227 protein-coding genes, 1 other RNA gene and 1 pseudogene (2 of these 229 cut by a window edge) are annotated in these 223,961 nt (G+C 63.1%); 111 read left to right on the top strand and 118 right to left on the bottom strand.

What is annotated here, in order from left to right; all coding sequences use genetic code 11:
- From K3178_RS04490 to K3178_RS04475, 4 genes are all read right to left on the bottom strand, one after another.
- A protein-coding gene (locus K3178_RS04490) for an NAD-dependent epimerase/dehydratase family protein (RefSeq protein ID WP_221570165.1) crosses the window boundary here: on the bottom strand, nt 1-539 show its 5' portion. The gene continues 481 nt to the left of window position 1, outside the view; 539 of the gene's 1,020 nt are visible here — the first part of the coding sequence; its start codon is at nt 537-539; its stop codon lies beyond the left edge, outside the window.
- 51 nt (nt 540-590) lie between these two features.
- Nucleotides 591-1,385: a hypothetical protein gene (locus K3178_RS04485; protein ID WP_221570164.1), complete on the bottom strand. Its 795-nt coding sequence runs from the start codon at nt 1,383-1,385 to the stop codon at nt 591-593.
- A gap of 139 nt (nt 1,386-1,524) precedes the next feature.
- Nucleotides 1,525-2,877: a glutathione-disulfide reductase gene (gene gorA, locus K3178_RS04480; RefSeq protein ID WP_221570163.1), complete on the bottom strand. Its 1,353-nt coding sequence runs from the start codon at nt 2,875-2,877 to the stop codon at nt 1,525-1,527.
- 64 nt (nt 2,878-2,941) lie between these two features.
- Nucleotides 2,942-3,304 carry a winged helix-turn-helix transcriptional regulator gene (locus tag K3178_RS04475; RefSeq protein ID WP_221570162.1) on the bottom strand — a complete coding sequence of 121 codons (363 nt, stop codon included), beginning with the start codon at nt 3,302-3,304 and terminating at the stop codon, nt 2,942-2,944.
- 89 nt (nt 3,305-3,393) lie between these two features.
- Between K3178_RS04475 and K3178_RS04470 the strand changes: the two genes are divergently transcribed.
- Nucleotides 3,394-3,696, top strand: coding sequence for a DUF1330 domain-containing protein (locus K3178_RS04470; protein WP_221570161.1), 303 nt, complete (start codon nt 3,394-3,396; stop codon nt 3,694-3,696).
- Between the two features lie 6 nt (nt 3,697-3,702).
- On the opposite strand, the gene K3178_RS04465 is transcribed toward K3178_RS04470, so the two are convergent.
- Together K3178_RS04465 and K3178_RS04460 are read right to left on the bottom strand one after the other, a co-directional pair.
- The gene (locus K3178_RS04465; RefSeq protein WP_221570160.1) at nt 3,703-5,082 is read right to left on the bottom strand and encodes a DEAD/DEAH box helicase; all 1,380 of its coding nucleotides are present in this window, start codon (nt 5,080-5,082) and stop codon (nt 3,703-3,705) included.
- A 204-nt stretch (nt 5,083-5,286) separates the two neighbouring features.
- Complete coding sequence (locus K3178_RS04460; protein ID WP_221570159.1) at nt 5,287-6,114, bottom strand: aspartyl protease family protein; 828 nt, start codon at nt 6,112-6,114, stop codon at nt 5,287-5,289.
- Between the two features lie 124 nt (nt 6,115-6,238).
- On the opposite strand from K3178_RS04460, the gene K3178_RS04455 reads away from it, so the two are divergent.
- Nucleotides 6,239-7,312 carry an MBL fold metallo-hydrolase gene (locus tag K3178_RS04455; RefSeq protein WP_221570158.1) on the top strand — a complete coding sequence of 358 codons (1,074 nt, stop codon included), beginning with the start codon at nt 6,239-6,241 and terminating at the stop codon, nt 7,310-7,312.
- Here K3178_RS04455 and K3178_RS04450 read toward each other — a convergent pair whose 3' ends face one another.
- The 3 genes from K3178_RS04450 to pgi are packed head-to-tail and all read right to left on the bottom strand — an operon-like array spanning nt 7,313 to nt 10,024.
- Nucleotides 7,313-7,717 (bottom strand): GtrA family protein, encoded by a 405-nt coding sequence (locus K3178_RS04450; RefSeq protein WP_221570157.1) that lies wholly within the window; start codon nt 7,715-7,717, stop codon nt 7,313-7,315. It abuts the gene before it with no gap.
- A 10-nt stretch (nt 7,718-7,727) separates the two neighbouring features.
- On the bottom strand, nt 7,728-8,411 hold the full coding sequence (locus K3178_RS04445) for a ferritin-like domain-containing protein (RefSeq protein ID WP_221570156.1): 684 nt from the start codon (nt 8,409-8,411) through the stop codon (nt 7,728-7,730).
- Nucleotides 8,412-8,443: 32 nt separating this feature from the next.
- Nucleotides 8,444-10,024: a glucose-6-phosphate isomerase gene (gene pgi, locus K3178_RS04440; RefSeq protein ID WP_221570155.1), complete on the bottom strand. Its 1,581-nt coding sequence runs from the start codon at nt 10,022-10,024 to the stop codon at nt 8,444-8,446.
- A gap of 53 nt (nt 10,025-10,077) precedes the next feature.
- Here pgi and lepB point away from each other — a divergent pair, with 53 nt between their 5' ends.
- Genes lepB through era form a run of 3 tightly spaced genes read left to right on the top strand, consistent with a single transcriptional unit; the run spans nt 10,078 to nt 12,496 of the window.
- Nucleotides 10,078-10,929: a signal peptidase I gene (gene lepB, locus K3178_RS04435; RefSeq protein WP_221570154.1), complete on the top strand. Its 852-nt coding sequence runs from the start codon at nt 10,078-10,080 to the stop codon at nt 10,927-10,929.
- Nucleotides 10,926-11,597: a ribonuclease III gene (gene rnc / locus K3178_RS04430; protein WP_221570153.1), complete on the top strand. Its 672-nt coding sequence runs from the start codon at nt 10,926-10,928 to the stop codon at nt 11,595-11,597. The genes lepB and rnc overlap by 4 nt, the downstream gene beginning before the upstream one ends.
- Nucleotides 11,594-12,496 (top strand): GTPase Era, encoded by a 903-nt coding sequence (gene era, locus K3178_RS04425; protein ID WP_221570152.1) that lies wholly within the window; start codon nt 11,594-11,596, stop codon nt 12,494-12,496. The genes rnc and era overlap by 4 nt, the downstream gene beginning before the upstream one ends.
- Before the next feature lie 19 nt (nt 12,497-12,515).
- On the opposite strand, the gene K3178_RS04420 is transcribed toward era, so the two are convergent.
- The 6 genes from K3178_RS04420 to plsY form a co-directional block, all read right to left on the bottom strand.
- Nucleotides 12,516-12,914 carry a hypothetical protein gene (locus K3178_RS04420; RefSeq protein ID WP_221570151.1) on the bottom strand — a complete coding sequence of 133 codons (399 nt, stop codon included), beginning with the start codon at nt 12,912-12,914 and terminating at the stop codon, nt 12,516-12,518.
- Nucleotides 12,911-13,270: a DUF805 domain-containing protein gene (locus tag K3178_RS04415; protein WP_221570150.1), complete on the bottom strand. Its 360-nt coding sequence runs from the start codon at nt 13,268-13,270 to the stop codon at nt 12,911-12,913. Before K3178_RS04415 ends, K3178_RS04420 begins: the two co-directional genes overlap by 4 nt.
- An 88-nt stretch (nt 13,271-13,358) precedes the next feature.
- Nucleotides 13,359-13,541 carry a hypothetical protein gene (locus K3178_RS04410; protein ID WP_221570149.1) on the bottom strand — a complete coding sequence of 61 codons (183 nt, stop codon included), beginning with the start codon at nt 13,539-13,541 and terminating at the stop codon, nt 13,359-13,361.
- Nucleotides 13,541-16,087 (bottom strand): type I DNA topoisomerase, encoded by a 2,547-nt coding sequence (topA, locus tag K3178_RS04405; RefSeq protein WP_221570148.1) that lies wholly within the window; start codon nt 16,085-16,087, stop codon nt 13,541-13,543. Before topA ends, K3178_RS04410 begins: the two co-directional genes overlap by 1 nt.
- 226 nt (nt 16,088-16,313) lie before the next feature.
- Nucleotides 16,314-17,429 (bottom strand): DNA-processing protein DprA, encoded by a 1,116-nt coding sequence (dprA, locus tag K3178_RS04400; protein WP_221570147.1) that lies wholly within the window; start codon nt 17,427-17,429, stop codon nt 16,314-16,316.
- Nucleotides 17,426-18,025, bottom strand: coding sequence for a glycerol-3-phosphate 1-O-acyltransferase PlsY (gene plsY, locus K3178_RS04395; RefSeq protein ID WP_221570146.1), 600 nt, complete (start codon nt 18,023-18,025; stop codon nt 17,426-17,428). Before plsY ends, dprA begins: the two co-directional genes overlap by 4 nt.
- A 113-nt stretch (nt 18,026-18,138) precedes the next feature.
- On the opposite strand from plsY, the gene murI reads away from it, so the two are divergent.
- From murI to K3178_RS04360, 7 genes are all read left to right on the top strand, one after another.
- Nucleotides 18,139-18,933 carry a glutamate racemase gene (murI, locus tag K3178_RS04390; protein WP_247713507.1) on the top strand — a complete coding sequence of 265 codons (795 nt, stop codon included), beginning with the start codon at nt 18,139-18,141 and terminating at the stop codon, nt 18,931-18,933.
- 109 nt (nt 18,934-19,042) lie between these two features.
- Complete coding sequence (gene hemA / locus K3178_RS04385) at nt 19,043-20,263, top strand: 5-aminolevulinate synthase (protein WP_221570145.1); 1,221 nt, start codon at nt 19,043-19,045, stop codon at nt 20,261-20,263.
- Between the two features lie 126 nt (nt 20,264-20,389).
- The gene (locus tag K3178_RS04380) at nt 20,390-21,376 is read left to right on the top strand and encodes a hypothetical protein (RefSeq protein WP_221570144.1); all 987 of its coding nucleotides are present in this window, start codon (nt 20,390-20,392) and stop codon (nt 21,374-21,376) included.
- A gap of 60 nt (nt 21,377-21,436) precedes the next feature.
- Nucleotides 21,437-22,129: a nitroreductase gene (locus tag K3178_RS04375; protein WP_221570143.1), complete on the top strand. Its 693-nt coding sequence runs from the start codon at nt 21,437-21,439 to the stop codon at nt 22,127-22,129.
- Between the two features lie 182 nt (nt 22,130-22,311).
- A complete protein-coding gene (locus tag K3178_RS04370) occupies nt 22,312-22,755 on the top strand; it encodes a hypothetical protein (RefSeq protein WP_221570142.1) in 444 nt (147 codons plus the stop codon).
- Nucleotides 22,756-22,839: 84 nt separating this feature from the next.
- On the top strand, nt 22,840-23,628 hold the full coding sequence (locus tag K3178_RS04365; RefSeq protein WP_221570141.1) for a hypothetical protein: 789 nt from the start codon (nt 22,840-22,842) through the stop codon (nt 23,626-23,628).
- 90 nt (nt 23,629-23,718) lie between these two features.
- The gene (locus tag K3178_RS04360) at nt 23,719-24,828 is read left to right on the top strand and encodes a serine hydrolase domain-containing protein (RefSeq protein WP_221570140.1); all 1,110 of its coding nucleotides are present in this window, start codon (nt 23,719-23,721) and stop codon (nt 24,826-24,828) included.
- A 12-nt stretch (nt 24,829-24,840) separates the two neighbouring features.
- Here K3178_RS04360 and K3178_RS04355 read toward each other — a convergent pair whose 3' ends face one another.
- Together K3178_RS04355 and K3178_RS04350 are read right to left on the bottom strand one after the other, a co-directional pair.
- Nucleotides 24,841-26,043 carry a type III PLP-dependent enzyme gene (locus K3178_RS04355; RefSeq protein WP_221570139.1) on the bottom strand — a complete coding sequence of 401 codons (1,203 nt, stop codon included), beginning with the start codon at nt 26,041-26,043 and terminating at the stop codon, nt 24,841-24,843.
- Nucleotides 26,044-26,231: 188 nt separating this feature from the next.
- Entirely contained in the window at nt 26,232-27,410 is a 1,179-nt protein-coding gene (locus tag K3178_RS04350) for a carboxynorspermidine decarboxylase (RefSeq protein WP_221570138.1), read from the bottom strand.
- 92 nt (nt 27,411-27,502) lie between these two features.
- Between K3178_RS04350 and K3178_RS04345 the strand changes: the two genes are divergently transcribed.
- Complete coding sequence (locus K3178_RS04345) at nt 27,503-28,924, top strand: serine hydrolase domain-containing protein (RefSeq protein ID WP_221570137.1); 1,422 nt, start codon at nt 27,503-27,505, stop codon at nt 28,922-28,924.
- Here K3178_RS04345 and K3178_RS04340 read toward each other — a convergent pair.
- Genes K3178_RS04340 through K3178_RS04330 form a run of 3 tightly spaced genes read right to left on the bottom strand, consistent with a single transcriptional unit; the run spans nt 28,884 to nt 31,506 of the window.
- On the bottom strand, nt 28,884-29,870 hold the full coding sequence (locus tag K3178_RS04340; RefSeq protein ID WP_221570136.1) for a peptidyl-alpha-hydroxyglycine alpha-amidating lyase family protein: 987 nt from the start codon (nt 29,868-29,870) through the stop codon (nt 28,884-28,886). The two genes, K3178_RS04345 and K3178_RS04340, sit on opposite strands and share 41 nt — an antisense overlap.
- On the bottom strand, nt 29,858-30,295 hold the full coding sequence (locus K3178_RS04335) for a hypothetical protein (protein ID WP_221570135.1): 438 nt from the start codon (nt 30,293-30,295) through the stop codon (nt 29,858-29,860). Before K3178_RS04335 ends, K3178_RS04340 begins: the two co-directional genes overlap by 13 nt.
- Nucleotides 30,295-31,506, bottom strand: a complete 1,212-nt coding sequence (locus tag K3178_RS04330) for a saccharopine dehydrogenase family protein (RefSeq protein ID WP_221570134.1) — start codon at nt 31,504-31,506, stop codon at nt 30,295-30,297. Before K3178_RS04330 ends, K3178_RS04335 begins: the two co-directional genes overlap by 1 nt.
- Nucleotides 31,507-31,586: 80 nt before the next feature.
- Here K3178_RS04330 and K3178_RS04325 point away from each other — a divergent pair, with 80 nt between their 5' ends.
- The 3 genes from K3178_RS04325 (at nt 31,587) to K3178_RS04315 (ending at nt 33,526) form a co-directional block, all read left to right on the top strand.
- Nucleotides 31,587-32,531, top strand: coding sequence for a threonine ammonia-lyase (locus tag K3178_RS04325; RefSeq protein WP_247713506.1), 945 nt, complete (start codon nt 31,587-31,589; stop codon nt 32,529-32,531).
- Nucleotides 32,532-32,601: 70 nt separating this feature from the next.
- Nucleotides 32,602-33,054: an MAPEG family protein gene (locus K3178_RS04320; protein WP_221570132.1), complete on the top strand. Its 453-nt coding sequence runs from the start codon at nt 32,602-32,604 to the stop codon at nt 33,052-33,054.
- Nucleotides 33,055-33,070: 16 nt separating this feature from the next.
- Nucleotides 33,071-33,526: an MAPEG family protein gene (locus K3178_RS04315; protein WP_221570131.1), complete on the top strand. Its 456-nt coding sequence runs from the start codon at nt 33,071-33,073 to the stop codon at nt 33,524-33,526.
- A 3-nt stretch (nt 33,527-33,529) separates the two neighbouring features.
- On the opposite strand, the gene trxB is transcribed toward K3178_RS04315, so the two are convergent.
- Together trxB and K3178_RS04305 are read right to left on the bottom strand one after the other, a co-directional pair.
- Nucleotides 33,530-34,513 carry a thioredoxin-disulfide reductase gene (trxB, locus tag K3178_RS04310; protein WP_221570130.1) on the bottom strand — a complete coding sequence of 328 codons (984 nt, stop codon included), beginning with the start codon at nt 34,511-34,513 and terminating at the stop codon, nt 33,530-33,532.
- A gap of 65 nt (nt 34,514-34,578) precedes the next feature.
- Complete coding sequence (locus tag K3178_RS04305; protein WP_221570129.1) at nt 34,579-35,358, bottom strand: tyrosine-protein phosphatase; 780 nt, start codon at nt 35,356-35,358, stop codon at nt 34,579-34,581.
- Nucleotides 35,359-35,472: 114 nt separating this feature from the next.
- Between K3178_RS04305 and K3178_RS04300 the strand changes: the two genes are divergently transcribed.
- Nucleotides 35,473-35,931, top strand: a complete 459-nt coding sequence (locus tag K3178_RS04300; protein ID WP_221570128.1) for a response regulator — start codon at nt 35,473-35,475, stop codon at nt 35,929-35,931.
- Nucleotides 35,932-35,934: 3 nt separating this feature from the next.
- On the opposite strand, the gene K3178_RS04295 is transcribed toward K3178_RS04300, so the two are convergent.
- The 9 genes from K3178_RS04295 to K3178_RS04255 all read right to left on the bottom strand — a co-directional run bounded on the left by K3178_RS04295 (nt 35,935) and on the right by K3178_RS04255 (nt 48,554).
- Nucleotides 35,935-37,332, bottom strand: coding sequence for an alpha,alpha-trehalose-phosphate synthase (UDP-forming) (locus K3178_RS04295; RefSeq protein WP_221570127.1), 1,398 nt, complete (start codon nt 37,330-37,332; stop codon nt 35,935-35,937).
- On the bottom strand, nt 37,329-39,116 hold the full coding sequence (locus K3178_RS04290; protein WP_221570126.1) for a glycoside hydrolase family 15 protein: 1,788 nt from the start codon (nt 39,114-39,116) through the stop codon (nt 37,329-37,331). Before K3178_RS04290 ends, K3178_RS04295 begins: the two co-directional genes overlap by 4 nt.
- Nucleotides 39,113-39,856 carry a trehalose-phosphatase gene (otsB, locus tag K3178_RS04285; protein ID WP_221570125.1) on the bottom strand — a complete coding sequence of 248 codons (744 nt, stop codon included), beginning with the start codon at nt 39,854-39,856 and terminating at the stop codon, nt 39,113-39,115. Before otsB ends, K3178_RS04290 begins: the two co-directional genes overlap by 4 nt.
- Nucleotides 39,857-39,896: 40 nt before the next feature.
- The gene (locus K3178_RS04280; RefSeq protein WP_221570124.1) at nt 39,897-40,541 is read right to left on the bottom strand and encodes a retropepsin-like aspartic protease family protein; all 645 of its coding nucleotides are present in this window, start codon (nt 40,539-40,541) and stop codon (nt 39,897-39,899) included.
- Nucleotides 40,542-40,580: 39 nt separating this feature from the next.
- Nucleotides 40,581-41,579, bottom strand: coding sequence for an L-histidine N(alpha)-methyltransferase (gene egtD, locus K3178_RS04275; RefSeq protein WP_221570123.1), 999 nt, complete (start codon nt 41,577-41,579; stop codon nt 40,581-40,583).
- Nucleotides 41,576-42,826, bottom strand: coding sequence for an ergothioneine biosynthesis protein EgtB (gene egtB, locus K3178_RS04270; protein WP_221570122.1), 1,251 nt, complete (start codon nt 42,824-42,826; stop codon nt 41,576-41,578). The genes egtD and egtB overlap by 4 nt, the downstream gene beginning before the upstream one ends.
- Before the next feature lie 122 nt (nt 42,827-42,948).
- The gene (locus K3178_RS04265; protein ID WP_221570121.1) at nt 42,949-43,833 is read right to left on the bottom strand and encodes a sensor domain-containing diguanylate cyclase; all 885 of its coding nucleotides are present in this window, start codon (nt 43,831-43,833) and stop codon (nt 42,949-42,951) included.
- Nucleotides 43,834-44,142: 309 nt separating this feature from the next.
- Nucleotides 44,143-45,516: a class II 3-deoxy-7-phosphoheptulonate synthase gene (locus K3178_RS04260; RefSeq protein ID WP_221570120.1), complete on the bottom strand. Its 1,374-nt coding sequence runs from the start codon at nt 45,514-45,516 to the stop codon at nt 44,143-44,145.
- A 107-nt stretch (nt 45,517-45,623) separates the two neighbouring features.
- Nucleotides 45,624-48,554: a M16 family metallopeptidase gene (locus K3178_RS04255; protein WP_221570119.1), complete on the bottom strand. Its 2,931-nt coding sequence runs from the start codon at nt 48,552-48,554 to the stop codon at nt 45,624-45,626.
- 98 nt (nt 48,555-48,652) lie between these two features.
- Between K3178_RS04255 and K3178_RS04250 the strand changes: the two genes are divergently transcribed.
- The 7 genes from K3178_RS04250 (at nt 48,653) to K3178_RS04220 (ending at nt 52,891) form a co-directional block, all read left to right on the top strand.
- On the top strand, nt 48,653-49,231 hold the full coding sequence (locus K3178_RS04250; RefSeq protein ID WP_221570118.1) for a NifU family protein: 579 nt from the start codon (nt 48,653-48,655) through the stop codon (nt 49,229-49,231).
- Nucleotides 49,232-49,256: 25 nt separating this feature from the next.
- Entirely contained in the window at nt 49,257-49,865 is a 609-nt protein-coding gene (locus K3178_RS04245; RefSeq protein WP_221570117.1) for a malonic semialdehyde reductase, read from the top strand.
- A gap of 8 nt (nt 49,866-49,873) precedes the next feature.
- On the top strand, nt 49,874-50,515 hold the full coding sequence (gene tsaB / locus K3178_RS04240; protein WP_247713505.1) for a tRNA (adenosine(37)-N6)-threonylcarbamoyltransferase complex dimerization subunit type 1 TsaB: 642 nt from the start codon (nt 49,874-49,876) through the stop codon (nt 50,513-50,515).
- Complete coding sequence (locus tag K3178_RS04235) at nt 50,512-50,967, top strand: GNAT family N-acetyltransferase (RefSeq protein WP_221570116.1); 456 nt, start codon at nt 50,512-50,514, stop codon at nt 50,965-50,967. The genes tsaB and K3178_RS04235 overlap by 4 nt, the downstream gene beginning before the upstream one ends.
- 117 nt (nt 50,968-51,084) lie before the next feature.
- On the top strand, nt 51,085-51,525 hold the full coding sequence (locus tag K3178_RS04230) for a Ros/MucR family transcriptional regulator (RefSeq protein ID WP_221570115.1): 441 nt from the start codon (nt 51,085-51,087) through the stop codon (nt 51,523-51,525).
- A gap of 75 nt (nt 51,526-51,600) precedes the next feature.
- Complete coding sequence (locus K3178_RS04225; protein ID WP_221430740.1) at nt 51,601-52,023, top strand: Fur family transcriptional regulator; 423 nt, start codon at nt 51,601-51,603, stop codon at nt 52,021-52,023.
- Nucleotides 51,995-52,891: a lysophospholipid acyltransferase family protein gene (locus tag K3178_RS04220; RefSeq protein ID WP_221570114.1), complete on the top strand. Its 897-nt coding sequence runs from the start codon at nt 51,995-51,997 to the stop codon at nt 52,889-52,891. The genes K3178_RS04225 and K3178_RS04220 overlap by 29 nt, the downstream gene beginning before the upstream one ends.
- Here the strand turns inward: K3178_RS04220 and K3178_RS04215 are convergent.
- From K3178_RS04215 to K3178_RS04200, 4 genes are all read right to left on the bottom strand, one after another.
- Nucleotides 52,888-53,772, bottom strand: a complete 885-nt coding sequence (locus K3178_RS04215) for a LysR substrate-binding domain-containing protein (protein ID WP_221570113.1) — start codon at nt 53,770-53,772, stop codon at nt 52,888-52,890. The two genes, K3178_RS04220 and K3178_RS04215, sit on opposite strands and share 4 nt — an antisense overlap.
- 68 nt (nt 53,773-53,840) lie before the next feature.
- Nucleotides 53,841-54,758, bottom strand: coding sequence for a hemolysin family protein (locus K3178_RS04210; RefSeq protein ID WP_221570112.1), 918 nt, complete (start codon nt 54,756-54,758; stop codon nt 53,841-53,843).
- 39 nt (nt 54,759-54,797) lie between these two features.
- The gene (gene ybeY / locus K3178_RS04205; protein WP_221570111.1) at nt 54,798-55,286 is read right to left on the bottom strand and encodes an rRNA maturation RNase YbeY; all 489 of its coding nucleotides are present in this window, start codon (nt 55,284-55,286) and stop codon (nt 54,798-54,800) included.
- Complete coding sequence (locus K3178_RS04200; protein WP_247713504.1) at nt 55,287-56,330, bottom strand: PhoH family protein; 1,044 nt, start codon at nt 56,328-56,330, stop codon at nt 55,287-55,289.
- Between the two features lie 157 nt (nt 56,331-56,487).
- Here K3178_RS04200 and K3178_RS04195 point away from each other — a divergent pair, with 157 nt between their 5' ends.
- Nucleotides 56,488-57,066, top strand: a complete 579-nt coding sequence (locus K3178_RS04195) for a hypothetical protein (protein ID WP_247713503.1) — start codon at nt 56,488-56,490, stop codon at nt 57,064-57,066.
- On the opposite strand, the gene miaB is transcribed toward K3178_RS04195, so the two are convergent.
- From miaB to K3178_RS04180, 3 genes are read right to left on the bottom strand one after another with little or no spacing between them, the layout of a single operon-like run.
- Nucleotides 57,067-58,410 carry a tRNA (N6-isopentenyl adenosine(37)-C2)-methylthiotransferase MiaB gene (gene miaB / locus K3178_RS04190; protein ID WP_221570109.1) on the bottom strand — a complete coding sequence of 448 codons (1,344 nt, stop codon included), beginning with the start codon at nt 58,408-58,410 and terminating at the stop codon, nt 57,067-57,069.
- 35 nt (nt 58,411-58,445) lie between these two features.
- Entirely contained in the window at nt 58,446-58,685 is a 240-nt protein-coding gene (locus K3178_RS04185; RefSeq protein ID WP_221570108.1) for a hypothetical protein, read from the bottom strand.
- A 20-nt stretch (nt 58,686-58,705) separates the two neighbouring features.
- Nucleotides 58,706-59,167, bottom strand: coding sequence for a peptidylprolyl isomerase (locus tag K3178_RS04180; RefSeq protein ID WP_221570107.1), 462 nt, complete (start codon nt 59,165-59,167; stop codon nt 58,706-58,708).
- Between the two features lie 102 nt (nt 59,168-59,269).
- Between K3178_RS04180 and mgtE the strand changes: the two genes are divergently transcribed.
- From mgtE to K3178_RS04150, 6 genes are all read left to right on the top strand, one after another.
- On the top strand, nt 59,270-60,715 hold the full coding sequence (gene mgtE / locus K3178_RS04175) for a magnesium transporter (protein ID WP_221570106.1): 1,446 nt from the start codon (nt 59,270-59,272) through the stop codon (nt 60,713-60,715).
- 13 nt (nt 60,716-60,728) lie between these two features.
- Nucleotides 60,729-61,043 (top strand): hypothetical protein, encoded by a 315-nt coding sequence (locus K3178_RS04170; protein WP_221570105.1) that lies wholly within the window; start codon nt 60,729-60,731, stop codon nt 61,041-61,043.
- 29 nt (nt 61,044-61,072) lie between these two features.
- Nucleotides 61,073-61,462, top strand: a complete 390-nt coding sequence (locus tag K3178_RS04165) for a DUF1489 family protein (RefSeq protein ID WP_221570104.1) — start codon at nt 61,073-61,075, stop codon at nt 61,460-61,462.
- Nucleotides 61,463-61,651: 189 nt separating this feature from the next.
- Complete coding sequence (locus tag K3178_RS04160) at nt 61,652-63,415, top strand: methyl-accepting chemotaxis protein (RefSeq protein WP_221570103.1); 1,764 nt, start codon at nt 61,652-61,654, stop codon at nt 63,413-63,415.
- Nucleotides 63,416-63,524: 109 nt separating this feature from the next.
- The gene (locus K3178_RS04155) at nt 63,525-63,656 is read left to right on the top strand and encodes an entericidin A/B family lipoprotein (RefSeq protein ID WP_221570102.1); all 132 of its coding nucleotides are present in this window, start codon (nt 63,525-63,527) and stop codon (nt 63,654-63,656) included.
- Nucleotides 63,657-63,764: 108 nt separating this feature from the next.
- On the top strand, nt 63,765-64,268 hold the full coding sequence (locus K3178_RS04150) for a nuclear transport factor 2 family protein (protein ID WP_221570101.1): 504 nt from the start codon (nt 63,765-63,767) through the stop codon (nt 64,266-64,268).
- Between the two features lie 150 nt (nt 64,269-64,418).
- Here the strand turns inward: K3178_RS04150 and K3178_RS04145 are convergent, their stop codons facing one another.
- The 4 genes from K3178_RS04145 to K3178_RS04130 all read right to left on the bottom strand — a co-directional run bounded on the left by K3178_RS04145 (nt 64,419) and on the right by K3178_RS04130 (nt 67,852).
- A complete protein-coding gene (locus K3178_RS04145) occupies nt 64,419-65,006 on the bottom strand; it encodes a hypothetical protein (protein WP_221570100.1) in 588 nt (195 codons plus the stop codon).
- Nucleotides 65,003-65,680: a DsbA family oxidoreductase gene (locus tag K3178_RS04140; protein ID WP_221570099.1), complete on the bottom strand. Its 678-nt coding sequence runs from the start codon at nt 65,678-65,680 to the stop codon at nt 65,003-65,005. The genes K3178_RS04145 and K3178_RS04140 overlap by 4 nt, the downstream gene beginning before the upstream one ends.
- Nucleotides 65,677-66,465, bottom strand: a complete 789-nt coding sequence (gene nudC, locus K3178_RS04135; RefSeq protein WP_221570780.1) for an NAD(+) diphosphatase — start codon at nt 66,463-66,465, stop codon at nt 65,677-65,679. Before nudC ends, K3178_RS04140 begins: the two co-directional genes overlap by 4 nt.
- 82 nt (nt 66,466-66,547) lie before the next feature.
- Nucleotides 66,548-67,852, bottom strand: coding sequence for a serine hydrolase domain-containing protein (locus tag K3178_RS04130; RefSeq protein WP_221570098.1), 1,305 nt, complete (start codon nt 67,850-67,852; stop codon nt 66,548-66,550).
- Nucleotides 67,853-67,977: 125 nt separating this feature from the next.
- Between K3178_RS04130 and K3178_RS04125 the strand changes: the two genes are divergently transcribed.
- Complete coding sequence (locus tag K3178_RS04125) at nt 67,978-68,199, top strand: hypothetical protein (protein WP_221570097.1); 222 nt, start codon at nt 67,978-67,980, stop codon at nt 68,197-68,199.
- On the opposite strand, the gene K3178_RS04120 is transcribed toward K3178_RS04125, so the two are convergent.
- Complete coding sequence (locus K3178_RS04120; protein WP_221570096.1) at nt 68,196-69,215, bottom strand: A/G-specific adenine glycosylase; 1,020 nt, start codon at nt 69,213-69,215, stop codon at nt 68,196-68,198. The genes K3178_RS04125 and K3178_RS04120 overlap by 4 nt on opposite strands.
- 14 nt (nt 69,216-69,229) lie before the next feature.
- Here K3178_RS04120 and K3178_RS04115 point away from each other — a divergent pair, with 14 nt between their 5' ends.
- The 6 genes from K3178_RS04115 (at nt 69,230) to K3178_RS04090 (ending at nt 77,361) form a co-directional block, all read left to right on the top strand.
- Nucleotides 69,230-69,799: a DUF721 domain-containing protein gene (locus tag K3178_RS04115; RefSeq protein WP_221570095.1), complete on the top strand. Its 570-nt coding sequence runs from the start codon at nt 69,230-69,232 to the stop codon at nt 69,797-69,799.
- Between the two features lie 4 nt (nt 69,800-69,803).
- Nucleotides 69,804-70,517: a thioredoxin domain-containing protein gene (locus tag K3178_RS04110; protein ID WP_221570094.1), complete on the top strand. Its 714-nt coding sequence runs from the start codon at nt 69,804-69,806 to the stop codon at nt 70,515-70,517.
- A 123-nt stretch (nt 70,518-70,640) separates the two neighbouring features.
- Nucleotides 70,641-71,387: a thioredoxin domain-containing protein gene (locus K3178_RS04105; protein WP_221570093.1), complete on the top strand. Its 747-nt coding sequence runs from the start codon at nt 70,641-70,643 to the stop codon at nt 71,385-71,387.
- Between the two features lie 24 nt (nt 71,388-71,411).
- On the top strand, nt 71,412-74,834 hold the full coding sequence (locus tag K3178_RS04100; RefSeq protein WP_221570092.1) for an AAA family ATPase: 3,423 nt from the start codon (nt 71,412-71,414) through the stop codon (nt 74,832-74,834).
- 12 nt (nt 74,835-74,846) lie between these two features.
- Entirely contained in the window at nt 74,847-76,196 is a 1,350-nt protein-coding gene (locus tag K3178_RS04095; protein ID WP_221570091.1) for a M24 family metallopeptidase, read from the top strand.
- A 163-nt stretch (nt 76,197-76,359) separates the two neighbouring features.
- Nucleotides 76,360-77,361: an amidohydrolase family protein gene (locus K3178_RS04090; RefSeq protein WP_221570090.1), complete on the top strand. Its 1,002-nt coding sequence runs from the start codon at nt 76,360-76,362 to the stop codon at nt 77,359-77,361.
- On the opposite strand, the gene K3178_RS04085 is transcribed toward K3178_RS04090, so the two are convergent.
- The 5 genes from K3178_RS04085 to rpmF all read right to left on the bottom strand — a co-directional run bounded on the left by K3178_RS04085 (nt 77,358) and on the right by rpmF (nt 80,364).
- The gene (locus K3178_RS04085) at nt 77,358-77,723 is read right to left on the bottom strand and encodes a MerR family transcriptional regulator (protein WP_221570089.1); all 366 of its coding nucleotides are present in this window, start codon (nt 77,721-77,723) and stop codon (nt 77,358-77,360) included. The two genes, K3178_RS04090 and K3178_RS04085, sit on opposite strands and share 4 nt — an antisense overlap.
- Nucleotides 77,724-77,742: 19 nt before the next feature.
- A complete protein-coding gene (locus tag K3178_RS04080; protein ID WP_221570779.1) occupies nt 77,743-78,045 on the bottom strand; it encodes an integration host factor subunit alpha in 303 nt (100 codons plus the stop codon).
- A 109-nt stretch (nt 78,046-78,154) separates the two neighbouring features.
- Nucleotides 78,155-79,120, bottom strand: coding sequence for a beta-ketoacyl-ACP synthase III (locus K3178_RS04075; protein ID WP_221570088.1), 966 nt, complete (start codon nt 79,118-79,120; stop codon nt 78,155-78,157).
- The gene (gene plsX / locus K3178_RS04070; protein ID WP_221570087.1) at nt 79,117-80,154 is read right to left on the bottom strand and encodes a phosphate acyltransferase PlsX; all 1,038 of its coding nucleotides are present in this window, start codon (nt 80,152-80,154) and stop codon (nt 79,117-79,119) included. Before plsX ends, K3178_RS04075 begins: the two co-directional genes overlap by 4 nt.
- A 27-nt stretch (nt 80,155-80,181) precedes the next feature.
- Nucleotides 80,182-80,364 (bottom strand): 50S ribosomal protein L32, encoded by a 183-nt coding sequence (rpmF, locus tag K3178_RS04065; RefSeq protein WP_040965823.1) that lies wholly within the window; start codon nt 80,362-80,364, stop codon nt 80,182-80,184.
- A gap of 239 nt (nt 80,365-80,603) precedes the next feature.
- Between rpmF and K3178_RS04060 the strand changes: the two genes are divergently transcribed.
- The gene (locus tag K3178_RS04060) at nt 80,604-81,005 is read left to right on the top strand and encodes an MAPEG family protein (protein WP_221570086.1); all 402 of its coding nucleotides are present in this window, start codon (nt 80,604-80,606) and stop codon (nt 81,003-81,005) included.
- Between the two features lie 6 nt (nt 81,006-81,011).
- On the opposite strand, the gene K3178_RS04055 is transcribed toward K3178_RS04060, so the two are convergent.
- Entirely contained in the window at nt 81,012-81,653 is a 642-nt protein-coding gene (locus K3178_RS04055) for an MBL fold metallo-hydrolase (RefSeq protein WP_221570778.1), read from the bottom strand.
- Nucleotides 81,654-81,775: 122 nt separating this feature from the next.
- Here K3178_RS04055 and K3178_RS04050 point away from each other — a divergent pair, with 122 nt between their 5' ends.
- Nucleotides 81,776-82,138, top strand: a complete 363-nt coding sequence (locus K3178_RS04050; RefSeq protein WP_221570085.1) for a hypothetical protein — start codon at nt 81,776-81,778, stop codon at nt 82,136-82,138.
- A gap of 28 nt (nt 82,139-82,166) precedes the next feature.
- On the opposite strand, the gene K3178_RS04045 is transcribed toward K3178_RS04050, so the two are convergent.
- Both K3178_RS04045 and K3178_RS04040 read right to left on the bottom strand, forming a co-directional pair.
- Nucleotides 82,167-82,484 (bottom strand): hypothetical protein, encoded by a 318-nt coding sequence (locus K3178_RS04045; RefSeq protein WP_221570084.1) that lies wholly within the window; start codon nt 82,482-82,484, stop codon nt 82,167-82,169.
- A 99-nt stretch (nt 82,485-82,583) separates the two neighbouring features.
- Nucleotides 82,584-83,213: a S24 family peptidase gene (locus tag K3178_RS04040; RefSeq protein WP_221570777.1), complete on the bottom strand. Its 630-nt coding sequence runs from the start codon at nt 83,211-83,213 to the stop codon at nt 82,584-82,586.
- Nucleotides 83,214-83,401: 188 nt separating this feature from the next.
- Between K3178_RS04040 and K3178_RS04035 the strand changes: the two genes are divergently transcribed.
- Nucleotides 83,402-83,614 carry a hypothetical protein gene (locus K3178_RS04035; RefSeq protein ID WP_221570083.1) on the top strand — a complete coding sequence of 71 codons (213 nt, stop codon included), beginning with the start codon at nt 83,402-83,404 and terminating at the stop codon, nt 83,612-83,614.
- Between the two features lie 61 nt (nt 83,615-83,675).
- Nucleotides 83,676-83,957, top strand: coding sequence for a hypothetical protein (locus tag K3178_RS04030; protein ID WP_221570082.1), 282 nt, complete (start codon nt 83,676-83,678; stop codon nt 83,955-83,957).
- Here K3178_RS04030 and K3178_RS04025 read toward each other — a convergent pair whose 3' ends face one another.
- Nucleotides 83,958-84,896, bottom strand: coding sequence for a D-2-hydroxyacid dehydrogenase (locus tag K3178_RS04025; protein WP_221570081.1), 939 nt, complete (start codon nt 84,894-84,896; stop codon nt 83,958-83,960).
- A gap of 14 nt (nt 84,897-84,910) precedes the next feature.
- Here K3178_RS04025 and K3178_RS04020 point away from each other — a divergent pair, with 14 nt between their 5' ends.
- The gene (locus K3178_RS04020; RefSeq protein ID WP_221570080.1) at nt 84,911-85,555 is read left to right on the top strand and encodes a 2OG-Fe(II) oxygenase; all 645 of its coding nucleotides are present in this window, start codon (nt 84,911-84,913) and stop codon (nt 85,553-85,555) included.
- Here the strand turns inward: K3178_RS04020 and cysS are convergent.
- From cysS to K3178_RS03985, 7 genes are read right to left on the bottom strand one after another with little or no spacing between them, the layout of a single operon-like run.
- The gene (gene cysS, locus K3178_RS04015) at nt 85,552-86,997 is read right to left on the bottom strand and encodes a cysteine--tRNA ligase (RefSeq protein ID WP_221570079.1); all 1,446 of its coding nucleotides are present in this window, start codon (nt 86,995-86,997) and stop codon (nt 85,552-85,554) included. The two genes, K3178_RS04020 and cysS, sit on opposite strands and share 4 nt — an antisense overlap.
- A gap of 26 nt (nt 86,998-87,023) precedes the next feature.
- A complete protein-coding gene (locus K3178_RS04010) occupies nt 87,024-87,698 on the bottom strand; it encodes a nitroreductase (protein ID WP_221570078.1) in 675 nt (224 codons plus the stop codon).
- The gene (locus K3178_RS04005) at nt 87,695-88,114 is read right to left on the bottom strand and encodes a GNAT family N-acetyltransferase (RefSeq protein WP_221570077.1); all 420 of its coding nucleotides are present in this window, start codon (nt 88,112-88,114) and stop codon (nt 87,695-87,697) included. Before K3178_RS04005 ends, K3178_RS04010 begins: the two co-directional genes overlap by 4 nt.
- Entirely contained in the window at nt 88,111-89,937 is a 1,827-nt protein-coding gene (cobT, locus tag K3178_RS04000; RefSeq protein WP_221570076.1) for a cobaltochelatase subunit CobT, read from the bottom strand. Before cobT ends, K3178_RS04005 begins: the two co-directional genes overlap by 4 nt.
- A 10-nt stretch (nt 89,938-89,947) precedes the next feature.
- Nucleotides 89,948-90,610, bottom strand: coding sequence for a fructose-6-phosphate aldolase (fsa, locus tag K3178_RS03995; RefSeq protein ID WP_221570075.1), 663 nt, complete (start codon nt 90,608-90,610; stop codon nt 89,948-89,950).
- A gap of 32 nt (nt 90,611-90,642) precedes the next feature.
- Nucleotides 90,643-91,461 (bottom strand): sugar phosphate isomerase/epimerase family protein, encoded by an 819-nt coding sequence (locus K3178_RS03990; RefSeq protein ID WP_221570074.1) that lies wholly within the window; start codon nt 91,459-91,461, stop codon nt 90,643-90,645.
- Nucleotides 91,462-91,483: 22 nt separating this feature from the next.
- Nucleotides 91,484-92,179: a DUF4197 domain-containing protein gene (locus tag K3178_RS03985; RefSeq protein ID WP_221570073.1), complete on the bottom strand. Its 696-nt coding sequence runs from the start codon at nt 92,177-92,179 to the stop codon at nt 91,484-91,486.
- A gap of 54 nt (nt 92,180-92,233) precedes the next feature.
- On the opposite strand from K3178_RS03985, the gene K3178_RS03980 reads away from it, so the two are divergent.
- From K3178_RS03980 to K3178_RS03970, 3 genes are all read left to right on the top strand, one after another.
- Nucleotides 92,234-94,411: a primosomal protein N' gene (locus K3178_RS03980; protein WP_282098830.1), complete on the top strand. Its 2,178-nt coding sequence runs from the start codon at nt 92,234-92,236 to the stop codon at nt 94,409-94,411.
- Nucleotides 94,412-94,524: 113 nt separating this feature from the next.
- Nucleotides 94,525-96,081 carry a tetratricopeptide repeat protein gene (locus K3178_RS03975; RefSeq protein WP_221570071.1) on the top strand — a complete coding sequence of 519 codons (1,557 nt, stop codon included), beginning with the start codon at nt 94,525-94,527 and terminating at the stop codon, nt 96,079-96,081.
- A 56-nt stretch (nt 96,082-96,137) separates the two neighbouring features.
- A complete protein-coding gene (locus K3178_RS03970; RefSeq protein ID WP_221570070.1) occupies nt 96,138-97,691 on the top strand; it encodes a cryptochrome/photolyase family protein in 1,554 nt (517 codons plus the stop codon).
- Here K3178_RS03970 and K3178_RS03965 read toward each other — a convergent pair.
- From K3178_RS03965 to K3178_RS03950, 4 genes are all read right to left on the bottom strand, one after another.
- Nucleotides 97,688-98,587 carry a helix-turn-helix domain-containing protein gene (locus tag K3178_RS03965; RefSeq protein WP_221570069.1) on the bottom strand — a complete coding sequence of 300 codons (900 nt, stop codon included), beginning with the start codon at nt 98,585-98,587 and terminating at the stop codon, nt 97,688-97,690. The genes K3178_RS03970 and K3178_RS03965 overlap by 4 nt on opposite strands.
- A gap of 57 nt (nt 98,588-98,644) precedes the next feature.
- On the bottom strand, nt 98,645-99,991 hold the full coding sequence (locus tag K3178_RS03960) for an MFS transporter (protein ID WP_221570068.1): 1,347 nt from the start codon (nt 99,989-99,991) through the stop codon (nt 98,645-98,647).
- 108 nt (nt 99,992-100,099) lie between these two features.
- Nucleotides 100,100-101,071 (bottom strand): CPBP family intramembrane glutamic endopeptidase, encoded by a 972-nt coding sequence (locus tag K3178_RS03955; protein ID WP_221570067.1) that lies wholly within the window; start codon nt 101,069-101,071, stop codon nt 100,100-100,102.
- A gap of 47 nt (nt 101,072-101,118) precedes the next feature.
- Entirely contained in the window at nt 101,119-102,165 is a 1,047-nt protein-coding gene (locus K3178_RS03950; RefSeq protein ID WP_221570066.1) for a bifunctional transcriptional activator/DNA repair enzyme AdaA, read from the bottom strand.
- A gap of 103 nt (nt 102,166-102,268) precedes the next feature.
- Between K3178_RS03950 and K3178_RS03945 the strand changes: the two genes are divergently transcribed.
- On the top strand, nt 102,269-103,840 hold the full coding sequence (locus K3178_RS03945; protein WP_221570065.1) for a S1 family peptidase: 1,572 nt from the start codon (nt 102,269-102,271) through the stop codon (nt 103,838-103,840).
- A gap of 35 nt (nt 103,841-103,875) precedes the next feature.
- Here the strand turns inward: K3178_RS03945 and K3178_RS03940 are convergent, their stop codons facing one another.
- Complete coding sequence (locus tag K3178_RS03940; protein WP_247713502.1) at nt 103,876-104,706, bottom strand: TauD/TfdA dioxygenase family protein; 831 nt, start codon at nt 104,704-104,706, stop codon at nt 103,876-103,878.
- Nucleotides 104,707-104,892: 186 nt separating this feature from the next.
- On the opposite strand from K3178_RS03940, the gene K3178_RS03935 reads away from it, so the two are divergent.
- From K3178_RS03935 to K3178_RS03905, 7 genes are all read left to right on the top strand, one after another.
- Nucleotides 104,893-105,447, top strand: a complete 555-nt coding sequence (locus K3178_RS03935) for a F0F1 ATP synthase subunit delta (RefSeq protein ID WP_221570064.1) — start codon at nt 104,893-104,895, stop codon at nt 105,445-105,447.
- A gap of 12 nt (nt 105,448-105,459) precedes the next feature.
- On the top strand, nt 105,460-106,989 hold the full coding sequence (gene atpA / locus K3178_RS03930) for a F0F1 ATP synthase subunit alpha (RefSeq protein WP_221570063.1): 1,530 nt from the start codon (nt 105,460-105,462) through the stop codon (nt 106,987-106,989).
- A 27-nt stretch (nt 106,990-107,016) separates the two neighbouring features.
- On the top strand, nt 107,017-107,889 hold the full coding sequence (locus tag K3178_RS03925) for a F0F1 ATP synthase subunit gamma (protein WP_221570062.1): 873 nt from the start codon (nt 107,017-107,019) through the stop codon (nt 107,887-107,889).
- Nucleotides 107,890-107,900: 11 nt separating this feature from the next.
- Nucleotides 107,901-108,263, top strand: coding sequence for a hypothetical protein (locus K3178_RS03920; RefSeq protein ID WP_221570061.1), 363 nt, complete (start codon nt 107,901-107,903; stop codon nt 108,261-108,263).
- 19 nt (nt 108,264-108,282) lie between these two features.
- A complete protein-coding gene (atpD, locus tag K3178_RS03915) occupies nt 108,283-109,740 on the top strand; it encodes a F0F1 ATP synthase subunit beta (RefSeq protein ID WP_221570060.1) in 1,458 nt (485 codons plus the stop codon).
- 4 nt (nt 109,741-109,744) lie between these two features.
- Nucleotides 109,745-110,002, top strand: a complete 258-nt coding sequence (locus K3178_RS03910) for an ATP synthase F1 subunit epsilon (RefSeq protein WP_221570059.1) — start codon at nt 109,745-109,747, stop codon at nt 110,000-110,002.
- A 108-nt stretch (nt 110,003-110,110) separates the two neighbouring features.
- Nucleotides 110,111-112,189 (top strand): prolyl oligopeptidase family serine peptidase, encoded by a 2,079-nt coding sequence (locus K3178_RS03905; protein ID WP_221570058.1) that lies wholly within the window; start codon nt 110,111-110,113, stop codon nt 112,187-112,189.
- Nucleotides 112,190-112,192: 3 nt separating this feature from the next.
- Here K3178_RS03905 and K3178_RS03900 read toward each other — a convergent pair whose 3' ends face one another.
- Together K3178_RS03900 and glmU are read right to left on the bottom strand one after the other, a co-directional pair.
- Nucleotides 112,193-112,429: a hypothetical protein gene (locus K3178_RS03900; protein WP_221570057.1), complete on the bottom strand. Its 237-nt coding sequence runs from the start codon at nt 112,427-112,429 to the stop codon at nt 112,193-112,195.
- 38 nt (nt 112,430-112,467) lie between these two features.
- Nucleotides 112,468-113,835 (bottom strand): bifunctional UDP-N-acetylglucosamine diphosphorylase/glucosamine-1-phosphate N-acetyltransferase GlmU, encoded by a 1,368-nt coding sequence (glmU, locus tag K3178_RS03895; RefSeq protein WP_221570056.1) that lies wholly within the window; start codon nt 113,833-113,835, stop codon nt 112,468-112,470.
- A gap of 63 nt (nt 113,836-113,898) precedes the next feature.
- On the opposite strand from glmU, the gene K3178_RS03890 reads away from it, so the two are divergent.
- The 4 genes from K3178_RS03890 (at nt 113,899) to K3178_RS03875 (ending at nt 117,683) form a co-directional block, all read left to right on the top strand.
- Nucleotides 113,899-114,582, top strand: a complete 684-nt coding sequence (locus K3178_RS03890; protein ID WP_221570055.1) for an HAD-IA family hydrolase — start codon at nt 113,899-113,901, stop codon at nt 114,580-114,582.
- A 130-nt stretch (nt 114,583-114,712) separates the two neighbouring features.
- A complete protein-coding gene (locus tag K3178_RS03885) occupies nt 114,713-115,642 on the top strand; it encodes an SDR family NAD(P)-dependent oxidoreductase (protein WP_221570054.1) in 930 nt (309 codons plus the stop codon).
- A 72-nt stretch (nt 115,643-115,714) separates the two neighbouring features.
- The gene (locus K3178_RS03880; RefSeq protein ID WP_221570053.1) at nt 115,715-116,545 is read left to right on the top strand and encodes a DUF4328 domain-containing protein; all 831 of its coding nucleotides are present in this window, start codon (nt 115,715-115,717) and stop codon (nt 116,543-116,545) included.
- Between the two features lie 73 nt (nt 116,546-116,618).
- Nucleotides 116,619-117,683, top strand: a complete 1,065-nt coding sequence (locus tag K3178_RS03875) for a hypothetical protein (RefSeq protein ID WP_221570052.1) — start codon at nt 116,619-116,621, stop codon at nt 117,681-117,683.
- A gap of 59 nt (nt 117,684-117,742) precedes the next feature.
- Here the strand turns inward: K3178_RS03875 and K3178_RS03870 are convergent, their stop codons facing one another.
- The 4 genes from K3178_RS03870 to K3178_RS03855 are packed head-to-tail and all read right to left on the bottom strand — an operon-like array spanning nt 117,743 to nt 120,718.
- Nucleotides 117,743-118,096 carry a DUF2794 domain-containing protein gene (locus K3178_RS03870; protein ID WP_221570051.1) on the bottom strand — a complete coding sequence of 118 codons (354 nt, stop codon included), beginning with the start codon at nt 118,094-118,096 and terminating at the stop codon, nt 117,743-117,745.
- Nucleotides 118,096-118,785 carry a serine O-acetyltransferase EpsC gene (epsC, locus tag K3178_RS03865; RefSeq protein ID WP_221570050.1) on the bottom strand — a complete coding sequence of 230 codons (690 nt, stop codon included), beginning with the start codon at nt 118,783-118,785 and terminating at the stop codon, nt 118,096-118,098. Before epsC ends, K3178_RS03870 begins: the two co-directional genes overlap by 1 nt.
- Nucleotides 118,786-118,812: 27 nt before the next feature.
- Entirely contained in the window at nt 118,813-119,424 is a 612-nt protein-coding gene (locus K3178_RS03860; RefSeq protein WP_221570049.1) for a P-loop NTPase family protein, read from the bottom strand.
- 22 nt (nt 119,425-119,446) lie between these two features.
- Nucleotides 119,447-120,718, bottom strand: coding sequence for a heavy-metal-associated domain-containing protein (locus K3178_RS03855; RefSeq protein WP_221570048.1), 1,272 nt, complete (start codon nt 120,716-120,718; stop codon nt 119,447-119,449).
- Nucleotides 120,719-120,808: 90 nt separating this feature from the next.
- Here K3178_RS03855 and purM point away from each other — a divergent pair, with 90 nt between their 5' ends.
- The 4 genes and pseudogenes from purM to K3178_RS03835 all read left to right on the top strand — a co-directional run bounded on the left by purM (nt 120,809) and on the right by K3178_RS03835 (nt 123,873).
- The gene (gene purM, locus K3178_RS03850; RefSeq protein WP_221570047.1) at nt 120,809-121,906 is read left to right on the top strand and encodes a phosphoribosylformylglycinamidine cyclo-ligase; all 1,098 of its coding nucleotides are present in this window, start codon (nt 120,809-120,811) and stop codon (nt 121,904-121,906) included.
- Nucleotides 121,899-122,471, top strand: a pseudogene (gene purN / locus K3178_RS03845) (phosphoribosylglycinamide formyltransferase); the annotation flags it as partial. The gene purM and the pseudogene purN, both read left to right, overlap by 8 nt.
- 5 nt (nt 122,472-122,476) lie before the next feature.
- Nucleotides 122,477-122,686, top strand: a complete 210-nt coding sequence (locus K3178_RS03840; protein WP_221570046.1) for a hypothetical protein — start codon at nt 122,477-122,479, stop codon at nt 122,684-122,686.
- A gap of 23 nt (nt 122,687-122,709) precedes the next feature.
- Nucleotides 122,710-123,873 (top strand): sulfotransferase family protein, encoded by a 1,164-nt coding sequence (locus K3178_RS03835; protein WP_221570045.1) that lies wholly within the window; start codon nt 122,710-122,712, stop codon nt 123,871-123,873.
- Here K3178_RS03835 and K3178_RS03830 read toward each other — a convergent pair.
- The 6 genes from K3178_RS03830 to K3178_RS03805 all read right to left on the bottom strand — a co-directional run bounded on the left by K3178_RS03830 (nt 123,870) and on the right by K3178_RS03805 (nt 127,488).
- Nucleotides 123,870-124,220: a nuclear transport factor 2 family protein gene (locus K3178_RS03830; protein ID WP_221570044.1), complete on the bottom strand. Its 351-nt coding sequence runs from the start codon at nt 124,218-124,220 to the stop codon at nt 123,870-123,872. The genes K3178_RS03835 and K3178_RS03830 overlap by 4 nt on opposite strands.
- Nucleotides 124,221-124,352: 132 nt before the next feature.
- A complete protein-coding gene (ndk, locus tag K3178_RS03825) occupies nt 124,353-124,775 on the bottom strand; it encodes a nucleoside-diphosphate kinase (protein ID WP_221570043.1) in 423 nt (140 codons plus the stop codon).
- A gap of 88 nt (nt 124,776-124,863) precedes the next feature.
- Nucleotides 124,864-125,286, bottom strand: coding sequence for a hypothetical protein (locus K3178_RS03820; RefSeq protein ID WP_221570042.1), 423 nt, complete (start codon nt 125,284-125,286; stop codon nt 124,864-124,866).
- A gap of 136 nt (nt 125,287-125,422) precedes the next feature.
- Nucleotides 125,423-125,866, bottom strand: coding sequence for a DNA polymerase III subunit chi (locus tag K3178_RS03815; RefSeq protein WP_221570041.1), 444 nt, complete (start codon nt 125,864-125,866; stop codon nt 125,423-125,425).
- Nucleotides 125,863-126,015 carry a DUF2256 domain-containing protein gene (locus tag K3178_RS03810; RefSeq protein WP_221570040.1) on the bottom strand — a complete coding sequence of 51 codons (153 nt, stop codon included), beginning with the start codon at nt 126,013-126,015 and terminating at the stop codon, nt 125,863-125,865. Before K3178_RS03810 ends, K3178_RS03815 begins: the two co-directional genes overlap by 4 nt.
- Nucleotides 126,016-126,030: 15 nt before the next feature.
- On the bottom strand, nt 126,031-127,488 hold the full coding sequence (locus tag K3178_RS03805; RefSeq protein WP_221570039.1) for a leucyl aminopeptidase: 1,458 nt from the start codon (nt 127,486-127,488) through the stop codon (nt 126,031-126,033).
- Between the two features lie 100 nt (nt 127,489-127,588).
- On the opposite strand from K3178_RS03805, the gene K3178_RS03800 reads away from it, so the two are divergent.
- From K3178_RS03800 to rsmA, 4 genes are all read left to right on the top strand, one after another.
- Nucleotides 127,589-129,958 (top strand): LPS-assembly protein LptD, encoded by a 2,370-nt coding sequence (locus tag K3178_RS03800; protein WP_221570038.1) that lies wholly within the window; start codon nt 127,589-127,591, stop codon nt 129,956-129,958.
- Between the two features lie 126 nt (nt 129,959-130,084).
- Entirely contained in the window at nt 130,085-131,428 is a 1,344-nt protein-coding gene (locus tag K3178_RS03795) for a peptidylprolyl isomerase (protein WP_221570037.1), read from the top strand.
- A complete protein-coding gene (gene pdxA, locus K3178_RS03790; protein ID WP_425594608.1) occupies nt 131,428-132,438 on the top strand; it encodes a 4-hydroxythreonine-4-phosphate dehydrogenase PdxA in 1,011 nt (336 codons plus the stop codon). Before K3178_RS03795 ends, pdxA begins: the two co-directional genes overlap by 1 nt.
- The gene (rsmA, locus tag K3178_RS03785) at nt 132,431-133,252 is read left to right on the top strand and encodes a 16S rRNA (adenine(1518)-N(6)/adenine(1519)-N(6))-dimethyltransferase RsmA (protein WP_221570036.1); all 822 of its coding nucleotides are present in this window, start codon (nt 132,431-132,433) and stop codon (nt 133,250-133,252) included. Before pdxA ends, rsmA begins: the two co-directional genes overlap by 8 nt.
- On the opposite strand, the gene K3178_RS03780 is transcribed toward rsmA, so the two are convergent.
- On the bottom strand, nt 133,244-133,795 hold the full coding sequence (locus K3178_RS03780) for a PilZ domain-containing protein (RefSeq protein ID WP_221570035.1): 552 nt from the start codon (nt 133,793-133,795) through the stop codon (nt 133,244-133,246). The two genes, rsmA and K3178_RS03780, sit on opposite strands and share 9 nt — an antisense overlap.
- 69 nt (nt 133,796-133,864) lie before the next feature.
- A complete protein-coding gene (locus tag K3178_RS03775) occupies nt 133,865-135,961 on the bottom strand; it encodes a malate synthase G (RefSeq protein WP_221570034.1) in 2,097 nt (698 codons plus the stop codon).
- 129 nt (nt 135,962-136,090) lie between these two features.
- Here K3178_RS03775 and K3178_RS03770 point away from each other — a divergent pair, with 129 nt between their 5' ends.
- The 4 genes from K3178_RS03770 (at nt 136,091) to K3178_RS03755 (ending at nt 139,958) form a co-directional block, all read left to right on the top strand.
- Nucleotides 136,091-137,299, top strand: coding sequence for a hydrolase (locus K3178_RS03770; protein ID WP_221570033.1), 1,209 nt, complete (start codon nt 136,091-136,093; stop codon nt 137,297-137,299).
- A complete protein-coding gene (locus K3178_RS03765; RefSeq protein WP_221570032.1) occupies nt 137,296-138,312 on the top strand; it encodes an arginine N-succinyltransferase in 1,017 nt (338 codons plus the stop codon). Before K3178_RS03770 ends, K3178_RS03765 begins: the two co-directional genes overlap by 4 nt.
- Nucleotides 138,309-139,559, top strand: a complete 1,251-nt coding sequence (locus K3178_RS03760; RefSeq protein ID WP_221570031.1) for an N-succinylarginine dihydrolase — start codon at nt 138,309-138,311, stop codon at nt 139,557-139,559. The genes K3178_RS03765 and K3178_RS03760 overlap by 4 nt, the downstream gene beginning before the upstream one ends.
- Nucleotides 139,560-139,703: 144 nt before the next feature.
- Entirely contained in the window at nt 139,704-139,958 is a 255-nt protein-coding gene (locus K3178_RS03755) for a hypothetical protein (protein WP_221570030.1), read from the top strand.
- A gap of 58 nt (nt 139,959-140,016) precedes the next feature.
- Here K3178_RS03755 and ssrA read toward each other — a convergent pair.
- Both ssrA and mscL read right to left on the bottom strand, forming a co-directional pair.
- Nucleotides 140,017-140,361, bottom strand: a transfer-messenger RNA (tmRNA) gene (gene ssrA, locus K3178_RS03750).
- A gap of 30 nt (nt 140,362-140,391) precedes the next feature.
- Nucleotides 140,392-140,859 carry a large conductance mechanosensitive channel protein MscL gene (gene mscL, locus K3178_RS03745; protein WP_221570029.1) on the bottom strand — a complete coding sequence of 156 codons (468 nt, stop codon included), beginning with the start codon at nt 140,857-140,859 and terminating at the stop codon, nt 140,392-140,394.
- Nucleotides 140,860-140,996: 137 nt separating this feature from the next.
- Here mscL and K3178_RS03740 point away from each other — a divergent pair, with 137 nt between their 5' ends.
- Genes K3178_RS03740 through K3178_RS03715 form a run of 6 tightly spaced genes read left to right on the top strand, consistent with a single transcriptional unit; the run spans nt 140,997 to nt 145,021 of the window.
- The gene (locus K3178_RS03740) at nt 140,997-141,611 is read left to right on the top strand and encodes a LemA family protein (protein ID WP_221570028.1); all 615 of its coding nucleotides are present in this window, start codon (nt 140,997-140,999) and stop codon (nt 141,609-141,611) included.
- A 34-nt stretch (nt 141,612-141,645) separates the two neighbouring features.
- Complete coding sequence (locus K3178_RS03735) at nt 141,646-142,185, top strand: TPM domain-containing protein (RefSeq protein ID WP_221570027.1); 540 nt, start codon at nt 141,646-141,648, stop codon at nt 142,183-142,185.
- Entirely contained in the window at nt 142,182-143,012 is an 831-nt protein-coding gene (locus K3178_RS03730) for a TPM domain-containing protein (protein WP_221570026.1), read from the top strand. The genes K3178_RS03735 and K3178_RS03730 overlap by 4 nt, the downstream gene beginning before the upstream one ends.
- Nucleotides 143,013-143,687, top strand: a complete 675-nt coding sequence (locus K3178_RS03725) for a TPM domain-containing protein (protein ID WP_221570025.1) — start codon at nt 143,013-143,015, stop codon at nt 143,685-143,687.
- 3 nt (nt 143,688-143,690) lie between these two features.
- Nucleotides 143,691-144,236, top strand: coding sequence for an NUDIX hydrolase (locus tag K3178_RS03720; protein WP_221570024.1), 546 nt, complete (start codon nt 143,691-143,693; stop codon nt 144,234-144,236).
- A 2-nt stretch (nt 144,237-144,238) separates the two neighbouring features.
- Entirely contained in the window at nt 144,239-145,021 is a 783-nt protein-coding gene (locus K3178_RS03715; protein WP_221570023.1) for an SDR family oxidoreductase, read from the top strand.
- Between the two features lie 92 nt (nt 145,022-145,113).
- On the opposite strand, the gene K3178_RS03710 is transcribed toward K3178_RS03715, so the two are convergent.
- Genes K3178_RS03710 through K3178_RS03700 form a run of 3 tightly spaced genes read right to left on the bottom strand, consistent with a single transcriptional unit; the run spans nt 145,114 to nt 145,607 of the window.
- Nucleotides 145,114-145,335, bottom strand: a complete 222-nt coding sequence (locus tag K3178_RS03710; protein WP_221570022.1) for a PspC domain-containing protein — start codon at nt 145,333-145,335, stop codon at nt 145,114-145,116.
- A complete protein-coding gene (locus tag K3178_RS03705; RefSeq protein WP_221570021.1) occupies nt 145,332-145,451 on the bottom strand; it encodes a recombination protein F in 120 nt (39 codons plus the stop codon). Before K3178_RS03705 ends, K3178_RS03710 begins: the two co-directional genes overlap by 4 nt.
- Nucleotides 145,452-145,487: 36 nt before the next feature.
- Nucleotides 145,488-145,607, bottom strand: a complete 120-nt coding sequence (locus tag K3178_RS03700) for a recombination protein F (RefSeq protein ID WP_221570020.1) — start codon at nt 145,605-145,607, stop codon at nt 145,488-145,490.
- Nucleotides 145,608-145,837: 230 nt separating this feature from the next.
- Between K3178_RS03700 and recF the strand changes: the two genes are divergently transcribed.
- Entirely contained in the window at nt 145,838-146,917 is a 1,080-nt protein-coding gene (gene recF / locus K3178_RS03695) for a DNA replication/repair protein RecF (protein ID WP_221570019.1), read from the top strand.
- Here recF and K3178_RS03690 read toward each other — a convergent pair.
- On the bottom strand, nt 146,914-147,516 hold the full coding sequence (locus K3178_RS03690; protein WP_345719843.1) for an arylesterase: 603 nt from the start codon (nt 147,514-147,516) through the stop codon (nt 146,914-146,916). The genes recF and K3178_RS03690 overlap by 4 nt on opposite strands.
- Nucleotides 147,517-147,659: 143 nt before the next feature.
- On the opposite strand from K3178_RS03690, the gene K3178_RS03685 reads away from it, so the two are divergent.
- The gene (locus tag K3178_RS03685) at nt 147,660-148,361 is read left to right on the top strand and encodes an ABC transporter ATP-binding protein (RefSeq protein ID WP_425594603.1); all 702 of its coding nucleotides are present in this window, start codon (nt 147,660-147,662) and stop codon (nt 148,359-148,361) included.
- Nucleotides 148,358-150,865: an ABC transporter permease gene (locus K3178_RS03680; RefSeq protein WP_221570017.1), complete on the top strand. Its 2,508-nt coding sequence runs from the start codon at nt 148,358-148,360 to the stop codon at nt 150,863-150,865. The genes K3178_RS03685 and K3178_RS03680 overlap by 4 nt, the downstream gene beginning before the upstream one ends.
- Here K3178_RS03680 and K3178_RS03675 read toward each other — a convergent pair.
- A complete protein-coding gene (locus K3178_RS03675) occupies nt 150,862-151,350 on the bottom strand; it encodes a DUF805 domain-containing protein (protein ID WP_221570016.1) in 489 nt (162 codons plus the stop codon). The genes K3178_RS03680 and K3178_RS03675 overlap by 4 nt on opposite strands.
- 142 nt (nt 151,351-151,492) lie before the next feature.
- A complete protein-coding gene (locus K3178_RS03670; protein ID WP_221570015.1) occupies nt 151,493-154,192 on the bottom strand; it encodes a TonB-dependent receptor in 2,700 nt (899 codons plus the stop codon).
- Nucleotides 154,193-154,463: 271 nt separating this feature from the next.
- Here K3178_RS03670 and typA point away from each other — a divergent pair, with 271 nt between their 5' ends.
- On the top strand, nt 154,464-156,284 hold the full coding sequence (typA, locus tag K3178_RS03665; RefSeq protein ID WP_221570014.1) for a translational GTPase TypA: 1,821 nt from the start codon (nt 154,464-154,466) through the stop codon (nt 156,282-156,284).
- 3 nt (nt 156,285-156,287) lie between these two features.
- Here the strand turns inward: typA and K3178_RS03660 are convergent, their stop codons facing one another.
- Nucleotides 156,288-156,944, bottom strand: coding sequence for a DUF2306 domain-containing protein (locus K3178_RS03660; RefSeq protein WP_221570013.1), 657 nt, complete (start codon nt 156,942-156,944; stop codon nt 156,288-156,290).
- Nucleotides 156,945-157,010: 66 nt separating this feature from the next.
- A complete protein-coding gene (locus tag K3178_RS03655; RefSeq protein WP_247713501.1) occupies nt 157,011-157,760 on the bottom strand; it encodes a hypothetical protein in 750 nt (249 codons plus the stop codon).
- A 112-nt stretch (nt 157,761-157,872) separates the two neighbouring features.
- On the opposite strand from K3178_RS03655, the gene putP reads away from it, so the two are divergent.
- Genes putP through K3178_RS03640 form a run of 3 tightly spaced genes read left to right on the top strand, consistent with a single transcriptional unit; the run spans nt 157,873 to nt 161,624 of the window.
- Complete coding sequence (gene putP / locus K3178_RS03650) at nt 157,873-159,351, top strand: sodium/proline symporter PutP (RefSeq protein ID WP_221570773.1); 1,479 nt, start codon at nt 157,873-157,875, stop codon at nt 159,349-159,351.
- 39 nt (nt 159,352-159,390) lie between these two features.
- Complete coding sequence (locus K3178_RS03645) at nt 159,391-161,241, top strand: gamma-glutamyltransferase family protein (protein ID WP_221570011.1); 1,851 nt, start codon at nt 159,391-159,393, stop codon at nt 161,239-161,241.
- Nucleotides 161,242-161,252: 11 nt separating this feature from the next.
- Nucleotides 161,253-161,624, top strand: a complete 372-nt coding sequence (locus K3178_RS03640; protein ID WP_221570010.1) for a VOC family protein — start codon at nt 161,253-161,255, stop codon at nt 161,622-161,624.
- Here K3178_RS03640 and K3178_RS03635 read toward each other — a convergent pair.
- From K3178_RS03635 to K3178_RS03625, 3 genes are read right to left on the bottom strand one after another with little or no spacing between them, the layout of a single operon-like run.
- Nucleotides 161,621-162,583: an alpha/beta hydrolase gene (locus K3178_RS03635; RefSeq protein WP_247713500.1), complete on the bottom strand. Its 963-nt coding sequence runs from the start codon at nt 162,581-162,583 to the stop codon at nt 161,621-161,623. The genes K3178_RS03640 and K3178_RS03635 overlap by 4 nt on opposite strands.
- A gap of 11 nt (nt 162,584-162,594) precedes the next feature.
- The gene (locus K3178_RS03630; protein ID WP_221570009.1) at nt 162,595-163,257 is read right to left on the bottom strand and encodes an SdpI family protein; all 663 of its coding nucleotides are present in this window, start codon (nt 163,255-163,257) and stop codon (nt 162,595-162,597) included.
- Nucleotides 163,254-163,556, bottom strand: coding sequence for a metalloregulator ArsR/SmtB family transcription factor (locus K3178_RS03625; protein ID WP_221570008.1), 303 nt, complete (start codon nt 163,554-163,556; stop codon nt 163,254-163,256). Before K3178_RS03625 ends, K3178_RS03630 begins: the two co-directional genes overlap by 4 nt.
- 97 nt (nt 163,557-163,653) lie before the next feature.
- Between K3178_RS03625 and K3178_RS03620 the strand changes: the two genes are divergently transcribed.
- Nucleotides 163,654-164,325: an extensin family protein gene (locus tag K3178_RS03620; protein ID WP_221570007.1), complete on the top strand. Its 672-nt coding sequence runs from the start codon at nt 163,654-163,656 to the stop codon at nt 164,323-164,325.
- A 46-nt stretch (nt 164,326-164,371) separates the two neighbouring features.
- Here the strand turns inward: K3178_RS03620 and K3178_RS03615 are convergent, their stop codons facing one another.
- From K3178_RS03615 to K3178_RS03580, 8 genes are all read right to left on the bottom strand, one after another.
- Nucleotides 164,372-165,001, bottom strand: coding sequence for a response regulator transcription factor (locus K3178_RS03615; RefSeq protein WP_221570006.1), 630 nt, complete (start codon nt 164,999-165,001; stop codon nt 164,372-164,374).
- Between the two features lie 151 nt (nt 165,002-165,152).
- A complete protein-coding gene (locus K3178_RS03610; RefSeq protein ID WP_221570005.1) occupies nt 165,153-165,902 on the bottom strand; it encodes a proteasome-type protease in 750 nt (249 codons plus the stop codon).
- Nucleotides 165,903-165,915: 13 nt separating this feature from the next.
- Nucleotides 165,916-166,734, bottom strand: a complete 819-nt coding sequence (locus K3178_RS03605) for a transglutaminase family protein (protein WP_221570004.1) — start codon at nt 166,732-166,734, stop codon at nt 165,916-165,918.
- Nucleotides 166,734-167,678: an alpha-E domain-containing protein gene (locus K3178_RS03600; RefSeq protein ID WP_221570003.1), complete on the bottom strand. Its 945-nt coding sequence runs from the start codon at nt 167,676-167,678 to the stop codon at nt 166,734-166,736. The genes K3178_RS03605 and K3178_RS03600 overlap by 1 nt, the downstream gene beginning before the upstream one ends.
- Nucleotides 167,678-169,105, bottom strand: a complete 1,428-nt coding sequence (locus K3178_RS03595; protein WP_221570002.1) for a circularly permuted type 2 ATP-grasp protein — start codon at nt 169,103-169,105, stop codon at nt 167,678-167,680. The genes K3178_RS03600 and K3178_RS03595 overlap by 1 nt, the downstream gene beginning before the upstream one ends.
- A gap of 62 nt (nt 169,106-169,167) precedes the next feature.
- Nucleotides 169,168-169,923, bottom strand: a complete 756-nt coding sequence (locus tag K3178_RS03590; protein WP_221570001.1) for an alpha/beta fold hydrolase — start codon at nt 169,921-169,923, stop codon at nt 169,168-169,170.
- 46 nt (nt 169,924-169,969) lie between these two features.
- On the bottom strand, nt 169,970-170,518 hold the full coding sequence (locus tag K3178_RS03585; protein WP_221570000.1) for a DUF3617 domain-containing protein: 549 nt from the start codon (nt 170,516-170,518) through the stop codon (nt 169,970-169,972).
- A 66-nt stretch (nt 170,519-170,584) separates the two neighbouring features.
- Complete coding sequence (locus tag K3178_RS03580; RefSeq protein WP_221569999.1) at nt 170,585-171,481, bottom strand: hypothetical protein; 897 nt, start codon at nt 171,479-171,481, stop codon at nt 170,585-170,587.
- 67 nt (nt 171,482-171,548) lie between these two features.
- Here K3178_RS03580 and uvrB point away from each other — a divergent pair, with 67 nt between their 5' ends.
- The 4 genes from uvrB to K3178_RS14355 all read left to right on the top strand — a co-directional run bounded on the left by uvrB (nt 171,549) and on the right by K3178_RS14355 (nt 176,553).
- Nucleotides 171,549-173,744, top strand: a complete 2,196-nt coding sequence (uvrB, locus tag K3178_RS03575; RefSeq protein WP_221569998.1) for an excinuclease ABC subunit UvrB — start codon at nt 171,549-171,551, stop codon at nt 173,742-173,744.
- A gap of 104 nt (nt 173,745-173,848) precedes the next feature.
- Nucleotides 173,849-174,637 carry a class I SAM-dependent methyltransferase gene (locus tag K3178_RS03570; protein ID WP_221569997.1) on the top strand — a complete coding sequence of 263 codons (789 nt, stop codon included), beginning with the start codon at nt 173,849-173,851 and terminating at the stop codon, nt 174,635-174,637.
- A gap of 129 nt (nt 174,638-174,766) precedes the next feature.
- Nucleotides 174,767-175,027, top strand: coding sequence for a hypothetical protein (locus tag K3178_RS03565; RefSeq protein ID WP_221569996.1), 261 nt, complete (start codon nt 174,767-174,769; stop codon nt 175,025-175,027).
- Between the two features lie 23 nt (nt 175,028-175,050).
- Nucleotides 175,051-176,553, top strand: coding sequence for a methyl-accepting chemotaxis protein (locus tag K3178_RS14355; RefSeq protein ID WP_221569995.1), 1,503 nt, complete (start codon nt 175,051-175,053; stop codon nt 176,551-176,553).
- A 6-nt stretch (nt 176,554-176,559) separates the two neighbouring features.
- Here K3178_RS14355 and K3178_RS03555 read toward each other — a convergent pair whose 3' ends face one another.
- The 3 genes from K3178_RS03555 to K3178_RS03545 form a co-directional block, all read right to left on the bottom strand.
- On the bottom strand, nt 176,560-177,102 hold the full coding sequence (locus tag K3178_RS03555; RefSeq protein ID WP_221569994.1) for a hypothetical protein: 543 nt from the start codon (nt 177,100-177,102) through the stop codon (nt 176,560-176,562).
- 70 nt (nt 177,103-177,172) lie between these two features.
- Nucleotides 177,173-177,565, bottom strand: coding sequence for a DUF1761 domain-containing protein (locus K3178_RS03550; protein WP_247713589.1), 393 nt, complete (start codon nt 177,563-177,565; stop codon nt 177,173-177,175).
- The gene (locus K3178_RS03545; protein ID WP_221569992.1) at nt 177,565-178,185 is read right to left on the bottom strand and encodes a TetR/AcrR family transcriptional regulator; all 621 of its coding nucleotides are present in this window, start codon (nt 178,183-178,185) and stop codon (nt 177,565-177,567) included. Before K3178_RS03545 ends, K3178_RS03550 begins: the two co-directional genes overlap by 1 nt.
- A 150-nt stretch (nt 178,186-178,335) precedes the next feature.
- Here K3178_RS03545 and K3178_RS03540 point away from each other — a divergent pair, with 150 nt between their 5' ends.
- Both K3178_RS03540 and K3178_RS03535 read left to right on the top strand, forming a co-directional pair.
- A complete protein-coding gene (locus tag K3178_RS03540; RefSeq protein WP_221569991.1) occupies nt 178,336-179,796 on the top strand; it encodes an amidohydrolase family protein in 1,461 nt (486 codons plus the stop codon).
- A gap of 69 nt (nt 179,797-179,865) precedes the next feature.
- Entirely contained in the window at nt 179,866-180,420 is a 555-nt protein-coding gene (locus K3178_RS03535) for a hypothetical protein (protein WP_221569990.1), read from the top strand.
- Here the strand turns inward: K3178_RS03535 and K3178_RS03530 are convergent.
- On the bottom strand, nt 180,374-182,431 hold the full coding sequence (locus K3178_RS03530; protein WP_221570771.1) for a protein-disulfide reductase DsbD family protein: 2,058 nt from the start codon (nt 182,429-182,431) through the stop codon (nt 180,374-180,376). The genes K3178_RS03535 and K3178_RS03530 overlap by 47 nt on opposite strands.
- A 43-nt stretch (nt 182,432-182,474) precedes the next feature.
- Between K3178_RS03530 and K3178_RS03525 the strand changes: the two genes are divergently transcribed.
- Nucleotides 182,475-183,689 carry an FAD-dependent monooxygenase gene (locus K3178_RS03525; protein WP_221569989.1) on the top strand — a complete coding sequence of 405 codons (1,215 nt, stop codon included), beginning with the start codon at nt 182,475-182,477 and terminating at the stop codon, nt 183,687-183,689.
- A gap of 3 nt (nt 183,690-183,692) precedes the next feature.
- Here K3178_RS03525 and K3178_RS03520 read toward each other — a convergent pair whose 3' ends face one another.
- From K3178_RS03520 to hemC, 3 genes are all read right to left on the bottom strand, one after another.
- On the bottom strand, nt 183,693-184,562 hold the full coding sequence (locus K3178_RS03520; protein ID WP_247713499.1) for an MICOS complex subunit MIC60: 870 nt from the start codon (nt 184,560-184,562) through the stop codon (nt 183,693-183,695).
- A gap of 66 nt (nt 184,563-184,628) precedes the next feature.
- Complete coding sequence (locus K3178_RS03515; RefSeq protein WP_221569987.1) at nt 184,629-185,312, bottom strand: uroporphyrinogen-III synthase; 684 nt, start codon at nt 185,310-185,312, stop codon at nt 184,629-184,631.
- Entirely contained in the window at nt 185,312-186,241 is a 930-nt protein-coding gene (hemC, locus tag K3178_RS03510) for a hydroxymethylbilane synthase (RefSeq protein ID WP_221569986.1), read from the bottom strand. The genes K3178_RS03515 and hemC overlap by 1 nt, the downstream gene beginning before the upstream one ends.
- Before the next feature lie 45 nt (nt 186,242-186,286).
- On the opposite strand from hemC, the gene tsaD reads away from it, so the two are divergent.
- The 14 genes from tsaD (at nt 186,287) to K3178_RS03445 (ending at nt 198,600) form a co-directional block, all read left to right on the top strand.
- The gene (gene tsaD / locus K3178_RS03505) at nt 186,287-187,327 is read left to right on the top strand and encodes a tRNA (adenosine(37)-N6)-threonylcarbamoyltransferase complex transferase subunit TsaD (RefSeq protein ID WP_221569985.1); all 1,041 of its coding nucleotides are present in this window, start codon (nt 186,287-186,289) and stop codon (nt 187,325-187,327) included.
- Nucleotides 187,324-188,313 carry an NAD(P)H-dependent glycerol-3-phosphate dehydrogenase gene (locus K3178_RS03500; RefSeq protein ID WP_221569984.1) on the top strand — a complete coding sequence of 330 codons (990 nt, stop codon included), beginning with the start codon at nt 187,324-187,326 and terminating at the stop codon, nt 188,311-188,313. The genes tsaD and K3178_RS03500 overlap by 4 nt, the downstream gene beginning before the upstream one ends.
- Nucleotides 188,310-189,821: a lipopolysaccharide biosynthesis protein gene (locus K3178_RS03495; protein WP_221569983.1), complete on the top strand. Its 1,512-nt coding sequence runs from the start codon at nt 188,310-188,312 to the stop codon at nt 189,819-189,821. The genes K3178_RS03500 and K3178_RS03495 overlap by 4 nt, the downstream gene beginning before the upstream one ends.
- A gap of 66 nt (nt 189,822-189,887) precedes the next feature.
- A complete protein-coding gene (locus tag K3178_RS03490) occupies nt 189,888-191,618 on the top strand; it encodes a vWA domain-containing protein (protein ID WP_221569982.1) in 1,731 nt (576 codons plus the stop codon).
- A gap of 41 nt (nt 191,619-191,659) precedes the next feature.
- Nucleotides 191,660-192,397, top strand: coding sequence for an OmpA family protein (locus tag K3178_RS03485; RefSeq protein ID WP_221569981.1), 738 nt, complete (start codon nt 191,660-191,662; stop codon nt 192,395-192,397).
- The gene (locus K3178_RS14290) at nt 192,398-192,520 is read left to right on the top strand and encodes a hypothetical protein (RefSeq protein ID WP_282098829.1); all 123 of its coding nucleotides are present in this window, start codon (nt 192,398-192,400) and stop codon (nt 192,518-192,520) included. It abuts the gene before it with no gap.
- Complete coding sequence (locus tag K3178_RS03480) at nt 192,520-192,996, top strand: hypothetical protein (RefSeq protein WP_221569980.1); 477 nt, start codon at nt 192,520-192,522, stop codon at nt 192,994-192,996. The genes K3178_RS14290 and K3178_RS03480 overlap by 1 nt, the downstream gene beginning before the upstream one ends.
- Nucleotides 192,997-193,061: 65 nt before the next feature.
- Nucleotides 193,062-193,424, top strand: coding sequence for a response regulator (locus K3178_RS03475; RefSeq protein WP_221569979.1), 363 nt, complete (start codon nt 193,062-193,064; stop codon nt 193,422-193,424).
- 81 nt (nt 193,425-193,505) lie between these two features.
- Nucleotides 193,506-193,892, top strand: coding sequence for a four-helix bundle copper-binding protein (locus tag K3178_RS03470; protein WP_221569978.1), 387 nt, complete (start codon nt 193,506-193,508; stop codon nt 193,890-193,892).
- A 39-nt stretch (nt 193,893-193,931) separates the two neighbouring features.
- Nucleotides 193,932-194,369: a lasso peptide biosynthesis B2 protein gene (locus K3178_RS03465; protein WP_221569977.1), complete on the top strand. Its 438-nt coding sequence runs from the start codon at nt 193,932-193,934 to the stop codon at nt 194,367-194,369.
- A gap of 71 nt (nt 194,370-194,440) precedes the next feature.
- A complete protein-coding gene (locus tag K3178_RS03460) occupies nt 194,441-195,616 on the top strand; it encodes an acyl-CoA dehydrogenase (protein ID WP_221570770.1) in 1,176 nt (391 codons plus the stop codon).
- A 153-nt stretch (nt 195,617-195,769) separates the two neighbouring features.
- Nucleotides 195,770-196,423 carry a maleylacetoacetate isomerase gene (maiA, locus tag K3178_RS03455; RefSeq protein WP_221570769.1) on the top strand — a complete coding sequence of 218 codons (654 nt, stop codon included), beginning with the start codon at nt 195,770-195,772 and terminating at the stop codon, nt 196,421-196,423.
- A 12-nt stretch (nt 196,424-196,435) separates the two neighbouring features.
- Nucleotides 196,436-197,446 carry a fumarylacetoacetate hydrolase family protein gene (locus K3178_RS03450; RefSeq protein ID WP_221569976.1) on the top strand — a complete coding sequence of 337 codons (1,011 nt, stop codon included), beginning with the start codon at nt 196,436-196,438 and terminating at the stop codon, nt 197,444-197,446.
- Between the two features lie 47 nt (nt 197,447-197,493).
- Nucleotides 197,494-198,600 carry a glycosyltransferase gene (locus K3178_RS03445; RefSeq protein ID WP_221569975.1) on the top strand — a complete coding sequence of 369 codons (1,107 nt, stop codon included), beginning with the start codon at nt 197,494-197,496 and terminating at the stop codon, nt 198,598-198,600.
- On the opposite strand, the gene K3178_RS03440 is transcribed toward K3178_RS03445, so the two are convergent.
- From K3178_RS03440 to K3178_RS03415, 6 genes are all read right to left on the bottom strand, one after another.
- Complete coding sequence (locus K3178_RS03440; RefSeq protein ID WP_221569974.1) at nt 198,564-199,730, bottom strand: tetratricopeptide repeat protein; 1,167 nt, start codon at nt 199,728-199,730, stop codon at nt 198,564-198,566. The genes K3178_RS03445 and K3178_RS03440 overlap by 37 nt on opposite strands.
- On the bottom strand, nt 199,727-201,886 hold the full coding sequence (locus K3178_RS03435) for a GumC family protein (protein ID WP_221569973.1): 2,160 nt from the start codon (nt 201,884-201,886) through the stop codon (nt 199,727-199,729). The genes K3178_RS03440 and K3178_RS03435 overlap by 4 nt, the downstream gene beginning before the upstream one ends.
- Nucleotides 201,887-201,915: 29 nt before the next feature.
- Nucleotides 201,916-202,629: a polysaccharide biosynthesis/export family protein gene (locus K3178_RS03430; RefSeq protein WP_221569972.1), complete on the bottom strand. Its 714-nt coding sequence runs from the start codon at nt 202,627-202,629 to the stop codon at nt 201,916-201,918.
- The gene (locus K3178_RS03425) at nt 202,626-203,969 is read right to left on the bottom strand and encodes an O-antigen ligase family protein (protein ID WP_221569971.1); all 1,344 of its coding nucleotides are present in this window, start codon (nt 203,967-203,969) and stop codon (nt 202,626-202,628) included. The genes K3178_RS03430 and K3178_RS03425 overlap by 4 nt, the downstream gene beginning before the upstream one ends.
- Nucleotides 203,970-204,067: 98 nt before the next feature.
- Complete coding sequence (locus K3178_RS03420; protein ID WP_221569970.1) at nt 204,068-205,231, bottom strand: acyl-CoA dehydrogenase family protein; 1,164 nt, start codon at nt 205,229-205,231, stop codon at nt 204,068-204,070.
- Nucleotide 205,232: 1 nt separating this feature from the next.
- Nucleotides 205,233-205,994, bottom strand: a complete 762-nt coding sequence (locus tag K3178_RS03415) for a crotonase/enoyl-CoA hydratase family protein (protein WP_221569969.1) — start codon at nt 205,992-205,994, stop codon at nt 205,233-205,235.
- Nucleotides 205,995-206,111: 117 nt separating this feature from the next.
- Here K3178_RS03415 and K3178_RS03410 point away from each other — a divergent pair, with 117 nt between their 5' ends.
- Nucleotides 206,112-207,380, top strand: coding sequence for an acetyl-CoA C-acetyltransferase (locus K3178_RS03410; RefSeq protein ID WP_221569968.1), 1,269 nt, complete (start codon nt 206,112-206,114; stop codon nt 207,378-207,380).
- Here K3178_RS03410 and K3178_RS03405 read toward each other — a convergent pair whose 3' ends face one another.
- From K3178_RS03405 to K3178_RS03380, 6 genes are all read right to left on the bottom strand, one after another.
- Nucleotides 207,381-207,629 carry a DUF2061 domain-containing protein gene (locus tag K3178_RS03405; RefSeq protein WP_221569967.1) on the bottom strand — a complete coding sequence of 83 codons (249 nt, stop codon included), beginning with the start codon at nt 207,627-207,629 and terminating at the stop codon, nt 207,381-207,383.
- Nucleotides 207,630-207,646: 17 nt separating this feature from the next.
- On the bottom strand, nt 207,647-209,554 hold the full coding sequence (cysN, locus tag K3178_RS03400) for a sulfate adenylyltransferase subunit CysN (RefSeq protein WP_221569966.1): 1,908 nt from the start codon (nt 209,552-209,554) through the stop codon (nt 207,647-207,649).
- On the bottom strand, nt 209,554-210,582 hold the full coding sequence (cysD, locus tag K3178_RS03395) for a sulfate adenylyltransferase subunit CysD (protein WP_425594602.1): 1,029 nt from the start codon (nt 210,580-210,582) through the stop codon (nt 209,554-209,556). Before cysD ends, cysN begins: the two co-directional genes overlap by 1 nt.
- A gap of 46 nt (nt 210,583-210,628) precedes the next feature.
- A complete protein-coding gene (locus K3178_RS03390; protein ID WP_221569965.1) occupies nt 210,629-212,032 on the bottom strand; it encodes an alpha-amylase family glycosyl hydrolase in 1,404 nt (467 codons plus the stop codon).
- Complete coding sequence (locus K3178_RS03385) at nt 212,025-213,557, bottom strand: MFS transporter (RefSeq protein WP_221569964.1); 1,533 nt, start codon at nt 213,555-213,557, stop codon at nt 212,025-212,027. Before K3178_RS03385 ends, K3178_RS03390 begins: the two co-directional genes overlap by 8 nt.
- 98 nt (nt 213,558-213,655) lie before the next feature.
- Nucleotides 213,656-214,690 (bottom strand): LacI family DNA-binding transcriptional regulator, encoded by a 1,035-nt coding sequence (locus tag K3178_RS03380; RefSeq protein ID WP_221569963.1) that lies wholly within the window; start codon nt 214,688-214,690, stop codon nt 213,656-213,658.
- A gap of 312 nt (nt 214,691-215,002) precedes the next feature.
- On the opposite strand from K3178_RS03380, the gene K3178_RS03375 reads away from it, so the two are divergent.
- The 5 genes in view from K3178_RS03375 to K3178_RS03355 are tightly spaced (at most 59 nt apart) and all read left to right on the top strand, a layout consistent with a single transcriptional unit that may run on beyond the window.
- Nucleotides 215,003-217,738, top strand: coding sequence for a TonB-dependent receptor (locus tag K3178_RS03375; protein WP_221569962.1), 2,736 nt, complete (start codon nt 215,003-215,005; stop codon nt 217,736-217,738).
- A gap of 59 nt (nt 217,739-217,797) precedes the next feature.
- A complete protein-coding gene (locus K3178_RS03370) occupies nt 217,798-219,306 on the top strand; it encodes a tryptophan halogenase family protein (RefSeq protein WP_221569961.1) in 1,509 nt (502 codons plus the stop codon).
- Nucleotides 219,306-221,141, top strand: a complete 1,836-nt coding sequence (locus tag K3178_RS03365; protein WP_425594607.1) for an alpha-amylase family glycosyl hydrolase — start codon at nt 219,306-219,308, stop codon at nt 221,139-221,141. Before K3178_RS03370 ends, K3178_RS03365 begins: the two co-directional genes overlap by 1 nt.
- Entirely contained in the window at nt 221,138-222,760 is a 1,623-nt protein-coding gene (locus K3178_RS03360) for an alpha-amylase family glycosyl hydrolase (protein WP_221569959.1), read from the top strand. Before K3178_RS03365 ends, K3178_RS03360 begins: the two co-directional genes overlap by 4 nt.
- Nucleotides 222,757-223,961, top strand: partial view of a glycoside hydrolase family 97 protein gene (locus tag K3178_RS03355; protein WP_221569958.1) — the 5' portion only. 829 nt of this gene lie beyond the right edge of the window; only the first 1,205 of its 2,034 coding nucleotides appear in the window; it begins with the start codon at nt 222,757-222,759; the stop codon falls past the right edge of the window. The genes K3178_RS03360 and K3178_RS03355 overlap by 4 nt, the downstream gene beginning before the upstream one ends.

Raw genomic sequence — 223,961 nt, 5'->3', positions numbered from 1 at the left:
TTGACCGAGCAGAATACCATATCGGGCGCGTTCGCTTCGACCCAGTCGCGCGCGGCGCGCTCGGCCACCGTCTTCGACTGGATATATGGGGGCGGGTTCGCGTCGAGATTGGTCCAGTCCGTGTGGTCGAAATGGTCCTTGTCCGGCTGGCCATAGGCGATCGCAGCCGCCGAGCTGGTCTGAACGAAGCGCTTCACCCCTGCTGCATGCGCGAACTTGAGCGCTCGCAAAGTGCCCTCGCGTGCCGGGACGATGAGTTCGTCGGCGTTCTTCGGAACGTCGAGCGGGAATGGCGAGGCGACATGCGCCACCGCCTCGCAGCCAGCATTGGCCTCTGCCCAACCCGGATCGTTCGTCAGGTCGGCGGAGAAGACCTTGAGCTTCTCGCCCGCGTCAGGCCAGCGTTTGCGCAGCTTGGGTTCGCTCTTCACGGCGTCTCTTACCGTCGTGTGGACGGTGTATCCCTTGGCAAGCAGGCGATCGATTATTTCGCCGCCGATATAGCCCGTGCCGCCCGTGACCAGAACCGTTGCTGTCATGCACTTTTCTCCCTTGGTTCAGGGAATAGGCGCATGGGTTGCAAACTGCAATCAGTCGCCGGGTGGCGGAGGCGGCGCGACCGGTTCGCGCAGGTGCGGATATTGCGTCTTGAACCGTTCCTCCGATTCCGGCGATCCGACGACGAGTATCTCGCCCGGCCCGCATTTTTCCTGGATCTCTGCTTCGAGTTCGGGGGCGATGTAGGCGGTGGGCGGACCGCCCCAGTTCATCTGCTCGCCGATCCGTGCCAGCGTCCTTCCGGACACGCGGTCGCGCAGGATGTAATAGCCCTCGTCATCGACATCGAGACCGATTTCCTCGTGGAAGAAGGCCAGCTTCTGCGGTGTGCCGTCCCCGGTGTCGCCATAGAAACACCCGTCGCGCAACTCGACACGACCCCATAGCAGCGCCTCGTTTTGCGCGCCGGTGCGGGCGGTCGAGGCTGGCCAGACGCGAATGCCCTCGGCCGCCTTGTCCGACACGCGCGGCAGATGCATCTCGGGCACGAAGGACCAGGTGATGTGTGTGGGTACTTGCCAGCCGTTTTCGGCCGCCCAGTTCTCGAACGCCTGCTCGGTCATGGCAGTGTCGATCATTGACACCGGTCCGTCCGGTCCCTTTCCACCCAGGCCGTAGCCGGTGATGGCGTTGCGCGATTCCAGTCGCTGGACCCACAGCCTGCCGATCTTCTTGGCATCGGAAGGCGGCGCGGTAGTCGCCTCGCGCCTCTTCCACCCGCCATCGGACAGAGAAGGCTTTGCAAGTAGCGCCTTGTAATCGGGCGTCGGGGCTTCGGTCTGGGTCGCATAGTCGCGATCGGACGATGAGCCGGCCGTATCGGACACATTCGGCTCCTCACCTTTGGGGGCACAAGAAGCGACAGCAAGGGCAGCAAGCAACAAGTTGGTTCGCACGTGGCATCTCCTCAATGACTGCCACATTCTCGCCACTTTTCCTGAGCCTTGGCTGAACGGTTCTGCCGGATTAGCGCATCAAAACAAGTTCTTCGGCCATCGTCGGATGGATCGCAGTGGTCGCATCGAAGTCCGCCTTTGTGAGGCCGGCCTTCACCGCAATGGCCGCCGCCTGCATCATCTCGGGCGCTTCGGGCGCGATCATGTGGATGCCGACGATCTTACCGCTCGAGGCATCGCAGATCATCTTGAACAGGCTGCGTTCGTTGCGTCCGGCGAGCACATTTTTCATCGGGCGGAAGTCCGACTGGTAGACCTTGATGTCGCCCAGCTTGTTGCGTGCCTCGCCCTCGGTCATGCCGACCGCGGCAATCGGGGGGTGGGAGAACACCGCGCTGGCGACGCAGGAATGATCCACCGCAACCGGATCGCCGGGACCGAATACGGTGTCGGCAAAGGCCTGCCCCTCGCGGATGGCGACAGGGGTCAGCTGCACGCGGTCGGTGCAATCGCCCACGGCATAGATGTGGTCGACATTGGTCTTGGAGAAACGGTCGACGAGGATCTCGCCGCCCTCGCCCAGTTCGACGCCGACCTCCTGCAGGCCGAGGTCCTTGGTATGCGGGGTGCGCCCGGTGGCGAAGAGGACGCAATCGACCTCGAGGTCCTCGTGATTGGTCATCGACACGGTGAGGCTACCGTCGTCGTTCTTCTCGATCCCGCGGAATTCGGCGTGGAAGCGGAAATCGATACCCTTCATCATGCTGATCTGCAGCAAGCGGTCTCGCAAGGATTCGTCATAGCTGCGCAGAAGCGTGTCTGTGCGGTTGATGATCGTCACCTGGCTGCCGAATTCGTTGAAGATGCCGGCAAACTCATTGGCGATATATCCGCCGCCCGCGATCAGGATGCGCTTTGGCACCGCGTCGAGATGAAAGGCCTCGTTGCTCGTTATGCCGTGCTCGTTGCCTGGGCAGTCGGGGCGACGCGGGGTCGCGCCGGTGGCGATAAGGATATGCTTGGCGGTGACGACCTTGCCGCTCGCCAGCGTGATCTCGTGCTCCCCGGTCAGCGTGGCCTTCTCGTGAAAAATGGTGACATCGTGGTTCTCGAGCGTCTCGGTGTAGAGGCCGTTCAGCCGGTCGACATCGGCCAGCACATTGTCGCGCAAGGTTTTCCAGTCGAAAGTCGCTTTCTCGATGGTCCAGCCGAATTTCTGGCAGTCCTCAATGTCCTCGGCGAAATGCGCGCCGTAGACGAGCATCTTCTTGGGCACGCAGCCGCGGATGACGCAGGTGCCGCCGACCCTGAATTCCTCCGCAATCGCGACCCGCGCCCCGTGCGAGGCGGCGACACGCGAGGCGCGGACGCCGCCGGAGCCCGCGCCGATGGTAAAAAGGTCGTAATCGTATTCGTCGGCCATCGGGCGCTCCTGTCAGCTTTGCGAAGGCATATCGCCACCGCATTCGCATTTGCCAAGGCGCGAGTTACTTCGACCTGGGAAAGCGGCTTCCCCAAACATGCAAGGCCTCGACAACGGGCCGCAGTGCGCGCCCCTTGTCGGTGAGAGCATAATCGACGTGCGGCGGTACGACCGGGTGCACAGTCCGCTCGACGATGCCGTCTGCCTCCAGATCGCGCAATTGCTTGGTCAGCGTGCGCTGGGTCACGGCACCGATGCGGCGGTTGAGCTCGTTGAACCGCAAGGTACCCTCGAGCAGGTGGTAGACGATCACGCCCTTCCACTTGCCCGCAACCTGCTCGAGAGCCGCCTCTACCGGACAGCCATCATTGCAGTCGTATTTCGTGAAGCGCAGTTGGGGCGGCGGACGGTCATCTACAGTATCCATTGGGTGCGTATAGCACATTTTTGTGCGTATTGCCCAGAGCGCGCCTATTCTCACATGCCTGCTGCATTAACGCACCAGGAGGACCAGCGATGACCTACTATTCCTACCTCAACGTCACCCCGAAGAACGACGCCTGGATCGAGGATTACCTCCCCGTCGCCAACAAGCTCATCGCGCAGCACGGTGGCAAGTATCTCGCCCGTACGAGCGAGCATGAGCAGGTAGAAGGCGGGGCCGATGGCACGGCGCTGCGCATAATTATCCAATGGCCCAGCAAGGAAGCAGCGCTCGCCTTCGAGAACGATCCCGAATACAAGCCGCACCTCGAAGCGCGCCTTGCAAATTCGGACAGCGAGCACTTCTTGATCGCGGGCAAGGACGACCTTGCCTAGCGCGAACTAGGCGCGAACGCCTCCACGGCCGCGATTGCGATTTCGATTTCGATTGCCGCCAGGTCGACCGCCTTGCGGCCTGCCCTGCCCCTGACCGCCGCCCGAGGGCTTGCCCTTGCGCGCGGGATGCTTCTGCTTGGGTTTTGGCTTGGCCGCACCACCTGTCGGACGCACCTTGGGCCGCGCCAGCTTGGGCTTCTGCTCGCGCTTGGTGGGGCCGACGCCTTCGACCACCGCACGGAAATTGTCGGGCAGCGGCAGGCGCTCGAACTCCGCGTCGGTCTTCTTGCGGATGTCCTTCAGGTAATCGCGCTCGTCCTCGGCACAGAAGGCGATCGCCACCCCGTCGCGGCCCGCGCGCGCGGTGCGGCCGATGCGATGGACGTACTGCTCTGGCACGTTGGGCAGTTCGTAATTCAGCACGTGGCTCACGCCCGGAATATCGATTCCGCGCGCGGCAACGTCGGTCGCGACGAGGATCGGCGTCTTGGCGCGCTTGAACTCGTCCAGCGCACGCTCGCGCTGCGGCTGGCTCTTGTTGCCGTGAATGGCGTTGGCAGGGATGCCCGCCTGGCCGAGCTTCTTCACGATCCGGTCGCAGCCATGCTTGGTGCGCGCGAAGATCAGCACGCGCTCGAATTTTCCGGGCACCTCGTGGCGTTCGGACAGGATCATCTCGAGCAGCGTCTGCTTCTCGTCCTGCTGGACCATGAAAAGATACTGGTCGATGCGTTCGGCAGTCGTGCTCTCGGGCGTCACGCTGACCTTGACCGGGTTGCGGCAATACTTGCCGACCAGCTCCTGGATCTGCTTGGGCATTGTGGCGGAAAAGAACAGCGTCTGACGCTCGTCGGGCACGAGTTCGCTGATCTTGCGAAGCGCGTGGATGAAGCCGAGATCGAGCATCTGGTCTGCTTCATCGAGAACGAGGATTTCCACGCCATCGAGCCTGAAGGCCTTCTGGTCGATCAGGTCGAGCAGACGGCCCGGCGTCGCGACGAGGATGTCGGTGCCGCGGTGCAGCTTGTTACGGTCCTTGTTGACCGAGGTGCCGCCAACGATTGAGTGTACCTTGAGGCCGGCTAGCGCGCCGTAATCCTTCGCGCTCTCGGCGATCTGGCCCGCCAGTTCGCGCGTCGGGGCGAGAACCAGCATGCGACAGGATTTGAACGGCGTCTGGTTCTCGGCATCGCGCAGCCGGTCGATGCTGGGGAGCATGAAGGCGGCGGTCTTGCCGGTGCCGGTCTGGGCGATGCCTAGAAGGTCGCGCCCTTCGAGAACGCGGGGAATGGCCTGCGCCTGGATCGGGGTGGGCGTGGAATAGCCCTTCATGTCGAGGGCCTGGAGCACGGGCTGCGAAAGCCCGAGGTCGGTAAACTGTGTCATGTTTGAGTGTTTAGCTCGCATTATATGCGGCGCGCAGAGTCACAGCTCGCGCGGCGCGGGTGTCAAACGACCCGCGTGAAAAGGGAAGTCATTGGTAAAAGACCGAGGCGCGGCCGGGGCGATGGATGTCTCTCACATCGCCGCTTCACGCTGGCTAGCGCGCTTCGATGACGGCCATGTGGATGCTGCAGTGCAAAAAGTCAATCAGTCGCGTGCTTCCAGCCAGATCGCATGTCCGGGAAAATCCGTGACAATACGAAATGTACGGAGTTGTTCGACGCCGATATTCGCGTCCACTTCCATCGTATCATCGACATGTGCCCGGACATTGCTGAAGGCACGCCCGGCTAGGAGAAGGGATGGAACAATCACCACCGGCCGCAGCTTTGCTCCGCCGATTCCGCCTCCCGGCTCAAGACCTATCGGCTCGCGGCCAAGCTTGCGGGCGAGGTTTGCCGAAACCAGCAAACCGCTGCCATTTCCAAGGTCGAAATCGGCCCTGCCGACCGTCTCGCCGAACCGGACCGGCATCGTCTCGATACCGGCGGAAGAGGCCAGATCGAGCCGCGTTCCGGGAATTATCGTCGAATTATCAAGCCATTCGATATCACCGCCTTCGATGTCGATAAACAGCCGCCCGGCATCGAAAAGATCGCGGCCGAGAATGGCAGGAAGACGCGTGCCAACCAGGCGCGAACCGACGTCCGAAAGGTCCATCACCGCGGCCACCCCGGCAGTGAATTCGCTGCCCAGCGCACGGATTGGAAGGTTCTCGAGGAGGCGGGCCTCGACGGTCGATTTCCCGGTACCCCGCGCCTCGACCGTTTGGCCGCCCACGAGCCCCGCTTCTTCTGCGAATGCCCGGTCGAGTATCGTGACTTCGGCTCCGGAATCGAGCAAGGCCTCGACCTGTTTGCCACCGATCTCGGCAGTCACGAAAAGTCGGTCGCCACGCACCTCGAGATTTTCCGCACGAAGCGGGTGGGAAAGTGCGATTGCGAAAATGAAAAGTGCGACGCGTGCTCGAAACATCTGGCGACTCTGGTTAAAGTGTGTTGTCCGCATAATACGCAGCATGAAATGAAGCCGCAAGCGTCAACTCGCATTTTCCGTTTTCGGCAACTAACGTGCAATCCTCTGGGGGAGGACAGAGAGTATGTCACTTACGAGAAAGGCGGCGATCGCGGCAGGGACCCTTGTCTGTGTATTGGTCGCGCTATGGCTCTTCCAGCGGCAATTGGGCGAAGCGCTCTTCGACCGCGCCATCGATCAAGCCTTCACGCGCGATGTAGCTGTCGGCCTGCCCGACGGCCTGCATGTTGGATTATGCGGAGCCGGTTCGCCTTTGCCCAACGCCGACCGGGCAGGTCCCTGCAACGTCGTGATTGCAGGCAACCAGATGTTCCTTGTCGACATCGGAGAAGGCGGGGCAGAGACCCTTGCTCTCATGGGCCTCAATGCCGGTGATCTCAGCGGCGTTTTCCTGACGCATTTTCATTCTGACCACTTTGACGGCCTTGGCCCTCTGCAACTGTTCCACTGGACCCGCGGCACGAGCAAGGCCCCGCTGCCGGTCCATGGTCCGCAGGGGGTGGACAAGATCGTCCAGGGGTTCAACGCTGCCTATGCGACGGACGACGGCTACCGCATTGCGCATCACGGCGAGAAGGTCGTGCCTCCAACCGGTGGCGGCAGCGAAGCACACGCCTTCGCAATGACCAGCGAAAGCGCAGTAGTATTCCGCAATACAGGCCTCACGGTTACGGCCTTTACGGTCGACCATTCGCCGGTGGAACCTGCCGTCGGCTATCGTTTCGACTACAAGGGCCGCTCCGCCTGCATCAGCGGAGACACGGTCCGCTCCGCCAATCTCGAACGAAGCTGCGAGGGCGTAGACCTGCTAGTGCACGAGGCGTTGCAAACGAAGCTGGTCGGCAAGATGCAGGCCGCCTTTGCCGAGCGCGGGGATGCAAACACCGCAAAAATCTTCGCCGACATCATGGATTATCATACGACGCCCGAAGACGCGGCGCGCAGTGCGCAAGCGGCCGGAGTGCGGATGCTGGTATTGAGCCACCTCGTGCCGCCGCTGCCCAACCCGCTGCTCTATCCGGCTTTTCTCGGCAATGCGGGCAATGAATTCGATGGACCGCTGGTGGTCGGGGAGGATGGCATGCTGTTTTCGCTTCCCGCTGGAACCCAAGAGATCGAGCGAGAAGATCTGCTGTGATCAGACCTGCCGGAAATTGAAGGCCGCGTTGAGGACGAAGACCGCGAGTCCGGCGAAAACCGAGACAATGACCCGCGCGACGAGATAATTCATCGGCGTGAATTCGGTCAGCAACCAGAATAGTGAGACCGTGACGATCAGTCCGACCACGGCATTGCCGAGGAACAGGACGTAGCCGGTCGAAACCTTCCGCTCCGACCCTGCGAAAATCCACGTCCGGCCGAACACGTAATGGATCGAATTGGCGATCAGGAAGCTGAAGCCGGTCGCCACCACAGGGTCGACGCTCGCCTGTTCCACCATCAGCCAAAGCACACCCAGCCCGACGAGGAACACGCCGGTGCTGACCACCGTGTTGCGCCACAGCATGCCGCCGACACGGCGCTTGAAGAAGCGTTCCAGCATGGGGAGAGGGTCAGGCTGCGGTGGCCAGTATCGGCCTCGGCTTGGGATTGCTCTCGCCCGCATCGCGCCATTCCTTGCGGCGCGGCGCGCCGAACCAGAGGAACAGCAGCGGCAGCTTGATGAACAGCAGTTCGGAATGGATCAACCGGTCGATCCATATCTCGCGCCGGTTGGGCATGCGCCGCTGGTTCTCCGCGAGCCATTTGTCATAGGGCAGGAAGTGGTCGGGCTCGTCGACATGCACCACCTCGAAGATCCTGTGGAGCGCCTTGTCCTGCTTGACGATCGGGTGGTCGAGCAGGATTTCCACCTGTTTCAGCCCGCGTTTTTCAGTCAGAGAAATGACCCTGCACAGGCGCTCGAACAGATCGTCGCTGGCGATGATCGCCTCGGTATCGAGGCTGTCGATCGAGGTGCCGAAGGTGATTTCGATGAAGCGGTCGATGTGGCCGAAGGTCCGGTCGAGCGCGATCGGCATGGTCCCGCGTAGCTGGAACCAGCGCTTGAACATGGTGTAATGCTTGCGCTCGTCCGCGCGGTGCTTTTCGACCGCCGCGATCAGCTCGGTCGCCTCGGGGTGCTTGGCGCGCACCGCTTCCAGCACCCGGTCGAGCGCAGTATATCCGCGATGCTCGTTATAGATGTAAATCGACCCGAGCAGATCTAGATACCGGCGCGCGAACCACTGTTTCATGTCAATGGTTTACCATGATCGTGCGGCAAGTGTCACGACAATCCGCTTGCCTCCAGCAGAGCCTCGGTGCTCGCGTCGAATTCCTCGCCGCCCTGTTCGATCGCCTTGGCCATCTGCTTGCCGAGTTCGACGCCGAACTGGTCGAAGGGGTTGATGCCCATCAGCACGGCATTCGCGAAGGTCCGGTGTTCGTGGAAAGCGATCAGGGCTCCCAGCGTGGCGGCGTCGAGATCGTCGCACAGGATGGTCGCCGAGGGACGGTCGCCGGGGTAGTTGCGCGCGGGGTCCTTGCCTGCCTTGCCCGCCATCAGCGCGGCCCCTTGGGCAAAGCAATTCATCAGCAGGATGCGGTGATGCGCGGGGTCTAGCTCGTCGCCCGGAGCGATGCTGGCGATGAAATCGACCGGGATCAGGTGCGTACCCTGATGGAGCAGCTGGAACACAGCGTGCTGCGCATCGGTCCCCACCCCGCCCCAGGTGATCGGCGCGGTCGGGCCGTCGACCGGCTGCATGTCGGCGGTGACGCGCTTGCCGTTGCTCTCCATCTCGAGCTGCTGGAGATAGTCGGGGAACAGCCCCAGCCGCTCGTCATAGGCGAAGACGGCACGCGTCTGGCAACCACGCACGCGGGTGTAGTAGAGGTCGGCGAAACTGGCGCGCAGGACGAGATTGTCCTCCAACGGCATGTCGCGGAAATGCCCGTCGACTGCGGCGGCGCCCGCGAGCATCTCGCGGAAATCGTCCATCCCCACGGCCATGGCGATAGGGAAACCGATGGATGACCAGATCGAATAGCGCCCGCCGACGCTTTCCTGGAAGGGCAGGATGCGCGTCTCGTCGACGCCCCATTCCACCGCGCCTTCGGGATTGGCGGTCAGCGCCACCACTCGGCCGCCCGGGTCGGACACGCCATTGTCGGCCAACCATTTCAGTGCACTTGCGGCGTTGGTCATGGTCTCGATCGTGGTGAAGGTCTTGCTGGCGACCGCGATCAGCGTCTTGGCCGGATCGCATTTTGCAAAGGCCGCTTCCAGCGCCACGCCATCGATGTTCGACACCACATGCACGTCGCAGCGCGAGAAATCGCGGCCAAGCGCGTCGACACCCAGCGCCGGGCCCAGCGCACTGCCGCCGATGCCGATGTGGATGAGGTGGTCGATCTCTCCCATCGCGCCTTGGTGGATCGCCTCGACCAGCATGCCCATCCGGTCGATCAGCGCGGCGGCTTCCTCGACCTTGGCTTCATCGCCCACGCCGCGCAGCGTGGCATGGTCGGCAGCGCGGCCCTCGGTCGGGTTTACCACCTCGCCTGCAAACAGCTTGTCGCGCATTCCAGCGAAATCCATCGCCTCGGCCAGTTCGGCGAACTTTGCCAGCACCGCGCGGTCGAGATGCGTTTTCGACCAGTCGAACAGCACCCCGCCCGGCGCCATCGGGTCACCTGCCGCATCGCCGGCAAGCTCGATCCGGCCCGAGAGCATCTTCACGCGCTCCGCCCCGCCCGGCTCATCCCTGCCCTCGCCTCCATCGCGTTCCGTGCTGAACAGTTCGAGCAGCGTCGGCTGCGGCAGGGCGGCAATGTCGCTCCAGATGCTGGCGGCAGATTTGGTCATGGGGTTCAAAAATCCTTTGATGGGGCGTGGCCTCGCGACTAGGGCTTTCCGCGATGGATGAGAACCCCCGCCTTACCCGTCCGGACGCCGATGCCGATCCGGAATTCGTATCCGAGCCGGAAACCGCGGCCGGGGAACAGGAAGATTGGGGCGATTTCGCCAAGTTCCTGCTGAAGCTGGTGGTGGTGGTGCTGGTCTTCCGCAGCTTCATCTTCTCGCCCTTCACCATCCCAAGCGAAAGCATGCTGCCGGGGCTCAGGAACGGCGACTATCTCGTCGCGGCGAAATGGCCTTACGGTTTCTCCAAGCTGTCGCTGCCGGGTGAGGTGCCGCTGATCCCGGGCCGCATTTTCGAGAGCCTTCCCGAGCGCGGCGACGTGGTGATCTTCAAGCACCCGGTCGACGGCACCGATTACGTCAAGCGCGCCATCGGCCTGCCGGGCGATACCATCGCCCTGCGCGGCGGTACCGTCATCCTCAATGGCGAGCCTCTGGCACAGGAGCGCGGCAGCTTCGTCGACATCCCCATGAGCGCCAACACCGGCTGCCGCGAGGATGGCGGGACCGTGGTCGACGGCAACACCTGCCGCTATCGCCAGATCATCGAGACGCTTCCTTCGGGCAAAAGCTACCCTACGATCGATTTCGGCCCCCGCCGGGCGGACGATTTCGGCCCCATCATTGTCCCCAAGGGCAAGCTGTTCGTCATGGGCGACAACCGCGACAACTCGCTCGACAGCCGCTTCCCTGCCACTCCTGGACAGGGCGTGGGGCTGGTCGACACAGACCTGCTCGTGGCACGCGCCAGCAGGGTGCTTTGGTCGACCGACGGCAGCGCCGAATGGCTGCTGCCCTGGACCTGGTTCACCGCCGCACGCTGGGACCGGATCGGGAGCGACATATGAGCGCGCTCCCCCCCGAAACCCTCAAGTGGCTCGAGGAAACGGGCTTCACCGTTGGTGACCAGAAGCTCTGGCTGGCCGCACTCACCCACGGCAGCATGGGCGAGAAGGACGATTACGAGCGGCTCGAATTCCTCGGCGACCGCGTGCTCGGCCTTTCGATCGCGCACTGGCTCTACGAACAGAGCGAGGCACCCGAAGGCAAACTCGCCCAGCGCCTCAACGCCATCGTCAGCCGCGAGATGTGCGCCACGGTGGCGCGCGGGATCGACCTTGCCGGTCACATGCGCATTTCCAAGCAGGCGCGCGCGGATGGCGGGCTCGACAGCGAGAATATCCTCGGCGACGTGATGGAGTCGCTGCTCGGCGCGCAGTTCCTCGACAACGGTTTCAAGAAGTCGCGCGAGCTGGTGCATGTCCTCTGGCGCCCGGCGCTCGAGAGCGGTGCGGGCGAGAGCAAGCATCCCAAGAGCGCGCTCCAGGAATGGGCCGCCGGCAATCGCCGCAAGCCGCCCGAATACGAAGTGGTCGACCGCTCCGGCCCCGACCACGCCGCGCAGTTCACAGTGCGGGTCAAGGTTCACAGGGTCGGCGAGGCGACCGCCACCGCCGGCAGCAAGGGCGAGGCCGAGAAAGCCGCCGCCAAGGAATTTATGGAGAAGTTCGGATGACCGAACACACTACCCGTTGCGGCCTCGTCGCCGTCATCGGTGCGCCCAATGCGGGCAAGTCCACGCTGGTCAACCAGCTCGTCGGCCAGAAGGTCGCGATCACAAGCGCCAAGGCGCAGACCACGCGCGCGCGAATGCTCGGCATTGCGCTGCATGGCGATACGCAGATGGTGCTGGTCGATACGCCCGGTATCTTCGCGCCCAAGCGCAAGCTCGACCGTGCCATGGTCAGCGCGGCGTGGGATGGTGCGGAAAGCGCCGATGCGGTCTTGCTGATGGTCGATCCGATCAAGCAGCGCAGGCACGAACTGGAGCCGCTCATCGAGGCACTGGCGAACAGACCCGAACGCAAGATCCTCGTCCTCAACAAGGTCGATGCGGCGAAGAAGGAACCGCTGCTCGCGCTGGCGCAGGAGTTGACCGACAAGGTCGAGTTCGAGACGGTCTATTTCGTTTCGGCCCTGACTGGCGACGGGGTTCCTGAAATGAAGGAAGCGCTCGCCGCCATGATGCCCGAAGGTCCGTGGATGTATCCCGAAGACCAGGTCTCCGACGCCAGCGAACGCCTGCTCGCCACCGAGATCACCCGAGAACAGCTCTACAAGCAGCTGCACGAGGAATTGCCCTACGACAGCGCGGTGCGGCCCGAGAAATACGAGCAGCGACCCGATGGCAGCGTGGAAATCCACCAGCAGATCGTCGTCATGCGCGACAACCAGCGCGCCATCGTGCTCGGCAAGGGCGGCAGCCGCATCAAGGCCATCGGCCAGGCCGCGCGCGAGGAGCTGAGCGAACTGCTAGGCCAGAAGGTTCACCTGTTCCTTCACGTCAAGACCGACGAACGCTGGAGCGAGGACAAGGAAATGTTCGAGGAAATGGGGCTCGAGTGGAAGGGCTAGAACCCAGCCCTTCTCCACATCAGCCTTCCGTTATCGAAACATTGGTTCCGTCGACGGTGCAGGTGCCGGCAGCCGAGATCTTCGGATCATCCCACTCGACGGTCCAGCCTATGGCGGGGTCGTCGTCGTCAAGGCTCGCCGGATCGATTGAAACGGCGGCATTCGGCAGGTTGTTGAAGCGCGCATCCTCGAGCCACACCTTGTCGTGGCATGCCTGCGCGGCAAGGACGGTTGCTTCTTCGTAGTCGCCCGTAACCTCCGGCGGCTGGTCGCCGGCCGCTTCGGCGACCGGGTCGCTGGAGGCTTCTGTTACCGGATCAGCTGGGTCCGCCTCATCCGGAGCGGCTCCGCATGCGCCGAGTGCAAGAACACCGAAACCGGCTGCTGCTGCCTGCATGCAAACGCGAAAATGTCTCATAGCTCACTCCCTGCCTTGGTCGGCTGCACGTAAAAGTAAATCAGGATCAGGTTCACGAACGGGATAAGCCCCAGCAGGATCAACCACGGGCTGTACCCTGCATCGCGCAGGCGGCGCACGCCCATCGCGATATTGGGAATGATCGTGAATAGCGCGAAGAGCCACGCCAAGGGGTTTTGCGCGTCCCCTCCCGTCGAGGGCACGCCAAGCGCGGGATCGATGACGAAAACGTCGATCAGGCTGAGGATGAAGGCAATGACGAAGATGCCGAGGACCCAGAACCAGAACAGTCGGCGTCCGGTCGTCCCTGCAAAATTGAAGTAGTTGGAAAATCCGTACTTCAGCGCTTCGAGCATATGCCCCTCCCCGGAAAGATGCGTGCAGAGTGACACAGAGCCGCTTGAACTTCAACCGGACGCCATTTGCTCATTGCGATACGCGTCTCTACCGCTTCTTCGCCACCTTGATCTTGTTTTTCTTGGCGAAATCCTTGGTGGATTCCTCGCTCCGGCCAAGCGCCTTGGCGATCTGTTTGAGGCCCTGACCCTTGCCGGCGAGGGTGCGGAGCTGACCCGCCTCCTCGCCCGTCCAGGGTTGCTTGTGGCGCTCGAAACGCTCCTTGCCCATCAGTCGGCCTTCTTCTTGGCCGCTGCCTTCTTCTTCGGCGCGGCCTTTTTCTTGGCCGGAGCCTTGCGCTTCTTCTTCGCCGGACCCTTGGCCGCGCGGGCATCGATCAGTTCGATGGCCTGCGCCTCGGTCACGTCCTCGGGCTTTACGTCCTTGGGGATCGTGGCGTTGGTGGTGCCGTCGGTGACATAGGGGCCGTAGCGGCCCGGCATGACCTTGATCTCGCCGCCGCTGGTCGGGTGTTCGCCGAGAGTGTTGATGGGTTCGGCCTTGCCGCGCCCGCCGCCCTTGCGGTTGGCGGCCTGCGCGAGGATGTCGACCGCGCGGTTCATGCCGACTTCGAACACTTCGCGCGTGTTCTGCAGCTTCCCGTATTTGCCGTCATGGCGCAGGTAGGGGCCGTAGCGTCCGATGGCGGCCTCGATCTCCTTGCCAGTTTCCGGATGCGCGCCGACGATGCGGGGCAGGCCCAGCAGCTTCAATGCCCATTCGAGGTCGAAATCGTCGAGGTCCTTGGGAATGCTCGCGCGTTTGGCGTCCTTGCCCTCGCCCAGCTGGACATAGGGGCCGAAGCGGCCCGTCTTTCGTTCGACCGGAAGACCGGTGTCCGGATCCTCGCCCATCACGCCGTCATTCGCGCCGTCCTCGCCCTCGCTGCCGGGCTTGGCGAACTGGCGGGTAAACGTGCATTCGGGATAGTTGGCGCAGGCGACGAAAGCGCCATAGCGGCCACCGCGCAAGGCCAGCCGTCCGCCTTCGCGGCCCTCTGTCTCGCACAGCGGGCAATGGCGCGGGTCCTTGCCGTCGGCGCGTTCGGGGAAAAGATAGTCGGAGAGGAAATCGTCGAGCACCTCGGTCACTTCCGAGGGCTTCTTCTCCATGATCTCTTCGGTCTTCGGCTTGAAGTCGCGCCAGAAGTCGGCGAGCAGCTTCTTCCACTCCTCTCGCCCGTCGGAAACGGTGTCGAGCTCGTCCTCCATGCCGGCGGTGAAGTCGAAGGACACGTAACGCTCGAAGAAGCGTTCCAGAAACGCCGTGAGAAGACGCCCCGATTCCTCTGCAAAGAAACGGTTTTTCTCCATCCGGACATAGTTGCGGTCGCGCAAAGTCTGGAGCGTCGAGGCATAGGTCGAAGGCCGCCCGATGCCGAGTTCTTCCAGCCGCTTAACAAGGCTCGCCTCGCTGAAACGCGGCGGCGGCTGGGTGAAGTGCTGGTTGGCCTCAACCGCCTTCTTCAGCGGACTGTCGCCCTTGTTGACGACCGGAAGCAGGCCGTCCTCGTCATCCTCCGAGGGTTCGTCGCGGCCCTCTTGGTAGACGGCGAAATAGCCGGGGAATTTCACCACTTGTCCGGTGGCGCGCAGCTCGTGCTTGCCGGTGCCGTCGCGAAGGGTGATGGTGGTGCGCTCAAGATTGGCGGAGGCCATCTGGCTTGCCATCGCGCGCTTGAAGATCAGGTCGTAAAGCCGGCCCTCGTCCCCGCTCCCGGCGCGGTCGCGCTTGAAATCGGTCGGGCGGATCGCCTCATGGGCCTCCTGCGCGTTCTTGGCCTTGGTGGCATAGAACCGCGGCTTGTCGGGCAGATAATAGGCATCGTAGCGGTCGGCGATGGCCTTGCGACAGGCATCGATCGCGCTGCCGTCCATCTGCACGCCGTCGGTACGCATATAGGTAATGTGCCCCGCCTCGTAGAGCGACTGGGCGAGCCGCATGGTGTGGCTGGCGGAAAAGCCGAGCTTGCGCGCGGCTTCCTGCTGCAGCGTCGAGGTGGTGAACGGCGGCGCGGGGCTGCGTTTCAGCGGTTTGGTCTCGATTTCCTCGACCGTGAAGCGCGCATCCTCGACCGCCTTCTTGGCGGCCTTGGCGCTGCCTTCATCGCCCAGCGTCAGCTTTTGCAGCTTCTTGCCGTCGAACTTGACCAGCCGCGCGTCGAACTCGGTGCCGTCCTGCTCAAGCTTGGCGAGGACCGACCAGTATTCGTCCGCCTTGAAATGCTCGATCTCGATCTCGCGGTCGACGATAAGGCGCAGCGCGACCGACTGCACGCGGCCCGCGCTTTTCGCACCCGGCAGGCGGCGCCACAGCACTGGCGAGAGCGTGAAGCCATAGAGATAGTCGAGAGCGCGGCGGGCGAGGTATGCGTCGATCAGATCCTGGTCGAGCTCGCGCGGGGCCTTCATCGCATCGGTGACGGCCTGCTTGGTGATGGCGTTGAAAGTGACGCGGTCGACCTTCTCGGGCAGCGCCTTGCGCTTGGCCAGAAGTTCGCGAACATGCCAGCTGATGGCTTCGCCTTCACGGTCGGGGTCGGTCGCGAGAACGAGGCGGGTCGCCTTCTTGGCGTTGTCGCTGATTTCCTTGAAGCGGCTCTGCTTGTCGCGATAGAGCTCCCAGTCCATCGCGAAATCCTCGTCCGGGCGCACGCTGCCATCCTTGGGCGGCAGGTCGCGGACATGGCCGTAGCTGGCGAGAACCTTGAAGTCCTTGCCGAGGTATTTCTCGATGGTTTTCGCCTTGGCCGGCGATTCTACGATGACGAGTTGCATTGCGGTCTGGGACGTCCCTTACGTGTGTACGTGCGTATACGCGCGAAAATGGGGATCGGGTTTCAGGGGCGTCAAGCGGGAAAAAACCCGGACCACGCGGCAGCGCAGCCCGGGTATTCAAGTCGAGAGCCTGTCATTTTCGGTTACAAGCCCTTCGGGTCGCGTGAGCTGTCTGCGGCAGGTTTTTCGATTTGACATCACCCATAAGGGTTACGCCCGAAGTCAATCACGCGAGCGATACCCGCCCCGCAGCATGCCGCTCCAGCCGACCGGCAATCTCGAGCTGCAGCAGCGCCAGTTGCACCGCCGCCGCGCTTTCGCCCGACTGGCGGATAAGTTCGTCGATGGCGACCGGCGCGGTAGTCAGGAGCGAGGCGATGTCGGCCGGTTCGGCCTCGGCCATCTCGGAGGGTTCGAAATCGAATTGCTGCGAGGGTTCGCGGAAGGTCGAGCGGGGCTGGCCGTCGAAGCCCGTCAGCAGTTCCACCACATCCTCGGGCGATTGCACCAGCACAGCGCCTTCGCGGATGAGGTGGTTGCATCCGTGGCTGCGCGCTTCGAGCGGGGAGCCGGGGATCGCCATGACCTCGCGCCCTGCCTCGCCTGCCAGCCGCGCGGTGATGAGGCTGCCGGACTTGACCGCCGCTTCCACCACCAGCGTGCCGCTCGCGAGCCCCGCAATGATGCGGTTGCGGCTCGGGAAGTGGCTGCCGCGCGGTTCGGTGCCGGGAGGCTGTTCGGCGAGGAGCAGGCCTTCGCTCGCGATCCGCTCCTGCAGATCGGTGTGCTGCGGCGGGTAAGCGATGTCGATGCCGCTGGCGATCACGCCGATGGTTCTCGGCATCGCGCCCTCATGCGCCGCGCCGTCGATCCCGCGTGCGAGGCCGGAGACCACGGTGAAGCCCGCATCCGCCAGTCCCTTGGCGAAATCGCGCGCCAACTTTACCGCTGCCGCGCTGGCGTTCCTCGCGCCGACCATCGCCACGCAGGGCTTAGTCGCCAGCGACAGATCCCCGCGCCAGGTCAGGATCGGCGGAGCGCCGTCGATTTCGCCAAGCAGGCGCGGATAGTCGGGCTGGTCGTGGAACAAATATTTCGCTCCCGCCGAACGGACCGCATCGACTTCGCGCTCGATCCGGTCACTAGGGGCGGCGCGATATTGCCGGCCTCCCCGCTTGCCGAGGTCGGGCAAGGCCTCGAGCGACTGAGCCGCACTGCCGAAGCGCGCCAAAAGCATGGCATAGCTAACCGGCCCGATATTGGGCGAGCGCAGCAGGCGGATGCGCGCGAAGGCTTCTTCCTGCGTCAGCGGGGCAGCGACCGGATGCGAGGCTTCGTTCACCCTTTGGAGCCGACCTTCGGTTCGGTCCCGGCAGCGAGGCGCTTGATGTTTTCACGGTGGAGGAAAATGACGATTACGGCGATGAGCGCCAGCACCTTGACGAAAGTGGGCCAGCCGAACAGCCAGGCGGCAATCGTGGCGGCGACCACCGCGCTCATCCCGGCAAGCGAGCTGATACGCGTGATCGCCAGCATGCCGAGCCACACCACCGCGTAAACCGCGCCAAGCGGCCAGGCGAGGCCGAAGCACACGCCCGCATTGGTCGCCACGCCCTTGCCGCCCTTGAAGCCCAGCCAGACCGGGAAGCAATGGCCGATCACTGCGAACAGCGCGGTCCAGCCCATGTCCTGCCAGAACAGTTCCTTGGCGATCAGGACGGGCACCAGCCCCTTCGCAAGGTCGAGCAGAAGCGTCGCCGCGGCAAGCCCCTTGCTGCCGGTACGCAGCACGTTGGTCGCGCCGATATTGCCGCTGCCCTGCTGGCGGATGTCGCCCTTGCCCGCCAGCTTCGCGAGGATGAGGCCGAAGGGAATCGAGCCGAAGGCATAGCCGAGCAGCGCCGCCCACAGCACGTTGATGGTTATTTCCGTTGGCATAACTTTCCCCACCGTACGCCCCGAGCTTGTCGAAGGGCTGCACTTTCTTCTAGCGGTAAGTCTAAAGTGAAAAGCAGGGCTTCGACAAGCTCAGCCCGAACGGATTTGGAGCTTTGACGAATAATTCCCCCATCCTGATGTTCGATTCCGGTGTTGGTGGGCTGACCGTTCTCGCCGAGCTGCGCAAACTGATGCCCAAGGCACCGGTTATCTATGCTGCCGATATCGCCGGTCTGCCCTATGGCGAGAAGAGCGAGGCCGAGGTCGCCGCGCGCGTTTCTGGCCTGCTCGGACGGATGGCGGAACGTTACGATCCGCGCCTGATCTGCATTGCCTGCAATACCGCCAGCACCATCGCGCTCGGCATGGTGCGCGAGGTTCTGGAAGTGCCGATCGTCGGGACAGTGCCCGCGATCAAGCCCGCTGCGCAGATTACCAAGACCGGCACTATCGGCCTGCTCGGCACCAAGGCCACCGTCCGCCAGGCATATGTCGACGACCTCGAAAAGGAATTCGCGCGCGGCAAGAAGCTGCTGCGTTACGGGGCGAACGAGCTTGTCGCGCTGGGCGAGAGGAAGCTACGCGGCGAGGAAGTCAGCGTCGACGAAGTCGCCAAGGCCGCCTCGGGTCTGGTGTTGCAGGTCGGCGGCGAGGATCTCGATACGGTCGTGCTCGCCTGCACGCACTTCCCGCTGCTCGAACCCGAATTGCGCGAGGCATTCGGCAAGGATGTGACCTTCGTCCACGGCGCCGAGGGCATCGCGCGGCGCATCGCCCACCTGCTCGAGGGACAGAAGTTCGGCTTCTTCAGCAAGAGTTTCGCGGTCACGACGGGCGAGATCGGCGATTTCAAACGGCTCGCCCCTGCCTTCGAACGGCACGGAATCTCGACGCTCAAACGCTTCTAATCTTGCGAATCGTTCGCAAAGATCGCGGTGGAAATGCGGAGCGCTTTTAATTATTGCGCTGCGGCAAGACAGCCGCGGACGGGCGGCGCAATACGGTGGCTGACCACACGTGAACTACGACCAGATCTTCGACGAAGCGATCGGGCGCCTCCATGCGGAAGGCCGCTACCGCGTATTCATCGACATCATGCGCAACAAGGGCGCCTTCCCCAACGCGCGCTGCTTCCACGGGCATAACGGCCCCAAGCCGATCACCGTGTGGTGCTCGAACGACTATCTCGCCATGGGCCAGCATCCCAAGGTGATCGAAGCGATGGAAAAGGCGCTGCACGATGTCGGCGCAGGCTCGGGCGGCACACGCAATATCGGCGGCAACACGCACCTCCATGTCGAGCTCGAGCGTGAACTGGCGGACCTGCACGGCAAGGACGGCGCGCTGCTGTTCACCAGCGGCTATGTCTCCAACGACGCGACTCTGTCGACGCTCGCCAAGCTGTTGCCCGGCTGCGTGATCTTCTCCGACGAGCTGAACCACGCCAGCATGATCGCCGGCATCCGCAATTCGGGCTGCGAGAAGCGCGTCTTCCGCCACAATGATCTCGACCACCTCGAACATCTGCTCGCTGCCGAGGACGAGGACACGCCCAAGCTGATCGCTTTCGAGAGCGTCTATTCGATGGATGGCGATGTCGCCCCGATCCACGCAATCTGCGACCTCGCCGAGAAGTACAACGCGCTGACCTATATCGACGAAGTCCACGCGGTCGGCATGTATGGCGAACACGGCGGCGGCATTTCCGAGCGTGACGAAGCCGCGCACCGCATCGACATCATCGAAGGTACGCTGGGCAAGGCATTCGGCGTGATGGGCGGCTATATCGCTGCCGACACGCGCGTGATCGACTGCATCCGCAGCTACGCGCCGGGCTTCATCTTCACCACCTCGCTCAGCCCCGTGCTGGTGGCGGGCGTTCTGGCAGCCGTGAAGCATCTCAAGTCCTCGAGCGAGGAACGCGATGCCCAGCAGGCCGCAGCCGCCCTGCTCAAGGAAAAGATGCGCACGGCAAAGCTGCCGGTGATGGACAGCACCACGCATATCGTCCCGCTGATGGTGGGCGATCCGGTTCGCGCCAAGAAGATCAGCGATATCTTGCTCGCCGAATACGGTGTTTACGTCCAGCCGATCAACTTCCCCACCGTACCCCGCGGCACCGAGCGCCTGCGCTTTACGCCCGGACCTGCCCACACGGCGGAGATGATGGACGAGCTGGTCGCCGCTCTGGTCGAGATCTGGGACCGGATGGACATGGAACTGGCCGAAGCTGCCTGATCTGTATTGTGGCGTTTTAGCCACCATTCCGGCCTATTGGGCGCAAATCGTATCTATGCAAAAATATGCGCTGAGACTTCCTGAAAACCGGCAGTAAACATTTCTCCAATTCTTGGAGGGACCTCAGTGAAAACCATAACATCATTTGGCCTGGTCGTCGCGCTGGGCTTGCTGTCGGCCTGTGGTGGCGGCGATTCTTCGGGCCCGTCGACAGGTGGACCCACGCCGGCTCCGCCGCCGCCGCCTCCACCGCCTCCGGCAGCCACCTATGTAAAGTTCGCCGATCTCACCGGGGTCCAGAATTTCCAAACCACCTGCGCGGGCGAAGAATCTTATAGCGGACAACCGGTCCCGCTTGGGGGATTTCCGTTCGGTAACACGGTCGCAATCCAGTCCGATCGCAGCGGCCCGTCTTATGATATCACCGTGGCAAACATCGGCTTTGCAGGAGAGCGATCGCTCAGTTTCACGCCAGAAAACCTCGAATCGAGTTCGACGGCGACCAGCCAGCGATACTCGTTCGTCGACGGCACGGGACGCACCCAGCGTTACAGCATATTCGTGCCGCGAGTCAGCGATACGGATTTGGAATACACGCGCCTCGCATCGCTCTTCAGCCCTTCGGATACCGGGTTCATCAATCTGATTTGCGCGCTGGGCGTGCCGACGGTCCTCACCGACGTTCCCGCCAGCTCGGTCAATTTCGTGACATCTTCCACGGCCGCAATCCTGCGAATCGTTCAGAACGCAGGAAGCGGTGGTGGCCCGACCGTACAGTATTCCGCTGTTCCCACCATCGCCGAAGGCTTTGGCGACCCGGCCACTGGCACGGTGCGCTTCAGCATCGATCTCAAGGGCTACGAATTCGTCGGCGGGATGCGTTCCGATGTGGTCACGGACATTGGCCGCTACACCGGCGAAACCACCATCGATGGTAGCGAGACGAACTTCTCCGGCCTCGTCGTGAACGCGGAGAATGTCGTGGTAGGCGAATTCGGCGGATGGTACTTCGGTCCCCAGGGACGGACCATGGCGGTATCCTACACCGTTACCGACCGGCGCCCAGACGATAGCGAAGTCTTCTCCGCAGGTGTCTTGCTGTTGCGTCGCTAACCCGCTTAAACCCCGAGACATGGGCCGCCGGTTGGGCGGCCCAAATCTTGCGGAGAAATCATGAGCGGCAATCCAGACCAGAAATACGACGAGGTTGTGCTCGGGCGGCGAAGCATCCGCGGCTATCTCGACAAGCCCGTGCCGCGCGAGCTGATCGAGGAAATCCTCACGATGGCGATGCGTTCGCCCTCCTCGATGAACACCCAGCCCTATTATTTCCACGTGATCACGGGTGAGCCGCTCGACCGGATCCGCAAGGGCAATACCGAGAATATCCTCGCCGGCGTCCCCGACAGCCGCGAGTTCCGGCGAGGGCACCCCTTTGCGGGCAAGCATCGCGAGCGCCAGATCGGCTGTGCGGTCCAGCTGTTCGAGGCCATGGGCATCGAGCGCGACGACAAAGAAAAGCGGCAGGACTGGGTGCTGCGCGGCTTCCGCCAGTTCGACGCACCGGTCTGCGTAATCGTCACCTACGACAAGGAATTGTCCGACAGCGACGATACGGCCTTCGATTGCGGCGCGGTCACCACCGCGCTGGTCAACGCCGCGTGGAGCCGCGGCCTTGGCTGCGTCATCAATTCGCAAGGCATCATGCAGTCGCCCGTCGTACGCGAGCACGCCAGCATTCCCGACGATCAGGTAATCATGAAAGCCGTCGCCATGGGCTGGCCTGACGAGGATTTCCCGGCGAACCCGGTGAAAATCACGCGCCGCAGCGTTGACGAGGCAGCCCGCTTCGTCGGTTTCGACTGACGGGTCGGCAACTCCAAATTAACCTTCGTTGCTGGCGGGACGACAGCCGCCACCACTCGCCGCGCGGGTTTTTCGCTCTGCCGAACTAACCTTGCCTATTGGCCCGAATTTAAGATCGGTAGGCGAACGAGTGACAGGCGCGAGCACCAGGTAAGCGCCAAGGCTCGATGGAGGGTTGTATAATGAAGAAACTGACACTGGCCGCAATTCCGGCCGCATTCGGACTGGCTGTGGCTGCTCCGGCGCTGATGGCGCAGGACGATGTCGACACCGGTACCGACGCAGGTACCGAAGTCGAAACCACCGAAAAGAACGGTGCCATCGTGACACGCGAGGCGATCGTCGAGGAAGTCCTCATCGTCGATGAAGATGGCAATGCCATCCTCGATGAAAACGGCGCCGAACAGTACGAGACGGTCGAAACCGGCGGCTGGGTACACACCGTCGAGACGCCTTCGGGCAATCGCCACACGGTGACCAAGGTCGAAGGCGAACGCGCCATCGTGACCCACGAAAAGGCAGAGCGCGTCGCGCGCGCCGAACGCGCAGAGCGTCCGGAAAAGCCCGAGAAGCCGGAAAAGCCCGAAAAGCCCGAGCGTCCCGAACGCCCCGGCCGCGGCGGCTGATCCAGCCCGCATAATTCGCGCGATGCCGGTCGGCGGTTCAGGACGCCGGCCGGCAAGTGCTCCATCATTTTCAGGAATGACCCGATGAACCGCCTCGTTGCCGGCACTCTAGCCGTGTCCGCTTTCGCTCTTCCCCACTCCGTATCGGCCCAGGACTATGTCCAGGTCGGTGTCGGCGCCGATTATTCCAGCGGCGATTATGGCGAGGATGTCGATACCACCATGCTCGCCGTTCCCGTCTCGGTGAAGGTTAAATCGGGCGACTTCAGTGTCCGCGTTTCGGTTCCCTGGGTGACGGTCGACGGTCCCACGGGCGTGATCCCTGGCGATGGCGGCGTACGCGGTCCGGGCCGCGGGGGCGGCGGAGGCGGTGATCCGGTGGAAACCGCAACCCGCTCTGGACTGGGAGATATTACTGCGGCGGCGACCTATTCCTTTGCCCTGTCCGATGCGACCTATTTCGACGCTACCGGCAAGGTGAAGCTGCCCACGGCATCGACCGAGAAATCGCTCGGTACGGGCACGACCGATTTCACCATGCAGGGCGAGCTGATGCAGGTCTTTGGTGATGTCAGCGCCGCAGTGCGCGCGGGCCGCCGCTTCAACGGCAGCAGCGACACTTTCGCACTGCGGGACGTGTGGCTGGGAGGCGCGAGCCTGTTTCTAATGAACGGCGACACCACCTGGGGCCTCGACTACGACTGGCGCGACGGATCGCTGCCCGACGCCCCCAACCGCAGCGAGCTGACCGGCTCGGCCACGCACAAGCTCAGCGATAGCCTCCGGTTGCAAGGCTATGCCTACACCGGCCTAGCAGACGGCAGCCCGGATCTCGGCGCCGGTGCGCAGGTGCTGCTCCGCTTCGGCAACTAACGGAAGATTTTGCGCGTCGAACCCACGAACTTCCGGGTTGAACTCCCCACCATAGTGTATTAGGTCAGCGCCACACTTGATGGAGGGGTCATGAAGTCGAAGTTTATCGCGGCATTGTCGATTGCCGTAGCTACACCTGTTGGCGCGCAAACCGCACCGGCCAGTGCACCGGAAAAGCGTATCTGGCTGGACGAACAAGCACCGCTTTTGCTCGCCAAATACGACGTGCCCAGCGTGGGTGTCGCCTACATCGAAAACGGCGAGATCGCGTTCGTTCGCCAGTACGGCCAGCAAAGCTGGGGCTTTCCGGCAAATGATGAGACGCTGTACAATGTCGCTTCGCTGACCAAGCCGGTCACGGCAGAAGTGGTCCTGCGCCTCGCAACAAAGGGAGATGTCTCGCTCGACATGCCCCTGGCGGATCATCATGTGGAAAAGGACGTCGCCGACGATCCGCGTATCCGCATGCTGACGCCCGATTTGGTCATGCGCCACCGCACAGGCTTTACGAACTGGCGCTACCAGACGGACGGGGTGCTTCAGTTTTCGCGCGATCCCGATACGAAGACGGGATATTCGGGCGAAGGTTACGAGTGGATGATGAAAGCGGTCGCTGCCGCAACCGGCCGCGATTTCGAGGCAATGGCGCAGGAGCTGGTTTTCGATCCCGCCGACATGCCTCTTTCAGGATATACCGTCGCGCCGAAATGGCGGGGACACCTCGCCGTGCCTTACAAGGCAGGTGAAGCGGTCCATAATGCCATCCGGCAGGAGCCGGTTGCCAGCGACGATTTGCGCACCACACCGCGTGAATATGCGCGCTTCATGCTGTCGGTCTTCGAAGGCGACGATGTGTCGCCCGAACTGCGCCAGTTGCAGTCGACCATCGTCCACTCCTACCAGGAGCATTTCCGGTGCGACGGGAGCGCCGAGGCAGCTGAATTCTGTCCGGAAAACGAAGGCTGGGGCCTTGGCTGGTTCGTCCATGACTGGGGCGATCGCACCATCATGCAGCATTCCGGCGGCGATCACGGCGAAGCATCGCTGGCCATCTACGATCCGGTAGCCAGGCGCGGAGTGATCGCACTCACAAATGGCGCAGAAGGCCACCGGGTGATGGTCAGGATCGTCGGCAGCCTGTTCGGCGATGAACGAGTGGAGGAATACTTCGTCTCGCTTTCCGACAACATCGGAAAGTAAGCGGAATATCTCTTACCGCAGGCTCACCACGTTGTCCGCCGCCGGAAGCGTGCGGCTGCCGTCGTAGAGGCTTGCCATCGGCTCGTCGGTCACGATGATGCGCTCTGCCGCGCCGAAACCGTTGAAGTCGGTCTTCATCGCCGCGCCATAGGCGCCGAGCATGCCGATCTCGATGTAATCGCCTGCCTGGATGTCCTCCGGCAGGGCGAAGGGTCCGGGCATGTAGTCGGCATCGTCGCAGGTCGGACCGTAGAAGGCGAAGTCCATCTCGGGCTTGATCAGGTCGTCTTCGAGCGCGCGGACGGGGAATTTCCAGTCCACGTGCGCGGCATCGAACAGCGCGCCGTATGCGCCGTCGTTGATGTAGAGTTCCTCGCCGCGGCGCTTTTCCACCTTGACCACGAGGCTGCTGTATTCGGCGCACAGCGCGCGGCCGGGTTCGCACCACAGCTCTGCGTTATAGGCGATCGGCAGCGCGTAGAAGTGCTGGTGGATGATCTTGAAATAGTCTTCGAGCGGCGGCGGCTCCATGCCCGGATAGACCGAGGGGAAGCCCCCGCCCACGTCCACCATGTCGATGACCACCGAAGCTTGGGCGATCGCAGCGCGCGTGCGGTCCAATGCCTGCACATAGGCAAACGGGCTCATCGCCTGGCTACCGACGTGGAAGCACACGCCCAGCCAGTCGGCATACTGGCGGGTTTCCTGAAGCAGCGCTGGCGCTTCGGTCAGGTCGCAGCCGAACTTGGCAGCAAGGCTCAGCGCGGCATGCTCGGACGAGACGCGCAGGCGCACGCAAAGGCGCAGGTCGGAAGCGGGTTCGCCATCCTCGCCGCGGGTCGCCTCGACGATCTTCAGCAGCTCTTCCGACGAATCGAGGCTGAAGGTCTTCACGCCGTGCTTGAAATAGGCCTCGCGGATCGCGCCGGGCGATTTGACCGGGTGCATGAAGCACAGCGTCGCATCGGGCAGCACCGAGCGCACCATGCGCACCTCGGCGATCGAGGCGACGTCGTAATGCGTGACGCCACTGTCCCACAGGATCTGCACGAGGTCGGGCGAGGGATTCGCCTTTACCGCATAGAGCGACTTGCCCGGAAACTTCTCCACGAAGAAGCGGGCAGCGCGCGCAGCGGCATGCGGGCGATTCAGGATAACGGGTTCGTCGGGCGCGAGGGCGCGAACTACGGACCGGGCGTCAGGAAAATGCTGCAACTCAAGGGACCCCCTAAACGGTCCTTGCGGACCATGAAACGACAAGCTGCCTTGCGGTTAGGAAGTCCCCTTGGGGCAGCAGGAGGCGCGCATATAAATCCTGTGTCATGAAACGCAAGTGAATATGCACCATGCAATACGCAAGTTTTCGCGGGATGCGGCGGGCCTTGTACGGGGTGGGCCGAGCTTCAGCTCAGCCTGTCGCGGAAAGTTTCGTAGCCGAACTCGCGCACCAGCTCGAGCTGGTCGGTATCGCTGTCCCACATGTAGATGCTGGGAAGCTGCACGCCGTTGAAGGTGTTGGTCTTGACCATCGAATAATGCGCCTGGTCGAGGAAGGCGAAACGCTTGCCTACCTCGGCACCGCCGGGAATGCGGTAATCGCCGATGACATCGCCCGCGAGGCACGAGGGGCCACCAATGCGGACTTCGGGGGTCTCGTGGTCGGTGGCCTCGCCCAGCATGGCGGGGCGATAGGGGGCTTCGATCACGTCGGGCATGTGGCAGGTGGCGGACACGTCGGCGATGGCGACAGGCACGCCGTTGAAGCCGGTGTCGAGAATCGTGCCGACGAGGATGCCCGCATCGAGCGCCACCGCCTCGCCCGGTTCGAGGTAGATTTCCGCGCCCGTGTCGTCCTTGGCGTCCTTGAGGAATTCGACCAGTTCCTCGCGCTGGTAATCGGCGCGGGTGATATGGTGGCCGCCGCCCATGTTGATCCATTTGAGCTGGCCGAACCAAGGCTCGATCGCATCGAACACGCGATCCCAGGTCTGGATCAGCGGCTCGAGATCCTGTTCGCACAGATTGTGGAAGTGAATGCCCTCGACATGCTCCATGATTTCGGGCGTCAGCTGGTCGAGCGGGAAGCCGAGCCGACTGCCGGGGCTGGAAGGGTCGTAGCGCGGCACCTCGCCGGTCGGCACCTGCGGGTTGATGCGCAGGCCGACTTCGAAGTCCTGCCCGGATGCGCGGGCGTTCTCGAGGATCAGCGCGGCGCGCTCCATCTGGCCGGGCGAATTGAAGATGACGTGGTCGGACAGGCGGCAGACCTCGTCCAGTTCCTCGGGCTTGTAGGCGGCACAATAGGTGCTGATCTCGCCATCGTAGAATTCGCTCGCCAGCCGCGCTTCCCACAGGCCGGAAGTGCACACGCCGTCGAGATATTCGCCGATGATCGGCGCCGCGCTCCACATGCTGAATGCCTTGAGCGCGGAGAGCACCTTGATCTCCGCCTCGTCGCGGATTTCCGCCAGCACCTGGCAATTGGCGCGCAATTTCGCCGCATCCACCACGAAGGCGGGGCTGTCGACACGGGTGAGATCGAAATGGGCGAAGGCGCCCGGATCGCCGGCTTTGGTTTCCATGGCAGCGCTTTCGGCCATGTGCCGCGACAGATCAACGCCCGTTTCGTTTGTGCCGGTAAATTTGCTAGTGCTGACAGCTGGGGAGGATCGATATGCTGGCTCGATTGATTGCGCTTTGCGGACTTCTGCTGTTTTCGGCAGGACTGTCGGCTGAGAACGCGCCGTCGCTCGATCGCTTCGGTGCTCGGGATTTTCCCGGAGTCGCCCACGCGGTGACCGAAAATGGTGAAACCGTGTTAATCGAGGTTTCCGGCGTGCGCGAACTCGGCAAGGAAGGACCGATATTGCCGGACACGCCGTTCCTCGTCGGTTCGATTTCCAAGAGCTTTACCGCGCTATCCATAATGCAACTCGTCGAGGCGGGTGAGATCGAACTCGATGCGCCCGTGTCCCGCTACCTACCTGAGTTCGAAGGCACCGCTGCGGGTTCGATACCTGTCCATCGCCTGCTCAATCATACCAGCGGCTTCACCACGGCACAGGGCAACACGACACAAACCGATTTTGACGAAGATGGCGAGGCGCTGGCCCGCCGCGTGGAGGCGCTGGTCGGGGTCGAACCGGGCAATCCTACCGGCTCGACCCACCAATATTCCAATGCCAACTACCAGTTGCTTGGCCGGATCATCGAAGTCGTGAGCGAACAGACCTATGCCGACTATGTCGAAGAAAACATCTTGGCTCCGGCGGGCATGCGCGACAGTTTCGTCCATCCCGCCGCGAGGTCCGGCGAACTGGCGCAAGGACATCGCCCGTGGTTCGGAGGATTCCACGCCCTTTCCAAGAACATGACCGGAGCGGGCAGCGCGCCGCAGGGCGGGATCGCCGCCAGTGCGCGGGACATGGCGCGATACATGGCTCTTATGATGAACCAGAAAGACGATATCCTCAGCGCCCAAGGTAAAGCGCGAATGATGCGATCCGACGATCCGGTGGCGCCCGAATACGGTTATGGCTGGAATATCGATGCAGGCACCGGGCGCGTTTGGCACGGCGGCTCTAATGCGGGTTACGACGCGATCGTCGCCATGCTCCCCGAAAAGCGCAGGGGCAGCGCGGTGCTGATGAACGCTGGCAGCGGTCTCGCCTTCGGGCGGACTGGGGAACTGCGGTTGGGTCTCACTTCCGAGGCGTTAGGCCTTGAAGCTCCCGAGGCCGCAGACGCGACACCCTTTGTCATAATTTTCATCGCCCTTTGCGTTCTACCGATCCTGTTCCTCTTCGGTATCTACCGTGCATGGAAGCGACGCCACGAGCCGCGCCGGAAGAGCCGGTGGCGCACGATCCACTTCTGGCTCTCTATCCTGCTTGCGCTTCTACTCGCCTGGGGATTTGTCTTCGGAATACCTGCCTCATTCGGCGCGGACATTGCGGCGACGATCCTGTTCGTGCCGGACTTCGGCTGGTTATCGGTTGCGACGGCCGTCACTGCGGTGCTCTGGGCTCTAACGACAATCGGCCTTCGCTTCGCTCTCACTCCTGCTCGAGACCAGCCCTCGCCAGCTCGAACTTGATTACCCGGCCCGCCTTGTTGTCGACCATGTAGACGCTGCCATCGCGTCCGATCGCGATATCGTGGCCGAGGCTCGTTCCGGTGCGCGGATCGACACCGGCATCGAATACCCGCTCCAACTCGCCATCGGGCCGATAAATACGCCCGATCGCGCCCTGCCGGTCGAGCATATCGCGGCCCTCGATCACAAGGACGTATCCGCTGCCGATGGGCTTGGCCGAATAGGGGTGCCCGCTTTGCTTAGCGCGCAGTTCGCCCCGCGGTTCGCCATCGAGCGACAGGACCTGCACACGAGCATTTTCGCGGTCGGCGACGTAGATATGTTCGGCATCGGCAGAGATGGCATGCGGCAGGTCGAACTCACCCGCGCCGTCCCCCGGCTCGCCCCACTGGGTGATGAAATTGCCCTCGCGGTCGAACACGGCAACACGCGTGTTCACATAGCCATCGGCCACAAGCACGCGTCCTTGCGAGAAAGCCACATCGGCTGGCCTCCCGAAATGCTTGCCATCCTGGCCCGCCACCCCGCGTTCGCCCAGGACAAGTTGCTGGGCGCCCTCGTGGCTGAAGCGGAATACCTGCTCGCGCCCGACATCGGTGATCCAGACGTTGTTGTCCTCGTCTACCGAGAGGCCGTGCGGCATGATGAATGCGCCCGCGCCCCATTTGCCCAGCAGCTTGCCATTCGCTGCGAACATGAAGACGGTCGGCTCTTCGATTGGCTCAGCCGAGAACGATTCTTCCCAGGCCCGCCCCGCCCGGTGCAATACGAAGATATGTCCGTGGCTGTCGACATCGACCGCGCTCGGTTCACCGAACACTGCGTCATCGGGAATGTCGGGCCAGTTTTCGTCGAAATCGAGGCGTGGTGCTTCCTCGCGCGCGGGCTGGCCGCCGCTGCAAGATGCAAGGGTGAGGCCCAGCAAGGCACAAGTCAGTCGACGCATAAGCCGGCCTCGATCCTGCCGTCCTCCACGATGCCGAAACAGCCGAACAGGTGGTCGTCGCGCTGGCAGATACCGGTTATCGTTTCACCCGGCGGCGTGCCGACACGGCCCTCGGCAATGCAGCGGCCTTCGCACTCGTCGCCATCGGTGCAGGCTTTCCCGCCATCGGCGTAGGGCATGACGCAAACTTCTGCCCCGATCATGCCGCGCCGGTCGACGAAGCCTCCCTTTTCGTAGCAGCCACGATGCTCTTCGGCGGACATGACATGGTCGGGAGGGACCGGCATTCCTTGCGATACAGTCTGGGTTTCACCGTTGGTTTCCGCTTGCGGTTCTTCCTGCTGCACCGGATCGGCTTGCGGCTCCGGCACGACGCAGCCTGTCAGGGCGAGCGCCGCTAGCAGGAAGACGCCGCGGTGACGCATCAGAAATCGACCGGACCGTCCATTTCCTTCACCTGCCAGGGCAGGCCGTGTTCGTTGAGCATCTCCATGAAGGGATCGGGGTCCATTTCCTCCATGTTGAACACGCCGTCGCCTGCCCACTTGCCGGTGACCATCATGGCCGAGCCGATCATCGCGGGCACGCCGGTGGTGTAGGATACGGCCTGGTTGCCGGTTTCCTCGTAGGCCGCTTCGTGGCTGCAAATGTTGTTGATGTAGAAGGTCTTCTCGCCCGACCCGTCGAGCGCTTCGCCGGTCGCGATCACGCCGATGTTGGTGTTGCCCTTGGTCGTCTCGCCCAGCGTTTCGGGCTTGGGCAGCACTGCGGCGAGGAATTGCAGCGGGATGATTTCCTTGCCCTTGTACTTGATCGGGTCGATCCGCGTCATGCCGACATTCTGCAGCACGGTAAGGTGCTTGATGTATTCATCGCCGAAGGTCATCCAGAAGCGCGCACGCTCGAGTTCCGGATTGAACTTGGCGAGGCTTTCCAGCTCCTCGTGATACATCATGTACATGTTCTTGGGGCCGACGCCCTCGAAGTCGAATTCGACTTTCTTCGCCATCGCCGGGGTCTCGACGAATTCGCCATTCTCCCAGTGACGCGCAGGCGCGGTCACTTCGCGGATGTTGATTTCCGGGTTGAAGTTGGTGGCAAAGGCCTGGCCGTGATCGCCGCCGTTGCAATCGAGGATGTCGAGCTGGCGGATGGTCTTGAGCTTGTGCTTCTTGAGCCACATGGTGAAGACGGATGTGACGCCCGGATCGAAGCCCGAACCCAGCAGCGCCATCAGGCCGGCATCCTTGAAGCGGTCGTGATAGGCCCACTGCCAGTGATATTCGAACTTGGCCTCGTCCTTGGGCTCGTAGTTCGCGGTGTCGAGATAGCTCACGCCTGCCTCGAGGCAGGCATCCATGATCGGCAGGTCCTGGTAGGGCAGCGCGAGATTGACCACGAGGCTGGGCTGGACCTTCCTGATGAGGTTGACCATCGCGGGTACTTCCTCGGCGTCGATCTCGTAGGTCGAGATGTCGACGCCGGTGCGCTCTTTCACGCTGGCAGCGATGGCATCGCATTTGGACTTGGTGCGGCTGGCGAGATGGATATCGGTGAAGATATCCTTGTTCATCGCCATCTTGTGAACGCAGACCGAGCTGACGCCGCCCGCACCGATGACCAGAACTGTCGACATGAAATTTCCTCTTTGATGAATTCGATTCTTGCGCGCCCTGTAACGAAATGCACTAGGCTAGCCAAATGGTCCGAGACGATATGAGAAAACCCACTCGGCAGGGCGTGCTGGACGCGGCGAAGTCGATCGCGGCCATACTGCCGCCGACGCCGCTCTTGCCGGTGGACATCGGCAGTGTGCGGGCCTTCGTTAAGGCGGAGAGCCTGCAGCCGGTGGGCGCGTTCAAGATCCGCGGCGGCTGGTGGCGGTTGTCCAACCTGTCGAAGGAAGAAAGGACGCGCGGCGTGGTCGCGGTATCCTCGGGCAATCACGCGCAGGGCGTGGCCTGGGCGGCGCGGCAGCTCGGGATCGATGCGGCGATCGTCATGCCGCGCAACGCGCCGAAGGTGAAGCTGGAGGCGACGCGCGCGCTGGGGGCGGAAATCGTGCTCTACGAACGTCCCGGGGAGGATCGCGACGAGGTGGCCGCTCGTGAAGTCGAGGCGCGCGGGGCTACGCTGGTCCATGCATTCGGCGACCCCTGGGTGATCGAGGGACAGGGCAGCGCGGGAATCGAAATCGCCGAAAAGCTGGGCCGCGCGCCCTCGCGCCTGATCGTGTGCTGCGGTGGCGGCGGGCTGGCGGCGGGTCTTGCGCTCGCCTGCCCGGACAGCGCGATCCACGTGGTCGAGCCGCATGGCTGGGACACGGTCGGGCAAGCCTTGGCTGCTGGCAAGATCGTGCGCGTGGGCGATAACCCGCCCTCCACCATCTGCGATGCATTGCAGCCCGATGCGACCAAGCCGATAAATCTCGAGGTCCTAAAAAACCGCGCAGAGCCGGGCGTGACCGTGACCGACGAGGAAGTGCGCGCGGCGCAGCGTTTCGCCTTTTCAAAGCTCAACCTCGTGGTGGAGCCGGGAGGCGCAGCGGCCTTAGCGGCGGCGCTCGCCGGCAAGGTCCCGGTGGACAAGGACACCGTCATCATGGTCACCGGCGGCAATACCGATGCGGATAGTTTCGCGGAGACGATCGCGTCCGGATGAGTTGCGTTTGACAATCCATTGCCCTCCCCGCAACTTCGGCTAAATCAGGTCGCAACTAGAGGGGAATTCAATGCAGGCACAAATCCTCGCACCCGCAGCCGTGCTCGTGCTGTGGTCGATCATCATGCTTTTCTGGATGGCGGGGACGCGTTTTCCGGCCATGAAGAAGCTGGGCCGCGGCGTCGGCACAGGCAGGCCGGGCGGGCGCGGTCAGGACCTCGAAGGTGTCCTTCCCGACGAGGTAAACTGGAAAGCGCACAATTACACGCACCTGATGGAGCAGCCGACGATCTTTTACGCGACCGTCGTGATCCTTGCCATCATGGGTGCGGGCGCGATCGATGTTCTGCTGGCGTGGATCTATGTCGGTCTGCGGCTGATCCACTCGGTCTACCAGGCAACCGTCAACAAGGTGAAGGTCCGACTGGGTATTTTCTTCCTTTCGACGCTTGCGCTGACCGTCCTCGCCGTGCGCGCGGTGATGGCGACGCTGTTCCACGATCCTTCCCTCGCGCCGGCCTGAGCCAGGAGACCAAACGATGATCAACGCCGATATTCTCCAGCCCGTCGTCGCACTGCTGGTGTGGACCATGATCATGTGGCTGTGGATGTATGCAACCCGCATCCCGGCCATGTCGAAGGCCGGGATAGAGCCGAACGATGCGCGCCAGACCGGCGTCCTGGACGAACGGCTGCCAGCCGAAGTCCAGTGGAAAGCACACAATTACAACCACCTGCACGAACAGCCGACCGTTTTCTATGCCGTCGCACTGGTGCTGGCTGTCTCCGGCCATGGCGATTCGGGACACGCTTTCCTTGCGTGGATTTATGTGGGCCTCAGGATCGCGCATTCGCTCGTGCAGGCGACAGCCAACTCAGTGATGGCGCGCTTCGTGCTCTTCGCTCTGTCGAGCCTGGTGCTGATCGTGATGATCTACCACGCCTTCATGGTGGTATTCATGCTCGGAATACCGCTCGAGACGGTTCTCAACTAGGCGTCACTCCGCCGCCTCGGCCTCGTGAACATGGCCGTCCGCGTCGATCTCGAGATTGGCGAGGAAACGCTCCGCATCGAGCGCGGCCATGCAGCCCATTCCGGCAGCTGTGACAGCCTGGCGGTAGACATGGTCGGTCACGTCGCCAGCTGCGAAGACGCCCGGCACGTCGGTCTTGGGTGAGCCAGCTTCGGTGAGCAGGTAGCCCCCTTCGTCCATGGGCAGCTTGCCCTTGAAGAGCTCGGTCGAAGGAGCATGGCCGATAGCGACGAAGGCGCCCTGCGTTTCGAATTGCGAGGTCTCGCCGGTCACCGTGTCCTTGAGGTTGAGATGGCCAAGCGCACCGCTATCGCCCGCTTCGAAGCTTTCGACAGTCTTGTTCCACAGCACGGATATCTTCGGGTGGTTGAGCAAACGCTCCTGCAAAATCTTCTCCGCGCGCAGTTCGTCGCGGCGGTGGATCAGGGTGACGTCGTCCGAATGGTTGGTGAGGTAAAGCGCCTCCTCGACCGCGGTATTGCCGCCGCCGATCACCGCGACCTTCTTGCCGCGATAGAAGAAGCCGTCGCAGGTCGCGCAGGCCGAGACGCCCTTGCCGCCCAGCTCCATTTCGCCCGGCACGCCGAGCCACTTGGCCTGCGCGCCGGTGGCGATCACCAGCACGTCGGCGACATATTCATCGCCGCTGTCGCCCTTGGCGGTGAAGGGCGAACCGCCCGCGATATCGACGTCGACGATCGTGTCCCACATCATCCGCGTGCCGACATGTTCCGCCTGCTTCTGCATCTGCTCCATCAGCCAGGGACCCTGGATGACGTCGGCGAAGCCGGGATAGTTTTCGACATCGGTGGTGATGGTCAGCTGGCCGCCGGGCTGGAGGCCCTGCACCACGATCGGCTCCATCATCGCGCGCGCGCCGTAGATTGCGGCGGAATAGCCCGCGGGGCCGGAGCCGATGATGAGCATCTTGGTGCGATGGGTAGCCATTTTGGTATCTCGTATTCGTCTGGGAAAAGCGTGAAGGCGCTATATGGGGATTGCCCCGCGACAAGTCACGCCAGGAAGCGGGTGCGAAGCTGTTCCTTCAACAGCTCGTCCACACCTAATGTGCGCTCGATATAGCTATCTAGCGTGCCATGCTCCTCCTCGACCACGCTCCAGAAGGTGTGGAGGTAGTCCTCACGCACTTCGAGCAGCGCCTTGATCGCGCCCTCGTCGAGCTTGCGCCCTAGCCGTTCCTCGATCCCCGGGACCGACTGTGCCGCCAGCACTTGAAGCGTTGGCGCATCATTGGTGCGCAGGAATTCGGCCATCTGGTCATCGCGCGAAACTCCCAGCACATGCAACATGAGCATGGCCGCGATACCGGTGCGGTCCTTGCCCGCAAAGCAATGGACGAGGCTCGGCCCGTCGCGCTCCGCCAGCAGGCGGAAATATTGCGCGAACATGGAGATCATCGCGACATTGCGCGGCATGCGGGTGTAGACGCCCAACATCCGCTGGCGGGCGAACTCCTCGGTCGTAGTGTCCTCGTCCACGTCCATGTGCGGCGGGCTGGAACTGGTTTCCCCGTCGTAGAAGAACACCTCCCCGTCGAAGCCCTGCGAACGCTTGCACGGATTGCGATCGCGTTCGGACTGCCCGCGCAAGTCGATGACGGTCCTGATGCCCAGCGCATCGACAGCCTCCAGATCGGCCTCGCTCGCCCCGATATGCTGGCCAGAGCGCCACAAGAGACCGGTCTTCACACGGCCTCCCCCGGTGGTGACCCAGCCGCCATAATCGCGGAAGTTGTGAATGCCGTCGGTGTCGAGGAAAGGGGCGCGAATCATCGCTTGGCAGCGTGGCAGCACGGCCGACTAGTGGATACCCCTTATTGCGCGCGAAACCGCGTTTTCTCACCCTTCCAGCTACATCGTTACCGGCCCAAACAAGCGGAGCATCCCATGTCGCATATCCTGATTGTCGATGACGACGAAATCGTCGCGCAGCTCGCTAGCGAAGTGCTGATGGATGCAGGCCATGTATGCGGCTGGGTCGGCGATGGAGAGAAGGCTCTCGATCTGCTGCGCTGGCGCCGCCCCGACCTGCTGCTGCTCGACCAGGACATGCCGGGGCTGACCGGCGCGCAGGTCCTGCGCTCGATCCGCAGTTCTGCGGAAAACTACGACCTGCCCGTCATCATGTTCACGGGGATCACCGGATCGGCAGACGAAAACGCCGCCTTCCACAATGGTGCGCAGGCCTATTTGCGCAAACCCTTCCAGGCCGAAACCCTGCTGCGCGAAGTAGCCGAAGTGCTGGATGTACGCTCGAAGCGTCCGCAGCATCTCAGCCTGATGGATCACCTCGAGCAGGCGACAGGGCGCTGGCGCGACGCGCCCGCCAAGCGTGCGGTTTCCTGATTCTCAGGCCGGAACGCGGTCCAGATCGTTGAGGAAATTCTCGGTCCAGTCCTGCACATTATCGTCGCGGACCGTTCCGATGAGCTTCTCGTAGCGGCTCTTGCGCTCTTCCAGCGGCATGTCGAGCGCGGTGCGGATTGCATGGGCGAGATCGTCCGGGCTGTGCGGATTGACCAGCACGGCATCCTCCAGTTGCGCGGCTGCCCCGGCAAAGCGCGACAAAATCAGCACGCCCGGATCCTCGGGATCCTGCGCCGCGATATATTCCTTCGCCACGAGGTTCATCCCGTCACGTAGAGGCGTGACCAGCCCGATTTTCGAAGCGCGGAAGAAACCGTACAGCTCCTCGTGCTGGTAACCGCGATTGACGTAGCGCACGGGCACGAGGTCGACTTCGCTGCGCGCACCATTGATCTGTCCTGCCTTCTGTTCGAGCGTGTTGCGGATCGCCTGGTAGCTGTCCACATCCTCGCGGCTCGGCGGGGCGATCTGCACGAAGACGAGATCGCGGGTGCGCTCAGGATATTTGTCGAAGAAGCGGGAAATTCCGTCGAGGCGTTCAGGCAAGCCCTTCGAATAGTCCAGACGGTCGACGCCGATCATGGCCGCACGGCCGCGCGTCGAGTCCTTCAGGCGTTGTTCGGCCTGCCATGAAGCCTTGCTCTGGCCCAGCCCGCTGAAATGGTCCCAGTCGATCCCGATGGGATAGGCGCGCGCCATGGTGGTGCGGCCATCGAGCGTCACCTCGCCGCTTTCCTCGTCCACCTCTGCCCCCAGTTCGGTGCGGCAATAGTGGAGGAAGCTGTCGAGCCATTCCTTCGTCTGGAACCCGACGAGGTCGTAATGCAGCATCGTGCGCACCAGCCGCTCGTGATAGGGCAACGACACGAACAGCCGGGTCGCCGGCCAGGGGATGTGAAGGAAGAATCCGATCCGGTTCTTGCACCCGCGCGATTTCAGCCTCTCGCCCAGCGGAATCAGGTGATAGTCGTGCACCCAGACGATATCGTCGTCTTTCAAAAGCGGCGTGACCAGCTCGGCGAAGCGCTCGTTTACGCGCTCGTAGCCCTTGCCCGTCTCGCGCTCGTATTTCGCAAGGTCGAGGCGATAGTGGAACAGCGGCCAAAGCGTCGAATTCGCATAGCCGTTGTAATATTCCTCGATGTCGCGCTCTGACAGATCGATGGTGGCGGTGGTGACGCCATCGGCGGTCTGCGTGTTGATATTGCCCGTGCGGCCGCTGCCGCTTTCCTCGCCCGACCAGCCGAACCACAATCCCTTGCGGCTCTTCAGTGCCGAGTGCAGCGCGCCCGCCAGACCGCCCTGCGCTCCCGCCGCTCCGCGCGCCTTGGGCACCGCGACACGGTTGGATATCACGACAAGGCGGGCGTCGGCGCTCAACGCACCTCGCTCCAGCTTTTCGAAAGATGACCTGCAGAGTTGATGATACCTACCAGCGAATAGGTCTGGGGGAAGTTCCCCCACAGCTCGCCGGTTTCGTAGTCGAGGTCTTCGCTGAGCATGCCCGATCGGGTGGTGTGGCTGAGCATCGAGCAGAACAATTCGCGCGCTTCCTCGCTGCGCCCGGTTAGGTGCAGGGCCTCGATCAGCCAGAAGGTACAGACGTTGAAGGCTGTCTCGGGCGCGCCGAAATCGTCCTCGGCGGCGTAGCGGAGCATGTGGTCGCCGCGGCGCAGGTCGCGCTCGACTGCGGCGAAGGTTTTCAGGAATCGTTCGTCATCGGGCTTGAGGTAGCGCAACTCGACCATCTGGAGCAGGCTGGCATCGAGATAGTCGCTTTCAAAGCTGGCCTTGTAATGCTCGCCGTCCTCGGCCCAGGCATTGTCCTCGATCTTGGCGCGGATCGCATCGGCGCGGTCCTTCCAGAAGGTGACGCGGTCGCCCTTGCCCAGAGTGCCGGCGACATTGGCCAGCCGGTCGCAGGCCGCCCAGCACATGACGGCCGAATAGGTGTGGACCTCCTGCCGCGTGCGGAATTCCCACAGGCCGGCATCGGGTTTGTCGTGCTTGGCCCAGGCCGCCTCGCCGACCTCCTCGAGGTTCGCGAAATCGCGCTCGTCCGCCATGCGCAGCAGGCGCGTGTCGAAAAACGCCTGCGCGGTCGGCATCACGATCTGGCCGTAGCAATCGTACTGGACCTGCTTGTAGGCGGCATTGCCGATCCTGACCGGCCCGTTGCCACGATAGCCGGCGAGATGTTCGGCCTGCCCCTCGTGCAATTCGGAGTCGCCCATCACCGAATAGAGCGGCTGGATCTGCCCTTCGCGCGCAAGGTCGATGATATTGCGCAGGTAGGCGAGGTATTTCTCGAGCACGTCGAGCGCGCCGAGCCGGTTGAGCGCCTGAACCGTGTAATAGCTGTCGCGGATCCAGCAGTAACGATAGTCCCAGTTGCGCTCGCTGCCGGGCGCTTCGGGGATGGAGGTGGTCAGTGCGGCAACGATCGCGCCGGTTTCCTCGTGCTGGCAGAGCTTCAATGCGATGGCGGCGCGGATGACCTCTTCCTGCCATTCGAGCGGGATGTGCAGGCCCCGCACCCAGTGCTGCCAGTATTTCTTGGTGTTGGCTTCCATCCGGCGCAGCTGGCTACGGATATTGCCGACGAAAGGCTCGTCGGGTCCGAGGAAGAAGTGCTGGTCGCTTTCGACCCGGTAGGAACGGCCTTCGAGGATATAGCCGACCGGCGCATCGGTGGAGAGCCGCAGCCCCTGCTCGCCGACGAGATAGCGGATGTGGTTGGTGCCGTTGGTCGTCCTGGCGAGCTCCTCGCCGTAATTCTTCATCGGCGCGAGCCGGACCCGCAAACGGGGCGCGCCCGCCACCGGTCTCACGATCCGGATAAAGGCAACCGGCCGGTACATCCGCCCCGACCGTTCGAACCGCGGCGCGAAATCGTAGACGTCGAGCGCGCTGCCATCCTCCGCTTCGAGCCGCGTCACCAGAATCGGCGTGTTGCGAATATAGTGCTGGTTCGACGAGACCTGCCCTTCCAGTTCGAACCGCCAGACCCCCTCGTCGCGATTTTTCCCGTTCAGGAGCGAACAGAAAACCGGATCGCCATCGACCCTTGGAACGCATCCCCAGACGAAGCCCCCTTCCGTGTCGACCAGGGCGCTGACTTGGCAATTGCCGATGGGCGAGAGTTCAAGATTGGGCTGTTTCAAAGGTTCAACCAATTGTGCACCGCTTCTACGTCTTGCAAATGATAGCGCGCAGCCTCGCTTGCGCGTTCCCCGACTGCAATGCCGAAGCCTGCGAATTCGATTGCAGCGGCCATTCCGTGCTCGTCGGTGACATCGTCACCTATGAATACTGGCGTGCTGCCGATGAAGGGTTCGACTGCCATGAAAGCCTTCAGGGCCGCCCCCTTGTTCGCACCAGGACGGACGAGTTCGGCCACGCTTTTCCCGCTTGTGACATCGAGATCGTGACGATCCGCCACCTGCCGGGCGAAAGCGAGGGTGGCCTGTTCCTTCTCCGGCTCCCCGCGAAAATGAAGCGCGCCGCCGTGGCTTTTCGTTTCGTAATAGAGATCGTGTTGGTTAGCGAAGTCGCGCAATTCCTCCACCGCGGCCTCGGGAAGACCGCTTGGCGCCGCCCCCAGACGCGAGCCATCGGCGAGAAAACGGGAGGCCCCGTGCGATCCGGCCTTCGCGATCGACACCGCGCCAAGGTGGATTTCGAGATCATCGAGCGCCCTGCCGCTCACCAGCGCCAGCCGTCCCAGCAGGCGGTCGCGCAGATCGTGGAGCCTGTCTGCCAATCCATCGGGCACGTCGATATCGCCAGGTCGCGGCGCAATGCCGACCAGCGTGCCGTCGAAATCGAGGAACAAGGCGACCGGCCCCACGGAAAGCAGGTCGGCCAGATCGGGCGGAGATGGGAGCGGAGAGCGGCTTGCCATCACAGGCGGCCTTAGCGGCTTGGCAGCCGCCGTCAAATGCTCAGCTTCTTGGTTCCAGGATGAGATCGCCATTCTTGACCCGCCAACCTTCTAGGCGGGAGAGAAAATTCATGCCGAGCACATTGGTCCGGCCAAGATTGGGCGCGATCACAGCATCGATGCCTTCCGCTTCGATATTGCCGAACCGCAAGCTGCCGACAGTCGTCAGTTCTGCACGGACGGTGCCATTGGCTGTATTGAGCATTACCGGAAAACCGCCGGTGCGCGGCTTAAGCCCAGCCGCCTCGGCGGACTGTGCGGAAAAGGCTGTCAGCGTGGCGCCGGTATCGACAAGGAAACGGGTGGGCACGCCGTTGACCTCGGCCACCAGCCAATAATGGCCGTCTGCCGCGAGGGGGATAACCGTCTCGCCGCCCACGATCGTCTGTTCGGGCAGGCCGATCTCGGTCACCGCATCGAGCCGGGGGTCGAACCGCGCGATCTGGAGGAATACCGTCAGGAGAATACCAACCAGAGCAACCGTGCTGAGCGTACGCACCAACCGCCCCCCGGCAACGCGTTTTCTCAGCATGACCGCCCCGATCCAGCCGAGCAACAGCGCCACGATCGTGCCGATCAGCAATCCGGAGCGCGGGATCGCGCGGATCGTTTCGGCAAGGATATCGAGCACGCTGCTGGCTTCCATACAGACGATATAGGAACGCCGGCTCTAACTGTCGATGTACTAGGGTGCGTCGCGCTTTTCGGTTGCTTCTGCGAGGATGAGCGAGAAGCGGTCTTCGCTGTCGGTCCATCGCGCGCGAGGGGTCCAGCCGCCGGCGGAAAGCAGCGTATTGGCGCTGCGGCGGGTGAACTTGTGGCTGTTTTCGGTGTGGATCGTCTCGCCTTGCTGCATCGAGAACCCGCATCCGGCTACCGTGAAGGCGATGTCACGGATCGCCTCGAGATGCATCTCGATACGCGCAAATTCGTCGTTCCAGCGGGCCTGGTGGCGAAGATCGTCGACCGGAATGTCGCCGCCAAGTTCGCGGTTGATCCGGCGAGCAAGGTTGCGATTGAATTCGGCGGTAACTCCCCGTGCGTCGTCATAAGCCGCTTCGAGAACCTGCCTGTCTTTTACCAGGTCCATCCCGATGAGCAGCAGCGGCGTCTCGCCGTTCTCCGCCCCAAGGGTCACGCGCATCGAGCGCAGCAGGTCGACTGCCGTACGCGGGACCATGTTGCCGATCGTCGATCCAGGGAAGAATCCGAGCTTCTTGAGGCTTGAAACTTCATCGGGCAGGCGCACTTCGCGCATGAAGTCGGCTTCGACCGGATGCACTTCGATGTCCGGAAATTTCTTCGCCAGCGCAGATGCCGATGCCCGCAGAAAATCGCCGGAAATATCGAGCGGGACGTAAGCTGCCGGATCGATCGCGCGCAGCAGGAGCGGGGTCTTGACCGAACTTCCGGAGCCGAATTCGACGACCGCGCGGTCTGCGCCGATCAGCTCGGCGAATTCCTCGCCGCGCGCTTCGAGTATCTCGGTTTCCGCGCGGGTCGGATAATATTCCTCGAGATCGGTAATGTCCTCGAACAGCTGCGATCCGGCATCGTCATAGAGCCAGCGCGCGGGGATCGCCTTCTGTCGCTGGCGCAGGCCTGCGAGCACATCCTCGCGGAATGCGCGGTCGACGCCGTCCTCGTCCTTGTCGACGAGCTTCAGTCCATTTTCGTTTTTCATAGGTCTTTCGCGAGTCTCAGCCCGGTGAACTGCCAGCGCTGGTGAGGATAGAAGAAATTGCGGTAGCTCGCACGCGAGTGACCGCGCGCGGTGGCGCAGCTTGCGCCCTTCAGTACGAACTGGCCGCTCATGAACTTGCCATTGTATTCGCCGACTGCCCCTTCGGCAGGTTCGAAACGCGGATAGGGAAGGTAGGCCGAGCGGGTGAATTGCCAGCAATCGCCGAACAGGCCGTCACTGCCTCGGGGGAGCGGCGGGGCGGCCCGGTCCAGCTGGTTGCCGCCAGCCGGATCATGCGCAGCGTCCTCGCCTTCCTGTCCGCGCGCAATGGCCTCCCATTCGAACTCGGTCGGGAGGCGCTTGCCCGCCCATGTGGCGAAGGCATCGGCCTCGTAATAGGAGATGTGGGTGACGGGCGCGTGTGGCTCGCGTTCCTGCCAGCCCGAATGGGTAAAGTGGCGGCCTTCCTCCCAATAGGCAGGCGCACGGACATCGTTTTCCCGCAGCCATGCCCAGCCATCGGAGAGCCATAAACGCGCTTCCTCATAGCCTCCGTCGGCGATAAAGTCGGCCCACTCGCCATTGGTCACCAACCGAGACGAAAGTGCGAAAGGTTCGAGCAGGACGCGGTGCGCAGGCCCCTCGTTGTCGAAGGCGAAACCATCGGACTGATGCCCGATGCGTGCCACCCCGCCGGGGTGCGTGTGCCATGCGGTGTCCTGCCTCGCAGATGAGGGTGAGCCCTCTTCCCACATGGCCGGACCCAACGGGTTCTGGAACAGCGCGTGCTTGATATCGGTCAGTAGCAGTTCCTGATGCTGCTGCTCATGTGCGAAACCAAGCTCGACCAGCGGGCGCAACTCCTCGCGCCCGAGCAGCGGCTGCATCGCTTCGTCGACATGCGCGCGCCACTCGAGGATTTCAGTCAGGGTCGGACGCGAAAGCATGCCGCGCGAAAAGCGCGCAATCCGATCGCCTTCCGCCTCGTAATAGGAATTGAAGATATAGGGCCAGCTGTCGTCATGGAGCCGATAGCCATCGAGGTGATCGCGCAGCAGGAAGGTTTCCCAGAACCACGTCACATGCGCCAGGTGCCATTTCGCAGGCGAGGCATCTTCCATCGACTGGAGCGTGGCGTCGGCCTCTGACAAAGGCTCGACCAGCGCCTCGGTCAAGGCACGCACGCTCGCGAATTTTTCCGCGAGATCGCCTGCATCGACGAATTGCCTAACCTGTGCGCCGGGCATGGCCGCCCTCTCCCCTTGCGGCTGCCAAACCTTGGACAACCACGGCAGAACATGGCGCATTCGGGTGACGGTTTAAAGGCCGTTCACCAAAAACTGCCAATCCTATCAAATGTTAGCGGTAATCAGGCTGCCTGTGCGACGCGATTGCGGCCGCCGCGCTTGGCTTCGTAAAGCGCCTCATCTGCACGCGCGAACAGGGTCAGCGCGGCGTCGGCGTCGGCGATTTCGGCATGGCCGACGCTGATGGTGACCGAAGGGATCGGTGCACTGTGGGTTCCTGCTTCAACCGCCCAGCGCAGGCGCTCCGCAGCGCACAAGGCGGCCTCGCTATCGCAGCCGGGCATCAGCCACATGAATTCCTCGCCGCCTATACGCCCTACCGTGTCGAGTTCCCTTGCCTGCCGCCCGGCAATCTCTGCGACCATCGCGATGACCTTGTCTCCCACCGGATGACCGTGACGGTCGTTGACCTGCTTGAAGTGGTCGATATCGAAAACAACGACCGAAAGCGGCTCGCCATCGCTGCGAGCGTTGACGACCGCGCGGTCGAGTTCGGCCATGACGAAGCGGCGGTTCGCAAGGCCCGAAAGCGCGTCGGTGTCCGCTTCACGCCGAGCCTGGTTCGCCCGTTCGATGGCTTCGTCACGGTCGCGCTGGAGCGCGTAATCCGTCGTCACATCGCGAACCACCATGAATACCTGCTCGCGCGTGCCGTCGGGCGCGAACACATTACGGGCCCGCGCACGCAGGATGCTTGTCTTGCCGTCGCGATGATTCACTTCGAATTCGATGGCGAAGGCCTCGATATCCCTCTCGTGAGCGCAGATGACCGTTTCGATCTGTTCGAGCCCTTCGGGCATGATGCGTTCGAGGATATCCTCGCGAGGCGCCGTCCCCGCGGGGAGCCCCGCGAGATGGCACATCTCTTCCGACCAGAGATGGCGGCGTGGTTCGATTTCGATGCACCAGCGCCCGAAGCCTGCCAGCCCTTCGGCAGTCTCGAGCAAGTCTACATTCTGCGCTAGTGCCTGTGCGTCCTTTAGGAGCTGCCTCGTTTGATGGCGATTTCGCAAACAGCTTGCGGCAAGAACCACAAAGGCAAGGATGAGCAGGAGGGCACTTGCTACGGGACCGGGGCTGAAAAATGCCATCACCGCCAGCAGCGCAGCCAGAGGCCATGCGGCCAGCGACAGGGATCGCAACGATGGCAATTCGACGTAAGGCAATGGGCCCTCCTGCTCGAGAGCAGGAATGGCGCATCGTGCCGTAACAAAGCGTCGCGATTGGCCTAGGCGGCTTTACCTAGCCACACCGGATCAGGCGGCGTCGGCCTGCTGCTGGGCATGCTCGGCATTGAGCGTTTCGGCGATGAGGAAGGCCAATTCGAGCGATTGCGCGGCGTTGAGGCGCGGGTCGCAATGCGTGTGGTAGCGGTCCTTGAGCGCCTCGTCGGTGATCGCCACGGCGCCGCCGACGCACTCGGTAACGTCCTGCCCGGTCATCTCGACATGGATGCCGCCGGGATGCGTACCCTCCGCGCGGTGGACCGCGAAGAAGCCCTTCACCTCGGTCAGGATGCGATCGAAGGGGCGGGTCTTGTAGCCGCTCTCCGACTTGACGACATTGCCGTGCATCGGGTCGCAGCTCCAAACGACCGGATGGCCTTCCGCCTTCACGGCGCGGACGAGACGGGGCAAGCCTTCTTCCACCTTGTCGTGACCGAAGCGGCTGATCAGCGTGATGCGCCCGGGCTCGCGCGCAGGATTGAGCGTGTCGAGCAGCTTGAGCATAGCATCTGTCTCGAGGCTCGGTCCGCATTTCATGCCCAGCGGGTTGCCGATGCCGCGCGCGAATTCGACATGCGCGCTGCCTTCGAAACGGGTACGGTCGCCAATCCAGACCATATGCGCGCTGGTGTCATACCAGTCGCCCGTCAGGCTGTCGCGGCGGGTGAGCGCCTGCTCGTAAGGCAGGAGGAGCGCCTCGTGGCTGGTGTAGAAGCTCGTGCCCTGCAATTGCGGCACGGTCGCGGGGTCGATTCCGCAGGCTTCCATGAAATCGAGCGCTTCGCCGATGCGGTCTGCAGTCTCGGCGAATTTGTCTGCCCAGGGGCTGCGCCCCATGAAATCGAGCGTCCACTGGTGGACCTGTCGCAGGTTCGCATAGCCGCCGCCTGCGAACGCGCGCAGCAGGTTCAGCGTGGCCGATGCCTGGAAATAGGCGCGGACCATGCGCTGCGGGTCGTTGTGGCGGGCAGCAGCGTCGAATTCGATGCCGTTGACGTTGTCGCCGAAATAGCTCGGCAGCGTCACATCGCCCTGCGTTTCGGTGTCCGAACTGCGCGGCTTGGCGAACTGGCCTGCCATGCGCCCCACCTTCACCACCGGCTTCTTGCTGGCGAAGGTCATCACGACCGCCATCTGGAGCAGCACGCGGAAAGTGTCGCGGATGTTGTTCGGGTGGAATTCGGCGAAGCTTTCGGCGCAATCGCCGCCCTGCAGCAGGAAGGCGTTACCCGCGGCCACTTCCGCTAGATCAGCCTTGAGCGCACGGGCCTCGCCGGCGAAGACAAGCGGCGGATGGCTCGCGAGCGCGCCGGTCGCCTCGGCCAAGGCCTCCTCGCTTTCATAGCGCGGCAAGTGCTTCGCTTCGAAACCTTGCCAGCTATCGGGTGCCCATTCGCGTGCCATCATTTGTCCAATTCGTGTTCAATCCGGCCCGAAACCAAGCCGAGCCGCTATCTTAGCGCAAGCAGCATAAACTTCACCCACGCAAAAGTGCGATTGCGGTGATCGGCTCAGCGGCCGCTCTGCGCCCGTGCCGCTGGGACCGTAGTTGCCAGTGTCTGACCTTCGGGAATGATGGCCATTCGCCAGCCCGAGGTGCCCAGATATTCCCGCGCTAGTACCAGCATCGCTTCGGGAGTCGTCTGCGAGAAATCGTTCAGTAGGCCGCGGAGCGCCCGCATACGGCGCGGGTCGGCAGTCGAACCTTCGAGTTCGAGCAGGTAGAAGTAATTCCCGCTAGAAATGCGCTCGTAATAGTTGCGCAGCGGCTCGGTTGCGCGGGCCAGTTCCTCGGGCGCGGGCGGCGTTTCGCTAAGCTCTCGGGCAATCCGGTCGGCTTCCGCATAGAAGACCGGCACGTCCTTGGGCTGCAATTGGGCGAAGCCCATCACGGAACCGCCGCTGTCGACATCTGCGGGCCAGTCGAGACGTACCGAGGGGGAATAGCTCGCCCCCGCGCGCTCGCGCATCGCATCCATCAGGCGATTGCTGAACACTTCGGTGAGGATGGTGAGCTGGCGCGACTTGCGGATGTCGCCCATGCCGCCGCCTGCAGGCCATGCGATTACCGCTGCGGCCTGGTTCGCCTCGCCCTTGTGATAACGCACGACCGTCTCGCCGGCAGGCGCGAGCTCGATCCGGCGCTCGGTCACGGCAGCCGGGATAGGCTTGCGATCGGGCAATGCGCCGAAAGTGCGCGAAAGCGTCTCGACCGCCTCTTCGCTGTCGAAATCTCCGAAAATCAGCACTTCGACAGGTCCCTGCTCGAGGATCGGATCCCAAACCTTGCGGAACCCCTCGTCGGTTGTGGCTGCCAGCACTTCGGGCGTCGAGGTGCGGAAGATCGGGTTCTCGTCGTAAATGTAATATTCGAGGTCGCGATTCAGCACTCCTCCGGGGCTGGACGCATAGCTCTGGTATGCGAGCCGCGAAGCCGCCTTGGCGCGCGCCAGCGGATTGGGATCCCAGCGCGGCATGCCCAGCTTGGCCGCAAACAGGTATAGCTGGTCGGCGAGGTCCTGTCGGCGCGTCATCGCGCTGAAGGAGAAGGTGCCTTCCTCGATGTCGAAGTCGAAACCCATCTTGCGACCGGTCGAAATCCGGTCGAGTTCTTCCTGGCCAAGGTCGCCAAGGCCCGACTGGATGAGCGCGGCTTGCCCCAAATCGATATAGGGCGCGTCTTCGGGCGCAAATGCGCGCAGGCCGGCACCGAAACGGACCTTCACGGCGACACGGCCCGGCTCGTGCGTGTTCGCCATGAGCAGCGCCTTGACGCCATTGGCGAACTCTACTCGTTCCACCTCGCCAATGCCGTGCGGTACGCGGGCGATGACTTCGCCCGGCGTGCCGATCGCCGGCAAATCCGCGAAATCGATAGTCTGCGCAGCCAGGCGTGCGTTGGTCGCTGCATCCACGTTTTCAAGCAGGGCGGTTTTTACCTCGGCCTCGGTCGCGTCGGAGGTTTCCGGAGTGACATAGGTTGCGCGGATGACCGAGCCGGAAAACAGCTTTCGCGTATCGGCGAGCATGGCCTCCGGCGTCGCCTTGGCCTTCATCGAATTGAAAACCATCAGGAATGTCTCGGGTGCAGCGATAGCCTCGCGGATATCGACCGCATTGACCAGATCGTCGGCATAATTCGAACCTGCCAGCACCGAGCGCTGCTCGACCATATTGGCAAAGCCCACTTCCATTTCCGCCAGTTCGCGGTCCATTTCCTCCTGCGTGGGCGGGTGTGCCAGAGCGTCGGCGATGACTGCGCGCACATCGGCCAGTGCAGCTTTCCAATCCTCGCTGAGCGGCGCGAACTGGATCAGCGTCGCGTGGGTAGAGCGGCTGATCTTGGCCTCGCTCGCCTGCGCGTAAAGATAGCTGCCGCCTGCCCGCGCGCGGGCCTCGAGACGGCGATTGATAAGGGCAAGAGCCAGGGATTCGCGCAGGCGACCTTCGTTATAGACGATCGTGTCGTCGACCTGCCGCCAAGGACGGAAATATCCGTATGTGAAGGCACGGGGCAACGTCGGCTCCACCATGACCGCCACTTCGCCGACCGGGTTCGACGGCTTGGCCCCCGCAGGTGCCACCGGGTCCCCAAATTCCGGCGCAGGCGTGACAGAACCGCTCACTTGCCAGTCGCCGAAATACTTCTCCAGCATGGCTGCAAAGAGCATCGGGTCGAGGTCGCCGACAACGGAGATCACCGTGTTCTCGGGACGATACCAGCGGTCGTAAAACGCGCTCACGGACCGTCCATTGGCCGCCCTCAGGCTGTCTTCGGTGCCGATGGTGATACGCTCGGCAAGACGCTGACCAGCAAACAGCGTCTGCATGGTCTTCTCGCTGACACGTTCGCCGACACCGCCCCGCTCGCGCTTTTCGGCAAGCACGATAGGCACTTCGGCGCGGACGTTGGCGTCGGACAGGACTGGCTCACGCACCATGCCCGAAAGCAGCCGCATGCTTTCTTCGAACTTGGCCGGATTTACGTCGGGAAGGTCGAGCTTGTAGACCGTGTGCGTCGGGCTGGTCTCTGCGTTGGTATCGCTACCGAATGTCGCACCCAGACGCTGCCAGGTCGGTATGGCCTCGGCCACGCCAAGGTACTTGCTCTCGCGGAACAGCAGGTGCTCCAGCAGGTGCGCGTAACCCAGTTCATCGTCGTTCTCGTACAGCGAGCCCGCATCGATGCGCACGCGGATCGAAACCTGACCCGGCGGCACACCATTCTCGCGCACGCCATAGCGAATCCCATTGTCGAGCTTTCCGAAAAGCCATTCCTCGTCGCGCGGGACGTCGCTGTTCTCGTAGATCCACGGCGTTTCGCCTGCGGCCTGGAGAGAGGCTGGCCGTTCGACCTCCTGTGCGGGAAGCGTCTGCGGTGCAAGCAGCAGGATGGGAAGAAGAAGTGCGAGACGCCGTGCGGCGCGCGTGCGGGAAGTCATGGCGCGGCATATAGGAGGGGGCGGTGTGAAGCGCCAGTGAATGGGGCGAAGACTTTCCTGCCTTGTGACTTTCCCCCACGCCTCCTACATCGCGGCCCATGTTCATCGAAACCGAAACCACGCCCAACCCCGCCAGCCTCAAGTTCCTGCCCGGCAAGCCGGTTATGGGCCAGGGCACGCGTGAATTCGCATCCCCCGAGGCAGCCGAGGCGAGCCCCCTCGCGCAGGCAATTTTCGACACCGGCGACGCAACCAATGTCTTCTATGGCAGCGACTTCATCACGGTTACGGCGGCACCGGGCGTCAGCTGGAGCGATCTCAAGCCGCAGGTGCTTTCGATCCTTCTCGACCACTTCGTTTCCGAAGCCCCGCTTTTCGCACCGGGAACTGCCGGGGGCATATCGGTGCCTGGAGAAAGCGATCTCCTCGTCGAGGAAAACGAGGCAGACGCCGACATCGTCGCGCAGATCAACGAACTGATCGAAACCCGCGTCCGTCCGGCCGTCGCCGGTGACGGCGGCGACATCCAGTACCGCGGCTACAAGGACGGCGTCGTCTATCTCCAAATGCAGGGTGCCTGTGCGGGTTGCCCCTCCTCCTCCGCCACACTCAAGCACGGCATCGAAGGCCTGCTGAAACATTACGTGCCGGAAGTCGTTGAAGTCCGCGAAGCCTGATCACCCCACAATTTCCGGAACGCAGATGACCAAGCAATTCCACGACAACCACCTGTCGGCAGAAGCTCTCGACCAGATTTTCCGCGAAGCGCGCAGCTATAATGGCTGGCACGACAAGGAAGTGAGCGACGACCAGATCCACGCGATCCACGAATTGCTGAAGATGGGTCCGACTTCGGCAAACATGCAGCCAGGTCGTTTCGTGTGGTGCAAATCGCAGGAAGCGCGCGACAAGCTCGCCGAGTTCGCGTCGGAGGGTAACAAGGAAAAGATCAAGACCGCGCCGGTCGTGGTAATCATCGGCTACGACATCGATTTCCACGAAGAACTGCCCTGGTTATTTCCGCATACCGACGCCAAGAGTTGGTTCGAAGGCGACGAAGAAGGCCGCAAGGAAGGCGCCAAGCGCAACTCCGCGCTGCAGGGTGCCTATCTGATGATCGCCGCGCGCGCGCTGGGGCTCGATTGTGGGCCGATGTCGGGTGTCGACCTCGACAAGATCACCGGACATTTCTTCGCCGACAGCCCCCGCCACCGCGCCGACTGGGTTTGCGCGATCGGCTATGGCGACAAGACCACCATCTTCGACCGCAGCCCGCGGCCCGATTTCGACAAGTTCAACACCATCGCCTGACTTGATGCATGACGCAGCTTGAGGCAGGGCCACTGCCCATGCGCCTGCTTGCCATCGAGACGTCCGGAGAAGCCTGCTCGGTCGCGCTGTTCGAGGACGGCGCGCTGGTCGATGCCCGCCATGAAACGATCGGCCGCGGCCATGCCGAACGCCTTGTGCCGATGATCGGCGAATTGCCTGGGCGTGGCCGCGCAGACGAAATCCGCGTTTCGCTGGGTCCCGGCAGCTTTACCGGCGTTCGGATCGGCCTTGCCGCTGCGCGCGCGCTCGGTCTGGCATGGGGAGCCAGGGTCCGCGGCTATCCGACACTAGCGCTTGTCGCTGCGATGGCTCGGTCGCAGGGAACTGACGAAGTCGCTGTCTGCATGAATGGCGGCCATGGCGAGTGGTTCGTCCAGGCGTTCGACAATGCGGGGCAACCGAGCAGCGAATTGGTGTCGCTGCCGCCGCAGGATGCGGTTGACTATCTCGCCACCGACAAGGTTGCCGGAAACAGGGCGGAGGATTTTGCGAAGGCTTCGGCCAACGACATCGCTTCACTTAGCCTGATCGCCGACGCCCGGCATGTGTTTTCGATACCCGACGCTTTGCTGACCGATGTCCTATCGCCAATCTACGGGCGGGCACCTGACGCGAAACTGCCGGCATGATTAGCGATCTCGACAAGCTTATGTCGGTGATGGAGGCGAGCTTCGATCCCCATTACCGCGAGGCGTGGACGCGCCGGCAGGTCGAGGATTCGCTTGCCCTACCCTCGACTTACACTCTGCTCGCCGGAGGAGACGGGGAACGTCCGAAAGACGGAGAATCCGCCGCCGGTTTCGTGCTCGCCCGCCAGGCTGCCGATGAAGTGGAACTGTTGCTTATAGCCGTCCATCCGGATCATCGCGGCAAGGGGTTGGGGCGCCTTTTGCTGGACCGTTTCTTCGCCAGCGCGAACGAGCGCTCTGCGGTGAAGGTATTCCTCGAGATGCGGGCAAACAATCCGGCAGAGCGTCTGTACCGGCGCGCAGGCTTTGAACAGATCGGCCAGCGCCCCGATTATTATCGCACCGTCACGGGAGCTACCATCGACGCCCTGACCTTCGCTCGCAGCGTTTGAGAGCGTTCATTACCTCGGCAAGTTGTAGCCGTGCGACAAAGTGGCGGAAATATACAACTTAGAGTAGACATCCGTTTTTACCGGGCATATCGAATTCAAAAAGGTGGAGTCTATTCAATGGAAGAATTCGAAATCGATATGACCGAGACGCTGATTACGCTGACCTCGGATATCGTTGCTGCCCATGTTTCCAATAACAGCGTTGCCGTAGACGAAGTGCCGACGCTGATTTCGAACGTTTACAATGCCCTGTCCGGCCTCGGCGGCGGTAGTGCCGCTGAAGAAGCACGCCCAGACCCGGCCGTCTCCGTACGCGCTTCGGTTAAGAAGGATCACATCGTCTGTCTCGACTGCGGCAAGAAGATGAAGATGCTAAAGCGTCACCTCAATACCGAGCACGACATGACGCCCGACGAGTACCGCGCGCGCTGGGAACTGCCCTCGGATTATCCGATGGTCGCACCCGACTATGCAGACACCCGTCGCGATCTTGCCAAGAAGATCGGCCTCGGCCGCAAACCCGGCCAGAAGCGGGGCCGCAAGAAGAAGGCGGCATAAACCGGCTTCCCACGGCTTGAGATACACGCCCCGGCCCGATAAGGGTGCGGGGCGTTACTCATCCGGGACAACACATTGCACCAGCGTATCGACCTCGAACAGCTTTGCGCCGACAAGGGCCTGCGCATCACCGAACAGCGCCGCGTCATCGCGAAGGTGCTGTCGGAAAGCGACGATCATCCCGATGTCGAAATGCTGCATGAACGCGCCAACAAGATAGATCCCGGCATCTCGATCGCCACGGTATATCGCACGGTACGCCTGTTCGAAGAGGCGGGTATTCTCGACCGTCACGATTTCGGCGATGGACGCGCCCGCTACGAAGCGGCTCCCGAAGCGCACCATGACCATTTGATCGACGTGGAGAGCGGGAAGGTCGTCGAATTCGTCGATCCCGAACTCGAAGCCCTCCAGAAACAGATTGCCGAGAAGCTCGGCTACCGCCTCGTCGACCACCGCATGGAACTCTATGGCGTCCGGCTCGACCGCGAGAGCTGAGCGCAAGCTCGCCCGCTATTCCGCGAAAAGACTGGCGGCGGCAGCGGGAGAGAAGGTCCCGCTGACGATTGCAGGTTGGGTGCGCTTCATCCTGCGCACACTTGGCATACTCCTGCTGCTGCTCGTCTTCGTGCCGATGCATTATGCTTACCGCATCTTCGCATATGGCTCGCCCTTCCCCATGCTGTTCCTGCGCTACACCGCACGCGTGGTCGGGGCACGGGTGAAGGTAATAGGCACACCGCTGCACCGCGACGTCTTCTTCATCGCCAATCATATTTCATGGATCGACATCCTTGCGATGGCGGGCGCGAGCGGCACGGCTTTCGTCGCCAAGTGGGAGCTCAGTCAGGTTCCCGTGATCGGCTGGCTGTGCGGTCTCAACCGCACCGTCTTCGTGAAGCGCGAAAACCGCATGGGCGTCGCCGAACAGATAAACGCGCTCAAGGAGGCGTTGCAGGACAATTGGTCCGTCACCGTTTTTCCGGAAGGCACGGTGACCGACGGCCATTCGCTGCTACCGTTCAAGTCGTCGATGATCTCGGTCCTTGAACCGCCGCCGCCCGGCGTGATGGTCCAGCCGGTCGTACTCGACTATGGCGAGAATTCAGAGGAAATCGCCTGGATCGGGGAGGAAAGCGGCCTGCACAACGCCATGCGCGTGATGGCCCGGCGCGGCACGTTTCGCCTGCGGATTACCTACCTTGAACCCTTCAGCCCCGAGGAGTACCGCGGGCGCAAGGCAATTGCGGCCAAGGCGCGCGAGGAGATCGAGGAACAGCTGGTCGCAAATCTTGGCAAGCCGCTGCGCGATTACCAGCATGTGGTCGAGGCGGTGCGATACCGGCCCAAGCTGCCGGAAAGTTAAAGGCCCGCTTTTACGAGCCAGTCATGGAAGAGCCGAACGGGACGCTCCTCCAGCGCTGTCGGCTTGCATACGAACCAGTAGCTGTAAGGGCTTTCGACGGTCACGTTAAACAGCGTCGCCAGCCGGTTATCGGCAGCGCGACGCATATGGTCATCATGCATGATCGCAATGCCCAGACCCTGCGCCGCCGCTTCCAGCATCAGCTGGCCGGAATCGAAATGGTCGATCGCAGCCGGTTCGAGGTCAGGCAGGCCGATCTCGGCGCGCCATGCGGTGAAACTCTCGGACAGCTCGTTATGGACGAGGAAGGTCTGCTTCGCGAGCATGTCGGCTTCGGGTTTGTCCCCCAGCCGGGTGGCCAGATCGCGGCTGCAAATCGCGTGGACCTTATTATAATCGAGCCGCACGGCATGGAGCCCGCGCGAGGGACCTCGCGAGAGGATGATGGCGGCATCGAGCACATCGCCGACCCGGTCCTCGAGATGAGGTCCCGTATCGATATCGATGTGAAGCAGGGGATGGCGCGCACGCAATTCGGCGAGGCGCGGGAACAGCCGCTGGCTGCCGAATAGCGGAAGGACGCCCAGGTGCAGGCGCAGGACCGAGAGGTTCTCCGACTGGCTTTCCACCGCCCGCGCGAGCGCCTCCAGCTGCGGATTGACCGCCTCGTAGAATGCATGGCCGTCGTCGGTCAGCTGCATCGCCTGGCGGGCGCGGGTGAAGAGGCGCTTGCCGACGAATTCCTCGAGATTCCCGATCCGCCTGGACAGCGCCGAGGGACTCAGGCCCAATTCGTCTGCCGCGGCCCGCGCCGATCCAAGCCTCACGGTGCGAACGAAGGCTTCGAGTGCGCGCAGGGGAGGAAGTCGGCGTGTGGCCATGCCACCGGACTATTCACCATTACCCCCGCTGTCGAGCGCCAATGTGCAATTTCGTGCAACTGACAAGTTCAGTCGGCGGGTTCCAATTCTTCGGGTGCATGTAGGCGCAGTCGGGTGACATGCGTTTCGTCACCGCCGGTCACCTCGATCTTCCAGCCGCTCGGGTGTTCGAGCACCTTGCCCACCGGCGGAACCTGCTCTGCTAGGACGAAGGCGAGTCCGCCCAGCGTGTCGACCGCCTCTTCCACTTCGGCCAGGCGCGGGTCGATCTTCTCTGCCACGTCGTCGAGTTCGGCGCGGGCATCGCAATCCCACATTCCCTCACCGATCGAAGCGATCCAGATTTCGGGCGCATCGTCGTGCTCGTCCTCGATCTCGCCGACGATTTCCTCGACGAGATCTTCGATGGTGATGATCCCGTCGGTGCCGGAAAACTCGTCGAGCACGATAGCGAGGTGCATCCGCTGCGCACGCATATCGGCCAGCACATCGAGCGCATTGCGAGTCTGCGGCACGTACAGCGGTTGGCGCATCAGCACCGTCCAGTCAGCGGGCGGCGTCTTGCGCTCGGCAAGGAAGGGAAAGATGTCCTTGATGTGGATCATCCCGATCACGTCGTCGAGCTGTCCGCGATAGACGGGCATGCGCGAGTGGCCGTGTTCGGAGAAGGCAGCAACGACCTCGTCCCAGCTCGCCCCTGCATCGACGGCGATGATTTCGCCGCGCGGCACGGCGACATCGTCTGCATCATGTTCGCTGAAGTGCAGAAGGTTGCGGAGCATCTGGCGCTCGACACCGGAAAGATCGCCCTTGGCGGTATCCTCGGTGTCTGCCGTGCCGTTCTCGCCCTCGTGTTCGTCGATGGCTTCTTCGAGCTGGGCACGCAGCGAACGCTCGCCACCTTCGGCGTCGAACAGTTTCTTGATGGCGGGCCAGAGCCCGCTGCTACTCTCCGCGTCTCCGGCGGGGGGTGAAGTATTGGCCATGGGCCGGGTCGTAAACTCCAAATGCGCCTCGAAATGAGGCTAAGCGCGGTCCCCATATGGGTCCGCAATACCCAACAATGCAAGCGCTTCGATTTCCAGTTTCTCCATCGCCGCCGCCTGCTCGTCGGAATCGACATGGTCATGGCCTGCCAGATGCAGGAATCCATGGATCAGGAGATGGGTCGTGTGATCTGCAAGGCTGACGCCCTTCTCGCCCGCCTCGCGCTCGCAAGTCTCGAAGGCCAGCGCGATATCGCCGAGCATTTCGGGCGGCCCACTCTCGCCCAGATCGAGAAGGTCTTCGCGCTCAAGCATGGGGAAGGAAAGCACGTTGGTCGGCTTGTCCTTGCCGCGCCACTCCTTGTTGAGCTCGTGGACCTGCTCGTCATCGGTGAACAGCAGGCTGGTGGTCAGGCGCGGGTGCGCGAGCGCAGGCTCGACCTTCGCGATTGCCGCGTGGGCCTTGTGCGCAAGATCCTCCCAATCCGGCGCGCCGGGCCAGCCATCGATTTCGATATCGAGGTCCACCTAGGCTGCAGGACCTTCGTAGGCCTCCACGATGCGGCCCACAATGGGGTGGCGCACGACGTCGGCAGCGGTGAAGCGGATCGTTCCGAATCCCTCTACCCCTTCGAGCTTGCCGACCGCATCGGCGAGGCCGCTCATGCCGTCTCCACCCGGGATGTCGACCTGCCGCGGGTCGCCGCACACGACCATGCGGCTGTTCTGGCCGAAGCGGGTGAGGAACATCTTCATCTGCTCGCGCGTGGTGTTTTGCGCCTCGTCGAGGATAATGAAGCTGTCCGCCAGAGTACGCCCGCGCATAAAGGCGATGGGCGCGATCTCGATCTCGCCGCTGGCCAGCCGCCGCTCGACCTGTTCGGGCGGCATGCAGTCGTAGAGCGCGTCGTAAAGCGGACGCAGGTAAGGATCGACTTTCTCCTTCATGTCGCCAGGCAGGAAGCCGAGCTTTTCGCCCGCTTCCACGGCCGGGCGCGAAAGGATCAGTCGCTGGACGCTGCCGTTGATCAGCTGCGCCACGGCTTGCGCCACCGCGAGATAGGTCTTGCCCGTACCCGCCGGACCCAGCGCGAAGATGATGTCGTCGCGCACGAGGCTGCGCATGTAGGTCGCCTGCATGGCGCTGCGCGGCACGATGGTCTTGCGCCGCGTGCGGATCATGATCGGCGGGCCTTCGGGCTTGCCGTCCATGATGCCGTCCAGCGTCGGTTCGTTGGACATGGCAATCAGCGATTCGATCGCGCCCTGATCGAGATCCTGCCCCATGGCGAGGCGGTCGTACATTTCGTTGAGGACGTCGCGCGCGCGGGCAACGCTGTCTTCGGGGCCTTCGATATGGATCGCATTGCCGCGGGCGGAAATGAACACGCCCAATCGGTTTTCAACCTGCACGAGGTTGGCATCGAACTGTCCGAAAAGCGCGCCGAGGAGGCTCTGGTTCTCGAATTCGAGGTCGATCTGGGCGCGGCGCACTTCGCGCTGCGGGGTCGGGGGCTTGGTCAGGACCGTGCCTCCCTGGTCATGCTGCCTGCTGGCGGGTTTGCGAGCCATTTGCTCCTTTCGCATGTGTTGCGAGTCGGAAGGTTACTCTTCAACGCGCGTCGCGCAAGAAGGGGTCCGTGTCATGGCGGTGGAAAGTAACCGGCTTGTCACGCACCGGGGCTGCGATCACACTCCCGCACCGACTCGCGTTACCGGGAGAATGCAGATGCTTCGTATTGCCCTCGCCGCCGCTACGCTGATGACCCTTGCAGGGTGTTCCTCCGGGACCGTACCGGACGAGGCAGAAGAGACCGATGCTCCCGAAACCGGAGCGACCGAAGCGGCAGCCCCAACTCGCGAAGACGACGTCCGGCACTTCCTGCTGCAGGAGTATCCGGAGGCCGGAACCATGCGCTACGCGCTGGCGTGGAGCGATCTCGATGGTGACGGTGCCGACGAGGCGATCGTTTATCTCGCCGCACCATACTTCTGCGGTACGGGCGGATGCCCGACGCTCGTGCTCACTCCTGCAGGGCCGATGTGGCGCAAGGTCGGCGACATCAGCGTATCGCGCACACCGGTGACGGTGTTGGACAGCGCAACGAATGGCTGGAGGGACATTACCGTCGCGGTGTCCGGCGGCGGCGGGCCTTCGGGCAACGTATTGCTCAGGTTCGACGGAGAGGCCTACCCGTCAAATCCCACGGTCGCTCCCGCAGAGATGACCGACGCGAAGGGTGAGGTCCTAATCACCGAAATGCCCGAATTCGTCGACCTCGAGCCGGTGGACGACCCGGAAGGCTGATCAGGCTGCGACAGTCTCGCGCAACTTGCCGGCGAGCGAGTTCGGGCCCGCCTCGACCAGTTCCGCCTGCACGAGATCTCCGATGGCCGCATCGCCTTCGAACCAGACGCTCTGGAGCCAGGGGGACTTGCCGAGCCACTGGCCGGGGTGCTTGCCCTTGCGTTCGACGAGGACTTCGCAGGTCTTGCCGACACTCGCCTCGTTGAACGCCAGCTGGTCGCGATTGAGCGCGGACTGGAGGCGCCGGAGGCGCTCGTCCATGACCTCTTTCGCGACCTGCCCGTCCATCGTGGCAGCGGGGGTGCCGGGACGGGGCGAGTATTTGAAGCTGAAGGCCTGCGCGTATTTGACCTCGTCGACCAGCGCGAGCGTTTCCTCGAACTCGGCATCGGTTTCACCGGGGAATCCGACGATGAAGTCGCCCGAGAGCGCGAGGTCGGGCCGCGCTGCGCGGAAGCGGTCGAGCAGTTTGAGGTAGCTGTCCGCCGTGTGGCTGCGGTTCATGGCCTTCAATACGCGGTCGCTGCCTGCCTGCACCGGCAGGTGGAGGAAGGGCATCAGCTTGTCGATCTCGCCATGCGCGGCAATCAAAGCGTCGTCCATGTCGGCCGGGTGGCTGGTGGTGTAGCGGATGCGCGCGAGGCCATCGACCTTCGCAAGGTCGCGGATGAGGCCTGCAAGGCCGACGTTGTGGCCCCGCTCGTCCTCGCCCGACCATGCGCTGACATTCTGGCCGAGCAGCGTGATTTCCTTCGCGCCCGCGTCGACCAGCTTCTTCGCCTCGGTCACGAGGTCCGCATAAGGGCGGCTGATTTCCGCGCCGCGCGTATAGGGCACCACGCAATAGGTGCAGAACTTGTCGCAGCCCTCCTGCACGGTGAGGAAGCTCGCCGGATTGGTGCGGCGGCGTTCTGGCAGCGCAGCAAACTTGGCGATTGCCGGCATGTCGGTGTCGGTCGCCCGCTCGCCCTTCACCGCCTTGTTGAGCATCTCCGGCAGACGGTGATAGGCCTGCGGGCCGACGACCATGCTGACCGCTGGAGAACGCTTCATGATCTCCTCGCCCTCGGCCTGCGCGACGCAGCCTGCGACCGCGATCAGCGGTTCCTTGCCGGCTGCGCGGCCAGCCTTGGTCAGGCGACCAATGTCCGAATAGACCTTCTCCGCCGCCTTCTCGCGGATGTGGCAGGTGTTGAGCACCACGAGGTCGGCATCCTCGCCCTCGGGCGCGGGCACGATGCCCTGCTCGCCCAGCATCTCGGCCATGCGCTCGCCGTCATAGACGTTCATCTGGCAGCCGAAGCTCTTGACCCTGTAGGTCTTGGGGGAATTGGTCGGTTTCATGGGAGGTGGCGCTTTAGCGGCGTTAGGCTAGACGTTCAATCTCTAGCGCGGCCTGTTCCTCTTAAAGCGAGCCACGCGAAGGAGGTCAAACCGCCAATCGCTGCTACCACTGCGACCCAAAACAGATTGACGACCGCGACGAGCAAAAGGCCCACGACAAAATAGCCGAGTTGCAACTCACCAATCCGGATCGTGGTCGCGATGAAATATCCTAGGTAAATCAAAATCGGGAGAGAAAGCACGACAGCAGCGGCAAAGCCGCTCCACTTCGACACTCTCTCTCCCGCGATTCTCATTACGAAACAGTCGCCTTTACGATCTTGCCCGGGCTTGCCGGCGGCTCGCCCTTGGGCAGTGCGTCGACGTGTTCCATGCCGCTCTCGACCTGGCCCCAGACAGTGTACTGGCCGTCGAGGAACTCCGCGTCGTCGAAGCAGATGAAGAACTGGCTGTTGGCGCTGTCGGGCACCTGAGTGCGGGCCATCGAGCAGGTGCCGCGGGTGTGCGGTTCGCTGTTGAATTCGGCCTTGAGGTCGGGCTTGTCGCTGCCGCCCATGCCAGTGCCGGTCGGATCGCCGCCCTGCGCCATGAAGCCGGGGATCACGCGGTGGAAGACCACGCCGTCGTAAAAGCCTTCTCCCGCCAGCGTCGTGATGCGCTCGACATGGCCGGGTGCCAGATCGGGGCGCAGCTTGATAACAACGTCCTTGTTTTCGCCGTCGCCGGTGTCGAGGGTGAAGGTCAGCTTGTCGGCCATTGGTATTGTCTCCTGTAAATTGGTTGGCGCCTACATAGGGATTGTGGGCGGTAAGTCACCCTCCGCTTGCTTTTCATGCCCGCCTGCCTAAGCCCCTGTCGCATGGCCGAAGATACGCGCCTCGAGGACGAAGAGTTGAAGCTGGCGGAAGCGCCGGAGGAAGGCGCGCGTCCGGACGACCGTATCGACGACGAGCGCATGGACGAGGAGAACACGCTCAAGCGCGAGTTCGTCCGCTCGGTCGAGGATGCGCTTGAGGCGGGCGAGAGCGGCCAGCTCTACGATCTCGTCGAACCGCTCCACCCCGCCGACATCGCCGACCTTCTCGAACTGTTCGAGAAGGACGAGCGCCATAAGCTGGCGGCCGAGATCACCGACCTGATGACCTCGGAAGTCGTTGCCGAACTCAACGACTATGTGCGCGAGGAGATGATGGAGGCGCTGCCCGCCGGGGCAGTTGCGCAGATTGCCGAACAGCTCGAGACCGACGACGCCGTCCAGCTGATCGAGGATTTGGACGAGGACGACCAGAAGGCCATCCTCGCCGAACTCGATCCCGAAGACCGCACCGCGATCGAGACCGCGCTCGCCTATCCGGAAGAGACCGCCGGGCGCCTGATGAGCCGAGAGTTCGTGGCGGTGCCCGAGCATATCACGGTCGGCAACCTCATCGACTTCCTGCGCGACGAGCGCGAGCTGCCGGGCGACTTCTTCGAGGTTTTCGTGGTCGACCAGCGCATGCACCCGGTCGGCACCTGCCAGCTTTCGTGGATCCTTCGCACCCCGCGCGAAGTCCAGCTGGGCGACGTGATGAAGCGCGACCAGACGCTGATCCCGGCAGAGCTCGACCAGGAAGAGGTCGCACTGATGTTCCAGAAGTACGGCCTGATCAGCGCCGCCGTGATCGATCCCGACGGCCGCCTCGTCGGCCAGATGACGGTCGACGACATCGTCCACATCATCGCCGAGGAAGCGGGCGAGGATGCCCTCCTCATGTCCGGCGCGGGCGAAGGCGACATCAACGAGCCGATCCGCGAGGCATACTCCAGCCGCGTGCGCTGGCTGGTGGCGAATCTCGGCACGGCACTGGTCGCCAGCCTCATCATCGCGCTGTTCGGCGCGGCGATCGAGAAGCTGGTCGCGCTCGCCGTGCTGATGCCGATCGTCGCCAGCATCGGCGGCAATGCGGGCACGCAGACCATGGCCGTGACCGTGCGCGCCATAGCGATGAATCAGCTTACCAGCAGCAACACCCGGCGCATCCTGACCAAGGAACTGCGCGTCGCGTTCCTCAACGGGACGACCATCGCGGTGTTAATCGGCGTGGCGACCGCTGCCATATTCACGCCCATGCTAGGGGCCGTCATCGCGCTTGCGATGGTGATCAACGTAGTAATCGCGGGGCTTGCCGGTGTGCTTGTGCCGGTAGCTTTCGACCGGCTCGACCAGGACCCGGCAGTGGCCTCCAGCGTTTTTGTCACCATGATCACCGATTCGATGGGCTTCTTCGCCTTCCTCGGCCTCGCCGTGGCAATGCGCGTGGTCTGAGGGGACGGAACCCGTGAACGGATATTTCGAAGCGTCGATGAACTTCGACATGGAGCATGTCCGGCCGTTTCTCTTGCAGGTAGAAGAGGCATTCGGTCTCGGCCTCGACGTCGACCATCTGTCCAAACGGGTCGCCGAAGCCGAAGTCGAAAGCGCTTACGGATGTGACCTCAACCTCAAGTTCGAAGGGCAACCCGTAAACGTCAAGTTCTCGGCATGGATCGACGATATCGATGCTCCCGACCTCTACTTCTATGTGACCAGCCAGAAGCTGGCGGAAGGGATCGATGCGGAGATGGAGAAATTCTGCGAGGCACACGGGCTGTAATTTTCCACCTCGTTCGCTATCTCATCCCCATGCCGCTCCACCTGACCAAGATCGCCTTCGGCGCACAAAGCTTTGCCGATATCGAGAGCTGGTACGCGCAGCGGCGCAGCCCCAACCTCACCACCCGCTACCGCCCCACCAAGTGGGAGCAATGCATCGGCGGGTCGCTGTTCTGGATCCACCAGCACGCGATCGTTGCGCGTAGCGAAATACTCGGCTTCAGCGAAACCAGCACCGGGCGCTGGTCGATCGATCTCAAGCCCGAACTGATCCGCGTCCACCCCCGCCCCAAACGTGCGCACCAGGGCTGGCGCTATCTAAAGGGCGAACCTCCGCGAGACCTCGCGCCGGGCGAGGATATCGGCGATGTGCTGCCGGGAAAACTGGCAGGAAAGCTTGAGAGACTGGGCCTGATCTGAAAGCGAATGATTACAACGCCCTGTAAAAAGACGCTTATCTGTGGATGTCACAAACCAGTCATAGTCTCTAACGCAAGTTAACTATTAAGCTTCTGAGAAGACTTCACTTTTTTGTAATTTCTCGGCGCTATCCGGCAACTCGCATTAACCGTTCCGACGATCCGGGCGGGCGAAGGGGGTTATCGAGCGATGGGCGTCCATCAGGAATTTCCGGTCCTTGGCGATACGGAGCATACCGTAGCGGATGGTTCGCAGGGAGCACCCCTGCGTCTCTGGCTGCGCGACCCGAAAAAGGCGTTCCGCCAGACCAGTTTGACCATTGCCGGTCAGATCAACCTGTTTGCCGGCGTCGCGGTCGCCATCCTCATGGGCCTCGCGGTCATCCTTGGCGCGGGCCTGCTCCAGCTTTCGGTTCGCACCGATGAAAGCGCGGTGCTGGCGGACCGCACACTGGCCGCATCGCAACTCAACTCCGGGATCGTGGAAAGCCGATATCATGCCTCGCGCTATGCGGTGACAGGTGAAACCGCGTCGATCGACGCGGCATTCACGGCGCTTGCCGACGCGCGCGAGCGACTCGACCAGTCGATCGAAACCGACGTTAGCGAAGCGACATCGCAAGAGCGCATTGAATGGCTGCGCGGTCAGGTAACCGCCTTCGAACCAGAATTGAATGCGCTCCGAAACTCGGTCGAGGCCTACGGACCGAACGAGGGCGCAATGGCGCTTGCAGCAGCTATCGATGTTAGCGGAACGCTGCTTACCGACCAGATAGCAGGGATCGAGGCAGAATTTTCTGCAGCCAATGCAATCGCCAAGGACGATCTGGAATCACTGAAACTGTGGACTGCGTTGGCAGCCCTCCTCCTGATCGTATCCTGTGCCGTGTTGGTAGTCCTCGCCGCGCGCAGGATGTCGAGCCAGGTCTCCCGCTCGCTATCGAGGATAACCGGTGCAATGACGGCTCTTGCAAACGGCGACAGTTCGATCGCGATTCCCGGGGTGAGCCGGCAGGACGAGATCGGCGAAATGTCGCGGGCGCTGGTCGTCTTCCGCGAAAGTGCGGAAGCGCTCACCGAACTCCAGCGCAAGGCACATGCTGACCAGCAGGCACTTTTGCTCCGCCTGTCGACCGGTTTCGAACAGGGGATGGGCGACGTGGTGACCAATGTCGCCGCTGCCTCGGGGCAGCTCGAGACGACCGCCAGCCGCATGGCCAGCGCAGCGAGCCAGTCCTCGGGCTTCGTCGAAGAAGTCGCGCGGCGGATGGAAGATACGTCGGTCAGCGTCACTTCGGCGGCTGCAGCCACCGACCAGTTCGCCCTGTCGATCAGCGAGATCGGCAAGCAGGCGGGCCAGTCGGCATCGCTGGCGCAGGAAGCCCGCAGTTCGGCGGAAAGCGCGGACGTACTCATGCAGCGCCTCTCGCATTCGGCGGACGAGGTTGGCGCGGTTGTCGAGCTGATCGCCTCGATTGCCGACCGGACCAACCTGCTTGCCCTCAATGCCTCGATCGAAGCCGCGCGCGGTGGAGAGGCTGGTCGCGGCTTTGCGGTGGTGGCCAGCGAGGTGAAGGAACTCGCCCGCCAGACGCGCGAAGCGACCGAGAGCGTCGCGGACAAGATCGCCTCGATGCAGGGTTCCACCAAGGGCAGCGCGGATGCCCTTGCGGCGATCGGCGAACGCATCCGCGAGGTCGAGATCACCGCCACCGCCATCGCCCAGGCAGTCGACGAGCAGTCGCTGTCGAGCCAGGAGCTGGCGAAGAACCTCGATACCGCCGCCATGGGGGTGAGCGACATCGGTTCGAGCATCGAACAGATCCGCGAAATGGCTCTCGAGACCGGGTCCTCCGCCGATCAGCTGCTTGCCTCGGCCAGCGGTCTGAAGGGCGACGCAAAGAGCCTCGACAACAACGCGAAGGAATTCGTTGCCAGCATCACGGCCGCCTGAGACACCTTGTCCACGATCCGCGCGCAGGAACCCCTTTGCGCAAATACCGTTTTGCAATCACCGACTTATCAGGTGGGAATCCAGTCGGCCCGCAAATCGGAGAGAGAAAATGAAGAAGCTGATCATGGTCGCCCTTGGCTCGACCGCATTCCTGCTTTCGGCCTGCAATACGGTACAGGGCATGGGTGAAGACATCGAATCCGTGGGCGAATGTGCCGATGGCGTGGAAGGCAACTGCTAAGCAGTTTCGCCTCCAGGCGAATGATAGAGGCGCTGCCCCGTGGGCGGCGCCTTTTGTTTTGGACGTAAGACGCCTAGGAATGTCGCGATTTCGGGGGGAAATGCCACAATGCCACTCAAGTATCTCGCGCTCGCAGGTGTTCTGATGATGACAGCCGCTTGCGAAGCATCAACCGATGCGCAGCATACCGATGAAGCAGCTGTGGAAAGCAACCGCGAGGCGGACCTCGACGAAATCGGGCAGACGATCGATGCAATGAACGAGACTTGGCGCAGCGGCGGGAACATTCTCAAGCCGGAATTCGTGATGGAAGAAGGGTGGCACACTTTCAACGGCACGCGCTGGCCGATGGCGGAGGGCCTCGAGCGGGTCAGGAACCGACCCAAGACACCTTCAGGATCGCAAGAGATCCCCGATTACAAAGTGAAGTTCGACGTTCTCGGGCCCGATGTTATAGTGACCACTTCGGAAAACGAGTTTGTTCGCATCTCACCCGATGGCGAGCGTCAACCATCGCAAATTGCCTTGATGACGTTGGTGTGGAAACGGACAGACGAGGGATGGCGCATCCGTCATTTTCACGAATCCACTGGTCCCAAGGATGTTGAATAAGTTCCGGCAGATTGCACACGACTCCCTTGCGTCTCTATTCACGACCAAAAAATTCAAGGGCTCAAGCCGCCGTTTTCTCCGCCACGCGCCTAAGCGCGAACGAAATAGGCGCTGCCCCTGCGGGCGGCGCCTTTTGCTTTGGACCAGTTCCTAGCGCTGGTCTTCGCTTACGAGGAACTTGCGCAGGATCTGGATGGTGCCGAAAACCGCACAAAGGACTCCTACCCCCATCCACAGCCACCAGTGCCGATCGCCGCTGCCGATGTTGATGTAGCCGCCGTAGCCGATCGACGCCCCGACCATGATCAGGATCAGCAACCGCCCATAGGTCACATCGGCGAGCGTGCGAGCCGCATGTTCGCGCGAACTGAGCGCCATGCCCACGACGGGCCTGCGATCGAGCTGGCGCGCGGGCTCGCTCCAGGCGCGTATCTGGATGAATGCGAAGACCGCCAGTTCCGCCGCGAAGGTCAGCAGGTAGACCGACATGTCCACTTCCTGCGTGGGAAACATCGTCAGCACCATCAGCGTGACCATGAATATGGCCGCTCCACCCCAGCTCGTCAGGGTCAGCTGCTTGCGGTAAGTTTCGACGAATTGCTCCACCTCGGCTTGCTCGACCGGTCGCGGCTCTTCCTTGCGGTTGCGACGGTACACCCAGCGCCCGCCCTCAAGCGTGAACTGCTTGGCAAAGCGATCGACCGCTTCTTCCGAATGCCGGTTCGAGAACAGGCTCACGCCGCAGTTTTCTCCGCCACGCGGCGCAGTGCATTCACATAGGCTTCCGGCGGCTGCGCGCCGGGGATCATGAAACGCCCTTCGACGATCATCGCGGGTACGCCGGAGATGTTCATATCCCACGCGGCGCGTTCCTCTGCGCGGGTCTTGCGCGCCATTTCCTCGCTGTCGAGCGCGGCGGCGGCGGCCTCGCGGTCGAGGCCAGCTTCGCCTGCCACATCGAGCAGGACTTCGCGCTCACCGATGCGGCGGCGGTGGTTGAAATGCGCCTCGAACAGCGCGAGCTTCAGCCGCGTCTGAGCTTCGGCGCCATGCTCTTCCAGCGCCCAGGTGAGCAGCTTGTGCGCATCGAAGGTGTTCCACATCATTGCATCGGGAGCAGGATCCGGCCCTTCGTAATCGAGCGAGACACCAGCCGCTCCGGCAGCTTCACGCATCCGCCCCTGCACCTCTTTCGATTGCTCGATGGTGCGGCCGTATTTTCGCGCGATATGCGCGGTGCGCTCTTCGCCATCGGCGGGCATGTCGGGATTGAGTTCGAAAGCGTGCCAGCGAATGTCGGCATCGATTTCGCCGTCCAGCTGTCCCAGCGCCTGCGACAGATTGCCCCAGCCGACGAGGCACCAGGGGCACATCACGTCGGACCAGATATCGATGGTGAGCTTGCGGGTCATTTGTCCATCCACCAGCGCAACAGATGCGTTGCAATGGCCTGTTCTATCGGTTTCGCGAAAGGCGCGGAAGGGTCTCCGGCAAAGGCAGCCTCGACCTCGGCGCGCGTGAACCAGCGGATTTCGGCCATCTCGGTCTCGTCCATGGTCACTGCATCGTCGTCGGCGAAGGCGTGGCAGCCAATCATCAGCTGGCTCGGGAAAGGCCATGGCTGGCTGGCGATATAGGTGACGTCGCGAACCCGAACGCCGCTTTCCTCGAAAACTTCGCGCGCCACGCCTTCCTCGATGCTTTCGCCCGGTTCGACGAAGCCCGCGAGCGCCGAGAAACGTCCCTCCGGCCAACCCTTGCCTCGGCCGAGCATCAGCCGCCCCTCGTGCTCGACCAGCGTGATGGCGACCGGATCGGTGCGCGGGAAATGGTTCGCGCCGCAGCCCGTACAATCGCGCTGCCAGCCGCCCTTGGCGATTTTGGTATTGGCGCCGCATTGCGCGCAGAAACGGTGCCGCGCGTGCCAGTCGACGATGCTGCGCGCGCCGCCATAGATGGCGAGATCGTCGGGGCGCAGAGTGGCCATGAGCGACCACAATTGCGGGTTCGCCATGCGCGGTGCGGCATCACCGCGCGGCGGTACGGCGGCGAAACAGGCCTTGCCCTCGTCTAGGCCAAGGAACACCAGTTCGGCATCCTCGCTGGCATCGGCAAGCGTGCCCCATGCAAGCCGTCCTTCGTCGTCGAGCGCAGGCATCAGCCCGTCGAGCGCGAGCAGCCGCGCTTTCCAGTTCATCAACCCCGCCAGCCGCTCCGGATCCGCGCGAACGTGGTCTGCGCGGTCGATCCTCGAACCGGTGAACGCCAGCACGATGGGCTCAGGCTCCGGCCATGACTGCGAGATCGGCACGCACGGCTTTCGGAAAAGCCTCGTGGATCGGATAGGCTTCGGACGGCATATACTGCGTCATCATCGTTGCGCGCAGGCCCGCCTTGTAGCTGACGAAGGCCACCGTGCCAGCCGCCCCGCCCCAGCCATAGGCACCGTCGGTCACGCGGCCGCCGGCGCCGAAGCCCTGACCTTCGATCCACGTTCCCTTGGTCGTGGCGGTTTCGGGCAGGAGGTTCGACGTTCCCAGCTTCACCGCAGCCTCGCTCATCACGCGCTTGCCGTCGATCGCGCCGTAGCCCAGCAGCATCTTGAGGAAGCGGTCGTAATCATGCGCCGAGGATACCAGCCCCGCCCCGCCGAAGGGGAAAGCCGGATCGTCGAGATAGATCGACGAATCCGCCGGATCGAGCGGCAGCATCGAACCGCCGAGGATGCCGTAATTGGTAGTAAAGCGGCCGATTTCGCTCTCAGGCACGCGGAAAAAGGTGCTGTTCATGCCCGCAGGCTCGAATATCGCTTCGCGCAGGAAGGTGTCGAACTTCTTGCCGCTGGCGACTTCTATGACGCGGCCCATCAGGTCGAGTCCAACTGAATAGCTCCACCTGGTGCCCGGCTGGAGCACCAGCGGCATGCGCGCGAGGGTGTTGGCGAACTTGTCGAGCCCGCGAACAGATTGCGCGTCGCTTATTCCGGGAATGGGCATCCGGCTCACCTGTCCGGGGAGGATGCCGTATTTCGTATATTGGGCGCTGATCGGGCCCTTCTGGACGATATTGTAGCCCAGGCCCGCCGTGTGGGTAAGCAAGTGGCGCACGGTAATCGGGCGCTCGGCCGGCACGAGATCGGTCACCGACCCGTCATAGGTCTTCTGCACCATCATTTTCGAGAAGGCGGGCAGCAGTTCGGCAATGGGCTGGTCGAGGCCAAGCTTGCCATCGTCGATTAGCATCATCGCGGCCATGCCGGTGATAGGCTTGGTCATCGAATAGATGCGATAGAGGCTGTCGGCCCCGGCGCGTGTTTCTCCGCCAAGCGCAAGATTGCCGCGCGCCATATAGGTCGGCTCGGCCTGTCCCCAGCCCAGGGCGGCAACCATGTTGGCCAGCTTGCGCTCACCGACATACTTGTCGATCATGGTCCCGACATTTCGCCAGCTGACGTCGGTATCGCGAGCCAGTGCAAGCCGCCCCATCGGCGCTCCGGCAAGCGCGGCCCCTGCAGTGAGCCATGCTCCGCCACGCAGCAGCGCGCGGCGCGAAATCTGCGGTGCGTCGAATTCACGAAAAGCCATGTGCGATCCTCTTGCCGTCAAGTGCGATGCGCTTGATGCGGATTTCAAGCTGAACGGTCAATTGCGAAACGAAACCGTTGTGAAGCGCTCTTGCAACAAACCACTGTCCTACCCATATAGGACACATGCTAAACATACTCTCCATCCTTCTCGGGATCGTCTCGCTCGTCATCGTCATTCCGGCGCAGATACCGCTGCTTGGCTGGGCGAACTGGTTCGCCCTGCCGCTGATCGTGATCGGCATCGTCGTCGGCCAGCTGTCGTCGAGTAATGGCGGGCGCAACTTCAACCTGATCGTGCTGCTGATCGCGGCGGTTCGCCTGTCGCTGGGCGGCGGAGTGATCTAGGCCGTAGCCAGTCGCGCGGCCTTGGCGAACAGGGTCGGCAGCCCCGCATCTTCCAGCCTGTCGAGCGGCCACCATTCTCCCGTGCCTATCGGGGGCTGCGCGCCGGCGTAACGCCTGACGGAGAGCTCGAGCGCGAAATGGGTGAAGGTGTGCCGCACCACACCTGCCGCCTCCCATTCGCCGATCAAGGGCGCAACTTCGTCTCCGTCTCCCCTTGCCGACCAGCCGTCGTCGGGCAGTGCGCGCATGCCGCCGAGCATGCCCTGCCCCTCACGCGTAACCAGCCAGACGGCACCGTCATTCTCGATCCAGAAGGCGGTGCCCTTCCTCAAGGGCTTGGCCTTCTTCGGCGCCTTGGCGGGCAGGAGCGAAGGATCGCCCTCCGCCCTGCCCTTGCATTCGTTCGCCAGCGGGCAGAGCAAGCATTTCGGATCGCGCGATGTGCAAATGCTTGAGCCCAAGTCCATCATAGCCTGCGCGAAATCCCCTGCGCGCTCCTCAGGCGTAATCGTGTCGGCGCAGGTGCGAATGGCCTTGCGCGCTGAAGGAAGAGGCTCCCGAATGGCGAACAGCCGCGCGACGACCCGTTCGACATTCGCATCGACAACAACTGCACGCCGCCCGAACGCGATCGCTGCCACGGCGGCTGCGGTATAGGCTCCCAGACCGGGAAGCTCCCGCAAGCCCTCCTCCGTATCGGGAAATGCGCCAAGTACGGCCACCGCCCGCGCCGCCTTCACCAGGTTGCGGGCACGCGAATAATATCCCAGCCCCGCCCAGGCCGCCATCACGTCTTCTTCCGGCGCGGCAGCGAGGTCCTCGACCGTCGGCCAGCGCGTGGTGAAGGCGTCGAAATAGGGTTTCACAGCCGCAACCGTTGTCTGCTGCAGCATCACCTCGGACAGCCAGACGCGATAGGGATCGGGCGCAGGCGCGCCCGGCCGCGCGCGCCAGGGAAGGTCGCGCGCATGGGCATCGTACCATTCGAGAAGCTTTGCAGAGACTATGGCGGCCACGGCCCGCCTATGGCATGAGCGGTGGCGAAATGGGAAGCGACAAGCCAAAAACCGGTTCTAAAGGGAAAAAGGGCAGCAAGCCCTTCAAGCCGTACGAGCGTCCGCGCGGCGGCGGGGCCAAGGCGATTTCCGACCTCATGCCGCAAATCGGTCGCCCGGCCTTCCGCCGCTATGGCTTCGTGCAGAGCAGCGTGGTCAGTCGCTGGCCCGAAATCGTCGGCGATACGCATGCACGCGTCTGCATGCCCGAAATGATCCGCTTCCCCCCGGGAGAGAAGTCCGAAGGCATCCTCGAACTGGTCGTGCTACCCGCCCATGCCCCGCTGATCCAGCAGGTCCTCCCCGAAATAACCGAGCGCGTGAACCGCTTCTTCGGCTACAAGGCGGTGGCACGGATCAAGCTCCGGCAAGGTGCGGTTAAGCCGCCGGAAGACAGGATGAAAGCCAAGGCACCGCCTTCGCTAAAGCCGATTCCGATGGAACTCGGCGACAGTCTGCGCGATATCGGCGATCCCGAATTGCGCACGGTGCTTGAATCGCTTGCCCGCAGTTTCGGGTCGCAGGAAGAAAACGGGACAGACTGAACCGATGAAATTCGCACGATACGCCAAGCCGCTGATGATCGGCACGGCCCTCGCATTCACCGCGGGCGCCACTGCGCAGGACAAGCCGCTGCCCGGTTCGGAAAAGAAGGCCAACTGGGGTACGATGGTCACCGAGACCGAGGGCGGCCACCGGATCGGTAATCCCCAAGCCGAAGGCAAGCTGGTCGAATGGATGAGCTATACCTGCTCGCACTGCGCCGAATTCGCGCGCACGGGCGATGGCGCGATCAAGCTGCTCTATGTCCCCTCGGGCAAGGTCTCCTACGAAATCCGCCACCTGATCCGCGATCCGATCGACCTGACCGTGGCGCTTGCCGCCCAATGCGGTGGCCCGGACAAGTTCTTCGGCAATCACGAAGCACTGATCCTCAAACACGATGACTGGATGGCAAAGGCGCGCAGCGCGACACAAGCGCAGACCGCCCGGTGGCGCTTCGGCAGTTTCGGCAGCCGCGCACAGGCGATAGCGAGCGATCTCGACTTCTACGACATTATGGCAACGCGCGGCTATTCGCGGACCCAGCTCGACCAGTGCCTTACCGATGAGGCGAAGGCTCGTGTCATCGCCGACCAGAGCCAGGCCGATGTCCAGCGGCATGGCCTTCGCGGCACGCCTACCTTCATGATGGACGGCAAGATGCTGGAAGCCCACAACTGGCCCGACATCCAGCCCCACCTCGACAAGTTCTTCCGATAGCAGCACTCCAACAGCGCCTGTTCCCCAGCTTTTCGGGGGACAGCCCTGTGGACACTGTTCCTGGTGTCCTTCACCTAGCGATTGCCCTGACCTAGCCTTTCCGGCTCAATCAAGAGGATTCACATGACCCGCAGCTTCCGCTTTATTCTGGCCGCTCCTCTCGCTCTTGCCCTTGCTGCATGCGGCAATGGCGCATCCGATGACGGAGAGGTTTCGCTCGAAGGTGAAGCGATCGCCCCCATCGAAGCTCCGGATGGTGCCAGCTGGCTTGAAACGGCAAGCGTCACAGAAGAGGGCGGCTTCGTGATCGGCAATCCCGATGCCCCGCTGAAGCTGGTCGAATATGCCAGCCACACCTGCGGTGCTTGCGCCAATTTCGCCGTGAACGGTTCGGCACCGTTGCAGGAAGAATATGTCGAAACCGGTATCGTCAGCTACGAAATCCGACCGCTCCTGCGCGATCCGCTCGACGTGACGATCTCGACGCTGGCGCGCTGCGGTTCGCCCGAAAGTTTCCATGCCCTGGCAGACCAGGCATGGGCTGCGTTGCCGGAATTCACCGGCGCATTGCAATCGAACGGTTCTGCCTATGAGGCAGCTGTTACCGCTCCGCCCGAGCAGCGTTTTGCGCGCCTTGCAGAGGCAGCCGGCCTTATCGATTTCTTTGCGGCGCGCGGGATTTCCGCAGACCAGGCGCGAACCTGCCTGGCCGATAGCGAAGCCATCACCGCGATGGCGGAAAAATCCAGCTCGGTTGCGACCGAGGCGGGGGTCAACGCGACTCCCACCTTCTTCCTGAACGGGCAACGTATCGATGGCACACAGTGGAATGTGCTCGAGCCCATCCTCCAGCGCGCCGGCGCGAGGTAAAGGGCGAGCGGGGGGCGACAGGCGATGCTCATCAAACAGCTCAGGCTGAGCGGTTTCAAGAGCTTCGTCGAGCCCTCCACGCTGCGTATCGAACCGGGGCTGACCGGGGTCGTCGGCCCCAACGGCTGCGGCAAGTCCAACCTGCTTGAAGCGATCCGCTGGGTGATGGGCGAGAACTCGCCCAAGTCCATGCGCTCGGGCGGGATGGAAGATGTCATCTTCGCCGGCACCGCCACCCGCCCGCCGCGCGATTTTGCCGAAGTGGTCCTCTCTGCAGAGGACGACGAGGGCGACGAACTCGAGGTCGTCCGTCGGATCGAGCGCGGCGCAGGTTCGGCCTACCGGGTCAACGGCAAAGACGTGCGCGCCAAGGACGTCGCGCTGACCTTCGCCGATGCCGCAACCGGCGCGCATAGCCCGGCGCTGGTGAGCCAAGGCAAGATTGCGCAGGTCATTGCCGCAAAGCCGGTCGAACGGCGCATGATGCTGGAAGAGGCGGCGGGAATCGCCGGCCTCCACGTCCGCAGGCGCGATGCCGAAAGCAAGCTGCGCTCGACCGAGAACAACCTCGAACGGCTCGAAGACCTGATGGCCGGGCTCGACAGCCAGATCGCCTCGCTGAGGCGGCAGGCCAAGCAGGCCGAGCGCTATCGCAAGCTCTCCGACGAGATAAAGACTGCCGAGGCGCGGCTTGTCTTCGCCCGGTGGCGCGATGCGGCTGCTGCGGCGGAAGAAGCCAAGAAGGCCGCGGCGGATGCCGATGCCCGTGTGGCCGAGGCGCAGAAGGCGGTGAACGAGGCGCAAGGGGTCCAGCGCGAGGCGGCGGAAAAGCTCGCCGAGGCACGCGAGGAACAGGCAGATCGCCGCGACGACGCCAGCGCGCATGGTCACCGCATGGCGGCGCTCACCAGCCAACTCGAGGCGGCGGAGCAGCGGTTGGCGGACCTCGATCGCCAGAAGCTGCGGCTCGAGGAAGACCGCGGCGATGCCGACCGTATGACCAAGGATGCCGCCGAAGCGCTCGCGCGGCTCGAGAAGGATCTGGCCGCGAGCGAGAAAACGCTCGCCGCCGACGAGGAGCGCCGCCCTGGCCTCGTCGCGCAGAGCGAGGATGCAGAGCGCGCCAGCCGCACCGCCGAACTCGCGCTTGCCAAGGCCACTGCCGACAACGCCGGCGTCGAAGCCGAATGGCGGGTGGTCGAGGCCGAAGTGGCGCAGGCCAAAGCGCGGCTCGAGCGTGTCGAGGCCGAAGGGCGCCGGATCGCCGACCAGCGCGAGGCGCTTGCGGCTGAAGACCTCGAAGGCGCCGTCGAGACTGCCCGCGATGCAGCGCAGGACGCCTCAGCCCAGATCGCCGCAAAACGCTCCGCAATCGAGGAGATGCAGGCGAGCAAGGCCGACTTGCAGACGCAGCGCGACGAGGCCGCCAGCGCCTATTCCGCAGCCAAGGCCGAACTTTCGGGTGTCCAGCGCGAATACGATGCCCTGAAACGCGACCGCGAAGCGCGCGAAAGGGCCGCCGCCAAGCGTTCGGGCCGCCAGCAGGCCCTCGACGGGGTACGCGCCGAAAAGGGTTACGAACGCGCCGTGGCTGCCGCGCTGGGCCGTGACGGCAAGGCCCTGCTCGGCGCACCCGAGGATGGCAGCGAAGGGCGCTACTGGACCGGTGCCGATGCGCCGAAAAAGGTCGCCGATAGCCTCGCCGACCATGTGGCGCAGTGCCCCGATCAGCTCCGCGCACGCCTTGCGCTGGTGCATGTCGCAGACAAGGACGATGGCCGCAAACTTGGCCCCGGCGAAAACCTCGTAACGCTCGATGGCATGCTGCGTGGCTGGGACGGCCTCGTGGTACGCGGCGAAGGCGCTGCCGAGGCGGCGCGGCTCGAAGCGGAGAACCGCTTCGCCGAACTCGATACGCTCGTCCCGACCTTGCAGGCCGCCGTCGATACTGCGGAGAGGGCGCAAGCCGAAGCCAGCGAAACGCTCTCCGCGCTTCAGCGCGACCTCGTCGGTGCGGACCGCGAGCTTGCTGCCGCCAGCGAAGCCGAACGCCATGCCCTGCGCGCACTCGACCAGGCAGAGGCGCAGCGCGAACGCGTCGCAGCCCGCCGCGCCGAACTGCAGGAGGCGGAGAACGAACACGCCGACGTGGTCGGCCAGGCGAAATCCGACCTCGCCTCGGCAGAAGCAAAGCGCGACGCCCTGCCCGATCCCGAGGCGGGCCGCGCCTCGCTCGAAGCCTCGCGCGCAAAGAATGAGGCTGCCCGCGCCGCTCTGCAGGCCCGCGCCGCAGAACTCGCCGCGCACGACCAGGGTCTCGCCGTCGCGCGCGAACGAACCGCCGCCCAGCGCTCCGACATGGCAAATTGGCAGGCGCGCTCAGGCGAAGCGGCCCGTCGCCTGTCCGACATGGCCCGCCGCTTCGAGGAAATCGAGGAAGAGCGCGCCGTATTCGCCGCCAAGCCCGAAGGCTTGATGAAAGAGATCGAACAGGGCGACACCGTCCGGGCCCGCCTCGGCGAGGAGCTGGCCGAGGCTGAAAAGGCCGTCGCCGCAGCCGCCGAAACCGCTCAGAACGCGGACCGCGCCTTCAATGCCGCCAACGAGGAACTCGCCAAGGCCCGCGAAAACCGCGCTGGCCTGTCCGAACGCGCCGAGAACCAGGATGGCCGCCGCATCGAGATGGCGCGCATTTCGGGCGAACGCTTCCAGTCCCCGCCCCCGCTGCTTCCCTCAAAATTCGACTTCACCGAAGACAGCGTGAAGGCCGCCGAGGCCGAGACCGAGGAAATGGACCGCCTCACCGCCAGCCGCGAGCGGATCGGGCCGGTCAATCTCGTCGCTGCAGAGGAACTCGAAAAGATCGAGGCCGAGCACGGCACCAACGCCGCCGAGCAGGAAGAACTGCGCGAGGCGGTCAACCGGTTGCGCGGTTCGATCGGCAATTTGAACCGCGAGGGCCGCGAGCGGCTGCGCGAGGCATTCGAGAAGGTCAACGACCACTTCAAGCACCTGTTCTCACGCCTGTTCGAAGGCGGCGAGGCGCATCTGGCGCTGATCGACAGCGACGATCCGCTCGAAGCCGGCCTCGAAATCTTTGCCCAGCCGCCGGGCAAGCGGCTCCAGTCGCTTACCCTGCTATCGGGGGGCGAACAGGCGCTGACCGCGACCGCGCTGATCTTCGCGCTGTTCCTCACCAATCCCGCCCCGATCTGCGTGCTCGACGAAGTCGATGCGCCGCTGGACGATGCCAATATCGACCGCTTCTGCGACCTCTTGGAAGCGATGGTGAAGGAAACCGACACGCGTTACCTCATCGTCACCCACAATGCGGTGACCATGAGCCGCATGCACCGCCTGTTCGGTGTCACTATGGTCGAAAAGGGCATTAGCCGCCTCGTGAGCGTGGACCTCGGCGGCGCCGAGGAATTACTGGCCGCAGAGTAGGAGCCTGACACGATGATCCGAATAGCAGCCGGACTGGCGGCCCTGCTAGTCACTGCATCACCCGCTCTTGCCGATCCGATCGCGATGACGGACACAGAAACGGCAAGCCCACAGCTCCCGGAAATCCTGCCGCTTCGCGAGCGTGCGACAATCATCGATCAAATCCTCGCCGAACGCCTCGACAGCGTAATCCCCGCAATCATGCGTGAGCAGGGTATCGACATGTGGCTGCTGATGTCGCGCGAGTATTTCGAAGAGCCGGTGCTGGCCACCATGCTCGATGCAGAGAGCTTCCACGCAAGGCGGAGGACCATCCTCATATTCTTCGATCCGGGTGTAGGTCGCCCCGTCGAGCGGCTTACCGTCAGCCGATATGGCCTGGCCGACCTGTTCGAGCCTTCATGGGAGCCCGATGACCAGCCCGACCAGTGGCGGGCGGTGGCAGACATCATTGCTGCACGCGATCCCGCCAAAATAGCCATCAACTTTTCCGACGCGACCCGTTTCGGCGACGGCATGACGCTCAGCCAGTACCGTGCGCTGACCGATGCGCTCCCAGATCATCTTGAAGACCGTATCGTGACCGGTGAAACGCTTGCGGTGCGCTGGCTCGAAACCCGTACGCCGCGTGAGCTCGCCCTTTATCCGGGGATCGTGCGCATCGCACATGCTCTGATCGGCGAGGCTTTCTCGCGCAAGGTCATCACACCCGGCGTTACCACCGCCAATGATGTAATGTGGTGGTATCGCGAGAAGCTCGCATCGCTTGGGATAGAGCCCTGGTTCCATCCGTCGGTTGGCATCCAGCGTGCGGGCGAAGAGGGCATGCTTTCGGACGAAACGGTGATCCAGCCGGGTGACCTGCTTTGGACTGACTTCGGCATCACCTATCTTCGGCTGAATACCGATACGCAGCATCTTGCTTACGTTCTCAGGCCGGGGGAAACCGAAGCCCCGGCCGGACTGCGTCAGGGATTAACGAGAACGAACCGTGTAGGCGACATCCTGACCGCTTCGTTTCGGGCTGGTGACAGCGGCAATGCGATCCTCGCACGGGCCCGCGAAGCTGCGCTTGCCGAAGGGCTCGACCCCTCGATCTACAGCCACCCGATCGGATTCCATGGTCATGGGGCGGGAAGTTCCATCGGTTTCTGGGACAATCAGGATGCCGATCCGCGCGGAGAATACCCGGTGCGGGCGAATACCACTTGGTCGATCGAATTCACCAATTATCACGCGGTCCCCGAATGGGGTGGGCAGCGCGTCGATTTTCGATCCGAGGAAGACGCATGGTTCGATGGTGAGGACGTGCACTACCTCGACGGGCGCCAGACCGAACTGACGTTGATCCCGTCGGACTGATCTGCCGCGCGGTCAACCCGGGCACCTCGCGAGCGACAGAAGTTTGGCAAAGCGAGACACCCAGCAAGAGGGGTTTATCTGGAAATGTCGCAGTGATGCAGAACTTGGCCTGATTGACTACCCGGACGATGCCGGTCCATCCTCCCGTCAGGGGAGACCAGTCATGCGAATTCATACTCTTGCGATCGCCCTTTCGATCGGTCTGGCAGCGACTGCTTCCGCCCAGTCGCCAGCCTACGAAGGGCCCGTCATCGACATGCATGTGCATGCGACCACTGCCGACAGCAATGGACCGCCGGGGATGCCCCTATGCCCCGGGGTGGGAGACTTCGCGTGGGACGGCCAGGGAAGCTGGGCCCAGCACCTCGGGATGAATGTCCTCGGACGCAAATGCGAAAACCCCCTGGCCGGATCGCCGACCGACGAAGCCCTGCGCGACGAGACCATCGCAGCCATGCGCGCCCATAATGTCCGATGCTTGCTTAGCGGGCAGAAGGACCGCGTTGCCGACTGGATGTCTGCGGGAGAAGGCCTTTTCTGGCCCTCACGCAGCCTCAATCTCGCGATCTTTCCCGACCAGACGGTGGAAGTCCTCGAGCAAGGATTCGAGGATGGTGAATTCGTAGCGATTGCCGAGATCACCAACCAGTACGACGGAATCCTCGTCGACGATCCCCGCATGGAACCCTTCTGGGCCTTCGCGGAGGCGAACGGCATTCCCGTCGGCGTCCACATCGGGAAGGGAACGCCCGGTGGCTCGAAGATTTTTCCGGAGTACACGGTCCAGGCCCCGCTCCAGCTTTCTCCCGTCCTCAAGGCGCATCCCGACCTGCGCATCTACGTGATGCACGCGGGCTATCCCTTCGCCGAAGACATTAAGGCGATGCTGTGGATCTACCCGCAACTGATGGTCGATATTGCCGTGCTGCAATTCGGCACGCCGCGCGCCGAATATCACGCTTTCCTGAGCGAACTGGTGAGAGCCGGTTTTTCCGACCGGATCATGTTCGGGGCCGACCAGATGACATGGCCCGGCGCTATCAAGCTGGGAATCGATGCGGTGAACGAGGCGGATTACCTGACCTACGAGCAGAAGAAGGACATACTGCACGACAATGCAGCCCGCTTTCTGCGGCTCGATGCAGAAGGGAATTTACCCGATTAAGCGGAAATCGCGGCTTTGAGGTCGGCGCGAATTGCCTTGAGCTTCGCCAGCACGTCGCCGCCCAGCCCTGCCTCGCGGGCAGGCTCCTGAGCCGCAGCTTGGCTGTCGGGCACACCGCGCAGCGCAGCCTTGGCGCCCTTCAGCGTATAGCCTTCACGATTGACCAGCCGGTCGATCCGTTCGACCAGCGCCACATCCTCTGCGCGGTAGTACCGCCGCCCGCCGCTGCGCTTCAGGGGCTTCAATTGGGGAAACTGCTGCTCCCAGTAACGCAGCACATGCGTCTTGATGCCGGTCGCGCTGGCGACCTCCCCGATCGTGCGGAGAGCGCCTTCTTCCTTGTGGTCGTCGAACTGAGCCATGGGTGCGACCCTAACAGCTTCAATAACTGTTGGCGATTCGCTCTTTCAACAGCTGGCTGGCGCGGAAAGTCATCACCCGGCGCGGGGTGATCGGCACTTCGACACCCGTCTTGGGATTGCGGCCGATCCGTTCCTTCTTGTCGCGCAGAACGAAGCTGCCGAAGCCCGAAATCTTGACGTTCTCACCGCGGGCGAGCGCATCGCACATCTTGGCGAGGATCTCTTCGACGAGATCGAGCGATTCCGCCCGGCTCAAGCCCATCTTGCGGTTAATTGTTTCTGCGAGGTCCGCGCGGGTCAGCGTACCCACGGAGCGCATCATATCCATTACTTATCCTTCCCCAGACACGACCCTGGGTTCCAGCGACTCAAGCAACGTACTGTATTTGGCCGATTCCCGCAACGCGCGCAGGGCACTTTTCTAACAAAAGTTATACCCTGGCGAGACTTGCGCCCCAGGTGAAGCCGCCGCCCATCGCCTCGAACATCACGAGGTCGCCGGATTTGATCCGGCCGTCCTTGCGCGCAACGTCGAAAGCCAGCGGAACCGATGCTGCCGAAGTGTTGGCATGCTGGTCTACGGTGACGATCACTTTCTCCGCCGGAAGCCCCAGCTTGCGTGCGGTCGCATCGAGGATCCTCGCGTTGGCCTGGTGCGGGACGACCCAGTCGATGTCCTGCGCCGTGACACCCGCATCCTCGAGCACCTCGCCGAGCACTTCGGCAAGGTTGACCACGGCATGGCGGAAGACCTCGCGCCCCTTCATGCGCAGCTTGCCGACCTCGCCCGTGGTGGACGGTCCGCCGTCGACATAGAGCAGTTCCTTGTGCTCGCCGTCTGCATGGAGCCGGGTGGCAAGGATGCCGGGACCGTCTTCGGCCACGTCCTGCGCTTCGAGCACGACAGCGCCCGCGCCGTCTCCGAACAGCACGCAGGTCGTGCGGTCTTCCCAGTCGAGGATGCGGCTGAATGTCTCGGCACCGATCACCAGCGCCTTCTTGGCCATGCCGGTGCGCAGCAGCGATTCCGCCGTACCCAGTGCGTAGAGGAAGCCCGAGCAGACTGCGGCCACGTCGAACGCCACGCCGCCGCGGCAGCCGAGCGCCTGCTGGACCTGCGTAGCGGTAGCGGGAAATGTGTGATCCGGCGTTGCGGTTGCGAGGATGATGAGGCCTATTTCGGCGGCATCCACGCCCGCATCTGCAAGCGCCTTGCGCGATGCCTCGATGGCGAGGCTGGACGTCGTCTCGCCGTCCTCGGCGATATAGCGCTGGCGGATGCCGGTGCGCTCGACAATCCATTCGTCGGTCGTGTCGACCTTGCTCTCGAGATCCGCGTTGGTGACGCAGTTTTTCGGGAGCGCGCTGCCGCTGCCGGTGATTACCGCGCGGATCATTTCGCGCCGAGGCTTTCGGTATCGATCGCGCCGAGGTCCTTCGCGATACGGTTGGTGATGTCGTCTTCCAGCAGGCGGGCGGCGACTTCCACCGCATTGGCCACGCCCTTGGCATTGGCGCTGCCGTGGCTCTTCACCACTACGCCGTTGAGGCCGAGGAAGACCGCGCCATTGTGGTTATTCGGGTCGAGATGATGCTTGAGCAGCTCGGTCGCCGGCCGCGAGACGAGGAAGCCCACCTTCGAGCGGAAGGAAGAGGAGAATGCGCTGCGCAGCAGGTCGGTCACGAAGCGTGCCGCGCCTTCGATGGCCTTCAGGGCAATGTTACCCGAGAAACCGTCACACACGACCACATCGCATTCGCCGCGATTGATCTTGTCGGCTTCGACATAGCCTTCGAAATCCATCGAGAGCGTGTCGGCTGCGCGAAGGCGATCCGCGGCGGCCTGGATATCCTCGGTGCCCTTGGTTTCTTCGGTACCGATGTTGAGCAAGCGCACTCGCGGGCGCTCGCGACCGGTCACGATGCGCGAATAAGCCGCGCCCATGATGGCAAACTGCACGAGGTTGCGCGCGTCGCATTCACGGTTCGCGCCGAGGTCGAGCATGATAACGTCGTTATCGCCGAGCGTCGGCAGCAGCGCCGCCAGCGCAGGTCGGTCGAGACCGGGCATGGTGCGCAGCGCGAGCTTGCTCATTGCCATAAGCGCGCCGGTATTTCCGGCGGAAACGGCAGCACCCGCCTCGCCGCGCTTCACCGCATCGACCGCAAGGCCCATGCTGGTGGTCTTCGCGCGGCGCAGGGCCCTTGAAGGTTTCTCGTCACCGGCGACCACGTCCTCGCAGTGGAGGATTTCGCTGGCTTCGGCCATGCCGGGGTGGTCTGCGAGCGCGGCCTTGATCCGCGTCTCGTCGCCGACCAGCAGGAACTTGAATCGATCGTGGCGCCTGCGCGCGAGCGCGGCGCCCTCGATCATGGTGCGCACGCCTTCATCCCCGCCCATCGCGTCGATAGCGATACGCGGCAAACTCATGACGTTCTCCGGTTCAAGCTATTGGTCTTAGAGACCTTCGGGGGCGAGCACTTCGCGCCCGTTGTAATAGCCGCAGTGCGGGCACAGGTTGTGCGGACGCTTCAGCTCGCCACAGTTCGAGCACTCGTGATGAGCTTCGACCTTGAGCGAATCATGCGCACGACGGTTGCCGCGACGGTGGGGCGATACTTTTCTCTTGGGGACGGCCATCTCGGCACCTGTTCCTCAAACAATTTCAGTCAATTTCGGTGGCCGCCCTAGGGGAAGCTCCGGCATCGCACAAGAGTGCGGTGGCGACGAATTTCCCGACCGTGACGGTGAAGGCGCGCGCTATAGCGATTTTTCGGGAAGATGCAAGCGTAGCGGAGGATAATCGGACCGGCACGATTGCCGCGCGCAATGCGGGGGCATAGCACCTGTCCCAAGGGTGCAATCGAGGGAGAAGATCAATGGGTATCGTATTGCCTGTCACGCTGACCGCCGCCGCCGCAGCAGCAATTATCAACATCTGGCTCGGCCTGCGCGCAGGCCAGATGCGCGCGAAGACCAAGATTTCGATCGGCGACGACGGTCCCGGCGGCCCGCTGACCGCCCGAATGCGCGCGCAGCTCAATTTCCTTGAGAATACTGCCTTCTTCCTGATCCTCGTCGCAGCCATCGAGATTGCCGGACGCGGCGAACCATGGCTCGCATGGGTCGTGGCGATCTACATGCTCGGCCGGGTGGCGCATGGCCTCGGCATGGATGGCGGCACGTTCGCAGTTGGGCGCCCGATCGGCGTGCTGATCACCATGCTGTCGCTGCTCGGCCTCGCGGTGGTCGCGGTGCTGATTACGCTCGGCGTGATGTAAGTCGGCTCAGGCCAGCGCCGCGTCGCTGACGAAGGCGTTGGTCTTGCGCTCTTGGCCGAAAGTGCTGGTGGGGCCGTGACCGGGGATGAAGGTCACATCGTCCCCCAGCGGCCACAGTTTCTTGGTGATTGCGTCGATCAAATCCTGGTGGTTGCCCATCGGGAAGTCGGTGCGCCCGATGCTGCCCTGAAACAGCACATCGCCGACCACGGCAAACTTGCTCGGCCGGTGGAAGAACACGACATGGCCGGGCGTGTGGCCCGGGCAATGAATGACTTCGAGGGTAAGGTCGCCCACTGTCACCGTGTCGCCATCGACCAGCCAGCGGTCGGGTTCGAACACCTGTCCGTTCACGCCATAACGCGCGCCGTCCTCGTCGAGACGGCTGATCCAGAAACGGTCGTCCTCATGCGGCCCTTCGATCGGGAGACCCAGTTCCTTCGCGAGTATTCCCGCCTCGCCGCAATGGTCGATGTGGCCGTGGGTGATCAGGATTTTTTCGAGCTCCACGCCGGTCTGCTTGACCGCCGCCTTGAGCTTGTCGAGATCGCCGCCCGGATCGATCAGCGCGCCCTTGTTCGTCGCAGTGCACCAGACCAGCGAGCAATTCTGCTGGAGCGGCGTTACCGGCACGATGCCGGCTTTCATCGGAGGGGTGGCAGGTTTGGTAGTCGCTTCGGTCATGACGCAACAGATGCGTTGCTTCTTGATCTGAAACAAGGTGCGACTGCCTGGAATGTGGTATTCGGTCCCGGCAAGGAGACACGCAGATGCTTCGTTCTATCCCTTTGATGCTGGCCGGAATGCTGGCCGCAAGTTGCCAGCATCAAGCCCCGGGAGCGCAGATCGCATCCTCGAACGAGCCGGAGCAGGCTCCGGTCTACGTGATCGCCATTTGCGGCGATTGCCATGCCGTCACGGCGGACAGCTTATCACCCAACCCGCAGGCGCCCGGGTTTGCGGACATCGCCAACAGCCCGGGCGTAACGCACGAAACGCTCGTCGCCTTCCTGTCCGATGCGCATAACTATCCGCTTCAGATGGACGTCGACCTGGACGAGGAAGACATTGCGACCATCGCCGACCACATCATGACGCTGCAGTCCGACGACTACCACCGCACGCCATCATAAGGCGCGCGGTGGTCTTGGTGCGGGGGTTTTAACGGGTCTGGAAATCGACAATCCGGCCGTCATTGCGGAACACGCAGGTGAATTCGTCGCGGTTATAATCGCGCGTTTCGATCCGTCCGTAGACATAGACATAGTCCCGGCCCTGTTGGTCGACGTTCTGGATGCTGACGCGGCCGTAGCGAGAGGCTTCCTGGCCACAAGCTCGAACGGCTGCAGCTTCAAAATCACCTCGAGCATTGTATCCATAGTCGTCGCCGCCGAGCAGGCCTCCGAGGCCGCCGAGCGAGGCGCATCCACCTAGCAGCACTGTGCTGGCGAGGGTTGCGGGAATGAGGAACTTGTTCATTGGGGCTCTCTCCTGTGCTTTCGCCCCGCCATCTCCGTCCTCATGCGGGGTGTTGAAGGTGATACGGCTGCCCCAAGCGATTGTTCCTAAGACGGAAAGTCAGATCCTGCCGCCCTTCCACACCACTCTCCCGATCACCTCGACCTCCTCGCGCGCGAGCTCGATCGGGGCATAGGCTTCATTCGCGCTGATCAGGGAAATGCGACCGGGTGCGCTGGCCTGTACCTGTTTGACATGCAGCGCATCGCCGATGCGAACGACATGAATGCCCTCGCCGCTGCGCTTGTGGCGGTCGACGAAGATCTCGTCGCCGCTGCGCAAGGTTGGCTCCATGCTGTCTCCTTCTACCCGGATGGCCGTGAGGTCGGCGCCTTCGAGGCCCATCTCGCGAAGCCATCGGCGAGAGAAGCGGAACGAGTCGAAGGAAATTTCCTCTGCAGAAAAGGCACCTGGGCCCGCCGAGGCATCGAGAGGCAAGCGCGGGACGGCAATGAAGTCTTCCGATTCGCGCGGGGCCCGAAAGTCGGGATCGGCGCCCAGTTCGACCTCGTCCACGCCGAAGAATTCGGCGAGGCGGCGGCGGTCGGCCTCCTCCAGCTTGCGCGGACTGCCCTTGCGGACGAACTGCTGCAAGTAACTGGGATTACGGCCCAACATGGCGGACAGCGAGGACAGGCTCGTGCGCGCCTGCTCGGTCAGCTCGACCAGCCTTTCGCGTTCCGGGGTCATCTCCGCCAACGGCACATCCTTCCTTTCGTCCTCCAGAATTGTCCCGAAACGGGAGGTGCAGGAGGATCTATGCGAGAAAATTCCTATAGCATAGGATTTTTCCTAGACAAGTAGGATTTCGAATGGAACGTATCGGGAACAGGCGAAGCGATTCGCCAGTTGGACAAAGCCTATGGGGAGCCCTGGCAATGCTGATCCGCTCGATAGAGAAATTCCTTCGCGTACATGACATGCCGCCGACGAAGTTCGGCCGCCTTGCGGCGCATGATCCGCGCTTCGTGCTGGACCTGCGCATGGGCCGCGAACCGCGCAGCGGGACCGAGGCGCGCATCCGCGGCTTCATGTCCGGTTTCGATGCAGCAAGGGCCGATTTCTCAAGGGAGCTGCCGGATGTACAATGATAACAAAACCCCTCGCCCGTCCCGTTCTCGCCGATCGGCAGCCGACCGGGTCCGCAAAGCGATGCTCAAGCTGAGCGAGCATCATGGGCAGGTCATCACCCACACCGAGCGGGCCTGGGCCAGCATCACTTTTGCCGGCACGCGCCACAGCCTGTCGATATTGTTCGCCGGCGATGAGGCGGTGGAGGCAGGAGAGCGCTTCGTGGCAACCCTGCCCGATCACGAATTCGCGATCCCCGGCCAGCTGGTCGCCGATGCGGGCGTGGTTGAAGTGGAACACCGCCTCTCCCCCAGCCCGCGGCTGGTGGTGCAATGCGACCTGCTCTTGCTGGAGGATGCCTGATTAATACCCCGCCGCCAGATCCATCTGCGGCTGAACCGGCTCGCCCTTGTGCCAGCGCTCGAGGTTTTCGATAAACCGGTCGGCGCTGCGTTGGAACATCTTGGTCTGCGCGCGGCCCGAGAGGTGCATGGTGACCTGCGCGTTGTCGAGGCCCCATAGCGGGTGATCCTCGGGCAAGGGCTCCGGATCGGTGACGTCGAGCAGCGCGGCATCGATACGCTTCGCCTCGAGCGCGGCGACGAGGTCGTCCTGCTTCACCACATCGCCACGCGCGATGTTCACCAGCACCGCGTTGGGGCGCATGGAGGCAAGCTCGATCTCGCCGATCATGTGGCGGGTCTCGTCAGTGGATGGGACGGCGAGGATCACCCAGTCGAATTCGCCCAGCTTTTCGCGCCATTCGCCGGGGCGCAGCGCACCTTGCCCGCCCGAACGACGCACGGGGACGACGGTCATGTCGAAAGCCTCGAGCCGCGTCTTTATAAGCTTGCCGATCGCACCGAGGCCGAGCAGCAGCACTCGCTCGCCCGACAACTCGCGCTTGCCGGGGCTGTCGAGCAGCCATTCCTTCCGGTCCTGCGCGCGCACTACTTCGCGATACCCCTTCGCATGGGCGAGCATCAGCATGACGACATATTCGGCGATAGTGATCGCGTTGATCCCGACGCCATTGGTCACGGTGACACCGCGCTCCGCCAGCAGGTCGAGCGGCATGAAATCGAGCCCGGCATAGATCGAATTGAGCCATTTGAGATTGGTCGCTGCGGTGGCGATCTCGGCCATCGGCTCCTTTTCATTGAGGTCGAACCATCCGATCTCCGCTTCCGGAGCGAACTCCAGCGCCTGCTCCTTCGACATGAACCATAGCGGCTCCACCCAGTCGGGCAGCCGCGGCTCTACCAGCGGGCGGATCAGGGCAGACATCACGGCTTTGGTCATCTAGCGTCTCTCCAATGGCGAGAACGGACGAACCCGAAGCGAGTGCGCGCGTCAAGACCGCGCAGGTTCCGGTGCTGCTGGTCGACGGTTTCATGGGCGCGGATTTCGCGGCGGAATTGTGCGATTTCGCGGAGGCTCACGAGAGCGAATTTGCGCGCGCGGTGGTGACACGGCCGGGTGTGGAGCGCGAACTCGACACGGCAACACGGCGATGCCTGAGCTTCGAGGGCGAACTTGGCTCGCTCGCGGATCGCTTCCTTGCCCGTGCCGCAGAAAGAAATGTGTTCGAAGAGCTACGGATCGAGCCGCTTGCCGAGCCGCACCACCAGTTCTCGCTTTCCGCGCATCGCGATGGCGATTTTTTCCTGCCGCATTCGGATGTGGTCACAGGCGGGAACCGCGCCTTCCTCGGCTATGACCGGCTCGTGACGCTGACTTATTACGCGCACCGGCCCGAAGCACGCTTCGAAGGTGGAGAACTGGTCCTGCGAGGGCTGTTCGGGCGCGGCGATGAGCAGGTGTTCGAACCGCTGAACGACCGGTTGGTCGCCTTCCCCAGCTTCGCGCCGCACGAGGTGCGCAAGGTGATCCAGCCCGATGCCCCCTTTGCCGAGGCACGGTTTGCGCTGACCTGCTGGCTCGGGCGGAGGCTGGCCTAGAGCTTCCACTCCCAGCCAAGCGGATCGCCGTCCATCACTTCGACGCCCTTTGCGGCGAGGCTGGCGCGGATTGCGTCCGAAGTGGCGTAGTCTTTCTCCACCTTGGCGTCTTTGCGGCGAAGGATTTCCGCCTCGATTTCGGCTTCGGTAATTTCGGCAGTCTTCGGTCGGATGCGGAGCGCCTCGCGGGTCAGGCCGAACAGGTCGAGGCCCAAAACGCGGTCCATTTCCTCGACCACGGCGCGCTTCACCCCGCCATCGACTTTCTTGACCGCCAGCGCCTCTTCCAGCGCGACCAGCGCCACCGAGGTATTGAGGTCGTCGGAGATGGCAGCTGCGAACTTCTCGCGCATCGGCACAAACTTCTGGTGTGACGGATCACCGGCTAGGTCTTCCTTGAGCCGATCCACCTGCATCACGATCCGCTTGAGCCGCGTCAGCGCCGCGCCCAGCCCTTCCCAGCTGAACTCCAGCTCGCTGCGGTAATGCGCCTGCAGGCACATCATGCGGTAGGCGAGCGGGTGATAGCCCTTATCGATGAGCAATTGCAGGCGCAGGAACTCGCCCGCGCTCTTGCTCATCTTGCCGCTGCGCTCGACGAGGAAGTTGTTGTGCATCCAGATACGCGCGCCGCTGTTCTCGGCCTCGCCAAGGCCGCCCGTGCAGCAATGCGCCTGGTTTTGCGCGATTTCGTTGGGGTGGTGGATCTCGCGGTGATCGATGCCGCCGGTGTGGATGTCGAAGGGGAAGCCAAGAAGCTTGCCGCCCATGACCGAGCATTCGAGATGCCAGCCGGGCGCGCCCTTGCCCCAAGGGGAATCCCATTCCATTTGCCGCGTCCCGCCTACGGGCGTCTTGCGCCAGATGGCGAAATCGGCGGCGTTGCGCTTGCCCTCGACCGTTTCGATGCGGCCCTCGCCTTCTTCAGTAACGGCGCGGGCGAGCTTGCCGTAATCTTCGATGGTCGAGACGTCGAAATAGAGCCCGCTCTCGAGCTCATAGCAATGCTTGTCCGCGATGCCCTTCGCGAAGTCGATCATCTCGTCGATGTAATCGGTGGCGACCGACCACTTGGCCGGCTGGCGGATGTTCAAGGCCTTCACATCGGCCCAGTAGGCTTCCGTATAGTGCTTCGCGATGTCCCAGATGGACTGCGCTTTTTCGGCAGCCATCTTTTCCATCTTGTCCTCGCCCGCATCACCGTCGTCGGTCAGGTGCCCGACATCGGTGATGTTGATGATGTGGGTGAGGTCGTAGCCCTTCCAGCTCAGCGTGCGGCCCAGAATGTCCGCGAAGACATAGGCGCGCATATTGCCGATGTGGGGGTAATTGTAGACTGTCGGGCCGCAGGTGTAGACGCGCGCCTCGCCTAGGTGGACGGGAGTGAACGTCTCGATCTGGCGGGTGAGCGAGTTGAACAGCTTCAATGGCGTTTCGGTCATGCGCAGGCCATTAGGTCGCGGCGCGCTTACTGCCAACCCTCCCAGCGTACGGATTCGTCCAGCCCTGCACGTTTCACATCGAACCGGTTCACCGGCGCATCCGCATCCCGGTAGCCGATGGCCATGCCGCAGAAGAAGATGTGGTCCTCGGGAATGTCGACCATTTCGCGCACTTGCGGGCTGTAGGCGGCCCATGCTTCCTGCGCGCAGCTGTCGAGGCCCTCCTCGCGCAGCAACAGCATGATGGTCTGCAGCCACATGCCGATATCGCTCCACTGCGGAGGGCCCATGTACTTCGGCGTGTGGACCAGCATCAGCACCGGCGCCCCGAAGGCGCGGAAGTTGTTGGCAAACCACATGAGGCGCTTGGCTTTGTCCTCGCGCGTGATGCCGAGCGAGGCGTACATGTCCTCGCCCACGCCGAAACGGCGCTCTTCGTAAGCGCCGTCGAGGTCCTTGGGATAAATATCGTATTCGGGCTTCAGCGCCGCGCGCCCCTTGGGAAATTCCTGCGCTACCCGGTCGAACAGCGCCTCCATCGGCTCGCCGGCGAGGACGACGGCATTCCACGGCTGGACATTGCCGCCCGATGGTGATCGCTGCGCCTTTTCAAGCACACGGGTAAGCGTGTCGCGGTCGACCGGCTGGTTGGTGAAGGCGCGGACGGAGCGGCGGGACTGGACGGCGTCGGTGACTTTCATTCGATATCCCACCCGAACATCACCGCTGCCTCCTCTTTGCCTTGCAGCGATCGGTAGAATTGCTGCGCGCGTCCGTCATCGCCTTCTGCGAACACGAAAACATGACCGCAGCCAAGCTCCCGTGCTTTTCCTTTCACGATCTCAATCAGCTTTGTGCCGACCCCATTGCGGCGTGCCTCCGCGTCCACACCCAGCTCGTGGATGAATATCTCGTCCTGTTTGTCGGCATTGCGATAAAGCGAAGCCGAAACGAAACCGATGGCACGGCCATTCTCGAGAGCAAACCAGATAAAATGATCGGGTCGAGAAAGGAAATCGGAAGTCCGGCCAGGACGTGGTTTCTCGTCGAAAAGGTGAGCCGAGTTCGCGATCAAATCGGCATCGTCGGGTGCAAGCAATCGGATATCGATGCTCACCCCTCCACCTCGAACAACCCCGCAAGCTGCTCGATAATCGTGCCGCCGAGCTGTTCCACGTCCATGATCGTCACCGAGCGCTTGTAGTAGCGGGTCACGTCATGGCCGATGCCGATGGCGGCGAGCTGGACGGGGCTCTGCTTCTCGATCCACTCGATCACCTTGCGCAGGTGTCCTTCGAGATAGCCTGCCTGGTTCACGCTCAGCGTGCTGTCGTCGACCGGTGCGCCGTCCGAGATCACCAGCAGGATGCGGCGGTCTTCGGGGCGGGCGAGCAGGCGGGTGTGCGCCCAGAGCAGCGCCTCGCCGTCGATGTTTTCCTTCAGCAGCCCCTCGCGCATCATCAGGCCAAGGTTGCGGCGCGCGCGGCGCCATGGCTCGTCGGCCTTCTTGTAGATGATGTGGCGCAGATCGTTGAGGCGGCCCGGATCGGCGGGACGGCCATCGGCAAGCCATGCCTCGCGGCTCTGTCCGCCCTTCCACGCGCGGGTGGTGAAGCCGAGGATTTCGGTCTTCACGCCGCAGCGTTCGAGCGTGCGCGCCATGATGTCGGCGCTGATCGCGGCGATGGAAATCGGCCGCCCGCGCATACTGCCCGAATTGTCGATCAGCAGGGTGACGACCGTGTCCTTGAACTCGGTATCGCGCTCGATCTTATAGGACAGCGCATGGCCGGGGCTGACGACCACGCGGGTGAGGCGCGCGGCATCCAGCAGCCCCTCTTCCTGGTCGAAATCCCAGCTGCGGTTCTGCTGCGCCATGAGGCGGCGCTGGAGGCGATTGGCGAGCCGCGTCACCACGCCCTGCAATCCGGCAAGCTGGCTGTCGAGATAGGCACGCAGCCGGTCCAGTTCCTCGTGATCGCACAGCTCGGGCGCTTCGATCACTTCGTCGAACTTGTCGGTATAGGCCTTGTAATTGAAATCTTCGGGCAAGTCGGTCCACGGGCGGTTCGGGCGCACGGGCTGCATGCCTTCGCCATCCTCGTCCGAAGGATCGCCGTCGGACATTTCCTGCTCGCCCTCGACGTCCTGCTCGGCATCGCCATCGGCCTCGCCGTCGACAACTTCGCCGCGCGCATCGCTCTCCTGCGGCTGGGCCTCACCCTCCTCTTCCTCGTCCGAATCCAGGTCGTTCTCGGGAGCTTCGCCCTCCTCGTCCTCGCCATCCTCGCGGCTGTCGTCCTCGGGCGTGTCGGGCAGCGTCAGTTCGAGATGCCGAAGCATGTCGAGCGTGAGGTCCTGGAAGGCGCGCTGGTCGTCGAGCGCGCCCGCGAGGTCCTCCATGTCGGTGCCGATGGCGGAGAGGATGTCCTGCCGCACCATGTCGACGCCGTTGCGCGCCCGGTCGGGAATGGCCTCGCCGGTCAGCGCCTCGCGCAGCATCAGCGAAAGCGCTGTCGGCAGCGGCACTTCGCGCGCCTCGCTCGCCCGCGCGATGGGATCGGTGGCGGTGCGCATCTCGACCGCCGCATCGAGATTGTCGCGCATGCCCGAATAGCGGGTGGATCCCACCGCCTCGTACCGCACGCGCTCGATGGCATCGTAGCAGGCGCGTGCAATCGGCTCGGGCGGCGCGCCACGCACATGCATGGCCTCGTTATGGTGGCGCAGCTTGAGCGCGAAACTGTCGGCAAACCCGCGCGCCTCGCGCGCCTGGTCGGGCGGCAGCTGGCGGCCGGGCAGTGGAACGCGGAAGTTCTTGCCCGACTGGGTCGGTGCATCCGCGCTCCATGCAACCTCCACTTCCGGCTCGCGCGCGATCGCCCGCGCCGTGCCGGTCAGCGCCTGCTTGAACAGGTCGAGAGGGGTCTGGTCTGCCACGGACGCCTATTTAGGAGGTCGGGATGGTCTGGCCAGTCTTTTCCCAGTCGGCGATGAAGCCTTCGATGCCCTTGTCGGTCAGGACGTGCTTGAACAGCCCCTTGATGACCGCTGCCGGCATGGTGGCGACATCTGCGCCAATGCGTGCGCTTTCGAGCACGTGGACGGGATTGCGGATGCTGGCGACGAGGATCTCGGTCGTGAAGCCGGGATAGTTGTCGTAGATCGTGCGGATATCGCGGATCAGGTCCATGCCGTTGAAGCCGTTGTCATCGTGACGGCCCACGAAGGGCGATACGAAGGTCGCGCCCGCCTTGGCGGCGAGCAGCGCCTGGTTGGCCGAGAAGCACAGCGTGACGTTCACCATCGTGCCGTCGCCGGTCAGCTCCTTGCAGGTCTTGAGGCCGTCGATCGTCAGCGGCACCTTGATGCAGACATTGTCCGCGATCTTCCGCAGCGTTTCGGCTTCCTTCATCATGGCCTCGTGGTCGAGCGCGACCACCTCGGCGCTGACCGGACCATCGACGATGCCGCAGATCTCCTTGGTCACTTCCATGAAGTCGCGGCCCGACTTGGCGATCAGCGAGGGATTGGTGGTGACGCCGTCGAGCAGGCCGGTGTCGGCCATTTCCTTGATGTCGGCGATGTCGGCGGTGTCGACGAAGAATTTCATGGGTAGGGCGCTCCAGGCGGGATTGAGGTTCTCTACCGCTGCAAGGGCATGGCGCGCAGCGAGTCAAGGCTTGTGGCGAGGCTCTCCCAAACATCGGGCGCATCGTCGCGCTCGACGAGGTAATGACGCACCCCCTGCCGCCGTGCCTCGGCGAGGACGGCGGGGAAGTCGATCGTGCCCGTGCCGACATCGGCCATGCTGCCGTCGGGGGCAAAATCCTTGAGGTGCATATGCGTGATGCGCCCCCCGTTCTCGCGCAGGAATTCGAGCGGGTCCTGCCCACCCTTCTTCGCCCAGTAGGTGTCGAGTTCGAAGGCGATGAGCGGGTCGAAATCGGCGAGCATCAGGTCGATGGGGCGCACGCCGTCGAGCGGGATGAACTCGAAGTCATGCGGATGGTAAGCAAAGGCCAGCCCTTGCGCCTCGGCTTGGCGTGCGGCGATGTTGAGATAGCCGATCCACTCGCGCCATTGGTCGAGCGTTTGCCGCTCCTCTGGCGGAATCCATGCAAGCATGATGGTGTCGGCACAGGCAGCCTTGGCAGATGCGACCGCAGCAGCGGGATCGTCGCGCAGCTGTAAAGCGTCGGCATGTACCGCCGCAACAGCGAGACCCAGTCGCTGCGTCTCTTCGCACAGGCGCTCCTGCGGGACTGAATAGGTGCCGACAAATTCGACGCTGTCGAAACCTGCGGCCTTGACCTGCTGCAAGGTCCCGAGCGGATCTTCGCCCATCGCATCGCGCAGCTGATAAAGCTGGACTCCATATTCGTACCGGGGATTTTCGTCCGCGGGCACGGTGGCGCAGGAAGTCAGCAGGAAGGCGGATGCGGCTGGCAGGGCGAGTCTCATCGCCCCACCATGCCACGTTAGTTCAGAGACGCGAACCCGCGCCGAACACGCCGATGATCAGCGGATCGCGGGTGGCGGCCGGATCGGCGCGTATGGCCGCTTCCTCCACCCCGATTTCACGCCAGATCGTGTCGTCGAGATTGGTGGCGAAGCGAGTGGTGGCATTGGTGAAATTGACGCCAGTGAGCGCGGAGACCAGCTGCCCGACCAGCGGGTCGCTCGCCACGCGCATGGCGCTGCCGAGTTCGGGGACCATCGCCTCGACGAGCGATGTGCCCATCGAATTGCGCAGGAAACCGGTCGCCGCCGTCGGGCCGCCCTTTACCAGGTCGATGGCGTTCTGGATGCCGATGGTGCGCACGGCTTCCGTCACCAGCGGGGCTGCGCGTTCGGCGCCCTCATAGGCGATGTCGCCCATCGCATCCTGCAGGCGGTTCTTGAACAATGCCGATGTGAGGATGCTCGAAAGGATGTCCCCGCGCGTGCCGAGCAGGTTGTTGAGGCCGAGCGTTGCAACCTGCTGGTCCCAGAAGCCGCCCGAATTGAGCATGCGCGAGAAGGCGCGATCGCTCGAGAGGAACAGGATGCGCTGCACGGCATCGACCATGCTGAAGCCGGGGATGCCTGCACAGCCGCTCAGGGCAAGGCCTGCACCGCCCAGCGACAATCCGCCGAGAAAGGCGCGGCGTCCGGTGGGTTTCTCGAGAATATCGGTCATTTCTTCACTCCTCACAAAGTCCCACCCTTGTTTCATATCGCTTACGCGGCCCATATGAGCCGCAAGATGAACCGCGTCCGTTGCCTTGTCCTCAATGCCGCCTTGGGCCCGCTCGATTACAAGGTGCCGGATGGCATGGATGTCGGCCCCGGTTCAGTGGTCGAGTGCCCGCTGGGCCCGCGTACCGTGATCGGGATCGTCTGGGAGGCTGAACGGCTGCCGGGCACAGACGTTCCGGCAGAGAAGCTACGTTACCTTAGAGGCTTATACCCGATCCCGCCGCTCACTGAGCCGCTGCGCAGGCTGATCGAGTGGACTGCAGACTACTACGTCGCATCGCTGGCTAGCGTCGCACGGATGGCGCTGTCTTCGGGTGGCGCGCTGAAAGGTCCGGCGAGCATCACCGAATATCGCCTGAGCGGCGGAATGCCAGAGCGCCTCACGCCCCAGCGGCTGGCGGCGATGGAGGCGCTGGAGGGCGAACAGGCGACAATCCGTGAGCTGTCGGGAATGGCGGGTGTGTCGGAGGGTGTGCTGCGCGGGTTGGTGAACCAGGGTGTGCTCGAACCCGTCGAGGTCGATTGCGACCGGCCTTATGACGAAGCACGGCCCGATTTTGCGCAAGTCGAACTCAGTGCAGAGCAGCAGAAGGCATCGGACCGCTTCTCCGCCGCGGTGCGCGAGGCGAAATTCGCGCCCTTCCTGCTCGACGGGGTGACGGGATCGGGCAAGACCGAAACCTATTTCGAACCCGTCGCCGAAGCGCTGCGGCTGGGCAGGCAGGTGCTTGTACTGCTGCCCGAAATCGCGCTGACCGAAAACTTCCTCCACCGCTTTGAGGAGCGTTTCGGAGTGTCGCCCGTCTTGTGGCATTCCTCGCTCAAATCGACCGAGCGGCGCCGTGCCTACCGCGCGGTCGCCAGCGGGGAAGCGCAAGTGGTGGTCGGAGCGCGGTCGGCGCTGTTCCTGCCCTTCGCCAAGCTCGGCTTGATCGTAGTCGACGAGGCGCATGAGACCAGTTTCAAGCAGGAAGACGGCGTACGTTATAATGCCCGCGATGTGGCGGTCATGCGCGCGCATTTCGAGGGCTTCCCGATCATCCTCGCCAGCGCCACGCCCGCGCTCGAAAGCCTGCAGATGGCCGAGAGCGGAATTTACCAGAAGGTCGATTTGCCCAGCCGTTTCGGCGGCGCGCAATTGCCCGACATCGACACGATCGATCTGACCGAGGAAAAGCCCCCGCACGGCATGTGGCTTGCCCAGCGGCTGGTCGACGGGATCGCCGAGCGGCTGGAGCGCGGCGAGCAGTCGCTACTCTTCCTCAATCGTCGGGGTTACGCGCCGCTAACGCTGTGCCGGAACTGCGGTTTTCGCTACCAGTGCCCCAATTGCAGCGCCTGGCTGGTCGAGCATCGTTTCACCCGCCGCCTCGCCTGCCACCATTGCGGTCACGAGGCGCCAAGTCCGGCCGCCTGCCAGGAATGCGGCGAACCGGACTGTCTCGTCGCCTGCGGACCCGGCGTCGAGCGCATTGCCGACGAAATTGCCGAGCGCCTGCCCGAAGCACGGGTGTTCGTCGCCACCTCCGATACGCTCAATTCCCCCGGTCGCGCGGCCGAATTCATCGCAATGGTCGATTCAGGCGAGGTCGATGTCATCGTCGGCACGCAGCTGGTGACCAAGGGTTTCCACTTCCCTGAACTGACCCTCGTAGGCGTGGTCGATGCCGACCTCGGCCTCGAAGGCGGGGACCTGCGGGCCGGTGAGCGAACCTACCAGCAAGTCGCGCAGGTCGCGGGCCGGGCAGGTCGCGGCGCCAAGCCCGGCGAAGTCCTCATCCAGACGCGGCACCCAGAAGCCAGCGTCATCGCCGCGCTTGCCGCAGGCGACCGTGACGCGTTCTATTCCGCCGAAACCGAGATGCGGCGCGATGCCGGTGCCCCGCCTTTCGGCCGCTGGGCCTCGATCATCGTATCCTCCGAAGACGAAGCAGAAGCGCGCGAAGCCGCCCGCAGGATCGGCGACACCCGCCCCGAGGTCGCCGACTGCATGATCCTCGGCCCCGCCCCCGCCCCGATGGCGCAGCTGCGCGGCAGATACCGCTATCGCCTGCTGATGAACGCGCGGCGGTCCGTGCAATTGCAGGATGTAATCCGCAGCTGGCTGGGCCGGATCGACCATCCGCCCGGTGTGCGCGTGGCGGTGGACGTCGATCCTTATAGTTTTGTGTGACGGTTGCCCTGTCGAATGGCGATGTTAATACTTGCCGGTAATCGTGTGCGTTCAATCGAACACGATTCCCCGTCACAATGGTGTCGCGCGGGGAGAAGACGGGGACTGCAAAAATGTTGAAACGGCTATCTGGCCTCATGGGTGCTTTTGCGCTCGCCATTCATGCGCCGGCATCCGCGCAGGAATGGTGGTATGTCGAAAGTGACAATTTCCGAATCTACTCGGAAAGCGGCGAGGACGCATCGCGCGAACTCGCGCTAAATCTTGAAAAAGTCGATCTGGCGCTGCGGGTTTACACGGGCGCTAAGAGCCCTGACGAAATCACGCCCTATGTCGCTAAGCCGACGATCTATCATTTCGGCAAGTCGGAAGACATCGGAGCGCTTCTAGACGCACGTTCCGTCCTTGGCTTTTTCATCCGTCGTGCCGGACGTTCGGTCGCTTTTTCCCCGATCACCGATGATCGACGTCGCCAGCATTCACGCAGCCGCGGGACTCGCGACAAGTGGGATTTCTACGATTACGACGTCGAACCGCTGGCAGTGCTCTATCACGAATACGCGCATTATTTCATGTTCCAGAACGCGCCTGCAGCTTACCCGATGTGGTATTCGGAAGGGTTCGCGGAATTTTTTGGCAACATCATCATTGAAGACGACAAGTTCTTCCTCGGTGCGCCGCAATCTTCGCGCGAAGCGGAAATTGCACTCGCGAACGTCGATCTGGACGAGGTCTTCCCGAAGGATGAACGAAATTCACGCTATCTGCGCTTTCCTTACTACGGGCACGGTTGGCTGCTCACGAGCTATCTGAGCCTTCATCCGGAGCGTAAGGGCCAGTTGCACGCCTTCCTCACCGACATCAATCAGGGGACGCCGACGCGCAAAGCCGCCGAAGCCGCGTTCGGCGATCTCGGTGTGCTCGAAAAACAGTTGTCGGCTTACCGCAAGGAACGCGCCATGATGATGGGCTTCCAGTTCCCCGATGCGAGCGGCCAGATAATCCAAGCGCGCAAACTCGCTCCCGACGAAGCGGCGATCATGCCCGCGATGATCGCTCTGGAAAGCTCTTTCGATACCGCTGGCGCAAGAGCAGCCCTGCGCCAAGCGCAAGACATTGCTCAGAGATTTCCTTCCAGTGACACGGTCAAGCGGGTCCTGATGGAGGGATATCTCAAGGCTGGCGATTTCAACGAAGCACGCGATGTTGCGCTTACCCTGGCTGACGGTCCGCACGCGCTGGAAGCGCAAATGACGCAGGGATATGCGGCTCTGGAGTTTGCAAAGCAGGATTCAAATTGGTTGGCGACCGCGCGGAAGCACTTCCTGGCGGCCAATGCACTCGAGCCGCTCGATCCGCGGGCATTGACCGGCTATTACCTGAGCTATCGCCTCGGCAGTGGAGAGCCGCCCGAAAACGCTCTCGTGGCGCTTGAAGCCGCATATTCGATGGCGATGTTCGACAACGATATCCGCCGGGCTCTGGCTCATCTCCTCCTGACCGAGGGACGCGACAGCGATGCCATGAATGTGCTGGCTCCTTATGTGAACCAGCCGCACAGCGGCAAGGAGACCAAAAAGCTGCGCGAACTGATGGAGCAGCTCGAAGATGGCGAGCGCGAACCTTTGATGAATGAACTGGCTCCCTCGCTCGATAAGGATGACGATTAAAATTTTCATTCGATATCGACGGACACTTTGAGCGGGGTCGGGCATTGTCGAGAGCAATGTCCGGCCCCGTTCTCGTTCCCGTCCTCGGCGACCAGCTTGCCCGCACCCTCGCCAGCCTCCGCGGACGCACCAAGGACGACACCGTCATCCTGATGATGGAGGTGTGGGACGAGGCGACCTACGTCAGGCACCACAAGCAGAAGATCGTGCTGGTCTTCTCCGCCATGCGTCATTTCGCAGCCGAATTGCGCGATGCGGGGTGGACGGTCGATTACGTGAAGCTCGACGACGGGGACAATGCGGGCAGCTTCACCGGCGAGGTTGCGCGCGCGATAGAGAGGCATTCGCCCCGCCTCGTCAGCGTGGTCGAAGCGGGCGAATGGCGCGTGCGCGAGGATATGGAGCAATGGGCGGACAAGTTCGCCTGCAAGGTCGAAATCCTGCGCGACGACCGGTTCATCTGCACTCAGGCCGAATTCGACGAATGGGCGGAGGATCGCGAGACGCTGCGGATGGAATATTTCTACCGCGAGATGCGCCGCAAGACCGGCCTGCTGATGGATGGCGACAAGCCCGAGGGCGGAGAGTGGAATTACGACAGCGAGAACCGCAAGCCGCCGAAGGATGGGCTGAGCGCACCGGAGAGGCCGAAGTTCGAGCCCGACGAGATCACCGAGGATTGCATCGAACTGGTCGAGGATCGTTTCGGCGATCATTTTGGGTCGCTGGAGCGGTTCCAATGGCCCGTGACGCGCGATGAAGCGGAAGAGGCCGCCGATGCCTTTTTCGCCGAGCGGATCGAGTGCTTCGGACCTTACCAGGATGCCATGGTTGCAGGAGAGGACGACCTTTTCCACTCGATGCTCTCGACCAGCATCAATCTCGGCCTGCTCGACCCGCTCGACCTCTGCCAACGCGCGGAGCAATCCTACCGGGACGGAAGGGCGCCGCTCAACTCCGTAGAGGGATTCATCCGACAGATCATTGGCTGGCGCGAATATGTGCGCGGCTTCTACTGGCACCAGATGCCGCATTTGCAGAAAGCGAACGCGCTCAACGCCCAGCGCGGCCTTCCCGACTTCTACTGGACCGGCGAGACCGAGATGGCCTGCCTTGCCGACTGCATCCGTTCGACCCGCGACAATGCGCATGCGCACCACATCCAGCGGCTGATGGTGCTCGGCAATTTCGCTTTGCTGGCAGGCGTGAACCCGCGCGAGGTGCAGGACTGGTTCCTTGTCGTTTACGCCGATGCCTATGAGTGGGTCGAACTGCCCAATGTCGCCGCGATGATCCTTTATGCCGACGGCGGAAAGCTGGCGAGCAAGCCCTATGCGGCCTCCGGAAACTACATCAACAAGATGAGCGATTACTGCTCCGGCTGCACCTATTCACCGCACAAGAAGACCGGCGAAGGCGCCTGCCCCTTCAACCCGCTCTACTGGCACTTCATGCACCGCCACCGCGAGCGGCTGGAGAAAAACCACCGCATCGGCCGGATCTATTCGACCTGGGACCGGATGCGCGAGGAGAAGCAGGCCGAATATCTCGAAAGCGCCGAGAAGATCCTTGATGCACTCGTTCCGGACCGCGGAGGCTGGGCGCGCTAGCTCGCAGAAGGTCCGAGCGAAAGATCGAGACTGCTTGCCCCTGCCGCAAAGTAGTCCCGCCATTCGTCCGAAAAGTCGCGCATCGCCCCCATTTGCGATCGTGTACTCACGAACGAGGGCTCCGACTTGCCGCGATCGTAATAGGCCCATTCGCCATAAGGTTGGGCCCGGTACTGGCTCGGCGTCATTCCCTGCAGCTTTCGGAATTCCTTTATCCAGTGAGACTGGTCGGCGAAATCCAGGTCCCCCGGCACGTGAAGCCAATCGATATCCAGCCCGCGGCCCTGATCGCGCGACCGGAAGAGACGGATGATACGCTTGAGGCGAGTGGGACTTACGCCGAATGTCTTGCGGACTGCACGTTGCAGCGTTCGTTCGGTGACCCCGATCCTGCCCGCGATAATGCCGACCGGAGCGTCGAGATCGGCGACGATCTCCGCTCGCGCCCTTTCGGCCAGTCCACGCGGTGATGCCTGTTCGAAAAGCTTCAGAAAAAACGCGTCGAGCAGTCCGGAAATGGCCACCAGATCACCCCCAGCTGCTTTCAAACTGGCGAGCAATTGCTCAAGGCCCTGGCAGTCGCTGTCGTCGAGCGGCTCTATGCGAGAAAATCTCGCCGGATCGATGCCGAACAGGCGCCACCACGCGCCGCCGAACATCTGGACAAGGACAATCGTGCCGTCCCGCTTTTCATATGTCTGAGGAAGAGAGTTGAACGAATTGCCGAGGATGGGCCCCGGAATGCCTTGGCCATCAAGCAGCACCGCATCGCGATCGAGGCAGAAACACAGCACGTTGGGGCGCAGGAAATGGCCAGCCGGGAAGGCATCCTCGCTCACGATGTAGAGACCGACATCGCGCGTTAGATCGCGGTTTGGAAGTAGGGCGTGCAGCATCGCTGCGACCTTATGCCGCTAACCTGTTAACTCCTCAATACATGGGGGAAACTGGTCTCAGGCAGGCTGGCGGTCGGCCGCTGCAAAAGCGCTTCGACCGTCCTCGATACCGTGGTCTTCGTAGAGGCGGTAGCGATGGAGAAGGCGGATGCTCAGGCTGATGCCTATCAAGGGCAGGACAGATACTATCAGCGTTATCCCGATCATGAACCCGCGTTCCTGCTCGGCATTGGGCTCGTATCCGGATGCCTGCAAGATCCAGCCGAGAACGAAAGCGGTCGCCGCGAGCGCCAGTTTTGCGATGAGCCCGTAAATGGTCACATAGATGCCCTGTCGCTTTCGCCCGCTTTCCCTGGCGTCGAAATCGGCGATGTCGCCGAGCATTGCGTAGCCGACACAATTTCCTGCCGCGCCGCCTATGCCCGACAGGAAAGCGAGGAAGATGAAGAACCAGATGCCGAGACTCGGCACGAGCACCCAGCCGATCAGCACCGCAGCCCAGAAATATTGGCCGATAAGCCACGACTTGCGCACGCCCAGCCGCGGGATGATCCGCCACCAGATGAACGAGGCCGCCATCGCAGTAACCGCGTTCGTCAGGAAGACATACATTGTCATTTCGGGCCGATCGAGGACGTAGCGTGTCACGTAGGGCACTGCGAAGCCGATGCAGGCAAAGGCCACTACCTCGGCTGTCTGTATGCCGAGGAACTGGCGGTGATAGCGATTGGCAAGCACCTCCTTCAGCATGCGGAAAACGGGCCGCTCCTCGGTGCGTTGCCGTTGTGGCAATTCGCGCACGAAACTGAGCGACACGAGATAGAGAACGAAATAGGCGCCCATGAAGCCGAGGATAAACGGCTTGATCGCCTCGCGCGGCGCGGAATGGTCAGTGAGGTGCTGCATCAGCCAAAGCGACGTGAGATATGTTACAAGCGCGAACAGGCGAAAGATGACCTGCACGAAGACCCTTTGGCGCGGAGTGCGCGTCACCTCTAGCCCGAGCGCGCTGACCGGCACGCCTCTCAGTGTCTCCGACAACTCGTAGAGGACGTAACAAGCGGTGACCCAGACAAACAGCCAGACGCCTTGCAAGCTTTCCGGCGGCAGCCAGACCAGCGCAAGCGCAGGATAAAGCAGGGCGCCGAGGAAGATCAGCGGGATCCGACGTGCGCCTTTGCGCCTGTCGCTCCACACGCCGATCATGGGATCGGTCACGCCATCGAAGATACGAGCGATCAGCAGGATGGAGCCGACCATTGCCGGGGCAATAAGCAGTACGTCGGTTGCATAAATGGCGAAATAGCTGCCGAGCAGCGCCACGGGCACGTTCAACAGGATCGGCGGTGCCAGCAGGAAGAAACGCCTGAAGGCCTTGTTTTCGTTATCGGTAACGAGTTGCATCGATGCTCCCTTGGCTCGCAAGCGAACATGCAGCCATCGGTCGCGGCAGGATAGAAACTATCCGACAGCAATCGGAACGCGACGCAAACAGCGGAATATGCCGGAACCCTATCCCCGAACGCCCAGCGTCGGCGAAACCGGACCGGTCGAATTCGGCAAGGTAATCTGCTCGCGGCGACGCACCCACCAGGGCCTGACCAGGTGGCCGAGGTCCATCGATTTCTTGAGCAGCCACAGGCCCGTACCCGTTGCAATCACCATGGCTACCACGGACGCCTCCAGTCCGAAGGCGCCGCCGGAAATGAGTTCGTCGCCCGCCGGTTTGGAATCGAGCAATCCGTCCACGGCGATGCCCGACACCGATACATCCCAGATATAGCCCTGAACCACGTTCCAGCCCCAGTGCAGGCCGATCGCCAGCCACAGGTTGCGGGTCAGCATGTAGGCTGCCCCCAGCAGGATCCCTGCCTCGACGGCTATGGCGATGGAAGCAAAAAGGGTACCGTTGGGATTGCTCCAATGTACCAGCCCGAACAGCAATGCCGACAGCGCAAGCGCGATCCAGCTTCCGAAGAATTCTTCGAGGAAGCGGAAGATCACGCCGCGGAATAGGATTTCCTCGAAGAAGGCAGCCTGGAAACCGCCGAGAAGAATAATGAACGCGATCGAAGTGCTGCCGCCCCAGCCTACGATCCGGTAGCCTCCGAGGAGCGCTGCAATCGCCACGATCGCGCTCATCAGCACGGCGGCAAACAGGATGCCGATAAAGAAATCGCGAAAGCGGCTGTCGAAAGGAAGGTCGTCCCTCGGCTCCGCCCCCAGTCTGCGGATGACCAGCTTGACCAGCAAAACCGAACCCGCCGCGAGCAACAGGCCAGGGAGGTATGCCGAAAGCCACTCGGGCGCAGCATCGGCATCCTGATAACCGGCTGCGTCCATGATCCCGCCGAAGGATAGTCCGAGAACCGCTCCGAATGCCAAGAAGGCAAGCAAACCAAGCAGCAGGGCAACAAGTGGAAACTCGTAGATCTTGCGCCAGGTGGACTTTCCAGCGGCTGATGCTTCTGCTGTTTCGGTCATGCGATCCTCTCCCATCGCCTGACTAGCACCGCATCGCGCGGCCCAAGTCAATCGCCGGACTTGCCTTCACGTCTGAGAAGTTCCGCCTTGATCTTCGTCCCATAGGCATAGCCGCCCAGCCCGCCATCGGCGGCAATCACCCGGTGGCAGGGGATGAGGACGGCTATATTGTTCGCGCCGTTGGCGCCGCCGACCGCCCTGCTGGCCTTTGGATTGCCGAGCATGGCGGCCTGTTCGCCATAGGACCTCGTCTCTCCTGCCGGGATTTGCCGCAGCGCGTCCCAGCAGCGTTGCTGGAAAGCGGTGCCTTTCACGTCGAGTGGTATATCGGTGCTGGTGGCCGTGGCGGGGTTCTCGACCGCAGCTGTGACCTTGTCGAACAGCGCCCGGAAATCATCACCCGCCACTACCAGTTCGGCCTTGGGAAAGCGGGCGCGCAGCTCGTCTTCGCCTTCGCCAAAGCTGAGGCAGCATACGCCCTTTTCGGTTGCGGCCACCAACATGTCGCCAAGCGAAGTGCCGATCACGCTCCAGTGAATGGTGCGGCCCTTGCCGCCATCCTTCCAGTCGCCCGCACTCATCCCGCTGCCCCTCCTGTCCTCGTAAAAACGCGAGGGCGCGCCATAACCCGCCTCGTATATCGCTTCGGTCACGCTGGTGCCTTCGCCCAGCGCTTCTTCTGCCCGCTCGCGGCGCAAGGCGCGCTGGTAGGCTGCCGGAGAAAGTCCGACCGAGCGCGTGAAGATGCGCTGGAAATGGGACGGCGAATAATCGGTGAGCTTGCCCAGTCGATCGAGCGAAACTGGCGCTTCCGCATCGCGCAGCGCCCTGAGCGCCAGTATTACCGCTGCTTCCTCGCGGCTCTGCTGGTCGGGGGCGCAGCGCTTGCAGGCGCGCAGGCCTGCCGCCTCGGCCGCCGCAGCATCGGAATAGAAGCGCACGTTCTCCCGCTTGGGAGCGCGCGCGGGACAGGACGGGCGGCAGTAGATACCGGTCGAATGCACGCCGGTCACGAAAACGCCGTCGAACCGGCGGTCCTTGGCGAGTGCAATGCGCCAGCGATCTTCGTCCGTGAGGGTTTTCGGGTCTGCCATCGTCCTGCTTCCTTTATCGTGTGCACACTTCTTTGCAAAAGCTGAGTGCACCCGCATCCCGAAGCTTGCGGTCAATGTCCGCCAGCGATTATGAGGGCCGCGGATGGGACGTTCTCTCGCAATTTTCGCCGCGCTCCTTGCGCTTGTCATGCCTGCCACCGCGCAGGCCGACCCTGCCGATATCGACGCGGCGGCCCGCGGCGTCGTGCGCGTGGTAATTATCGGAGCGGACGACGACGAGATCTATCCGGTCAGCCACGGCACGGGTTTTGCCGTTTCTCCCGAGACCATTGTGACCAATGCCCATGTGGTGCGCGATGCCATGAGCGACGACGATTTGCGCATCGGCGTTGTCCCCAGCGGCGGCGGCGAAGCGGTCTACGGGCAGATCCTCTCGGTGAATTCGCGCAACGATCTGGCCCTTGTCAGATTGACCGGCAGCCTGCGCCTGCCCCCGCTTGCCATCACCCCGCGCATCGTGGCCGATAGCGGGCAGGTCTACAGCGTCGGCTACCCGATGAATGTCGACCGGGCGCAGGGTCTCGACCTTTCCGACATCTTCCGCTCGATGCCGCCGGTCAAAAGCCCCGGCTTCGTATCGGGCGCGCGCCCCAGCCGCCAGTTCGACACCATCCTCCACACCGCCCCCATTGCGCGCGGTAACTCGGGAGGTCCGTTGCTCGACCCCTGTGGCCGCGTCGTGGGTGTGAACAGCTTCGGCGCGGACAACGAAGGCGGCGATGCAGAGTTCTTTTTCGCCGTGTCGAACCGCGAACTGCTGCCCTTCCTGCGTGCAAACGACATAACGCCGACCACCAATGACAGCCCCTGCCGCAGCCTCGAAGACTTGGACGCTGCCGAAAAGGCCCGGCTCGATGCAGAGCGCATGGAAGCTTTGCAAGGCCTGGCCCAGCGCGCCGAGGAAACGCGCGCCAAGCGCGAACGCGCCCTGCTCAAGGCGCAGTTGGGCGTAGCGCAGGACCGCGAAGACCGCATGGCGCTGGCCTTCATATTGCTGCTTGGCGCCTTCGGCATCGCGCTATGGGCGTGGAGCCGTCACGAGCGCTTCGATGCAGAGGCCGAAGACGCGGAACTGCGCCGGAAGAAGATCAACATCGCATTCGGCATCGCCGGATTCCTCGTCGTCGTCGCGCTGATCGCCTTCCTGACGCGCCCCGGTCTCGATGAGATCGACCGTCGCGTCGCTGCCGAGATGCAGGACGGCGGTGCCGCCCAGAACGGCAAGGATCCGCTCGCTACGAATGCGCAAGGCGATGCCAAGCTCGTCTGCCGCATCGTGCCGGAACGCAGCCGCATCACGAGTACGGAAACACCGGAAATCACCTTCGACTGGACTGTCGAGGGATGCGTCAACGAGCGTACGCAGTATGGCTATGCCTCGGGCAATTGGTCGCGGGTCTTCGTGCCGAATTCGGAAGACGCCGTCTCGGTCAACAGCTTCGACCCCGACCGCCGCATCTTCCGCTCCGAACGCTATCTCCTGCCGCGAAGTGCGATGATCGACGCCCGTGAAGCGCGCGGCAAGTATGAAGCGCCCAAGTGCGGCGACGAGGGCGCAGCTAGCAAGCTAGGCGACTTGCAGGGCGAAGTGCTCGGCCAGTTACCCCAGCAACCCAACGAGCGGCTGGTCTACCAGTGCGAGCCCGCTGAGTAATCCGCGCTCAAGCAGCGAAGCGGTAGCGCGTCAGATCAAGCAGCCAGCGCCTCTCCGCTTAGCGTAATGCGGTGCATCTCGCGGGCGTGGCCCTGGTAATCGTTCATCGCGTAATGCCAGGTTGTGCGGTTGTCCCAGATGGCGACCGTCCCCGGCTTCCATTCGACGCGGCACTGGTGTTGGGGTTTCATCGCATGGGCGAATAGTTCCTGCAGCAGCGGCAGGCTCTCCTCGCGGGTCATGCCGGTAAAGTGCATTGTGAAACCGGGATTGACGTAAAGGAGCTTCTGCCCGGTCTGAGGGTGGCGGATCACCACCGGATGCGTCGCCCCTGTCTTCAGCTCCTGGCCGCGTAGTGCTGTGCCCTGGTCGGTCTGCGCATAAAGGCCGTCGGGCGCGTAGATGTGATCGGCCGTATGGAAGGCCTCGAGCCCTTCGAGCTTCGTCTTCATTTCATCGGGCAGCGATTCGTATGCCGCGCCCATATGAGCCCAAAGAGTATCGCCGCCTGCAGGCGGGAGCGTACGCGCCACGAGGATCGAGCCCATGGCGGGCACCTGGTCGTAAGAATGGTCGGTATGCCAGCCCCCGCCAATATTGGTGGTCTGGTCCTCGGTCTTGCGGACGACGGCAATCTCGGGATGCTCGTCGGTGAGCGGGAAGTAGTTGTTGATGTCGATCCCGCCCCAGCGGTTGGCAAAAGCGATATGCTCCTCGGGGCTTACGCTCTGGTCGCGGAACACCGCCACGCCGTGCCTATATATAAGGTCGCGAATGGCATCGAGCCGTTCGCCTTGCGCCTCGGCAAGCGACACACCCTTCACCTCCACCCCGCAGCCGGGGGACAGCGCCGCAGTCTCCATCATCACTCTCCTCTGGAGGCAAGATTACGCCTCCTTATACAAGAGTCCAATCATTAGCGGCGAGAGTCGGGTTGCCTTGCAGCACCCCCTTTGCTAGGCGCGCGCCAACCTTGCCGGAGCGACTCATTTTCGCTCCTCCGTGGCATGGCCGTATGAAACCATTTTCCGACCCTAGAGGACGAGAGACGCGTGGAAATTTCCGCCGGTATAAAGGCTAGCCTTGCTGGGCGCTACGCTTCGGCCCTGTTCGATCTGGCCAGTGAGGCCGGGACTGTGACTGCAGTCGAATCGGACATCGAGAAGCTGGAAGCAGCGCTCACCGAATCGAGCGAGCTCAAGATGCTCACCACCAATCCGCGTGTGACCCGCAGCCAGGCCGAAAAGGCGCTGTGGGGCGTGTCCGCGATCATGGGCCTCTCGGAACTCACCCAGAACTTCCTTGGCACGCTCGCTCAGAACCGCCGTCTCGGCCAGCTTCCCGGCATCATCCGCGCCTTCCGCGCGATTGCCGCTGCGCAGCGCGGCGAAGTCGCTGCCGAAGTCACCAGCGCTCACGCGCTGACGGACGCGCAGGTGGCCGATCTCAAGGCCAAGCTGACGGCCCGCGAAGGACGCACCGTCAAACTTTCCACGAAGGTCGACCCCGAGCTCCTCGGCGGCCTCGTCGTCACCATCGGATCGAAGCGCATCGACGGCTCGATCCGCACCCGTCTCAATTCGCTCTCCCAGGCCATGAAGGCTTAAAGGAAACTACTCATGGATATCCGCGCCGCAGAAATCTCCAAGGTCATCAAGGACCAGATCGCCAACTTTGGCAGCGAAGCCGAAGTCAGCGAAGTCGGCTCCGTTCTCTCGGTGGGTGACGGCATCGCCCGCATTCACGGCCTCGACAAGGTCCAGGCCGGCGAGATGATCGAATTCTCCAACGGCACGCAGGGCATGGCCCTGAACCTTGAAGCCGACAACGTGGGTGCGGTTATCTTCGGCGCCGACACCGACATCGCCGAAGGCGACACGGTGAAGCGGACCGGCACCATCGTGGACGTTCCTGTCGGCAAGGGCCTGCTCGGCCGCGTCGTCGACGCTCTCGGCAACCCGATCGACGGCAAGGGCCCGATCGAAAGCACCGAACGCCGCCGCGTCGAAGTCAAGGCACCGGGCATCATCCCGCGCGAATCGGTCAGCGAACCCGTGCAGTCGGGCCTAAAGGCCATCGACGCGCTCGTTCCCGTCGGCCGCGGCCAGCGCGAACTGATCATCGGCGACCGCCAGACCGGTAAGTCCGCCGTCGCGATCGACACCTTCATCAACCAGAAGGAAGCCAACGCTGGCGACGATGAAGGCAAGAAGCTTTACTGCGTCTATGTCGCCGTCGGCCAGAAGCGTTCGACCGTCGCACAGATCGTCAAGAGCCTCGAAGAAAATGGCGCGATGGAGTATTCGATCGTCGTCGCCGCGACCGCTTCGGAGCCCGCTCCGCTGCAGTATCTCGCACCCTACACCGGCTGCGCGATGGGCGAGTTCTTCCGCGACAACGGCATGCACGCCGTGATCTGCTACGACGACCTTTCCAAGCAGGCCGTCGCCTATCGCCAGATGTCGCTGCTGCTGCGTCGTCCTCCGGGCCGCGAAGCTTACCCGGGCGACGTTTTCTACCTCCACAGCCGCCTCCTCGAGCGCGCTGCGAAGATGAACAAGTCGGAAGGCGGCGGTTCGCTGACCGCCCTGCCGATCATCGAAACGCAGGCAGGCGACGTGTCGGCCTACATTCCGACCAACGTGATCTCGATCACCGACGGCCAGATCTTCCTCGAAACCGACCTGTTCTACCAGGGCATCCGTCCGGCAATTAACGTCGGTCTGTCGGTTAGCCGTGTGGGCGGTGCCGCCCAGACCAAGGCGATGAAGAAGGTTTCGGGCTCGATGAAGCTCGACCTCGCACAGTACCGTGAAATGGCTGCCTTCGCGCAGTTCGGCTCGGACCTCGACGCCGCAACGCAGAAGCTGCTGAATCGCGGTGCCCGCCTGACCGAGCTGCTCAAGCAGCCGCAGTTCTCGCCGATGCCGTTCGAAGAGCAGACCGTGTCGATCTTCGCCGGCACCAACGGCTATCTCGACGATATCGCGGTCAACCGCGTGAACGACTACGAAGAGCAGATGCTGAGCTACATGCGCTCGGAGCATGCCGATGTGCTCGCGGAAATCCGCACCACCGGCAAGTTCGAAGACGACACCAAGGACAAGGTCGTCGACGCGCTGAAGACCTTCGCCAAGCAGTTCGCGTAAGACCCACGAGCCTAACAGGGAGCCGTCATGGCCTCGCTTAAAGAACTCAAGGGCCGGATCAACTCGGTCAAGTCGACCCAGAAGATCACCAAGGCCAAGCAGATGGTCGCAGCGGCCAAGCTGCGCCGTGCGCAGGCTGCTGCCGAAGCCGCGCGCCCCTATGCCGAACGGCTGTCGGGCGTGATGGCATCGCTCGCCTCCAAGGTGAGCGGCGACAGCGCGCCCAAGCTGCTTGCCGGCACCGGCTCGGACAAGCGCCACATGCTGGTCGTCGTCAACACCGACAAGGGTCTGTGCGGCGGTCTCAATGCCAATATCGTCAAGGCTGCCAAGGCCAAGGCGAAGGAACTGACTGCAGCAGGCAAGGACGTGTCCTTCTACCTCGTCGGCAAGAAGGGCCGCGCGCCCATCACGCGCGACTATGCCAGCTGCATTGCCAAGCACTTCGACACCTCGACCGTCCGCCAGCCGGGCTTCGAGGAAGCCGAACAGATCGCCGATGACCTGATCGAGCGCTTCGAGAACGGTGAATTCGATGTCGCCCACCTCGTCTACCCGATCTTCAAGTCGGCCCTGGCGCAGGACCCGACCGTCGACCAACTGATCCCCGTCCCCTCGCCGGAGAGCGAAGGCACCGGCGGTGACGCAGTGGTCGAATACGAGCCGGGTGAAGAGGAAATCCTCGAAGAATTGCTGCCGCGTTACGTTAAGACGCAGCTCTTCGGCGCATTGCTGGAGCGCGAGGCATCCGAACAGGGCGCTTCGATGACTGCGATGGACAATGCGACGCGCAACGCAGGCGACCTCATCAACAAGCTGACCATCCAGTACAACCGCAGCCGCCAGGCCGCGATTACCACCGAGCTGATCGAAATCATCGCCGGCGCGGAAGCCCTCTAAAGGAAGATACCGTGAAGAAACTCGCCCTCCTCCTCCCCGTTTTCGCACTGGCAGCTTGCGGTGAAGAACCGGCTCCCGAGCCGACCGCGACCGCTGTCGCCACGCCGGAACCGATCAACGAAGTGCCCGCGCCGAACGAAGCGCTGTTCAAGACCACTTTCGCGGAGACCTGCGAAGGTGCCGAAGCCGTCAACCGTGCCGTTTGCCGCCGCGCCATGGGCGCCGACACGGTCGCTTGCGAATTCGGTCTCGGCGAAGACGAATACCTCCGCCACAAGGCCTCGCTTGCACTGAACGAAGCCGAAGACGGCTGGATGCTCGCAGACGCCGAAGCCCTTTGCGCCGAACATGGCGCGCACCACGTAGACAAGTAAGCCTGTAGGAACCCTCACAATGGCCACCGCACCCAAGCTTAACCAGAGCCCCAACGGCACGATCGCACAGGTCATCGGCGCCGTCGTCGACGTCGCCTTCGAAGGCGAACTGCCGGCAATCCTGACCGCACTCGAAACCAAGAACGGCGACAACACGCTGGTTCTCGAAGTCGCGCAGCACCTCGGTGAGAACACCGTCCGCACCATCGCGATGGACGGCACCGACGGCCTCGTCCGCGGACAGGAAGTCGTCAACACCGGCGCGCAGATCTCGGTCCCCGTCGGCCCGAAGACGCTCGGCCGCATCATGAACGTCGTCGGCGCACCGATCGACGAGCGCGGCCCGATCGGCGCCGACACCACCAGCCCGATCCACGCGGAAGCACCGCTGTTCGTCGACCAGTCGACCGAAGCGGCCATCCTCGTCACCGGCATCAAGGTCATCGACCTTCTCGCTCCCTACGCAAAGGGCGGCAAGATCGGCCTGTTTGGCGGCGCGGGCGTCGGTAAGACCGTGCTGATTCAGGAACTCATCAACAACATCGCCAAGGGCCACGGCGGCGTGTCCGTCTTCGCCGGTGTGGGTGAGCGTACCCGCGAAGGTAACGATCTCTACCACGAATTCCTCGACGCAGGCGTTATCGCCAAGAACGACAATGGCGAAGCCATCTCCGAAGGTTCGAAGGTTGCCCTCGTCTTCGGCCAGATGAACGAACCGCCGGGCGCACGTGCACGCGTCGCTCTCTCGGGCCTGACCATGGCGGAGTACTTCCGCGACGTCGAAGGCCAGGACGTGCTGTTCTTCGTCGACAACATCTTCCGCTTCACCCAGGCGGGTTCGGAAGTGTCGGCTCTGCTTGGCCGTATTCCTTCGGCCGTGGGCTACCAGCCGACGCTCGCTACCGACATGGGTAACCTGCAGGAACGCATCACCTCGACCACCAAGGGTTCGATCACCTCGGTCCAGGCCATCTACGTTCCCGCCGACGACCTTACCGACCCGGCTCCGGCAACCTCGTTCGCCCACTTGGACGCAACGACCACCCTGTCGCGCGCCATCTCGGAACTCGGCATCTACCCCGCAGTTGACCCGCTCGATTCGACCAGCCGCGTTCTCGAACCGCGCGTCGTCGGTGAAGAGCACTACAACACCGCTCGCCGCGTCCAGGAAACGCTGCAGAAGTACAAGAGCCTGCAGGACATCATCGCCATTCTCGGCATGGACGAACTGTCGGAAGAAGATAAGCTGACCGTGGCCCGTGCCCGCAAGATCCAGCGCTTCCTCTCGCAGCCGTTCCACGTCGCCGAAGTCTTCACCAACATCCCGGGCGTGTTCGTCCAGCTGGAAGACACGGTGAAGTCGTTCAAGGCTGTCGTCGACGGCGAATACGACCACCTGCCGGAAAGCGCCTTCTACATGGTTGGCGGCATCGACCAGGCGGTCGAAAAGGCCAAGAAGCTGGCCGAGGACTCCTAAGGACATGGCCCTCCACTTCGAACTCGTCACGCCGGCCAAGCTGGTCCGTTCGGAAGACGTCCACATGGTGGTCGTACCCGGTGCGGAAGGCGAATTCGGCGTGCTCGAAGGCCACGCGCCCTTCATGTCTACCATCCGCGACGGCGAAGTGCAGGTCTACAAGACCGAAGGCGCCGCGCCAGAAACCATCGAAGTCCGCGGCGGCTTTGCCGAAGTGGGCGAGAACGGTCTCACGGTCCTCGCGGAACACGTCGAGGGCTGAAACCGCCCGCACAATTGATTGAACAAGGGCGATCCTGCGGGGTCGCCCTTTTTCGTTGCGGCAGAACTTCGCTCGACATGGCGAACGCGCGCGGCCATTGCGCTGCACATGACTGAACAGAACGTAGCCGCGGATGGTATTCCCGGTCCCGAAGACGATCCCTTCATCTGGCTCGAAGAAGCCCGCAGCGAGGAAGCGCTCGACTGGGTGCGCGCCGAGAACGAACGCACGCTGGAGCATTTCGAACAGGATCCGCGTTTCGCAGAATTGAAGGCCGAGGCGCTGGCGATCTTCGATGCCGAGGACCGCATTCCCTACGTCACGATCCGCAAGGACGGGCTTTACAATTTCTGGCAGGACAAGCGGAACCCAAAGGGCCTGCTGCGCCGGACCACGCTCGAAAGCTATCGCAGCGACAAGCCCGAGTGGGATACGATCCTCGACGTCGACAAGCTCGCTGCCGAGGAAGGGCGCGAATGGGTCTATCAGGGCAGCACCTGCCTACCGCCCGACCAGCGCCTGTGCATGATCGCCCTCTCCGACGGGGGCGAGGATGCCACCGTGATGCGCGAGTTCGACATGGTCGAAAAGCGCTTCGTCGAAGGCGGCTGCGTAATCGATCACAAGAGCCAGGGCGGCATCGAATGGCTCGACGAGGACACGCTGCTGGTCGGCCGCGATTTCGGCGGCGATACGCTGACCGAGAGCGAATACCCCTATACCTCGCGCCTGTGGAAACGCGGAACCCCGCTGTCGGAAGCCGAGGAAATCTTCCGCGGCGAGAAGACCGATGTCTGGGCCGGCGCAGGGCTGTTGCGCGACCATACGGGCAAGGTCCATGGCCGCACCGCCTTCCGCGCAATCTCCTTCCACGAAAGCATCAATTACGTCTGGCACGAAGGCGAATGGCTCGAACTCGATATGCCGCGCAAAGCGCAGCTCGGCGGGATCATCGACGGCCAGCTGACGATGTCGACCGATGTCGACTGGGAGACTGATGGCCAGACCTTCCCCGCCGATGCGCTGATTGCGGTCGACCTCGAGGAATGGAAGCGCGATCCCAACGGCGCGAAGAAGACGCTCGTCTGGGCACCGGGCGACCGCCAGACCAAGCAGGGCGGCGGGTCGACCGCCGAGAGCGCCTATCTCGCCATTCTCGACAATGTCGTGGGCAAGGTGCTCAAGATCGATTTCGAGGACGGTAAATGGGTGACCAGCGAGGTTGCCCTGCCAGACAATTCGACCCTCGGAGTTCAGACAACCTCCTCGCAAACCGGCGAGGTGATGTTCACCTCCACGGGTTTCCTCACCCCCAGCACGCTCTGGTACTCGGACGGCAGCAACGAACCCGAAATACTCAAGACCTCGCCCAGCTATTTCGATGCGAGCGGGATGGAAGTCGAGCAACTGGAGGCAACCAGCGCGGACGGCACCGCCGTGCCCTATTTCCTCGTGAAACCCGAAGGCATGGCCACGGACGGCAACACCCCCACCCTGCTCTACGGTTACGGCGGCTTCCAGGTCTCGCAATTGCCCGGATATGGCGCGACGATCGGCAAGCTGTGGCTCGAGCGCGGCGGGGCCTTCGTGATGGCGAACCTGCGCGGCGGCGGCGAGTTCGGCCCCGGCTGGCACCAGAGCGCGATCCGCGAGAACAAGCAGCGCACCTGGGACGATTTTATCGCGGTCGGCAAGGATCTCGTCGCGCGCGGCATCACAAGTCCGCAGCATCTCGGCGTCCAGGGTGGCTCGCAGGGCGGGCTGCTGGTCGGGACGGCTTTCACGCAGGCACCCGAATTGCTCGGTGCCGCGATCGTGCAGATCCCGCTGTTCGACATGCTGCGCTTCCATGTCATCGGGCGCGGAGCTTCGTGGATCGGTGAATATGGCGATCCGCGCATCACCGAGGAACGCGGCTGGATCGAAGCCTATTCGCCCTACCAGAAGATCGCGGCGGGCGTGGATTATCCCGAGCCTTTCCTGTGGGCCTCCACCGCAGACGATCGCACGCACCCGGCCCATGCCCGCAAGGGAGCCGTCAAGCTCAAGGCATTGGGCCAGCCCTACTGGTATTTCGAGGATATGACCGGCGGCCATTCGGGCGGTGTCGACAACGACCAGCGCGCCAAGCTGCAGGCCTTGCAGATGACCTACCTCATGCAGCGGTTGATGGACAAACGCGGGTAGGCTTCAGCGCCCCCTACGGACCGGAGCATTGAAATTAGGCGGCTTGTCGGCAATCCAGCGCAGAAATTTCGCCAACTCCCCGTTCTCGAGCAGCCTCGCCCGATCATAACCGAAGCGCGCCAGTTCGGCGTTGGTGAAGACCTTGTGGATCGTCTTGTGGCAGATTGGATGGACGGGGACGGTCTCGCGCCCCTTCTTCGATTTCGGCACCGGGTGATGCTGCTGGACCACGCGGCCCATCGGGCGCTCGCATAGCCAGCAGGTGGGCGGCGTCTCGCTCAGCCCTTCTTCTCCGCCGCCTTCTTCTTTTTCATCGTGTCGTGGAAGCGGTCGGCCCAGCCGGGTTTTACCAGCTGTTCGCCGCGCACCATGCGCAGTTCACCCGCAGCGACATCGCGGCTGACGGCGCTTCCCGCAGCGACGATGGCATCGGCGCCGATGTTTACAGGCGCGATCAGCGCGCTGTTCGAACCGATGAAGGCCCGCTCGCCGATCACGGTCTGGTGCTTGAAATAGCCATCGTAGTTGCAGGTGATCGTGCCCGCGCCGATATTCGCGCCAGCGCCGATGGTGGCATCGCCCAGATAGGTCAGGTGGTTGGCCTTGGCGCCCTCGCCCAGGGTCGCCTTTTTCATTTCGACGAAATTGCCGACCTTGCTGCCGTTTTTCATCACCGCGCCGGGGCGCAGGCGCGCATAGGGGCCGACTTCGCAATCCTCGCCGACATGCGCGCCTTCGAGATGGCTGAAGGCGCGGATGCGGGTGCCGCGTTCGACCTTGGTGCCGGGCCCGAAGACGACGTTGGGCTCGACCACAACGTCCTCCGCCAGTTCGGTGTCGTAGCTGAAGAAAACCGTATCGGGCGCCTTCAGCGTCACACCGTTTTCCAGCGCATCCTCGCGGCGCAGGTCCTGGAACTGGCGCTCTGCCGCGGCGAGTTCCTTGCGCGAATTGATGCCGAGCACCTCGTGCGGGCGATCGGCCACCACGGCGGCGCAGGTGCGCCCGTCCTTCACCGCGACATTGACGATATCGGGCAGGTAGTACTCGCCCTGCGCATTGTTGTTGTCGACGCGTTCGAGAAGGTCGAACAAATCGCTGCTGCGTGCCGCCATCAGGCCCGAATTGCACAGGCGGCAGGCGCGCTCTGCCTCGTTCGCATCCTTGAATTCGACCATCTTCTCGATGGTCATGTCTCGGTGGGTGATGACGCGGCCATATTGCAGCGCATCCTCAGGCTCGAAGCCGAGCACGACCACTGCGGGTTCATCGCTCGCGCGCAGCCGCTCGAGCATTTCCACCATGGTCGCGGCCTTGATGAAGGGCGCATCGCCCAGCAGCATCACGACATCGCCGTCAAAGCCTGCCAACGCCTCTTTCGCCTGCGCCACCGCATGGCCCGTGCCCAGCTGCGGTTCCTGCACCACGCAGGTCGCGCGGTCGGAGACCTGGTCGATGACCTGCTCGCGCTCGTCGCCGACGATGACGATGGTGTGTGCGGGTTCGAGCACTGCCACCTGCGCCATCAGATGCTCGATGATCGGGCGGCCCGCGATATTGTGCAGGACCTTGTGGACCCCGCTCTTGAGGCGCGAGCCTTTTCCGGCTGCGAGGATGACGACGGCAAAGGGACGGCTTGTGTTCATGGATTGGGGCCATGCCACCAATCGCTTGCAGTTTGAAGAACCATCCGCCACTCGGGGCCGCAGATGGCTGATTTTCCCTTCGATATCGTCGCCTTCGACCTCGACGGCACCCTCCTCGAAACGCACCGCGACCTCGGCACCGCGGTCAACCACGCGCTGACGCTAGGCGGGTTTGCGACTGTACCTATCGAAAGCGCGACCGATCTTATTGGCGGCGGGGCGAAGATCATGCTCAAGCAGGCCGTCGACGCACAGGGGGGATTGGGCCACGAGGAATTCCGCAAGCTCTACAAGGCGATGCTCGCCTATTACGGCGAGAACTACGCGGTTCACACGCGCCCCTATCCCCACGCGGTCGAGGTGCTGGGCGAGCTGGCGGCACGCGGCGTCACCACGGGCGTGGTCACCAACAAGTTCGAGCAATTCGCGCGCGGAATTCTTGGCGAGCTCGGCCTGATCGACCGCTTCGCCTTCGTCATCGGCGGCGACAGCCTCGGCAAGGGGCCGGACGGCAAGCATATCGCCAAGCCCGCGCCCGAGCCCATCCTCAAGGCGCGCGAACTGGGCGGCGGCGGGCGCACCGTCTTCGTCGGCGACAGCAGCTACGACATGAAAGCGGCGCGCGCAGCGGGCGTGCCGGTGGTCTCGGCCTGCTACGGCTATTGCGACGGGACCGCGGAAGAGCTTGGTGCAGATGCAGCAATCGATTCGCTCGATCGCCTCATTCCCGCCCTTGAAAGCCTGTAACGACCTCGCCCTGCCCTTACGGCATCGCGCCTTGCCGCGAGGCCTGTTGCAAGTGCGAAGGGAACATGGCAGTCCGCTGCCCAATTGACCTTTACGTAAACGACAAACACAATCTAGCAGGAGCCCCCACATGACCATCGACTTCAAGGACAAGGTAGCCATCGTCACCGGTGCAGGCGGGGGCCTTGGCCGCGAATATGCGCTAGAACTCGCCCGCCGCGGCGCGAAGGTCGTGGTCAACGACCTCGGCGGTGCGCGCGACGGCACGGGCCATTCGGACATGGCGCTGCAGGTCGTTGAGGAAATCGAGAAGATGGGCGGCGAGGCGATGTCGAACGGCGGCAGCGTCACCGAATACGACCAGATGGAAAAGATGGTCGCCGACGCCAAGCAGAAGTGGGGCGGCGTGCACATCCTGCTCAACAACGCGGGCGTGCTGCGCGACAAGACCTTCGCCAAGATGAGCCCGGAAGACTTCGAATTCGTCCTCAAGGTCCACCTGACCGGTTCGGCCTTCGTCACCAAGGCGTGCTGGGAAACCTTCCGCGAGCAGGCCTATGGCCGCATCATGATGACCGCATCCTCGACCGGCCTGTTCGGCAATTTCGGCCAGGCCAATTACGGCGCGGCGAAGCTGGGCCTCGCGGGCCTAACCAAGACTCTCGCGCTCGAAGGCGCGAAGTACAACATCAAGGTCAACACGCTCAGCCCCGTGGCCGGCACGCGCATGACCGAAGACCTCTTCCCCGAAGAAGCCTTCAAGCTGTTCGATCCGGTGAACGTGGTCCCGGCCGCGCTCTTCCTCGTCAGCGAGGATGCGCCGACCAATGCCATCGTCGGCGCGGGCGCTGGCGGCTATCACTCGGCATGGACGGTCATGAACGACGCCGTCTGGCTGCCCGAGGGCGAGCGCACCGTGGAAGGTTTTGCCGCCAACTGGGACAAGATCTCCGACTTCTCGAACCTCAAGGCTCCGCAGTCGGGCTCCGAGCAGTCGGGCGCGATCCTGACCGCGATGCAGAAGGTCACCGGCACCGGCCCGAGCAGCGCGCGCGGATAAATCGCCGAAGCACATTGCAGGAAACCCCGCGACGTTGCACAACGGCGCGGGGTTTTTCTTTGGGGGTCGTCCATGGATAGGGAAGACAAACTGCGCGGCATGCGCAAGAGTTCGCTGGTCGTAACCGTTTTCGCAGCGCTGCTGGTACTGACCGGGCTGACGCAGATCGGTCTCGCCGGGGTCGCGGTAAGCGAAGAATACGAGCGCATCGAGCGGTTCGAGGAATTGACCCGCCAGCGCACCTATTACGGCTACCAGGCCCAGCAGGCCGCGCTGCAGAACGAATACAACCGCTCGAGCAGCGCCTTCTTCCTGCAAGGCCGGTTCATTCCCGACAGCGAGACCATGACCTGGACCTCGCCCGCCGTGCTGGCGCTGATCGCTCTCGTGCTTTCAGCGCTCGGGTTCCTGGTGTCGGCCATGGTCTGGGTGTGGCGCGCGCATGCGAACATGGTGGAAGCCGGGTGGAGGCCCAAATACGGGCCGCAAATTGCCGTGGTGGGCTACCTCGTCCCGTTAATGAACCTCGTCGTACCCTTCGAGGCGATGCGCGAACTCTACAATCGCAGCAACGGTGAAGGCGACGATTTCGCCCATTCGACCGCCGAAGACGTCACTGCATGGTGGACGGCGGTGCTGGTCGGCATGCTCGTTTTCAGCGTGATGACCTTCAAACTGCTGGTCGACGCGGGCACCAACCTTATCCTGATGACGCCGCTCTGGATGGAATATGGCGTCTTCGCATTCGGGTTCATCCTGATCCTCGGCGGCGCCTACCTGTTCTCCTCGCTGACGCGAAAGATCACGGTCGCTCAAGAAGAATTCCTGCCGGAATTGGACGCCGGGCCGATCGAGGATGAGGCGCACCGCCGGATGACCGTGAACATCGTCAGCGGGCAGTAGAAACCGAGGCGTGTTGACGTATTAATACACTGAGACTACAACCTGCCCATCCTTCAATGGGGAGAGAGAGGCTATGTACAGCCAGGAAGACCTGAATTCGGCCGTGGCGGCTGGCGCAATCAGCGCCGAGGCTGCCAATGCCCTGCGCGCGCATGTCGCGGCAGAGCGCGATGCCGTTCCCGCCGACGCGGAGCATTTCCGCCTCATCACCGGTTTCAACGACATCTTCGTCAGCATCGGCGTGATCATCCTGCTGATGGCCATGGGCGCGATCGGCGATGCCATCTGGAGCAATAATGACGGCCCCTCGCCCGTCAGCGGCGCACTCGTCGCGGCGACGGCGTGGATGTTGGCAGAGTTCTTCACCGCCAAGCGGCGCATGGCGCTGCCCAGCATCCTGCTGTTGCTCGGCTTCGTGGGCGGCACCTTCTTCGGCCTGCTCGGCCTCGCGGTGACGATTGCGGGTGTAAATACCGGCCCGGGCAACGAGGTCCTTGCGACCCTTCTCGTATCGCTTTCGGGCCTGCTGACCGCAGGTGCGGCATACATCCATTGGAAGCGCTTCATGGTGCCGATCACCATCGCCGCCGGTACCGCTGCCATCGCCGGCACGGTCATCGCGCTGATCGTGGCCGTCATCGGGCCGCGCAATCCCAACATGGAAACGATCATCCTGAGCCTCGTCTTCGTGGCCGGCCTCGTGATCTTCGCTTTCGCCATGCGCTGGGACATGAGCGACCCGCGCCGCGAAACGCGCCGCAGCGATGTGGCCTTCTGGCTCCACCTGCTCGCTGCCCCGATGATTGCACACCCGGTCTTCGCCATGATCGGCGTGATCGATGGCGACAATATCGGAGTGGGCGCCGCAGTCGGTGTCCTCGCGGTCTACATTGCCTTCGGCATCGTGGCGTTGGCCGTCGACCGCCGCGCTCTGCTCGTGTCGGCGCTGGCCTACGTCCTGTTCGCCCTCACCTTCCTGTTCCGCGAATTCGGCGCGGTGGAACTGAGCTTCGCGCTGACCGCGCTGGTGATCGGTTCGGCCCTGCTGACGCTGAGCGCGCTGTGGACCCCGATCCGCCGCAGCGTGGTGAAGGGCCTGCCCACAGACATGCAGGCACGGCTTCCCGCCACCGCCTGATCATCGGACCACCGAGAGAAAGGGCTCGCCGGGAACGGCGGGTCCTTTTTTGTGTCGGATCAGTCCTCGACCGCTTTCAGCAGGCGCCGCTCGACCGGCGCGAGGACGCCGGCAAGTTCGTGGCCGCGCTTCAGGATCTGGCCGTGCTCGCCGAACAGCGTCCACATGCCCTGCTTGGCCCGCAGCGAAGGACGTTTCTCGACCCGCGCCTGTGGGCGTTCGGCATGGCGCACGAAGGCGGCGAAGGTAGCCGCGTCCTTGGTGAAATCCATCGCATAGTCGCGCCACTGTCCGGCTGCGACCATGCGCCCGTATACATCGAGGATCCTGGTCAGCTCGTCCCGGTCGAAGCCGACCTGGCCCGGCTGGCGTCCCGGGAAGGAAACGATATTCGCGCCGTTGGCTGCCGCCATCAGTCGCCGGTACCGCTACGTTGCTGCGGCTCGCGCTCGGCGCGCAGTTCCGCGATTTCGCTACGCAGGGCTTTCAACTCTCCTTCGAGCTTTTCCACGCAGTCGCGGCTGGGGGCGCATGGGTCGTCGCATGGCGTGCCGTAGGGGACGAATTCCTTCTTCCATTCCTCGGCGGCGATCAAATGGCTGCGGGCCTTCAGGGCAACCATGGTCGCTCCTTCGGGCACCTCGTCGAGCACCAGCGCATTGGCGCCGATGCGCGCGCGGCGGCCCACGGTAATCGGGCCGATGACCTGGGCGCCCGAACCGATGATGACATCGTCCGAAATCGTCGGGTGGCGCTTGCCGCCCTTGCCATTGGTCGGGTTCGTCCCGCCCAGCGTCACGTTCTGGTAGATGGTGACGTTGTCGCCGATCTCTGCCGTTTCGCCGATGACGGTGAAACCGTGGTCGATAAAGAAATTGCGGCCGATCTTCGCGCCCGGGTGGATATCGATCCCCGTCACCATCCGGCTCCAGTGGTTCACCAGCCGGGCGAGGAAAAACAGGTCCGCTTCGAACAGCCAATGCGCGATGCGGTGATAGGCCAGCGCCCAGACACCCGGATAGAGCAGCACTTCCCAGCGCGTGCGCGGCGCGGGATCGCGGGCCTTGATCGAGTCCAGATAGGCAATCAGGCGGTCGAACATGGGCGCGATTCTCTCATTTGTAGCGCTTCAAAGCAAGCGCGCCTGCTCGGGGCCCTGAACCGCCTCGAGCGCGTCGCGCCACAAGGACATGGTGGCCGGAGCCATCCGTTCAAGGCTGAGCCGGTCTATTTCGGCGACGATCCGCTCGATGGCGGCATGGCTGCGTTCCATTCGCGGAACGAGATAGGCGGGCGCGCCATCGCCCAGGGCGAGGCCGCGTTGGGCCGCATGACTGAGCATCAGGTCGGCTGCCATATCATCGTCGGGAGGACCGATTTCGAGCTGGAGGGCCGCGCCCATCCGGCTCCTGAGATCAGGCAAGGCGATGTCCCAGCCCTCGCCGCTGACCGTCAGCAGCAACGGATAGCCGTCCTCGCGCGCACGATTCCATGCGTGGAATATCTCGGTTTCGTCCTTCGTATCGGCATCGTCGATCGCCCCGCCTCCGGTGTGGGAGGCGAACCAGCGGGCGAAGAGCGATTTGCCCGAGCGCGGCGGCCCGGCAAGGATCGCGGTTCCGAAGGGCCAGTCCTGCGAGGCAGCCAGGGCCTCCGCCACGCGCCGGTTGGCTTCGCCCAGCACGATGGCCGCAGCTCCCTGCGTGCCCGAATGCGTCAACGGAAGCGCGATTTGCGTCATGCCGGGCAGCCTTGGTCCGCTCTTAGCGGCTGATCAAGAGCGCGGTCGCTCCTTGCTGCACGGTAAAGCCGCGCGCGCGAAGGGCATCGGCAAGCCCGCCGATCGATCCCGAATAGCTGACCGTCATCACCGAAGTGCCGCCGATAGCGGTCGAGCGCACGCCCGTGGAGCGCACACCGGGGGTGCCGCGCACATCGGCGAGGATCGCTCCGAAAGCTGCGGCATCGGGCGAGGCGAACTGGACGGTGTAGAGCGCGACCGAGCCTTCGGGCGGCGGACGATTGATCGGTGCGGCGCTGATGGCCCCCCCGCTCGCCTCGGTGGGTTCGGCAGCGGCAACGGCCTGCGCCTCGTCCTGCGCGCGCAGGCGGCGACCGAGGTCGACCAGCCGCTGGATCGCAGGGTTGAGATCGCCCGTCTTCACGTTGAGCGTGGGGTCGGGCTTGATCGTGCCCGAAGCCAGCGCAACCTGGAACGTCATGTCGAAGCGGCGAACCGCGCGCTGCAACATGGCGTCGAGCTGGTCGGGACCATCGGCCGTCATGGTGAAACTGTCGAGAAACGCGTTGTCGGGCCCGTGCCGTGCGGTGAATGTGCCTTCGATCGGGCCGCCCGGATAGGTGTAGCGCAGCCGGGCAATCGGGATCAGCACATCGGCGGCCCCGAACTCGTCGAGGATATTGCTCCACCACACGCGGCTGCGGCGGGTGGTCTGGCCGTATGTGAGCAGCAGCGATTCGCCGCCAGAACCCTGCGGGCGGACGTAGTTTACCCGGCTCTGCCCGGCCTGGAACTCTGCCCAGGCGCGCTGCCAGGGATTGCGCTGTTCGAACATAAGCTGCGTGCCGCCCGAAACCGTCACCGGCATCACCAGCATCGGGGCGCTGCGGGCCCCTACGCCTTCTTCGCCAAGATAAGCGGACGCGCGCTGGCGGTCGAAAATGACGCCGAGCGTTGCGACATAGCGTTTGGGCCCCAGCCGTTCGCGTTCGATCACGATGGCGGAAACGAGGCCGGCAATGCGCGATTCGGGCAGGTCGGGTCCTTCGAGCTTCTCCCAGGCCTTCACCTGCGCTTCGGCCCAGGCCTTCTCGCGCGCTTCGACGCCGCTGTCGGCACTGACGTCGACCTCGATATCGGAAACCTGGATGTCGCGCGAAGCGGCCACTGCCGCGATCCCGCGGTCACCGCCGACCTGCGCATGCGCCAGCCAGCCCGCCCCGCCCGCAAGTGCGAGGCCGGTAGCGATGATGGCGAGACGGGTGCGCCCGATTGAAGAAATTTTCGTGCCCATGGGGTGTCTGGCGGCCTTTTGCCCAATGCATTCGGGAAATCCAAGCGGGAATGCTGGAAATTCGGTGCGATATGCGCGAAAGGCGCTGGCATGAGCAGCGACACGCCTTCCTACACCTACGAACAGGCCGGAGTTTCGATCGACGCGGGCAACCGGCTGGTGAAAGCCATCGGCCCGCTGGTGAAAGCCACGATGCGCCCAGGTGCGGATGGCGAGATCGGCGGTTTCGGTGGATTTTTCGACCCCAGGGCCGCCGGATACAAGGACCCCCTGCTGGTCGCCGGTAACGACGGTGTAGGCACCAAGCTCAAGCTCGCGATCGATACCGACCGCCACGACCCTGTCGGCATCGACCTCGTCGCCATGTGCGTGAACGACTTAATCGTGCAGGGCGCGGAGCCGCTGTTCTTCCTCGACTACTTTGCGACCGGCAAGCTGGAGAACGGCGTCGCAGAGCGCGTGATCGCAGGGATAGCCGATGGCTGCAAACAGGCCGGATGCGCGCTAATAGGCGGCGAAACCGCGGAAATGCCCGGCATGTACGCCAGCGGCGACTACGACCTTGCAGGTTTCTGCGTCGGCGCGGTCGAGCGCGGAGAACAGCTGACGGGCGAGCGCGTGGCACCGGGCCACATCCTGCTCGGCCTTGCCAGCTCGGGTGTGCATTCGAACGGCTTTTCGCTCGTGCGCCGCCTTGCCGAGGACAAGGGCTGGAAACTCGATCGCCCTGCCCTGTTCGATCAGGACCGGCTGCTTATCGAGACCCTGCTCGAGCCCACCCGAATCTATGTGAAGACGCTGCTGCCGTTGGTGCGCGACGGGCTGATCGACGCGTTGGCGCATATCACCGGCGGCGGCCTGCTCGAAAACATCCCTCGCGTCCTGCCCAAGGGCGCGCATGCAGAGGTCGATGCCGACGGCTGGGACCAGCCGGGGCTGATGGCGTTCCTGCAGGCGCAGGGGAACATCGAGCCTGCCGAAATGGCCCGCACCTTCAACTGCGGCGTCGGCATGGTGCTGGCAGTCGCGCCGTCGAAGGTCGAACTCGTCCGCAGCCGTCTCGAAGAAGCGGGCGAGCAAGTACTGGCGGTCGGCCGTATCGTCGAAGGCGAAAAGGGCTGCACCGTGCGCGGTTCGCAGGGTACCTGGTCCGGTAAAGAGGACTGGGAGGCGGTCCACCTTGGCTGAGAAGGCGAAGGTCGCGATCCTGATTTCCGGGCGCGGCAGCAACATGGCCGCGCTGCTCTACGCCTCGAAACTGCCCGACGCCGTGTACGAAGTGGTGCTGGTCGCCGCGAATGATCCGCAGGCCGAGGGATTGGCGCTTGCTGCCGCCGAGGGTGTCCCGACCTTCGCCTTGTCGCACAAGGGCATGTCACGCGCCGACCATGATGCCGCAATGGAACAGGCAGCGCGCGATGCCGGGGCGGACACCATTGTCCTTGCCGGATACATGCGCATCCTGACCGATGAATTCGTGAAACGCTGGGAAGGCCGGATGCTGAACATCCACCCATCGCTGCTGCCCAAATATCCCGGTCTCGACACCCACCAGCGCGCGATAGATGCAGGCGACAGCCACGGCGGCGTATCGGTCCATCTCGTTACGCCCGAACTCGATGCGGGCGAGGTACTGGGCCAGATGCGCGTAGCGATCCGCGAGGGCGAGACCGCCGACAGCCTTGCGACACGCGTCCGTTTCGCCGAACACCAGCTCTATCCGCGCGTGCTGTCCGATTATCTGGGCCGCGAGAACTGATGCGCCACCGGCTCACCCCTTACGCCTTCTTCCTGGTCGCGATCATCGCGCTGGGCATGGTTGCCCTCGATCCCGGCGGCAGCTGGCAGACCGAGGAAGTCGACATGCTCGACGCGGTGCTGATCACAATCGGCGTCCTCGTCGGCGCGCACGTCCTGCGCAAGATCGGCGAGATCCTCTACACGCGCTGGAAAGACCGCAGGGAGTGATCCCCCCACGCCCGCATCCTTTTGTGCGCTCCCGTTTCGCAGAGCGCGCCAGCGAGCTGATCGAGAAGGTATGGCGGCGCGGCTGGGACGAGAAGCCGCCGCTGGAGCCGGATTACCTTTGGGAGCTCGGCGCGAAAGGCTTCACCGCGGACGATGAAATCTCGATCCGTAGCGCCGAGGATGTCGCCGACTTTCGCCTCAGGCTGGAGAAGCTCTGCGCGGCCTTGCGCGACGAGGCGCAGCTCAATGCCCTGGGTCACACCATGGCCTACGGGCAGCTCAAGAACGCGATCCGCAAGCGCCACGCGCTGGGCCGGTTGTGGCGCGAGGAACCCGGGCTTGCTGCCACGCAGATCGCGCCTCCGATCATTGTGCTCGGCCAGATGCGCAGCGGCACGACGAGGATGCAGCGCCTGCTTGCCGCCGACCCGCATCACGCGGGCACGCGGTTCTGCGATAGTCACGATCCCGTCCCGGCTACACCCGACCTGCGCCCGCTCAAGGCCCGCGCAGCCCTGTTCATGGCGCGCAAGGTCAATCCCTGGCTGGAAACGCTACATCCCTTCGGCGCGACTCGCACGGACGAGGAAATCGGCTGGCTGGCAGCGGCATTGTCACCGGCTTCCTTCGAGGCGCAGTGGCGCATCCCCTCGTTTGTCGCCTTCAGCGAGCAGCGCGACGCTGCGCCGGTCTACCGGGAATTTGCCCGCATACTGCGCACCGACGCGGCCGCACATGGCAACGCGGACAAGCCGCGGGTGCTCAAATGCCCGCAATTCGCCGAGGACCTGCCGGCCTTGCTCGAGCAATTCCCCGAAGCACGGATAGTGCGATGCGAAAGGGCGCACGACGAGGTCCTCGCCAGCAGCGTATCGATGGTCGCGAGCCAGATGGCGTTCCAAAGCGAGATGCGAGATATCGAAGCACTAGAACGCGAGTGGTCGCGCAAACTCTCCCTGCGCGAAAGGCGGATGGAATCGGCCCTGTCCGCCCATCCCAATCCCGCTGCAACCATCGCGTTCGACGATCTCAATTCGGACTGGCTAGGGACCATAACAAAAGCCTATCGCCAGTTGAGCCTCGAATTCACGGCAGCGGCGAATACTGCGATGGAAGACGAACTAACGCGCGCGCGCGGGGACTCGCACGCAAAGCACAAAAACCAAATGGATGAATTCGCGGTCTAGGCGTCGTGAGCGCGCAGCTCGGTGCGCGTAATCTCGATCCGGCGGATCAGCGGCCCGTCGAATTCGACACGCCACATGGTCGGACCACCGACGTCGGCATGCTTGCTCTCTAGCTGGCCGCTCACCAGAATCTCGTCATCATGATGGATCAGGTCCTCAATGATGATTTGCGGGCGGCCGGCCTGCTCCCGGAATTTCCGGTCTTTCTCGATGAAGGCATCAAGACCGTTGCTCGAACCGCTGCGCGCATTGAATATGGTCAGGTCTTCCGACGCGATCTTCTGCAGACGCTCGTAGTCGAGCGCATTCAGCGCCTCCGCCATCTCGCGCACGTGCTGTTCACGCACCTTGCGAGGACGTTTGGGAAGGAGCGACCCGAAAACCATAACGGGCGCACCCTAACAAAGGATGCGCCCGTTCGCTAACTCATTTGTTTTGTTTAGGAATTTTATCCCCAAACAGCTGTTATCAAATGATAATCAGCCGACGAGTTCGCTTTCGTCGAAGAAGAAGTCGATTTCGATCTTCGCATTCTCGTCGCTGTCCGAACCGTGGACCGAGTTCGCTTCGATCGATTCCGCATAGGTCTTGCGGATGGTGCCTTCGTCGGCATCGGCCGGATTGGTGGCGCCCATCACATCGCGGTTGGCCTTCACGGCGTCTTCGCCTTCGAGGACCTGCACGACGACCGGACCCGAGATCATGAAGTCGACCAGTTCACCGAAGAAGGGGCGTTCCTTGTGGACCGCGTAGAAGCCTTCGGCCTGTTCGCGGGTCATCTGGATGCGCTTCGATGCGACGACGCGCAGGCCGGCGTCTTCGAGCATCTTGGTGACGGCGCCGGTCAGGTTGCGGCGGGTGGCATCGGGCTTGATGATCGAAAAGGTGCGGGTAACCGCCATGACATGTGTTCCTTGCGAATTGCGTGTTTTATCGGGGGAGAGAGTTCTCGCGCGCGCCCCTAGCGCCGTGCGCGCGCGCGAGCAAGGATTAGTCGAAGCCGCTGGCGACCGAAAGCTGGCCCTCCGTGACATCGCCGACCCGGGTGACCTGGAGCGCGAAGCTGGTTTTCACATCGAGATTTTCGCCTCCGAGCGTGGTCGTCTCCCCGCCATCGATCTCGATATCGGGATCGATCCCGGCCTCCTTCGCCTGCGCGCGGTAGAATTCGACGATCTGCTTGCGCGGATCGGGTGAGGTAAATTCGACTGTGACGAAGGCGCCCTCACCCTGTTCGACGCGCGTAGTGTTGGTGATCTTCGCCGAAGGATAGGCAGTGAAAGGCTCCGGAAAGCGCGCCTCTACGGCCTCTCCGGCGCGCATGGTGGTGGTAATTCCGGCCGCATCGGTGTGCGTTGCGCGAATTTCTCCCGTCTGAGGATCGATATCGTAGGACCCGACGGGCTCTGCCATTTCGCTTTCCGTCGAAGCCTCGCCTGCGTCATCGGCCTTATTGCAGGCTGACAAAACGAGTACGGGGACTACAAGGATGGCACGCAGGTATCTCATGCCCAATCGACGGGTGAGACTGTCTCAAGTTCCTGAAAGTTCAGCGCCCTTCGCGCCAGCCCCCCTCAGGGGTCTGCTTGAAGATGCGGTTGTCGATCTCGTCCCGCGCCGCCAGATCGCGCCACAGGCCTCGCGCCGCATCGGTCGCTTCGGCATCGAAGAGCAACATGGTGCGGTCGAACCTGGCTGCCTCTTCGCGCCATTTGCCGTCGGCAAGAATGGCCATGCGCGCTTCGTTCGGCGCGTCGCAGCCGCCGGAAATAAGGATCGGCTGGCGCGCGGCGTGCGGGCCGTCTGCCGGGCCATGGGCGAGGAAACTGCCTCCACCCTGCTCCCACAATGTCTTGGAAAGCGCTTCACGCAATCCGTCGTCTTCTGCGACCACCACCAGCCGCTCCCCCGCCTGCAGGACCTTGCGGGCGAGTTTGGCCACTGTGACAGCCACCGGGTCACGGCTCAATTGATAGAAATCGACGCGGGTCATTGAACGCCAGACTTATTCCGCCTGCACCTCTCGGAGCAATAGCGCACTTCGTCCCAGTCGCGCGCCCATTTCTTGCGCCAGGCGAAGGTGAGACCGCAAGTGGCGCAGACCTTGGTCGGAAGGTCTGCCTTGCGCCTCATCTTCGCCATGACGCGGGTTTCCGGTCAGCCTTCTGCCGTGTCGGAGATCAGCCGGTCGATCAGGCGCACGCCGTAGCCCGTGGCGCCCTTGCCCCAGGTGCGGCCCGGCTTGTCCGACCAGGCCATGCCGGCGATGTCGATATGCGCCCAGGGCGTATCGTCGGCGATGAAGCGCTGGAGGAACTGCGCGGCGGTGATCGAGCCTGCGCCCTTGCCGCCGATGTTCTTCATATCGGCGATGGGCGAGTCGATCAGCTTGTCGTAGGCCTTGCCCACCGGCATGCGCCAGACCTTGTCGCCGGTCGCCTCGCCTGCATCGGCAAGGTCCTTCGAAAGCTGGTCGTTATTCGAGAAGAGGCCTGCATACTCATGGCCGAGCGCGATAATGATCGCGCCGGTCAGCGTGGCGAAATCGACGATGCGGCTCGGCTGGAATTCCTCCTGCGTCCAGTGCAGCGCATCGGCGAGAACCAGGCGGCCTTCGGCATCCGTGTTGAGGATTTCGATGGTCTGGCCGCTCATCGAGGTGACCACATCACCCGGGCGCTGTGCATTGCCGTCGGGCATGTTCTCGACGAGGCCCATCACGCCCACGACATTGGCCTTGGCCTTGCGCTTGACCAGAGCGAGCATGCCGCCCGCCACCGCGCCGGCGCCGCCCATGTCCCACTTCATGTCTTCCATGCCGGGTCCCGGCTTGATCGAGATGCCGCCGGTGTCGAAGGTCACGCCCTTGCCGACGAAAGCGGTCGGGGCCTCGCTGCCGCCGCCGTTCCAGCGGATGGCGAGGATGCGCGATTCGCGCGCGGAGCCCTGCCCCACGCCGAGCAGCGAACCCATGCCCATGTCGGTCATCTGCTTTTCGTCGAGCACGATGATTTCCGCCTCGGTTCCTTCGAAGCGCTGCTTGACGCGCTCGACGAAGCTTTCGGGGTAGATGATATTGGCCGGCTCGGTCACGAGTTCGCGGGTCAGTTCGACGCCATCGGCCAGCGCCGCTGCATCTGCCCATGCCGCTTCGATACCTTCGGGCGCGCCCACCACGGTGACGCTCTCGAGCGTGATCTTCTGCTCGTCCTTCAGCTTGGTGCGATAGATGTCATAACGCCAGTTACGCAGGCGCAGGCCAAGCAGGACGTGCGCTGCTTCGTCTGCCGACAGTCCGCTTTCGGACAGGTCGAGCACCATGTCGGCATCGCCGGTCGACTGGTATTTGCCGGCCAGCGCCGCGCCTGCCTTTTCCAGATTGGCGAGGCGTGCCTCGTCGTTCTTGTCGCCAGCCCCTGCAATCGCGAGACGGGCCACGGTGTCTCCATCCTCGACGAAGCCGTCGAAGGTCTGGCCGGCATTGCCCTTGAAGCGGGCGGCCTCGGCACCGGCGCGCATTGCGGCATTGGTTGCAGCAGGAAGCTTGCCCTTGTCGACCACATGCGCAATGAGGCGCGCGCCTTGCGGACGGGACTGGCTGAACTGGATTTTCATGGGATCTCCCGAATACTTGACTGACGGACTGTCGCCCGCAACCCGGGCCGCCCGCTTGAACGCGATTGCGCTTAGGGATGGCCGGTGCGATAGGCAAGCCATGCAAAAGGGCCGCGCCAGCTCTGCCAATGCTGCTTTCCGCCTGTTCGGCACCGCGAGCGCGGTGCTGGCGCTGATGGCTGCCGCCCCATCCTTGGCGCAGGACGGCGCAGCCACGGGCACGGGAACGGTCGAGCAGCCCGAAGGCGAGGATGCGAGCGATCTTCCTGCTCCGCCCGAAGAAGTAGTTCTCGATGCCGATGGCGCGGTCGTCATCGCCAGCGAGGACGAACCCGGCCTGCCCCCGCCCGAATTCAATGCGGCGGGCGAGCGGCAGATCGCATTCGAGGCGGATATCCTCAGCTACGATTCCGATGCCGATGTCACCACGGCAGAAGGCGATGTCATCATGCAGTCGGGCGACCGCTCACTACGTGCCGACAGCGTCAGCTGGAGCCAGCGCACTGGCGTGATCATCGCCAGCGGCAATGTCCGCTTCGTCGATGAAAACGGCAACCAGCTTTACACCGAGCGCGTGGAATTGACCGACGAGTTCGAGGCTGGGGCGATGGAAGACCTGCTGCTCGCGCTGCGCCAGGGTGGCCGCCTCGCCGCCAACAAGGGCGTGCGCGAGAGCGACGGGACGATCGAGCTGGAACAGGCCGCTTACAGCGCCTGCGCCGTGGTCACTCCCGAAGGCTGCAACAAGGACCCGAGCTGGCGCATCACCGCCGACCGCGTGATCTACGACCCGTCCAAGGCGAAGGTCAGTTTCCGGGGCGCCTATCTCGAGCTGTTCGGCCAGCGGCTCATCCCGCTTCCCGGCCTGTCGGTGCGGACCGACGATGGCGGCGTCTCGGGCTTTCTCGTTCCCGACCTCAGGATTTCGGAAAGCAACGGGGTCGAGGTTTCGGGCAGCTATTACGTGCGCATGGCCGATAACAAGGACCTGACGCTCTCGGCCTACCTGTTTTCGAAGACCACGCCGATGGTGTCTGCACAGTGGCGCCACCTGACCGACAAGGGCGCCTACCAGATAACCGGATATGCCACGCACAGCCGCCGCATTTCCGGCTTTACGGGTGTCCCGACAAGCCAGGCCGACCCGCGCGGCTATGTCTTCGCCAACGGCAAGTTCCAGTTCAACCAATACTGGAGCCTGACCGGTTCGCTTCGCCTTGCCAGCGACAAGACCTTCCTGCGGCGTTACGACATCAGTCGCGACGACCGCCTGCGCTCGAACCTCGATCTCGAGCGGATTGACGACAATTCGTATTTCTCGGTTGCCGGGTGGGTGACGCAGACTTTGCGCCTCAACCAGGATCAGAAGACCGTGCCCGTCGCCCTGCCGCTGGTCGATTTCCGCTATCGCCTCGAACCGCCCGTGCTCGGCGGCAAGATCGACCTTCAGGCCAACAGCCTCGCCGTGGTGCGCAAGCTGGGGCAGGAAACCGAGCGTGCCTTCGCACAGGGGCAGTGGAGCAGGCGCAGCATAACCGGCCTTGGCCAGGTCTTTACCCTGACCGGTCTCGTGCGCGGCGATGTCTACCATTCGGATGGCAATGCCCTCAACCCGACGCCATCCTACCGCGGGAACGAGGGTTGGGAATCGCGCGCGATTGCGCTGGCGGCCGCCGATCTCGAATGGCCACTGGTCAGCGAATTCCTCGGCGGCGAGCAAGTGTTTACGCCGCGCGTGCAATTCGTCGTCACCCCGCCGATCAAGAACCTGGCGATCCCCAACGAGGATGCGCGGGCGATCGACCTGGAAGATTCCAACCTCTTCGCCCTCAACCGCTTCCCCGGCTACGACCGCGTCGAAGACGGCGCGCGCGTCACCTACGGTTTCGATTACAGACTGCGGCGGCCGGGTTTCGAGGTCTTCACCACTATCGGCCAGTCCTACCGGCTCGACGCCGACCGCGACATCTTCCCCGATGGCACGGGCCTTTCCGAGAAGGTCAGCGACATCGTGGGCCGGACCGAAGTGCGCTATCGCGATTTCCTCAAGCTCGCGCACCGCTTCCGGCTCGACAAGGACAACCTCGCCGTCCGCCGCAACGAATTCGATGCGACGGTCGGTACCAGCCGCACCTATGCGGAAGTCGGCTACCTTCGCCTCAACCGCAATATCGACACGATCGAGGATTTGCAGGACCGCGAGGAATTGCGCGCAGCAGTGCGTGTCGCCTTTGCCAATTACTGGTCGATGTTCGGGTCGGGCGTGTTCAACCTCACCGACCGCGAGGAAGACCCCACCTTGTCGAGCGACGGTTTCCAGCCGATCCGCACAAGGCTGGGCGTTGCCTACCAGGACGACTGCCTGGAAATGGGTGCGACATGGCGGCGCGATTACATCTCTGCGGGTGATGCGCGGCGCGGCGATACCTTCCAGCTATACTTCAGCCTGAAAAATCTGGGTTTCCGTTAGGCCGCACATGTTGGCAGCACCGGTCAAACGCGCTATCCGCGCGCTCCAATCAGCTACGGTTAAGCCTCGCAAGGCCAAACCCCAGCGCATTCGGGCACCCCGGAGGTGCCGCAAGGGAAGATAAGCGTGAACGCACATATCGTATCGAAATTGCTCGGTTTCACCGCCGCACTCGGCCTTGCCGTGTCGGCGCCGGGCGCAGTGGCGCAGGGTGCCGCGGCGGAAGAAAATACGCTCGGCCTGCCCGAACAACCCACCATGCTGGCCCAACCCAATCCGAATGTGCGCCGCGCGACCGCAATCGTGAACGGTCATGTCATTACCGGCACCGACCTCGACCAGCGTCTGGCACTGCTTGTCAATGCCAACGAGCAGGAAATCCCGCCGGAGGAAATGCAGCGTGTGCGCGCACAGGTGCTGCGCAACCTGATCGACGAAACGCTTCAGATCCAGGCTGCCGAGGCCGAAGAGATCGTCATTTCCGATTCCGAGGTAAACCAGACCTTTGCCCGGGTCGCCGCGCAGAACGACCAGCGGGTCGAGGACATGGAGACCTATCTCCAGTCGATCGGCTCCTCCACCGCCTCGCTCAAGCGCCAGATCAAGGGCGAACTCGCCTGGCAGCGCTTACTGCGCCAGAAGGTCGCATTCTTCGTCAACGTCTCGGCCGAAGAGGTCAACGAGATGATGGAGCGGCTCGAAGCGTCCAAGGGCACCAATGAATACTGGGTCTGGGAAATCTTCCTTTCGGCAACTCCCGAAAACCAGGCAGCTGTCGAGGCCAACGCCACGAAGATCGTCGAGCAATTGCGCCAGGGCGGCAGCTTCGTCGCCTATGCCCGCCAGTTTTCCGAAGCTTCGACTGCGGCTGTCGGCGGCGACCTCGACTGGATCCGCCTGCCGCAACTGGGCGATCCTGCGCTCGAGACCATCGTCGACCAGATGGAACCCGGACAGCTCGTCGGCCCGGTCCAGATCGGCGGCGGCTACTGGATCGTCTATCTGCGCGACAAGCGACAGGTTCTGATGGCCGATCCGCGCGACGCGATGCTCAGCCTCAAGCAAATCCAGATCAGTTTCGATCCGTCCGCCTCGCAGGCGGAAAACGAGGCCAAGCTGCAGACATTCCTCGGCGGCATCCAGAACATGCGCGGCTGCGGCAGCGCCGACGAGACCGCTGCTGCGCTGGGCGCCAACGTGGTCACCAACGACCAGATCCGCGCCCGTTCGCTGCCCGAGCAGCTGCAGAACGTGATCCTCGCCATGCAGGTCGGCGAATCCACGCCGCCCTTCGGCTCGGTGGCGGAAGGCGTGCGCGTTCTGATGCTGTGCGGTCGTGACGATCCGCAGGTCGCCGAAGGCCCGGACTTCGACGAACTGATGGCGCAGCTCGAGGACGAGCGCATCAACAAGGCCGCCCAGCGTTACCTGCGCGACCTGCGTAACGACGCCTACATCGAGTACAACTGATCCCCGCCCCGCTGCCACTGGCTGTATCGCTCGGCGATCCGGCCGGGATCGGGCCGGAGATCATCGCCGAAGCCTGGACGCGCCGCGACGAGGCGGGCCTGTCGCCTTTCTTCGTGGTGGGCGGCGGGGACGTACTCGCCAAGGCGGCGCGAATGCGCGGGCTGGCGCTCGATGTCGTCCGCATACTCGATCCCTCGCACGCGCGCGACGTCTGGAAAGACGCCATTCCGGTGCTCGGCACGCTCGATGCCGAATATCGGCCCGGCATTCCCGATGAGACTGGCGCACACCTCGCGCTCAATTCGCTGGTCGAGGCAACAAGCCGTGCTGCGCTCGGCGAAGCTGGCGGTCTCGTGACCGCCCCGATTTCGAAGAGTGAACTGGCGCATGTCGGCTTCACCCAGCCGGGCCAGACCGAGTTCCTCGCCGATGCCTTTGGCCGCCCGCGCGAGGATGCGGTGATGATGCTCGCCGGCCCCAGCCTGCGCGCCGTCCCGTTGACGGTGCACTGCGCGCTGGCCGAAGTGCCCGACCTGATCTCGAAGGACCTGATCGTCCACCGCGCCCGTATTCTCAACGAGGCGCTGAAGCGAGATTTCGGTATCGAAGAACCGCGTATTGCCGTGTGCGGGCTCAACCCGCATGCGGGCGAAGAAGGGCGTTTCGGCGACGAGGAGCAATTCGTTATCGGCCCGGCCATCGCGAGCTTGGAAAAGGAAGGTCTCGCCATCACGGGACCGCATCCCGGCGATGCAATCTTCACTCCGCGTGCGCGCAAGGCCTATGACGTGGCAATCGCGATGTATCACGACCAGGCGCTGATTCCGCTGAAGGCGCTCGATTTCGACGAGGGCGTCAATGTCACGCTCGGCCTGCCCATCGTGCGGACCAGCCCCGACCACGGCACGGCCTTCGATATCGCAGGCAAGGGCAAGGCCGATCCCGGCGCGATGATCGCCGCCCTTCGTATGGCGGGAGAAATCGCCGCACGGCGCGCTTCGCGTGGCTGACCTCCCTCCCTTGCGCGAAGTCATCGCGCGGCACGGGCTGTCGGCGAGCAAGGCGCTGGGCCAGAACTTCCTGTTCGACGAGCAATTGCTCGATCGCATCGCCGCGCTGCCCGGCAGCCTCGAAGGCAGGCGGGTGCTCGAAGTGGGTCCCGGTCCGGGCGGCCTCACCCGCGCGTTGCTGCGCGCGGGCGCGCAGGTCACCGCGATCGAGATGGACCGACGCTGCCTGCCCGCCCTCGCCGAATTGGGCGAAGCTTTTCCCGGCAGGCTCGATGTTATCCAGGGCGATGCGCTCAAACTCGACCATGACGAAATCATGGGCGGCGAGCCTTACGCCATCCTCTCCAACCTACCCTACAATGTCGGTACTGCCCTCTTCACCCGCTGGATGGGCGGCGAGGAGTGGCCGCCGCAATGGACCTCACTCACGCTGATGTTCCAGCAGGAGGTTGCCCAGCGCATCGTCGCCAAGCCTGGCGCGTCGGCATTCGGGCGCCTTGCCGTCCTTGCCCAGTGGCGCGCGGAAGCGAAGCTCGCGATGAAAGTCCACCGCAGCGCCTTCACCCCGCCGCCCAAGGTGATGAGCGCCATCGTTCATGTCGAACCTGCCGCCATGCCTGAAGGCGTATCGGCCAAGGTGCTTGAACGGGCGACAGAGGCTGCATTCGGCCAGCGCCGCAAGATGCTGCGCCAGAGTCTGAAAGGAGTTCCGGGTGCGGTGGAAGCGCTGGAAGGGCTCGGCATCGACCCGCAACGCCGTGCCGAGACGCTCGAAGTGGCCGACTTCGTCGCGCTGGCCCGCGCCCTAACCTAGGCGCGCGCGCTCCTGCTCGGCGAGCTTGCGCAGCAATTGCGCAGCGATGTCGAGTGTCTGCAATTCCTCGGACAGCTTCATTACGAGGTCCATGTCTTCCGATAGCGCGTCGGCAAGATCGTCGAGACCGCCTGCGACGCGGTGCATGTCGTCGGCTGTGATGAAGGAGCTGTGGAGGCTCGCCTTGCTTTCGCGCACTGGCCCGCGCTCACGCATTTCCTCGACGATCCGCTGGAAGGCGCGATCGACCGATACCTGCGGCTGCGCATCGGGGAACCAGTCCTCGACCACGGTACGCTGCGAGAAGGAAACGCCTGCCTGGTCGCCGCTGCGCCAGACGATCTTGCCCGGGACGCTGAGCGCCCCGCGCCGCAGTTCGACTTCATAGCCCACCAGCGGCAGCGTATCGCCTTCGATCAGCGCGCCGATCGGCGACATGTTGCACAGCCGCACGACGCCTGCACCGGGCTGCGAATGCACGCTGGCGCGCACGAACAGGTCGATGCGCTCCTCGCGGCGCTGCTTGTATTCTACGGCGGACAAAACTGGCGATCCTTGTGTTTATGATCGCCGGTCTAGCTCCAAATATTTACCATATGCTTGAGATGCCGATCAGGCGCTTTCCTTCTTCCGCCGCCGCCATTGGTGGAGCAGTGGTTCGGTGTAGCCGCTGGGCTGTTCGACACCCTTGAAAATCAGGTCCTTGGCGGCGCTGAAGGCGGGCCCGTCCTCATTTTCGAGCAGCGGCTCGTAGAAGGGATCGCCCGAATTCTGCTGGTCCACCTTGGCCGCCATCCGGCGCAGCGACTCCATTACCTGGCTCTCCGAGATCACCCCGTGAAGCAGCCAGTTGGCGATATGCTGGCTGGAGATTCGCAGCGTAGCGCGGTCTTCCATCAGGCCCACGTCGTTGATGTCGGGCACCTTGGAGCAGCCCACGCCCTGGTCGATCCAGCGAACCACATAGCCAAGCAAACCTTGGCAATTGTTGTCGAGCTCTTCGCGGATTTCGTCCTCGGACCAGTTGGTCCCATCGGCGAGCGGTATCGCGAGCAGTTCGTCGAGCTTCGCGGCATCGCCCAGCCCTTTCTGGATCTCGAACACATTCTCGCGGTGGTAGTGGATCGCGTGGAGCGTGGCGGCCGTCGGGCTCGGCACCCAGGCCGTGTTCGCCCCTGCGCGCAGATGGCCGATTTTCTCCAGCATCATCTGGCCCATCAGATCGGGCGCGGCCCACATGCCCTTGCCGATCTGCGCGCGGCCCGAGAGGCCATGTGCGAGCCCGATCCCGACATTGCGCGCCTCATAGGCCTTGAGCCAGGCGGAGTTCTTCATCTCGCCCTTGCGCATCATGGGGCCGGCCCGCATCGACGTGTGGATCTCGTCGCCCGTGCGGTCGAGGAAGCCTGTGTTGATGAACACGATCCGGTCCTTCACCGCTTGGATACAGGCGGCGAGATTGGCGCTGGTGCGCCTCTCCTCGTCCATCACGCCGACCTTGATGGTGAAACGCGGGAGGCCCAGCAGGTCCTCAACTGCATCGAACAGATCGTTGGTGAAGGCGCATTCTTCCGGCCCATGCATCTTGGGCTTCACGATGTAGATGCTGCCTTTCCGGCTGTTGCCGTATTTGCCCAGCCCCGCAACGTCCTGCGCCGAGATCGCGCTGGTCATCACCGCATCCAGAATGCCTTCGGGTATCTCCTTTCCATCCCACATCATGGCCGGATTGGTCATCAGATGGCCGACATTGCGCACGAACATCAGGCTGCGACCGGGCAGCGTGTGTTCATCCCCCTCGCCATCGGTGTAAGTGACATCGCCAGCCAGTTCGCGGGTCAGCGTCTTCCCGCCCTTCTCGAAACTCTCGGCGAGGTCGCCGCGAATGATGCCCAGCCAATTGCGATAGGCGAGCAGCTTGTCCTCTGCATCGACCGCCGCCACCGAATCCTCGCAATCGGCGATTGTCGTCAGGGCAGCTTCAAGGACGATATCTGAAATACCAGCCTTGTCCGACTTGCCGATGGCGCTCCCCGGATCGATCCGCAATTCGATGTGGAGGCCGTTATTCCTGAACAGCAGCCCCCCTTGCGTCGCTCCGACCCGCTGGCCCTCGTTCTTCAGCCTGACTTCGCTGGCATCCGAAACGTCGGCCCAGCTGCCATCCACCAGCGGGAGAACCTCGTCGAGGAACGTGCGCCCCTCGGCGATGACAGCCGCACCGCGCGCCTCGTCATAGCCTCCCGGCCTTGCCGGCGGCGCATCCAGAGCGTCCGTCCCGTAGAACGCATCGTACAGACTGCCCCAACGCGCATTGGCGGCGTTGAGCAGAAAGCGCGCGTTGAGGATGGGGACCACCAGCTGCGGCCCCGCCATGGTGGCGATCTCCGGGTCGACATTCTCGGTCCCGATCGTGAAATCGCCCGGCTCGGGGACGAGGTAGCCAATCTCTTCAAGGAAAGCGCGATAGGCACCCGCGTCATGAGGCTGACCCTTGCGCTCGATATGCCAGGCATCGATGTTCGCCTGCAATTCCTCGCGCCTTTCGAGCAGCGCGCCATTGCGCGGCGCGAACTCTCCCAGCAGCGCCGCGAAACCCTGCCAGAATGCATCCGCCTCCTTGCCCAGCGGGGGCAGGACGTCGCTTTCGACGAATGTGGCAAGCTCCCGGTCGACCTCGATACCGGCGCGCGTCACGTAATTGCTCATGGAACTCCTCAAAGGTAATCGAACTGGCGATGTGGACCCGGGGAGGAGTGCCCCACCTATGACGAGACCGGTTGACGATTGCAAGCGGCGGGGTGGACTTGATTGCCCGCGCGTCTAAGGACGTTACCGATGAAACCGGATAGTGCCCCGCAAGCCCTCTTGGACGCCGTCGACGCAGACACCATGCTGCGCGAGGTGCAGGACTGGGCGGCGATCAACACCGGCACGGCGAATATCGAGGGCCTAAACAAGATGGCAGGCGTGCTCGCCGATGCCTTCTCCGTGCTGCCCGGCGATGTCGAACTGGTCGATCCCGCGACCGTGACCGCCATTTCGGCCGAGGGCCGCGAATTCGAGAAGCCGCACGGCCAGCACATGGTCTTGCGCGTGCGCCCCGAGGCAGAGCGGCGCTTTGTGCTGACCGGCCACATGGACACGGTCTTCCCCGTCGACCATCCCTTCCAGGAAGTGACCTGGCTCGATGACGAAACGATCAACGGCCCCGGCACCGCCGATATGAAGGGCGGCCTCAATATCATCCTTCATACGCTGAAGCTGTTCGAGCAGACCGAGAGTGCAGCGCGCGTCGGCTATGACGTGATGATCAATTCGGACGAGGAAACCGGCAGCCTCGCCAGCCGCGGCCTGATCGAAGAGCTGGCGCGCGGGAAATATGCCGCGCTGACCTACGAACCCAGCGCCCTGCCCGACGGCACGCTCGCCCATGCACGCGGCGGCACGGGCAATTACTCGATCACCATCACGGGTCGCAGCGCGCATGCAGGCCGTAATCCGCACGAGGGTCGCAACGCCATCGTCGCTGCTTCCGACCTTGTCCTGCGCATCAAGGCGCTGGAGGCCGAGGACATCACGGTGAATCCTGCGAAAATCGAGGGCGGTGCGGCCAACAACGTCGTTCCCGACCTCGCCATCCTGCGCTTCAACATCCGCCCCAAATCGACCGATGCGATGAACCGCTTCGACGGCGAACTCGACGCGATCCTCCGCGGAATCGAGGCCGAGCACGAAGTCGGCATCCACCGTCACGGCGGCGTGACCCGCCCGCCCAAGCCGGTCGACGCAAAGGCGCAAGCCCTGTTCGATCTCGTCAAAGCATGCGGGGCAGAACTCGGCCAGACCATCGGCTGGAAACCCACCGGCGGCGTGTGCGACGGCAATAATATCGCCGCCACCGGCGTCCCCGTGGTCGACACGATGGGCGTGCGCGGCGGAGCAATCCATTCGCCAGACGAATTCATGATCGTACCTTCGCTGAGGGAACGCGCGGCGCTGTCCGCGCTGGTCCTGACGAAGCTTTCCACCGGAGACCTTTTGTGACGTTTCGCCTGCGCGCCGCGCATATCGACGACCTCGACCACCTCTATGAAATGGCCAAACTCACCGGCGGCGGGTTCACCAACCTGCCGGCCGACAAGGCAGCGCTGACCAGGAAGCTCGAGCGTGCCGACCAAGCCTTTTCGCGCACTGACCACGAATTGGGAGATGACCAGTTCACGCTCGTGCTCGAAAATACCGAGACCGGCCAGGTGCGCGGGACCTGCCAGATTTTCAGCCAGGTCGGCCAGCAGTGGCCGTTCTATTCCTACCGCCTCAACACGCTGACGCAGCACAGCCAGGAACTCGACCGCACCGTGCGCGCCGAACTGCTTAGCCTCGTCACCGATCTCGAAGGGTCCTCCGAAGTCGGCGGGCTGTTCCTGCACCCGGGCGAGCGCGCGGGCGGACACGGCCTGCTGCTGGCACGCAGCCGCTACCTCTTCATCGCCATGCACCGCGCGCGCTTTGCCGACCGCATCCTCGCCGAATTGCGCGGCGTGATCGACGATCGCGGCGGATCGCCCTTCTGGGACGGCGTCGCGGGCCGGTTTTTCGGCATGACCTTCCAAGAAGCCGACTATTTCAATGCGACGAACGGAAACCAGTTCATCGCCGATCTGATGCCCAAGCACCCGGTCTATGTCGAAATGCTGAGCGATGAGGCGCGCAAGGTCATCGGCGTCCCCCACCCCAGCGGCCGTGCTGCCATGCGCATGCTGGAGAACGAGGGCTTTGCGGCGGAAGGCTATGTCGACATTTTCGACGGCGGTCCGACCATGACCGCGCGCACCGACAATGTGAAAAGCATCCGCGAGGCGAAACCCGCACGCGTGACAGCCACCGATCTCGACATCGGCGAACGTGCACTGGTTGCGACCGGCGAACTCGGCGGGTTCAAGTCTGCCTACGGCATGCGCGAATTCGGCGATGACGAGACCGTAGCGATCGACGAAATCTGCGCCAAATCGCTCGAGGTCGGCGTTGGCGACATTGTGTGGAGCGTGGCCCGATGAGCCTCGTGGAAATCAACTTCGACGGAATCGTCGGCCCCAGCCACAATTACGCAGGGCTCAGCCTCGGCAATATCGCCAGCGCGAGCCACAAGGGCGATACTTCCTACCCGCGCGCGGCTGCGCTGCAGGGCATCGCCAAGATGCGCTCGAACATGGCGCTGGGGCTAGCGCAGGGCTTCCTGCTCCCGTTGCCGCGTCCCAATGGCGACCTCGTCCGCGGCCTTGCCATCGACGAGCACGCACCGCGCCAACTGCTGGCCGCCGCATGGTCGGCCTCGAGCATGTGGACCGCCAATGCCGCCACCGTCAGTCCCGCGCCCGATACGGCCGACGGACGCTGCCACCTGACGCCCGCCAACCTCGTCACCATGCCGCACCGCGCGCAGGAATGGCAGGACACGCAGGCGCAGCTCTCTATCGCGTTCGGCGACGAGGAGCACTTCACCATCCATGATGCCGTGCTCCCCGCATTCGGCGACGAAGGCGCGGCCAACCACATGCGTTTCTGCGAAGGGCACGATGCCCGAGGCGTAGAGGTGTTCGTCTGGGGCCGGCAGGGCGGCAAGTTTCCCGCGCGCCAGCACGAACAGGCCAGCCGCGCCATTGCACGCCTACACGGGCTCGACTCCGACAGGTGCGTTTTCATCGAACAGAACCCGGAGGCCATCGAAGCCGGCGCGTTCCATAACGATGTCGTTTCCGTCGCCAACGAGCGCGTTCTGTTCACCCACGAACGAGCCTTTGCCGACCAGAAGGGCGCCTACGAGGCCATCCGCGATGCCTTTCCCGCGCTCGAAGTTGTCGAGGTGCCCGAAAGCGCGGTCAGCCTCGAAGAAGCGATCCGCACCTACCTGTTCAACGCGCAACTCCTCACCCTGCCCAGCGGCGAAATGGCGCTGGTTGTCCCAAGCGAATGCCAGGAGAGCGCAAGCGTCTGGGCCTATTGCGAGAGCATGCTCGCCAGCAACGGCCCGATCCGCAAGGTCATCCCCGTGGACGTACGCCAGTCGATGGCCAATGGCGGCGGCCCCGCCTGCCTGCGCCTGCGCGTCGTGGCGGACCCGGCGACCGTCGACCAGCGCTTCATGATGGACGAGGCGAAAGCCCAGCGCATCGAGGCTGTTGTCGCCGAAATGTGGCCGGAAGCCATCGAACCGTCGCAGATCGGCAGTGACGAATTGGCGAGCCAGGTCATCGAGGCACGCGAGGCGCTTTTAAGTGTCCTGAATCTGGACACCCTCGCCTAAGTCCCTCCGTAAAAGGTTAACGCCGTCGACTCTGCGTCGTCCGATTTTACACTCGGTCTCGTATTAACCACGCGACTCGGCAGGAACGTGTTTGTGGCACGCTCATTGCATATCAAGAGGTTAACAAAGGAGACCGCGCCACCCATGTGGACCAAGGTGAAAAGGCTGTTCGTGATCAAGACGCGCTGGGAAGCGTATCTGATCATCTACGCCCTTGCCCTTGGCGCAATGACGCGCGGCGCCAACTACACGGTCGAATATCCCGGCATCGGCGGTTACCTGCTGATGGCGGCCACGGGCGGCGCCGTCATGCTCGGCGGTGCAAAGATACTGGACGCGATCCGGTATGAGCAGGACGCCAAAAAGGCCGCCGAATCCGAAGAACCGACTTCGGAATAGGTCAATCCGACAGTTTGCGAAGGTGGGGGTTTCTGTTGCTAGCTACCCCCGGAGCCCCGGAATCCGCTTCTGTTGCCCGGTGGGTCCAACCGCGCTTTAGCTTTGTAAGATCAGGGCGTTAGCCCGTCAGATTACGCTGCGAGAGCGAGTGCTTCGTTATCGTTGGCACTTGTGTGTTGTGAACAGTTTTACGGGTTACTCAGCCCGGGCGAAAACACCGTCTTTCAGCACACGTCGATCCTAGTTCGGCCCCGTCAAAAACCGCGCATTATCCGCGGGTTATGGTGGAGCCGCCGGGTACTGCCCCCGGGTCCGTTGCACCTATTACACGGCGCCATTTATCGCCATATCCGGCTCGCGCCGGCAGGTCCCATATAGCGATCAAACGCTTAATGTGAAGTGTATCCCCTCCCGCAGGCAGGAGGGGAGGATCTTACCCCATCGGCCCTTCTTCGGGTGCATAGTCGGGGCGCGCGGCGCGCAATTCGTCGCGGATTTCCTTGAGGATATCGAGTTCGGTCGGGCCCGAGGGCGCTGCCTCTTCCTTTTCCTCGAATTCGGCCATCACCTTCTTGGCGTAGCGCACCAGGAGGAAGATGATGAAGGCGAGGATCAGGAAATTGATGATCGCGGTAACGAAGCTGCCGTAACCGATCATTGCTGCGCCAGCCTCTTGCAAGGCAGCATAGTCGTCCATCGGTCCGTCGTAGTCTGCGGGCGTATCGAGCAGGATGAAATAGCGGCTGAAATCGGCCCCGCCGAAGATCGCGCCGACCACCGGCATGATGATCTCGTCGGTCAGCGATTTGACGATCGCCCCGAATGCCGCGCCGATGATGACCGCCACCGCCAGGTCGATGACGTTGCCCTTGGCGATGAATGCCTTGAAATCCTTCAGCATGCGTAGTCCCTCCTGCAACCCGGTTGTCCCTGCAGCGTTGATTGCACGACAATCGCACGTCCTCAACCCCGCTTCGCTTGAAAGCGCGGGCAAGCGTGCTATCTCGGTAAGACAGTATTGAAGGGGAGTTTCCAGACATGAACCGTTTCACCGCCATTCGCACCGCCACGCTTGGTGCAGCGATGCTTGCGCTGTCGGCCTGCGGCATCAATTCGGTTCCGGCCGCCGAAGAGAATGCGAAGGCCAAGTGGGCGAATGTCGAAGCGGATTTCCAGCGCCGCGCCAATCTCATTCCCAACCTCGAACAGGTGGTGATGTCCTCGGCGGAGCAGGAGCGCCAGACGCTGAACGAGGTGATCCAGGCGCGCGCCTCGGCAACCCGTCCCGAGATCAAGCTCGACGGCGACGATTTGCAGGATCCGGCGAAGATGCAGCAGTATCAGCAGGCGCAGGAGAACCTTGGAACGGCGATCAGTCGTCTGCTCGTATCGGTCGAACGCTATCCCGAGCTGCGCAGCCAAGAGAACTTCGGACGCTTCATGACCCAGCTCGAAGGCACCGAGAACCGCATCGCCATCTCGATCAAGGATTACAACGATGCGGTGCGCGACTATAACACCCGAATCCGCACCTTCCCCGAAACGATCGGTGCGAACATCATTCACGGTGCCGAGCCGATGGTGCCCTATGACGCCGTGACCGAAGGCGCGGAAACCGCCCCGCAGCTCGATATGCGCAGCGACGCAGAGTAAACAGGTCAGCACCCTGCCCCGGAGGGAGGTAGCCATGATCCGCGCCTTACCAGGCCTGTTACTATTCGCGGTGCTGACCGGATGCGGTGGCGCCCCGGAAATTGGCGATCCACAAGAAACTGCGGCGAACGAGAACGAAGCGTTTCTCCCTCTGATGCCTACAGGGCGAGTTACCGATGCGGCCGAAGTTTTACCTCCTGATGTGGAGCGCAAACTAAGCGGCAGGCTCGAGATGCTCGAGATAGAGACTCGTGCGCAATTGGTCGTTGTGACCACCTCTTCACTCGATGGCTTGAGTGTCGAAGATTATGCGCGGACACTGGCAAACGGTTGGGGGGTGGGAAGCGCCGAGCGCAACGACGGTCTGCTCATCCTCGTTGCCCCCAAGGAGAAACAGGTAAGACTGGAGGTAGGCACCGGATTGGAGGAAGTCGTAACGAATAACTTCGCCCAGATGGTGGTCGACGAGATGATGCATCACTTTCGAGAAGGCCAATTTGGTGACGGGTTAGCCCATGGGATAGCCCGGTTAGGCGAGCGCCTGCGCGAACCTCAATTCAAGGAAGCAGCATGATTGCCCGCCTTTTCATGCTCCTCGCTTTCGCAATGCTCGGCCTGACCGCGCCAGCGTACGCCCAGCCCAGCTTCCCGCCCCTCAACAATTCGCCCGTGGTCGACCAGGCTGACCTGCTAACGCCGGCAGAGGAGCAGGCACTGGAGACCAAGCTCCTCGAGTTCGAGCAGCGCAGCGAGCGGCAATTCGTGGTTGCGACGATTGCCGATCTGGAAGGCTATGACATTGCGGACTACGGCTACCAGTTGGGCCGATTTTGGCAATTGGGCGATGCCGAGAACGATGACGGGATCATCCTCATCGTCGCGCCCAATGACAGGGCGATGCGGGTCGAGGTCGGATACGGCCTCGAAGGGATCATCCCCGATGGCCTCGCTTACGAATATATTCAGGGCATGACGCCCTATTTCCGTGATGGAGACTTCTCCGGCGGCATCGATTGGGCCTCGGACCAAATCATCGCGCAACTCGAACTCCCGCCAGAAGAGGCGGCGCAAATCGCGCAACAATCGGAGCGGCGGCGTGCCTCCGAGGGTGAAGGCTTTCCCATCGGCGGACTGATCTGGTTCGCCTTCGTGTTTTTCTTCTTCATCCTGCCGATGCTGCGCGGACGCGGGCGGCGGCGGCGGCGCTATCGCCGCGGGCCTTGGGGCGATACGGCGCGCGACATTATCCTGTGGGAGGCCGGCAAAGCGATCGCGCGCGGCATCGATGGCGGCTCGCGCGGCGGCTGGGGCGGCGGAGGCGGCTTTGGCGGCGGCGGGTTCGGAGGCTTTTCCGGCGGTGGCGGAAGTTTCGGGGGCGGCGGCGCCTCGGGGGGCTGGTAAATGGGTTATCTCGACGCAAAAGGGCACCAAATCGTCAGCGATGCAGTCGCACTGGCGGAAGAGCAAACCAGCGGCGAAATCGTGACCGTGCTGGCCGACCGGTCGGATGGTTATACCGATGTCGCCCTCTGGTGGGCGATCGGGGCAAGCTTCACCGCGATGAGCGTGATGGTCGCCTTTCCCGATTTCTTCCTCGACAAGATCGACTGGATGATGGGCGGCTGGACTGCCGAATGGACCAGCGGCGAGTTCGCGACGATCCTGCTCGCGGTTGGCCTGACGAAATTTCTCGCCGTACTTGCGATACAGTTGTGGCAGCCTCTCAAGTTCCGCCTGATCCCCTCCCCCGTGACCGAAATCCGTGTGCGTGAGGAGGCAATCCGGCATTTCAAGGTTGGCGCAGAGCGGCGCACGCATGGGCGCACCGGCGTCCTGCTGTACCTTTCGATGCGCGAGCACCGCGCCGAGATCGTGGCCGACGAACCCATCGCGACACGCGTTCCTGCCGAGGTATGGGGTGAAGCGATGGTCGACATGCTGGCCGAAGTCAGCCGCGGCCGGATTGCGGAAGGACTGGCGGCGGGTGTGCGCGATGTCGGCCTGGTGCTGGCAGAGCACTTCCCGCGCGGAGAGCATGACGAGAACGAACTGCCCGACCGCCTGATCGAGGTCTGACGGGTGGGAGTTCCCGATCACGACGCAGCCGAAGAAATCAAATGGCAGGGAAGTTTCATCACCGCGAAGAAGCGCGGGCGGTGGGAATATGTCTCGCGCAGTCGAGGTATTCGCGCTGCCGTCATCCTGGCGGTTGACGAAGACGGCCACGTCCTTCTCGTCGAACAATACCGCGTTCCGCTGGAGCGTAATTGCATCGAACTTCCCGCCGGCCTGATCGGTGACGATGACAGCGCAGAGGACGAAGATCCGCTCGCCGCTGCCGGGCGCGAGCTGGAAGAGGAAACCGGTTACCGCGCCGAAGTGCTCGAAAACATTGGCTGCTTCTATTCCTCGCCCGGCATGGTGAGCGAGAGCTTCACCCTCGTTCGCGCGCGCGGTCTGACAAAGGTCAGCGATGGCGGCGGGGTCGAGGGCGAGAACATCATCGTCCACCGTGTCGCGCTCCAGGAATTGCCCGCCTTTCTCGATGCCAAGCGCCATGAGGGTTGCGGGGTCGACGTGCGTATGCTCCTGCTCCTTGGACAAGGCATTATCGAGGGAGATTAAATATGGCAGGCCGCTGCGAGGGTAAGCTGGCATTGGTAACCGGCGGAGCGCAGGGGCTTGGCCGCGCGCATGCCCGCCGGCTGGCAGAAGAAGGTGCGCGCGTGCTCGCGACCGACGTCAATGGTGATGGGGCCGCCGAAACCGCCGCCCTCATCAACGAGGCATTGGGCGATGGCACGGCGTTTTCGATCCAACACGATGTCACCGATCCGCATGCATGGGAGGCGGCCGTCGATGCCGCGCGCGAGAACCTCGGCGGGCTCAACGTGCTGGTCAACAATGCCGGGATCGGCGTTGCGGGCAATATCGAGACCTGCGATTTCGACGATTGGAAGCGGTGTTTCTCGGTCAATGTGGATTCGATCTTCCACGGTTGCCAGAAGGCGCTGCCGCTGATGCGCGAACATGCGCCCGGCTCCATCGTCAACATCTCGAGCATCGCCGGACTGATCGCCAGCGACACCATGCCCGCCTACAATTCAAGCAAGGCTGCGGTGTGGATGCTGTCGAAATCCATCGCGCTGCACTGCGCGAAGAACCGCATGGATATCCGCTGCAATTCCATCCACCCGACCTTCGTCGACACGCCGATCCTGGATGGAACGGCGCGAGCGCATAGCCTCGACAAGGATGTGCTGATGGAAAAGCTCGCCCGGCAGATCCCGCTCAAGAAAGTCGGCGAACCGGACGATATCGCCAATGCAGTCGTTTATCTCGCCAGCGACGAGAGCAAGTTCATGACCGGCGCGGAGATCAAGCTCGACGGCGGCATTTCAGCGATGTGAGAACGAAGAGAGGGGCCAGACGGCCCCTCCCGGTTTTCCAGATTGTGCCACGACCGGCATGAAAACCGGGTCGATTGACGTTTCGGTCGTGGTCAGTCCGCGATCAGGCCGATCGCGAGATAGATGAGCGCGGCAGTGCCGAAGCTCAGGAATGCGCCCGCAACGAAACCGATGCGCACCCAGATGGTGTCGATGCCGGTGTAGCGGCCGATGCCGGAGCAAACGCCCATCAGCTTGCCGCGCTGGTGGTCGAGGCGGAAACCGTCGATGGGTTTCACGGCATAATCGTTTTCACGGTATTTGAGCTGGCTCATACGAGCACTCCATTCGGGCTAGCAGGGACGATGGCATAGGCCATCATGACGGCCGAGAGGGCCAGCGAGAAAGCGGCTGCGAGAAGCTTTCCGCCGTAGTTGTCAGAATCGAACATGTATCCTTCTTCCTTGAGAGAGTTTGCGATCATGGATCAGGCGAGAAGTCCGGCCGGGCTGGCAGGTACGATCGCATAAGCCATCATGAGAGCCGTGGCGCCGAAGGCGAAGACGGCAGCGAGAGCCTTGTTGTTGGCAAAATCTGCAGCGAACATTTCGAGTATTTCCCTTTTCCTTGTCCTGTCTGCCGGACCATCCGGTGGACACCCAAGGGTTTGCAACGGGCGTGCCAAACTTCGAAAACGGGAGAATTCCGCCATTCCTGACTGAATGGAAGACACTTAAGCCGTTCATCAATCCGAAAGGTTGGGAAATTTTCCCAACTATTGGATTTAGCATTTCGGCTGGTCTGGAATCCCGGTGCACGTTAGGGCTTCACGCGTTCATGCTCGACCGCATTTCCCTCGCCCGTTTCCGTAATCACGAAGCAACCGAGCTTTCCGAAACCTCGCGATTCAACCTGCTCGTGGGCGAGAACGGTGCGGGCAAGACCAATGTGTTGGAAGCCCTCTCGCTGCTCGCTCCCGGGCGCGGCCTGAGGCGGGCAGCACTCTCCGAAGTCGTACAGAATGGTTCGCAAAACGGTTTCGGCGTCGGAGCCAGCCTTTCGGCAGGCAATGACGACCCCGTCCGACTCGCCACCTATTCGGAAAGCGCGACACCCGGACGCCGCAAGGTGCGGATCAACGGCGCCGATGCCACGGCCACCGCGCTTGGCGAGTGGCTGGCGATGACATGGCTGACTCCGGCGATGGACGGTCTCTTTACCGGCCCCGCGGCAGATCGCCGCCGCTTCATCGACCGTATGGCGCTCGCGCTCGATCCCGCACATGCACAGCACGCGGCGCGATATGAAGCGGCCTTGCGAGAACGAAACCGCCTGCTTGCAGACGATCGCGCACCGGAGAGCGCCTGGCTCGATGCCATCGAGGCGCAGATGGTCGAGCATGGCGGGAGGCTGGTGGCGGGACGGGCGGCACTGGTCGACACGCTCGCCGCGCGCATCGCGCATATGCCGAGCGAACCCTTCGCCCGCCCTGCCCTCACCTACGTACCCGGAGGTGCAGACGGTCCCGAAGCCTTGTCGCAGGCCTTGTTCGACGGCCGCCAGCGCGACCGCGCTGCCCAGCGTACGCTGGTGGGTCCGCATCGCGACGAACTGGAAGTCATCCACGCCGCCAAGCGCGTGCCGGCAGCGCAAAGCTCGACCGGCGAACAAAAGGCCATGCTGGTGGCAATCACCCTTGCCCATGCAGCTCTCGCAGCGCAGGGACGCGCCGGCGTGCTCCTGCTGGACGAGGTAGCCGCGCATCTCGACCCGGTGCGGCGTGCAGCCCTGTTCGACCAGCTCGATGCCAGCGGCGCGCAGGTCTGGATGACCGGGACGGAACTCGCACCTTTCGAAAGCATCGCCGGCAAGGCCGCCGTCTGGCGGGTGTCGGGCGGGAAGGCCGAACGCGCCTAGCCTTCGGGCAGCGCGCCCCTCACATCGTCGATCGTATCGGCCACCAGCGCATCGATGCCGGCAGCGGTTGGATGGATGCGATCCGACTGGAACAGTTCGGGCGACTGGTAGATGCTTTCCAGCCAGAACGGAACCAGCTCGACACCGTACTCCCTGGCCAACTCGCCATACATACCGTCGAAGGCCTGCTGGTATTCCGGCCCGTAGTTGGGCGGCGACCGCATGCCCATCAGCAGCACCGGTATTTCCCGGGTTTGCAGTTCCTGCAGCATCGCCTCGAAATTGGCGCGCGTATCGGCGGGCTGGATGCCGCGCAGCATATCGTTGCCGCCCAGCTCCAACATGACGAGGTCCGGCTTTTCGCCCTGCGCATCAAGTACAAAGCCGAGCCGCTGCCGGCCAGCCGCACTGGTGTCGCCCGACACCCCTGCATCGACTACTCGCGCGTTGATGCCATTTTCTCGCAGCGCACGCTCAAGCCGCTCGGGATAGCCCTCGTGTTCAGCCAAATTGTAACCGGCGAACAGGCTGTCCCCGAAGGCGAGGATGCGCACTTCCTGTCCATCGACAGCAATATCCTCCGGTGCGGCACTCTCCACGCTCGGTGCAGCGCGAGGATCCGATTCTTCGGCCTCGCCACCACAAGCGGTCAGCGCGAGTGCCAGGATAGGTATCGATAAACTACTTAGTCGCATCGGCGGACTTCCTTGTGCAGGCCATGGCCTTCTGCCATCGCAGCCGCGTGACGACTTCTCAAGACGCGATTTGCGCCGCCGACCTGCGCCTTACCCTTGGTTCCGCCGAAGCACCGGTGGAAATCCTAAAAGGCCTCGACCTCACCATTCGCAAGGGAGAGACCGTGGCGTTGCTCGGCCCTTCCGGCTCGGGCAAGAGCTCGCTGATGGCGGTACTCTCCGGCCTCGAGCGGGCGACCTCGGGCAGCCTGACAGTGGCTGGACAGGATTTCGCCGCAATGGGCGAGGATGAACTCGCCCGCGCACGCAGGGGCCGCATTGGCATCGTGCTGCAGGCATTCCACCTGCTCCCGACCATGACCGCGCTGGAAAACGTGGCGACGCCGATGGAGCTTGCAGGCGAAAGCGACGCGCAGCTTCGCGCAAGGGCGGAACTCGAGGCTGTCGGCCTCGGCCATCGGCTCGACCATTACCCGCAGCAACTCTCGGGCGGCGAGCAGCAGCGTGTCGCCATCGCCCGCGCCATCGCGCCCCGCCCCGAACTCATCTTTGCCGACGAACCCACCGGCAATCTCGATGCGGCGACCGGCCACGAAATCGTCGAACTGCTGTTCAAGCGGCGCGAAGAAACCGGGGCAACGCTGCTCGTCATCACACACGATCCTGAGCTTGCCGAGCATTGCGAGCGGGTGCTGACCATCGGCGACGGTAAGATCGCTACCGATACATCGAAAGTTTCGGGCGCATGAGCTGGGCCACCGCCTGGCGGATCGCCCGGCGCGACCTCAATGCGCGCTTCAAGGGGCTGCGGCTGCTTCTCGTCTGCATCTTCCTCGGCACGGCGGCGCTGGCCGCCATCGGCTCCCTGACCGCCGCCATCGAGCGCGAACTGGCGGCGAATGGACAGGCTTTCCTTGGCGGCGATGTGCAGGTCGAGCTGTGGCAGCGCTCGCTCAACGAAGAGGAACGAGGCGCTCTCGAGGAACTGGGCACTATCTCTGCCGGCACACGGCTCCAGGCCATGGCGCGCAAGGACGATATTGCGGCGCCCATCGAACTGAAGGCAGTCGACGATGCCTATCCGCTCTACGGGACGCTGACCCTGTCCGGCGGCCGGGAAGCAGGGGCTCCGCAGGGCGACGATGCCTATCTGGCACCAGGGGCCGCCGACCGGCTCGGCGTGCAGCCGGGCGACACGATTGCCATCGGCACCCAGACGCTTACCGTGGCAGGGATTATCGAAAACGAACCCGACCGGCTGGGCGAAGGCTTCCAACTGGGTCCGACGATCATCGTCGCCGAGGACCTGCCTGAGCGGGCCGGATTGCTTGCACCGGGCGCGATGTACCAGAGCAAGACCCGCGTGGCGCTGTTCTCGCCGCGCGATCTCGAAGCGGTCGAGGACGAGCTGAAAGCGCGCTTCCCGGACGCAGGCTTCGACATCGACACTGCAGAGCGCGCAGCACCGGGAACCGACCGCTTTGTCGAGCGGATGAGCGAATTCCTCACGCTGGTCGGCCTCGCGGCGCTGGTAATCGCAGGGATCGGCATCGGCGGCGGCGTGTCCTCCTACCTCGACGCGCGGCGGCAATCGGTTGCGACACTGAAGGTGTTGGGCGCGGATAGCCGTGATATCGCCCGCATCTATGCGCTGCAGATTTTCGCGGCATCGGCAGTTGGCAGCCTGGCCGGGCTCGTCGTGGGCGTGGCCGTCGTTCCGATTCTTGCGCAGGCCTTGGAGGGGCTGCTCCCGGTCAATGCGGGCTTCGTTCTGGATCCGGGCGCACTGCTGCTTGCCGCAACCTATGGGCTGCTGGTCGCGCTCGTATTCGCCGCTCCGCCGCTCCTGCGCGCCCGCCAGTTCCCGGCCATGGCGCTGATGCGCGCGCGAGTCGCCCCCCTTGCGCGGGACAAGTCTGCGGTCGCCGTCGTGATCGCGGGCCTCGCCGCCATCGTGATCCTCGCCCTTGCCACTTCGACCAGACCCGAGCTGGCTGGCGGCTTCCTCGCCGGTGCTGCAGTCGTTCTCGGCTTGCTGGCACTCCTCGGCTGGCTGATCCGCAAACTCGCCGCCTCCCTTCCGCGTCCGAAAAGCCCCATAGCCCGAGCCGCGATCGCCAATATTCATCGGCCCGGATCGAGTACCGGCGCGCTGGTTACGGCGCTCGGCTTCGGCCTTGCCGCCTTCGTGCTCCTCGCCGCGATCCAGACCTCGATCGATGGCAATATCGAAAGCCGCGTACCCGAACAGGCCCCGGACTATTTCGTCCTCGACGTGCCGCGCGATCGCGAGGCCGATTTCCGCACGCTGGTGGCCCAGACAGACAGCGATGCGACCATCTCAGCGGTCCCCGCACTGCGCGGCTCGGTGCTGGCATTCGGCTCCGAAGGCGAAATGACTCGCACTGCCAGCTTGGAAGAGATTCCCGACGGAGCATGGGCCCTGCGCGGAGAGCGCGGGCTGACCTATGCCGAAGACGTTCCTCCCGGCAGCACCGTGACCGGCGGCGAATGGTGGGGGCCGATGTACGAGGGCGAGTATCTGGTCTCGGTCGACGAGGAATTCGCCCGGGCCGCAGGGCTGGAAATCGGCGACAAGCTCACCTTCGGCATACTCGGCGCGGAAGTCGAGACGCGCATTGCCAGCACTCGCTCGATCGAGTGGGAGAACATGGGCTTCAACTACGTCTTTGTGCTCAGCCCGAATGCCCTGCGCGGCGTGCCGCACAATCTCGCTGCGACCATCGAATTGTCCGATGGCACTCCGACCGGTCCGCTCCTGCAGGCGATGGTGCGCGAATTTCCCTCCACTTCGGTGATCGAGGTTGGCGGGGTGTTGCAGCAGGCGCGCACGATCCTCGAACAGGTCGGCCTCGCGACGTTGGCGGCAGCAAGCGTAGCAGTGTTGGCGGGACTTGCTGTGCTACTCGGAGCGATTGCAGCCGCACGGGCTTCACGTACCTACGACACGGTGGTCCTGCGCGTCCTTGGCGCGGACCGCAGGCAAGTGCTCGCGATGCAGCTAGCGGAATATGCGTTGCTTGCAGGCGCGCTGGCGCTGGTCGCGCTGGGCCTCGGGACGTTCACCGCATGGCTTGTCGTCACGCAGCTGTTCGAGTTCGACTGGCTGCCCGATTGGGGCCAGGTCCTAGCCGTGCTTGGCCTCGGTCTGGCGGTAGTACTGGGATTTGCCGTGGGCGGGTCGCTACCGCTGTTGCGAGCGAAACCCGCCCAGGCACTCAGAGCGCTTTAGCGATAGCGCACGCCCTGCGGGCGTTCGAACCCTTCCGGAGCGTCATAGCCGTAGTTCGAGGTGGGACCCCAGTCATCGTTTGGGTTGTCGCCCCACTTGTTGTTCGCGACACTCGGCAGGACAGCAATGACCAGCATGGCGAGATTTGCGAGCAGCCCGATAAACGGGATCATCGCCACGAGGACCAGACCAACATAGACCCAGCCGGAAAAGCCGGCATCGTGGAACCGGCGTACCGTAACTGCCAGTGCGGGAATGAAGCTGAACAGCATGAAGATGCCCAGCAGCAGGAAGGCGATGCTTGTGCCCGCGCCCGCCACTATCGCGCCCGGATCATCGAGCAGCAGGAAATCCATGCCGCCGCCTATGATGAAGAGCACCAAAAGTACCGACCACAGCAGCAAGGTGAAAAGCCAGTATTCGGTGCGCGTGGAGCGGCCACCGAATTCGAAATACCGCGCATACGGCAAGAACATCTGATCCATAGCAACAACCCCCTGTTTGGTTGGGAGATATTACACCAATAGATTACCAATTTCTTGGCGATAACTTGCTGCAGATAGATATGCGCAAAAGAAAAGGGGAGCCGAAGCCCCCCCTTCCCCTTATCCGAGTGATCCGGTCGGATCAGAACTTGAACTTCGCTGCCACACCATAGGTGCGCGGCTGGTTCGGGTAGCCCGAGATTGCCTCGCCCTGCGCCACCGCCGGGAAGAAGGTGGAGATGTAACGGTCGTCGAGCAGGTTGCGGCCCCACACGGTCAGTTCGAGGCCCATCGCCATGGCATAGGTCGCCGAAGCGTTCATGCTGTTGACTTCACGCGTGTAGAATTGCGCGATTGCCTGCGCCGGAGCGTAATCGGGTTCGCCGGTGACGGGGTCGGTTCCGATGAAGTTGATAAAGCCATCGAGCGCCGGAACCTGCGACTGGTAGGAATAGTCGCCGCGAAGGATCAGGCGATCGCCCGCGTCGTTAATTTCCTTGTTCCAGGTCGCGCCGAACACCGCCGAAAGCTCGGGCACACCCGCACGATCTTTGCCGCTCAGGTCGCCGACCGGCGAACCGACGTAGCTTTCGAAAATCGCATCGAGATACGTCATCGCGACATTGAGCGTTAGCGATTCGGTTGGACGGACGTTGCCGTCGAACTCGATGCCGAAGGTTTCCTGGCTGCCTGCGTTCCCGAGCACGAAGGAAGTGCCGGTGAAGTTGTTCGCCTGGAAGTCGTCGATGTTCTGCTGGAAAACCGTCAGGTTCGCAGCTGCGTAATCCCAGTTGCCCTTGATGCCGATTTCGAAGACCTCCGAATTCTCGGCATTTGCGAAGCGCGTGCCGGGAACCAGGTTGTTCACCGTCAGGCCCTGGGCCTGCAATGCAGCGAAATCGGACGGAACCGGACGACTGTCGCGCGACAGGTTGAAGCTCGGAGCCTTGTAGCCGGTTGCCCAGCTTGCATAGACGTTGAGCGTCGGGCTGAGTTCGTAGGCCAGACGCGCGTTCCAGCTCCAGTCGTCATCGTCGGTGGAGCAGGTTTCGACCACGTTCGGGCAGTTCTGGAACGGGAAGAGGAACTGCAGCTCCGTGAGGCCGAGCAGCGGCTCGGTGGCCGCCGCGGCCCCCTGCGAAATCGCCTGGAATGTTGCCGGATTGCCTAGCGCGAAGGCCTGGACGGTCGCCGGGTCGGCAAAACCTCCGGGGATACCCAGAATACCGCCGATAGTCTGCGCTATGCCGACATTGGTGGCAGTATCGCGAATGTCGCTGATCACCAGGCTGCCGAACACGTCGGTGCTCTGCGAGTTGGTAACGATCTGCTTCTTGTCCTTGGTGTAGTTCGCACCCAGCGTCAGCACGAGGCCGTCGGTGAATTCGAAATCGACATTGCCGAAGAACGAATAGGCTTCGTTGTCCTGGACGATATTGTTGAAGAAGCCCTGGCCACTGGCGAAGAAATCACCGGTCAAATCCTGGCCGGTCAGCCCGCCGAAAGTGGCTTCGAGAGTGTCGACGGTAAACGCCGGGACGCCGGTTACCGGATTGGTCGTGGCGGCCTGCAGCAGGATGTCCGCGAAGGTGCGGAAGTCGTCACCATAAACGATCTGGTCCTTGGTATCGACGGTTTCGTCGAAATAGTATCCGCCGAGCAGGAAGTTCAACGGACCATCGAAGTCCGACGCAATGCGCAGTTCCTGCGTGAAGGTGTCGATGTCTGCCTGGCCGATGTTCGCACCGCTCGCCAGCGAAGCGCTGGTGAAGTCGACATCCTGGTTGGCCGACAGCGAGGTTTCGCGATACGAAGTGATCGAAGTCAGCGTGAGGGAGCCAAGCTCATATTCGAGCTGGCCCGACACGCCATAGTTCTTGATCTTGTTGATCGGATCCACGTCGGTGTAGATCACGTCGCCATCGGGATTGTTGCGGAAGTCGTTGATCTGCCCGCCGATCAGTGGAGACTGGATCACCATGGTTTCCAGCGACGGAGCGACATTCACGACCCCGCAGCAACGCTCTTCGATCCGGTCGTAATCGCCGATGATGCGAGCCTGGAACGGGCCGCCGTTGTCGAACAGCAGCTGGCCACGGGTGAACCAGCGGTTGCGATCATTGATGTCGTCGCCGTTGGCGCCGTTGGTTAGGTAGCCGTCACGGTTGTTCCAGCCTGCGCCTGCGCTGAAGGCGACGCTGTCGCTGATCGGGCCAGTCACATAGCCCTTGAGGACCTTTGCGTTGTAGTTGCCATAGCTGGCTTCGACCATGCCGCCAAAGTCGAATTCCGGCTTCTTGGTGACGATCGAGATGACGCCGGCACTGGCGTTCTTGCCGAACAGGGTCGACTGCGGGCCGCGCAGGACCTCGACACGCTGGATGTCGGGAAGGTCGGAAATCTGCGCGATGGCGCGGCTGCGGTAGACACCGTCCACGAACATGGCGACCGAGGGTTCGAGGCCGATGTTGTTGCCGTCCGTTCCGAAGCCGCGGACCGCATAAGTGGTGGCAAAGGCGCTCTGCAGCTGGCTGACGCGCAGCGAGGGAACGACGGTCGAAAGGTCGGCGATATCGCGGATCTGCGCCTGCTCGATCGTTTCAGCCGTGGTCACGCTGACGGCGACCGGAACTTCCTGCAGCGTCTGTTCGCGCTTGGTCGCGGTGACGACGATCACATTGGGATCGGGGCTTTCAGCCTGTTCTTCCGCGTCATCATATTGCGCGGCCTGATCCTGGCCCCCATCCTGCGCTGCAGCGACCGAAGGAACGGCCAGCGCGGCAGTGCCGACAAGAAGGGCGGAACGAACAGTCGCACTGCGACCGAAGGCAGAAAATTTCATTGTGTTGGCTTCCTCTCAAAACCTTGCGTGTCTGGTCTGCTTCACAGTCCCCAAACCACGCAGACGTATGCGGAATTATTGGGTGCACGCCGTGCGCTCAAGCGTTTAGCGCCGCTAATACACAGCCAGTCGCAAAGTGTGGTTTTAGAGTCACACCTCGCCGAAGCGCTTTCACCCGCTTGCCGCAGTGCACCATATCGGCTAGGGGCGCGCACGATTTGAAGGCGCCGGAATCGCGCGCCGCTACGGCATCCATACGAAAGCACATATTATGTCCCGCGACCTTCGCAACGTGGCGATCATCGCCCACGTCGACCATGGCAAGACAACCCTCGTCGACCAGCTCTTCCGCCAGTCGGGCACTTTCCGCGAAAACCAGCGCATCGAAGAACGCGCAATGGATTCGAACGACCTGGAAAAGGAACGCGGGATCACCATCCTTGCCAAGTGCACCAGCGTCGAATGGAACGGCACGCGCATCAATATCGTCGACACGCCCGGCCACGCCGACTTCGGCGCCGAGGTGGAGCGTATCCTCTCGATGGTCGACGGCGTCATCCTGCTGGTCGACAGCGCCGAAGGTCCGATGCCGCAGACCAAGTTCGTCACCGGCAAGGCCCTCGGCCTCGGTCTGCGCCCGATCGTGGTCGTCAACAAGATCGACCGCGGCGATGCGCGTCCGCAGGAAGTGTTGGACGAAGTTTTCGACCTCTTCGCCAGCCTCGATGCGAATGACGACCAGCTCGATTTCCCGAGCCTCTGGGCTTCGGGCCGCGACGGCTATGCCAGCGAAGACGAAACCGCACGTTCGGGCGATCTCGAGCCGCTGTTCAAGCTTATCGTCGATCACGTACCCGCACCGGGTCTCGACACCGAAGCGCCCTTCAGCTTCCTCGCGACCCTTCTCGACCGCGACAATTTCATGGGCCGCGTTCTCACGGGCCGCGTCCAGTCGGGTACGGTCAAGCTGAACGATCCGATCCATGCGCTCGATGCGCAGGGCAATGTCATCGAAGTCGGCCGCGCGACCAAGCTGCTCTCGTTCGACGGCCTCGATCGCGTGCCGGTCGAAAGCGCGCAGGCGGGCGACATCATCGCACTCGCTGGCCTCGAAAAGGCGACGGTCGCCAACACTATCGCCGATCCCAGCGTCAAGACGCCGATCGAAGCGCAGCCGATCGATCCGCCGACGCTCGCCATGCGCTTTGCCGTCAACGACAGCCCGCTCGCGGGCCGCGAAGGCAGCAAGGTTACCAGCCGCATGATCCGCGACCGCCTTTATCGTGAAGCGGAAACCAATGTCGCGATCCGCATCACCGAGAGCGAGGACAAGGACGCCTTCGAAGTCGCCGGTCGCGGCGAACTCCAGCTGGGCGTGCTCATCGAAACCATGCGCCGCGAAGGCTTCGAACTCGGCATCAGCCGCCCGCGCGTGCTGTTCCGTGAAGAAAACGGCCAGCGCATGGAGCCGTTCGAGACGGTCGTCATCGACGTCGACGACGAACACTCGGGGACGGTCGTCGAGAAGATGCAGCGCCGCAAGGCCGAGCTGACCGAGATGCGTCCGAGCGGATCGGGCAAGACCCGCATCACCTTCTCCGCTCCCTCGCGCGGCCTCATCGGCTACCACGGCGAATTCCTCTCCGACACGCGCGGCACGGGCATCATGAATCGCCTGTTCGAGAAGTACGATACCTATCGCGGCCCGATTGAAGGTCGCCAGAACGGCGTGCTGATCTCGATGGTTCCGGGTGAAGCCGTGCCCTATGCGCTCAACGCCCTGGAAGACCGCGGCGAACTGTTCATCGGCGGCGGCGCGAAGATCTACGAAGGCATGGTGATCGGCGAAAACGCCAAGCCCGACGATCTAGAAGTCAACCCGATGAAGTCGAAGCAGCTGACGAACTTCCGTTCGACGGGCAAGGACGATGCCATCCGCCTCACCCCGCCGCGCGTGATGACGCTGGAACAGGCTATCGCCTATATCGACGACGATGAAATGGTCGAAGTGACGCCGGAGAACATCCGCCTGCGCAAGGCCATCCTCGACCCGCACGAGCGCAAGCGCGCCAAGCGGGCGGCGCAGGCCTAGGCCTTAGACCGTGTCGGCGGCGACTGCCCTCGCCGCCGCGCGCCTCGCCGCGCCGCCGAAGCCGAAATAGATCAGCGGCACCAGCAAGAGCGAACCGAAAACGATCACGGCTGTAGGCACGCCGATGTCAGGCGCGACTATGATCGTCGGGGCCATCACCATCTGCGCGACGGCAAGCGCCATCATCAGCATATGGCGTTGCACTCGTGAAGCACCCGAAATCACTTCTGCACGCAGGTAGCGCAGGTCAATCACCGCGAAGACCGAGAACACCGCGAACATTGCCAGCGGCGCCGGGAACAGGTTGGACCCGGCGCGATAGAGATTGGCCGCCGTCGCCAGCATGCCGAGCATCACCAGCGCCAGCAGTGCGAACAACCCCCATTCCCACCTGCGCGCGCCCGGCCAGCGCGCATTCACCGCGAACAGTGCCATGCCGAGTGCGTAGAGCGTGAGGGTCGATGAAACCATCGCCAGCGGCAACGGCCGTGCGATCATGAAATACCAGGTTGTCAGCGCGGCGAAGGTCATTCCGGCAACGAATGCCCAGCCGGCGCGGCGGTGCCACGACCCGCCCTTGCGAACCATCAATGCCACCACCGCCGCAGCGCTTGCCCCGAAGCCGATCGCCCCGTGCAGGACATGCGTGATCTCGTCCATCGATTGCCCTCCCCGACCTCGATTGGCGAGGCCTAACATGGCGCAAACAGTAGCGGGAAGCGATATTTAACCCGTCGCCAGATACGTCTCGCCCAGCACCAGCGCGGCGTAGAGGAGCGCGCCGCCAAGGAATGGCAGGAAATAGCTCTTGCGGTCCTCGGGCAGTTCCTCCTTGAGCACCAACAGCACGATACCGCCTGCCACGAAGGCGAACAGGCAACCTATCGCCATCGGCGGCAATTCGACGAACAGCCCGAGCGCCCAGCCACCGAACGTAGCCGCAACCAGAACCCAGCGCCCGCGGGCGTCGTAGATTTCCGGATGGTCGGCGCGCGTGCCGAAATCGGCAGTGATGAAATGCAGGACCATCGCCGCGAAATAGAGTGCCAAACCTGCCGGTGATGGGTCCTCGCGGTGGTTGAGCAGGTATGCGATTAGCGCCACCAGCAGCGCGCTCGCCCCGATATGCAGCCAGAAGACAGGGTGGTGCGGTCGGTCGCGTCCTTCGCGCTCCATACGTTCGTCCCGCGATGCTGCCAGCGCCCGTTCCAGCCCGTAGAAGAGCGCGAGACCGGCAAGCGAAAGCGTATAGACCAGTCCTTCGGCCAGCTGCGCATCGAGCCCTGTTGCCTGTTCGAACGTCCCCGCATGCGCCCCAAGCTCGGGCAGGATGTGCAGGAACACGTAACCCACTGCCACACCGCCCGCGAAGGACAGCCAGCGGCTTCGCGGCGTGCTCTCGAGCCAACGGAGCCTGCCGACGAACAGGTGCACCGCGCAAAAGGCGAGTGCCATGGCAAAGGTGACCAGCGTCATCGGCATCGGGCCACCAACGCTCAGGCACGGTCTATCGGTCCCCGACGGCCTGCATACCTACCTTTGGCTGCAAAGCTGGCCAGCACAGGTTTCATTTGTTACCTGCCGCCCCATGCAGACCGGAACACTGATTTCACTCGCACTTTATTTCGTCCTGATGATCGCCATCGGCCTGTGGGCCTGGCGCCATTCGACCGACACCAGCGAGGGCTACCTCCTCGCGGGACGTAACCTCCATCCTGCCGTCGCAGCGCTGTCTGCGGGCGCCTCTGACATGAGCGGCTGGTTGCTGCTCGGGTTGCCGGGCGCGCTTTACGCTGCCGGCCTGGTGGAGGCGTGGATCGGCATCGGCCTGTTCGTCGGCGCTCTGGTCAACTGGGTCGTTGTCGCCCCGCGCCTGCGCAAGCAGACCGAAGAGCGCGGCAATGCGCTGACCATTCCCGAATTCCTCGCCAACCGGTTTCCGGACAAGGCCGTGGCGCTGCGCGTAATCTCGGCGCTCATCGTGGTGGTGTTCTTCTCGGTCTATACCGCTGCAGGCCTCGTAGGCGGCGGCAAGCTCTTCGAAACCAGCTTTGCCGGGCTTTTCCCGGACACCGGCATGAGCGACTACATGCTTGGCATCTGGATCACCTGCCTCGTCGTGCTTGCCTACACCATGGTCGGCGGTTTCCTCGCAGTCAGCCTGACCGACTTCGTGCAGGGGCTTATCATGGTCTTGGCGCTAGTGGTGATGCCACTGGTGGTCATGTTCGGCAGCGGCGGCGAAGGGGGCGGATCGCTTACCGAGGTGCCGGTCGACGGGTTCCTGAGCCTGACCAACGGGCTGACACTGCTGGGCTTCATCAGCGCGGTGACATGGGGCCTGGGCTATTTCGGCCAGCCGCACATCATCGTGCGCTTCATGGCGATCGACACGGTCGAGAAGGTCAAGACCGCGCGCAACATCGGCATGACCTGGATGGGCGTGGCGCTCCTGGGCTCGATCGGCATCGGCATTGCCGGGCGTGCCTATGTCGAGCGTAACGGCCTCGTCATCGACGACCCCGAGACGATCTTCATCGTGCTTGCCAATCTGCTGTTCCACCCGATCGTGACGGGCTTCCTCCTGGCGGCACTGCTGGCAGCGATCATGTCTACGATCAGTTCGCAGCTGCTGGTCGCGTCGTCATCGCTGACCGAAGACTTCTACAAGCTCTTCTTCCGCAAGAACGCCAGCGAGCGCGAGAGCGTGAACATCGGTCGTATATGCGTGGCACTGGTCGCCCTCGCCGCGATCTGGATCGCGAGCGATCCGGACAGCGAAGTGCTTGGCCTCGTATCCAACGCATGGGCCGGGTTCGGCGCGGCTTTCGGCCCGCTGATTATCCTGTCGCTGACATGGGACCGGATGACCGGCGCAGGTGCCGTTGCGGGCCTCGTGATCGGAGCTGGCACGGTCATGGCGTGGATTGCGCTGGGCTGGAACAGCCAGCTTCCGGGCCTCGACGGCGGCCTGTACGAAATCGTCCCGGGCTTCATCGCCGCATGGCTCGCCATCTGGCTGGTCAGCAAGGCGACCGCCCGCGATGCGAAGCCCTTGCCAGCCTGACCGCAAGGCTGCACACGTTTCTCCTCAGAGGAGAGACATATGCGAGCGATACTGGCAGGCGTAGCGGCAGTCGCACTGGCGGCGACGCCATCTGCAGCGCAGGAAGAAGCCGAGCAGCGCCCGGTCGAGGAGCAGATCGGCGGTGGCGGACGTCCGGTGGGCGCCAACTGGTCGCGTAGTCCTGTGGTCGCTCAGCATGGCATGGCGGCGACCGCGCATCCACTCGCCACACAGGTCGCGCTCGATATCCTAAAAGCTGGCGGAAGCGCGGTCGATGCAGCGATTGCCGCCAATGCCGCACTCGGGCTGATGGAGCCGACCGGCAACGGCATCGGCGGCGATCTCTTCGCCATTATCTACGATCCGAAAACGGGTAAATTGCACGGCATTAACGGCTCCGGCCGTTCGCCAAGGAACCAGACGCTAGAGCAGCTGAAGGCAACATTGCTTCGGCAGATCGACGCGCTGGAGGTCGCTCCGCCGGGCCATACGCTCGAACAGTTCAAGGCGATGGCGCGAAGCGAGCTTGCGATACCCGCCTATGGCGCGATGCCGGTGACAATTCCCGGCACGGTAGATGCTTGGTTCGCTCTTCACGAACGCTTCGGCAATCTGCCGATGAACGACATTCTCGCGCCGACCGTGACCTATGCCCGCGAGGGGCACCCGGTTGCGCCGGTCATCGCGCATTACTTTGCCCGTAGCCTGCGCGCCTATGAACAGGTCGCAGATTACATCGATTTTTCAAACGCGCGCGAGACATATTTCCGCGAAGGTCCGCCCGAAGCAGGCGAAATGTTCCGCAACCCTGACCTAGCGGATACTTTGGAGGCCATCGGCTCCGGCGGACGCGATGCCTTTTACGATGGGCCGCTGACCGAGGTCATGGTCAAGTACCTGCAAACACAGGGCAGCGCCTTCACCCGTAAGGATTTCGCCGAACATCGCTCCGACTGGGTCGAACCGGCCTGCGCCGAATACAAGGACGGATACGAGCTTTGCGAGTTGCCGCCCAATGGACAGGGCTTCGCAGCCCTGCAGATGGTCAACATCCTCAAGAATATCGACCTCTCCCAGTGGGAGCGAGGCAGTCCCGAACTCTTGCATTACATGGTGGAAGCCAAGCGGCTCGCCTATGCCGATGTAGCGCGCTTCTATGCCGACCCGGACTTTGCGCGCTTTCCCGAGGGACTGCTCCGCGAGGACTACGGGCGCGAACGCTTTGCCCTGATCGACCCGGCGCGCGCGACACCCGATTTCGGACCGGGCGAACCCAAGCTCGAAGGGCCGGGCGACACGACCTATCTTACCGTTGTGGATGGCGACGGAATGATGGTCAGCCTCATCCAGTCAAACTATCGCGGTATGGGCGGCGGGCTGGTTGCGCCCGGCACCGGCTTCATGTTCCAGGACCGCGGCGAGATCTTCAGCCTCGATCCGGCGCATCCCAATGCCTATGCGCCGGGCAAGCGCCCCTTCCACACGATCATCCCCGCCTTTGTGAAGAAGGACGGAAAGCCCTTCATGACGCTGGGCCTGATGGGCGGCGGGATGCAGCCGCAGGGCCATGTGCAGGTTCTGGTCAACATCGTCGACTTCGGCATGAACTTGCAGGAGGCCGGCGATGCGGCACGTTTCAACCACGACGGCGGCCGCCAGCCGACCGAGGCCCTCGAAGGTCCCAGCGCCGACCCGCTGGGCACTCTCTATGTCGAACCCGGCATCCCGACCGGGACTATCGAAGCCTTGCGCGCGATGGGTCACAAGGTCGAAGTGGTCGACAACGGCATCATGTTCGGCGGCTACCAGGCCATTGCGCGCGACCCGGAAACGGGCGTGCTCACCGGCGCGACCGAGATGCGCAAGGATGGCCAGGCGGCCGGTTACTGAGGAAAAGCAGGATGGCGAAAGTTACCGGACTGGGCGGTGTTTTCTACGTCGTGAAGGATCCCGAGGCGACGCGGGCATGGTACCGCGAAACGCTCGGCATCGACGGGGAATACGGCCCGCAGCTTAGCTGGAGCGAAGAGACGGGCGAGGCGCCCTACTCGCTCATCAGCCACTTCAAGGACGACCAGTATATCAAGCCGGGCACGGGCGGCTTCATGATCAACCTGCGCGTCGACGATCTCGACACTTTCGTCGCGCAGCTGAAAGACAAGGGGGTCGAAATCCTCGACAGCGTCGATGAAGGCTATGGCAAGTTTGCCTGGCTGCTCGACCCCGACGGGATCAAGATCGAGCTCTGGGAGCAAGTCGCAGCGCCCGACTAGGACGCCTGATCGATGAATTGCACGATCGCATCCGCAACACCCGGGGCGAGTGGCAAGTCAGGGTCAGCATAGGTCGCGATATTGGCTTCGCGATCATCGCCTTCCACCCGCTTCAGCACATGATTGACGCCGGGTAGCACGACAAGCTGCGCATCGCTGCGCGAAGAGGCGAGCAGTTCGGCATCTTCATCAGGCGTCTGGATATCCTTGTCCCCATTGAGGATAAGCACCGGAAGCTCGTGTGAGGCGAGCAGTTCCGATGGGTTTTGCCGGAACAGGCTGGAAATGAGTCCCTGCACCTGGGGTCCGAAGAGGGGGAGCAGTCCGGGGTGTATGTCTTCGGCAGGCACCGTCTCACCTGCCGATAGGCGCGCAATGATGTCATCGACCTGCGGCAGCAAGGGTTCGGCCATGGGATTGGCAGCAATCTGAGTGCGGATAATTTCCGAAAGGTTTCTTCCCGGAGCCGCAACCAACACCAGGCCGCAATAGGGAACGGGATCGCGCGCGGCGGCGGCCATGGCTATCAGTCCGCCTTCGCTATGCCCCAGCACCCAGATGCATTCGCCACTGCTGCGTTCGGCCAGCTGGCGGGTCCACGCTTCGACATCATCGACATAATCCTCGACCGTCACGTCATTGGCGTTGACCACTGCGTTCTTGCTTCCGGCCATGCCGCGCTTGTCGATCCGCACGGAGGCGATGCCGTGTTCCGCCAGAGCTTCTGCAAGCAGGCGATAGGGCGCGGCCTTTACTCCAAGCGGATTGTTTCCGTCGCGATCGGTGGGGCCCGAACCCGGAATGATGAGCACAAGTTTCCGCGTCTCATCGAGATCGCCGAGGAGTGTTCCGGCAAGGTCGCCCATGAGCCCATCATGCGTGACCCTGAGTTCTTCCTGTGCCGCCAGCGGGGCCGCGAGCAAAGCGAAGAGGGGGGCAAAAGCGAGCGCGGTTCTCATTGGCAAACTCCTCAGTCCGAAGTTTTCGTGCGGTTTTGCCAGATCCACCAGCTATAGGCGAATGGCACCAGCGCCGCTGCAAAAACGGCTGCCAGAACAACGATGCCAATCGTTTCGGCACTCGCGGGAGAGAGACTGACCGCAACGATTGCCAGCCCGGCCAGCATCATCAGCTTGCCGCCGAGGCGGTGCGTAGCAATCCAGTTGTCCTCATCGAGGATCGCCCATGGCGTGCGAATGCCAACAAAGAAGCCCGGCCTGCTCTTGGGCAGGGCGTTTCCGATCATCACCAGCAACAGCCCGATGCCGAGCATTATGGCATTGACCGGCATGTCGATACCGTACGCGGGCAAGCCGATCGTCAGCTGGATGAGGACGAATAGCAGCATCACGCCGATCCAGGCTGCACGCAGCAGCGGGGCCGATCCTTCGAGCTTATCCTGCAGCGGCTCGATCCGAGGTATCACGGCCAACAGCAAGGCTATACCGCCCGCAAGAAAGGCGGGCAGCAGCAGCGCCGTCAACGCATCCGAGAACTTGTCGGGCTCGCCGCTGGCATTCCAGTGCGTCGGCAGCAGGGCGTCTGCGGGCAGCCGCTCCGCGGTTACAAACGCGAATATCGCCATCAGCGCGGCGAGCGCCAGGCTGGCCACCAAGGGCCGCACGGTTTTCATATCCTCTCTCCGTTGCGTGGGTCGGCGCCGGATGCCCCGCGGTGCATATCCATCCGGTTCATGAAGCCATGCAGCGCCTCTTCCAGCGTCGACATATTGAGCGTGTAGACGATACTGCCGGAGCGATTTTCACCGAGGATCAGGCCAGCGGCCTTCAGCTTGGCGAAGTGCCCAGACATGGTCGGTTTCGAAACCGGGAAATGGTCCGCCAGATCGCCTGCAGTCATTCCACCGTGCTTCAACAGCTCCAGCACCTCGCGCCGGATAGGATGGGACAGGGCATCGAATACATTCGCCATAGCTATTTAGCTAATAGGCTAAATGATTCGTGTCCATCGCAATTTTTGCGATCGTCGTTAGCGCGGTGTTAACCATATCCGCCTTAAATGGCCCTGCATGCGCCGCATCACTGCCCTGGTTTTCTCTCTCCCCTTTGCCTTGGCAGGATGCGGCGTAGCTCCGGACACTCGTGAACCCGTACCCCGCGCGCCCGCCAGCAGCGGAAGTGGATCGGTCAATTGGGAAAAGCCCGCCGCACGCCAGTGTGTCAGCGAGCTGAGCGCCAGCGGTGCGCAATTCGCACCTCTTTCAGACAAGTATTATGGTGCAGGTTGCCAGGCACTCGACAGCGTCCAGCTAGAGCGCGTGGGCGGCGATCTCGGCCCGCTTACCGTGACCAACCTCGGCCCCCTCGCCTGCCCGCTGGCCAATATTTTCTCTGGCTGGGCGCGTTACGGCGTCGATCGCGCAGCGCGCCAGATCCTCGGCAGCCCGCTAGTAAGGATCGAGACCATGGGCAGCTATTCCTGCCGCAACGTTGCGGGGACCGGACGCTTGTCCGCCCATTCGCGCGCCGAGGCGGTCGACGTGGGCGCCTTCGTCCTGGCCGACGGGCGGCGCATCAGCGTGAAGAACGGGTGGAATGCCAGCGAGAAGGAACGCGAGTTCCTGCGCGTGGTCCACCGCAGCGCCTGCAAGCGCTTCGGCACCGTGCTCGGTCCCGATTACAATGCGGCCCATCACGACCATTTGCATCTCGAGCACGGCAACGGCAGCTTCTGCCGCTGAAGCGATTTGTCCGGGGCCGGTTGCGATCCGAAGGGTCCGGTAAGTTCTATCCCACCTGCACGCGTTGTCCGCCGTCGAGGTGGGCTTCTATCCTGAGGCGCACGGCTTCGGCGGCATGATGTGCGCCCAGTTTCGTCATCATGTTGGCGCGGTGGATTTCGACCGTTCGCGGGCTGATATGCAGCTCGCGCGCGATCATCTTGTTGCTGCGCCCTTCGGCGAGCCAGTCGAGCACTTCGCGTTCGCGAGGCGACAGGCTGGCGATCCGGCTGCGCGCTTCGACCATCTTGCGGCGCGCTTCGCCATAGGCGATCGCCTCGCGCCTGATCCGTGCGACCGTCTCCCCAAGCCTTTCCTGCCGCAGCGGCAAACGCAAATAATCCAGAGCACCGGCCTTGATCGCGGTGACGACCTGGCCCGGCCGCGGTTCTACCGAAGTCCCCACCACGGGTATCCATATCCCCGCATCGCCGAGCGCCCGCAGCACGATTGCAGCGCACCCCTCCCCGTGATCATCGCGGGCAAGGACAATGCCGTCTTCGGGGGGAAGCGTCATCAGTTCCGCAACATCGGAGTAGATTTCGCAGTGATGGCCCATTTCGAACCCGAGGCGAGCCTGCTCTGCCCGCGAGCGGCACGAACCATCCACGATATGAAGGGTAAGTCGCTGTTCCATGGCCGGATTCATAGTCACAATCCGGAGGGCTGCGCATTCCGTAACACTACGGATATGGTCCTAAATCCGGCTGGAAATTACATTCCCTAGCCTTTCCAGGCGTAAATCGATCCGTCCGTATTGGATACATCCCGGATCGATGCCGGGCCGATCAGTCTTCCGGGCGATAGAAACTGTAGTCCGGCAGCGAGTGAAACGCATTTTTCAGCGCATCGCCCCACCCTGCGGAAATCGCCGAGAAGTAACTATCGTCATGGCCGACGCGGTGCTGGTGGCTCGCTTCATAGGTGTCGCGCCCGATTACCTGCAGGTCCAGTGGCAGTCCCACCGACAGATTAGCCTTTAGCGTGGAATCGAAGCTCACCATCAGCAGCTTGACCCCGTCCTCGAGGCTCATCTGTCGGTCGTAGCCGCGGATGATGATCGGGCGGCCATATTTGGTCTCGCCGATCTGGAAGAAGGGCGTGTCGAGGCTGGCCTCGATGAAATTTCCTTCCGGGTAAACCATGAACAAGCGCGGCTCCATGCCCTTGATCTGGCCAGCCACGATGATCGAGGCCGTGAAGCGGCCCTTCCCTCGCGCTCCGTTGGCATCCTGCCGGTCGCCGATGATACCGCGCATGAGGTTGCCGATTTCGGTCGCGACCTGGAACATGGTCGGCGTTTTCAGCAGGATATTGTCCCGCTCGTCGGGTTCCTTGGTGCGCTCTTCGAGCTGGCTGATGACCGCCTGCGTGGTGGCGAGGTTGCCCGCCGTCATCAGTGTGATGATACGCTCGCCCGGCACCTGCCAGGTGAACATCTTGCGGAAGACCGAAATATTGTCGACGCCCGAATTGGTGCGCGTGTCGCTCATCAGCACAAGGCCCTTGTCGAGCTTCATTCCCACGCAATAGGTCATTGTTTTTCTTTCGTTACTGCTGCTGTACTTGCTGCTGTTCGACCTCGACGTCGACTTCCAGCATCTGGCTCGTATTGCCGAAGCTGATGCCGGTCACGGGCGAGGCATCGCGATAATCGCGCCCCGTGGCAACGCGGACATAGCGCTCGTCCGGGCTGATGCCGTTGGAAATGTCGAAGCCGACCCAGCCGAGCCCCTCGACATAGGCCTCGGCCCAGGCGTGAGTCGCTTCCTGCTCGATCCGGTCGTTCATCATCAGGTAGCCCGATACATAGCGCGCCGGCACATCCATCGCCCGCGCGGCGCCGATGAAGATGTGGGCGTGGTCCTGGCACACGCCGTTCTTGGCCGCATATGCCTCCTCGGCGCTGGTGTTCCAGTTGGTCTTGCCGATCTGGTATTCGACGCGCGCGAGAGTGCTGCGGGACAGTTCGTGCAACATGTCCAGCCGCTCGCCGTCGAAATTCCGGAGGTCTGCGATGAGCTTCTTCATTCCTGGCCCGGGACGCGTCAGCCGCGTTTGCGAAAGGAAACTCCAGAGCGGAAGATGCCCGGCATGGCGCCCGATCACGCCCGCATGATCACTCGTGTCGACCTTGCCGCGGCAGGTGATGGTGACCTCTCTCGTTTCCGGCTCCACTCCGACCAGCGTCGTGGTGTTGTGGTGCTGGTCCTCATAGGTCAGCTCTTCATGCGCGTTTTCGTATTCCATCTCCCACTCGAGGATTTCCTGCCCTTGCGTTTCCTTCGGCGTCAGGCGCAGGCGTTGGAGCGCATGGATTACCGGAGTGTCGAAGCGATAGCGGGTGGTGTGGCGGATGGATAAGCGCATCAGGCAAGGAACCTGTAATCTTGGGCAATGGCATTGCCGATCGCTGCATTGCAGGAGGTGAATTCGACGAGAAATTCGTGCAGCCCCTGATCGAAAATCTCGTCGATCGTCAGATTGGTTAGCCGCGTATCGGCATCGCGCATCAGCGCATTGCTCTCTCCCTCGCTGCCATGGATCCGTGCAAGCGCGGCGAGATTCGAACGCAGTTCCGAATGGCAGAAAGCAAGGCTGCGCGGAAAGCGGTCGTCGAGGATCAGGAATTCGCAGATCCCGCGCGCATCGACCTGCGCCGCGTTGAGCCAGCGATAGGCGCGGTCGCCCGAGACAGAGCGAAGCACCGTGTCCCATTGCCCCGTATCGAGGCTCGAACCTACGTAAGAAAGCGAGGGCAGCAGCAGGTAATACTTGATATCGAGAATGCGCGCGATGGCATCGGCGCGCTCGATGAACATGCCCGCAAGCGCAAAGTGATAGCCCTCCTCGCGCAGCATCGAACCCTGCAGCGCCCCACGCGCCATGGTACCGGCACGGCGAATAGTCTTGACCGTGTCGAGCACGCGGTTCTCGCCAACTGGCTTGGCCAGCTGCTCGTCGATGATCAGCCAGTTCTCGTTGATCGCTTCCCACAGCTCGCCGCTGATCGCGTTACGGGCCAGCCGCGCGTTCTGGCGGACGAGGCCGAACATCGACAGGATGCTGGCCGGGTTGCTTTTTTCGCGTAGCAGGAAGTTCCATGCCTGCATGCCGGTGTAACTCGCGTGCTTTGCCTCATAGGCGGTCTTCTGGCCCGAGGTCGCGATGACCGAGCGCCATTCTTCCTCTGCCGTCACAAGGTCGCGGGTTAGTGCCATGCGAAGCCCTGCGTCGAGCAGGCGCGCTGTGTTCTCGGCCCGCTCGAGATAGCGGAACATCCAGAAGAGGCCGTTGGCAGTCCGTCCCAGCATCAGTCTTTTAGCACCCATGTGTCCTTGGTCCCGCCGCCCTGACTGGAGTTTACCACCAGCGAGCCTTCCTTAAGCGCCACGCGGGTCAGGCCGCCGGGCGTAATGTCGATCTTGTCGGGCGAGACCAGGACATAGGGGCGCAGATCCACATGGCGCGGCGCGAGGCCCTTCTTGGTGAAGATCGGGCAGGTCGAGAGCGAGAGCGTCGGTTGCGCGATATAGCCTTCGGGATCGGCGACGATCTTGGCGCGGAATTCCTCGATTTCCTTCTTAGTCGAGGCGGGCCCGACCAGCATGCCGTAGCCGCCCGATCCGTGAACTTCCTTCACCACCAGCTCGGCCAAGTTGTCGAGCACGTATTTGAGGCTGTCCTCGTCCGCGCAGCGCCAAGTCTCGACATTGGGCAGCAGCGGTTTCTCGCCGGTGTAGAACTCTACGATCTCGGGCATGAAGGAATAGATCGCCTTGTCGTCGCACACACCGGTGCCGGGCGCGTTGGCGATGGTTATGCCGCCCGCGCGGTAGACATCCATGATGCCCGGCACGCCAAGCACGCTGTCGGGATTGAAGGTGAGCGGGTCGAGGAATTCGTCGTCCACGCGCCGATAGATAACGTCGACCGCCTTGTAGCCGCTGGTCGTGCGCATCGCCACGCGCCCATCGACCACGCGAAGGTCGCTGCCCTCGACGAGCTCGGCGCCCATCTGGTCTGCAAGGAAGGCATGTTCGAAATAGGCGGAATTGTAGATGCCGGGCGTAAGCACCGCGACTACGGGGCGCTCCTCGGCGCATTCGGGCGCGCAGGCGGCGAGGCTCTTGGCCAGGCGGCGCGGATAGTCCGACACGCTTTCCACCGGACAGCGCAGGAACAGTTCGGGGAACATCGCCATCATGGTTTCGCGATTTTCCAGCATGTAGCTGACGCCCGACGGTGTGCGCGCATTGTCCTCGAGCACGAAGAATTCGTCCGGTCCGGTGCGCACGAGATCGATGCCGACGATGTGGGTGTAGACCCCGCCCGGCGGGGTGAAGCCGACCATATTGGGCAGCCAGGCCTCGTTATTGCGCAACAGCCGCTCGGGCAGCCTTCCGGCGCGCACGATTTCCTGCCGGTGATAAAGGTCGTGCATGAAGGCGTTGAGCGCAGATACGCGCTGCTCGATCCCGCGGCTCAGCCGCCGCCATTCGCCAGCATCGATAATCCGGGGCACCATGTCGAAGGGGATCAGCCGCTCTTCGGCCTCGTCCTCGCCATAGACGTTGAAGGTGATGCCGGTCTTGCGGAAGTTGGTTTCCGCCTCGTCATGCTTGCGGCGCAGGAGCTTGGGGTCCTGCCCGTCGTACCATTGGCAATAATCGGAGTAGGCGGAGCGCACACTGCCATCGGGCTCGCGCATCTCGTTGAAGAAGTCGGCAGAGCCGGTCATGTGTCCCCTGAAAGTCGGTCCCGCACGGCAGGACGCCGCACTCTCTTACTTCTTAAAAGGAATCAGGCGCGGTCCAGTTCCAAAAGAAGCGCCGACATGGACTCGTTGGTCATCACGAAACCCATGTGCGTGCAGCGCAGCGCCACCGCACGATCGCGCTCCTCGGGCTTGCCACAGGCGCATTTGGGCGCAACCACGCCATCGCGCGGGCTCCAGAAGGCGACCGTTTCGACCGGCGGCTTTTCGGAAACGACCGTGTCGATTTCCGGCTCGTCCACCCGGTGGCCCGCAATCGCCTGGTAAGCACGCCAGCCATTGTTCGCACGCGGACTGCCCGAAAACGGAGAGCCCATCGTGATGACCTTAGCCACCTTCTTGGGATGTTTTTTCGCCAGTTCGCGCGCCATCACGCCGCCAAGGCTCCAACCGACCAGCGTGACAGGCTGCTTGTTGCGTTTGTAGAGTTTCTTGAGACGTTTCTCGACCCGCTTGAAGCGCCATTTGTTCGCGCCGAGATTGTAGCCGAGGCCCCATTTCTTGGCCTCGTGCCCGGCCCGTTCCAGCTTGCGTGCCATCCAGCGCATGCGAATGGGATGGGCGCCGAAACCGGGCAGGAGCATGACCGTTTGCGGGCGAAGGGCGGGCCGTACCACAAGCTCCGGTTCGAACCGGCGCATGAAGGGAAGCACCGGCCACAGCAGTTCCTGCAACAACAGGCCGAAACGCGGTGGGCGTGCGTCGTCGGCGCAAGGTTCTGCCGCCAGCGCAAGCCTGCGCCCCCATTCCGCGCGTGTTTCGTAAAACGGTAGTGTTGCCATCGTCCGGCAATAATGCGCCGGAGCGATGGCGGGTTCCTGAACGACGTCAGCTATTCGGCGTGCAATCGCCCGTGCGGGTCATGCCGATCTTCATCGTGACCTTCTTGTCGCTGCCTTCGCCGGTCGGTTCGGTAACGCTCATGGTCATCATCGATTCCGTGCCGGTGGAGGTGGTGTCGATCGTCACCTTGGCCGGGCCATTGTCGCCCTTGCAGGTCATTTCGCCCTGCATGCCGTCGGAATTGGCCGTGAGCTTGTCGGTGGTGCAATCGCCCTTCTGCAAGCCTTCGGCGATGCCGGTCATGCCCTCGCTGGCTTCCTCTTCCGAAAGGCACTTGGCAGGGGCCATCCCGCTCATCGCGGAGAAGAACTTGCGTGCCTGTGCGATTTCTTCCTCGCTCATCGTGGGATCGACGATTTCGACCAGTTCCATGCTCATCTTGTATTCGCCCGGCTCGAGCGGGCGGACCTTGGCCGCCGCGTTCTTCGCCTCCTCGGCGGACACCGTGCCATCGCCATCGGCATCGACGTCGTCGCTCGAAGAGCATGCGGCAAGAGCAAGAGCGGCGGCGGCAACTGTAACGATACGAAGCATTTATGATCCCCTGAATGGTGCGGGGGCGACGCTAGCAGCAACGCCCGCTGGCGCAACCGCTGAAAGTCAGTCGAGCGGGAGGGAAAAGTCCGGCCGGACATAATGGAGGAACAGGCCCCTTGCGCGGTGCCCGGCTGGCAGCGGCTCGCGCTCGTGCTCGATATCCTGTCCGAGGAACACCAACGCGTTGCCGGGCCGAGTGACGATCTCTTCCCGCTTGCCATCGCGGTAGAAGGCGAGCGGCCATGGAAAGTCGCCTTCTGCGGCGGGCAGGTATTCGATCGGAACGGTCACCGATATCTGGCACTGTTCGCGGTCGGCATGGCGGGCGAGGCCGTGGCCTTCGCCATATTCGACGGCGAAGCAATAGCTGAAGCGCAGTTCCTCGCCCGCAATTTGCTCGATTGCGGGAAGCATGGCTTCGCCCAGTTCGCGCCCGACCGGATCGCCGTGCGTGGCGAGCCTCCATCCCTCCTTCTCGGGCCGCGTCCAGCCGCCATCGAACAGCGCGCCGTACCATTCGCGCAGAACCTCTTGAGTGGGGTGATCCAGACAGTGCGGGATTTCCACCAGCCCCGAAGATGCAAGATCGGCAGGCGGAGGCGGGCCAACACTTACTCCATCCCTCAGGAGGTCGCCTGCAGCCTGGCTGAGCTGGTCGACCAGCGCAGCTCCGGGATGCCATTGCGGTTCGCCTGAACACGCCTCGTCCTCCTCGCGCAGGATCAGGCCCGCCGCGGCGCATTCGACCAGCGTCAGGCCGGCAATCGGGAAGCCCCCGTCAAGCTGCTCACCATCGATCCAGCGTCGGAGGTAGTCGAATGCCACCGCATCGCCCTTTTCCAGCACCTGCACCGAGCACAGCCTGTTCCACGGGGCGAAGACCTGCAGCGCAATCCCGCGTCCGCGCGCGGGATCGTCGAACAGCCTGCCGATGGTGCGGGGGTTGAGGCGGTCGTGCATGGAGTTCGCGACCCTACACAGGCACTTGCTATTGCCGCAATGCCCTACGTTCCCCATATGTGCGCGCATGTCAGAACTCGTCATCCGCCGCGGCCTCGAAGAACCCGATACCACCGGCGAGTTCGTCCCCCACAAGCCCGCGCGCCCCGAAAAGTCGATGGGTGGCCGGCCGTTCAAGCTGGTGTCCGACTACACACCCAGTGGCGACCAGCCGACCGCGATCAGCGAACTCGTCGGCGCCGCGAAGGAGGACGAGCAGACGCAGGTCCTCCTCGGCGTAACCGGTTCGGGCAAGACCTTCACCATGGCCAAGGTCATCGAGGAATTGCAGCGCCCTGCCCTGATTCTCGCGCCCAACAAGATCCTCGCCGCGCAGCTCTATGGCGAATTCAAGAGCTTCTTCCCGGAAAACGCGGTCGAGTATTTCGTCAGCTATTACGACTATTACCAGCCCGAAGCCTACGTGCCGCGCAGCGACACCTATATCGAGAAAGAAAGCTCGGTGAACGAGGCGATCGACCGGATGCGCCATTCGGCCACGCGCGCGCTGCTCGAACGCGACGACGTGATCATCGTCGCCTCGGTTTCATGTCTCTACGGTATCGGATCGGTCGAGACCTACTCGGCGATGATCTTCGACATCGTGAAGGAGAGCACGGTCGACCAGCGCGAGCTGATCCGCAAGCTCGTCGCCCTCCAGTACAAGCGCAACGATGCCGCCTTCGCCCGCGGCAATTTCCGTGTGCGCGGTGACAATCTCGAGATCTTCCCGAGCCATTACGAGGACATGGCCTGGCGGATCAGCTTCTTCGGCGACGAGATCGAAGAGATCAGCGAGTTCGATCCGCTGACCGGCAAGAAGGGCGCCAGCCTCGACAAGGTGCGCGTCTATGCGAACTCGCACTACGTCACCCCCGGCCCGACGATGAAACAGGCCAGCGAGGCCATAAAATTCGAGCTGCAGGAACGGCTCAAGGAATTGCACGAGGAAGGCCGGCTGCTGGAAGCGCAGCGGCTCGAGCAGCGCACCAATTTCGACCTCGAGATGATTGCCGCCACCGGCTCTTGCGCAGGGATCGAGAACTACAGCCGTTTCCTTACCGGCCGACTCCCCGGCGAACCGCCGCCCACGCTGTTCGAATATTTGCCCGAAAACGCGCTGCTCTTCGTGGATGAAAGTCACCAGACCGTACCGCAGATCGGCGCGATGGCGCGCGGAGACCATCGCCGCAAGCTGACGCTGGCCGAATACGGCTTCCGCCTGCCCAGCTGTATCGACAACCGCCCGCTGCGGTTCAACGAGTGGGACGCCATGCGCCCGCAGACCTTCTGTGTTTCAGCCACGCCCGGTCCGTGGGAAATGGAGCAGACTGGCGGCGTCTTCGCCGAACAGGTCATCCGCCCCACCGGCCTCATCGACCCGCCGGTCGAGATCAAGCCGGTCGAGGACCAGGTCCAAGACTGCATCGAGGAATGCAAGAAGACCGCCAAGCTGGGCTATCGCACGCTGGTCACCACGCTGACCAAGCGCATGGCAGAGGACCTAACCGAGTTCATGCACGAAGCGGGCGTGCGGGTGCGCTACATGCATTCCGACGTCGAAACGCTGGAGCGCATCGAACTCATCCGCGACCTGCGCCTTGGCGTTTACGACGTGCTGGTCGGCATCAACCTCCTGCGCGAAGGGCTCGACATTCCCGAGTGCGGCCTCGTCTGCATCCTCGATGCCGACAAGGAGGGTTTCCTGCGCAGCGAGACCAGCCTCGTCCAGACCATCGGCCGCGCCGCGCGCAACGTCGAAGGCCGCGTGATCCTCTATGCCGACCGTGTGACGGGCAGCATGGAGCGAGCAATGGCGGAAACCGACCGCCGCCGCGAAAAGCAGAAGGCCTATAACGAAGAACACGGTATCACGCCGCGCACGATCAAGCGCAACATCGCCGACATCGTCGCGCATACCGCATCACAGGACGGCGTTACCGTGGACACGGGCGACGACGAGCGCAACAATCTCGTCGGCCACAATTTGCGCGCCTATATCGAGGATCTGGAGAAGAGAATGCGCGCTGCCGCAGCCGATCTTGAATTCGAGGAGGCCGGCCGCCTGCGCGACGAAATCCGCCGCCTTGAGAACGACGAGCTCGGCCTTGGTGAGGAGGAAAAGAAAGCCCCCCGCGTCGGCCGCAGCGATGCTGGTCGGCCCGGCACGCGCAAGACCCGCTACGGCAAGACACGCTACAAGCGGATGGGCGGCAAGCCTTAAACTTCGACCAGCGTCGCCGCTCGCTCGACCAGCGTAGGGCGCCGGGGTTCTCCACCGCGGGCCAAGGGTTCAAGCTCCCCTTCACATGTAAAGGGGAGAATACCATGAAAGCGCACCTTATCCTGACCAACGCTCTGGCCCTGGCGCTGGCTGCCTGTTCGCAGCCCGCCAGTGAAAACACCGAGGAGGTCGCCGCCGCGCAGACCGTGTCGGCCGAGGCGCTCGGCGCAGCCGTCGCCAATGAAGCGCGGCCCGAACGCGCCCGCGAACTCGATGAAGGGCGAAAGCCTGCCGAAATCCTCGCCTTTTTTGGCCTCGAGCAAGGCGACGATGCCGCCGATGTGATTTCCGGCGGAGGCTATTGGGCAGAAATCCTCGCGCGGGCAGTGGGCGACAGCGGCAGTGTCACCGCCCTCGAACCCGAACAGTTCTTCAACGAGGAAGCCTGGACCGCGCTGAGCGAACGCGAACCCGGCATCGCGCTCGAACGCTATCCTTTCGAAAAATTAGCTCCCGGCGCCGACCGGTTCGACTTCGCGATCATGAACCTTAACTACCACGACCTTTATTGGGAATCGGAAGAGTATTCCGTTTCACGACAGGACCCTGCCGCATTTCTCGCGGGTCTTTATTCCGTGATGAAGCCGGGCGGAGTGGTCGGGGTGATCGACCATGCGGGGAGCGAAGGCGACACGCGCGCGATCGTGGAGGAAACACACCGGATCGCTCCCTCCGTCGTCAAAGCCGATTTCGAGAAAGCCGGTTTCGTCCTCGAAGCGCAGAGCGACATGCTCGCCAATCCCGATGACGATTACGAAACCAGCGTTTTCGACCCGTCGGTCCGCGGTAAGACCGACCGCTTCGTGATGAAGTTCGTGAAGCCGGCCGGATAAGGGACGTGGAAGCGGCTCAGCATTAACCCTGATTTTACCCCGTTTCCTTAGGTAAACCGGCAGTTTCAATCTTTTTGAAGAGCCGGAATCCAGGGCGTGGGTCGCTTCCTCCCGATATTTCAGATCGTTATGCTGCCGCTGGCAATCGCGGCAGTGATGGTCGCGCCGCCTGCGCGCGGGCAGATCGCAGTGGTCTCGATCACCGGCGAGCCGCCAGCTGCCTTCTCCGCGCGTGTGCGCGAGGCCGGGGCCTATCCGCTCAAAACCGATGCCGATGGACGCGCACTGGTCGTGTTCGGCGACGACCCCGCGCTCTTCTTCAAACTTCTTGCCAAGGGGCTGGTCGCGGTGCGCCCGCCGGTCGCCTGCGGCTCCGCCAAACCCGCCTGATCTCACGCAGAAAGACCAGACACGTGTACGAAACCGATCTTCCCCAAGCCCATACCCAAGGCCAGACGCTGGCCGATATCCGCCGGTCGGGCGCGCGCCTGCTGGCCGCGCTGTTCTGGGTCAACGTGCTTGCGCTCGCCTTTGTCGGCTGGCTTGTGGATTCGCCCAATAGCGGCACCGCGCTGATGCTCGGCGCGGCGATGGCCATGGTGCCGAGCCTGCTCGTCTTCGCGCAAAAACGCTTCGACACGGTCACCCGCATTGCGCTGGGGATGACTGCAGGCGCCTACCCTGCCGTGTTCGTCTACCTCATGCAGGGCCACGAGTGGCAGATGGACCTGCACATGTACTTCTTCCCCGTGCTCGCCGCACTGATCCCGCTGTGCGACAAGCGCCCCATCCTTGCCGGTGCGGGCCTCATCGCGGTCCACCATTTATTGTTCAATTTCGTCGCGCCCGAGTGGGTCTTTGCCGGCAGCGGCGACCTTCCCCGCGTGATCCTTCATGCCGTGCTGGTGATCCTCCAGACCGCAGCCCTGTTATGGGTGACCGAGCAGCTTACCGGCCTCATTCTCAAGCAGGCGCGCGAGGTGGAATCGATCGAGGCCCTGCGCGCAGAAGAGGCCCTGCGCCTCGAAACCGAGCGCAAGCTGCACGAAGCCGAGGCGGAACGCCGCAAGTCCGACCTCGAGCGTCGCCGCGAGGTAGCCGAAAAGATCGAAGCGCGCTTCGGCCAGATCGTCACCGAACTCGGCGCAACCGCCGCGCAGCTTTCCGCCGGGCGCGAGGCGCTGGTCGAAAGCTTCGGCCATGCCGTCGCACAATCGGACGAGCTCGACCGCGACCACCGTCTCGTCTCGGACGAAATCGACATGGTCGGAAAGAGTGTCCAAGAACTGGCGGATTCGGTCCGTGCGGTGGGCGACAATGCCACTGCCGCGCGCGAAGCCGCCATGACCGGCGCGGAAACCGCCGAAAGGCTTGCGCCGAAGGTGGGAGAACTGGCCGAGGCGATGGACGAGGCGACGCGCATCATCGAGATGATCTCGAACATCGCGAACCAGAGCCGTATGCTGGCCCTGAACGCCACAATCGAGGCGAGCCACGAGGGCAGCAAGGGCTTCGGCGTAGTCGCGACCGAGATGAAATCGCTCGCCGACCAGACCGCGCAGGCCGCCAACCAGATCGCCGACATGCTCGGCGGCGTGCGCGAGGCGTCGATCTCGATGACCGAGAGCATCAGCGAAACGGCCGCGGCTGCAGGTACCACGCGCGGGGCAACCAGCTTCATCGTCGATTCAATCGACGAGCAGGTCGCCAGCACCCAGTCGCTCGCCGGTTCGGCGCACCAGGTCGCCCGCAATGTCGCCAATGCCTCGGACAAGGTGCAGCAGCTCACCCATGCCATCGGCAGCGTCGAGGAAGTCATCGAGCAGACCAACGGCGTCGCCCGCCTCGTCGCCGAACGCTCGAGCGAGCTCCACGAGACGATGCGCGAAGTGCTCGAGGAATTGCGCGCGGCCTAAAGCTGGTCAGCTACTCTCGTCACTGCGCCGCACGAAGAGTTGGTGGTTGCCCTGCACCCAAGTCTTCCCGCCATCGCTCGAACGATCCATGCGCGATTCGAAGCGGTTTTCGGTCACGTTGAACCGCGTGAAGCGCAGTTTGATCGTGCTGCCATCGGGATTGGTAACCACCGGCGTTTCGCGTGTTTCGGTCGTATCCGCCCCGGTCATGGTCCATAACTGGCCATCGGGACCGACCGAGACCATCTCGACCTCGGATGTCGCGGGCCGGTGGTAGAAGAGGATGGCCGACTTCATGCCGAATTCCGGGATTTCTGAGACACCGGTGACTATCCTGTCCTCGATCACCCAGTCGAACGTGTAAGTGCCAACCGCCTTTCGAGCGACACTGCCATCGTCCCGGTAGAAAGTGGTGGTGACATCCCATTTCCCGATAGCGCCACGAAGTTGCTTCACCGCAGGCACCACGTCGGTGGCGGTTTCTTGCGCGTGGAGACCCGGCGACGTCACCGCTAGTGCCAGAATTGCGATTGCCTTGATGAATTTCATCCAGCCTCTCCCGGTTGCGCCGGAAGGAGAACCATTGCCGCCACCGGCGCAACCGCAATTCGACCAAGCGTCAAGCCATCAGGCCCAGCACCAATCCGTAGAGGGTGAACTGGAGTGTGTGATAGCCGCCGTTGATGAGCCACAGCTTCAGCGATCTGTGTTCAAACAGGTAGTTGATGCCGAGGCTGGCGGCTACCCAAGCGAAACCTGCGGCGAAGCCAACGCCGACCGCGAAAGACAGCGGCTGGTCGGGGCCCAGGAACATGGCGAATACGAAGGCGGCAAGGAGCGACAATACCAGCGACACGCCGTAGATCTTGGCGCGGTTGCCGGACTTCAACTGCTCGTCGGTGAGGCCGGTTTCCGCCTGCCACGCCTTGCCGAACAGCGGACCGTACCACAGCCCACCGAGCACGAAAGCGGATACGCCCGCCACGACTACTGCTATCCAGTTCACTTCCATCACGCATTCTCCCCTTGCTGGTTCCTATCGACCCGTGCCTTGGTTTCGAGCGCTTCGAGATGGGTCCTGAGCACTTCGACATTGCGGTCGAAATGGCCGATGTCGCGGTGGGTGCGCGCCTGCATGATCGCGCCCTCCATGATGGTCAGGATAAATTCGGCGAGCGCCTTGTGGTCGGTATCCGCCGGCAGCCGGTCACCCGCATCGCGCAGGCAGCGCTCCACGCCCTCGACCCAGTTTGCGAAGTTGATGGCAAGAAGCTCGCGCACCTTGGGATCGGGCTCGTGCAATTCCAGCGCGAGGCTCCCGATCGGGCAACCGTACATGAAATCGCTCGATGCGAGGTGCATGCGGTAGCCGTTGAGGAGCGAGAAGATACGCTCGATCGGGTCATCCACGCCCTGCCAGGCGAACGCGAAGAGGTTTTCCTCGATCCCGTCGCGGTACCACTCGAGCACGGCCACCAGCACATCCTGTTTGCCCGGGAAGAAATGATAGAGGCTTCCCGAATGTACCTGGCTGCGGCTGAGGATGTCGGAGATCGAGGTCGACTGGTAACCCTTGACCCAGAAGAGCTCGAGCGCGGTCTGGACGATCTTGTCGCGGGTGGCGGAGTTCATGCAGGAAGCCCTCTTGAATGCTCAATCAAGTGTTGATTGAACGTTCAATCAAGTTCCGTCAAGTCCCTTGCGGATTCAGGGAAGCTGTCGGTCGAACGGCAGCAGCATGCCCTCCCTCGGGTGGTAGAAGGGGTTGGAGGGAGGACGACAATGGCAAATTTCGATTGTGATCCGGACGGTACGCGGCTGCCGATCCGCATCGATACGACCAGCAACGGCGAATTCCTGCCGCGCGAGCTGACGCGTGAGCAGGTCCTTACGAACAGGCTCGCGCATGAAGCGGCAGGCGAGAATGCCAAACGGCTCGGCATCGGGCGGCGCGCGTTCCTCGTATCGTCGGCTGGAGCGGCTGCCACGCTCACGGCCTGCAACACCGCCAACCCCGATGCGGGCGGGCGCTATTCAGTGCCGCGCCAAGCGGCGCTCGACGAGCAACTCGCTTCGTCGGTGCTGACCGGCGACGAATTCATCTTCGATGTACAGACGCATTGCGTCGATCCTTCGGGCGCATGGCGCGTCGGGCAAGATGGCGAGATCTGGAATGCGGTGCTCACGCAGGCCTTTGGACAATACCAGAAGTGCGGTGCGAGCGGCTACGACTGCTATTCGGCGCAAACGCTGGCGAAGGAAGTCTTTCTCGACAGCGATACCGATGCCGCGGTTGTCTCCGCCCTATGGGGAAGCCAGAAGAGCAACCCCACCCCTACCGACTACGCCGCCGAGGCGAGCGAAATCATCGAGAGGATCGGCGGCAGCGATGCGCGCTGCCTGATCCATGGCGGCCTCCTGCCCAATGATCCGGGCGATCTCGACGCGATGCAGGAGAAGGTCGAGACCTATAAGGTCGACGCGTGGAAGATGTATCCGCAGTGGGGGCCGGATGGTGTGGGCTATTTCCTCGATTCCAGCGACTATGCCGCACGCGCGTTCGAAAAGGCGCGCGAACTGGGCCGCACCACCATCGCGGTGCACAAGGGGGTGCCGCTCTACGGGCTCAAATACGAATATTCCTCGCCCCGCGACATGGGCCCGGCAGCCGCGCAGAACCCCGACCTGACTTTCCTTGTATACCACTCCGGCTGGGAGCCGGGGAAGGTCGAGAGTGCCTATAATCCCGAAAGCCCCGAAGGTGTCGACCGGCTGATCAAGTCGCGGATCGACGCAGGGCTGAAGCCCAACGAGGGCAATCTCTATGCCGAACTCGGCTCAGTCTGGCGCTTTCACATGGGGCGGCCCGACGAGGCCGCGCACCTGATGGGCAAACTGCTCAAATATTTCGGCGAAGACCGGATCATGTGGGGCACTGACAGCATCTGGTTCGGCAGCCCGCAGGACCAAATCCAAGCCTTCCGCACCTTCGAGATCAGCGAGGAATACCAGGAGCGCTTCGGCTACCCGGCTCTGACGGCAGAGGCCAAGCGCAAGATATTCGGCCTCAACGGCGCGCGCGTCTACGGGCTCGACCCCAGGGATTTTGCGAGGCCCGACAGCCTCGAAGAACTGCGCGCGGAAAACCGCGAGGAAGCGAATCCAAGTTTCGCTACCTACGGCCCGCATAACCGCCGCGACTTCCTCTCTCTATGGTCGGAGCATCGCGGACGGCCCGGTTGATCTCTTAGCTGTGGATGCGGGGATGCAGGCAACGTTGACGCGCCCCGCGCGCGTGCCATAGCTGCGCCGATGCTCCGCCACGCCGCGCTCCCTGCCCTTCTTCTGCTTGCCGCCTGCAAGCCTGCCGCTTCGGACGAATACCACAGCAGGACCGTGGTTTCCGACGAGCGCATGGCACCTGCCGATCCCATCGATTCCCCAGACACCGAAGGCGCATCCTGGGCACCGAGCAGCGAAAGCGGGCGGCTGCTTTACGGCAAGCCCGGCGAACGCCCCTTGCTATCGCTCGGCTGCGAGGACGGAACTCTAGTCTACACGCGCTATGTCGCGGCCGATCCGCATGCAAAGGCGGTTCTGGCGCTGATCGGCAACGGCCATGTCGAGCGGCTATGGATCGATGCCGAGCAGGACGAACCGGACGAAGGCAGCGCGTGGCTCTGGCGCGGAAGGCTTGCGGCCGACGATCCGCGGCTCGATGTGCTGACCGGCGCGAACCGGGTCGAGGCGACAGTGCCGGGGGCCGGTTCGGTCATGCTCAATGCCAGCAGTATGCCGGGGGAATTCATCAATCGCTGCGCTAGCGAGATTGCCCCTGCGCCAGAGCCGGAAGAGTCTCAGGCGTGAGCACCTGCGGCAGTTGCCGCCCATCGCCGTCTGCCGGATACCACATGTAAAGCGGCACACCCGCCGCGCCTTGCCGCGCGAGGAAGGTCGCGATTTCTTCGTCACGCTGCGTCCAGTCTCCGCGCAGGGAAACAACACCCGCGCGTTCGAATGCGTCCCGCGTATCTTCGCGTTCGATAGCGACGCTCTCGTTTACCTTGCAGGTCACGCACCAGTCGGCGGTAAACCAGACGAAGACCGGCCTGCCCGAGGCACGCGCCTCTGCAAGCGCAGTTTCGGAAAAGTCCTGCGGCTCAAGCATGCTCGATTGTGCCAGCGTGCGCGGTTCGGGCGGAGGGACGATCGAGAGGGCAAAAATGGCGAGCGACACGATACCGGCGAAAAACAGCTTTCCGCCGCCCCGCCCGCGCTTCTGTCGCTGGCCAAGCGAGGCGAGCAGCGCCAGGAGGACGAGGCTCACGGCTCCCAGCATGACCAGCCACAAGTCGTCGGCGATCCGCCAGATAAGCCAGGCCAGCGCAAGCACGGTGAGGCCCATCGGAACCGCCATCCAGCGACGGAAGCGCTCCATCCATGCGCCTGGCTTGGGCAGTCGGCGGCGCCATGAGGGGATGAAGCCGATCAGGAGGAAGGGGAGCGCCAGCCCGACGCCGAGCGCCGTAAAGATCGCGAATCCCTCGATCGGTCGCAGAACCAGCGCTGCACCAAGCGCAAGCGCCATGAAAGGACCTGTGCAGGGCGTCGCCACGAAGGCGGCCAGCAGACCCGTTCCGAACGAGCCTCGCATCGACGGCCTGCCGCCCGCAATGGCCATTCCCGGGACCTGGAACAGCCCTAAAAAATTGGCGGTGATCGCGACCGCGAGCAGGAAGAGCGCCCCGACCACACGCGGCTCCTGCAACTGGAAGGCCCAGCCCACCTGCTCGCCTGCCGAACGCAGCAGGATGATGATCGCGCCCAGGCCCGCACAGGCCAACACGACGCCCGCCGTATAGGCCAGCGCATCGCGCCGCGCGGAAATCTCGTCCCCGCCCGCTTTTGCCAAGGCCAGCGCCTTCAGGCTCAGGATCGGAAAGACGCAGGGCATGATGTTGAGGAGCAATCCGCCAACCAGCGCGGCCAACAGGAGGACCCACAGATCGGGAATCTCGACCGGGCCGCGAATGGCTTTCACGCCTTCGAGCGGGACATCGCGCTGCACCGCGGTGAAGCTGACGCCCTGCCCTCCGCCCAGCGACAGGATGCCCGCAATCCGCTCCGGCAAGGGCGAGGCATCGAAGCCTGCGCGGCGTTTCAGCGGCACCTCGACGACCATGAGATCGCCTTCACGCACGATCGTCTGGATCGCGGCGTAATCGGGCGCGAGGCCACTGCCGAAATCGGATGTTTCGAGGAAGAGGTGGACGTCGCCTAAGTTCATGCCTGCAGGAAGCGGGATGCCCACGCGCAGCCGGTCGCGCACAACCTCATATCCTGCGATTCTGTCGAGCTGAGGGGCGATAGACGCCTGCCAGCTACGGAAATCGCCGCCCTCGTCAATGCGCAGCGTCGCATCCTGCGGCACGCAGATCTTGTCGGTGCAGGCGAGGTAGGAAACGAAGCCGGTGATGGGCGCGATGTTCGACACCGCCGCATCGAGCGGGACCTTCACCGGAACGAGGACCGCATACTCACCTTCGTAAATGTGGTTCATCAGCCCCGAAATCAGCAGCTTTTGAGGCACAGGATAAAGCGGTTCGCCCGCTTCCCAACCATCGGGAAGGTTCAGTTGCAGTGACATTCCCTGCCCCGCATCACCAGGGTTGGACCAGTATCCGTGCCATTCCGCGCTCTTGGGCGTGAAATGCAGCGCCAGCATCCAGGTGCTGTCGGGAACGGGCGGGCCGTCGCTGCGCAGTTCAACCGCGATATTCTCGTCGCCGAAGCGCGCTTCCTGCGCCTGCGCGAAAGACGGCATCAGGCACGCCAGCGTCATCAGCAGGAAAGCCAATGCGCTGCGCCACACGTCCATTCTGCTTGCGTCCGTCACGCGTGCCGCATTAGGGACTGCCCCCATGACAGACAAGCGCGACCTGCTCATCCTCGGCGGCGGCCTCGTCGGCACCACTCTGGCGCTGGCAGCGGCAAAGAAGGGCCTTTCCAGCCACCTCGTTGACCGCGCGGACCCCGCCGACCTCACCGCAGAAGGCTTCGACGGTCGCGCTTCGGCCATTTCGACCGCCAGCTGGCGCCTGTTCCGCAATATCGGCCTTGCCGACGCGCTCGAGCCGCATGGCTGCGAGATCGAGGCCATCGCCGTAATCGACCAGATGAAGCCCGGCCGGATCGATTTCCGCCCCGAACCGCACGAAGGCACGCTCGGCCGCATGTTCGCCAATCGCCAGTTGCGCACCGCCCTGTTCGAGGCGGCGAAGGACGAGCCGCTGATTGCCATGCACGCGCCGGTCGAGGTGACCAGCCGACACCGCGATGCCTTTACCACCAGCGTGACACTTAGCGACGGGACGGTCCTCGAAGCCGATCTCCTCATCGGCGCCGAAGGCCGCGGCTCGCCCACGCGCGAGGAAGAAGGGCTCAAGATGGCGAGCTGGGACTATTCGCACCGCGCCATCATTACCGGGCTCGACCATTCCAAGCCGCACGAGGGCGTGGCCTGGGAAATCTTCTACGAGGACGGCCCGTTCGCGCTCCTCCCCATGCTCGACAGCGAAGATGGCAAGCACCGCAGCGCGCTGGTCTGGACGGTGGACGAGAAGGATGCCGCAGGCGTTCTCAAGCTGTCGGACCGCGCCTTCCTCGCCGAAGTCGAGAAGCGCATGGGCGACATCCTGGGCACGCTCCGCCTCAATAGCGGACGGTCGTCCTATCCGCTCAGCTTCCAGCATACCGCACGCATTGTCGGCGAGAGGATGGCGCTGGTGGGCGACAGCGCTCATGGCATGCACCCGATTGCCGGACAGGGCCTTAACCTCGGCCTGCGCGATGTCGGCGCTCTCATCGAAGTGCTCGAAGAAGCCCGCCGCCTCGGCCTCGACCTCGGCGATGCGCAGGTGCTCGAACGCTACGAAAAGTGGCGCGCGCTCGATTCGATCATGGTCATGGGCGCGACCGATACGCTCACCCGCCTGTTCGGCGTGCCCGGAAAGACTGCCAGTGCGGTGCGCCGCCTCGGCATGGCCGGCGTCCAGCGTTCGGGCTGGCTCAAGAAGTTCTTCATGGACGAAGCGCGCGGCGTATCGGGCGACGTACCGGAGTTGATGAAGGCCTGAGGCCTACTCTTCAGGCGTTTCCTGCCCCGGGCTCGGCTGCGAAATTCGGTTCCCCGCCCCATCGCGCAGGCGGCGCGGTTCGAGCACGGCGGCAGTCTCGATCAAATCGAGCGCCTGCTGCGCTGCGGCATAGCGTTCCGCATCGCGGATCCACCCTTGCGCATTGGCAGCGCCGGGCATGTTGCGCACTTCTTCGATCGCGGCATCGGTCCGCCCGCTGAGGAGGAACAAGCGCGCGCGTTCGATGCGCATTTCCGGCTGCGGCGAAGGCGCGCTTTCGCGGCGCACGGTGAACAGCGCCGCCAGCTCCTGCGAGAAGCGTTCGAAGCCCCCGCGATCGTCACCCGATTGCAACTGCGGGGCAAGGCCATCGAGCCTTGCGGTCAGCTGGTCGAGCGTGACCGGATCGCGCGAGAAACTGAGGATGGAATTGGTGGCGTTGGGCAGCGCATCGCCGAAACGCAGGCGTAGCTGGTCGGCGAGGTATCCAAGCTGTGCCCCCTTGTCGATCGCGCGGCGGATGGCGAAGGCGATCAGCAGGCCCTCTGCGCGTGCCGCGTTCCCGGCGGCAGCCTGTGCCTGCAGATCGAGCCGCGAAAGGCGCTGTTCTGCAGCAGCGAGGCGCTGGTCGATGCCCCCTTGCGTCTCGGCCATCTGCTCGACCGCTTCGGCGGCAGCAGCTGCTCGGCTGGCAGTGGCGCTGGGCGTGGGGGAAGGCGTACCGTCCGCTTCGGGACTAGCGAGCGCGGCCTGCGGTGCGTCGCCCTCGACCGCCGGGCCGGTCTCGGAACCATCACCCCGCCATGCGATGTAACCGACCAATGCTGCGCCAAGAGCAAAGGACCCCGCAACCGCCAGCAGCAAGGGCTTCATGCCTGGCGAGCGCGTGCGCTTAGCTGTCGAAAATTGGTCCATTAAACTCCGTCCCGCGCCCCTGCTTCAGCCTTGGCACAAAGCCTGCGCCAAGGCCAGTAGCTCGGCATCCACGGGCTGCGGCGAAGTGTGGACAGCTTGCCAGCCATCACCGGCAATTTCGGCGATCCGCGGGCCCAGTGCGGCGATCGTAATGGTATTGCGGTCGATCCCCAGCCGCTCGCATTCGCTGGCAAGCCGCTTGGCCGCCTCGCCCGAGTGGAGCAGCGCCACACCGCCCTCTTCGCGCAGCGCCTTGCTGACTCGCGTATCCATTTCCAGCGGCACGGTGCGATAAACCACGCGCGTGTCGATGGAGATTCCATCGGGCGGCGAAAGGTCGACCATTTTCTCGCCCGCCAGCCGCAGGAAGGAGAGCTTGCGCCCCGCCACCTCGTCGAGCAGGTTCTGCAGCCCGCCCTTGCCGGTCATCGTGACTAGGAAGCCTTTTTCCCGCGCCCCTTCGGCAGTCGCCCCGCCCACCGCATAAACCGGCAGTCCTTCAAGCTTTTCGAGTTCGAGGCCGCCATGTCTGAAGACATTGCTGCTTCCGACGAGGAGTGCATTCACGTCGGTCTTGGTCGATGCCGACCATTCGACGGGCTCGACCAAGAACAGCGCGCAGCCCGTTGCTTCCAGCCCGCTAGCCTCCGCTGTTTCGAGCGTAACGCCCAGCCCCGGTTCTGGCCGGAACACGAAGAGCTTGCGCATCAGGCCAAGCCGCCGAAATGCGCGCGAACATGCGCTGGCGCTTCGGTGAGGAGCAAGGCCGCAAGGTCGCGGGCCGCCGCACGATCCTGCGGGGCGAAATCGGCCTCGCGCCTGATGCAGATCGCACCATCGGGGCTGTAGATCGCGGCTTTCATGTGGAGGCGGTCGCCATCGCGACTTGTCAGCGCGGCGATCGGGCTGTGGCAGGTGCCGCCCAGTCCTTCCAGAAGCGCGCGTTCGGCCAGAACCTCCTGCCTGCTCGGCTCGTCGTCGATGGCCGCGAGCCATTCGCGCGTTTCGCCATCGGAAGCGCGGCATTCGATACCGATGGCGGCCTGCGCCGGAGCGGGAAGCCATTCTTCGGGATCGAGGCGGGTCCCGACGCTATCCTCGCCCAGCCGCGAAAGGCCGGCAGCGGCGAGGAAGGTCGCGTCGGCCTCGCCAGCCTGCAGCTTCGCCATGCGGGTGGCGACATTGCCGCGAATTCCGACGACTTCGAGATCGGGCCTTGCGTGGAGCAATTGCGCGGCGCGGCGCGGCGCGCTCGTTCCCACGCGGGCTCCGGAAGGGATGGCAGCGATGGAGGTTGCACCAAGCAGCACGTCGGCCTTGTCGGCGCGCGGCAGGATCGCGCCGATGGCAAGCTCGTCGGGGCGCAGCGTCTCGACGTCCTTCATCGAGTGTACCGCCGCATCGATCCGGCCCTCGGCAAGCCACATGTCGAGCTCGCGCGTCCACAGCGCCTTGCCGCCGATGTCGGCCAGCGGGCGGTCCTGTATCTTGTCGCCGCTCGCCACAACAGGGACCAGTTCGACCATCGCCTCGTCCCAGCCATGTGCAGCGCACAGCCGCGCGCGCGCCTCGTGCGCCTGCGCGAGCGCAAGCGGGGAGCGGCGGGTTCCGAGGCGAATGAGAGGGTCGGCTGGCATGGCGCGCGCTTGCCCTAACGCGCGATCCCGCTAAGGGGAAGCGCAATGACACTGGTTCTCGGCATCGAAAGCTCCTGCGACGAAACCGCGGCCGCGCTGGTCGACGGCGAGCGCCACATCGTGGCACAGCGCATCGCCTCGCAGGACGAGGAACACGCGCCCTTCGGCGGCGTGGTGCCGGAGATTGCCGCACGCGCCCATGCCGAACGGCTCGCCCCGATGATCGAGGCAGTGCTGGCAGATGCGGGTGTATCTCTCGGAGACCTCGATGCGATTGCCGCGACGGCGGGACCCGGCCTGATCGGCGGAGTGATGGTCGGGCTGGTGAGCGCCAAGGCGCTGGCGATGGCGGGCGATGTGCCGCTGATCGCGGTCAATCACCTCGAAGGTCATGCGCTGAGCCCGCGACTGGCCGATGGCGGACTTGGCTTCCCCTATGCCCTGCTGCTGGTGTCGGGCGGACATTGCCAGATCCTGCGGGTCGATGGCGTCGGCCAATATCGCCGCCTTGCCACCACCATCGACGATGCTCTGGGCGAGGCCTTCGACAAGACCGCCAAGATCCTCGGCCTCGGCTTTCCCGGAGGCCCCGCGGTCGAGCGGATCGCCAAGGAAGGCGAAGCAGGGGCCGTCCCCCTTCCCCGCCCGATGATCGGCAGCGGGGAGCCGCATTTCAGCTTCGCCGGTCTCAAGAGCGCAGTGTTGCGCGCGCACGAGAGCGGGAAATACGAGACGGCCGATATCGCCGCGAGCTTCCAGCAGGCGGCGATCGATTGCGTGGTCGATCGGCTGCGCATCGCCCTCGAACGGATGGGCGATTGCGAAACGCTGGTGGTGGCCGGCGGGGTCGCAGCCAATGCCTCGGTGCGCGCAGCGCTCGAAGACGTCGCCGCCAGGCACGATATGCGCTTCACCGCGCCGCCGCCAAAGCTGTGTACTGACAATGCGGCGATGATCGCCTGGGCGGGGATCGAACGCCTGGGACTGGAGAATTTCGCACCCGACCCGCTCGACATTTCGGCGCAGCCACGCTGGCCGCTCGACCCGGAGGCGGAGCCGGTGCGCGGGGCAGGAGTGAAGGCATGAAGACGGGGGTCCTCGGAGCAGGTGCTTGGGGCACCGCGCTCGCACAGATGGTCGCGAGCGACGGGCGCGAGGTGCTGCTCTGGGCGCGGGAGGCCGAGCTGGTCGAGGAGATCAACACGCGGCGCACCAACTCCACCTACCTTCCGGCGGCCGACCTCGCCGCGAGCATCCGCGCGACCAACGATCTCGCCGAAATGGCGATGCTCGACGCGCTGCTCGTGGTCACTCCCGCCCAGCACATGGGCAGTGTTCTCGAAGCCATGCCCGCTCAGCCGCGCGACATGATTCTTTGTTCGAAGGGCATCGAGGCCGGCACGGGCAGGCTGATGAACGATGTCGCCCGCGATGTCGCACCGGACAGCCAGATCGCGGTCCTGTCGGGCCCCACCTTTGCGCATGAAGTTGTGGCCGGCCTGCCTGCTGCCGTGACCCTCGCTTGCGGCGGCGGCGAGAGGCAATGGGACCGGATTGCGCCCGCCATCGCGCGCCCGACGTTCCGGCCCTACTACTCGGACGACGTAACCGGCGCGGAGATCGGCGGGGCGGTCAAGAACGTGCTCGCCATCGCCTGCGGCGTGGTAGACGGGCTGGAGCTGGGCCAGAACGCCCGCGCCGCGCTGATCGCGCGCGGCTATGCCGAAATGCTGCGCTTCGGCGAGGCCAAGGGCGCCAAGCCCGAAACGCTCACCGGCCTGTGCGGCCTCGGCGATCTCGTCCTCACCTGCTCCTCCACCTCGAGCCGCAATTTCTCGCTCGGTAAGGCACTTGGCGAAGGCCAGAGCGCCGATGATCTCATGTCCGACCGCAAGACCGTGGCCGAAGGCGCGCATACCGCGCCCGTTCTGGTCGAACTGGCCGCCCGCATGGGGATCACCATGCCCATCGCCACTGCCGTCTATGCGTTGCTCAAGGGCGACAATCCGCGCGAGGTCGTTCAGGGCATCCTCTCACGCCCCTTGAAGGCCGAACAGGAAGCCGCCGGGTGAGCGCAGACACCAACGACGAAGACCTGTCCGCCATCGCAAAGGGCGGCAAGCAGAACGTGCTCGGCTTCCTGCTGAGGCTGCTCGCGCGCATCCCCTTCCTGTTCATTGCAGGCCGTTTGTACGGGGTCGATGCGGTGGGACGGTTCGCCTCGGCGCTGGTGGTGGTCGAACTGGTGGCGCTGGTCTGCGCCATGGGCGAAAAACGCGGGCTGGCGCAGCGCCTTACCGAAGGCGAGGAGCACCTGCCCGCCAATCTCGTCTATGACGGCATGCTGCTCGCGCTCATCTTCTCCTGCCTCGCCGCGGCTTTCTTCTGGTTCGTGCCCGCCCCGCTCTTCCCGAGCGGCGAATATACCGAGCTCGACAAGCTGATCGTTCTAGCGATCCCCGGCTATGCGCTGACCGAGATCGTGCTCGCCGCGCAGGCATATAAGTACGATATCGCCACAACCGTGCGCGCCCGCGCCGTGGTCGAACCGTGGACGATTTCGATCATGGCGGGCGCATTTTATTTCGTGCCCGGCGTGTCGGAATCGGGCCTCGCGATGGCCTATCTGGTGTCGATCTACGCGGGTCTCGCGGTGGGATATTGGGCCTTCGCCCGCAGCTACGGCGCGCCGACCGGCTGGCGACCTCATCCTGTCTACATGAGCAAGATGACCGCGCGCGCCCTCCCGCTCGCCACTGCCGATGCGATCGAATGGGGCACGCGGCGCGTCGACATCTTCATCCTCGGCCTGTTTGCCGCGCCTGCCGCGGTTGGCGTCTATTACATGGCACAGCAACTCGCGAGCCTGCCGCAAAAGCTCAAGACCAGTTTCGAGCCGATACTCGGTCCGGTCATCACCAAGAACCTGAAGACCAAGAACTTCGGCGCCATAGCCAAACAGGTTTGCCAGGTGGGCTTCTGGATCATCGCCGCACAGGCCGGAATCGCGCTGGCGCTTGGCGTTCCGGGCGAGGCCATCATGGGCCTGTTCGGTCCCGAATATGTTGGCGGTACGGGCGCTCTCGCCTTCCTGCTGACCGCAGAAGTCATTGCCGCGACCGCCGTGGTTTCCGAAGCCGTGCTGGTGTACGTCGCACGGGTCCGGAACCTGTGGATCTCGATTGCCACCATCGTGCTGCAGGGCGTGCTGACATGGCTGCTCATCCGCACCGCGGTCGCTTACGGCTATGGCGAGCCTTTTAAGGCTGCCGCCGCCGCGCTGGCACTGCTGCTCTCGCTCGGCTTCGCCAGCCTCGTAAAAGCCTTCCTGCTCTCGCGCATCATCCAGCAGCCGATCAACCCGTTCCGCTGGGCGCTGGTCTATGCCATCGCACCGGCCGTGCTGGTGGGGTATCTCTTCACCCTGCTGCCCGAATGGGCCGAACTGGCCTTCGGCGTCCCGGCAATTCTCGCGACCTATTTCCTGGTCATCTGGAAGCGCGGTTTCGGAGAGGAAGACAGGTTGCTTTTTAGGAAGGAAAAGGACGCCGAACCGGCTCCGCGATCTGACCAGGCCTGACCGTTCAGCAAACATTCACTGGCTCCCGATGTAACTTTGTATCAAGTTTCAAAGGGGAGACTGCAGATGAGGTATGTGAGACTTGCCGCCGCCAGTGCAATGCTTGCGGTGGTTGCCGGATGCGCGTCGACGAACGACTCACCGATTGCCAAGAACGATACCGGTGCAAGCGAGACCGGCCAGACGGCTCCTCCGCCCCCGCCTCCTCCGCCGCCGGCTGCAACAGCCTCAGACGAGAGCAGCATCGTCGTTACAGGCTCTCGGGTCACGCAGCAGCGCTTTGCCTCACCTTCTGCAGTAACCTCCGTTATGACCGACGAGATGGTGACCACCGTCGAGGGCACCGACAGCATACCGAAGGTCACCTATCGCTATTTCCCTCCGATTTTCGTACCCACCCCGCCGAGCCGCGACCAGTATGACGGCGAGGAGATTTCCTCGGTCAAGCTGGTGGCCAACCAGCCGGTTTCCACCTTCTCGGTCGATGTCGACACGGCTGCCTATGCCAATGCGCGGCGCTTCATCAGCGAGGGCCAGATCCCTCCGCAGGCAGCCGTGCGGACCGAGGAATTCGTCAACTACTTCCGCTACGATTACGAGCGGCCGCTGGACCGCACCAAGCCCTTCACGGTCAATACTGATGTCGCGGTGACGCCGTGGAACGAGAATACCCGCCTCGTGCGCATCGGGCTGGCGGGGTACGAATTGCCGCAGCAGGCGCGCCCTGCCGCCAACCTCGTCTTCCTGCTCGATGTCTCAGGTTCGATGAACAGCTATGACAAGCTGCCGCTGGTGAAGACCGCGATGCGCCAGCTGGCCGGGCAACTGACCGATAAGGACCGGGTCTCGATCGTCGTCTATGCGGGCGCTGCGGGTCTCGTACTCGATGCCACAAATGACGAGCGCAAGATCAGGGACGCAATCGACCGCCTGAGCGCGGGCGGCTCCACCGCCGGCGGGGAAGGCATCAAGCTCGCCTATGCGATGGCCGATGCCAACCGGATCGAAGGCGGCGTCAACCGCGTGATCCTTGCCACCGATGGCGATTTCAACGTCGGCGTATCCGACCGCGATGCGCTGGTCGAAATGATCGAGAAAGAGCGCGAGAGCGGCACCACGCTGACGGTGCTCGGCTTCGGGCGCGGAAACCTCAACGATGCGATGATGGAACGGATCGCCGACCACGGTAACGGCAATTATGCCTATATCGACAGCGCGCTGGAGGCTCGCAAGGTTCTGGGCGACGAGATGGGCGGCACCATCTTCACCATTGCCAAGGATGTGAAGATCCAGGTCGAGTTCAACCCCGCCGTGGTCAGCCAGTATCGCCTTGTCGGCTACGAAAATCGTGCGCTGCGCGAAGAGGATTTCGACAATGACGCAATCGATGCGGGCGATATCGGTGCGGGCCATCAGGTTACCGCGATCTACGAGGTCGTGCCAGCCGGATCGAAGGGCTGGATCGGCACGCGGCGCTATGAAGACAAGGTCGATGCGCGGGCGGTCGAGCTTTCGGCAGAAGCTGCGCATATCAAGCTGCGCTACAAGCTGCCCGACGGCGATACGTCGCGCCTCATCAGCTATACGCTCCCGGCCAGCGCCCTGCGCACCGGCCGCGCACCGGCGGGCGACTTCGCCTTCGCCAGCTCGGTTGCAGCTTTCGGGCAGAAGCTGCGCGGCGATGCAATGCTGGCCGATTATAGCTATGGCGACATCGCTCGGCTGGCCGGCGCGCAGGGCGACTTCTTCCGGCAGGAGTTCCTCCAGCTGGTGAAGACTGCCGACTCGCTGAAATAGGAGCCTTGGCAGGCGGCATCGGCGGCGGCTAAGGCAGCTGCATGTTGCGCCGCCTAGCCATCCCCGCCGGAGCCTTGCTGGTCATCGCGATCGGTTTGCTATCGAGCTGGTCGGGCCGGGCCGAGAGCATGGCCGAACGGCTTGAGAGTGACAGCCGGGCCGCGCTTTCCCAGGCAGGTCTCGGCATGGTCGAGGCAGCTTTTACCACCAGCTACGGCGCGCCGACACGGCACCCGCAGCTGTCCGGCGGCGAAGGGCTCGATGACGAGCGGCGTACCCGCGCAGCGCAAATCGTCAGCGCCCTGCCCGGTGTCGGCGGAGTCAGCTGGGTCGATGGATCGGTCAATGCCGAAAGCGGCGAACGCGGCTTCGAGCCGCTCCATTGCCAGGAAGATGTCGACGGATTGCTGCGCACCCGCACCGTCCGTTTCGAGGAAGCGAGCGCTGCGCTGCTGCCAGCCAGCCGCATGCTGCTCGACGAGGTCGCGACCGCGCTCGAACCGTGTTCGGGCGCGATCATCGCGATCACCGGCCATACCGACAAATCTGGCGACGAAGACGCCAATGTCGCGCTCAGCATGGACCGCGCGCGCGCCGTGCGCGAAGGCCTCGTGCGCCGCGGCATCCCGCGCGAAAGCCTGCGCGCCCGCGGCGTCGGGTCGAGCGAACCGATGGAACGCCTCACGCCCGAAGACCCCGCCAACCGACGGATCGAGTTTTCGGTAATCCGCATGGAACCGCTAACCCCCACGCCCGTCGACACGCCGGGGCCACGATAGATGCCGGTCTGGTTCGAAGTCATCGCGCTGATGCTGGTCGCCTACGGGCTTGGCCTGACCATCGGCTGGGCGCTATGGGGCCGCTCCGATCGGCCCGAAACCGTTTCTGACAAGGAAGAATGATGAGCGAACTTCTCGCCGAAAACTGGATCCTGCTGGCGATCGCGCTGGTCGCCGGGCTGATCGTTGCATGGTTCCTGTTCCGCACCACACGCCGGACGAAGGTTACCGGCGCCGGCAGCCGCGACGTGCTCGACGAGGGTGCCGACCGGGCGCAGCGTAATTCCGCGCTGGTCGATGCCGCGCCAGCCGCCACCCGCGATCCCCAGCCGGTGGTCACCAAGGTCAGCGACGGCCATGGCGACGACCTTACGCGCATCAAGGGCGTCGGCCCGAAACTCGCCGCGACGCTCGAAAGTCTCGGCATCACTTCTTTTGCGCAGATCGCCGCTTGGGACGATGGCGAAATCGACCGTATCGATGCCCAGCTCGGCCGCTTCGAAGGCCGCATCCGCCGCGACGACTGGACCGGCCAGGCACGCCTGCTGGCCGATGGCAAATCCGCCGATTTCCACGCCAAATACGGAGCCGGTGCATAAGGCAGGAACCATATAGCCTTCCGCCCATTAACTAATCTGGGTCGGCGCAGACGAGGAGAGGCTGGATGGGACAACAGCTACGTGTACTTGTTGCCGAAGACGAATTGATCGTCGGCTACGATTTGTGTGAAACCGTTTCCGAAGCAGGCTACATCGTAGAAGGTCCCTATGACGACCTGTCGAGCGCCATGCTCGCCTACCAGAAATCCAAACCCGACATCGCGATCCTCGACGTCCAACTGGGCGATGGCATTGTCTATCCGCTCGCCGAGCAGATGATGGCCGAGAACGTGCCGGTGATCTTCCATTCGGGTCAGTTGAGCCCGCAGGAAGTTGCCACGCGCTTCCCGCAGGCGCAGGCCTTGTCAAAGCCCTGCCCCCCGGCCGAAGTCATCGACTCCGTCCAGCGGGCCGCCGCCCACGCCTGATCGCGAAAAGCTGCCAATAATCGGAACGCCCTTCCGGTCGCCGCTTTCCTTAGAGGTAAACCCCTCAAGGAAAGGAAGCTTATGTCGCTGCAAAAAATGATCGATGCCCACCCGCAGGTGCAGGATGAGACCGAAGAGCTCATCCTCGCCGCGCGGCATGCCATGCTGTGTTCGCTGTTCTGCACCAGCTGTGCCGATGCCTGCGTGGCAGAGGACATGGACATGGCGCAGTGCATCAGGAACTGCCTCGATTGCGCCGATGTCTGCGCCGCCACCGCGCGCCTCGCCACCCGCCGTACCGCGCAGAATATCGAAGTCCTGCGCGCACAGCTTGAAACCTGCATCAAGGCCTGCGAAACCTGCGCTGCGGAATGTGAGGGCCACGACAATCCCCACTGCCAGCTCTGCGCCACGATGTGCCGCGAATGTGCGGACGATTGCCGCAAGGCGCTGCCGCTTGTGAAATGACGCATTTGCGCAAAAGGCGTGGTATGATTAGCCGAGTCCATGCCCAAGCTGCGCACCTTCCTCGCGCTCGATAGCGCCGACAAGATCGCCTCGCTCGAGGCGATGGTGCTGGTGCTATATGCCAAGGCGCTCATCGCCAGCGTGCCCCCGCGCCGCTGGCGATCGCGCTTCGGTGCCGTCGCGTCGGGCACGGGCCTAAGCGGCGATATCGCCACTATCCGCCGCGTCCGCCTCGCCATGCAGCGCGCGCTCAACAACGTCCCCGCCTCGCCCAATTGCCTGCCGCAAGCCATCGCCGCGCGCTGGATGCTGGAGCGGCGCGGCATCCCTGCCAGCCTCTTCATCGGCACGCAGCGCGACGAGGTCGGCATCCCGCGCTTCCACGCTTGGCTCAAGGTGGGCGAGGAGTGGGTGACGGGCCTGTGCGACGAAGCGCGCTACACACTCCTCGTTCCGGGCGACGCAGAACCCGCCTGACCCCCTTGCGCAGCCCTCGCCGCTCTGCCAAGCGGCGCGCAACAAGTTTCAAAGGATACGACATGGCCGGAATGGTGCCCTTCGACTGGACCGATCCCTTCAATCTCGACGACCAGCTGACCGAGGAAGAGCGGATGATCCGCGACGCCGCGCACGCTTTCGCACAAAGCGAGTTGCAGCCGCGCGTGATCGAGGGCTTCTCCCAGGAGAAAGACGCGCCCGAACTCTTCCCGCTGATGGGCCAGGCCGGGCTGCTCGGCGCGACCATCCCCGAAGAATACGGCGGCGCAGGCGCGGGCTATGTCGCCTACGGCCTGATCGCGCGCGAAATCGAACGAGTCGATTCCGGCTACCGCTCGATGGCATCCGTCCAGTCGAGCCTCGTGATGTATCCGATCCACGCCTATGGCTCGGAAGAACAGCGCAAGAAGTACCTCCCCGGCCTTGCTAGCGGCGAGCTTATCGGCTGCTTCGGCCTCACCGAACCCGACGCAGGCTCCGACCCCGCAGGCATGAAGACCACGGCCAAGAAGGTCGATGGCGGCTATGTCCTCAACGGCTCGAAGACCTGGATCTCGAATTCGCCCTTCGCCGATGTCTTCGTCGTCTGGGCGAAGAGCGAGGCACATGGCGGCGGCATTCGCGGCTTCGTGCTCGAAAAGGGCATGAAGGGCCTGTCGGCACCCAAGATCGAAGGCAAGATTTCGCTGCGCGCCAGCACCACCGGCATGATCGTGATGGACGAGGTCGAAGTGGGCGAGGACGCGTTGCTTCCCGAAGTCCAGGGTCTCAAGGGTCCCTTCGGCTGCCTCAACCGCGCGCGATACGGCATCAGCTGGGGCGCGCTGGGCGCGGCCGAATTCTGCATGCACGCCGCGCGCCAGTACGGCCTCGACCGCCAGCAATTCGGCGTTCCGCTCGCCAGCAAGCAGCTTTACCAATTGAAGCTCGCCGACATGCTGACCGAAATTTCGCTCGGCCTGCAGGGCAGCCTGCGCGTCGGACGCCTGATGGACGAAGGCAAGTTCGCCCCCGACATGATCTCGATCGTCAAACGCAACAATGTTGGCAAGGCGCTGGATATCGCCCGCAAGTCGCGCGACATGCACGGCGGCAACGGCATTTCGGAAGAATACCAAGTCATCCGCCACATGGTGAACCTCGAAACGGTCAACACCTACGAAGGCACGCATGACGTCCATGCGCTGATCCTCGGCCGGGCCATCACGGGGATCGCCGCGTTCTGATCCCCTTTCCTACTTTTCGCACACCTGCCATTAGGAGCGCATGAGCATCCGCAGTCCCGCCGAAACCCTTGGGAACAGCCAGATTTGCGCGTCCGGAGTTTTTCCTCGCAGGACCATGTTCCATGTGTTCCAAGCTGTAGGAGAGGCCGCATGATCCGCCTGCACGGTTACTATCGCAGCTCGACCAGCTACCGGCTGCGCATCGCACTGGAGCTGAAGGGTCTGGAATACGAATATGTGCCGGTGAACCTGCTCAAGTCCGAGCAGAAGGGCGAGGCCTTTACCAGCCGCAACCCCTTCGGTTCGGTCCCGCTGCTGGAGGCGGATGGCAAGGACCGCGTGCAGTCGATGGCGCAGATCGAATGGCTCGACGAGGCCTATCCCGACAACCCGCTGCTGCCCGCCGATATCGAGGACCGCTACGTCGCGCGCGAACTCGGCTATGCCATCGCCACCGAACTGCACGCGCCGCTCAACCTGCCGGTGCTGAAGTACCTCGCCAGTGAATACGGCAAGTCGCAGGACGAGATCGCGGTCTGGTACCGCCACTGGCTCGCCCGCACGCTCTTGCCCGTGGAACAGCGCCTTGCGCAGCTCGGAACCGGCGACTTCCTGTTCGATGCGCCCGGCTTCTTCGAGGTCGTGTTGCTGCCGCAAGTCTACAACGCCCGCCGGTTCGCGTTCGACTTCGGCGACAAGCCCCATATCGAACGGATCGAAGCAGCCTGCCTCGCCCTGCCCGCATTCCAGCGCGCCCACCCGGACGCACAACCCGATAACCCCGATTTTCGGCCCGAAAACACATAAGAGAGGACACCTATGAAACTCGCCACGCTCAAGGACGGAACCCGCGACGGCAAGCTGGTGGTCGTCTCCAAGGACCTCACCCGCTACTGCGCCGCAGACAACATCGCGCCCACGATGCAGCACGCGCTCGACCATTGGGACGAGGTCGCCCCCAAGCTGCAGGCGCTCTACACCGATGTCGAACACCAGGCTGTGCCTTGCGAGCGCTTCCACGAGCGCGAGGCGCATTCGCCGCTGCCGCGCGCCTACCAGTGGGCGGACGGCTCGGCATACATCAACCACGTCGAACTGGTGCGTAAGGCGCGCGGTGCCGAAGTGCCCGAGAGCTTCTACCACGACCCCCTGATGTACCAGGGCGGCAGCGACGGCTTCCTTGCCCCGCGCGACGACATCCCGCTGAAAGACACCAAGTGGGGCTGCGACATGGAAGGCGAGATCGCGGTCATCACCGATGATGTGCCGATGGGCGTGTCGAGCGAAGAGGCTGCGGACCACATCAAGCTGGTCATGCTGGTGAACGACGTGAGCCTGCGCGGCCTGATCCCGGGCGAACTGGCCAAGGGTTTCGGCTTCTTCCAGTCCAAGCCCGCCAGCGCCTTCAGCCCTGTAGCCGTCACGCCCGACGAGCTGGGCGATGCATGGAAGGGCAGCGTCATCCACCTGCCGCTGATGGTCGATTACAATGGAGAGCCTTTCGGCCGCGCCAATGCGGGCGTCGATGCGACCTTCAGCCTAGCCGACCTCGTCGCGCATGCTGCCAAGACGCGTAACCTCGGTGCTGGTACGATCATTGGCTCGGGCACGGTCTCGAACCAGGGTCCCGATGGCGATCCGGGCAAGCCGGTCGCCGAAGGCGGCCTCGGATACAGCTGCATCGCCGAAATCCGCATGATCGAGACCATCGCCGATGGCGAGGCCAAGACCCGCTTCATGGCGCCGGGCGATACCGTCCGCGTCGAAATGAAGGATGCGGAAGGCCATTCGATCTTCGGCGCGATTGAACAGAAGGTTGTCGAAGCCTGAGCGCTGAGCGCGCCCCCGAAGGACCACTGACGGGCAAGCGGATAGGCTTGCTCTCCTCGTGGGTCTCGCGTCGCAATGGCGGCGTGTTCGAGGCGGTCGTCGCGCAGGCCGAGATGCTGAAGAGCCTCGGCGCGGCGCCAGTCGTGCTGGGAGTGCGCGAGGAAGCCAGCGCCGAGGATGCGTGGCGGCTGGAGGGTATCGAAACCCACCTCGCCGACCAGTCCGGATTTGCCTCGCTCGCCTATGCGCCCGACCTGCCGGGCCTGCTCGATGCGGCGCATCTCGACCTCGTCCACCTGCACGGCATCTGGCAGTTCACCACCAAGTTCGCAGGCGACTGGGCAGAAGCGACGCACAAACCCGTCGTCATCAGCCCTCATGGCATGCTCGACCCGTGGATCACCAGGCGCAACAGCTGGAAGAAACACCTCGCGCGTTTCCTGTGGGAACGCAGCGCCTGGAACTCGGCAACCGCTTTCCACGCGCTGACCGAAGCGGAGGCGCAGGACATCGTGCACGAAACACGCGGGGCGAAGGTGGCGACGATCCCCAACCCCGCTCCGCCGCTCTCATCCGACAGCGACCTGCCGCGCGGCCCGAACGTGCTCTACATCGGGCGTATCCACGAGAAGAAGAACATCGCCGCCCTGCTGTCGGCATGGATCGCGGCCAAGCCCAAGCTGCCCGAAGACGCCACGCTGACCATCGCCGGCTGGGGAGACGATGCGGGCATCGACATGCTCGAACATGCGATGCGCGACCACAAGGAAGCGAGCATCGAGTTCGTCGGGACGGCCTTCGGGGGCCAGAAGGCGGCACTGTTCGACCTCGCCCGTTTCGTAGTGCTGCCCTCCTTCAGCGAAGGGCTGCCGATGGCGATGCTCGAGGCATGGAGCGCAGGTGTGCCCACTATCATGACCGAGCATTGCCACCTGCCCGAAGGCTTCACAGCCGGCGCTGCGATCGAATGCGGCACCGACCGCGCCTCGATATGCGAGGCACTGGTCAAGGGACTGAACGTGGCCGAGGCGGACTGGGAAGCGATGTCTGAAGCGGCTAGGGGCCTTGCCGGCGGGCCCTTTTCACCCGACACTATCGCAGAGGTCTGGGAAGCCTTCTACTTGGCACTGCTCGAGGGCAAATCGCCTGCATGATCACCCACCGACGAAATGCGCAGATTGTCGATCCTCACCTGCCCGCTTCGCGGTCTAAGCCAGATGCCGAGCACCTCGTCGCTGCAACCTGAGGCCTGCACCAGCTGGCCACGACCCAACGAGCCGCTGCCCCGCGTAGGTCGTGCAGGTTCGCCGCAGTCGACCGATACTACCAGCGCATCCGGTCTCTCGGCCGCGATACTGGCGAATATCCGGTACTCCCCGCGCTCCAGCGCAACCGGCTGCGAAAGGACCAGCCGTGTGCTGCCCGCACGGTTTTCCATCTCGACCATTTTGTCTCTTTCCCCGACCTCGGTAATCCGCACATCCCCGCTCGCATGCCTGCGCCAGCCGAACGCATCGTCCTCGCCAACTGCCTCGAAGCCGGGATCGGCCAGTGCCTGTGCGGCAGCGCGCGAAGGGCACTGGACTTGCGCGAGCCGCTGCGCCTCGCTGCGCAAGTTCCGGACCGCCAGTTCGCGGAGCATCGGTTCGATCCTGCCGCAGCCCAGTTGAATTCCGGACGCCTTGTCGCCCAGGAAGCGGGCGCGAGAAACGAGCACCGCATCATCGGACTGGAATCCGGTAAGGTAAGCGCGCGACCACAGGGGATCACTCGTCAGTCTTTGGCCAAGCTGGCGCCGCCCGCTATCGCTCGCTTCAAGCGCGGTGAAGAAATAGTCGATGCCCGCCATCGAGGGATTGACCAGCAACAGCGTGTCCAGCCTGCGCGCCGCCTCCTTGGCATCGCCGGAGGCAAGTGCCGTCTCGAAGAAATAGGCCTGGACGAGCGGCGTTCGCAGACCAAGACGGTCGGCAGCGGCGAATGCCTTTGCGCCTCCCTCTCGATCTCCATCGGCCAGGACCGCTGTGGCGAGCAGGCTGGCCCCACGCGGGTCGACTGGGTCGGCGTCCAGGGAATTTCCGGCAGCCTCAGATGCCGCTCGACTGTCCCCCCGGGCAAGAGCCGCTTCGGACTGCACTCGCCAGGTCTCGGCACGCATGGCCTCGGGTAGGAGTGCAGCCAGTCGCGGCGCTTCCGCAGCGCTTCGATCAATGCCCGATGCGGTCGCAAGGACGGCGAAAACGAGCGCTGCCAGCGTTACCGCGATGCGCCCGCGCCGGTTCACGAACGGGCGCTCTCCGGCGCGTCATAGGTGTAGTAATAGCGATGCGAATAGGCCGAATAGCGATTGCCCGACCGGCCTGGATCGAACTTCGCAAGGACGGCACCGAGGATTTGCGGATCCATGCTGCGCAGGCGACGCAGGGCAGCCTTGAGCGAGCCGCTCCGACCACGTTCGGCCTCGATGACGAATACCGTGCCATCGGCGATCGATGCCAGCATCGGTGCATCTGCGAGGCCGAGCACGGGCGGGCTGTCGATGATCACGACATCGTATTGCCCGGCGAAACCTTCGAGCAGCTGGGCCATGCGCGGGGACGCGACGAGCTCGGTCGGGCTCGGAGGCAGCGGGCCTGCAGGGAGCAAGTCGAAAGGCGCATCTCCCTGTTCAATAGTGACGATGGCACTTGCCGGATCGTCTTGCGAGGTGAGCAGGTCCGTCACTCCGCGATCGCCCGCTACGCCTAGCGTGCGGTGAAGCGAAGACCGGCGCAAATCGGCATCGATGAGGAGCGGCGAAATACCGATCCGCGCGAAGCCGGTCGCCATGGCGATGCTGGTGGTGCTCTTGCCTTCCGATGCCTGCGCGCTGGTCACGGCAATCACCTTTGGCAGGCCCTGCGGCGTCGAATAAAGCATCGCACCGCGCATGGAATTATAGGCTTCGGTGACGGACGATTTCGGATTTTCCATCGCCTCGAGTGCATCGCCGTCGGAGGCGCGCGGAATGACACCGAGCAACGGCAGGCCGAGCTTGTCCTCGATATCTTCGGGGATGTGGATCACGTCGTCGAGCTGGTCGCGCAGGAAGATTGCAAGTCCGGCAAGCGCCAGTCCGATCAGCAGTCCGATAGCGAGGTTCCGCGTCAGGCTTGGCGAGGATTGCGTCGAAGGCACCTCTGCGCGGTCGATGATTGCGATATTGCTCGAAGTGATGCCCGCAGAAGCGTTCAGTTCGCGGTAGCGCTGGAGCAAGCCGTCATAGATTGAACGGGCCGTATCGGCTTCACGCGCGAGCACATTGTAGCGAACCGACTGGTCCTGTTCGGCCAATGTCGCGCCGCGAGCCTGGCTCAGCTGGTTTTCAAGCCGTCGCTCGGCATTCGCAGCTGCCTCGTATTCGGCGCGGATCGACTGACGGACACTGTTCGCAGTCCGTTCGATCTGGTTATCCAGCCCTGCGATATCGGCTTCGAGCCGCGCGATCGCAGGGTGATTGGGGAGATAGCGGTCACGGGCAGCCTGCAGCTGGCTCTCTTGTTCCGCCCGCTTTGTCATCAGCGATTGCACGGTCAGGTTGGAAAGCACCGGCTGGGAAGAAAGCAGGCCCGAATTGCGCACCGCGTCCCACCGCGATTCCGCCGCAATGCGGGCCTCGCGTGCGCGGATCACGGCTTGGTTATACTGGAGCAGAGTGGTCGATGTAACCGTACCGGCCTCGATTTCCTGTCCGGTCGGCGAAATAGCATCGCGCGTCCGCAATAGCCCGACGTTGCGTGCGTAAGCATTGAGAGCCTCTTCGCTCTCTTCCAAATTCTGGCGTGCTTCGTCGAGCTGCTCGGAGACGAAATTGCGCGCATAGGACGAACTGTCGAAGCGGCGCTGGAGCGTCTGCTGAATGAATTCTTCGGCGAATGCATTCGCAACGCGTGCCGACATTTCGGGGTCGGTGCTGGTGAAAGTGATCAGCGCAATGCGTGTCGAGCGGCGCAGTTCGACATCCATATTATCCCGCAGCAGGCTGATCACCCATGCACGGTTTTGTGCATCGGTACCGGTCACCTGGCTGGTAGGGATCTCCAGCGAAGCGAAGAACCGCTCGTCATTGGCGAGCGAAAGCGCATCGGCCACCCGCTCCGCCAGCGCACGCGAGCGCAGGACGTCGAGTTGGGTGTTGAGGAAGCGCTCGGTGTCCCAATCCGAAGGCGGCGCGATCTGTGTTTCGAAATCCGCGCCAAGGACTTCGTCGCTCTGGTCATTGATCTGCACTGAGGAGGTAGCAGCGTAACGTGGCGTATCCAGCATGGTTGCAACGATCGCCAGCGCCAGTGCTGCACCGACAATGGCAAGCGCCAGCCAGAGGTTACGCCGGATTGCGGCCAGCACATGGCGTAGGGCCGAGCTCAGGGCGGTTTCGCCAGTTACGGGTACGCGTGTCATGGTGGTTGCGGGGTTCACTTGCGTGTCCATCAGGTAATCGGCCTGAACAGTCCGATGACCGGCAAGGCCTTCACTGCGTCGAGGTAAGCGGATTTAACCGAGGAATAGCCAACCACGACGACATCGCCTGGCACGAGCGCGAGGTCGGGCATCCGCCCGCCGCGAATATCCCGCAGGTCGAAACGCCCGGCACTCTGCTGCCCGCCGATAGTGCGGAATACGATGACCTCATCGAGCTTGGCTCTCTCGGTCGGGCTTTGCGCCAAGGCCAGCGCCGTCAGAAGCGTCTGCCCTTCAGCGTATGGGAATACGCCCGGAACCTTGACTTCACCTTCGACAGTGATCGTACGTTTGCGGGCTTCGAGTATCGATACGTTCACTTGCGGATCGCGCAGGAACTCGGCCGCATAGGCAGCCTCGACATTGCGCGCCAGTTCGCTGGCAGTGAACCCGGCGGCCCGCAAATCTCCGACGAGGGGGAGACTGACGAAACCGGCATTGTCGATGATGATCTCGCTGAGCGAAAGTTCGGTCTCTCCGTAAACGCGCACGGAAATCTTGTCGCCGGGGCCGAGCGGATAGCGTTCTGGGAGGAGATTGACGGGATCGACTGCGACCGCATCGTAACCGGCCTGGCCCGCGGGCATGACTGGATCGATCGGTTTCTGGCAGGCCGCCAGCAGCCCGAAGGCGAGCAGCGCCGACAGCCTCAGTATGGCTGCCTTGGCGAGCGTTTGCGTCATAGTAATTCGTCCCGTCCCTCTGTACCGCTGCGCGGCGTTTTGTGACGCGGCGTGACGGTTAGCAATCCTGCCGCGACCCCCGCGAGACAGGCGATTGCCATGTTCCTCAGCGGATAATCCACGATTGAATGAAGTGCAACGACGGCCAGCGTCCCACCGGCAAACAATTGCACTGCGTGTTCTTCCGGCGACATTTTCCATGCCCGCCGGGCAAGCGCTATAATCGCAAGTGCTCCTCCCAAAAGGATCGGCATCGCCATTAGTCCGGCCTCGATGAAAAATTCGAGGTAGTCATTATGCGCCCGGTTGGGAAAGGCGGGATCGAGATACTCGAAGCTCTCGAACGGTTGGAATGCCTTGGGAAAGGTCCCGACCCCACTTCCTGCCGGCCAGAAACCGGCCAGAGTATCGATTGAATCGCGCCACAGTGGGATGCGTGCATCTCCGGTAACGTCGAACCGATCCGCAACCCGCGCCAACCGCGAATTGCCGGAAAGGACAAGAGGCATGGCTAGCAGGCCAAGGATTACAGCGGCCACTCCTGCGAATAATGCCCTCGTGCGTAGGTCGAGGTCGGCAGGTCGCAGCATGAGCCAGTTGAATACCAGGGCCACTCCACCGAGCGCGATGCCGGCGCGCGAACCGGTGAGCACCAGCGCCACCAGCAACACCACCTGGCCCGCGATGAAAAGGGGCAGTCGGCGACGGGATGCGTCGATGTCCGCACGGGTGCGGGCGTACCACGAGCCGAACGCAAGCGAACCGATCAAGAGGACATCGGCGGCCGCATTTCGGTTGGCATGGAAGGCAGTCAGCCAGCCCCTGTGGCTACGTTCATAGAAGCGGAACGCCTCTGGCCCGCTTGCCATTTGCAGTGCGCCCAGGAACGCACCGAGAAGTGCGAGAAAACCGATCGAGAGAACCAGCCTCTGGCGGTCACGCGCGCCTAGTTTCGAGGTCGCCCACATCACTCCGACCGCCGGAATCAACGCCAGGAGGCCGGCGAGGGTTACAGGCGGGCTTATCGAGAGGGCGCGCCAGGTGCCATCTTGGCCAAGGAGCGACAAGGTCGCCTCCTCGAGCTCTCGCTGCGGCAATCCCTGCCATACGGAAGGAGGCAGGGGGACGAGTTGCAAGAGCGGCAAGGTGAGCAGCGCCGCACCCGGCCAGAACAGCAGTCGCGGCAACCTTGCCACCCGGCTATCGCTGGTACGAGCCCACCAGACCCACAGAAGGAGCGCCGCAGCAAACGCAATCTGCACAGCCAGCTCGGCCGCGGGACTTGGCGAACCGCCGCCACCCAGCACCATCGCGCAGGCGATAAAGCCTGCCACGATCATACCCCGGCGCGATACCCGTTCTGCCTTGCGAGACTGCAGCGTCCCCACTCCACCATTGCTCAGGCGTTAACCTTAGCGCGGGGAGAGTTAGCGACAAGTTACATGGAGCGCGCAATCACCATCTTCATGACTTCGTTCGATCCCCCGAAGATCCGCGTGATGCGGCTGTCGCGGTACATGCGCGCAATCGGGTAGTCGTTGATGAAGCCGGCGCCGCCGTGGAATTGGAGGCATTTGTCGACCACTTCGCCCTGCAACTCGGTGACCCAGTACTTGGCCATGCAAGCCGTATCGACGCTCAGTTCACGCTTGAGGTGCCTGGCGATGCAATCGTTGACGAATATTCGTGCCGCGGTGGCCCGTGCCTTCAGATCGGCCATCACGAACTGCGTGTTCTGGAAGTCCCAGATCGTCTGGCCGAAGGCCTTGCGGTTCTTGACGAAATCCATGGTCGTCTCCAGCGCCTTCTCGATCCCCGTCATCGCGCCCATGGCGATGATGAGGCGTTCCTGAGGCAGCTCGCCCATGAGCTGATAGAAGCCCTTGCCTTCTTCGCCGCCCAGAACGGCATCGCTAGGCACGAACACGTCATCGAAGAACAGCTCCGACGTATCCGCCGCATCCATTCCGATCTTGTCGAGCTTCTTGCCGCGCTGGAAACCTTCGGCACCCTCGGTTTCAAGCAGCATGAGCGAGATGCCCTTGGCGCGTTCCTTGGGATCGGTCTTGGCGACGACGATGATGAAATCGGCGGTCTGGCCGTTCGAGATATAGGTCTTGGCTCCGTTGATGCGGTAGCCGTTCCCATCCTTGAGCGCAGTGGTGGTAATGCTCTGCAGGTCCGAGCCGACGCCCGGTTCGGTCATGGCAATCGCGCTGACCAGCTCGCCGGTAACCAGCTTGGGGAGGTATTTCTTCTTCTGCTCCTCGGTGCCGTGACGCACGAGATAGGGCAGGATCACCGTGTTGTGCAGGCTGGCAGCAAAGCCTTCGACATTGTGTTTCGCCTGCTGGTCGATAACCACCATCTCGTGCCGGAAGTCGCCGCCGTGACCGCCGTACTCCTCGGGCACCGACACGCCGAGCAGCCCTGCCTCACCGGCCTCGCGCCAGAATTCGCGCTCGACCTGGCCATCCTCGCGCCATTTCAGGACGCGCTTCTCGGGAGCGTGCTGCTGGTAGAACTTGCCCACGGCATCGGCGAAGATCGAGATTTCCTCGTCATCCATGAACTCGGGCTGGGGTACGTCGAGAACGCTCATCTTACTTCCCCTTCCAGTTGGGCTTGCGCTTTTCGGCAAAGGCCAGAGAACCCTCGCGCGCGTCCTCACTCATGAAAACCTGCGGGAGCAGCTTGGCCTGTTCATCCCAGCGGTTCTCCGGAGTCCAGCCGCGCGAATCCTCGATTATCTGCTTAGAGACGCGCACTGCAAGCGGGCCGTTCTCGTTGATCTTGGCCGCCAGTTCCTTGGCCGCATCGAGCGCGCTGCCATCGACCACCCGGTTGAGCAGGCCAAGCTGATAGGCACGCTCTGCGGAAATGAAGTCGCCGGTCAATGCGAGTTCCATCGCAATCTTGGGCGGGATCAAGTCGGGTAGCTTCATCAGACCGCCAGCAGCGGCGGCAAGGCCGCGCTTGGCCTCGGGAATGCCGAATTTCGCATCCTTGTTGGCGACGATAAGGTCGCAGGAAATCATCAGTTCCATGCCGCCGGCGAGCGCATAGCCCTCGACAGCTGCGATCAGGGGCTTCTTCGGACCCTTCTGCGTGATTCCCCCGAAACCGCGTCCTTCGATGCTGGGCGATTCGCCGCGCAGGAAGCCCTTAAGGTCCATGCCAGAACAGAAAGTGCCGCCCGCGCCAGTGAGGATCGCAACCCGCAGATCGTCATCCGCATCAAGCCGGTCCATTGCCGCAGCGACGCCCTCGGCAGCCGCCTTGTTCATCGCGTTCTTGGCTTCGGGACGGTTGATCGTGACGATCAGGATACCGTCGTCGACTTCGGTCAGGACTTCATCCGACATGGTCTGGCTCTCTCCATTGCTTTTTGAAACTGTTCTTGCGCGAGTGGTGCGGGAGGTTTACGCAAACGTCAACCGGCAATTGCCGCAATATTCGACCAGCCGAGAGAGGAACACGCCATGTCCGAAGCCTATATCATCGACGCCGTCCGCACCCCGCGCGGGATCGGCAAGCAGGGCAAGGGCGCGCTGGCGGCGATGCATCCCCAGCACCTTGCGGCAACCTGCCTGAAGGCGATCAAGGACCGCAACAATCTCGACACCAGCACGGTCGACGACGTGATCTGGTCGGTCAGCACGCAGGACGGAATGCAGGCAGGCGATATGGGCCGCATGGCAGCGCTCGATGCGGGCTACGACATCACCTCTTCGGGTACCACGCTCGACCGGTTCTGCGGAGGCGGGATCACCTCGGTGGCGCTGGCCGCAGCGCAGTTAATGAGCGGGATGGAAGATTGCGTCGTCGCGGGCGGGACAGAAATGATGAGCCTTACCGCACAGATGACGAAGGACAAGATGGCCGCCGGGCTACGGCCGCCCATGATGGGCAGCTATAACGAGCGCCTGATGCGCAGCCATCCGCAGAGCCACCAAGGCGTATGCGGCGATGCGATTGCTACGATGGAAGGCTTCACCCGCGAGGAACTGGACGAAGTCGGCTATCGCAGCCAGCAGCGCGCTGCGCAGGCCATCGAGGAAGGCCGTTTCGACAAGTCGGTTGTGCCGGTATTGGATGACGAAGGGACGGTGGTGCTCGACCGCGAGGAATACCCACGCCCGCAAACCACGCGCGAGGGCCTGGCCGAACTCGAACCCGCTTTCGCCAAGATAGCCAATGTCCCCCTGGACAAGAACGGGACAACTTTTGCTGGCCTCGTCAACGCCAAGTATCCCGACCTAGAAATCCGGCACTTCCACCACGCGGGTAACAGCTCGGGCGTGGTCGACGGCGCGGCCGCCGTGCTTGTGACGAGCAAGGATTATGCGCAGAAGCACGGGCTGAAACCGCGAGCACGCATCGTGGCGACGGCAAACATGGGCGATGATCCCACACTCATGCTGAACGCGCCTGTCCCGGCAGCGAAAAAGGTCCTCGAAAAGGCCGGCCTGACCAAGGACGACATCGACCTCTACGAAATCAACGAAGCCTTCGCCGTTGTCGCCGCCAAGTTTGTGCGCGATCTCGAACTCGACTGGGACAAGGTCAACGTCAATGGCGGCTCGATCGCACTGGGCCACCCGATTGGCGCAACCGGATCGATCCTGATCGGCACCATGGTCGACGAACTCGAACGGCAGGGCAAGCGCTATGGCTTGGTGACGATGTGCGCGGCGGGCGGCATGGCGCCCGCCATCATCATCGAGCGCGTCGACGATTTCGTCGATTGATCAGGCTGCTCTTTCCGTTTTCGGCTCGTCCTTCGCAAAACCCCAGGACACGTTCGCCCAGGCGCGCTCGTGCGCGTAATAGAGTACCATCTTCGTCACCACTTCGGTGAAAGCGATGGCACCTGCCGCCTTGGGGTTGCCAGTGAAAAACCAGCTGATTGCGAAGGTGTCGAGGCTGCCGAGGATGCGCCAGCTGACAGCCTTCGCGAAGCTGCGCGAATGGGCTTCGCGCCCGCGAAACAGGATCATGTTTCTGTGGTCTCGCCTTACTTGAGCGGCAGGATTTGCTTGATGATGTAATCCGCGGCCTCTTCCGGGCTCATCGCCACCGTGTTGACGCGGATTTCCGGCTCCTCGGGCTCTTCATAGGGGCTATCGATGCCGGTGAAGTTCTTCAGCTCGCCTGCACGCGCCTTCTTGTAGAGACCCTTCACATCGCGCGCTTCGGCCACTTCGAGCGGCGTGTCGACGTGAATCTCGATGAACTCGCCCTCGCCCATCATGTCGCGGACCAGCTGGCGGTCGGCGCGGAAGGGGCTGATGAACGCGGTCAGCACGATCAGGCCCGCATCGGTCATCAGCTTGGCCACTTCACCGATGCGGCGGATATTCTCGATACGGTCGCTTTCGGTAAAGCCCAGATCCTTGTTAAGACCGTGGCGAACATTGTCGCCATCGAGCAGGAAGGTGTGGCGGTTCATGATCGCCAACTTCTTCTCGACCTCGTTGGCGATGGTCGACTTGCCCGAGCCGGACAGGCCGGTGAACCACAGCACGCGCGGGCGCTGGTTCTTCATCGCCGCGTGATCGTCACGCGTGATGTCGACCGCCTGCCAGTGCACGTTCTGTGCGCGGCGCAGGCTGAAATGCAGCATGCCCGCACCCACGGTGCGATTGGTGATCTTGTCGATCAGGATGAAACCGCCAAGTGCGCGGTTCTCGCCATAGGGATCGAAAACGATCTGCTTGTCGGTGGTGATCTCGCTGACGCCGATCGAGTTCAGCTCGAGCGTCTTGGCCGCGAGATGCTCCATCGTGTTGACGTTGATCTCGTATTTCGGCTCGGCAACGGTCACGCTGACCATCTGCGTGCCGAGCTTCATCCAGTAGGCGCGACCGACAACCAGCGGCTCCTCGTCCATCCAGACTATGGTGCTTTCGAACTGGTCGGCGACTTCGGGCGGGCTGTCGGCAGCGGCAAGAACGTCGCCGCGCGAGCAGTCGATCTCGTCTTCGAGCGTCACGGTGACCGACTGGCCGGCAATCGCCTCGTCCAGATCGCCATCCATGGTGACGATCGATTTCACCGTGCTGGTCTTGCCCGAAGGCAGCGAGCGGACCTTGTCGCCCGGCTTGACGCTGCCAGTCGCAATGAGGCCGGAGAAGCCACGGAAATCGAGGTTCGGGCGGTTAACCCACTGCACCGGCATGCGAAAGGGCTTGCCGAGGTTCGCGTCCGAGCGGACTTCGACCGCTTCGAGATGCTCCATCAGCGTCGGACCATCGTACCAGGCGGTCTTTTCGGACCGCGAGGTGATGTTGTCGCCCGCAAGACCCGAAATCGGGATGGCGGTGAAGCTTTCTATTCCGATGCTTTCCGCGAATTCCTTGTAGTCCGCGATGATTGCGTCGTATTTTTGCTGGTCGTAATCGATCAGGTCCATCTTGTTCACGGCCAGGACGAGGTTCTTGATGCCCAACTGGTGACAAAGGAAGCTGTGGCGCTTGGTCTGGACCAGCACGCCCTTGCGCGCATCGATCAGGATGCAGGCGAGGTCGGCGGTCGAGGCCCCGGTCACCATGTTGCGCGTATACTGTTCGTGGCCCGGGCAGTCGGCGACGATGAACTTGCGGTTCTCGGTCGAGAAAAAGCGATAGGCGACGTCGATCGTGATGCCCTGCTCGCGCTCGGCGGCGAGGCCGTCCACCAGCAGCGCGAAATCGATTTCCTGGCCCTGCGTACCAACCTTCTTGCTATCGTTGCTCAGCGCTTCGAGCTGGTCCTCAAAGATCATCTTGGAATCGTAGAGCAGGCGGCCGATCAGGGTCGACTTGCCATCATCCACGCTGCCGCAGGTGATGAAGCGCAGCATGGTCTTGTGCTGGTGCTTCTCCAGATAGGCGTCGATATCCTCGGCGATGAGGGCGTCGGTCTTGTAGATGGGATCGGTCATCAGAAGTAGCCCTCCTGCTTCTTCTTCTCCATCGAAGCGTCACCCGAATCCTTGTCGATCACGCGGCCCTGCCGTTCGGAAGTCGTCGTCAGCAGCATTTCCTGGATGATTTCGGGCAGCGTCGCAGCCTCGCTTTCGACAGCGCCGGTCAGCGGGAAGCAGCCGAGCGTGCGGAAGCGGATCGAACGTTCGGTAATCTCGGGGCTCTTGCCCATGACCTTTTCAAGCCGCTCGATATCGTCGGCCATGAACAGGCCGCCCTCGTATTCGAAGGTCGGGCGCTTGGCCGAATAGTAAAGCGGGACGATCTCGATGTTCTCGAGATGGATGTACTGCCAGATGTCGAGCTCGGTCCAGTTAGAGAGCGGGAAGACGCGGATGCTCTCGCCCTTCTTTTTCTTGGCGTTGTAGAGGTTCCACAGCTCGGGGCGCTGGCTCTTGGGGTCCCATCCGTGGCTGGCGGTGCGGAAGGAAAAAATACGCTCCTTCGCGCGGCTCTTTTCCTCGTCGCGGCGCGCGCCGCCGAAGGCCGCGTCGAAGCCGTATTTATCGAGCGCCTGCTTCAGCCCTTGTGTCTTCCACATGTCGGTGTGAAGCGGGCCGTGATCGAAGGGGTTGATGCCCATCTCTGCGGCTTCGGGATTTTGATGGACGAGCAGTTCCATGCCCGCGTCCTCGGCGCTTCTTTCGCGCAGGGCGTACATGTCCTTGAACTTCCAAGTGGTATCGACGTGAAGCAGCGGGAACGGCGGCGGCGAAGGGTAGAAGGCCTTCTTGGCGAGGTGCAGCATCACCGCGCTGTCCTTGCCGATCGAATAGAGCATCACGGGCTTTTCTGCTTCGGACACCACTTCGCGCATGATGTGGATGCTCTCGGCTTCAAGCCGTTGCAAATGTGTGAGGGACATTATGGTCTCTTCGTCGGATTCTTGTGACGTGCCGGAGGTGCGACCCTGATGGCGCGCAGGATATCCACCGGCAAGCAGCGAAAGGTCGCCGGCCCGATAGGAGAAATTGCAGCGCAGCACAATGGGGCCGGCGGGCGCCGACGGGCTCGCAATCGTATTGATATGATTATCGTCTGCGCGTGCTCATCAAGCGGTAACCCCACGCCGGAAGATCGACCTTGGTGGCGCCCCCGATCGCAATGGTGTCGCCGGTTGCGAAATCGACATAGCTGCCGAATGGCAAGCCGTCCGAGAAAGTTGCCGTCACGGACCGGTCGCTCATGTTGAACAGCCCGAGCACCTTGTTGCCATCCTCCTGCCGCACCCAGGCGAAAAGCTGCTCGGGAGCGCTGTTCTCGACCTTGTGCATCACAGCCCCCCACTGCCCGTTTTCGAGTGCGGGGTTGGCCTTCCGGAACGCTATCAGTCGTTTCAGGAGGTCGCCGTATTCGCAACTGGGGTCTTGGTTCCAGTCGATGGGGTCGCGCTCGAAAAATTCGAGCCGCTTGGAATTGCAAGCCTCCATCCCGTTATGGATGAGCGGCAGGCCCTCGCCAGTGAAGGAAAGCGCGGTCATCGCTTCGAGTGCCGCGCCGTAATTCTCCTCCATCGTCCCTTCCCACGCATTGCTGTCGTGGTTCTCGATATAGGTCATGCGCATGGCCTCGCGCGGCCAGAGGCTCTCGTTTTCGGCGTAATAACCGTAAAAGCTGGTGGCATTGCCTTTGCCGTGGGCGACATTCTTCGAGGTGTTGTGCCAGTCCCAGGCATAGGTCGCATCGAAAGCGGCATGGTGGAAACCGCTCTGCTGTACCTCGCCCAGCATGAAGACCGGCTTTATCGCTTCCAACCGCGCTCGCGCGGTCTCCCAGAAATCGAGCGGGACATAACCCGCCACATCGGCGCGATAGCCGTCGATATCGAATTCGCGCACCCAATATTCCATCGCCCCGCCGACGTGCTCGCGCACGCCGGGCTTCGACCAGTCGAGGTCGATGATGTCGGACCAGTCCCACCACGGGGTCGGGCGGAAGTCGCCATCCCAAGTTTTCTCGTACCAGTCGGGATGCTCGCTTCGCATCGGATGATCCCACGCCGTGTGGTTGGCGACGAGGTCGAGGATGACCTTGAAGCCTTGGGCATGCGCTGCATCGACGAAGGCGCGGAATTCCTCTTCGGTCCCGAATTCCGGGTTCACCCCGTAATAATCGAGTACCGAGTAGGGGCTCCCGAGCGTGCCCTTGCGGTTTTCCTTGCCGATCGGGTGGATCGGCATGAGCCAGAGGATATCGACGCCCAGTTCCTTCAGGCGCGGCAGTTGCTCCTGCGCAGCCTTGAAGGTGCCTTCTTTGGTAAAGTGGCGGGTATTGATTTGGTAGAGCACCGCGTCGCGCGACCACTCCGGGTGCTCGATGGTGACCTTGCTTTGCGATTCCCAGCCGGTGTCCAGCGCTTCACCGGTCGGACCCGGCACGGCATGGGCGCAACCAGCCAGCGCGATCGCGGCTGATGCGGCAATCAGTTTACGCATGATCGGCCTCCTGCGGGATGGCGGTGCGCACTCGCTGCATGGCGAGGGCGGCGATAATCCATGACCCGGCCGCAAACAGCATCGTCCAGATCGGCTCGCCAGGGAAGAGCCACAGCATGATCTGCCCCATGGCCGTCGCTACCAGCAACTGCGGTACGACGATGAAAATATTGAACAAGCCCATGTAGATGCCGAGCTTCGCTTGCGGCAGGTTCGAAGCCAGAATGGCGTAAGGCATGGCGAGGATGCTGGCCCATGCGATCCCGATGCCGACTTCGGCCAGCAACAATGTGTTCGCATCGCGCACGAAGAAAAACATCAGGAAGCCGAAGGCTCCGAGCATCAGGCAAATCGAATGCGTCATGACCTGCCCGAACTTGCGGCTGAGTACCGGAAGAAGCGCGAGCGCGGCGATAGCAGCGACACCATTGTACACCGTGAAAAGCACATTCACCCAGTTCGCCCCCGCGTTGTAGGCAACGCTGGCCGTGTCGGTACTGCCAAACACGTATTGGGTGACGACGGGCGTGGTGTTGATCCACATGATGAACAGCGCGGACCAGCTGAAGAACTGCACCAAGGCGAGGCGCTTCATCACCTCGGGCATCCCGGAAAAGTCTCCGACGATGCTAGACAGCATGTTGGCGGCCTGACCCTTTCTGGCCATGGCGATAGCGACCGCGCTTAGGACACCGTAAGCTTTCAGCAGCCCCCCCAGCAGCAGCATTTCCTTTTGCAGGCCGAACATTTCAACCAATAGGATCACCACAGCGCCTGCGACGATCCACAAGATGCAGGACAGGTAAGATTTCGCTGCCAAGGCTCGCAGCGGCTGAGTGTCATCAGCCTCGGCGACCTCGCCGAATGCGGTCATCTCCTCGGGCGAGAATTCCTTCGTAGTCACGACGGTCCACAGGACGGCCGTGAACAGCGCTACCGCGCCGAACCAGAAGCTGTATTTCACCGTGTCCGGAATGCCGCCATCTGGTGAGACATTCGAAACACCGAGCTGCTCGAGGAAATACGGGAAAATCGATCCGACCACCGCACCTGCCCCGATGAAGGCAGTTTGCACCGCGTATCCCGCACTGTGCTGATCGGTATTAAGCATGTCGCCGACGAAGGCGCGGAACGGTTCCATTGAAACATTGAGTGAGGCATCGAGCACCCATAGCATCGCCGCGGCGAAGATCAGCGGCGCGCCGAAGGCCGGGCTCAACGGCATGACCAGAAGGGATAGCGCCGCGAAGATGGCACCCGTCAGAAAATAGGGGCGACGACGGCCCAGCCGGTTCCACGTCTTGTCGGACAAGTGGCCGATGATCGGTTGCACGATCAGGCCCGTCAGCGGAGCCGCGACCCACAAGGCCGGCAGGTCGTCCATGCTCGCACCCAGCGTCTGGAAAACGCGGCTCATGTTCGCATTCTGCAGCGCAAAGCCGATCTGGATGCCGAAAAATCCGAAGCTGATGTTCCACAGCCCGGCAAATCCCTGCCTGGGCTTTTCGCGCGCAATCGCGTCCATAATCATGTCCTCATCCCGGCCGGGTCTTTGCGCCCGGTCCTCTCATTCGCGAAGGCTGGCACGAAGCAGGCCTCTGCGCCACTACGTATACGAATGTGTCAGGCCGAGCTGCTGCCGCGCACGATCAGCTTGCCGGGAAGTTTGCGCGGCGGAAGGTCGCGGCCTTCGATTTGCGCCAGCAGGGTTTCGACGAGGATCTGCCCTGCACCGCGAATGTCCTGCATGACTGTCGTCAGCGGCGGAGTGGTCATGCTGGCGGCAGGAATATCGTCGAAGCCGACGACTGCGACATCACGCGGCACGCTGCGGCCCGCGTCGGCCAGGGCGCGCATGGCACCTATCGCAATAAGGTCGCTGGCAGCGAAGATGGCATCGAAGTCGGCGCCGCTGTCGAGCAGGGCCTGGGCTGCGGCGCGCCCCTCCTCTTCGGTCGTCAGTGCATCGTATTGGAGCGCCGGGTCGGGCTCTATACCCGCATTGCGCATCGCAGCGGACAAGCCGAGGTAGCGACCGTTGAACTCGGGATAATGTTCGTCCGCATGGCCGAGAAACGCGATCCGTTTGCGCCCCTGTGCGATCAGATGCTCACCAGCTAGGCGCCCTGCCCCGACATTGTCCGTTCCGACGGTTACCCCGCTGCTGTCGCTCGAAACCGAACCCCAGCGGGCAAAATGCGTGCCCTGCTTGGCCAGCTGCGCCATGCGCTCGCGGTACTTGGTGTAGTCGCCATAGCCGAGCAGGATCAGCCCGTCGGCGCGGTGGCTGTCCTGGTATTGTACGTGCCAGTCGTCTTCCATCCGCTGGAACGAGATCAGCAAGTCCAGCCCCTCGTCTGCGGTTGCCTTGGTGATCGAGCCGAGCATGGCGAGGAAGAAAGGATTGATCATGCTTTCGTCGGGCGTCGGGTCCTCGAAAAACAGGAGGGCGATCGTGTTCGCCCGCTGCGAGCGCAGCGACGAGGCATTCTTGTCGACAGTATAATTCAGTTCGCGGGCGATCTTCTGAATTTTCTCGCGTGTTTTCTCGCTCACCGATCGATCGCCGCGCAGCGCACGGCTGACGGTCGGCTGCGAAACGCCGGCGGCATAAGCGATATCGAAACTGGTAGGCCGTCCTGTCGGCTTGCGTCCCATGTCTCTCCCCGAACCAGGCCACTAACGGCCCTTGCTGCAAACCCTAGGCAGCAAGTGTCCTTATGGCAAACGCGCAACGCCCGGAAAGTCCGCAAAACAGCCACTTTGCGCAAGTTTCAAAATGTGAACGTTCACTGTTGTTTTTGTGCATCAAGGCCGGAGTGCATGCCGAGTGCGTATACGTATGCCGTCTATGCGGGCGACACATCCCGGTCGTATTCAAAGGCTGAGCAGGTAACGGCCTGCGGGGATTTTATCTGGTCCGGCGAACCCGAGAAAATATGGGCGGACCTACTGGGAGAAGAACTGGATATGGCTATTCGTAGCAAGCTCGCTGCCACCGTGAGCATGTCGGCTTTCGCCGCCGCGCTCGGCACATTCGCAGCACCTGCCGCGGCGCAGGAGAGCGCCGAGGGCACGCCCGCCGAAGCAACCGCTGATGACGACGTGATCGTCGTTACCGGCTTTCGCGCATCGCTCCAGAGCGCGACCGCAGAGAAGAAGCGCAGCGCAACGATCGTGGAATCGGTCAAGGCCGAAGACATCGGCAAGCTGCCCGACAACAGCATCGGCGAATCGATTGCCCGCCTGCCCGGTATTGCCGCGCAGCGAAGCAACGGCCGCGCCAACATCATCTCGATCCGCGGTTTCGGTCCCGACTTCTCGACCACCACGCTCAATGGTCGCCAGCAGACGACCACCAACGACAGCCGCGCGGTAGAATTCGACCAGTTCCCCTCCGAAATTCTGAGCGGCGTGGACGTCTACAAGACTTCGCAGGCCAACCGGACCGCAGGCGGCCTCGTCGGCGCGATCGACCTGCGCACCATTCGCCCGCTCGACATTAGCGAGCCCGTTATCGCAGTAGGCGCACGCGGCGTTTACAACGATCTCCAGGCCGTCGCCGGCAGCCGCGAATACGGCTTCCGCGTTTTCGGCACCTTCGTGGACACCTTCGGCGACGACAATATCGGCGTTGCCCTGTCCGCTGCCTACACCGACGAACCGTACCACATCCGCGACTGGAACGCGTGGGGCTACGGCGCTTATGACGCCGACAACGAAGTCTTCGGCATCAGCGGCGTAAAGACCTGGGAAGAATCCTCGCGCCTGAAGCGCCTTGGCCTCAACGGCACCGTGCAGGCACGCCTCGGAGACCAGCTGACCCTGACGGTCGACGGCTTCTACTCCAACTTCGACGAGAAGCTCGACCAGAAGGGCTTCGAAATGCCGATCCTGTGCTGCGGATCGACCGTTACCGGTTTCACCAGCCGTGAACTGACCGGTCCCGTGTCGGGCGCTTCGATCGTCACCAGCGCGACCTGGACCGGCCGCCCGATCATCGAAAACTACGCCACCGATGCGGTGAACGACACCTATTCGGTCGGCGGCAATCTGGAGTGGGAAAACGACAACGGCCTGCGCGCCATGCTCGACGTCAGCTGGTCGCGTACGGACCGCTGGCAGGATCGCCTTGAAACGATCGCTGGTCTCGGTCGCAACTTGCCGACGGAAGATGATCTCGGCAATCCGCTTCCCGTGGAGACATTTGGGGGCACCTTCGGTTACACGCTGACCGAAGATAACGCGCTGCTGTTCACAAGCGATTTCAACGCGAACAGCGATGATCTCGTCCTTACCGACGTGCAGGGCTGGTCGGGGCCCACCAACCAGGCGGGCTACGACAAGATTCGCGAGAGCCGCGACGACCTGAAGCAGATCCGCGCTGAGATCGAGAAGGACCTTGGCGGATTGTTCGAATCCCTGCTGGTCGGTGTCGACTACGTCACGCGCAACAAGCGCCTCACCCAGCAGGAGGCCACTCTCATTCCGCCCGGCGGTGCCGATTTCGCAGTCATTCCCGACAGCGTTCTGGTCGAAACCACCTTCCTTGATCGCGGCTTCGGAGAAATCCTTTCGTACGACCCGCGTCTTCTCGTTCCGCAAGGCATCCTCGACTACGAACCGAACGACTTCGGAGCTTCCCAAGCTTACGAAGTGACCGAAGACGTATGGACGCCGTTCGCGATGCTGAACTTCTTCAGCGACTTGGGTGGTGGCACCGATCTCACTGGCAACATCGGTATCCAGGCGGTGCACACCAGCGTGGAATCGGTTGGTGCAGTAAAGCCGACAATTACCGACGAATACTGGATGATCCTGCCTAGCCTGAACCTCAATTTCCGTGCGCCGGAAGACTTCGTCATCCGCTTCGGTGCATCACGCCAGTTCATGCGTCCGCGACTCCCGCAGATGAACAATATCGTCGACTTCGGAGTGAATATAAACTTGGATCCGCAGGTCTATGACGGCGGTGGCGGCAATCCCACACTTCGCCCCTATATGGCCACAGCATTGGATTTGAGCGTCGAAAAATACTTCGGGACCCAGGGCTACATAGCACTCCAACTGTATTGGAAGAACCTCGACCAATATATCGACCCGGACGCAATCGATACCGCGTTTGATTATTCTGTGTTCCCCGTGCCGACGGGCATCGTCCCCGCAACTCCGATCGGAATTTATCGGGGTCCCGTCAACACCGAGGGCGGCTATATCATGGGCGGCGAACTGGCCGGCACGCTGCCGTTCGATGTCTTCACTACAGCTCTCGACGGCTTCGGCCTGACGGGCGGTGTCGGCTACACCGATACCAAGGCGGAAGACTTCAACGGCAACGCTACGGACATTCCCGGCTATTCGAAGTGGGTGGCCAACATGACGGCCTTCTACGACAAGGGTGAAGGCTTCAGCGCCCGCGCCAGCATGCGTTACCGGTCGGACTTCATCGGCGACTTCTCGCTCTTCAGCGGCGGTCTTGATCGGCAGTCGGTGCTGGCTGAAACCGTCTACGATGCGCAGATCGGATATGATTTCGCCGATGGTTCGACGCTCGAAGGCCTCTCGCTCTTCATTCAGGGCCAGAACCTCACCGACGAACGTCAGGCAACGGTCGCACCGGTCAACGGTCAGGGCATCCCCGAAGCCTGGCTGAAGTACCAGACTTACGGTCGCCGCTTCCTCGCCGGCTTCACCTACAAGTTCTGATCGATGCCGTGCGGGCCCGGTCTTGCACAAGGCCGGGCCTGCAAGGTTATGGTGAAGCCATGAGCAACACCGGAAACTTGAAGATCGTCATTGCCGGCGGCGGAACCGCCGGATGGATGGCCGCAGCGCTGTTCGCCCGCTTCCTGGGTGACACGGCGGAGATCACGCTGGTCGAATCCGATGCGATCGGGACGGTCGGCGTGGGCGAAGCGACCATTCCGCAAATCCATAATCTCATCCAGGGGCTTGGCCTGGACCAAGCCGAATTCATGCGCGCGACCAATGCCAGCTTCAAGCTTGGCATCGAGTTCGTCGACTGGCTGCGTGTAGGCCACAGCTATATCCACAGTTTCGGCGCGACCGGACGGACGGTCGGGCTCATCCCTTTCCGCCAGCTCTGGCTCCGCGGACGCGGCCTCGGCGTGGCGAAAGATTTCGGCTCTTATGGCCTCAACGTCGTCGCCGCGCGCGAACAGCGCTTTACGCTCGCCCCGCTGAAAAACGTGGCCGATCTCGGATACGCCTACCATTTCGACGCGAGCCTGCTCGCCAAGCTTCTGCGCAGCTACTCGGAAAAGCGCGGCGTGAAGCGTGTCGAAGGCAAGATCGCCGCATTCGAGCGCGATGGAGAGACCGGCGACATCACATTGATGACGCTGGAAAACGGCACCGCCTTGGCTGCGGACCTGTTCATCGATTGCACCGGTTTTGCGAGTCTCGCACTCGGCAAGACGCTCGGTGTGTCCTTCGTCGACTGGAGCGAATATCTCCCCTGTGACACGGCGCTGGCCGTACCGACCGAAGCGGGCGATCACCTGCGCCCCTATACGCAGTCCTTGGCGCGCCCCGCAGGTTGGCAATGGCGCATTCCGCTGCAGCATCGGACGGGCAATGGCCACGTCTTCTGCTCCTCCTTCATGGATGTGGGCGAAGCGACGGACCTGTTGCTCGCGAGCCTCGAGACGAAGCCGCTCGGCGATCCGCGCCCGATCCGCTTTCGCACGGGCCACCGCAAGGAATTCTGGTCGCACAATTGCGTCGCGCTGGGACTTGCCGCCGGTTTCATGGAGCCGCTGGAATCGACCTCGATCCACCTTGTCCAGTCGGGCGTTGCGCGTCTTCTCACCCTGTTGCCCGGCGACCTGAAGGGCGGCGCCAAAGCCCGCGAGGTCTTCAACCGGCAGTCGCAAATCGAGTGGGAGCGCATCCGCGATTTCCTGGTGCTGCACTACATCGCCAACGAGCGCGAAGGCGATCCCTTTTGGGACCATTGCCGCGCCATCACGCCGCCCGATACGCTCGCCGAGAAAATCGAGATGTTCGAAAATTCGGGCCAGATCGTGCGCGAGGACGAAGAGCTCTTCCTCGATGAAAGCTGGGGCCAGGTCATGCTGGGCCAGGGCATCGAGCCGCGTAGCTGGTCGCCGCTGGCCGACAACGTCCCAGCCAAAGATATCGGCCCCTTCCTTGGCGCAATCGAAAAGCAGGCGAGCATGATTGCAGGCTCGCTTCCGACACATCGCCAATTCCTGACCGGTTTTGTGGGCCGGGTAGCGGAGAGAACATGATGAAAAGCCCTATCCTGCCCCTTCTCGCCCTCGGTCTCTCGGCCTGCGCCACCGCGCAGACGCCCGCACCGCAATATGGTCAGGACCGGACGTTCCGCGATCGTGCACCGAGCGAGGAAGTGGTCTATTTCGTCCTGCCGGACCGCTTCGAGAATGGCGACACCTCGAACGACCTCGGGGATTTCACGGGCGATCGCCTGGCAACCGGTTTCGACCCCACGCACAAGGGCTTCTTCCATGGCGGCGACCTTGCAGGCCTTACCCAGCGCCTCGATTACCTCGAAGGTCTCGGCATTACGGCCATCTGGTTCGCACCGATCTTCCAGAACAAGCCGGTGCAGGGCCCCGCAGGCGACGAGAGTGCGGGTTATCACGGGTACTGGGTGACCGACTTCACCCGTCCCGATGGCCATTTCGGTACGCGCGAGGAATTCAAGGCCTTCGTCGACGCGGCGCACGCGCGCGGGATGAAGGTCTACATGGACATCATCACCAACCATACCGCCGACGTCATCCGATATCTGGAAGGCGACGAAACGGGTTACGTTTACCGCAGCAAGGGCGACTTCCCCTATTCACGGCGCGGCGGAGTGGATGGCCCGGCCATCAATCCCGGCTTCATGGGCGACGAGGACCGCAGCGCAGACAATTTCGCCAAGCTGGTCGACCCGTCCTATGCCTACACGCCGACGACCCTGAAGAGCGAAGCGGACATCAAGGTGCCTGCCTGGCTCAACGACCCGATCTACTACCACAATCGCGGCGACACGACCTTCTCGGGCGAAAGCAGCCGCCAGGGCGATTTCGTGGGGCTGGACGATCTCTTCACCGAGCATCCGCGCGTCGTCAAAGGAATGATCGATATCTACACCGGCTGGATCCGCGATACCGGTATCGACGGATTTCGCGTCGACACCGCGCGCCATGTAAATCCGGAGTTCTGGCAGGAATTCGTTCCCGCCATGCTTGAAACCGCGCGCGCAAGCGGCATTCCGAACTTCCACATCTTCGGCGAAGTCTACCGCGACGATCACGACAATGGCTATATCGCGCAATACACCCGCCGCGACGGCTTTCCTGCCGTGCTCGACTTTGCGTTCCAGCAGGGCATCCGCGAGGTCGTGAGCCAGGGCAAGGGGACTTTCATCCTCAACGAACTGTTCGACGGCGACGTGCTCTACGAAGGAGGCGAGGAAGCCGCGCTCGGCATGCCGACCTTCCTCGGCAATCACGATATGGGCCGCTTCACCACCATGCTGCGCTGGGACAATGAAGACATCGGCGCAGACGAAATGCTCGCGCGCACGAAGCTCGCCCATGCAATGCTGCTGACGCTGCGCGGCTCCCCGGTGATCTATTATGGCGACGAGCAGGGCTTCGTCGGCGACGGCAACGACCAGGCAGCGCGCGAGGACATGTTCCCGAGCCGCACGGAGAGCTACAATGACAACGACCTCATCGGGACCGATGCGACAACCACGGCGAGCAATTTCGACCGCGCGCATCCGCTCTACCGCCTGATTGCCGAATTTTCCGCCGTCCGCCGCGCGCACCCTGCCCTGTCGCGTGGGAAGCAGGTAGTGCGCCATTACGAAGAGGATGCGGGCATCTTCGCTGCCAGCCGTTTCGAGCCCGACACGGGGCGCGAATACCTGCTCGTCTTCAACACCACTGGTTCGGCGAAATCCGCGAATATCACGGTGGGATACGACGCGCGCAGCTTCGAAACGCTTGCTGGCAGTTGCCCGGCCGCCGTCAGCGCTCCTGGCAGCGCCGCTTTCACCCTTCCCGCATTCGGCTGGGCCGTATGCCGGGTTTCCGAGGTCGCAGAATGAACGTGAAAACCGATTTGAAAGCCGAAGTAGCGGCCAGCGAGGCGCTTCCCTGGTGGAAGGGCGCGACGATCTACCAGATCTACCCGCGTAGCTTCATGGATGCCAATGGCGACGGGATCGGCGATCTGCCGGGCATTACCCGGCGGCTGCCGCATATTGCCAACCTTGGCGTGGATGCGATCTGGGTTTCGCCCTTCTTCAAGTCGCCGATGAAGGACTTCGGCTACGACGTTTCCGACTATCGCGCCGTCGATCCCATCTTCGGCAATCTCGACGATTTCGACGCCTTGGTGGCCCGCGCGCATGAACTTGGGCTCAAAGTGCTGATCGACCAGGTCTATTCGCACACTTCCGACGAGCACAATTGGTTCAACGAGAGCCGTTCGAGCCGCGACAACCCGAAAGCCGACTGGTACGTCTGGGCCGACGCCAAGCCCGATGGTTCGCCGCCGTCGAACTGGCAATCGGTGTTCGGCGGTCCGGCATGGACCTGGGACGCGCGGCGCGGGCAATATTACCTGCACAATTTCCTCGCCAGCCAGCCGCAGCTGAACCTTCACAACAAGGATGCTCAGGATGCGGTGCTGGGCGTGATGCGCTTCTGGCTCGAGCGCGGGGTGGACGGTTTCCGCATCGATGCGCTCAATTTTGCCATGCATGACCCGCAGCTGCGCGATAACCCGCCCGCTCCGGAGAATGGTAAGCCGCGCACGCGCCCGTTCGATTTCCAGCTCAAGCAGTATAACCAGAGCCATTCGGACATCCCCGCCTTCATCGAGCGCATCCGCTCGCTGACCGACGAATTCGACGGCATCTTCACCGTGGCCGAGGTCGGCGGCGACGATGCGGTGCGCGAGATGCGGCTGTTCACCGATGGCGAAACGCACCTCAACTCCGCCTACAGCTTCAACTTCCTCTATGCGGACAAGCTGCGCCCCGAACTGGTCTGCGCCTCGCTGGCGGAATGGCCCGATGAAGAGCGCCTCGGTTGGCCGAGCTGGGCCTTCGAGAACCACGATGCACCGCGCGCGCTCAGCCGCTGGTGCACGCCCGAAGAGCGCGACGACTTTGCCCGGTTGAAGACGCTGCTGCTGATGTGCCTGCGCGGCAACGCCATCATCTATTACGGCGAGGAACTGGGCCTCACGCAGGTCGATATCCCCTTCGAGCAACTGCAGGACCCCGAAGCCATCGCCAACTGGCCGCTGACGCTGAGCCGCGATGGTGCGCGCACGCCCATGCCGTGGAATGCCAGCGCCTGCGCCGGCTTCGGCAGCACCGATCCATGGCTCCCGGTGGGCGAGGACAACCGCGCCCGCACCGTCGAAGCGCAGGAGGCCGACAAAAACTCGCTTCTCCACTTCACCCGCGAGGCGATTGCGCTGCGCAAGGCCCATCCCGCGCTGCATCACGGCAAGGTCGCCGAATGCCGCGCCGAGGGCGACCTGCTCGTTATCGTGCGCGAAGCCGGCGCGCAGCGCATCGAATGCCGCTTCAATCTTGGCAGCGCACCGATCGCCTGCAGTGATTGCCAAGGCGAGGTGCTGATGGCTATCAATGGCGCGAGCCACCGCGAATTGCCGGCACATGCCGCAATCATAACGGAGATATCCGCATGAACCGCCTAGCTCTTTTCCTGAGCGCCGCCCTCCTTCCCCTGTCCGCCGCACAGGCCGAGACCGTGTCCTCGCCCGACGGCCGCATCAAGGTCACGCTCGATGCCGATGGCGAAGGCATTCCCTTTTACGAGGTCAGCCGCGACGGCGTGCCGATCATCGCGAAATCGACCATCGGCTTCAATTTCACCGATGCCGACCCGATGCGCCGCAATTTCGAGGTCGTGAACTTCCGCGAGGAAGCGCACAATTCGACTTGGGAACAGCCCTGGGGCGAGCAGCAGTGGGTCAACGACGTCCATAACGAACTGGCGCTGACCTTCCGCCAGAAGGATCAGGCCGCGCGCCAGATCACCGTCCGCATGCGCGTGTTCGACGACGGCATCGGGTTCCGCACCGAATTCGCCGACAATGTGAACCAGCCGGTCTATCGGATCGCCGAAGAACTGACCGAGTTCAACATTGCGGGCGACGGCACTGCCTGGTCGATCCCTGCGGGCGACTGGAACCGGTACGAATATCTTTACGCCAAGACACCGATCAGCGCGCTGTCGACCGTCCACACGCCTGTGACCATGGTGATGGACAACGGCACGCACCTCTCCTTCCATGAGGCGGCGTTGGTCGATTATTCGGGCATGTGGCTCAAGCGGATGGACGGCACCCGCCTGCGCGCGCAACTGGCCCCATCACCGCGCGGGCCCAAGGTCATTCGCGAAGGCGCGTTCAACACGCCCTGGCGCACGATCCTCATCTCTTCCAACGCCAAGGGGCTGTTCGAGAGCGACATCACGCTGAACCTCAACGAACCCAACAAGCTCGGCGACGTTGGCTTTTTCACTCCGCACAAATACATCGGCATCTGGTGGGGTATGCATCTCGATATCGAGAGCTGGGCCAGCGGCGAGAAGCATGGCGCCACCACCGAAAACGCCAAGAAATACATCGATTTCGCTGCGGAGCACGGGTTCCGCGGCGTGTTGATCGAAGGATGGAACGTGGGCTGGGACGGCGCGTGGTTCGGCAATGGCCGCGATTTCAGCTTCACCGAGGCCTATCCCGATTTCGATATCGCCGAAGTTTCGCGTTACGGCATGGAAAAAGGCGTCCGCATCATCGGACACCATGAAACCGGCGGCAACATCAAGGTCTATGAGGAACAGCTCGAAGACGCGATGGCCTTTTACGAAAGCCTCGGCATCGA

Origin of the sequence: Qipengyuania sphaerica, from assembly GCF_019711595.1 — a bacterium.
Classification (GTDB): Bacteria; Pseudomonadota; Alphaproteobacteria; order Sphingomonadales; family Sphingomonadaceae; genus Qipengyuania; species Qipengyuania sphaerica.
The sequence above is the reverse complement of the archived record's forward strand: the minus strand, read 5'-3'. Positions and strand labels throughout refer to the sequence as shown.

Bases quoted from the DNA above. Each gene is read 5' to 3' on its own strand.
- gorA (WP_221570163.1), bottom strand. From the start codon at position 2,877: ATGGCCGACGAATACGATTACGACCTTTTTACCATCGGCGCGGGCTCC.
- K3178_RS04475 (WP_221570162.1), bottom strand. From the start codon at position 3,304: ATGGATACTGTAGATGACCGTCCGCCGCCCCAACTGCGCTTCACGAAA.
- K3178_RS04470 (WP_221570161.1), top strand. From the start codon at position 3,394: ATGACCTACTATTCCTACCTCAACGTCACCCCGAAGAACGACGCCTGG.
- K3178_RS04465 (WP_221570160.1), bottom strand. From the start codon at position 5,082: ATGACACAGTTTACCGACCTCGGGCTTTCGCAGCCCGTGCTCCAGGCC.
- K3178_RS04460 (WP_221570159.1), bottom strand. From the start codon at position 6,114: ATGTTTCGAGCACGCGTCGCACTTTTCATTTTCGCAATCGCACTTTCC.
- K3178_RS04455 (WP_221570158.1), top strand. From the start codon at position 6,239: ATGTCACTTACGAGAAAGGCGGCGATCGCGGCAGGGACCCTTGTCTGT.
- K3178_RS04450 (WP_221570157.1), bottom strand. From the start codon at position 7,717: ATGCTGGAACGCTTCTTCAAGCGCCGTGTCGGCGGCATGCTGTGGCGC.
- K3178_RS04445 (WP_221570156.1), bottom strand. From the start codon at position 8,411: ATGAAACAGTGGTTCGCGCGCCGGTATCTAGATCTGCTCGGGTCGATT.
- pgi (WP_221570155.1), bottom strand. From the start codon at position 10,024: ATGACCAAATCTGCCGCCAGCATCTGGAGCGACATTGCCGCCCTGCCG.
- lepB (WP_221570154.1), top strand. From the start codon at position 10,078: ATGGATGAGAACCCCCGCCTTACCCGTCCGGACGCCGATGCCGATCCG.
- rnc (WP_221570153.1), top strand. From the start codon at position 10,926: ATGAGCGCGCTCCCCCCCGAAACCCTCAAGTGGCTCGAGGAAACGGGC.
- era (WP_221570152.1), top strand. From the start codon at position 11,594: ATGACCGAACACACTACCCGTTGCGGCCTCGTCGCCGTCATCGGTGCG.
- K3178_RS04420 (WP_221570151.1), bottom strand. From the start codon at position 12,914: ATGAGACATTTTCGCGTTTGCATGCAGGCAGCAGCAGCCGGTTTCGGT.
- K3178_RS04415 (WP_221570150.1), bottom strand. From the start codon at position 13,270: ATGCTCGAAGCGCTGAAGTACGGATTTTCCAACTACTTCAATTTTGCA.
- K3178_RS04410 (WP_221570149.1), bottom strand. From the start codon at position 13,541: ATGGGCAAGGAGCGTTTCGAGCGCCACAAGCAACCCTGGACGGGCGAG.
- topA (WP_221570148.1), bottom strand. From the start codon at position 16,087: ATGCAACTCGTCATCGTAGAATCGCCGGCCAAGGCGAAAACCATCGAG.
- plsY (WP_221570146.1), bottom strand. From the start codon at position 18,025: ATGCCAACGGAAATAACCATCAACGTGCTGTGGGCGGCGCTGCTCGGC.
- K3178_RS04375 (WP_221570143.1), top strand. From the start codon at position 21,437: ATGAGCGGCAATCCAGACCAGAAATACGACGAGGTTGTGCTCGGGCGG.
- K3178_RS04370 (WP_221570142.1), top strand. From the start codon at position 22,312: ATGAAGAAACTGACACTGGCCGCAATTCCGGCCGCATTCGGACTGGCT.
- K3178_RS04365 (WP_221570141.1), top strand. From the start codon at position 22,840: ATGAACCGCCTCGTTGCCGGCACTCTAGCCGTGTCCGCTTTCGCTCTT.
- K3178_RS04360 (WP_221570140.1), top strand. From the start codon at position 23,719: ATGAAGTCGAAGTTTATCGCGGCATTGTCGATTGCCGTAGCTACACCT.
- K3178_RS04350 (WP_221570138.1), bottom strand. From the start codon at position 27,410: ATGGAAACCAAAGCCGGCGATCCGGGCGCCTTCGCCCATTTCGATCTC.
- K3178_RS04345 (WP_221570137.1), top strand. From the start codon at position 27,503: ATGCTGGCTCGATTGATTGCGCTTTGCGGACTTCTGCTGTTTTCGGCA.
- K3178_RS04340 (WP_221570136.1), bottom strand. From the start codon at position 29,870: ATGCGTCGACTGACTTGTGCCTTGCTGGGCCTCACCCTTGCATCTTGC.
- K3178_RS04335 (WP_221570135.1), bottom strand. From the start codon at position 30,295: ATGCGTCACCGCGGCGTCTTCCTGCTAGCGGCGCTCGCCCTGACAGGC.
- K3178_RS04330 (WP_221570134.1), bottom strand. From the start codon at position 31,506: ATGTCGACAGTTCTGGTCATCGGTGCGGGCGGCGTCAGCTCGGTCTGC.
- K3178_RS04325 (WP_247713506.1), top strand. From the start codon at position 31,587: ATGAGAAAACCCACTCGGCAGGGCGTGCTGGACGCGGCGAAGTCGATC.
- K3178_RS04320 (WP_221570132.1), top strand. From the start codon at position 32,602: ATGCAGGCACAAATCCTCGCACCCGCAGCCGTGCTCGTGCTGTGGTCG.
- K3178_RS04315 (WP_221570131.1), top strand. From the start codon at position 33,071: ATGATCAACGCCGATATTCTCCAGCCCGTCGTCGCACTGCTGGTGTGG.
- trxB (WP_221570130.1), bottom strand. From the start codon at position 34,513: ATGGCTACCCATCGCACCAAGATGCTCATCATCGGCTCCGGCCCCGCG.
- K3178_RS04305 (WP_221570129.1), bottom strand. From the start codon at position 35,358: ATGATTCGCGCCCCTTTCCTCGACACCGACGGCATTCACAACTTCCGC.
- K3178_RS04300 (WP_221570128.1), top strand. From the start codon at position 35,473: ATGTCGCATATCCTGATTGTCGATGACGACGAAATCGTCGCGCAGCTC.
- otsB (WP_221570125.1), bottom strand. From the start codon at position 39,856: ATGGCAAGCCGCTCTCCGCTCCCATCTCCGCCCGATCTGGCCGACCTG.
- K3178_RS04280 (WP_221570124.1), bottom strand. From the start codon at position 40,541: ATGGAAGCCAGCAGCGTGCTCGATATCCTTGCCGAAACGATCCGCGCG.
- egtD (WP_221570123.1), bottom strand. From the start codon at position 41,579: ATGAAAAACGAAAATGGACTGAAGCTCGTCGACAAGGACGAGGACGGC.
- egtB (WP_221570122.1), bottom strand. From the start codon at position 42,826: ATGCCCGGCGCACAGGTTAGGCAATTCGTCGATGCAGGCGATCTCGCG.
- K3178_RS04260 (WP_221570120.1), bottom strand. From the start codon at position 45,516: ATGGCACGCGAATGGGCACCCGATAGCTGGCAAGGTTTCGAAGCGAAG.
- K3178_RS04255 (WP_221570119.1), bottom strand. From the start codon at position 48,554: ATGACTTCCCGCACGCGCGCCGCACGGCGTCTCGCACTTCTTCTTCCC.
- K3178_RS04250 (WP_221570118.1), top strand. From the start codon at position 48,653: ATGTTCATCGAAACCGAAACCACGCCCAACCCCGCCAGCCTCAAGTTC.
- K3178_RS04245 (WP_221570117.1), top strand. From the start codon at position 49,257: ATGACCAAGCAATTCCACGACAACCACCTGTCGGCAGAAGCTCTCGAC.
- tsaB (WP_247713505.1), top strand. From the start codon at position 49,874: ATGACGCAGCTTGAGGCAGGGCCACTGCCCATGCGCCTGCTTGCCATC.
- K3178_RS04235 (WP_221570116.1), top strand. From the start codon at position 50,512: ATGATTAGCGATCTCGACAAGCTTATGTCGGTGATGGAGGCGAGCTTC.
- K3178_RS04230 (WP_221570115.1), top strand. From the start codon at position 51,085: ATGGAAGAATTCGAAATCGATATGACCGAGACGCTGATTACGCTGACC.
- K3178_RS04220 (WP_221570114.1), top strand. From the start codon at position 51,995: ATGGCGTCCGGCTCGACCGCGAGAGCTGAGCGCAAGCTCGCCCGCTAT.
- K3178_RS04215 (WP_221570113.1), bottom strand. From the start codon at position 53,772: ATGGCCACACGCCGACTTCCTCCCCTGCGCGCACTCGAAGCCTTCGTT.
- K3178_RS04210 (WP_221570112.1), bottom strand. From the start codon at position 54,758: ATGGCCAATACTTCACCCCCCGCCGGAGACGCGGAGAGTAGCAGCGGG.
- K3178_RS04200 (WP_247713504.1), bottom strand. From the start codon at position 56,330: ATGGCTCGCAAACCCGCCAGCAGGCAGCATGACCAGGGAGGCACGGTC.
- K3178_RS04195 (WP_247713503.1), top strand. From the start codon at position 56,488: ATGCTTCGTATTGCCCTCGCCGCCGCTACGCTGATGACCCTTGCAGGG.
- miaB (WP_221570109.1), bottom strand. From the start codon at position 58,410: ATGAAACCGACCAATTCCCCCAAGACCTACAGGGTCAAGAGCTTCGGC.
- K3178_RS04180 (WP_221570107.1), bottom strand. From the start codon at position 59,167: ATGGCCGACAAGCTGACCTTCACCCTCGACACCGGCGACGGCGAAAAC.
- mgtE (WP_221570106.1), top strand. From the start codon at position 59,270: ATGGCCGAAGATACGCGCCTCGAGGACGAAGAGTTGAAGCTGGCGGAA.
- K3178_RS04165 (WP_221570104.1), top strand. From the start codon at position 61,073: ATGCCGCTCCACCTGACCAAGATCGCCTTCGGCGCACAAAGCTTTGCC.
- K3178_RS04160 (WP_221570103.1), top strand. From the start codon at position 61,652: ATGGGCGTCCATCAGGAATTTCCGGTCCTTGGCGATACGGAGCATACC.
- K3178_RS04155 (WP_221570102.1), top strand. From the start codon at position 63,525: ATGAAGAAGCTGATCATGGTCGCCCTTGGCTCGACCGCATTCCTGCTT.
- K3178_RS04150 (WP_221570101.1), top strand. From the start codon at position 63,765: ATGCCACTCAAGTATCTCGCGCTCGCAGGTGTTCTGATGATGACAGCC.
- K3178_RS04140 (WP_221570099.1), bottom strand. From the start codon at position 65,680: ATGACCCGCAAGCTCACCATCGATATCTGGTCCGACGTGATGTGCCCC.
- nudC (WP_221570780.1), bottom strand. From the start codon at position 66,465: ATGAACTGGAAAGCGCGGCTGCTCGCGCTCGACGGGCTGATGCCTGCG.
- K3178_RS04130 (WP_221570098.1), bottom strand. From the start codon at position 67,852: ATGGCTTTTCGTGAATTCGACGCACCGCAGATTTCGCGCCGCGCGCTG.
- K3178_RS04125 (WP_221570097.1), top strand. From the start codon at position 67,978: ATGCTAAACATACTCTCCATCCTTCTCGGGATCGTCTCGCTCGTCATC.
- K3178_RS04115 (WP_221570095.1), top strand. From the start codon at position 69,230: ATGAGCGGTGGCGAAATGGGAAGCGACAAGCCAAAAACCGGTTCTAAA.
- K3178_RS04110 (WP_221570094.1), top strand. From the start codon at position 69,804: ATGAAATTCGCACGATACGCCAAGCCGCTGATGATCGGCACGGCCCTC.
- K3178_RS04105 (WP_221570093.1), top strand. From the start codon at position 70,641: ATGACCCGCAGCTTCCGCTTTATTCTGGCCGCTCCTCTCGCTCTTGCC.
- K3178_RS04100 (WP_221570092.1), top strand. From the start codon at position 71,412: ATGCTCATCAAACAGCTCAGGCTGAGCGGTTTCAAGAGCTTCGTCGAG.
- K3178_RS04095 (WP_221570091.1), top strand. From the start codon at position 74,847: ATGATCCGAATAGCAGCCGGACTGGCGGCCCTGCTAGTCACTGCATCA.
- K3178_RS04090 (WP_221570090.1), top strand. From the start codon at position 76,360: ATGCGAATTCATACTCTTGCGATCGCCCTTTCGATCGGTCTGGCAGCG.
- K3178_RS04085 (WP_221570089.1), bottom strand. From the start codon at position 77,723: ATGGCTCAGTTCGACGACCACAAGGAAGAAGGCGCTCTCCGCACGATC.
- K3178_RS04080 (WP_221570779.1), bottom strand. From the start codon at position 78,045: ATGATGCGCTCCGTGGGTACGCTGACCCGCGCGGACCTCGCAGAAACA.
- K3178_RS04075 (WP_221570088.1), bottom strand. From the start codon at position 79,120: ATGATCCGCGCGGTAATCACCGGCAGCGGCAGCGCGCTCCCGAAAAAC.
- plsX (WP_221570087.1), bottom strand. From the start codon at position 80,154: ATGAGTTTGCCGCGTATCGCTATCGACGCGATGGGCGGGGATGAAGGC.
- rpmF (WP_040965823.1), bottom strand. From the start codon at position 80,364: ATGGCCGTCCCCAAGAGAAAAGTATCGCCCCACCGTCGCGGCAACCGT.
- K3178_RS04060 (WP_221570086.1), top strand. From the start codon at position 80,604: ATGGGTATCGTATTGCCTGTCACGCTGACCGCCGCCGCCGCAGCAGCA.
- K3178_RS04055 (WP_221570778.1), bottom strand. From the start codon at position 81,653: ATGAAAGCCGGCATCGTGCCGGTAACGCCGCTCCAGCAGAATTGCTCG.
- K3178_RS04050 (WP_221570085.1), top strand. From the start codon at position 81,776: ATGCTTCGTTCTATCCCTTTGATGCTGGCCGGAATGCTGGCCGCAAGT.
- K3178_RS04045 (WP_221570084.1), bottom strand. From the start codon at position 82,484: ATGAACAAGTTCCTCATTCCCGCAACCCTCGCCAGCACAGTGCTGCTA.
- K3178_RS04040 (WP_221570777.1), bottom strand. From the start codon at position 83,213: ATGACCCCGGAACGCGAAAGGCTGGTCGAGCTGACCGAGCAGGCGCGC.
- K3178_RS04035 (WP_221570083.1), top strand. From the start codon at position 83,402: ATGCTGATCCGCTCGATAGAGAAATTCCTTCGCGTACATGACATGCCG.
- K3178_RS04030 (WP_221570082.1), top strand. From the start codon at position 83,676: ATGCTCAAGCTGAGCGAGCATCATGGGCAGGTCATCACCCACACCGAG.
- K3178_RS04025 (WP_221570081.1), bottom strand. From the start codon at position 84,896: ATGACCAAAGCCGTGATGTCTGCCCTGATCCGCCCGCTGGTAGAGCCG.
- K3178_RS04020 (WP_221570080.1), top strand. From the start codon at position 84,911: ATGGCGAGAACGGACGAACCCGAAGCGAGTGCGCGCGTCAAGACCGCG.
- cysS (WP_221570079.1), bottom strand. From the start codon at position 86,997: ATGACCGAAACGCCATTGAAGCTGTTCAACTCGCTCACCCGCCAGATC.
- K3178_RS04010 (WP_221570078.1), bottom strand. From the start codon at position 87,698: ATGAAAGTCACCGACGCCGTCCAGTCCCGCCGCTCCGTCCGCGCCTTC.
- fsa (WP_221570075.1), bottom strand. From the start codon at position 90,610: ATGAAATTCTTCGTCGACACCGCCGACATCGCCGACATCAAGGAAATG.
- K3178_RS03990 (WP_221570074.1), bottom strand. From the start codon at position 91,461: ATGAGACTCGCCCTGCCAGCCGCATCCGCCTTCCTGCTGACTTCCTGC.
- K3178_RS03985 (WP_221570073.1), bottom strand. From the start codon at position 92,179: ATGACCGATATTCTCGAGAAACCCACCGGACGCCGCGCCTTTCTCGGC.
- K3178_RS03980 (WP_282098830.1), top strand. From the start codon at position 92,234: ATGAGCCGCAAGATGAACCGCGTCCGTTGCCTTGTCCTCAATGCCGCC.
- K3178_RS03975 (WP_221570071.1), top strand. From the start codon at position 94,525: ATGTTGAAACGGCTATCTGGCCTCATGGGTGCTTTTGCGCTCGCCATT.
- K3178_RS03970 (WP_221570070.1), top strand. From the start codon at position 96,138: ATGTCCGGCCCCGTTCTCGTTCCCGTCCTCGGCGACCAGCTTGCCCGC.
- K3178_RS03965 (WP_221570069.1), bottom strand. From the start codon at position 98,587: ATGCTGCACGCCCTACTTCCAAACCGCGATCTAACGCGCGATGTCGGT.
- K3178_RS03960 (WP_221570068.1), bottom strand. From the start codon at position 99,991: ATGCAACTCGTTACCGATAACGAAAACAAGGCCTTCAGGCGTTTCTTC.
- K3178_RS03955 (WP_221570067.1), bottom strand. From the start codon at position 101,071: ATGACCGAAACAGCAGAAGCATCAGCCGCTGGAAAGTCCACCTGGCGC.
- K3178_RS03950 (WP_221570066.1), bottom strand. From the start codon at position 102,165: ATGGCAGACCCGAAAACCCTCACGGACGAAGATCGCTGGCGCATTGCA.
- K3178_RS03945 (WP_221570065.1), top strand. From the start codon at position 102,269: ATGGGACGTTCTCTCGCAATTTTCGCCGCGCTCCTTGCGCTTGTCATG.
- K3178_RS03940 (WP_247713502.1), bottom strand. From the start codon at position 104,706: ATGATGGAGACTGCGGCGCTGTCCCCCGGCTGCGGGGTGGAGGTGAAG.
- atpA (WP_221570063.1), top strand. From the start codon at position 105,460: ATGGATATCCGCGCCGCAGAAATCTCCAAGGTCATCAAGGACCAGATC.
- K3178_RS03925 (WP_221570062.1), top strand. From the start codon at position 107,017: ATGGCCTCGCTTAAAGAACTCAAGGGCCGGATCAACTCGGTCAAGTCG.
- atpD (WP_221570060.1), top strand. From the start codon at position 108,283: ATGGCCACCGCACCCAAGCTTAACCAGAGCCCCAACGGCACGATCGCA.
- K3178_RS03910 (WP_221570059.1), top strand. From the start codon at position 109,745: ATGGCCCTCCACTTCGAACTCGTCACGCCGGCCAAGCTGGTCCGTTCG.
- K3178_RS03905 (WP_221570058.1), top strand. From the start codon at position 110,111: ATGACTGAACAGAACGTAGCCGCGGATGGTATTCCCGGTCCCGAAGAC.
- K3178_RS03900 (WP_221570057.1), bottom strand. From the start codon at position 112,429: ATGGGCCGCGTGGTCCAGCAGCATCACCCGGTGCCGAAATCGAAGAAG.
- glmU (WP_221570056.1), bottom strand. From the start codon at position 113,835: ATGAACACAAGCCGTCCCTTTGCCGTCGTCATCCTCGCAGCCGGAAAA.
- K3178_RS03890 (WP_221570055.1), top strand. From the start codon at position 113,899: ATGGCTGATTTTCCCTTCGATATCGTCGCCTTCGACCTCGACGGCACC.
- K3178_RS03885 (WP_221570054.1), top strand. From the start codon at position 114,713: ATGACCATCGACTTCAAGGACAAGGTAGCCATCGTCACCGGTGCAGGC.
- K3178_RS03880 (WP_221570053.1), top strand. From the start codon at position 115,715: ATGGATAGGGAAGACAAACTGCGCGGCATGCGCAAGAGTTCGCTGGTC.
- K3178_RS03875 (WP_221570052.1), top strand. From the start codon at position 116,619: ATGTACAGCCAGGAAGACCTGAATTCGGCCGTGGCGGCTGGCGCAATC.
- K3178_RS03870 (WP_221570051.1), bottom strand. From the start codon at position 118,096: ATGGCGGCAGCCAACGGCGCGAATATCGTTTCCTTCCCGGGACGCCAG.
- epsC (WP_221570050.1), bottom strand. From the start codon at position 118,785: ATGTTCGACCGCCTGATTGCCTATCTGGACTCGATCAAGGCCCGCGAT.
- K3178_RS03860 (WP_221570049.1), bottom strand. From the start codon at position 119,424: ATGACGCAAATCGCGCTTCCGTTGACGCATTCGGGCACGCAGGGAGCT.
- K3178_RS03855 (WP_221570048.1), bottom strand. From the start codon at position 120,718: ATGGGCACGAAAATTTCTTCAATCGGGCGCACCCGTCTCGCCATCATC.
- purM (WP_221570047.1), top strand. From the start codon at position 120,809: ATGAGCAGCGACACGCCTTCCTACACCTACGAACAGGCCGGAGTTTCG.
- K3178_RS03840 (WP_221570046.1), top strand. From the start codon at position 122,477: ATGCGCCACCGGCTCACCCCTTACGCCTTCTTCCTGGTCGCGATCATC.
- ndk (WP_221570043.1), bottom strand. From the start codon at position 124,775: ATGGCGGTTACCCGCACCTTTTCGATCATCAAGCCCGATGCCACCCGC.
- K3178_RS03820 (WP_221570042.1), bottom strand. From the start codon at position 125,286: ATGGCAGAGCCCGTCGGGTCCTACGATATCGATCCTCAGACGGGAGAA.
- K3178_RS03815 (WP_221570041.1), bottom strand. From the start codon at position 125,866: ATGACCCGCGTCGATTTCTATCAATTGAGCCGTGACCCGGTGGCTGTC.
- K3178_RS03810 (WP_221570040.1), bottom strand. From the start codon at position 126,015: ATGGCGAAGATGAGGCGCAAGGCAGACCTTCCGACCAAGGTCTGCGCC.
- K3178_RS03805 (WP_221570039.1), bottom strand. From the start codon at position 127,488: ATGAAAATCCAGTTCAGCCAGTCCCGTCCGCAAGGCGCGCGCCTCATT.
- K3178_RS03800 (WP_221570038.1), top strand. From the start codon at position 127,589: ATGCAAAAGGGCCGCGCCAGCTCTGCCAATGCTGCTTTCCGCCTGTTC.
- K3178_RS03775 (WP_221570034.1), bottom strand. From the start codon at position 135,961: ATGAGCAATTACGTGACGCGCGCCGGTATCGAGGTCGACCGGGAGCTT.
- K3178_RS03770 (WP_221570033.1), top strand. From the start codon at position 136,091: ATGAAACCGGATAGTGCCCCGCAAGCCCTCTTGGACGCCGTCGACGCA.
- K3178_RS03760 (WP_221570031.1), top strand. From the start codon at position 138,309: ATGAGCCTCGTGGAAATCAACTTCGACGGAATCGTCGGCCCCAGCCAC.
- K3178_RS03755 (WP_221570030.1), top strand. From the start codon at position 139,704: ATGTGGACCAAGGTGAAAAGGCTGTTCGTGATCAAGACGCGCTGGGAA.
- mscL (WP_221570029.1), bottom strand. From the start codon at position 140,859: ATGCTGAAGGATTTCAAGGCATTCATCGCCAAGGGCAACGTCATCGAC.
- K3178_RS03740 (WP_221570028.1), top strand. From the start codon at position 140,997: ATGAACCGTTTCACCGCCATTCGCACCGCCACGCTTGGTGCAGCGATG.
- K3178_RS03735 (WP_221570027.1), top strand. From the start codon at position 141,646: ATGATCCGCGCCTTACCAGGCCTGTTACTATTCGCGGTGCTGACCGGA.
- K3178_RS03730 (WP_221570026.1), top strand. From the start codon at position 142,182: ATGATTGCCCGCCTTTTCATGCTCCTCGCTTTCGCAATGCTCGGCCTG.
- K3178_RS03725 (WP_221570025.1), top strand. From the start codon at position 143,013: ATGGGTTATCTCGACGCAAAAGGGCACCAAATCGTCAGCGATGCAGTC.
- K3178_RS03715 (WP_221570023.1), top strand. From the start codon at position 144,239: ATGGCAGGCCGCTGCGAGGGTAAGCTGGCATTGGTAACCGGCGGAGCG.
- K3178_RS03710 (WP_221570022.1), bottom strand. From the start codon at position 145,335: ATGAGCCAGCTCAAATACCGTGAAAACGATTATGCCGTGAAACCCATC.
- K3178_RS03705 (WP_221570021.1), bottom strand. From the start codon at position 145,451: ATGTTCGATTCTGACAACTACGGCGGAAAGCTTCTCGCAGCCGCTTTC.
- K3178_RS03700 (WP_221570020.1), bottom strand. From the start codon at position 145,607: ATGTTCGCTGCAGATTTTGCCAACAACAAGGCTCTCGCTGCCGTCTTC.
- recF (WP_221570019.1), top strand. From the start codon at position 145,838: ATGCTCGACCGCATTTCCCTCGCCCGTTTCCGTAATCACGAAGCAACC.
- K3178_RS03680 (WP_221570017.1), top strand. From the start codon at position 148,358: ATGAGCTGGGCCACCGCCTGGCGGATCGCCCGGCGCGACCTCAATGCG.
- K3178_RS03675 (WP_221570016.1), bottom strand. From the start codon at position 151,350: ATGGATCAGATGTTCTTGCCGTATGCGCGGTATTTCGAATTCGGTGGC.
- K3178_RS03670 (WP_221570015.1), bottom strand. From the start codon at position 154,192: ATGAAATTTTCTGCCTTCGGTCGCAGTGCGACTGTTCGTTCCGCCCTT.
- typA (WP_221570014.1), top strand. From the start codon at position 154,464: ATGTCCCGCGACCTTCGCAACGTGGCGATCATCGCCCACGTCGACCAT.
- K3178_RS03660 (WP_221570013.1), bottom strand. From the start codon at position 156,944: ATGGACGAGATCACGCATGTCCTGCACGGGGCGATCGGCTTCGGGGCA.
- K3178_RS03655 (WP_247713501.1), bottom strand. From the start codon at position 157,760: ATGACGCTGGTCACCTTTGCCATGGCACTCGCCTTTTGCGCGGTGCAC.
- putP (WP_221570773.1), top strand. From the start codon at position 157,873: ATGCAGACCGGAACACTGATTTCACTCGCACTTTATTTCGTCCTGATG.
- K3178_RS03645 (WP_221570011.1), top strand. From the start codon at position 159,391: ATGCGAGCGATACTGGCAGGCGTAGCGGCAGTCGCACTGGCGGCGACG.
- K3178_RS03640 (WP_221570010.1), top strand. From the start codon at position 161,253: ATGGCGAAAGTTACCGGACTGGGCGGTGTTTTCTACGTCGTGAAGGAT.
- K3178_RS03635 (WP_247713500.1), bottom strand. From the start codon at position 162,583: ATGAGAACCGCGCTCGCTTTTGCCCCCCTCTTCGCTTTGCTCGCGGCC.
- K3178_RS03630 (WP_221570009.1), bottom strand. From the start codon at position 163,257: ATGAAAACCGTGCGGCCCTTGGTGGCCAGCCTGGCGCTCGCCGCGCTG.
- K3178_RS03625 (WP_221570008.1), bottom strand. From the start codon at position 163,556: ATGGCGAATGTATTCGATGCCCTGTCCCATCCTATCCGGCGCGAGGTG.
- K3178_RS03620 (WP_221570007.1), top strand. From the start codon at position 163,654: ATGCGCCGCATCACTGCCCTGGTTTTCTCTCTCCCCTTTGCCTTGGCA.
- K3178_RS03615 (WP_221570006.1), bottom strand. From the start codon at position 165,001: ATGGAACAGCGACTTACCCTTCATATCGTGGATGGTTCGTGCCGCTCG.
- K3178_RS03610 (WP_221570005.1), bottom strand. From the start codon at position 165,902: ATGACCTATTGCGTGGGAATGAAGCTCGACAAGGGCCTTGTGCTGATG.
- K3178_RS03605 (WP_221570004.1), bottom strand. From the start codon at position 166,734: ATGCGCTTATCCATCCGCCACACCACCCGCTATCGCTTCGACACTCCG.
- K3178_RS03600 (WP_221570003.1), bottom strand. From the start codon at position 167,678: ATGCTGGGACGGACTGCCAACGGCCTCTTCTGGATGTTCCGCTATCTC.
- K3178_RS03595 (WP_221570002.1), bottom strand. From the start codon at position 169,105: ATGACCGGCTCTGCCGACTTCTTCAACGAGATGCGCGAGCCCGATGGC.
- K3178_RS03590 (WP_221570001.1), bottom strand. From the start codon at position 169,923: ATGGCAACACTACCGTTTTACGAAACACGCGCGGAATGGGGGCGCAGG.
- K3178_RS03585 (WP_221570000.1), bottom strand. From the start codon at position 170,518: ATGCTTCGTATCGTTACAGTTGCCGCCGCCGCTCTTGCTCTTGCCGCA.
- K3178_RS03580 (WP_221569999.1), bottom strand. From the start codon at position 171,481: ATGCACGACCGCCTCAACCCCCGCACCATCGGCAGGCTGTTCGACGAT.
- uvrB (WP_221569998.1), top strand. From the start codon at position 171,549: ATGTCAGAACTCGTCATCCGCCGCGGCCTCGAAGAACCCGATACCACC.
- K3178_RS03570 (WP_221569997.1), top strand. From the start codon at position 173,849: ATGAAAGCGCACCTTATCCTGACCAACGCTCTGGCCCTGGCGCTGGCT.
- K3178_RS03565 (WP_221569996.1), top strand. From the start codon at position 174,767: ATGCTGCCGCTGGCAATCGCGGCAGTGATGGTCGCGCCGCCTGCGCGC.
- K3178_RS03555 (WP_221569994.1), bottom strand. From the start codon at position 177,102: ATGAAATTCATCAAGGCAATCGCAATTCTGGCACTAGCGGTGACGTCG.
- K3178_RS03550 (WP_247713589.1), bottom strand. From the start codon at position 177,565: ATGGAAGTGAACTGGATAGCAGTAGTCGTGGCGGGCGTATCCGCTTTC.
- K3178_RS03545 (WP_221569992.1), bottom strand. From the start codon at position 178,185: ATGAACTCCGCCACCCGCGACAAGATCGTCCAGACCGCGCTCGAGCTC.
- K3178_RS03540 (WP_221569991.1), top strand. From the start codon at position 178,336: ATGGCAAATTTCGATTGTGATCCGGACGGTACGCGGCTGCCGATCCGC.
- K3178_RS03535 (WP_221569990.1), top strand. From the start codon at position 179,866: ATGCTCCGCCACGCCGCGCTCCCTGCCCTTCTTCTGCTTGCCGCCTGC.
- K3178_RS03530 (WP_221570771.1), bottom strand. From the start codon at position 182,431: ATGGACGTGTGGCGCAGCGCATTGGCTTTCCTGCTGATGACGCTGGCG.
- K3178_RS03525 (WP_221569989.1), top strand. From the start codon at position 182,475: ATGACAGACAAGCGCGACCTGCTCATCCTCGGCGGCGGCCTCGTCGGC.
- K3178_RS03520 (WP_247713499.1), bottom strand. From the start codon at position 184,562: ATGAAGCCCTTGCTGCTGGCGGTTGCGGGGTCCTTTGCTCTTGGCGCA.
- K3178_RS03515 (WP_221569987.1), bottom strand. From the start codon at position 185,312: ATGCGCAAGCTCTTCGTGTTCCGGCCAGAACCGGGGCTGGGCGTTACG.
- hemC (WP_221569986.1), bottom strand. From the start codon at position 186,241: ATGCCAGCCGACCCTCTCATTCGCCTCGGAACCCGCCGCTCCCCGCTT.
- tsaD (WP_221569985.1), top strand. From the start codon at position 186,287: ATGACACTGGTTCTCGGCATCGAAAGCTCCTGCGACGAAACCGCGGCC.
- K3178_RS03500 (WP_221569984.1), top strand. From the start codon at position 187,324: ATGAAGACGGGGGTCCTCGGAGCAGGTGCTTGGGGCACCGCGCTCGCA.
- K3178_RS03490 (WP_221569982.1), top strand. From the start codon at position 189,888: ATGAGGTATGTGAGACTTGCCGCCGCCAGTGCAATGCTTGCGGTGGTT.
- K3178_RS03485 (WP_221569981.1), top strand. From the start codon at position 191,660: ATGTTGCGCCGCCTAGCCATCCCCGCCGGAGCCTTGCTGGTCATCGCG.
- K3178_RS14290 (WP_282098829.1), top strand. From the start codon at position 192,398: ATGCCGGTCTGGTTCGAAGTCATCGCGCTGATGCTGGTCGCCTACGGG.
- K3178_RS03480 (WP_221569980.1), top strand. From the start codon at position 192,520: ATGAGCGAACTTCTCGCCGAAAACTGGATCCTGCTGGCGATCGCGCTG.
- K3178_RS03475 (WP_221569979.1), top strand. From the start codon at position 193,062: ATGGGACAACAGCTACGTGTACTTGTTGCCGAAGACGAATTGATCGTC.
- K3178_RS03470 (WP_221569978.1), top strand. From the start codon at position 193,506: ATGTCGCTGCAAAAAATGATCGATGCCCACCCGCAGGTGCAGGATGAG.
- K3178_RS03465 (WP_221569977.1), top strand. From the start codon at position 193,932: ATGCCCAAGCTGCGCACCTTCCTCGCGCTCGATAGCGCCGACAAGATC.
- K3178_RS03460 (WP_221570770.1), top strand. From the start codon at position 194,441: ATGGTGCCCTTCGACTGGACCGATCCCTTCAATCTCGACGACCAGCTG.
- K3178_RS03450 (WP_221569976.1), top strand. From the start codon at position 196,436: ATGAAACTCGCCACGCTCAAGGACGGAACCCGCGACGGCAAGCTGGTG.
- K3178_RS03435 (WP_221569973.1), bottom strand. From the start codon at position 201,886: ATGACACGCGTACCCGTAACTGGCGAAACCGCCCTGAGCTCGGCCCTA.
- K3178_RS03430 (WP_221569972.1), bottom strand. From the start codon at position 202,629: ATGACGCAAACGCTCGCCAAGGCAGCCATACTGAGGCTGTCGGCGCTG.
- K3178_RS03425 (WP_221569971.1), bottom strand. From the start codon at position 203,969: ATGATCGTGGCAGGCTTTATCGCCTGCGCGATGGTGCTGGGTGGCGGC.
- K3178_RS03420 (WP_221569970.1), bottom strand. From the start codon at position 205,231: ATGAGCGTTCTCGACGTACCCCAGCCCGAGTTCATGGATGACGAGGAA.
- K3178_RS03415 (WP_221569969.1), bottom strand. From the start codon at position 205,994: ATGTCGGATGAAGTCCTGACCGAAGTCGACGACGGTATCCTGATCGTC.
- K3178_RS03410 (WP_221569968.1), top strand. From the start codon at position 206,112: ATGTCCGAAGCCTATATCATCGACGCCGTCCGCACCCCGCGCGGGATC.
- K3178_RS03405 (WP_221569967.1), bottom strand. From the start codon at position 207,629: ATGATCCTGTTTCGCGGGCGCGAAGCCCATTCGCGCAGCTTCGCGAAG.
- cysN (WP_221569966.1), bottom strand. From the start codon at position 209,554: ATGACCGATCCCATCTACAAGACCGACGCCCTCATCGCCGAGGATATC.
- K3178_RS03390 (WP_221569965.1), bottom strand. From the start codon at position 212,032: ATGCGTAAACTGATTGCCGCATCAGCCGCGATCGCGCTGGCTGGTTGC.
- K3178_RS03385 (WP_221569964.1), bottom strand. From the start codon at position 213,557: ATGGACGCGATTGCGCGCGAAAAGCCCAGGCAGGGATTTGCCGGGCTG.
- K3178_RS03380 (WP_221569963.1), bottom strand. From the start codon at position 214,690: ATGGGACGCAAGCCGACAGGACGGCCTACCAGTTTCGATATCGCTTAT.
- K3178_RS03375 (WP_221569962.1), top strand. From the start codon at position 215,003: ATGGCTATTCGTAGCAAGCTCGCTGCCACCGTGAGCATGTCGGCTTTC.
- K3178_RS03370 (WP_221569961.1), top strand. From the start codon at position 217,798: ATGAGCAACACCGGAAACTTGAAGATCGTCATTGCCGGCGGCGGAACC.
- K3178_RS03365 (WP_425594607.1), top strand. From the start codon at position 219,306: ATGAAAAGCCCTATCCTGCCCCTTCTCGCCCTCGGTCTCTCGGCCTGC.
- K3178_RS03360 (WP_221569959.1), top strand. From the start codon at position 221,138: ATGAACGTGAAAACCGATTTGAAAGCCGAAGTAGCGGCCAGCGAGGCG.